At 67.4% G+C, this 230,686-nt stretch carries 185 protein-coding genes, 4 tRNA genes and 3 pseudogenes (2 of these 192 running past the window's edge); 79 read left to right on the top strand and 113 right to left on the bottom strand.

Annotated elements, in window-relative coordinates; translation table 11 throughout:
- The 3 genes in view from ABD212_RS06635 to ABD212_RS06645 are tightly spaced (at most 55 nt apart) and all read left to right on the top strand, a layout consistent with a single transcriptional unit that may run on beyond the window.
- Positions 1–710, top strand: partial view of a GMC oxidoreductase gene (locus ABD212_RS06635; RefSeq protein ID WP_344092610.1) — the final stretch only. 838 nt of this gene lie to the left of the window's left edge; the window shows 710 of its 1,548 coding nt (coding positions 839–1,548); its start codon lies beyond the left edge, outside the window; its stop codon occupies positions 708–710.
- Positions 711–765: 55 nt separating this feature from the next.
- Positions 766–1,686 carry an aldose 1-epimerase family protein gene (locus ABD212_RS06640; protein WP_344092612.1) on the top strand — a complete coding sequence of 307 codons (921 nt, stop codon included), beginning with the start codon at positions 766–768 and terminating at the stop codon, positions 1,684–1,686.
- A 44-nt stretch (positions 1,687–1,730) separates the two neighbouring features.
- Complete coding sequence (locus ABD212_RS06645; RefSeq protein ID WP_344092614.1) at positions 1,731–3,980, top strand: winged helix-turn-helix domain-containing protein; 2,250 nt, start codon at positions 1,731–1,733, stop codon at positions 3,978–3,980.
- A 94-nt stretch (positions 3,981–4,074) separates the two neighbouring features.
- On the opposite strand, the gene ABD212_RS06650 is transcribed toward ABD212_RS06645, so the two are convergent.
- The 5 genes from ABD212_RS06650 to ABD212_RS06670 all read right to left on the bottom strand — a co-directional run bounded on the left by ABD212_RS06650 (position 4,075) and on the right by ABD212_RS06670 (position 10,182).
- Entirely contained in the window at positions 4,075–5,751 is a 1,677-nt protein-coding gene (locus tag ABD212_RS06650) for an MDR family MFS transporter (RefSeq protein ID WP_344092616.1), read from the bottom strand.
- Positions 5,748–6,398, bottom strand: coding sequence for a TetR/AcrR family transcriptional regulator (locus ABD212_RS06655; RefSeq protein ID WP_344092618.1), 651 nt, complete (start codon positions 6,396–6,398; stop codon positions 5,748–5,750). The genes ABD212_RS06650 and ABD212_RS06655 overlap by 4 nt, the downstream gene beginning before the upstream one ends.
- Positions 6,399–6,468: 70 nt before the next feature.
- Positions 6,469–8,523 carry a GMC oxidoreductase gene (locus tag ABD212_RS06660; protein ID WP_344092619.1) on the bottom strand — a complete coding sequence of 685 codons (2,055 nt, stop codon included), beginning with the start codon at positions 8,521–8,523 and terminating at the stop codon, positions 6,469–6,471.
- Positions 8,524–8,612: 89 nt separating this feature from the next.
- Positions 8,613–9,266: a dihydrofolate reductase family protein gene (locus tag ABD212_RS06665; protein ID WP_344092621.1), complete on the bottom strand. Its 654-nt coding sequence runs from the start codon at positions 9,264–9,266 to the stop codon at positions 8,613–8,615.
- A gap of 100 nt (positions 9,267–9,366) precedes the next feature.
- Positions 9,367–10,182: an MBL fold metallo-hydrolase gene (locus ABD212_RS06670; protein WP_344092623.1), complete on the bottom strand. Its 816-nt coding sequence runs from the start codon at positions 10,180–10,182 to the stop codon at positions 9,367–9,369.
- Between the two features lie 185 nt (positions 10,183–10,367).
- On the opposite strand from ABD212_RS06670, the gene ABD212_RS06675 reads away from it, so the two are divergent.
- The 6 genes from ABD212_RS06675 to ABD212_RS06700 all read left to right on the top strand — a co-directional run bounded on the left by ABD212_RS06675 (position 10,368) and on the right by ABD212_RS06700 (position 18,897).
- Positions 10,368–10,955 (top strand): GAF and ANTAR domain-containing protein, encoded by a 588-nt coding sequence (locus tag ABD212_RS06675; RefSeq protein ID WP_425561246.1) that lies wholly within the window; start codon positions 10,368–10,370, stop codon positions 10,953–10,955.
- Between the two features lie 28 nt (positions 10,956–10,983).
- Positions 10,984–11,697 (top strand): ANTAR domain-containing protein, encoded by a 714-nt coding sequence (locus ABD212_RS06680; RefSeq protein WP_344092629.1) that lies wholly within the window; start codon positions 10,984–10,986, stop codon positions 11,695–11,697.
- Positions 11,698–11,859: 162 nt separating this feature from the next.
- Entirely contained in the window at positions 11,860–14,067 is a 2,208-nt protein-coding gene (glgX, locus tag ABD212_RS06685; protein WP_344094097.1) for a glycogen debranching protein GlgX, read from the top strand.
- Between the two features lie 48 nt (positions 14,068–14,115).
- Positions 14,116–16,470, top strand: a complete 2,355-nt coding sequence (treY, locus tag ABD212_RS06690) for a malto-oligosyltrehalose synthase (RefSeq protein WP_344092632.1) — start codon at positions 14,116–14,118, stop codon at positions 16,468–16,470.
- Positions 16,471–16,518: 48 nt separating this feature from the next.
- Positions 16,519–18,267: a malto-oligosyltrehalose trehalohydrolase gene (gene treZ / locus ABD212_RS06695; protein ID WP_344092634.1), complete on the top strand. Its 1,749-nt coding sequence runs from the start codon at positions 16,519–16,521 to the stop codon at positions 18,265–18,267.
- Between the two features lie 33 nt (positions 18,268–18,300).
- Entirely contained in the window at positions 18,301–18,897 is a 597-nt protein-coding gene (locus ABD212_RS06700) for a cation efflux transmembrane domain-containing protein (protein WP_344092637.1), read from the top strand.
- A gap of 131 nt (positions 18,898–19,028) precedes the next feature.
- Here the strand turns inward: ABD212_RS06700 and ABD212_RS06705 are convergent, their stop codons facing one another.
- From ABD212_RS06705 to ABD212_RS06745, 9 genes and pseudogenes are all read right to left on the bottom strand, one after another.
- The gene (locus tag ABD212_RS06705; RefSeq protein WP_344092640.1) at positions 19,029–20,102 is read right to left on the bottom strand and encodes a winged helix DNA-binding domain-containing protein; all 1,074 of its coding nucleotides are present in this window, start codon (positions 20,100–20,102) and stop codon (positions 19,029–19,031) included.
- Positions 20,103–20,155: 53 nt separating this feature from the next.
- Positions 20,156–21,319, bottom strand: a complete 1,164-nt coding sequence (locus tag ABD212_RS06710; protein WP_344092642.1) for a low temperature requirement protein A — start codon at positions 21,317–21,319, stop codon at positions 20,156–20,158.
- Between the two features lie 52 nt (positions 21,320–21,371).
- Complete coding sequence (locus ABD212_RS06715) at positions 21,372–22,157, bottom strand: copper chaperone (protein WP_344092644.1); 786 nt, start codon at positions 22,155–22,157, stop codon at positions 21,372–21,374.
- Positions 22,154–23,704, bottom strand: coding sequence for a tyrosinase family protein (locus tag ABD212_RS06720; protein WP_344092646.1), 1,551 nt, complete (start codon positions 23,702–23,704; stop codon positions 22,154–22,156). Before ABD212_RS06720 ends, ABD212_RS06715 begins: the two co-directional genes overlap by 4 nt.
- An 84-nt stretch (positions 23,705–23,788) precedes the next feature.
- On the bottom strand, positions 23,789–25,345 hold the full coding sequence (locus ABD212_RS06725; protein ID WP_425561247.1) for an alkaline phosphatase family protein: 1,557 nt from the start codon (positions 25,343–25,345) through the stop codon (positions 23,789–23,791).
- A gap of 167 nt (positions 25,346–25,512) precedes the next feature.
- A pseudogene (locus ABD212_RS18995) lies at positions 25,513–25,863 on the bottom strand (hypothetical protein); the annotation flags it as partial.
- A complete protein-coding gene (locus ABD212_RS06735; RefSeq protein WP_344092651.1) occupies positions 25,757–26,050 on the bottom strand; it encodes a Dabb family protein in 294 nt (97 codons plus the stop codon). The pseudogene ABD212_RS18995 and the gene ABD212_RS06735, both read right to left, overlap by 107 nt.
- Before the next feature lie 108 nt (positions 26,051–26,158).
- Positions 26,159–26,641: a hypothetical protein gene (locus tag ABD212_RS06740; RefSeq protein WP_344092653.1), complete on the bottom strand. Its 483-nt coding sequence runs from the start codon at positions 26,639–26,641 to the stop codon at positions 26,159–26,161.
- Positions 26,642–26,714: 73 nt separating this feature from the next.
- Complete coding sequence (locus ABD212_RS06745; protein WP_344092655.1) at positions 26,715–27,194, bottom strand: hypothetical protein; 480 nt, start codon at positions 27,192–27,194, stop codon at positions 26,715–26,717.
- 369 nt (positions 27,195–27,563) lie between these two features.
- Here ABD212_RS06745 and ABD212_RS06750 point away from each other — a divergent pair, with 369 nt between their 5' ends.
- Positions 27,564–30,326 (top strand): helix-turn-helix transcriptional regulator, encoded by a 2,763-nt coding sequence (locus ABD212_RS06750; RefSeq protein ID WP_344092657.1) that lies wholly within the window; start codon positions 27,564–27,566, stop codon positions 30,324–30,326.
- Positions 30,327–30,347: 21 nt separating this feature from the next.
- Here the strand turns inward: ABD212_RS06750 and ABD212_RS06755 are convergent, their stop codons facing one another.
- Positions 30,348–30,677, bottom strand: a complete 330-nt coding sequence (locus tag ABD212_RS06755) for a carboxymuconolactone decarboxylase family protein (protein ID WP_344092659.1) — start codon at positions 30,675–30,677, stop codon at positions 30,348–30,350.
- A 358-nt stretch (positions 30,678–31,035) separates the two neighbouring features.
- On the opposite strand from ABD212_RS06755, the gene ABD212_RS06760 reads away from it, so the two are divergent.
- Entirely contained in the window at positions 31,036–31,218 is a 183-nt protein-coding gene (locus tag ABD212_RS06760; RefSeq protein WP_344092661.1) for a hypothetical protein, read from the top strand.
- On the opposite strand, the gene ABD212_RS06765 is transcribed toward ABD212_RS06760, so the two are convergent.
- The 3 genes from ABD212_RS06765 to ABD212_RS06775 form a co-directional block, all read right to left on the bottom strand.
- Positions 31,205–31,588, bottom strand: coding sequence for a nitroreductase/quinone reductase family protein (locus ABD212_RS06765; protein ID WP_344092663.1), 384 nt, complete (start codon positions 31,586–31,588; stop codon positions 31,205–31,207). The two genes, ABD212_RS06760 and ABD212_RS06765, sit on opposite strands and share 14 nt — an antisense overlap.
- A 161-nt stretch (positions 31,589–31,749) precedes the next feature.
- Positions 31,750–32,493, bottom strand: coding sequence for an SDR family NAD(P)-dependent oxidoreductase (locus ABD212_RS06770; RefSeq protein WP_344092665.1), 744 nt, complete (start codon positions 32,491–32,493; stop codon positions 31,750–31,752).
- A 42-nt stretch (positions 32,494–32,535) separates the two neighbouring features.
- A complete protein-coding gene (locus tag ABD212_RS06775) occupies positions 32,536–34,275 on the bottom strand; it encodes an IlvD/Edd family dehydratase (protein WP_344092667.1) in 1,740 nt (579 codons plus the stop codon).
- 68 nt (positions 34,276–34,343) lie between these two features.
- Here ABD212_RS06775 and ABD212_RS06780 point away from each other — a divergent pair, with 68 nt between their 5' ends.
- Genes ABD212_RS06780 through ABD212_RS06795 form a run of 4 tightly spaced genes read left to right on the top strand, consistent with a single transcriptional unit; the run spans position 34,344 to position 37,272 of the window.
- Positions 34,344–35,258, top strand: coding sequence for an SMP-30/gluconolactonase/LRE family protein (locus tag ABD212_RS06780; RefSeq protein ID WP_344092669.1), 915 nt, complete (start codon positions 34,344–34,346; stop codon positions 35,256–35,258).
- Entirely contained in the window at positions 35,255–35,425 is a 171-nt protein-coding gene (locus ABD212_RS06785; RefSeq protein WP_344092671.1) for a hypothetical protein, read from the top strand. The genes ABD212_RS06780 and ABD212_RS06785 overlap by 4 nt, the downstream gene beginning before the upstream one ends.
- The gene (locus ABD212_RS06790) at positions 35,425–36,453 is read left to right on the top strand and encodes a zinc-dependent alcohol dehydrogenase (RefSeq protein ID WP_344092672.1); all 1,029 of its coding nucleotides are present in this window, start codon (positions 35,425–35,427) and stop codon (positions 36,451–36,453) included. Before ABD212_RS06785 ends, ABD212_RS06790 begins: the two co-directional genes overlap by 1 nt.
- Before the next feature lie 18 nt (positions 36,454–36,471).
- The gene (locus ABD212_RS06795) at positions 36,472–37,272 is read left to right on the top strand and encodes an IclR family transcriptional regulator (RefSeq protein WP_344092674.1); all 801 of its coding nucleotides are present in this window, start codon (positions 36,472–36,474) and stop codon (positions 37,270–37,272) included.
- A 49-nt stretch (positions 37,273–37,321) separates the two neighbouring features.
- On the opposite strand, the gene ABD212_RS06800 is transcribed toward ABD212_RS06795, so the two are convergent.
- The 3 genes from ABD212_RS06800 to ABD212_RS06810 all read right to left on the bottom strand — a co-directional run bounded on the left by ABD212_RS06800 (position 37,322) and on the right by ABD212_RS06810 (position 41,072).
- Complete coding sequence (locus ABD212_RS06800) at positions 37,322–39,040, bottom strand: glycoside hydrolase family 13 protein (protein ID WP_344094102.1); 1,719 nt, start codon at positions 39,038–39,040, stop codon at positions 37,322–37,324.
- Between the two features lie 125 nt (positions 39,041–39,165).
- Complete coding sequence (locus ABD212_RS06805) at positions 39,166–40,218, bottom strand: aldo/keto reductase (RefSeq protein WP_344092676.1); 1,053 nt, start codon at positions 40,216–40,218, stop codon at positions 39,166–39,168.
- Positions 40,215–41,072 (bottom strand): aldo/keto reductase, encoded by an 858-nt coding sequence (locus tag ABD212_RS06810; protein WP_344092678.1) that lies wholly within the window; start codon positions 41,070–41,072, stop codon positions 40,215–40,217. The genes ABD212_RS06805 and ABD212_RS06810 overlap by 4 nt, the downstream gene beginning before the upstream one ends.
- A gap of 129 nt (positions 41,073–41,201) precedes the next feature.
- Here ABD212_RS06810 and ABD212_RS06815 point away from each other — a divergent pair, with 129 nt between their 5' ends.
- On the top strand, positions 41,202–42,104 hold the full coding sequence (locus ABD212_RS06815) for a LysR family transcriptional regulator (RefSeq protein WP_344092680.1): 903 nt from the start codon (positions 41,202–41,204) through the stop codon (positions 42,102–42,104).
- Here the strand turns inward: ABD212_RS06815 and ABD212_RS06820 are convergent.
- Positions 42,079–42,750, bottom strand: coding sequence for a transmembrane-type terpene cyclase (locus ABD212_RS06820; protein ID WP_344092682.1), 672 nt, complete (start codon positions 42,748–42,750; stop codon positions 42,079–42,081). The genes ABD212_RS06815 and ABD212_RS06820 overlap by 26 nt on opposite strands.
- 127 nt (positions 42,751–42,877) lie before the next feature.
- On the opposite strand from ABD212_RS06820, the gene ABD212_RS06825 reads away from it, so the two are divergent.
- Positions 42,878–43,714: a patatin-like phospholipase family protein gene (locus tag ABD212_RS06825; protein WP_344092684.1), complete on the top strand. Its 837-nt coding sequence runs from the start codon at positions 42,878–42,880 to the stop codon at positions 43,712–43,714.
- A 105-nt stretch (positions 43,715–43,819) separates the two neighbouring features.
- On the opposite strand, the gene ABD212_RS06830 is transcribed toward ABD212_RS06825, so the two are convergent.
- The 6 genes from ABD212_RS06830 to ABD212_RS06855 form a co-directional block, all read right to left on the bottom strand.
- A complete protein-coding gene (locus ABD212_RS06830) occupies positions 43,820–46,648 on the bottom strand; it encodes a hypothetical protein (protein WP_344092686.1) in 2,829 nt (942 codons plus the stop codon).
- Entirely contained in the window at positions 46,645–48,522 is a 1,878-nt protein-coding gene (locus ABD212_RS06835; RefSeq protein WP_344092688.1) for a hypothetical protein, read from the bottom strand. Before ABD212_RS06835 ends, ABD212_RS06830 begins: the two co-directional genes overlap by 4 nt.
- Before the next feature lie 222 nt (positions 48,523–48,744).
- A complete protein-coding gene (locus tag ABD212_RS06840; protein ID WP_344092690.1) occupies positions 48,745–51,690 on the bottom strand; it encodes a glycosyl hydrolase in 2,946 nt (981 codons plus the stop codon).
- Between the two features lie 190 nt (positions 51,691–51,880).
- Positions 51,881–53,902, bottom strand: a complete 2,022-nt coding sequence (locus ABD212_RS06845) for a glycosyl hydrolase (RefSeq protein WP_344092692.1) — start codon at positions 53,900–53,902, stop codon at positions 51,881–51,883.
- A complete protein-coding gene (locus tag ABD212_RS06850; RefSeq protein WP_344092694.1) occupies positions 53,902–54,636 on the bottom strand; it encodes an efflux RND transporter periplasmic adaptor subunit in 735 nt (244 codons plus the stop codon). The genes ABD212_RS06845 and ABD212_RS06850 overlap by 1 nt, the downstream gene beginning before the upstream one ends.
- Positions 54,633–56,408: a glycosyltransferase family 2 protein gene (locus ABD212_RS06855; protein WP_344092696.1), complete on the bottom strand. Its 1,776-nt coding sequence runs from the start codon at positions 56,406–56,408 to the stop codon at positions 54,633–54,635. Before ABD212_RS06855 ends, ABD212_RS06850 begins: the two co-directional genes overlap by 4 nt.
- A gap of 451 nt (positions 56,409–56,859) precedes the next feature.
- Here ABD212_RS06855 and ABD212_RS06860 point away from each other — a divergent pair, with 451 nt between their 5' ends.
- Positions 56,860–57,660 (top strand): hypothetical protein, encoded by an 801-nt coding sequence (locus ABD212_RS06860; RefSeq protein ID WP_344092699.1) that lies wholly within the window; start codon positions 56,860–56,862, stop codon positions 57,658–57,660.
- A gap of 88 nt (positions 57,661–57,748) precedes the next feature.
- On the opposite strand, the gene ABD212_RS06865 is transcribed toward ABD212_RS06860, so the two are convergent.
- Positions 57,749–61,891 (bottom strand): DUF7507 domain-containing protein, encoded by a 4,143-nt coding sequence (locus ABD212_RS06865; protein ID WP_344092701.1) that lies wholly within the window; start codon positions 61,889–61,891, stop codon positions 57,749–57,751.
- 120 nt (positions 61,892–62,011) lie between these two features.
- On the opposite strand from ABD212_RS06865, the gene ABD212_RS06870 reads away from it, so the two are divergent.
- Together ABD212_RS06870 and dinB are read left to right on the top strand one after the other, a co-directional pair.
- Positions 62,012–62,908, top strand: coding sequence for a TetR/AcrR family transcriptional regulator (locus ABD212_RS06870; protein ID WP_344092704.1), 897 nt, complete (start codon positions 62,012–62,014; stop codon positions 62,906–62,908).
- A 107-nt stretch (positions 62,909–63,015) separates the two neighbouring features.
- A complete protein-coding gene (gene dinB / locus ABD212_RS06875; RefSeq protein WP_344092706.1) occupies positions 63,016–64,212 on the top strand; it encodes a DNA polymerase IV in 1,197 nt (398 codons plus the stop codon).
- Between the two features lie 47 nt (positions 64,213–64,259).
- On the opposite strand, the gene ABD212_RS06880 is transcribed toward dinB, so the two are convergent.
- The gene (locus ABD212_RS06880; RefSeq protein WP_344094104.1) at positions 64,260–64,664 is read right to left on the bottom strand and encodes an arsenate reductase ArsC; all 405 of its coding nucleotides are present in this window, start codon (positions 64,662–64,664) and stop codon (positions 64,260–64,262) included.
- Between the two features lie 152 nt (positions 64,665–64,816).
- Here ABD212_RS06880 and ABD212_RS06885 point away from each other — a divergent pair, with 152 nt between their 5' ends.
- Entirely contained in the window at positions 64,817–66,202 is a 1,386-nt protein-coding gene (locus ABD212_RS06885; protein ID WP_344092708.1) for a flavin monoamine oxidase family protein, read from the top strand.
- Here ABD212_RS06885 and ABD212_RS06890 read toward each other — a convergent pair.
- From ABD212_RS06890 to ABD212_RS06905, 4 genes are all read right to left on the bottom strand, one after another.
- Positions 66,159–66,878 (bottom strand): Pr6Pr family membrane protein, encoded by a 720-nt coding sequence (locus ABD212_RS06890; protein ID WP_344092709.1) that lies wholly within the window; start codon positions 66,876–66,878, stop codon positions 66,159–66,161. The genes ABD212_RS06885 and ABD212_RS06890 overlap by 44 nt on opposite strands.
- Before the next feature lie 233 nt (positions 66,879–67,111).
- Positions 67,112–67,870 carry a 2OG-Fe(II) oxygenase gene (locus tag ABD212_RS06895; RefSeq protein ID WP_344092711.1) on the bottom strand — a complete coding sequence of 253 codons (759 nt, stop codon included), beginning with the start codon at positions 67,868–67,870 and terminating at the stop codon, positions 67,112–67,114.
- Positions 67,867–68,322: a 2OG-Fe(II) oxygenase gene (locus ABD212_RS06900; protein WP_344092713.1), complete on the bottom strand. Its 456-nt coding sequence runs from the start codon at positions 68,320–68,322 to the stop codon at positions 67,867–67,869. The genes ABD212_RS06895 and ABD212_RS06900 overlap by 4 nt, the downstream gene beginning before the upstream one ends.
- A 197-nt stretch (positions 68,323–68,519) precedes the next feature.
- Positions 68,520–68,756 carry a hypothetical protein gene (locus ABD212_RS06905; RefSeq protein ID WP_344092715.1) on the bottom strand — a complete coding sequence of 79 codons (237 nt, stop codon included), beginning with the start codon at positions 68,754–68,756 and terminating at the stop codon, positions 68,520–68,522.
- Here ABD212_RS06905 and ABD212_RS06910 point away from each other — a divergent pair.
- A complete protein-coding gene (locus ABD212_RS06910) occupies positions 68,745–69,377 on the top strand; it encodes a hypothetical protein (protein WP_344092717.1) in 633 nt (210 codons plus the stop codon). The genes ABD212_RS06905 and ABD212_RS06910 overlap by 12 nt on opposite strands.
- Here ABD212_RS06910 and ABD212_RS06915 read toward each other — a convergent pair.
- Positions 69,316–72,111, bottom strand: coding sequence for an AMMECR1 domain-containing protein (locus tag ABD212_RS06915; protein WP_344092719.1), 2,796 nt, complete (start codon positions 72,109–72,111; stop codon positions 69,316–69,318). The two genes, ABD212_RS06910 and ABD212_RS06915, sit on opposite strands and share 62 nt — an antisense overlap.
- A gap of 488 nt (positions 72,112–72,599) precedes the next feature.
- On the opposite strand from ABD212_RS06915, the gene ABD212_RS06920 reads away from it, so the two are divergent.
- Positions 72,600–74,327 carry an MFS transporter gene (locus tag ABD212_RS06920; RefSeq protein WP_344092721.1) on the top strand — a complete coding sequence of 576 codons (1,728 nt, stop codon included), beginning with the start codon at positions 72,600–72,602 and terminating at the stop codon, positions 74,325–74,327.
- An 82-nt stretch (positions 74,328–74,409) separates the two neighbouring features.
- Positions 74,410–76,395: a serine hydrolase gene (locus tag ABD212_RS06925; RefSeq protein ID WP_344092723.1), complete on the top strand. Its 1,986-nt coding sequence runs from the start codon at positions 74,410–74,412 to the stop codon at positions 76,393–76,395.
- A gap of 171 nt (positions 76,396–76,566) precedes the next feature.
- On the opposite strand, the gene ABD212_RS19075 is transcribed toward ABD212_RS06925, so the two are convergent.
- Entirely contained in the window at positions 76,567–76,815 is a 249-nt protein-coding gene (locus tag ABD212_RS19075) for a DUF7882 family protein (RefSeq protein ID WP_486341486.1), read from the bottom strand.
- Between the two features lie 164 nt (positions 76,816–76,979).
- On the opposite strand from ABD212_RS19075, the gene ABD212_RS06930 reads away from it, so the two are divergent.
- Positions 76,980–77,696 (top strand): HAD family hydrolase, encoded by a 717-nt coding sequence (locus tag ABD212_RS06930; protein WP_344092725.1) that lies wholly within the window; start codon positions 76,980–76,982, stop codon positions 77,694–77,696.
- A gap of 29 nt (positions 77,697–77,725) precedes the next feature.
- Positions 77,726–78,043 carry a hypothetical protein gene (locus tag ABD212_RS06935; protein WP_344092727.1) on the top strand — a complete coding sequence of 106 codons (318 nt, stop codon included), beginning with the start codon at positions 77,726–77,728 and terminating at the stop codon, positions 78,041–78,043.
- A 29-nt stretch (positions 78,044–78,072) separates the two neighbouring features.
- On the opposite strand, the gene ABD212_RS06940 is transcribed toward ABD212_RS06935, so the two are convergent.
- The gene (locus ABD212_RS06940; RefSeq protein ID WP_344092730.1) at positions 78,073–78,258 is read right to left on the bottom strand and encodes a hypothetical protein; all 186 of its coding nucleotides are present in this window, start codon (positions 78,256–78,258) and stop codon (positions 78,073–78,075) included.
- Positions 78,259–78,665: 407 nt separating this feature from the next.
- Positions 78,666–79,529, bottom strand: coding sequence for an oxidoreductase (locus ABD212_RS06945; protein WP_344092732.1), 864 nt, complete (start codon positions 79,527–79,529; stop codon positions 78,666–78,668).
- Between ABD212_RS06945 and ABD212_RS06950 the strand changes: the two genes are divergently transcribed.
- The 3 genes from ABD212_RS06950 to ABD212_RS06960 all read left to right on the top strand — a co-directional run bounded on the left by ABD212_RS06950 (position 79,516) and on the right by ABD212_RS06960 (position 81,440).
- Complete coding sequence (locus ABD212_RS06950; RefSeq protein ID WP_344092734.1) at positions 79,516–80,058, top strand: MarR family winged helix-turn-helix transcriptional regulator; 543 nt, start codon at positions 79,516–79,518, stop codon at positions 80,056–80,058. The genes ABD212_RS06945 and ABD212_RS06950 overlap by 14 nt on opposite strands.
- A gap of 94 nt (positions 80,059–80,152) precedes the next feature.
- Positions 80,153–80,338: a hypothetical protein gene (locus tag ABD212_RS06955; RefSeq protein ID WP_344092736.1), complete on the top strand. Its 186-nt coding sequence runs from the start codon at positions 80,153–80,155 to the stop codon at positions 80,336–80,338.
- Between the two features lie 136 nt (positions 80,339–80,474).
- The gene (locus ABD212_RS06960) at positions 80,475–81,440 is read left to right on the top strand and encodes an MBL fold metallo-hydrolase (protein ID WP_344092738.1); all 966 of its coding nucleotides are present in this window, start codon (positions 80,475–80,477) and stop codon (positions 81,438–81,440) included.
- Positions 81,441–81,656: 216 nt separating this feature from the next.
- On the opposite strand, the gene ABD212_RS06965 is transcribed toward ABD212_RS06960, so the two are convergent.
- Both ABD212_RS06965 and ABD212_RS06970 read right to left on the bottom strand, forming a co-directional pair.
- Positions 81,657–82,619 carry a magnesium transporter CorA family protein gene (locus tag ABD212_RS06965; RefSeq protein ID WP_344092740.1) on the bottom strand — a complete coding sequence of 321 codons (963 nt, stop codon included), beginning with the start codon at positions 82,617–82,619 and terminating at the stop codon, positions 81,657–81,659.
- Between the two features lie 258 nt (positions 82,620–82,877).
- Entirely contained in the window at positions 82,878–84,074 is a 1,197-nt protein-coding gene (locus ABD212_RS06970; protein WP_344092742.1) for an acyl-CoA dehydrogenase family protein, read from the bottom strand.
- A gap of 115 nt (positions 84,075–84,189) precedes the next feature.
- On the opposite strand from ABD212_RS06970, the gene ABD212_RS06975 reads away from it, so the two are divergent.
- Positions 84,190–84,933, top strand: a complete 744-nt coding sequence (locus ABD212_RS06975; protein WP_344092744.1) for a FadR/GntR family transcriptional regulator — start codon at positions 84,190–84,192, stop codon at positions 84,931–84,933.
- 1 nt (position 84,934) lies between these two features.
- Here ABD212_RS06975 and ABD212_RS06980 read toward each other — a convergent pair whose 3' ends face one another.
- From ABD212_RS06980 to ABD212_RS07000, 5 genes are read right to left on the bottom strand one after another with little or no spacing between them, the layout of a single operon-like run.
- Positions 84,935–85,426, bottom strand: coding sequence for a flavin reductase family protein (locus tag ABD212_RS06980; protein ID WP_344092746.1), 492 nt, complete (start codon positions 85,424–85,426; stop codon positions 84,935–84,937).
- Positions 85,427–85,464: 38 nt separating this feature from the next.
- On the bottom strand, positions 85,465–85,785 hold the full coding sequence (locus tag ABD212_RS06985; RefSeq protein WP_344092749.1) for a Dabb family protein: 321 nt from the start codon (positions 85,783–85,785) through the stop codon (positions 85,465–85,467).
- Positions 85,782–87,770: an acetoacetate--CoA ligase gene (locus ABD212_RS06990; RefSeq protein ID WP_344092751.1), complete on the bottom strand. Its 1,989-nt coding sequence runs from the start codon at positions 87,768–87,770 to the stop codon at positions 85,782–85,784. The genes ABD212_RS06985 and ABD212_RS06990 overlap by 4 nt, the downstream gene beginning before the upstream one ends.
- Entirely contained in the window at positions 87,767–88,636 is an 870-nt protein-coding gene (locus tag ABD212_RS06995) for a fumarylacetoacetate hydrolase family protein (protein ID WP_344092753.1), read from the bottom strand. The genes ABD212_RS06990 and ABD212_RS06995 overlap by 4 nt, the downstream gene beginning before the upstream one ends.
- Positions 88,637–88,643: 7 nt before the next feature.
- On the bottom strand, positions 88,644–89,339 hold the full coding sequence (locus tag ABD212_RS07000; protein WP_344092756.1) for a VOC family protein: 696 nt from the start codon (positions 89,337–89,339) through the stop codon (positions 88,644–88,646).
- A gap of 104 nt (positions 89,340–89,443) precedes the next feature.
- Here ABD212_RS07000 and ABD212_RS07005 point away from each other — a divergent pair, with 104 nt between their 5' ends.
- Entirely contained in the window at positions 89,444–90,112 is a 669-nt protein-coding gene (locus ABD212_RS07005; RefSeq protein ID WP_344092759.1) for a GntR family transcriptional regulator, read from the top strand.
- A 239-nt stretch (positions 90,113–90,351) separates the two neighbouring features.
- Here ABD212_RS07005 and ABD212_RS07010 read toward each other — a convergent pair whose 3' ends face one another.
- On the bottom strand, positions 90,352–92,124 hold the full coding sequence (locus ABD212_RS07010; RefSeq protein ID WP_344092761.1) for a glycoside hydrolase family 3 protein: 1,773 nt from the start codon (positions 92,122–92,124) through the stop codon (positions 90,352–90,354).
- 73 nt (positions 92,125–92,197) lie between these two features.
- On the bottom strand, positions 92,198–93,517 hold the full coding sequence (locus tag ABD212_RS07015) for an MFS transporter (protein WP_344092764.1): 1,320 nt from the start codon (positions 93,515–93,517) through the stop codon (positions 92,198–92,200).
- A gap of 114 nt (positions 93,518–93,631) precedes the next feature.
- Between ABD212_RS07015 and ABD212_RS07020 the strand changes: the two genes are divergently transcribed.
- Positions 93,632–94,285 carry a TetR/AcrR family transcriptional regulator gene (locus ABD212_RS07020; RefSeq protein WP_344092766.1) on the top strand — a complete coding sequence of 218 codons (654 nt, stop codon included), beginning with the start codon at positions 93,632–93,634 and terminating at the stop codon, positions 94,283–94,285.
- Positions 94,286–94,485: 200 nt separating this feature from the next.
- On the opposite strand, the gene ABD212_RS07025 is transcribed toward ABD212_RS07020, so the two are convergent.
- Positions 94,486–101,517 (bottom strand): N,N-dimethylformamidase beta subunit family domain-containing protein, encoded by a 7,032-nt coding sequence (locus ABD212_RS07025; protein WP_344092768.1) that lies wholly within the window; start codon positions 101,515–101,517, stop codon positions 94,486–94,488.
- Between the two features lie 406 nt (positions 101,518–101,923).
- On the opposite strand from ABD212_RS07025, the gene ABD212_RS19000 reads away from it, so the two are divergent.
- From ABD212_RS19000 to ABD212_RS07050, 6 genes and pseudogenes are all read left to right on the top strand, one after another.
- Positions 101,924–102,109: a transposase gene (locus ABD212_RS19000; RefSeq protein ID WP_425561248.1), complete on the top strand. Its 186-nt coding sequence runs from the start codon at positions 101,924–101,926 to the stop codon at positions 102,107–102,109.
- A gap of 101 nt (positions 102,110–102,210) precedes the next feature.
- Positions 102,211–103,722, top strand: a complete 1,512-nt coding sequence (locus ABD212_RS07030; RefSeq protein WP_486341487.1) for a LuxR C-terminal-related transcriptional regulator — start codon at positions 102,211–102,213, stop codon at positions 103,720–103,722.
- A 536-nt stretch (positions 103,723–104,258) separates the two neighbouring features.
- Positions 104,259–104,924 carry a DUF4386 domain-containing protein gene (locus tag ABD212_RS07035; RefSeq protein WP_344092772.1) on the top strand — a complete coding sequence of 222 codons (666 nt, stop codon included), beginning with the start codon at positions 104,259–104,261 and terminating at the stop codon, positions 104,922–104,924.
- Positions 104,925–104,986: 62 nt separating this feature from the next.
- Positions 104,987–106,039: an NAD(P)-dependent alcohol dehydrogenase gene (locus ABD212_RS07040; RefSeq protein WP_344092774.1), complete on the top strand. Its 1,053-nt coding sequence runs from the start codon at positions 104,987–104,989 to the stop codon at positions 106,037–106,039.
- Between the two features lie 6 nt (positions 106,040–106,045).
- Positions 106,046–106,297 (top strand): annotated as a pseudogene (locus ABD212_RS07045) (SDR family NAD(P)-dependent oxidoreductase); the annotation flags it as partial.
- Positions 106,298–106,309: 12 nt separating this feature from the next.
- The gene (locus tag ABD212_RS07050; protein WP_344094155.1) at positions 106,310–106,813 is read left to right on the top strand and encodes an SDR family NAD(P)-dependent oxidoreductase; all 504 of its coding nucleotides are present in this window, start codon (positions 106,310–106,312) and stop codon (positions 106,811–106,813) included.
- A gap of 412 nt (positions 106,814–107,225) precedes the next feature.
- Here the strand turns inward: ABD212_RS07050 and ABD212_RS07055 are convergent, their stop codons facing one another.
- The 5 genes from ABD212_RS07055 to ABD212_RS07075 form a co-directional block, all read right to left on the bottom strand.
- Entirely contained in the window at positions 107,226–107,960 is a 735-nt protein-coding gene (locus ABD212_RS07055; protein ID WP_344092776.1) for a DUF2306 domain-containing protein, read from the bottom strand.
- Between the two features lie 9 nt (positions 107,961–107,969).
- The gene (locus ABD212_RS07060) at positions 107,970–108,239 is read right to left on the bottom strand and encodes a hypothetical protein (RefSeq protein WP_344092778.1); all 270 of its coding nucleotides are present in this window, start codon (positions 108,237–108,239) and stop codon (positions 107,970–107,972) included.
- Between the two features lie 29 nt (positions 108,240–108,268).
- Positions 108,269–108,946, bottom strand: a complete 678-nt coding sequence (locus tag ABD212_RS07065) for a hypothetical protein (RefSeq protein ID WP_344092780.1) — start codon at positions 108,944–108,946, stop codon at positions 108,269–108,271.
- A gap of 117 nt (positions 108,947–109,063) precedes the next feature.
- Positions 109,064–111,727 (bottom strand): winged helix-turn-helix domain-containing protein, encoded by a 2,664-nt coding sequence (locus ABD212_RS07070; RefSeq protein ID WP_344092782.1) that lies wholly within the window; start codon positions 111,725–111,727, stop codon positions 109,064–109,066.
- Positions 111,728–112,035: 308 nt separating this feature from the next.
- Positions 112,036–112,260, bottom strand: coding sequence for a hypothetical protein (locus ABD212_RS07075; protein ID WP_344092784.1), 225 nt, complete (start codon positions 112,258–112,260; stop codon positions 112,036–112,038).
- Between the two features lie 21 nt (positions 112,261–112,281).
- Between ABD212_RS07075 and ABD212_RS07080 the strand changes: the two genes are divergently transcribed.
- Entirely contained in the window at positions 112,282–112,719 is a 438-nt protein-coding gene (locus tag ABD212_RS07080) for a hypothetical protein (RefSeq protein ID WP_344092786.1), read from the top strand.
- A 196-nt stretch (positions 112,720–112,915) separates the two neighbouring features.
- Here the strand turns inward: ABD212_RS07080 and ABD212_RS07085 are convergent, their stop codons facing one another.
- Positions 112,916–113,614, bottom strand: a complete 699-nt coding sequence (locus ABD212_RS07085; RefSeq protein ID WP_344092788.1) for a DUF4386 domain-containing protein — start codon at positions 113,612–113,614, stop codon at positions 112,916–112,918.
- 11 nt (positions 113,615–113,625) lie between these two features.
- Here ABD212_RS07085 and ABD212_RS07090 point away from each other — a divergent pair, with 11 nt between their 5' ends.
- Positions 113,626–114,378, top strand: a complete 753-nt coding sequence (locus ABD212_RS07090; RefSeq protein WP_344092791.1) for a TetR/AcrR family transcriptional regulator C-terminal domain-containing protein — start codon at positions 113,626–113,628, stop codon at positions 114,376–114,378.
- Positions 114,379–114,564: 186 nt separating this feature from the next.
- Here the strand turns inward: ABD212_RS07090 and ABD212_RS07095 are convergent, their stop codons facing one another.
- Positions 114,565–115,461 carry a LysR family transcriptional regulator gene (locus ABD212_RS07095; RefSeq protein WP_344092793.1) on the bottom strand — a complete coding sequence of 299 codons (897 nt, stop codon included), beginning with the start codon at positions 115,459–115,461 and terminating at the stop codon, positions 114,565–114,567.
- A gap of 108 nt (positions 115,462–115,569) precedes the next feature.
- Between ABD212_RS07095 and ABD212_RS07100 the strand changes: the two genes are divergently transcribed.
- The 3 genes from ABD212_RS07100 to ABD212_RS07110 are packed head-to-tail and all read left to right on the top strand — an operon-like array spanning position 115,570 to position 118,630.
- Positions 115,570–116,424, top strand: a complete 855-nt coding sequence (locus ABD212_RS07100) for an isocitrate lyase/PEP mutase family protein (protein WP_344092795.1) — start codon at positions 115,570–115,572, stop codon at positions 116,422–116,424.
- A gap of 20 nt (positions 116,425–116,444) precedes the next feature.
- Positions 116,445–117,758, top strand: a complete 1,314-nt coding sequence (locus ABD212_RS07105) for an amidohydrolase family protein (RefSeq protein WP_344092797.1) — start codon at positions 116,445–116,447, stop codon at positions 117,756–117,758.
- A 32-nt stretch (positions 117,759–117,790) separates the two neighbouring features.
- Positions 117,791–118,630 (top strand): SDR family oxidoreductase, encoded by an 840-nt coding sequence (locus ABD212_RS07110; protein ID WP_344092799.1) that lies wholly within the window; start codon positions 117,791–117,793, stop codon positions 118,628–118,630.
- Positions 118,631–119,317: 687 nt separating this feature from the next.
- On the opposite strand, the gene ABD212_RS07115 is transcribed toward ABD212_RS07110, so the two are convergent.
- On the bottom strand, positions 119,318–124,384 hold the full coding sequence (locus tag ABD212_RS07115) for a DUF5979 domain-containing protein (protein ID WP_344092801.1): 5,067 nt from the start codon (positions 124,382–124,384) through the stop codon (positions 119,318–119,320).
- Between the two features lie 162 nt (positions 124,385–124,546).
- Here ABD212_RS07115 and ABD212_RS07120 point away from each other — a divergent pair, with 162 nt between their 5' ends.
- The 3 genes from ABD212_RS07120 (at position 124,547) to ABD212_RS07130 (ending at position 127,745) form a co-directional block, all read left to right on the top strand.
- Positions 124,547–125,851: a right-handed parallel beta-helix repeat-containing protein gene (locus tag ABD212_RS07120; protein ID WP_344092804.1), complete on the top strand. Its 1,305-nt coding sequence runs from the start codon at positions 124,547–124,549 to the stop codon at positions 125,849–125,851.
- Positions 125,852–125,991: 140 nt separating this feature from the next.
- Positions 125,992–126,594 (top strand): hypothetical protein, encoded by a 603-nt coding sequence (locus ABD212_RS07125; protein ID WP_344092807.1) that lies wholly within the window; start codon positions 125,992–125,994, stop codon positions 126,592–126,594.
- Entirely contained in the window at positions 126,591–127,745 is a 1,155-nt protein-coding gene (locus ABD212_RS07130) for a Dyp-type peroxidase (RefSeq protein ID WP_344092809.1), read from the top strand. Before ABD212_RS07125 ends, ABD212_RS07130 begins: the two co-directional genes overlap by 4 nt.
- 470 nt (positions 127,746–128,215) lie before the next feature.
- On the opposite strand, the gene ABD212_RS07135 is transcribed toward ABD212_RS07130, so the two are convergent.
- The gene (locus ABD212_RS07135) at positions 128,216–128,512 is read right to left on the bottom strand and encodes a hypothetical protein (protein WP_344092812.1); all 297 of its coding nucleotides are present in this window, start codon (positions 128,510–128,512) and stop codon (positions 128,216–128,218) included.
- A 1,169-nt stretch (positions 128,513–129,681) separates the two neighbouring features.
- Between ABD212_RS07135 and ABD212_RS07140 the strand changes: the two genes are divergently transcribed.
- Positions 129,682–131,391, top strand: coding sequence for a SulP family inorganic anion transporter (locus ABD212_RS07140; protein ID WP_344092815.1), 1,710 nt, complete (start codon positions 129,682–129,684; stop codon positions 131,389–131,391).
- Between the two features lie 389 nt (positions 131,392–131,780).
- On the opposite strand, the gene ABD212_RS07145 is transcribed toward ABD212_RS07140, so the two are convergent.
- The 4 genes from ABD212_RS07145 to ABD212_RS07160 all read right to left on the bottom strand — a co-directional run bounded on the left by ABD212_RS07145 (position 131,781) and on the right by ABD212_RS07160 (position 135,238).
- A tRNA-Ser gene (locus tag ABD212_RS07145) sits at positions 131,781–131,871 on the bottom strand.
- A 123-nt stretch (positions 131,872–131,994) separates the two neighbouring features.
- Complete coding sequence (locus ABD212_RS07150; RefSeq protein ID WP_344092817.1) at positions 131,995–132,897, bottom strand: LLM class F420-dependent oxidoreductase; 903 nt, start codon at positions 132,895–132,897, stop codon at positions 131,995–131,997.
- Between the two features lie 83 nt (positions 132,898–132,980).
- Positions 132,981–133,823 carry a class II glutamine amidotransferase gene (locus tag ABD212_RS07155; RefSeq protein WP_344092820.1) on the bottom strand — a complete coding sequence of 281 codons (843 nt, stop codon included), beginning with the start codon at positions 133,821–133,823 and terminating at the stop codon, positions 132,981–132,983.
- Between the two features lie 179 nt (positions 133,824–134,002).
- Positions 134,003–135,238 carry an FAD-dependent oxidoreductase gene (locus ABD212_RS07160; RefSeq protein ID WP_344092822.1) on the bottom strand — a complete coding sequence of 412 codons (1,236 nt, stop codon included), beginning with the start codon at positions 135,236–135,238 and terminating at the stop codon, positions 134,003–134,005.
- 78 nt (positions 135,239–135,316) lie between these two features.
- Here ABD212_RS07160 and ABD212_RS07165 point away from each other — a divergent pair, with 78 nt between their 5' ends.
- The gene (locus ABD212_RS07165) at positions 135,317–136,267 is read left to right on the top strand and encodes an L-lactate dehydrogenase (RefSeq protein WP_344092824.1); all 951 of its coding nucleotides are present in this window, start codon (positions 135,317–135,319) and stop codon (positions 136,265–136,267) included.
- Between the two features lie 33 nt (positions 136,268–136,300).
- Here the strand turns inward: ABD212_RS07165 and ABD212_RS07170 are convergent, their stop codons facing one another.
- Positions 136,301–136,768, bottom strand: coding sequence for an SRPBCC family protein (locus ABD212_RS07170; RefSeq protein WP_344092826.1), 468 nt, complete (start codon positions 136,766–136,768; stop codon positions 136,301–136,303).
- Between the two features lie 81 nt (positions 136,769–136,849).
- On the opposite strand from ABD212_RS07170, the gene radA reads away from it, so the two are divergent.
- A complete protein-coding gene (gene radA, locus ABD212_RS07175; protein WP_344092829.1) occupies positions 136,850–138,214 on the top strand; it encodes a DNA repair protein RadA in 1,365 nt (454 codons plus the stop codon).
- A gap of 73 nt (positions 138,215–138,287) precedes the next feature.
- Here the strand turns inward: radA and ABD212_RS07180 are convergent, their stop codons facing one another.
- The 5 genes from ABD212_RS07180 to ABD212_RS07200 form a co-directional block, all read right to left on the bottom strand.
- Entirely contained in the window at positions 138,288–139,004 is a 717-nt protein-coding gene (locus tag ABD212_RS07180) for a FadR/GntR family transcriptional regulator (RefSeq protein WP_344092832.1), read from the bottom strand.
- A complete protein-coding gene (locus ABD212_RS07185; RefSeq protein WP_425561249.1) occupies positions 139,001–139,780 on the bottom strand; it encodes a 3-oxoacyl-ACP reductase in 780 nt (259 codons plus the stop codon). Before ABD212_RS07185 ends, ABD212_RS07180 begins: the two co-directional genes overlap by 4 nt.
- A 40-nt stretch (positions 139,781–139,820) precedes the next feature.
- On the bottom strand, positions 139,821–141,182 hold the full coding sequence (locus tag ABD212_RS07190) for an aldehyde dehydrogenase family protein (protein WP_344092834.1): 1,362 nt from the start codon (positions 141,180–141,182) through the stop codon (positions 139,821–139,823).
- Entirely contained in the window at positions 141,179–141,973 is a 795-nt protein-coding gene (locus ABD212_RS07195) for a gamma-glutamyl-gamma-aminobutyrate hydrolase family protein (RefSeq protein ID WP_344092836.1), read from the bottom strand. Before ABD212_RS07195 ends, ABD212_RS07190 begins: the two co-directional genes overlap by 4 nt.
- Positions 141,974–142,124: 151 nt before the next feature.
- On the bottom strand, positions 142,125–143,480 hold the full coding sequence (locus ABD212_RS07200; protein ID WP_344092838.1) for a glutamine synthetase family protein: 1,356 nt from the start codon (positions 143,478–143,480) through the stop codon (positions 142,125–142,127).
- 189 nt (positions 143,481–143,669) lie between these two features.
- Between ABD212_RS07200 and ABD212_RS07205 the strand changes: the two genes are divergently transcribed.
- Positions 143,670–145,229, top strand: coding sequence for an amino acid permease (locus ABD212_RS07205; protein ID WP_344092840.1), 1,560 nt, complete (start codon positions 143,670–143,672; stop codon positions 145,227–145,229).
- A 274-nt stretch (positions 145,230–145,503) separates the two neighbouring features.
- On the opposite strand, the gene ABD212_RS07210 is transcribed toward ABD212_RS07205, so the two are convergent.
- The 6 genes from ABD212_RS07210 to ABD212_RS07235 form a co-directional block, all read right to left on the bottom strand.
- Entirely contained in the window at positions 145,504–146,238 is a 735-nt protein-coding gene (locus ABD212_RS07210) for a hypothetical protein (protein ID WP_344092842.1), read from the bottom strand.
- Positions 146,239–146,329: 91 nt separating this feature from the next.
- Positions 146,330–146,833: an amino-acid N-acetyltransferase gene (locus ABD212_RS07215; RefSeq protein ID WP_344092844.1), complete on the bottom strand. Its 504-nt coding sequence runs from the start codon at positions 146,831–146,833 to the stop codon at positions 146,330–146,332.
- 176 nt (positions 146,834–147,009) lie between these two features.
- Positions 147,010–149,535 carry an ATP-dependent Clp protease ATP-binding subunit gene (locus tag ABD212_RS07220; protein WP_344092846.1) on the bottom strand — a complete coding sequence of 842 codons (2,526 nt, stop codon included), beginning with the start codon at positions 149,533–149,535 and terminating at the stop codon, positions 147,010–147,012.
- Between the two features lie 129 nt (positions 149,536–149,664).
- On the bottom strand, positions 149,665–150,387 hold the full coding sequence (locus ABD212_RS07225; RefSeq protein WP_344092849.1) for a hypothetical protein: 723 nt from the start codon (positions 150,385–150,387) through the stop codon (positions 149,665–149,667).
- 144 nt (positions 150,388–150,531) lie between these two features.
- Positions 150,532–151,998, bottom strand: a complete 1,467-nt coding sequence (gene cls / locus ABD212_RS07230) for a cardiolipin synthase (RefSeq protein ID WP_344092851.1) — start codon at positions 151,996–151,998, stop codon at positions 150,532–150,534.
- 61 nt (positions 151,999–152,059) lie between these two features.
- Entirely contained in the window at positions 152,060–152,263 is a 204-nt protein-coding gene (locus ABD212_RS07235) for a hypothetical protein (RefSeq protein ID WP_344092853.1), read from the bottom strand.
- Between the two features lie 113 nt (positions 152,264–152,376).
- On the opposite strand from ABD212_RS07235, the gene ABD212_RS07240 reads away from it, so the two are divergent.
- Complete coding sequence (locus ABD212_RS07240; RefSeq protein WP_344092855.1) at positions 152,377–153,588, top strand: DUF4192 family protein; 1,212 nt, start codon at positions 152,377–152,379, stop codon at positions 153,586–153,588.
- A 10-nt stretch (positions 153,589–153,598) separates the two neighbouring features.
- On the opposite strand, the gene lysS is transcribed toward ABD212_RS07240, so the two are convergent.
- The 14 genes from lysS to tilS all read right to left on the bottom strand — a co-directional run bounded on the left by lysS (position 153,599) and on the right by tilS (position 166,830).
- On the bottom strand, positions 153,599–155,137 hold the full coding sequence (gene lysS / locus ABD212_RS07245; RefSeq protein WP_344092857.1) for a lysine--tRNA ligase: 1,539 nt from the start codon (positions 155,135–155,137) through the stop codon (positions 153,599–153,601).
- 134 nt (positions 155,138–155,271) lie between these two features.
- Positions 155,272–156,054 carry an MBL fold metallo-hydrolase gene (locus tag ABD212_RS07250; RefSeq protein ID WP_344092859.1) on the bottom strand — a complete coding sequence of 261 codons (783 nt, stop codon included), beginning with the start codon at positions 156,052–156,054 and terminating at the stop codon, positions 155,272–155,274.
- Positions 156,055–156,070: 16 nt separating this feature from the next.
- The gene (gene panC / locus ABD212_RS07255; RefSeq protein WP_344092862.1) at positions 156,071–156,919 is read right to left on the bottom strand and encodes a pantoate--beta-alanine ligase; all 849 of its coding nucleotides are present in this window, start codon (positions 156,917–156,919) and stop codon (positions 156,071–156,073) included.
- Positions 156,916–157,629: a DUF2520 domain-containing protein gene (locus ABD212_RS07260; protein WP_344092864.1), complete on the bottom strand. Its 714-nt coding sequence runs from the start codon at positions 157,627–157,629 to the stop codon at positions 156,916–156,918. Before ABD212_RS07260 ends, panC begins: the two co-directional genes overlap by 4 nt.
- Positions 157,626–159,557 (bottom strand): PH domain-containing protein, encoded by a 1,932-nt coding sequence (locus ABD212_RS07265; RefSeq protein ID WP_344092867.1) that lies wholly within the window; start codon positions 159,555–159,557, stop codon positions 157,626–157,628. Before ABD212_RS07265 ends, ABD212_RS07260 begins: the two co-directional genes overlap by 4 nt.
- Positions 159,554–160,144, bottom strand: coding sequence for a PH domain-containing protein (locus tag ABD212_RS07270; RefSeq protein WP_344092869.1), 591 nt, complete (start codon positions 160,142–160,144; stop codon positions 159,554–159,556). Before ABD212_RS07270 ends, ABD212_RS07265 begins: the two co-directional genes overlap by 4 nt.
- Positions 160,086–160,583, bottom strand: a complete 498-nt coding sequence (locus ABD212_RS07275) for a DUF3180 domain-containing protein (protein ID WP_344092871.1) — start codon at positions 160,581–160,583, stop codon at positions 160,086–160,088. The genes ABD212_RS07270 and ABD212_RS07275 overlap by 59 nt, the downstream gene beginning before the upstream one ends.
- The gene (folK, locus tag ABD212_RS07280) at positions 160,580–161,113 is read right to left on the bottom strand and encodes a 2-amino-4-hydroxy-6-hydroxymethyldihydropteridine diphosphokinase (protein ID WP_344092874.1); all 534 of its coding nucleotides are present in this window, start codon (positions 161,111–161,113) and stop codon (positions 160,580–160,582) included. Before folK ends, ABD212_RS07275 begins: the two co-directional genes overlap by 4 nt.
- Complete coding sequence (gene folB / locus ABD212_RS07285) at positions 161,110–161,475, bottom strand: dihydroneopterin aldolase (RefSeq protein ID WP_344092876.1); 366 nt, start codon at positions 161,473–161,475, stop codon at positions 161,110–161,112. Before folB ends, folK begins: the two co-directional genes overlap by 4 nt.
- On the bottom strand, positions 161,457–162,287 hold the full coding sequence (gene folP, locus ABD212_RS07290) for a dihydropteroate synthase (RefSeq protein WP_344092878.1): 831 nt from the start codon (positions 162,285–162,287) through the stop codon (positions 161,457–161,459). Before folP ends, folB begins: the two co-directional genes overlap by 19 nt.
- Entirely contained in the window at positions 162,284–162,874 is a 591-nt protein-coding gene (gene folE, locus ABD212_RS07295; RefSeq protein WP_344092880.1) for a GTP cyclohydrolase I, read from the bottom strand. Before folE ends, folP begins: the two co-directional genes overlap by 4 nt.
- A gap of 9 nt (positions 162,875–162,883) precedes the next feature.
- Entirely contained in the window at positions 162,884–164,890 is a 2,007-nt protein-coding gene (ftsH, locus tag ABD212_RS07300; RefSeq protein WP_344092882.1) for an ATP-dependent zinc metalloprotease FtsH, read from the bottom strand.
- Between the two features lie 363 nt (positions 164,891–165,253).
- A complete protein-coding gene (gene hpt / locus ABD212_RS07305; protein ID WP_344092885.1) occupies positions 165,254–165,805 on the bottom strand; it encodes a hypoxanthine phosphoribosyltransferase in 552 nt (183 codons plus the stop codon).
- A gap of 20 nt (positions 165,806–165,825) precedes the next feature.
- Positions 165,826–166,830, bottom strand: a complete 1,005-nt coding sequence (tilS, locus tag ABD212_RS07310) for a tRNA lysidine(34) synthetase TilS (RefSeq protein WP_344092887.1) — start codon at positions 166,828–166,830, stop codon at positions 165,826–165,828.
- Between the two features lie 274 nt (positions 166,831–167,104).
- Between tilS and ABD212_RS07315 the strand changes: the two genes are divergently transcribed.
- Positions 167,105–167,596: an inorganic diphosphatase gene (locus ABD212_RS07315; protein ID WP_344092889.1), complete on the top strand. Its 492-nt coding sequence runs from the start codon at positions 167,105–167,107 to the stop codon at positions 167,594–167,596.
- Positions 167,597–167,703: 107 nt separating this feature from the next.
- On the opposite strand, the gene ABD212_RS07320 is transcribed toward ABD212_RS07315, so the two are convergent.
- Entirely contained in the window at positions 167,704–169,092 is a 1,389-nt protein-coding gene (locus ABD212_RS07320; protein ID WP_344092891.1) for a peptidoglycan DD-metalloendopeptidase family protein, read from the bottom strand.
- A gap of 232 nt (positions 169,093–169,324) precedes the next feature.
- Here ABD212_RS07320 and ABD212_RS07325 point away from each other — a divergent pair.
- The 3 genes from ABD212_RS07325 to ABD212_RS07335 all read left to right on the top strand — a co-directional run bounded on the left by ABD212_RS07325 (position 169,325) and on the right by ABD212_RS07335 (position 169,641).
- A tRNA-Glu gene (locus ABD212_RS07325) sits at positions 169,325–169,400 on the top strand.
- 26 nt (positions 169,401–169,426) lie between these two features.
- Positions 169,427–169,500: transfer RNA gene (locus tag ABD212_RS07330), tRNA-Asp, on the top strand.
- Between the two features lie 68 nt (positions 169,501–169,568).
- Positions 169,569–169,641: transfer RNA gene (locus ABD212_RS07335), tRNA-Phe, on the top strand.
- A 121-nt stretch (positions 169,642–169,762) separates the two neighbouring features.
- Here ABD212_RS07335 and ABD212_RS07340 read toward each other — a convergent pair.
- Both ABD212_RS07340 and ABD212_RS07345 read right to left on the bottom strand, forming a co-directional pair.
- Positions 169,763–171,733, bottom strand: a complete 1,971-nt coding sequence (locus tag ABD212_RS07340; RefSeq protein WP_344092893.1) for a potassium transporter Kup — start codon at positions 171,731–171,733, stop codon at positions 169,763–169,765.
- Between the two features lie 91 nt (positions 171,734–171,824).
- Positions 171,825–173,147 (bottom strand): ion channel protein, encoded by a 1,323-nt coding sequence (locus tag ABD212_RS07345; RefSeq protein WP_344092895.1) that lies wholly within the window; start codon positions 173,145–173,147, stop codon positions 171,825–171,827.
- Positions 173,148–173,330: 183 nt separating this feature from the next.
- On the opposite strand from ABD212_RS07345, the gene ABD212_RS07350 reads away from it, so the two are divergent.
- Entirely contained in the window at positions 173,331–174,080 is a 750-nt protein-coding gene (locus ABD212_RS07350) for a dienelactone hydrolase family protein (RefSeq protein WP_344092897.1), read from the top strand.
- A gap of 33 nt (positions 174,081–174,113) precedes the next feature.
- On the opposite strand, the gene ABD212_RS07355 is transcribed toward ABD212_RS07350, so the two are convergent.
- The 3 genes from ABD212_RS07355 to ABD212_RS07365 form a co-directional block, all read right to left on the bottom strand.
- Positions 174,114–174,623, bottom strand: coding sequence for a glycine cleavage system transcriptional repressor (locus ABD212_RS07355; protein WP_344092899.1), 510 nt, complete (start codon positions 174,621–174,623; stop codon positions 174,114–174,116).
- Positions 174,624–174,667: 44 nt separating this feature from the next.
- Complete coding sequence (locus ABD212_RS07360; protein WP_344092901.1) at positions 174,668–174,940, bottom strand: hypothetical protein; 273 nt, start codon at positions 174,938–174,940, stop codon at positions 174,668–174,670.
- Between the two features lie 99 nt (positions 174,941–175,039).
- A complete protein-coding gene (locus ABD212_RS07365; protein ID WP_344092902.1) occupies positions 175,040–176,185 on the bottom strand; it encodes a glycosyltransferase in 1,146 nt (381 codons plus the stop codon).
- Positions 176,186–176,602: 417 nt separating this feature from the next.
- On the opposite strand from ABD212_RS07365, the gene ABD212_RS07370 reads away from it, so the two are divergent.
- From ABD212_RS07370 to ABD212_RS07390, 5 genes are all read left to right on the top strand, one after another.
- Positions 176,603–178,213: a sugar transferase gene (locus tag ABD212_RS07370; protein WP_344092904.1), complete on the top strand. Its 1,611-nt coding sequence runs from the start codon at positions 176,603–176,605 to the stop codon at positions 178,211–178,213.
- Positions 178,213–179,097 (top strand): WecB/TagA/CpsF family glycosyltransferase, encoded by an 885-nt coding sequence (locus tag ABD212_RS07375; RefSeq protein ID WP_344092907.1) that lies wholly within the window; start codon positions 178,213–178,215, stop codon positions 179,095–179,097. The genes ABD212_RS07370 and ABD212_RS07375 overlap by 1 nt, the downstream gene beginning before the upstream one ends.
- A 101-nt stretch (positions 179,098–179,198) precedes the next feature.
- Positions 179,199–179,924, top strand: coding sequence for a hypothetical protein (locus tag ABD212_RS07380; RefSeq protein WP_344092909.1), 726 nt, complete (start codon positions 179,199–179,201; stop codon positions 179,922–179,924).
- A 5-nt stretch (positions 179,925–179,929) separates the two neighbouring features.
- Positions 179,930–181,243 carry an MFS transporter gene (locus ABD212_RS07385; RefSeq protein WP_344092911.1) on the top strand — a complete coding sequence of 438 codons (1,314 nt, stop codon included), beginning with the start codon at positions 179,930–179,932 and terminating at the stop codon, positions 181,241–181,243.
- Between the two features lie 23 nt (positions 181,244–181,266).
- Positions 181,267–182,262: a TolB-like translocation protein gene (locus ABD212_RS07390; RefSeq protein WP_344092913.1), complete on the top strand. Its 996-nt coding sequence runs from the start codon at positions 181,267–181,269 to the stop codon at positions 182,260–182,262.
- On the opposite strand, the gene ABD212_RS07395 is transcribed toward ABD212_RS07390, so the two are convergent.
- Positions 182,216–182,647 carry a VanZ family protein gene (locus tag ABD212_RS07395; protein WP_344092915.1) on the bottom strand — a complete coding sequence of 144 codons (432 nt, stop codon included), beginning with the start codon at positions 182,645–182,647 and terminating at the stop codon, positions 182,216–182,218. The genes ABD212_RS07390 and ABD212_RS07395 overlap by 47 nt on opposite strands.
- A 117-nt stretch (positions 182,648–182,764) precedes the next feature.
- Here ABD212_RS07395 and ABD212_RS07400 point away from each other — a divergent pair, with 117 nt between their 5' ends.
- From ABD212_RS07400 to ABD212_RS07425, 6 genes are all read left to right on the top strand, one after another.
- The gene (locus ABD212_RS07400; RefSeq protein ID WP_344092917.1) at positions 182,765–183,562 is read left to right on the top strand and encodes a glycosyltransferase family 2 protein; all 798 of its coding nucleotides are present in this window, start codon (positions 182,765–182,767) and stop codon (positions 183,560–183,562) included.
- Complete coding sequence (locus tag ABD212_RS07405) at positions 183,543–184,526, top strand: glycosyltransferase (protein WP_344092919.1); 984 nt, start codon at positions 183,543–183,545, stop codon at positions 184,524–184,526. Before ABD212_RS07400 ends, ABD212_RS07405 begins: the two co-directional genes overlap by 20 nt.
- Before the next feature lie 44 nt (positions 184,527–184,570).
- Positions 184,571–185,233 carry a polysaccharide deacetylase family protein gene (locus ABD212_RS07410; protein ID WP_344092922.1) on the top strand — a complete coding sequence of 221 codons (663 nt, stop codon included), beginning with the start codon at positions 184,571–184,573 and terminating at the stop codon, positions 185,231–185,233.
- Positions 185,230–186,414 (top strand): hypothetical protein, encoded by a 1,185-nt coding sequence (locus ABD212_RS07415; protein WP_344092924.1) that lies wholly within the window; start codon positions 185,230–185,232, stop codon positions 186,412–186,414. The genes ABD212_RS07410 and ABD212_RS07415 overlap by 4 nt, the downstream gene beginning before the upstream one ends.
- A gap of 131 nt (positions 186,415–186,545) precedes the next feature.
- Complete coding sequence (locus ABD212_RS07420) at positions 186,546–187,175, top strand: PHP domain-containing protein (RefSeq protein WP_344092927.1); 630 nt, start codon at positions 186,546–186,548, stop codon at positions 187,173–187,175.
- Positions 187,176–187,212: 37 nt separating this feature from the next.
- Complete coding sequence (locus tag ABD212_RS07425; RefSeq protein WP_344092929.1) at positions 187,213–188,088, top strand: glycosyltransferase; 876 nt, start codon at positions 187,213–187,215, stop codon at positions 188,086–188,088.
- A gap of 27 nt (positions 188,089–188,115) precedes the next feature.
- On the opposite strand, the gene ABD212_RS07430 is transcribed toward ABD212_RS07425, so the two are convergent.
- From ABD212_RS07430 to ABD212_RS07460, 7 genes are all read right to left on the bottom strand, one after another.
- Positions 188,116–189,408: an O-antigen ligase family protein gene (locus ABD212_RS07430; protein ID WP_344092931.1), complete on the bottom strand. Its 1,293-nt coding sequence runs from the start codon at positions 189,406–189,408 to the stop codon at positions 188,116–188,118.
- A gap of 83 nt (positions 189,409–189,491) precedes the next feature.
- Positions 189,492–190,304, bottom strand: a complete 813-nt coding sequence (locus ABD212_RS07435) for a YveK family protein (RefSeq protein ID WP_344092933.1) — start codon at positions 190,302–190,304, stop codon at positions 189,492–189,494.
- On the bottom strand, positions 190,301–191,005 hold the full coding sequence (locus ABD212_RS07440; RefSeq protein ID WP_344092935.1) for a hypothetical protein: 705 nt from the start codon (positions 191,003–191,005) through the stop codon (positions 190,301–190,303). Before ABD212_RS07440 ends, ABD212_RS07435 begins: the two co-directional genes overlap by 4 nt.
- Before the next feature lie 73 nt (positions 191,006–191,078).
- Positions 191,079–191,921 carry a glycosyltransferase family 4 protein gene (locus ABD212_RS07445; RefSeq protein ID WP_344092937.1) on the bottom strand — a complete coding sequence of 281 codons (843 nt, stop codon included), beginning with the start codon at positions 191,919–191,921 and terminating at the stop codon, positions 191,079–191,081.
- A 259-nt stretch (positions 191,922–192,180) separates the two neighbouring features.
- Complete coding sequence (locus ABD212_RS07450) at positions 192,181–193,170, bottom strand: glycosyltransferase family 4 protein (protein WP_344092939.1); 990 nt, start codon at positions 193,168–193,170, stop codon at positions 192,181–192,183.
- 236 nt (positions 193,171–193,406) lie between these two features.
- On the bottom strand, positions 193,407–193,742 hold the full coding sequence (locus ABD212_RS07455) for a hypothetical protein (protein WP_344092941.1): 336 nt from the start codon (positions 193,740–193,742) through the stop codon (positions 193,407–193,409).
- 137 nt (positions 193,743–193,879) lie between these two features.
- Entirely contained in the window at positions 193,880–197,095 is a 3,216-nt protein-coding gene (locus ABD212_RS07460) for a DUF4082 domain-containing protein (protein WP_425561250.1), read from the bottom strand.
- Positions 197,096–197,323: 228 nt separating this feature from the next.
- Between ABD212_RS07460 and ABD212_RS07465 the strand changes: the two genes are divergently transcribed.
- The gene (locus ABD212_RS07465; protein WP_344092943.1) at positions 197,324–198,676 is read left to right on the top strand and encodes an acyltransferase family protein; all 1,353 of its coding nucleotides are present in this window, start codon (positions 197,324–197,326) and stop codon (positions 198,674–198,676) included.
- Between the two features lie 58 nt (positions 198,677–198,734).
- Positions 198,735–199,994: a rhamnosyltransferase WsaF family glycosyltransferase gene (locus ABD212_RS07470; RefSeq protein WP_344092946.1), complete on the top strand. Its 1,260-nt coding sequence runs from the start codon at positions 198,735–198,737 to the stop codon at positions 199,992–199,994.
- Between the two features lie 40 nt (positions 199,995–200,034).
- Here the strand turns inward: ABD212_RS07470 and ABD212_RS07475 are convergent, their stop codons facing one another.
- The 9 genes from ABD212_RS07475 to ABD212_RS07515 form a co-directional block, all read right to left on the bottom strand.
- Positions 200,035–201,342: a glycosyltransferase family 2 protein gene (locus tag ABD212_RS07475; protein WP_344092949.1), complete on the bottom strand. Its 1,308-nt coding sequence runs from the start codon at positions 201,340–201,342 to the stop codon at positions 200,035–200,037.
- Positions 201,264–202,742, bottom strand: coding sequence for an oligosaccharide flippase family protein (locus ABD212_RS07480; RefSeq protein WP_344092951.1), 1,479 nt, complete (start codon positions 202,740–202,742; stop codon positions 201,264–201,266). The genes ABD212_RS07475 and ABD212_RS07480 overlap by 79 nt, the downstream gene beginning before the upstream one ends.
- Positions 202,739–203,770 (bottom strand): glycosyltransferase family 2 protein, encoded by a 1,032-nt coding sequence (locus ABD212_RS07485; protein WP_344092953.1) that lies wholly within the window; start codon positions 203,768–203,770, stop codon positions 202,739–202,741. The genes ABD212_RS07480 and ABD212_RS07485 overlap by 4 nt, the downstream gene beginning before the upstream one ends.
- Positions 203,767–204,903, bottom strand: a complete 1,137-nt coding sequence (locus ABD212_RS07490) for a DegT/DnrJ/EryC1/StrS family aminotransferase (protein ID WP_344092955.1) — start codon at positions 204,901–204,903, stop codon at positions 203,767–203,769. Before ABD212_RS07490 ends, ABD212_RS07485 begins: the two co-directional genes overlap by 4 nt.
- Positions 204,900–205,526 carry an acetyltransferase gene (locus tag ABD212_RS07495; RefSeq protein ID WP_344092957.1) on the bottom strand — a complete coding sequence of 209 codons (627 nt, stop codon included), beginning with the start codon at positions 205,524–205,526 and terminating at the stop codon, positions 204,900–204,902. Before ABD212_RS07495 ends, ABD212_RS07490 begins: the two co-directional genes overlap by 4 nt.
- Positions 205,523–206,665, bottom strand: coding sequence for a DegT/DnrJ/EryC1/StrS family aminotransferase (locus ABD212_RS07500; protein ID WP_344092959.1), 1,143 nt, complete (start codon positions 206,663–206,665; stop codon positions 205,523–205,525). Before ABD212_RS07500 ends, ABD212_RS07495 begins: the two co-directional genes overlap by 4 nt.
- Positions 206,662–207,657: an NAD-dependent epimerase/dehydratase family protein gene (locus ABD212_RS07505; RefSeq protein WP_344092962.1), complete on the bottom strand. Its 996-nt coding sequence runs from the start codon at positions 207,655–207,657 to the stop codon at positions 206,662–206,664. Before ABD212_RS07505 ends, ABD212_RS07500 begins: the two co-directional genes overlap by 4 nt.
- Positions 207,654–208,718: a Gfo/Idh/MocA family protein gene (locus ABD212_RS07510; RefSeq protein ID WP_344094110.1), complete on the bottom strand. Its 1,065-nt coding sequence runs from the start codon at positions 208,716–208,718 to the stop codon at positions 207,654–207,656. The genes ABD212_RS07505 and ABD212_RS07510 overlap by 4 nt, the downstream gene beginning before the upstream one ends.
- An 87-nt stretch (positions 208,719–208,805) precedes the next feature.
- Complete coding sequence (locus ABD212_RS07515; protein WP_344092965.1) at positions 208,806–214,532, bottom strand: DUF4082 domain-containing protein; 5,727 nt, start codon at positions 214,530–214,532, stop codon at positions 208,806–208,808.
- A 311-nt stretch (positions 214,533–214,843) separates the two neighbouring features.
- Here ABD212_RS07515 and ABD212_RS07520 point away from each other — a divergent pair, with 311 nt between their 5' ends.
- The 8 genes from ABD212_RS07520 (at position 214,844) to ABD212_RS07555 (ending at position 224,019) form a co-directional block, all read left to right on the top strand.
- On the top strand, positions 214,844–215,446 hold the full coding sequence (locus tag ABD212_RS07520; protein ID WP_344092967.1) for an acyltransferase: 603 nt from the start codon (positions 214,844–214,846) through the stop codon (positions 215,444–215,446).
- A gap of 45 nt (positions 215,447–215,491) precedes the next feature.
- The gene (locus ABD212_RS07525; RefSeq protein WP_344092969.1) at positions 215,492–215,749 is read left to right on the top strand and encodes a glutaredoxin family protein; all 258 of its coding nucleotides are present in this window, start codon (positions 215,492–215,494) and stop codon (positions 215,747–215,749) included.
- 116 nt (positions 215,750–215,865) lie between these two features.
- Positions 215,866–216,720, top strand: coding sequence for a tryptophan 2,3-dioxygenase (gene kynA / locus ABD212_RS07530; RefSeq protein WP_344092971.1), 855 nt, complete (start codon positions 215,866–215,868; stop codon positions 216,718–216,720).
- A 28-nt stretch (positions 216,721–216,748) separates the two neighbouring features.
- On the top strand, positions 216,749–217,732 hold the full coding sequence (locus ABD212_RS07535) for an amidohydrolase family protein (protein ID WP_344092973.1): 984 nt from the start codon (positions 216,749–216,751) through the stop codon (positions 217,730–217,732).
- Positions 217,719–218,981, top strand: coding sequence for a kynureninase (locus ABD212_RS07540; protein ID WP_344092976.1), 1,263 nt, complete (start codon positions 217,719–217,721; stop codon positions 218,979–218,981). Before ABD212_RS07535 ends, ABD212_RS07540 begins: the two co-directional genes overlap by 14 nt.
- 125 nt (positions 218,982–219,106) lie before the next feature.
- Positions 219,107–220,525 (top strand): MFS transporter, encoded by a 1,419-nt coding sequence (locus ABD212_RS07545; protein ID WP_344092978.1) that lies wholly within the window; start codon positions 219,107–219,109, stop codon positions 220,523–220,525.
- 57 nt (positions 220,526–220,582) lie between these two features.
- The gene (locus ABD212_RS07550; RefSeq protein ID WP_344092980.1) at positions 220,583–222,367 is read left to right on the top strand and encodes an aldehyde dehydrogenase family protein; all 1,785 of its coding nucleotides are present in this window, start codon (positions 220,583–220,585) and stop codon (positions 222,365–222,367) included.
- The gene (locus ABD212_RS07555) at positions 222,364–224,019 is read left to right on the top strand and encodes a GMC family oxidoreductase (protein ID WP_344092982.1); all 1,656 of its coding nucleotides are present in this window, start codon (positions 222,364–222,366) and stop codon (positions 224,017–224,019) included. The genes ABD212_RS07550 and ABD212_RS07555 overlap by 4 nt, the downstream gene beginning before the upstream one ends.
- A gap of 218 nt (positions 224,020–224,237) precedes the next feature.
- Here the strand turns inward: ABD212_RS07555 and ABD212_RS07560 are convergent, their stop codons facing one another.
- From ABD212_RS07560 to ypfJ, 3 genes and pseudogenes are all read right to left on the bottom strand, one after another.
- Positions 224,238–225,773 carry a DEAD/DEAH box helicase gene (locus tag ABD212_RS07560; protein ID WP_344092985.1) on the bottom strand — a complete coding sequence of 512 codons (1,536 nt, stop codon included), beginning with the start codon at positions 225,771–225,773 and terminating at the stop codon, positions 224,238–224,240.
- Between the two features lie 704 nt (positions 225,774–226,477).
- Positions 226,478–227,446 (bottom strand): annotated as a pseudogene (gene pip, locus ABD212_RS07565) (prolyl aminopeptidase); the annotation flags it as partial.
- The gene (ypfJ, locus tag ABD212_RS07570) at positions 227,443–228,309 is read right to left on the bottom strand and encodes a KPN_02809 family neutral zinc metallopeptidase (RefSeq protein ID WP_344092988.1); all 867 of its coding nucleotides are present in this window, start codon (positions 228,307–228,309) and stop codon (positions 227,443–227,445) included. The gene ypfJ and the pseudogene pip, both read right to left, overlap by 4 nt.
- Positions 228,310–228,373: 64 nt before the next feature.
- Here ypfJ and ABD212_RS07575 point away from each other — a divergent pair, with 64 nt between their 5' ends.
- Complete coding sequence (locus ABD212_RS07575) at positions 228,374–229,408, top strand: malate dehydrogenase (protein ID WP_344092990.1); 1,035 nt, start codon at positions 228,374–228,376, stop codon at positions 229,406–229,408.
- A 4-nt stretch (positions 229,409–229,412) separates the two neighbouring features.
- On the top strand, positions 229,413–230,686 hold the 5' portion of the coding sequence (locus tag ABD212_RS07580) for a cation:proton antiporter (RefSeq protein ID WP_344092992.1). The gene runs 496 nt beyond the window's last position; 1,274 of the gene's 1,770 nt are visible here — the first part of the coding sequence; the start codon lies at positions 229,413–229,415; its stop codon lies off the right edge, out of view.

Consider the following 230,686-nt stretch of genomic DNA (forward strand, 5'->3'; position numbering starts at 1 on the left):
CGAGCGACACGCATCCGAACGGTCTCGCGAACGGATCGGACCAGGTGGGACGCAACTACGTCTTCCACAACAGCCGGGCGTTCCTCGCCATTTCGCTGGAGAAGAACGAGACCCGCTTCCAGAAGACGCTGGGCCTCAACGACTGGTACCTGGGTGACGACGACTTCGAGTATCCGATGGGCAACGTGCAGATGGTGGGGAAGTCGTCGGCGCCGATGTACCGCGGCGAGAAGCCGATCGCCAAGCTCTCGCCGATGTTCGCGCTCAATGAGATGGCCGAGCACGCGGTCGACTTCTGGCTGTCGGCGGAAGACCTGCCCGATCCCGGCAACCGGGTCACGGTGGGCAGGAGCGGCGAGGTCACCCTGAGCTACACCCCCAACAACCGGGAGCCCCTGGACCAGCTGTATCACCGCGTCAAGAAGCACCTCAGCCACCTCGGCATGCATCCCGACCACCTGATTCCGCGGGACATCTACATGAAGAACGACATCCCGGTCGCGGGATGCGCGCACCAGGCCGGTACCGTCCGCTTCGGCGACGACCCCGCGACGTCAGTGCTCGACACCGACTGCAAGGCGCACGAGCTCGACAACCTGTATGTCGTCGACACGAGCTTCTTCCCGAGCATCGGGGCGGTCAACCCCGCCCTCACGGCGATGGCCAACGCGCTGCGTGTCGGCGATCACCTGCTCGCACGACTCGGTTGACAGCGCGCACAGCCGGCCGAGCTTCCGGCCCGAAGTGACGAAGAAAGGCAGATGGATGCGGCATCCCTCAGGCGAACAGTACGTGATCGCGTCGGGCCGCTCGAGGGCGACGATCAGCGAGGTCGGAGCGACTCTGCGGACCTTCACGGTGGAGGGACTCGACGTCATCGACGGCTTCACGATCGACGAGCGGTCGACGGACGGGCGAGGTCAGGTGCTGGCGCCGTGGCCGAACCGACTCACCGACGGACGCTACACCTACGGGGGACACGAGTGCCAGGCGCCGCTCAACGAGCCGGCGCGGCACGACGCGATCCATGGACTCGTGCGGTGGCTCGACTGGTCGGTGGTGTCCCGCCGAAGCGATCAAGTCTCCCTCTCGTGCGTCATCCGTCCGCAACCCGCCTACGAGTGGCAGCTCGACCTCGAGGTCACCTACACGGTGGCCGACTCGGAGCTGACCACGACGTTCGTCGCCCTCAACGTCGACCGCGAGCAGGCGCCCTTCGGTGTGGGATTCCACCCCTACCTCACCGTGGGCACCCCCCTGGTCGACCACGTTGATCTCACCGTGCCGGCGATCGCTTTCCTCGACCCCGAGGTCCCCGCCGAGACACCGCGGATGGTGCCCGTGAGCGGCACGGCGAAGGACTTCACGCGGCCCCGGTCGATCGCGTCGACGGAACTGGACACGGCGTTCGGCGAGCTCGCACGCGGCGACGACGGGCGAGCAGTCGCGCGACTGGAGGCCCCCGGCGACGGTCGATGGATCGAGCTGTGGGTGGACGAGGGCTACCCCTACCTCATGGTCTACACCGCCGACCAGGTGGCGTCGGCCGATCGACGTCGCGCCGGCGTCGCGATAGAGCCGATGAGCTGCCTTCCCGACGCGTTCCGCAGCGGGCTCGACCTCATCGAGCTGGCACCCGGCGCGTCCTGGCGTGCGAGTTGGGGACTGCGCGTCTCAGCGCGTTGATTCTCAGGTCTCTGCCGAGTAGGTTCGGCAGAGTGCCGGGGGGCGTGAAGGATCCGCCACGTCTGAGTGCGGATCCTCCATCCGCCGAGACGAGCCTCTCGCCAACGCTCGGGCCGAGGTTCCGTCCGCCGGCTGCTCGCGCCGGGATCGTCACCCGCACCGCGCTGATCGAACGGCTGACCGCATCCGACTCGCCCGTCATCGCCCTCGTCGCACCCCCCGGCTACGGCAAGACCACGCTCCTCGCGCAGTGGGTCCGGCGTCTGGGGCCGCGAGTGGCATGGGTGTCGTGCGAGAAGACGGATGACGACCCCGCCGCGCTGTGGACAGCGGTCGCCACCGCGATCGATGCGGTCGCTCCACTCGGCCCTGCGGCCTCTCGGCTGCTTGCAGCGAGTGGCGGAAGCATCGGCATCGTCCCGGCTTTCGTCGCCGCCATTGAGCCGATCGGCCCCCCGATGACCATCGTGCTCGATCACCTCGAGCATGTCTCCAGCGCGGAGTCCCACGCCGCCCTCGCCGAATTCGCGATGCGAGTGCCGCCGGACTGGCAACTGGCGTTGGCCTCTCGCGAGCCGTTGCCGGTCCCCACCGCACGGCTGCGCTCCCAGGGTCGCATCCTGGAACTCGGATCGTCGGAGCTGGCGATGTCCGAGGCTGAGGCCCAAGCGCTGATGGCCGGAGCGGGGGTGGACGCGCAAGCCGCTCTGAGCGGCCGGCTGCTTCAGCAGACCGAAGGCTGGCCCGTCGGGCTGTACCTCGCCGCGCGGGCCATGAAGGAGGGCACGCCGATCGGCGACTTCGCCTTCGGCGGTGACGATCGATGGGTCGGAGAGTACCTTCGCTCCGAGCTGCTCTCGCGTGTCACGGCCGACGAGGCGCGCCTTCTGCTGCGGGCCTCGGTGCTCGATCGCCTCAGCGGACCGCTCTGCGACGCGATCGCGGACGTGAGCGGCTCTTCCCGGGTGCTCGAGGATCTGGTGGGCCGCAACATGCTCGTCGTGCCCCTCGACCGTCACCGTGAGTGGTACCGCTACCACCACCTGCTTCGCGAGCACCTACAGGCCGAGCTGCGGGTGCTGAGCCCCGACGACATCCCGGAACTGCACTCGCGAGCGGCTGCCTGGTACGTCGCCAACGGCATGCCGGAAGAGGCTGTCGAGCACGCTCAGGCGGCCGCAGACGCAGACCTGGTCGCCGTGCTGATCCTGGAGCTCATGAGCCCTGTGTGGGCAAGCGGTCGCGTCGAGACCGTTCTGCGCTGGATGCAGTGGCTGGAGGGGCATCCCTCCGCAAGTCACTACTCGGCAGTGATGGCCCACGGCTCGCTCATCCATGCGCTCCTCGGGCGAGCCGCCGAGTCCGAGCGATGGGCCGAGGTCGCCGAGCGCTTGCCGAGCGAAGCAGGTCAGCTGCCGGATGGCAGCTCGGTGGCTGGGACGCTCGACTACATGCGCGCCAATCTCGCGCGAGACGGAGTGCCCGGGATGCGTCGAGAGGCGAGAGCCGCCTGGGACGGCCTCGGTCCCGCGAGCCCGTACCGCGCCACGCTGGCCCACATCGAGGGAGTCTCCTACCTGCTCGAGCGTGATCTCGACCGTGCCGATGCTGTCATGGCGCACGCTTCCGACCTGGCGGCAGCGCAGGGGAACATGCCCTTCGTGAGTCTCATCCTCGCCGAGCGCTGTGTCGTGGCGACCGAGCGGAACGACTGGCCCGTCGCGGACTCCTTCTCGCAGCGTGCTCTCCGCATGGTCGAGGACGGCGGGCTCGACGGCTATTGGACCAGCGCGCTCGTCTTCGCCACGGCGGCCCGCTCGGCAGCGCACGGTGGAGACATGCCCGCTGCCCGGCGCCTGTCGCGGCGCGCGGCGCAGCTGCGACCGCTGCTGACCTACGCGCTGCCGGTCGTGGCGGTGCAGACTCTCGTCGAACTCGCCCGCGCATACCTGGGCTTCGCGGATCAGGACGGGGCCGCTGCCGCGCTCGACCAGGCGACTCGGATCCTGCATGAGCGTCCCGACCTGGGCACACTGCCGAGGACCGTCGCATCGCTGCAGGCGCGAGTCGGCGAGATCCGCGAGACGACGATCGGCGCGTCATCCCTCACCGCAGCGGAGCTGCGACTCGTCCCGCTGCTTCCCACCCACCTCTCGATGCGGGAGATCGGCGAGCGCCTCCACATCTCCCGCAACACCGTCAAGTCCGAGTTGATCTCGCTCTATCGGAAGCTCGGGGTGTCGTCGCGCAGCGAAGCGGTGACCCGGACGAGCGATCTGGGACTGCGGATCTAGGCCGAGGCGGCCGAGCGAGGGATGAGGCGTGAAGTCCTGGCGCGTGAGGCGAGAGAGGCCGGCCCGCGCCTCACCGGGCGCGGGCCCAGGAACCTCAGACCGATCTTCCGCTCCCGCCACCGGAAGTCTGCGGAACACGGATCGTGCCGCTGTGGACCGAGAGCACCGGCTCCACCGTGGGGTTGGCACCCACGGACAGCGACTCGTCCAGCACCTCCATGTTCAGCGACGGCTCGCCATCGACCTTCTCGATGCGGGTCGCGAGCGGCTTCTCGACCACGAACAGCAGCAGGACCGCGGCGACCAGCACGAGCGGCACCATCAGCAGGAAGATCGGCGCCAGCGCGTCGTTGTAGGCGTTGACGATGATCGAGTGGATCGGTTCGGGAAGATCGGCGACGATCGCGGGGGTCAGCGAGTTCAGCCCGGTGTCGCCGGTTCCTCCCGGAGGCAGGTGAGAGGACAGGATGTCGGTCAGCCGCGAGACGAACAGGCTGCCCACGATCGCGGCGCCGAGCGACGATCCGATCTGCCGGAAGAAGTTGTTCGAGCTGGTCGCGGTTCCGACCATCGCCTGCGGGAACGAGTTCTGCACGACGAGGATCAGGATCTGCATCGACATCCCGAGCCCGAAGCCCATGACTGCGAGATAGACGCACATGATCCAGATCGCCGTCGTGGCCTCGAGGGTCGACAGCAGGAACAGTCCCAGCCCGGTCACCAGCATGCCGATGATCGGGATCGCCTTGTACCGGCCGGTGTGCGACACGATCTGGCCGGAGCCGATCGACGACACGAGCAGCGACCCCATCATCGGGATCATCAGGAGCCCCGCCTGTGCTGCGCCGACGCCAGTGACCATCTGCAGGTACGTGGGCATGTAGGCGAGCGCGCCGAACATGGCCACACCCGTGATCAGGCCTGCGGCGGTGGTGAGGTTGAAGTTTCGGTTCCGGAACAGCCCGAGCGGGATGACGGGCTCTGCGGCCCGGCGCTCGATGAAGACGAACAGCACACCGAAGACGACCGTCGCGATGATCAGGCCGATGATGATCGGCGAGTTCCAGTCGTACGTGCTGCCGCCCCACGTCGTGAAGAGCACGAGGCTCGTCGCCGCGAGCGCGACCACGATCATGCCCGGGTAGTCGATGCGCGGCTTCACGAACTCCCGCTGGGGCAGCTTCAGGAAGAAGATGGCCGACAGGATCGCCAGGATGCCGAGCGGAATGTTCATCCAGAACGCCCAGCGCCATCCCGGACCGTCCGTGAAGTACCCGCCGAGCAGCGGACCCGCCACGCTCGAGACTGCGAACACCGCGCCCATGATCCCCGAGTAACGCCCCCGCTGACGAGCCGGCACGACATCCGCGATGATCGCAAGCGCCAGGATCATCAGGCCGCCGCCACCGAGGCCCTGGACCGCCCTGCCCGCGATGAGCGTCGCCATCGAATCGGCGAGGCCGCCCATCACGCTGCCCACCAGGAAGATCGAGATCGCGGCGACGAAGAGCCACTTGCGGCCGACGAGATCGCCGAGCTTGCCGTACACCGGCATCACGATCGTCGACGCCAGGATGTAGGCCGTCGTGACCCACAGCATGTGCTCGACGCCGTTGAGCTCTCCGACGATGGTCGGCAGCGCTGTGCTGAAGATGGTCTGGTCGAGCGAGGCGAGAAGCATCGCGACCATCAGACCGGCGAAGACGAGAAGCACGCTTCGGGTCGAGGGCATGCCCTCTTCCTGCTCGGAGGGGACGGACGCAGCAGTCATGAGAGTCTCTCCAACACGGTTCGGAGCGTCGTGATCGAACGCTCGTAGGTCTTGCGCGGATCGACGGAGCCGTCGGCGTCCGCGGCGCCGGCATTGCGTTCGCTCGCCCACTTCTTCATGCTGACCCGCACGGTCGCCATGCAGATCCCGATGACGATGCGAGCCTCGTCGAGGCGCTCGGCCTCGCTGTCGGCGGCGAAGCGCGGGTCGCCCGCCATCCATTCCGCGACGATCTCGCTCAGGCGCCCCTCGACCTCGGCGACCCGCAGCATCTGGCGGGTCATGAGCTGGGGATGCCGCTGGATGACCTCGCGCGTCAGGTCGGGGTCGTCGTGCTTGCCGCCGCCAGCCTCGAACAGCGCGTACAGCAGGTCGAACACGGCGAGGAACAGATCGTCGGGCGCCTCGCGCGGCTTGTCCAGCTCGCCGGAGATCGCGGCTTCGTCGATTCCGAGGACCGCATCCTCCTTCGAGGGGAAGTAGTTGAAGAAGGTTCGAGTGGACACATCAGCACGTTCGCTGATCGCATCGATCGTCGCCGCATCGAAACCGCGCTCGAGCACCAGATGCACGGCGGCGTTGTGGATGGCGGATGACGTCCGCGCGCGCTTGCGCTCTCGAAGGCCGACTGCGCGGGACTCGCTCATCCAAGCGATTATTGCATGGATTGCAACTTTACATGAGTGAACTTTTGTTGTGCCGATGGCGAGCGTCTGGTCACTGCATCATCAGGGCGCCCACCCGCAGGGCGTTGGCGAACACCGTGAGCGCCGGGTTGAATCCGCCGTTCGTCACGTGCAGAGATGCGTCGGCCACGAAGACGTTGCGAGTGCCCCACAACAGGCCGCGCGGATCGCACGCGCCGAACGCAGGATCGGCGGACAGTCGCGCTGTGCCCGCCGAGTGCTCCTGCCCCTGCGGCGCGACGGTCAGTTCGCGCGTCATGATCCGCCGTCCGCCGGCGGCGCGCAGCCAGTCCGAGCAGTGCCCCGCCATGGCGGCGACATTTGCCCGTGTGGCATCGTGAGCAGTGCCGCGCAGGCGGACCGCCGGCATCCCGCGTTGGTCCTTGACGACCGGATCGAGAAGCACGCGGGTCTGCGCGTGCGGGATCTCCTGCACCATGGCCATGGTCCCCACCAGGTTGGGAGTCTCGCGCATCCACGCCTTGTGCACGGTGCCGAACGGGGCTGAAGCCAGTTCCCGGCCCACCTGGGCCTTGTCATACGGGAACTGCAGCGCGGCGTCGAACATGACTCCGCCGCCCCAGCCGTGCGGGTCGCTGTGCACGAAGTCGATCGTGGCGACCGAGTGCCCCGGCCCTACGGTCTCCTTGATGTCCGGGGCTTCGCCGGCGATCGCGAGAGCGACGCCGTGCGTCATGTGGCTGCGTCCGACCCACTCATTGCCCAGGCCCGAAGCCAGCAGCAGCCGGGCGGTCTCGATGGCTCCCGCGGCGACGACGATCCGTGCGGCGCGCGCTCGGAACCCGCGCTCCCCGCTGCGCCCCTCGACGACGCCGACGACTCCGGATGCCGTCCCGCTGCCGTCGTGTTCGATCGAGGTGACCTGAGCACCGAGAAGAAGGTCGGCGCGTCCCGTTGCGAGAGCACGAGGGATGAACGTGTTCTGCGCGCCGTTCTTCGCGTTCACTGGGCACGCGTGCCCGATGCACTGTGCGCAGCGCACGCACGCCGCCCGGCCGTCCCGGCTCACCGAGTTGATCGCGAAGGGAATGGGAGACGTGGTGATCCCGAGCCGTCGGCCCGCTGCGGTGAGCGCCTCGCGGGTGCGGTCACTGCGCATCGCGGGCAGCGGGTAGCCGCGGCGCCGCGGCGTCGCCCTCCCTACGGCACTGTCGGCATCCCCCGCGACGCCTAGTTCCCACTCCGCGCGCTCGTAGTACTGCTCCAGCTCGGCGTAGTCGAACGGCCAGTCCGCCAGCGTGCTGTCCACCGGCGTGCCGTACGTGGATGCCATCCGGAAGTCCTGCTCCCAGAATCTCCACGACATCCCCTGCCACACGCGCGTCCCTCCCCCGAGGACCATGGCATTCAGGCCATACGCGAGGGCATCGCCTTCGCCGTGCAGCAGCTCAGCCGTCCCGTCGGAGTGCTCGATGACCCGGGGATTGCCGGCGTGCGGCCCGACTCGGACGTCATACAGCCCCGTGCGCTTGCCCTGCAGGTGGTTCCCACGCAGTTCGCTGTTGCGCATCGGCTGGGCGCGATCGATCAACAGGACGTGCTGACCTCCTTCGGCGAGTTCGGCCGCGACGGCACCGCCCCCTGCACCGGCGCCGATGACGATGACGTCATAGGAATCAGCGAGCCGTTCGGCGTCGATCCCCGGAGGGTCGGCCGCATCCACGGCATCCACCCCCTCGGGGATCGCGGAGTACCCCACCATCTGCCACCCCGCGGGCTCGCGCGTGCCGCCATAGAACCCTTGGTAGGCGACTGTGGTCACGTCGTGCATCGGACCGGCTGCACCTTCCCGTTCGAGAAGCGACGCGAACACCGCCGACTGCTCAGCGGCGGCGAGGGCCGCGAATGGTCGGCGGTGCGAGTCGTTCGCGGCACGGTCCGCGGCCTCAGCCGCGTTCGCGAGGGCGGTCGCGCTCCATGACATGAAGTCGGAACCGTGCTCGCGAAGGAGCCGTCCGACCCCTCCCTCCCAACCGCCCGGCCAGTCGTCTACCGGAATCACCGTGTCGAAGAGGGCCCTCAGCGTCGGCTCATCCGGGTGATCGGACAGCTCGTCACCGGCCATGTCGTGATCCTTCCCTGGTGCCGGCTCGGCCGGCATCCATCCGCGCTGAGAACCTGGTTCCCGTGCCCCGGAACCGTCGCGCGACTCGGTCAGCTCCTGCGCGTGAAGGTCAGGTGTATCACGCCGCTGGGTGACGGAACCGCTTCGATGTCGAAGCTGTCTTCGAGCCCGTCGAAGCCCTCCCAGAGGCGCTCGCCGCGACCGAGGAGTATCGGCACCAGGACGATGTGCATGCGGTCGATCAGGTCGGCCGCCAGGAACTGCCGGATCGTGTCGGCGCCGCCGCCGATGCGTACATCCCGTCCACCTGCGAGTTCGCGGGCCTGCTCGAGCGCGGTGCTGGGCTCGGCGTCGACGAAGTGGAACGTGGTGCCCCCTGCCATCTGCAGAGTCGGTCGCGAGTGATGGGTGAGGACGACGACGGGTGTGTGGAAGACCGGATCGTCGCCCCACCATCCCTTCCACTCCTCGTCGTTCCATGGCCCGCGGTAGGGCCCGAACTTGTTGCGGCCCATGATCTCGACCCCGACGTCCACGTTCCAGGCGCTGGCGAAGGCCTCGTCGACTCCGACCGAGCCGCCCGGTTCGCCGTGGATCTCCATGGCGCGGAAGGTGCGGGTGCCGAACGCCCACTCCATGAGTCGCATCCCGGCGTGCCCGAACGGCGCGTCGAGCTGCTGTCCCTCGCCGGCGGCGAACCCGTCGAGTGACACCGAGAAGTTGTGGACGCGCACAGATGACATACAGGACCCCTGACGGTTGCGGCTATGAACACCATAGGCAGTGCGGTGCGCCGCCCGCCCGTCTGCCTCCAGTGATCGCACGAATCTGAGCGACACGCTCTCAGGTCAGATGGTCGAAGTCTCCGCTGACCCAGCCGATGTGACGGCTCGCCGACCACCGGACGATTTCACGGGCACCGCTCGGGATCACGTTGTCGAAGTTGCCGTACAGCCGGTCGAATTCGAATCGCTCGACGTGCGCGGCGATCCGTTCCACGACCGCACCCGACAGCGGGAGCCGATTCGGATAGCTGCGCATGAAGCTGACGGAGGTGCGATCGGGGTTCGCGAAGATGGTGTCGCTCGACAGCAGCACGCCCCTGCCCTCCGCGCCGGCCGCCCAGTGCACGACGGCGCTTCCCGGAAAGTGGCCACCCGGCTGGGTGAGCGTGACCCCCGGGAGGATCTCCCTCTCACCCGACCATGTCCGGATGACGGGATCGGGCCGCGCCACCCACGTCCGGTCCTCCTCCGCGACGAGCACGGGCACGCCGCCGAGCGCACGACTCCACTCGACCTGCACGCCGTACATATGCGGATGGCTCGCGACGATCGCGGCGACGGGGCCGATTTCGAGGATGCGCTGCACGCCGGCATCGTCGAGGAACCCGATGGGATCGAACAGCAGGCAGCCCCCGTCCGTGCGCAGCAGCTTCGACTGCTGCCCGATGCCAGCGCCCGGCCGGCTGCTGATCGCCCACAGATCGGGCTCCAGCTCGACGAGCTCGGTGCGGTAGCCGGCATCCGCCATCTCGGTCAGCGTGGTCCAGCGCTGGCCGTCCGCCGGGACCCACTGCCGGTCGTCGGCGCAGATGGCGCACACGTCGATCCGGTCGGCATGCTCGACGGCGCAGGTGGCACAGATCCAGAACGACATGGCCGCACCCCTCACACAGTTCGTCGCGGATAGTAAACCAGAAGCCCGTGGCGGGGCGTACGCTTGAGAACAAGGCGGCCGTGGACCCAGGAAGCCCACAGGGCTGACGTCGGGTGAGGAGAATGATGCGGTCGTCCTCTCCTGCGCATCGCGCACCCCGTTTGTGTCGGGCGTTCACGTCCGCGTTGCCGGTCGAGCACGCCGCCATCTCCACACTCGGGGATCCGTTCGAAGTGGAGACCGTGTGTTCCACGGACCGGCTCGCCGCGCGTCTCGACGAGCTGCAGCTGGACTACGGTGAAGGGCCCTGCTGGCAGGCCCGCGCTACCCGGACCGCCGTGCTGCTGCCGGATCTCCAGTCGCCTCTCGCCCCGGCGTGGCCCGTGGTCCAGGCCGCGATCGCATCGCACGAGATCCGGGCCGCGTATGCCTTCCCGATGACCATCGGCACTCTGGCGATCGGCGCTGTCGACCTTTACGCCGCAGCCCCCGATGCGCTGTCGCAGACCGACGTCGCCACTGCCTCCGCCATGGCCGACGCGGCGGCGATCACGGTCCTGCGTCATGCCATGGCTCACCGCGACGACTCTGCCGGCGAGAACCCTTCCTCGCGGCGGATCGTGCATCAGGCCACCGGAATGGTGATGGCCCAGATGCACATTCCCCCGGCGGACGCGCTGCTCGTCATCCGGGCGCACGCTTTCGCTGCAGGCCTCTCCGTCCACGAGGTTGCGACGGACATCGTCGAACGACGACTCGATTTCTCTGCCTGAGCGCCGACCCCAGGCGTAAATTTGAGAGATGACCTCTCGAACGCGGGAACAAGAGCTGGTCGAGACGTTCGTAGACCTCGCCGACACGCTTGTCGTCGGCTATGACATCGTCGATCTGCTGTACCGGCTCGTCACGAGATGCGCCCGCACCCTCGAGGCCGCCGATGCCGGCATCCTCCTGCCGAATCTGGACGGCCAGCTCGAGGTGGTCGCGTCTACAAGCGAACGCAGTCATCTCATCTCGCTTCTCCAGCTCGACGCCGGCGAGGGGCCGTGTGTCGACGCCTATCAGACCGGACGCCTGGTCACCGTGGACGACATCGCCGCGACGTACGCCCGGTGGCCGACTTTCGCGGTATCGGCGGCCAAGCTCGGCTATCAGTCCATGCACGCCATCCCCCTTCGATTGCGCGCCGACACGATCGGCTCACTCAACCTCTTCAGCGATCGGCCGGGCCCGCTGAACCCCGACGATGCGATCGCGGCGCAGGCGCTCGCCGACATCGCCACGATCGGGATCCTTCACGAACGCGCGCTGCGCGAGTCGGACATCGCGCGCGAACAGCTGCAGCATGCGCTCGACAGCCGGGTCATCATCGAACAGGCGAAGGGAATCCTCTCCCACACCGACCGGATCGACATGGACGAGGCATTCCAGCGACTTCGCGAACGGGCGCGCACCACCGGACGGCTGCTGTCGGTCGTCGCCCGGGAGATCGTCGACGAGACCAGCCGGTCCTGAGGCAGGATCGGCCCTTGCATCCCACCCGTCGACGTCGGCAGCGTTCGGCCTGTCCCCTGTGACATGCGCGCGTCGTGGTTGTCAACCCCCGCATCCGACACCGGGGACCGCGATGCGTCCACTTATCGTGAGAGTCAACGTGTGCTGACAGAACGGAATCGCATGCAGACCTGGCCCGGCTCCACCTACCCGCTCGGTGCCACATTCGATGGCAATGGAACGAACTTCGCCTTGTTCAGCGAGGGCGCAGAGCGGGTCGAATTGTGCCTCTTCGGTGATCGCGGCAAGGAGACCCGCGTAGACCTCATCGACATCGATGCCTACGTGTGGCACTGCTACCTGCCGAACATCAGCCCGGGGCAGCGCTACGGCTACCGGCTGTACGGCGAGAACGACCCCACCACGGGCAAGCGGTTCAATCCGCACAAGCTCCTGCTCGACCCGTACGCCAAGGCCGTCGAGGGTCAGGTCAAGTGGGGACAGCAGGTCTTCGGCTACACCTTCGGCCAACCCGACTCCCGAAACGACGAGAACTCGATCGGCAAGGTCATGCTCGGCGTCGTCATCAATCCCTTCTTCGACTGGGCCGGCGACCGCCTCCCGAAGACGCCGTATGCGTCATCGGTCATCTACGAGGCGCACGTCAAGGGCCTCACCAAGCTGCATCCGGATCTGCCCGAGGAGATGCGCGGCACGTACAGCGGGATCGCGCATCCGGTCATCATCGATCACCTTCGCAAACTCGGCATCACCGCCATCGAGCTGATGCCCGTGCACCAGTTCGTGAACGACTCGACGCTCCAGGACAAGGGCCTCTCGAACTACTGGGGCTACAACACGATCGCCTTCTTCGCGCCGCAGAACACCTACTCGTCGACCGGCCAGCGGGGCGAGCAGGTGCAGGAGTTCAAGGGGATGGTGCGTGCCCTGCACCGCGCCGGCATCGAGGTGATCCTCGATGTGGTGTACAACCACACGGCCGAGGGCAATCACCTGGGTCCGACGCTGTCGTTCCGCGGGATCGACAACGAGGCGTACTACCACCTCGAAAAGGACAAGCGCTATTACACCGACTACACCGGCACCGGCAACTCGCTGAACGTCCGGCATCCGCACACGCTTCAGCTGATCATGGACTCGCTGCGCTACTGGGTGCTCGAGATGCACGTCGACGGCTTCCGCTTCGATCTCGCCTCGACTCTCGCGAGGGAGTTCTACGAGGTCGACCGCCTCGCCACCTTCTTCGAACTCGTCCAGCAGGATCCGGTGGTGTCGCAGGTCAAGCTGATCGCCGAGCCTTGGGATGTCGGGCCCGGCGGCTACCAGGTGGGCAACTTCCCGCCGCAGTGGTCGGAGTGGAACGGCAAGTACCGCGACACCGTCCGCGACTTCTGGCGAGGCGAAGCCCCCGCCCTGGGCGAGTTCGCGTCCCGGCTCACCGGATCCGCCGACCTGTACGAGACCTCCGGACGGCGGCCCGTCGCATCGATCAACTTCGTGACGGCACACGACGGATTCACGATCCGCGACCTCGTCTCGTACGAGCAGAAGCACAACGAGGCCAACGGCGAAGGCAACAAGGACGGCGCCGACGACAATCGGTCCACCAACTTCGGGGTGGAGGGCCCGACCGATGACCCCGAGGTGCTGAAGATGCGAGCGCGTCAGCAGCGCAACTTCATCGCGACCCTTCTGCTGTCGCAGGGCGTGCCGATGCTGCTGCACGGCGATGAGCTGGGCCGGACTCAGCGGGGCAACAACAACGGCTACGCCCAGGACCACGAGCTCACCTGGGTGCACTGGGATGCCGTCGACGAGCCGCTCGTCGAGTTCACTGCCGCGCTGGTCCGCCTTCGCCGGGAGCACCCCACGTTCCGTCGCAGCCGATTCTTCGACGGGCGGCCGATCCGCCGCGAGGAGGGTGCACCGCTGCCCGACATCGCTTGGCTGCGGCCGGATGGCACCGTCATGCAGCCGGAGGACTGGGAGTCCGGGTTCGGGCGCGCGATCGGAGTGTTCCTCAACGGTGACGGCATCCGCCAGCGCGACCGCCGCGGCGAGCGCATCACCGACAAGCATTTCGTCGTGCTCTTCAACGCGAGCGACAGGCCGATCGACTTCCTGCTGCCCGCGCCCGAGTTCGGCCCCAGGTGGGAGGCGCTCGTCGACACCGTCGGCGAGCTCGCGAACACTGCGATGATCGAGCCGGCGAGCGCGGTGACGCTCGCCGCGAAGGCCCTCATGGTGCTGCGGGAGCACGAGATTCCCGAACCGGTTGTCGATCACTCCGTGGCCACATCGCTGGCCGCCGGACCCCGCGCGGGCGACCTCGCGCCGGGCCAGGCGCCCTCGTCCGAGATGGATCACTGACGCGCCGGCAGCACGAGCCCGTTACCTGCGCGCCCCGAAGGAGCCGCCATGACGTCCCATCCCTCGTCGACGTACCGACTCCAGATCCGCCGAGGATTCGATCTGGATGCCGCGGCCGAGATCGTCGACTACCTCAGTCGCCTCGGCGTCGGATGGGCGTACCTCTCGCCATTGCTGCGGGCGACCGAGGGATCCGACCACGGGTACGACGTCGTCGACCCGTCGCAGGTCGATGCGGCACGCGGCGGGGCGGACGGCCTGGATCGCTTCGCCGCGGCGGCCCGGGCGGTGGGACTCGGCATCCTGGTCGACATCGTTCCGAACCATCTCGGCGTGTCCGCGCCCGAGCAGAATCCGTGGTGGTGGGATCTGCTCGCCAACGGCCGATCCTCGCGCTACGCGGACGCCTTCGATGTGGATTGGGAGTTCGGCGGCGGAAAAGTGCGGCTGCCGGTGCTGGGGTCTTCCGTGGCGGATGCCGCGCACGCCGGCGAACTGCGGATCCACGAAGACGAGCTGCGCTACTTCGATCATCGATTCCCGCTCGCTCCGGGATCGGTGACGGATGCCGAGCGGGCGACCCTCGCGAACGACGCTGGTGCGAGCCTGCTGCTCGACGTGCACGGGCGGCAGCACTACGAACTCATCGAGTGGCGCCGCGAGTCGTCGGAGCTGAACTACCGCCGCTTCTTCACCGTGTCGAGCCTCGCCGGGATCCGGGTGGAGGATCCGGCGGTGTTCGACGAGGCGCATGTCGAGGTGCGCCGCTGGTTCGAGGAGGGGCTCGTCGACGGGCTGCGGGTCGATCATCCGGACGGCCTGCAGGGACCGGGAGAGTACCTGGAGCGGCTCGCGAAGCTCTCCGTCGGTGCCCACGTGCTCGTCGAGAAGATCCTGGAACCGGGCGAGGCGCTGCCGCCGTTCTGGCGCACCGACGGCACGACGGGATATGAAGCGCTGGCGGAGTTCGACCGCGTCCTCGTCGACCCGTCAGGTGAGCGTCCGCTCGACGCGCTCGACGCCGCGCTTCGGGCGCAGACCGGGCTGGCTGCGCCGATGTCGTGGGGTGAGCTGATCGCGTTCACGAAGCGGTCGATCGCCGAGACGGCGCTTCGGTCCGAAGTCCGTCGCGTGCACCGCGACCTCGGTCTCGACGTGCCGCTCGCCGAAGAGGCGATCATCGAACTGCTGGCGCAGTTCCCGGTCTACCGGTCGTACCTGCCGGCGGGGCTCGACCACCTCGACGCTGCCGCCCGCAGTGCCCGCGCGCGTCGGCCCGAACTCGGCGAGGCGCTCGCCGCGGTGGTGGCAGAGCTGGGCGATCCCGGCCATCCGGCGAGCCTGCGCTTCCAGCAGACCAGCGGCATGGTGATGGCGAAGGGCGTCGAAGACACGGCGTTCTACCGGTTCACGCGCCTCGGAACCCTGACCGAGGTGGGAGCCGATCCGTCGAGCTTCGCGCTGACACTGGATGAGTTCCATGCCGCACAGGCGTCGCGCGCGGCATCGTGGCCGCACGCGATGACCGCTCTTTCGACGCACGACACGAAGCGCGGCGAAGACCTGCGGGCGCGCCTCGCCGTGCTGGCAGAGGTGCCCGAGCGCTGGAACGATGTCCTCACCGGACTCCGCGTCGCGGCGACGACCGGTCACGGACCGTTCGACAATCTGCTCTGGCAGGCCATCGTCGGCGCGTGGCCGGCATCGCGTGAGCGCATCCACGCCTATGCCGAGAAGGCGGCGCGCGAGGCCGGCGAATCGACGAACTGGTGGGACCCCGATGAGCGATTCGAGGCGCGGGTGCACGCCGTGGTGGATGCCGCCTTTGACGACCCCGCGGCATCCGCTCTGGTGGACGCCTTCGTCGCGGAGATCTCCCCAGCGGGCTGGTCCAACTCGCTGGCGCTCAAGCTCGTGCAGCTCACGGCACCGGGAGCGCCCGATGTCTACCAGGGCAGCGAACTGTGGGAGCAGAGCCTCGTAGACCCCGACAATCGCCGGCCCGTCGACTTCGCGAAGCGTCGCCGGATGCTGTCCGCCCTCGACGGCGGCGAACGCCCCCCGGTGGATTCCACGGGTGCCGCGAAGCTGGTCGTGGTCTCGCGCGCGCTTCGACTGCGACGGGACAGACCCGAGCTCTTCACGCGGTACGTCCCCGCGACCGTCGTCGGCCCCGCCGCCGAGCACGCGATCGCGTTCGATCGCGGCGGAGCCATCACGGTCGCCACGAGACTCCCGGTGGGGCTCGCAGCCCGCGGCCGGAGCCCGTGGGCGGGAACGATGCTGCTGAAGGGATCGTCACCTGCCCTCGACGTCCTCACCGGGCGCCGGTTCGACAGCGGCGAGGTCGCGTTGACGGAACTTCTCGCGGACTACCCCGTCGCGCTGCTCGTGACCGAATAGCCGCCGCAGTGCGGAGGCCAAGCACGCGAGGCGCGAGAGGATGACGGCATGATCGAGGTGTGGGCGCCGCGCGCGACGCGGATGAGGCTGCGCCGGCCGCACCGGCCCGACGCCGAGCTTCGATCGGCCGACGATGGCTGGTGGGCCGGCGAGATCGAACTCGCCGACGGTGACGAATACGGCTTCGTCCTCGATGAAGCGGGATCTCTGCGACCCGATCCGCGATCGCGCCGCCAACCACGGGGCGTTCACGAGGCCTCGATGTTCTTCGACATTCGCGCCCACGCGTGGATGGATGCCGGGTGGACCGGGCGCCAGCTGGCCGGCGGCATCCTGTATGAACTCCACATCGGCACCTTCACCGACGGCGGCACCCTCGACGCCGCCATCGAGCGGCTGGATCACCTCGTCCGGCTCGGCATCACGCACGTCGAGCTGCTGCCGGTGAACGGCTTCAACGGGATTCACAACTGGGGCTACGACGGCGTGCTGTGGTACACGGTCCACGAGGGTTATGGCGGCCCGGCTGCCTACCAGCGATTCGTCGATGCCGCGCACGCACGCGGGCTCGCCGTCATCCAGGATGTCGTCTACAACCACCTCGGGCCCAGCGGTAACTACATGCCGGAGTTCGGCCCATACCTGCGCGACGCCGAACGCAACGCATGGGGCTCGTCGATCAACCTCGACGAGCGAGCCGTGCGTGACTACATCATCGACAACGCGCTGATGTGGCTGCGCGACTACCACGTCGACGGGCTGAGGCTGGATGCGGTGCATGCGCTGAACGACCGCTCGCATCCGCACATCCTGCAGGAGCTCGCGGAGACGGTCGACGCCCTGAGCGCCCACCTCGGTCGGCCGCTCACCCTCATCGCCGAATCCGATCTCAACGAGCCGACGCTGATCATGCCTCGCGAGGCACGCGGCTACGGCCTGGCCGCGCAGTGGTGCGACGACTGGCATCATGCCGTCCACGTCGCGCTGACCGGCGAGACGGCGGGCTATTACGAGGACTTCGCCGACCTCGACGCCCTGCCAAAGGTGTGGACCGGCGGCTTCTTCCACGACGGCACGTTCTCATCCTTCCGCGGACGGGAGCACGGATATCCGATCCCCCCGGACGTGCCCGCCTGGCGGCTCGTGACGTTCGTGCAGGACCACGACCAGATCGGCAACCGCGCGACCGGCGATCGGCTGAGCCACATCCTGGGCTACGACCGGCTCGCGATCGCCGCCATGCTCGCGCTGACCTCTCCCGGCACACCGATGCTGTTCATGGGCGAGGAGTGGGGCGCATCGACACCGTGGCAGTTCTTCACCTCGCATCCCGAACCGGAGCTGGGCGAGGCCACCGCGAAGGGCCGGATCGCCGAATTCGCCCGGATGGGATGGGATGAATCCCTGGTGCCGGATCCCCAGGATCCCGAGACCTTTCTGCGGTCCCGTCTGCGCTGGGATGAGACTTCGATCGGCGACCACGCCCGGCTCCTCGCGCTCTACGGCGACCTCGCACGGCTGCGGCGCGAGCGGTCCGAGCTCACCGACCCGGCTTTCGCATCGCTGGCCGCCGAGGCAGCGGACGACGAGGGTGTCGCCGCCCGCACGTTCCGGCTCCGTCGCGGCGCCCTCGCAGTCTGCGTGAATCTCACCTCGCACCGCGCCGAGTTCGATGAGGTCGGCGCCGTGGTGCTGGCGACCGACGCGGGGGCCGCCGGCGTCATGGACGGCGTACTCACGCTCGGGCCGGACACCGCCGCCATCATCGAAGAGGGCGGCGCACGGTCGCGGCCCTAGTGGGCGATCGCGGCGACCCACGAGACTGTCCTCATGCACGACCGAGCAGGATTCCGGGGTGTCGTGCTCGTCGTCGCCCTGTTGAACCTCGCCTACTTCGGCGTCGAATCCGTGGTCGCGCTGCGGATCGGCTCGGTTGCGCTGCTCGCCGACAGTGTCGACTTCCTCGAGGATGCGAGCGTCAACCTGCTCATCTTCTTCGCCGTGGCCTGGTCCGCCCGCGCACGATCTCGAGTGGGGGGCGTGCTGGCGTTCGTGATCTTCGTGCCTGCGATCGCGACCGGGTGGATGGCGATCGTGAAGATCCTGGATCCGCAGCCGCCCGCGCCGGTCCCCCTGTCTCTCGCCGCGTTCGGGGCACTGCTGGTCAACCTCACCTGCGCGACGCTGCTGGTCCGCCATCGTCATGCCGGCGGCAGCCTGACGAAGGCGGCGTGGCTGTCTGCCCGAAATGACGCACTCGCGAACCTGGCGATCATCGGGTCAGCCCTCCTCACCGTGTGGCTCGCCACCGGATGGGTGGACATCATCGTCGGACTGGGAATCGCCGCGCTGAACCTGGATGCCGCACGAGCGGTCTGGAGAGCGGCCCGGCAGGAACGCCTGGGGCTGGATGCCGCAGAGCCCTGACTCGCACGCTCGCGCGGCCCGCGCCGCAGATGACGTCTCACTGATCTGGTCCGCAAGTGGTTCCCGAACGCCCACGCGCCTCGGTGACAGGCCGGCCAGCCGGCATCCGTCACCGGACCGAGGATGCCCACTCAGTCGGACGAACCCGCCCACACAAGACGCGGGTCAAGCCCGAGATAGCGGCTGCAGCGGGTCGCGGCATCCTCGATCGCCTCCACCTCGTCGGGCTCGAGTGGCCGCAGCCGCCGGATCTCGAATGTGACCGTTCGGGCTGCGACCACCCGCTTCATGCCGGCGATCATCTGGCCATCGACCAGGGCCATGCCGATCGCGGTCTCGCGCGCCCGCGAGAGCAGCCCACCGGCATCCAGAACCCAGCGGGAGTCCTGGTAGCCCCGGTACATCTCGTCGAGCACCTGCAGCAGATGACCTCTCGGAGATGCGGACGCCGGGGGCTCGCCGGGCGCGTGCCAGTATGTGCGGTCATCGTGGTCGAAGGACTCGAGCCGGTCCGCGGCGGCGGCGAGGCCCCGACGTGCGTCGGTGAGAGTGAGCGTCGCCCAGTACGCGAGGTCTCGCACCGTGGCAGGGCCGTGAGAGGCGAAATACCGCAGGGCGAGCTCGGCCAGTGCCTCTTCGCGTTCCAGCCGACGCGGTGAAGGGACACGCTCGGCGAACAGAGCGTACGTGTGCTCCGCCTCGCGGGGGACACCGCTGCAGATGAGAGCCGCCAGCTCGAGGTGCGCCAACAGAAGCATCAGCTGCATCCCGGTCAGTTCGTGACCGCGGTGTGCGAGTGAGACGGAGAGCTCGGCGCGGGTCCGGTCGGGCGACTCCGCGAGAGTCTCGATCACGGCATCGGCGAGGGCATGCATGCGCCCCGCCAGTGGAGCAAGCTGCTGATCCACCGCGGGCAGCACCCTGGTTCGGGTGAGCTCGATCAGCCACCCGGCGTCGTCCGCGTGCACATAATGCCAGGTCGGGCGCAGCACGTGCGTCCGCAGCACCGTTCCGCTCGCCAGCAAACCGGCCAGGTCGGCGGGGCGCGGGTCGCGGGTGCGGGTGGCGACCGCCCAGGCCGACTGCGAGGGATTCTCCGCCTGAACGGCGAGCAGGGACCGCACGACGTCCTCGGCTCCGTCGACGGGGGCGGCCAGATGCTGTGAGTGCAGTCGCCAGAGAGCAACGGCATGGTCGGTGAGCACACGACGAGCGTAGGCCGACGCTCATCGATCGCGGGTGAGGGTCGGCCATCGACTCACGCCGGGGCATCCACTCTTCTGGCGCGAATCTCCGAGAGGGCCACGATCGCGACGATCGTGGCCGCCATCGCCGCCACCGACCAGATCGCGGGAATGACCAGGGCGGCGATCCCGACGACGAGCGGCAGGACGACGGCGGGCAGCGCCCACGGGAGCACGCTGCGCCACGGCGTTCCGTACCGCCGCGTGATCGCCGCGTTCGTGCCGTAGAACAGGATGACGCCGCCCCCGAGTGATGCGGCTGCGGATGGCGGCAGGGCAGACTGCGGATGCTCGATCGCCAGCGAGACGGCGCCCGCGAGCATCATGATCCCGGCCACCAGCACGAAGGGCAGGAAGGCGACCGTCTCGACGACACCGCGGGCGTCGCCGCGAGCGACGAGCTGCTCGAGCCCGGTGCGCATCGCGTCGATGCCGAACATGAACATCGCCCAAGCGAGACCGGCGGTGATGACGAACGAGAGCACGGCGACGACGGCCGAGAGCGGCGTGAAAGTGGTCGAGATGGCGATCACGATCGCCAGCACCGATTCGCCGAGCGCGATGATCACGAGGGTCCCGAAGCGGTCGGCGAGGTGCTCGACGTTGATGCCTCCGATGCGCTGCAGCAGCCCGGGCGCCGAGACGACCAGCAGCACGATCTCGATCGCGATCGCGATCGCCCACAGCACGAAGCGGAACGGTGACGGCGTGAATGCAGACACCAGCCAGATGACGGCCGTGCCGCCGTTATAGGCGAGCACCCGCACCCGCGAGCCGGCACCGGTATTCCAGCTGCGCCGCACCCACAGGGCGAGCATGACGGCGCGCAGGGCCGCGTTGCCCAGAGCGAACAGCCAGGCCCGGTCGGCGATCGCCTCGGGCGCGGCGACGGCCATCACCCCGACGGCGGCCATCGCGGCGAGCATGTAACCCGCGAGCGCGCGCCGGGACAGACCCTCCTGGATGTTGATCGTGAACGTCAAGTTCACCCACGACCACCACACCGAGGCGAAGAGGGCGAGGAAGACAGCAAGCTCGGCGAATGTCGGCTCGTGGTGCAGACCGGATGACAGCTGCCCGACGAGTGCGACGAAGACGAGGTCGAAGAACAGCTCCATCCAGTCCGCGCGCGACGCGTCCCGCTTTCGAGTACGCAGGGGCGCGCGCCGGCGGTGCATGCGACCATCATGCCCCTCGCGCGTCCCGCCTAGAGAGCGATGCGATGCACCGTCAGGTGCCGCGCACCACGCGAGATGACCTGCTCGAGCGCGCGCCCAGCCACTCCGGCGAAGGCTCGGGCGTGAACGGCAGTCGCCATCGCGGTCGCCTCGCCGGGTGATAGCGCTCCGCGGTCAGAAGGATGGTTGCGACGACCATGGCCGCGAGGTGATAGTCGGCGGCAAGCAGCACCAGCAGCATGACGGGGCCACAGGATGCCGCGCAGGCCCCACCCGTGATGGCGCCGTATCGCCACGCATCCCACTGAGCGGCTGAGCCGAAGACGCGGAGCGCAGGCGCTCGGTGGCAGACGTTGACGGCGCGCTGCCGCAGCGGTGAGCACTGCCAGACCACAGTGACGGCAACGGCGAGCCAGACCAGCCCGGCTCTCGCAGCGATCACCTGCGAGAGCGGCACGACGATGATCCCCAACGCCAGCCACATCATGCCGTAGCCGGTGAGGAACACGCCGATCGTCGGCATCCTGGTCCTGCGAAGGCTGCCGCGCCAGAGGCGACCGACCTCCCGCATCAGCAGAAGCGGTGCCATCGCGAGGATCATCGCCGGCCACACCGCGAACGCATGCGGCGCCGCTGCCGTCTCTGCAGCGGCATCCATGCCGTTCATGGCATGCATCAGAAGTGCGCTCTGCCTGGAATGGGCCGCGTGCGCCGCGGCCTCGCTCGCGGTCGACCACATCAGGGCCGCCCAGCCGACGCAGCTAGCGGCAAGCATTGCCGGTGCGGGCGCGCGCCGCACGAGCGCGCCGACAGCGCGGAGCCGCCGGCGAGCACTCATGTCTCGAGCATGAAGACGCTCATCCGTGCGACGCGGAAGTCCGCTGCCGCCACCGTCTCGTTGGCCGGCACGAAGCGGATGTCGAGCGCCGCGAGGTCGTCACCCGAGAGGTGCAGCGAATCGACGATGCTGCTGATCTCCAGCACCTGATTGATGCCGCTGCCGGCGTGCGGGCCGTTGCGATCGCTGGCGGCCGAGATGCCGAAGAGCGACAGGGTGCCTGCAAGTCGATCCGGATACGCGGCCGGGTCCTCCCCTGCGGGAAGATTCACGTAGACGTAGTAGAGCGCGGCGTCGCTGGTTCCGTGGATGCCTTCGAGTTTCAGGAAGACACGCGGCAGCGGTGCGGCGTTCTCGGCATCGGCGGCGCCCCCGCGGTCGAGCTTGCGACGCAGCGACTCCGTGCGTCGCCCGTCCATCTTCACGGGCGCCCCGGTCTCTCCCACGACGTGCACACCGCCATCGCTGGCGCCGATCAGCTCGGGTGCGGCTTCCGGGGTCATGGCACCTCCTTCGTCGAGGTCGACACCGCCTCCCACAGGCGCCTGCGCGCCCCCGGGCTGATCGACGGGCGGCAGCTCGAGCGGCTCGATCTCGTCGTCGTAGACGTAGTCGAGCGGCGATGCCGAGGTGTCGAGGACATCGCGGGCGGTGTACGCCCACTCCCCGGCGCTCGTCGGCATGGCGAACGGCCGGTCCGCCGGTCCGCCGAGCCAGCTCTCGTCCGTCGGGTCGTCGTTCCGGCGTCGCCAGGTGCTCCACAGTCGGTCGATGTTGGCGTGATGCAGCCAGAAGATCGGATCGAGCGCGGCCGTGAGCGGCGTGGTCATCAGGCCGAAGTTGCGCCAGTCGTTCGGATCTTCGCCGGGGATGCTGCCACCGATCGCGCCGTGGACGTTGTTGTGCGGGGCCGACTCCACGCCCCCGTTGGTGGTCTCCGACTCGGGCCCATGGTGGAAGAGCGTGCGCGGTCCACCGAATCCCGGCGGAATGTCGCCGACGCCCCCCGTGAAGTCCATGTCGTCGAGCGACGCCACCGACACGAGCCCCTGCGCGATCGAGATGGGCACCGTGCCACTCCCGTAACGTCGCTCGACGCGCAGCGGATTGTCCGTACCGTCGGGCAGCGTCTCTTCGGCGAACGCCTCGGGCAGCGTCCGCGCGTCGGCACGGGTGGTGTCGCTGTAGTTCCAGTAGGGCAGCGCCCAGTCCTCGGGCCCGCCGGCCGCAACGACGGCCGCGCGCGCGACCTGCTCGAAGGCGCTCAGGTACCCGCGATGCCACGGCAGGAAGTACCAGCTCTGGTGCTGGCATTGGTTCCAGAACCGGCGCTGGACACGCGCCGGCGGCGCGGTCACGTCCGGCTGGACCAGCCCGAACTCGATCCAGACCGTCGGGTGAACGCCGTGAATCGCTCCGAAGAACAGCCAGCTGGTGCGATCCGTGAGCGGGCGGGATTGCATCGTCCTGACCGCCCTCGCGTACCACAGCAGCGGCTCCGGCCATACCGAGCCGAGTGTGCGCACCTCGCGGCGAATCCGAGCCATCCCCGCCCCCTTCGGCGTGAGCCCTGAACGCAGAATAGGGCGTCTGCGCTCGAATGGAAACGGCTGCCGTTGTCGGCGGCCGCGCTAAGCCCGCGTCTGCAGCAGCGGGAAGAGATGCCCGACGGTCTTGCGCAGGGCCTGGAGGGCCTCCGCGCCGTTCAGCTCGTCGACGTTCGGGATGTCGGGCGCCTCGGGGTCGATGAGGCGGGCGAGAGCCGCTCCACCCCCGACGATCGCCTTCGCCAGCGGCGAGAGCGGCTTGTCCAGCGGGACGAGCGCTTCGTCGAAGTCGGGAACGGGCTGAGGATGGACGTCGGGCCACTCCCGAGGTGGTCGGGGGGTGTCGCGGGTGAGGAGCGGTGCGAGATCTGGCGCGTCCGCGTCGCGCCGGGTGAGCGGGTCGCCGAGCTGCCACCGCTCGCGAAGCGTGCGGATCACCGACGTGTGATGGTGGACGTCGGTGATGACGGTGCGCTCGTCGATCCACGGCGAGACGAGGATGGCGGGCAGACGGACGCCGAGACGATCGAACGTGAACCCGTACTGTCCCACCGGTGCGGCCGGGTCAGGCGGAGTCGCCGCAGGCGGCGGGACGTGATCGTAGGTGCCGCCGTGCTCGTCGAACACCACGATGAAGAGGGTGTTCCACCAGTTCGAGCCCGTCGCCGACGAAGACGAGCGGATGGCCTCGTAGAGCTTGGCGAGGAACGCCTCGCCGCCCAGGATGGCCGACGGCGCATCGATCGCGATCCCGGGCATGAACGCTGCGATCGGCGGGTGCATGTCGTTGTGTCCGTGGATCAGATTGGGCTCGATGAACGAGTACGTCGGCAGCTCGCCGTTGGCGGCATCCGCGTAGAACTGATCGGTCGTGACGAAGTGGGTGGCGAAGCGATGCTTCAGACGGGATCCGTGGATGAGGCCGGTGAACGGCGCGATGGCCGGGGAGTCGACGTAGACCTTCCACGTCTGGCCGTGCGCCTCGAGGCGCTCGAAGATCGTCTCGCCCGTGTTGATCGTAGGGAAGTTCCGGTACGGGCTGTTCACGACGAGGCCGGAGGCGGTGGCGGCGTGGAAGAACGAGCGGTTCGTGAAGGTCTGGGACGGGACCTCGGCGAACCAGTGGTCGAACGTGCCGAACCCGCGCGCGAGCGTCGAGAGCACGGGCAGCTGCTCGGGCGTGTAGCCCTTCATGATCTGCGAGTACTGCTCGTAACTGGGCTGGATGCCGCGCTCGGCGGTGAACGCCGAGATGTAGTCCGTGACGAACCCGTCCATCGTCGGCGCGCCGTGGGTGGCCGGCAGGTTGTACGGAGCCGTCATGTGCTCGGCGAGCACCCCGCGGTTGGCAAGCGGGTCGATCACCCCGAAGAGCTGCGTGTTGACGTGCTGATACTCCTCACCCGGGTCGGGGTTCGGGGTGTCCATGTCCTCCGCGATCCCGTATGCGATCGGACTGCGCTCCGCACCGTGCTCGGCCCACGCCGGAATCGGATTGCTCAAGTCCTTGCCGATGACACCCTCGAACGAGGGGACGTCCCCCGGTTCGTACAGCCGGCCCAGCAGGTGGTCGAAGGACCGGTTCTCGAACATGACGACCACGATGTGGTCGAGCGCGTGGCTGCGGTCAGGAGCGGGCATTGGGGTGGCCTCTCTGCCATCGGTGGACGCGACGGAATTGCTGCAACGCGATCATGCCTGGCCAGGACGGGCGACTTCGGCGCCCCGGTCCCCCTGCGCCGCGCCGGAACGCTGCGTCCGCCGCCGAAGCCGCGCAGCACGCACGCGAAGCCGACGGCGAGGACCGCGCCGACGATCGGACCCGCCACATACACCCAGTGATCCGTGAAGTCCCCTGCGACGAGGTCGGGTCCGAAGGGTGCGTTGCCCTCGAATCCTGCGCCATTGCTCTGCCTCGTTCCCCGGAACGACTGCGACGGCGCCAGGGGCTCGAGCATGCGAGGACTCGACGTCGGCATTGGGGATCCTAGAGTCACGTTCGTCGCGCCGCAAGGGATGCTCGGCTGCCCGGACCCGGCGGCCAGCCGCGAGCTAGACGGCGACGAAGTCGAACTCCTGGAAGGCGGCGACATCCTGATCCCAGCGCTCGGCCACGAACCGAACGTGGTCGGGGTGGCCGTTGTACGCGGTGTACGCATCCTCGTCGACGAAGTCCATCGAGAATTGATGCCGGAACCCGCTTTTGGGACTCACCTGACGATTCACGACGAAGTTCTCAACGCCCGGGATGGCCGACAGCACCGACCTGCCGGTGCTGAGGAACTCGGCTTCTTCGGCACTCCCCTCATCGTAGGTGAGGCTGAAGACGACGGTGTGCTGGATCATGGCTGTTCCGTTTCCGCTGGCGGTGGATGCCGGGTGGCTGACTCGTATCAAGCTACCGGCGAACGCACGTGATCACGCCTGACCGCGTTGCTCGACCTCAGAGGCGGGCTAGCGCACGGTCGGACAGCTTGGCACGGCGATCCATGGACTGTCGTCCAAGTACAGCTTCCGGACCGGCCCGGCGACGGTCGACCAGCGATGGTCCGTCGGCCCTCCGCCCTGGTAAGAGGAGAGCGTGAGGATGTCGCCCGCGACGGTGACCGTGCCGGCATCCACGACCCGCTGATCCGCCTCCAACGAGAATCGCCCGTTCAGGGAGACCTCGAGGTACCAATCCACGTCTGGGGCGGGTCGCCAGCGGCCCACCAGGGGGGCGGCACGCCTGGGCATCTTCCGGCCGATGTGGTCGGTGATCGTCACCGTGCACACCGCGCCGGTTCCCGTGTTCGGAGCGTTCTGCGATCGGCCGCGCTCCGTACTCGCTTCACAGCCGACCACGAGGGTCAGCACGAGCGCGAGCGCGGCAGCCGCACAGAGCGCACGCAGCTCAAGGGCCCGCGGCGCGGACTTGGGGGTTGACTTCGGTGTCATCGGTTCCCCTTGATGAGCCTGGCGGCGGGTGGCGTCACCCCGGTCGTCTGACGACGCCACCCTGGGGTGTCGATCAGAGCAGTCGATCGAACTCGAAGTCGCTGACCGGCACGGTCTGGTTCTGCGCATCGAAGAGGCAGAACTGGACGTAGGCCCACCCGTGCCGCAGTATGCCGTAACCGGCCTCCTGCTGGTCGACCGTGAACACTCCGAAATGAGTCGTGCCGTCGCACTTCGGCTTGCCTGCGTGGCTCTGGCTCCACGCCGCCGCGGTGCCGCGGGATCCGCTGCCTTCGTCGGCGAGGCGAGGATCGGCTGTACGATCCGCGCTCTGCTTGAGCGATACCCAGACATGCACCTGGTCGGGCGAACCGGTGCAGCGGTACCGCACAGCGATGGCCGCAGATGTGCTCCCCGTCCGGACCGTGACGCCGATGACGTCGGCCGTGGATGTCGACGTCGCCGGCGGCGCGGCCATCGCCGGCGATGCCAGCCCCAGAACGCTTGCACAGACGACCGCTGCTACGGCGAGTGCCCTGCGATGAGAGAACATTGATTTCGTCCTTTCCGTGGCCGGGACCTGGAATCGCGTAGGCTGCCTCGCCCAGTACCTGCGAGTCAGTGGGTCAACGGCGGATACGACCTGACCGCGCTCCGCGGGAAGTGCTTTGCGTCCAGCTCAGCCCCCTGCCTGGGTCGCGCACGTGGTCACCGTATGCCGCGGGTGACAGCCCTCGCCTCGGGCATTCGCCTGGGTTCCACCACCCCTGGCGAGAGGGAGCGGCGGCGCGGAGTCCGACGTCGGAGAGGATCGGACAACCGTCGCCGGTGGCTGGCGTGTACGTTTGGAGAGACGGTTTCGGGTGTGCTGGCGGCCGCTCGCTTCCGGGCGAGCACCCGAGGTGTCGGGACCGGAGGCGTGATGTCGGGGTTCGTCGGGCGCCGTGCCGAGTTGGATCGCCTAGCCGACTGTGCGGCCGCAGTGGAAGCCGGCTCCTCGAAACTGGTGTTCATCGAGGGACCGGCCGGGATCGGCAAGACCTCATTGCTCGCTGCTGTGGGTGACCATCTCGCGGGGTTCCGCCGGCTCGAGGCGTCCTGCGAGGAGACCGAGGCGAGGCTTCCGTTCGGGCTCGTCACCCGGTTGATCGCACGGGCGCGGAGAGACTCGTCGGGTAGTCCACCCCTGGAACCAGGAGACGCCGACCCGTTCCAGGTCGGCGCACAGCTGTTGCAGGTGCTGAGCGACCTGCAGGTCGCTCACCCGGTGGCGGTGATTCTCGACGACGCCCCCTGGGCAGACCCGCAATCGCTCCGGGCGCTCAGCTTCGCACTGCGCCGCCTGGACGCCGATCGCGTGTTGACGGTGCTGACCATGCGCGAGGCGGATGTCGCGCGCCTGCCGCCGGAGCTGGTCCGCCACGCTCACCGGGCAACGCGCCTGAGATTGCAGGGGCTGGACACGCAGGAAGTGCGTGAGCTGGCGGCAGAGATGGGTCAGCCGGGGTTGCCCCGTCGCGCGGCAGAGCGCCTGCAGGAGCACACCGGCGGTAACCCGCTGCACCTGCGCTCACTGTTCGAGGAGCTCGTCGGGGACGACCTCAGGTGGACGGGCCATTCGCTCCCTGCCCCCGCGTCGTTCGATCGGATCGTGGCGGCTGCCATGACGAGCTGCCCCGAGTCCGGGCGGCGGCTCATCACGGCAGCCGCGGTTCTCGGGGTTCGCGCACCGCTGTCCGAGGCGGCAGCGGTCGGCGAGGTCGGAGAACCCGCAGGACCCCTGGGCGCGCTGGAAGAGGCCGCCTCGACACCGCTCGTGCGGACTGCCCAGAGCGCGGAGGGATGGCTCATCGCGTTCCGCCATCCCCTCATCCGCGCAGCCGTCTACGCCGATATCGGGCCGGCCACCCGCGCCCGCCTGCACGCACGAGCGGCCGAGGTGGTCGCCGAGCCAGAGGCACTCGCTCATCGCGTGGCCGCGGCATCGGAGACCGACTCCGCACTCGTCGGCCAGTTGGTGGCGCAGGCCGGACGTGACGAGCTGATGGCCATGCCCGCCCTCGCGGCGGATCGACTGCTCGACGCCGTCCGACTCAGCGAACCCGGCCCGGCGCGCGACGATCTCCTGCTCGAGGCGGTCGAGCTGCTGCTGCGTGCCGGCGAGGCGAACGAAGCGGCCACCTACACCGACCGTGTTGCCGCGATCCCGGCCAGCGGCAGGCGCCATCTGGTGCAGGCTCAGCTGGCCTGGATGAGCGGGGCGCGAGAGGCGGCGCCACTCGCCCGATCGTCATGGAAGCAGGCCGGGTCACCGATCGAGGCCGCGTCGGCCGCGGTGCTGCTGGCCCAGCTGCAGATTCTGCGAGGGAAGGTCGTCCCGGCTGCGCGCTGGGCTCAGCGTGCCCTTGATGTCGGCGAGCTCCCTGCGCCGCTTGCCTCAGCTGCTCGGCTCAACTTGGCGGTCGCGCTCGGCCTGTCGGGGCGTCCGCATGAGGGCATCGCCGTTCTGGCTGCTGCTCCCGACGACGCCGGGTCGATGCCCGCGTGGCGCGAGGACGAGCGATGGGTACGCGGCGGCCTGCGCCTGTGGACCGATGATGTGACGGGCGCCCTCGCGGACCTGCAGCAGCCGGCCCGCGAGGGAACCGGCCCGGCGGTCCGGCCGTATGGACTGATCCGGCTCGGATATCTCGCGCAATCCGAGTACCGAACCGGGGCGTGGGACGACTCCGCAGATCATGCCGAGCGAGTGGTGTCGCTCGTCGCCGATACCGACCAGATCTGGCTGCTCGCGTTCGCGCATGCTGTGGCGTCCTTCGTCCCGGCCGCTCGAGGACAGTGGGACGAGGCCAGGCGCCACCTGCACGCGGCCGCCACCGCCGCGGCGACGCTGGAAGACGAAGGAAGCGTCTGCTATGCCGCGAACGCCGCCGTCCATTTCGCCGGATTCCGAGGCGACTGGCGTGCCGTCGTCGCGGCCGCCGAGCCGCTGCTGAGGTCCGGTGCGACCGGGGCGCGTGAGCCGGGTGTCTTCGCCTGGGCGGGTGAGTACGCGGCGGCCCTCGTCGGGCTGCGCCGGCTGGATGAGGCACAGGCCGTGCTGAACGAGCTTGCCCATACCGCCGAACGCCGAGGGCTGCGATCCACGTCGGCGGTGGTCGCCCGAGTGCGCGGCGAGCTCGCCGCGGCGCGGTCAGACCCGGGTGGTGCAGCGCGCCTCTTCGAAACCGCGATCGAGCTGGCTCGCCCCGGGTCCGACATGCTCGAGGAGGCCCGGACCCGGATGACTTATGGCCATTTCCTGGTCACGATCGGAGATCCGTCGAAGGCGGCTGAGCAGCTCCGCTTCGCTCGTGACGTGCTCTATCATCTGCGCGCCGCACCGTTCCTCAAGCGGTGCGACGACGACCTCGCGGCGTGCGACCACCTGCAGGTGACGTCGACTCGGATGGCTCCCGGCGCCGAACGTCCGGCTGAGACCGACAGCCTCTGCAACGGGTCGCTGACCCCGCAGGAGCGTGCGGTCGCCCGGCTCGTATGCGCCGGGCTGACCAACCGCGAAGTCGCCGCCGAGCTCGTCATCAGCGTGAAAACGGTGGGTTATCACCTCGAGCACGCCTACACCAAGCTGGGAGTGCACTCCCGCACCCAGCTGGCGGTGGCACTGGGCAGACAAGCCAGGTGACCCACTTGTCGGCCGGACGCTCTAGTCCCGAGCGGTCTGCTCTTCGAACACCCGCTTCGCGACATTGATCGCCGACATTGCCCGCGGCCACCCGGCATAGAAGGCGAGGTGGATGATCGCTTCCTTCAACTCGACCTCGGTGAGTCCATTCGCGCGGGCGCGGGTGAGGTGCCCGACGAGCTGCTCGGTGCTGCCCGTTGACACGAGGCAAGCAACGGTGATGAGGCTGCGGTCGCGGGGAGACAGCTCCGAACGCGCCCAGACATCACCGAAGAGCACCTCATCGGTGAGTTCGACGAGCTTCGGGGCGAAATCGCCGATCATACGCTGCGCGGGGGTTGGTTCGGCCATGGGATCTCCTGATCGTGTCGGTTCGCGCCGGGGCTCCGTCGACTCCGTCTAAATGCAGGTCGCCTGCTGTTGCCGAGCGCGCCTGCAAGTCCATCGCGAAAGCAGGCGCCGCGGAAGGCCGAATGAGATCGTGGACGCGCCCGCCTGGCGACCACCGAGACTCTGCAACGGAGAGGCACCCACGTCATGGCTCCCCTGGATGGCGGCTGTGGCGATTGTGCGCGGCCGGAGGATGCCGACTCCGCGTGCGCCCAGGCTCTGTCGACGGCGAGGTGAGCACGCAGACTTCATCCACAAGACATCTGCGCCGTTGTGGCCGGGCGACGGCATCCTTGAGGTCGTTTGATGAGGTGATGACATGGGTGCATCCGGTGCCGGGCTCGCGTTGGTCATCGTGGCCTGGGTGTTCGCCGGACTGCTGCTTCTCCTCGGTCTGACCTGCATCGCCGCAAGCCGTGGTGCCCTGCCTCTCAATCACTTCTTCGGGGTTCGTCTGCCGCCGCTGATGCGCAGCGAAGACTTGCGCCCTAGCGCGGGGTGAGCTGGAAGACCGGAATGCGGCGATCGGTCTTCTCGAGGTAGCCCCCGAACTGCGGCTCCTCGGCTGCGATCGCGTCGTACGCTTCACGCCACTCCCCGGCGGAGATCTCGGTCGCCGTCACCGGCACCGTCACGATCTCGCCGTCCACGAGAGCCTCGATCTCGATCGCCGGATTCGCTCGGAGGTTGTGATACCAGGCCGGGTTCTCGGGGGTGCCGCCCTTGGACGCCACCACCCGCCAGCCTCGCTCGTTGCGGAAGCCGACGACCGGGTTCAGATGCGTCTCGCCGGACTTCGCGCCGATCGAGTGCAGGATGATCAGCTTCGGACCCCAGTAGTTCTCGGTGCCCTTGCTGTTGCGGAACGTCACTATCACATCGTCATTCCAGCCCATGCCAACGCCAACGCCGACGCAGCCCGGAACCTTCCGAGGTCCGCCCGCATGCTCGCTCGACGTGGCGCCGGTTCGGGGCGTCCGGCACGTGGATCTCTCCTGACCGACTGGAACCGGCGGTTGGCCGAGAGCGAGACTCAGGAGATGCGCAGACCCTGCATGCCGCCGTCGACACCCAGCAGCGTCCCCGTCGTCGATGATGAGTGGGGTGAGGCCAGGTAGACGATCGCGTTCGCGACCTCGTCGGCCGTCACAAGCCGGCCCATCGGCTGGCGGGCACGGAGCGCCGCCGCTGCGGCCTCGCGGTCGTCCGCGGCATCCAGCAGGCGCCCCACCCAGGGAGTGTCGGCTGTGCCCGGCGTCACAGCGTTCACCCGGATGCCCTCGCGGACGTGATCGGCGGCCATCGCGAGGGTGAGCGCCGCGACCGCGCCCTTGCTCGCGGAGTAGAGCGCTCTGTTCGGCAGGCCGACGATGGCTGCGATCGAGCAGGTGTTGACGACCGCCGCATGATCGGACTGGCGCAGGTGCGGCAACGCCGCGCGGGTGACCCGCGCGATGCCCACCACGTTCACGTCGAGCACGCGGTGCCACTCGTCGTCGTCGTTGGCCGCGACGTCGCCGGCAGCGCCGATGCCGGCGTTGTTGATGACGATGTCGATCACGCCGAAGTGCGCGGCGACCGCGGCCACCGCCGCATCCACCCCCGCGGCGTCGGTGACATCGCACGCCACACTGAGGTGCCGGCTCGGCACACCCGTGATGTCACGATCCAGCACTGCGACGCGCGCGCCGCGCTCGGCCAGCAGCGCCGCAGTGGCAGCGCCCAGCCCGCTGGCGCCGCCCGTGACGATCGCCACCGCTCCTTCGAACTCGGTCATGTCCACTCTCCTTGTAGGTCGCCCGGCCGCGGCTGGGGTCGTTCAGTGAGACTCACGACTCACTTTGTCGCCGCTGGCCCCCACGAGGAAGTCGAGGTCGGCGCCGGTGTCTGCCTGCATGACGTGGTCGACGTACAGCTTCGCCCAGCCGCGTACCGGAGCCGCATAGCCGGCCTCACTCGCGGGGGTCTGGCTGCGGGAGTGGAGCTCCTCGTCGGTCACGTCGAAGCTCAGGATGCGGTTCGCGACGTCGACGGTGACGATGTCGCCGGTGCGGATGAACGCGAGCGGACCCCCGGCGGCGGCCTCAGGTGCGACATGCAGGATGACGGTGCCGTATGCCGTTCCGCTCATACGCGCGTCGCTGATCCTCACCATGTCGCGCACTCCCTGCGCGAGCAGCTTCTGCGGCAGCGGCATGTTGCCGACCTCCGGCATCCCGGGGTAGCCGCGGGGACCGCAGCCTCGGAGCACGAGCACGGAGTCGGCGGTCACGTCGAGGTCGGGATCGTCGATGCGTGCCCGCAGGTCTTCGACGCTGTCGAACACGACGGCCGGACCGACGTGCTGCAGCAGCGCGGCGGTGGCAGCGGCGGGCTTGACGATCGCGCCGCGCGGCGCGAGGTTGCCGCGCAGCACGGCGATGCCGGCGTCATCCATCATCGGCGCCTCACGAGGGAGGATGACGGTCTCGTCGTAGACCGGGTGGCCCTCGAGGTAGTCCACGAGGGGCCTGCCGGTCACCGTGATGGGTTCGGGGTGGAAGAGGTCCTTGACCTGGGTCAGCAGTGCGAGGAGCCCGCCGGCCCGGTACAGGTCGTCCATCAGGAACGTGCCGCTGGGCTGCAGGTTCGCGAGCACCGGAACCCCGCTTCCGGCGGCGTCGAAGTCCTCCAGGGTCAGGTCGATGCCCAGCCGCCCGGCGATGGCGAGGAGATGCATCACCGAGTTGGTGGAGCCGCCGACGGCCGCGACGGCGATGATGGCGTTGAGGAACGCGCCCTTGGTCATGATGTCGCTGGGCCTGCGCCCCGCTGCGACGAGGTCGACGATGAGCCGGCCGGTGTCGTGCGAGAGCGACAGCAGCCGCGCGTCGGCGGCGGGCGTGCCCGCGAAGCCGGGGATGGTCATCCCGAGCGCCTCGGCGACGACGGCCATCGTCGAGGCGGTGCCCATGGTGTTGCAGTGGCCCTTGCTGCGGATCATGGACTGCTCGGAGGTCATGAACTGCGCGTTCGAGATGGTTCCGGCGCGTGCCTCTTCGCTCAGCCGCCACACATCGGTGCCGCAGCCGAGCGCCTCGCCGCGGAAATGCCCCGTCAGCATCGGACCACCCGGGACGACGATCGCGGGGATGTCTACGGATGCCGCCGCCATCAGCAGCGCCGGGATCGTCTTGTCGCACCCGCCCAGCAGCACCAGCCCGTCGATCGGGTTGGCGCGGAACATCTCCTCCATGGCCATCGCCGCCATGTTGCGCCACAGCATCGCGGTCGGCTTGACCTGCGTCTCGCCGAGCGAAACCACAGGCAGGTTGTAGGGCACACCCCCGGCGGCCCAGACACCCTGCTTGACGCTGTCCGCCACCTCGTTCAGATGCATGTTGCACGGCGTGAGATCGGATGCGGTGTTCGCGATCGCGATCTGCGGCTTCGTGCCGTCGAGCGCGTCCTCGGGGTTGCCGCGCCGCATCCACGCCCGATGGATGTACGCGTTGCGGTCGCTTCCCTCGTACCAGTCGGCACTGCGGAGATGATTCACCATCGAACCCCGGTTTTCCATCAGATTGAATGATCCGCTAACATTTCGAATTATGCCACAGTGGCAGTCCGTCACGAACCCGGGAGATCATGACCTCCTTCACTTCTACCGCCGCCACCCCCGCCCAGTACGAACTCGCCGAGGGCATCCTCTGGGATGACCGCGCCGACCTCGTGCGATGGGTCGACATCTGGAGAGGACACGTCCTCTCAGGCCGGCTCGACAACGCGCGCATAGCAGGGATCAGGACGGTCGAGATCGGCCAGACGGCCGGTGCCGTCGCCGTGGCCGACGATGGGGGTCTCCTCATCGCCGCTGCCCGAGGGCTGGCGGTGATCGCGCCCGACGGGAGCATCTCGTATGGTCCCGACATTCTCGGAGACCACGTCGACGTCCGCCTCAACGACGGGGCCGTCGACCCTCAGGGGCGATTCGTGGTCGGCAGCATGGCTCTTGGGACGGAGACGGGCGAGGAGGACCTGCTGCGCGTCTCGCCGAACGGCGCCGTCGAGACGCTGCGGACGGGCATCCGGCTCTCCAACGGCATCGGATTCTCCCCGGACGGACAGACGATCTACCACGTCGACACGCTCGCGAACACCGTGTCGAGCCACTTGTACGGGCCGGGCGTCTTCGATGTGGATGAGCCGTGGGTCGTGGTGCTGTCCGACCTCCCGGCATACCCCGACGGCCTTGCGGTCAGCGCGGACGGCACGCTGTGGGTGGCGCAGTGGGGCGGGTCCAGCATCCGGCGTCACGCGCCCTCAGGTGAACTGCTCGATGTCGTGCACGTCGACGCCACCCAGGCATCGTGTCCGGCGTTCGTCGGCCCGAACCTCGACATCCTCGCGATCACCACCGCCCAGGAGGGGCTTTCGGACTGGACGGATGCCTCGGGCGCGATCTTCCTCGCTCACCCGGGCGCGGTCGGCCTGCCCGCCCACCGCTGGCTCGGCAGCACCACAACGCCCTATTGGGACGACGAAAGGGAAGCACACGCATGAGATTGGTCCGACTGGGACCCGCCGGATCCGAGACTCCCGGCGTGCTCGTCGACGACGACGTCTTCGTCGAGGTGTTCCTGCGCGGCGGCGAGACCATGACCCTCGGCATCAGCCGCCTCGGCAGGCAGGCACAGCACGTCATCGCCCATCCCGCCGCGGTAGTCTGATGCGCGCGCTCGTCGTCACCGCGCCCCGCCAGGCGTCGGTGCAGGACGTGCCCGATCCCGTCGCCGCGGCGGGGCAGCTGCTGGTGGATGTCGAACGCGTGGGCATCTGCGGCACCGACGTCGAGCTCTACACCGGCGAGATGGCCTACATCGACCAGGGGCACACCACCTTCCCCCTCCGACTCGGCCACGAGTGGACCGGACGTGTCATCGCGGTGGGCGACCCGGGGGACGAGTCGTGGATCGGCAAGCGCGTCACCGGGGACACCATGCTCGGCTGCGGCCACTGCGACTACTGCCTCGGCGGTCACCACCACGTCTGCCCCGACAGATTCGAGGTCGGGATCAGGGATGGCTGGGCAGGCGCCCTCGCAGAGAAGGTGCTCATCCCCACCCGGTTCGCCTACGAGGTCCCCGAACACGTCAGCGTGACGGCCGCTGCGCTCGTCGAGCCCGGCGGCAACTCCCTCCGAGCTGTGCGAGCGGCGAATGTCGAGCCCGGTCAGCGCGTCCTGATCCTCGGATCCGGAACGATCGGACTGCTCGCGGCGCAGTTCGCGCGAGCGGCAGGCGCCGAAGTGCATGTCGGCGGTGCGCGGAAAGGATCGCTGGCGCTGGCCGAGACGCTCGGAGCGCAGCGGACCTGGCAGCTCGACGACCTGGCCGACTCGGCATCCGAGCAGTTCGACGCGGTCATCGAGGCGACCAGCAATCCGGCGATGCCCGCCCTCTCGGTCCGGCTCGCCAAGCCCGCCGGTCGTGTCGTCTACATCGGGCTGTCCTCGACTCCGAGCCTCGTCGACAGCCGGGACATCGCGCTCAAGGACATCACCGCCGTCGGCATCCTCTCCGCCTCGCCCGGCCTTGCCGGAGCGATCGGGCACTTCGCCGACGGATCAGTCGTCCCCGATCCGATCGTGAGCGAGGTCGTGGCCCTCGAGGATGTCCCCGACCGCCTGGAAGGCCGCAGGGGTGCGGATGCCGGCGCCGGCCCGAAGGTCCACGTCGACCCTCGCCTGGTCGGCTAGTCCGGAGCGGCGTCGATCATGAGCGAATCGATCGAGAGCGGGCGTTCAACGGCGGAGGAGAAGCTCGTCGGGGCGGAGCGGGTGATCGCCGTGCTCACCGAACTCGCCGACCATCCGCTCGGTGTCACGCTGGATGAGCTGGCCGGCATCCTCCGAAGCCCGAAGCCGACGGTTCACCGCGCTCTCGCGACGCTGCGTCGGGCAGGACTTGCCGAACTGGCCGGTCGTGGGGTGTACGTCCTCGGCGACGAGTACCTCCGACTCGCGTTCCGCAACCTCGACGGACGTCCCGAGACCGCGCGCATCCAGCCCCTCCTCGAGCAGCTCGCGGCGCAGTTCGGAGAGACCGCCCACTATGCCGTCTTGTCCGGGGAGGACATCGTCTATCGCGCAAAGATGGATCCCCCGCAGGGTGCCGTCCGCCTCACGTCCGTCATCGGGGGCCGCAATCCGGCGTACCGAACCGCCGTGGGCAAAGCGCTTCTGAGCAGCCGCCTCTTCGACATGGATGACGTCATCGCCTGGTTCGGCGTGTTCCCACTGGAGCAGAAGACCCCGAACACCCTGGTCACCCCGGAAGCGCTTGTCGCAGAGCTCGCCTCGACCCGGCAGCGCGGTTACGGCATCGACGACCAGGAGAACGAGATCGGGGTCAACTGCGTCGCGATCCCGATCCACCTCGACGGCTCCCCCAGCCCGTCAGGCGCGGTCAGCGTCAGCGCCGTCACCTTCCGGTGCCCGCTGGAGCGTCTCGTCGAGGCGGTGCCCGAGATCCGCGCCACCATCGCCCAGGCGCTGGGAGCCAACTCGCTCGGTTGATCGGCCGCTCGCGGCGGAACGGCTTCCCTCGTGCTGGATGTCGGCCTCGTCATCCGCGCCTTGGGAGCCGGTAGACCCGGGCATCCCACGGGTCGAACCTGCCTGCGGGAGTTCGGGCGTGGTTTGCGAGGAGGAGCTCGGCTCCGTCGAGCTCGTCCAGCTCGACGCTGGCGGGTTCGTCGGAGAGGTTGGCGACGACGAGCAGCCTGCCGTCGATGCTCTCTCTTATGAACGCGTAGACCGTGGGATGGTCTGCGAGCAGCATGGTGAAAGTCCCGTCGACGACGATTCGGCTGCTGTGCCGAAGTCCGATGAGGCGCCGATAGAACGTGTAGACGGAGTTCGGGTCACCGACCTGAGCGGCCGCGTTCAGCCAGGTGTGGTTGCTGTGAACCGGCATCCACGGCTCTCCCGTCGTGAATCCGGCATGCGCGCCGCCGTCCCAGTGCACCGGCAGCCGCGCGTTGTCCCGGCTGATCCGCCGCATGCCGGTGAGCACGTCGTCAGGAGCAAGGCCGAGCGTGTTCGTCGCCACGTCGTAGTAGTTGAGGGATTCGATGTCGCGGAACTCGTCGAGCGTGGCGAACGTGCCATTCGTCATCCCGAGTTCCTCGCCCTGGTACACGTACGGGGTTCCTCGATGCAGGTGCAGCACGGTCGCCAGAGCCGTCGCCGACTCGTACCAGTACTCGCGATCGTTCCCCCATCGCGAGACCACCCGCGGTTGGTCGTGGTTGCTCCAGTACAGGCTGTTCCAGCCGTGCTCTGCCAGCGCTTCCTGCCAGCGTCCGAAGCTCCGCTTGAGGTCGAGCACCGTCGCGGGGCGATGGTTCCACTTGACGCCGTCGTGGTCCAGGTCGACATGCTCGAACTGGAACACCATGTTGAGCTGACCGGTGCGAGCATCGGTGAACCGTGCCGCCTGCTCGGGTGTCACGGTCGGCATCTCGCCCACGGTGAAGACGGTCGTCGGCCGCGTGTCGAACACAGTCGACTTCATCTCGGCCAGGTAGTCGTGAATATGCGGACCATAGGAGAAGAACGGTGTTCCATCGCCGTAGCCGTTCGCAAGCACCGCACCGTCTGGGAAGCCGGGATCCTTCGAGATGAAATTGATGACGTCCATCCGGAACCCGTCGACTCCCCGGTCGAGCCACGAGGTCATCATGCCGTAGACAGCCGCACGGACGACGTCATTGTCCCAGTTCAGATCCGGCTGCTTCTTCGAGAAGAGGTGCAGGTAATACTGGCCGCGGGCGGGCTCCCACTCCCACGCAGACCCGCCGAAGAACGCTCCCCAGTTGTTGGGCTCCGCCCCGGGTGTGCCGCCGGTCGTGCCGGGCCGCGGGTCGCGCCAGACATACCAGTCGGCGTGGGCGGATGTCCGGCTCGTACGGGAGTCCTGGAACCAGGCATGCTCGTCCGAGGTGTGGTTCACGACGAGGTCGAGGATGATCCGCATCCCGCGCAGGTGGATGCCGGTGACGAGCTCGTCGAGATCCGCGAGCGTGCCGAAGACCGGGTCGACGTCTTGATAGTCGCTGATGTCGTAGCCGTTGTCGTCCTGCGGAGAACGATAGACGGGGGACAGCCACACCACATCGATGCCGAGCAGCTGGATGTGGTCGAGGTGCTCGATGATCCCTCGCAGGTCGCCGATGCCATCGCCATTGGAATCCGCGAAGCTTCGCGGGTAGACCTGGTACACGACGGCGGACTTCCACCAGTCGGAGTCGGGCCGGTCGGTCTCGGCGGGATTGGCTTCCATGGTGCGGTAGACGGTCGCCCTTCGGCTCGGGATGGTCGCCATGCTATCCCGGCGCAGCTGCTGACGCGGCGGGCAGGCGCGACGAGTACTTGCAGGATCCGCCGGTGGCCGCGATCCTCACGTCCTCATCTGCCGCCTTGTATGTTGCGGTGCCGCTGGGCGACACCGGGCTCACCATACGGGTAATCGTCTGCTGGAGGCGCGCTGACCGCTGTCAGGCTGTCGACCTCAGCGACCTCGAGGACGAGCTCCACTGCCGCCATGTTGTCCTGCAGCTGCTCGACCGAGCGTGCGCCGAGGATCACCGAGGTGACGCCACGCTGCGCCCCGAGCCATGCCAGCGCGACCTGCGACGGAGACACGCCATGCGTCTCCGCGATGCCGGTGACGGTGTCGATGATCCGCCAGGTGCGATCGCTCGCGTTCCGCTGCTTCCACGCCTCCATGCCGCGCTCGGGGTTCTCGCCGAGACGCGTCGTGCCTGTCGGCGGCACGTCGCGACGGTACTTGCCGCTCAGCCATCCGCCACCGAGTGGCGACCACGGCAGCAGCCCGATCCCCGCGTCGAGTGCCGCGGGGACGATCTCGTGCTCGATTCCACGCACGAGAAGGCTGTATTGCGGCTGCAGTGTCACCGGCAGATTCCAGCCGTGCCGCTCGGCGAGCATGGTCGCCTTGGTGAGCTGCCAGCCGGTGAAGTTGGAGAACCCGTAATAGCCGATCTTGCCCTGAGCGATCGCATCGTCGAGGAAGCGCAGGGTCTCGTCGAGAGGGGTGATCGCATCCCACGCGTGCATCTGGTACAGGTCGATGTGATCGACTCCCAGGCGTCGCAGCGAGTCATCCAGTGCGGTCCTCAGATGGCGCCGAGAGGTTCCGAGGTCGTTCGGTCCAGCACCCATGGGGAACCGGCCCTTGGTTGCGACGACGATCTGGGCGGCGTCGGACCCGTGGGCGGTGAGCCATCGGCCGATGATCTCCTCGCTGGCGCCGGCGCTGTAGACGTCAGCGGTGTCGATGAAGTTCCCGCCTGCGGCGACGTACGCGTCGATGATCGCGTGCGACGTCGCCTGGTCTGCCTCGGCGCCGAACGTCATCGTGCCGAGGGCTTGCTCGAAGACGACGGCACCGCTGCGGCCGAGTGTTCGATAGGGGTGCGTTGTCAACGATGCGCTCATGCGGACAGCTCCGTGATCTGGTCGTGAGTGAGAGTGATCTCAGAAGCCCGTGCGGAGTCCTGGATGCTTGCGGGGCGTGACGCGCCCGGAATGGGGATGACGATGGGGGCGAGCGAGAGCTCCCATGCGAGGCAGACCTGCTGCGGGCTCACTCCGAGCTCATTGCCGATCTTCTCGAACGCCTCTCCCTTTCCGGCGAGGGTGCTCGCGCGAGAGATTCCGCCGAGCGGGCTCCACGGCAGGAAGGCGATGCCGAGCGCTGCGCACAAATCCAGTTCTGCCTGGCTGGATCGGTACGCCGGTGAGAACTGGTTCTGCACCGACGCGAGGCGAGTGCCCAGGATTTCCTGCGCCAAGCGAATCTGGTCGACATTCGCGTTGGAGATTCCCGCCATCCGGATGACTCCCTCATCGAGAAGGTCGCGGAGCGCGCCGACCGAGTCGGCGTAGTCCACCTGCGGATCGGGCCGGTGGAACTGATAGAGCCCGATCGCCTCGACGTCGAGCCGCGCGGCTGACGCGCGCGCTGCCCGTTTCAGGTACTCGGGGTGACCATTCAGCGTCCAGCTGCCGTCTCCCGGCCGGAGGTGCCCGCCCTTCGTCGCGACCAGCACACCCGATGCGTCGCCGCCGTAGCCGGCCAGGGCTTTCGCGATGAGGAGTTCGTTGTGACCGACCTCGGCCGCGTCCCGGTGGTAGGCATCGGCGGTGTCGATCAGAGTGACGCCCGCGTCGAGCGCGGCACGGATCGTGGCTATCGAGCGGGCCTCGTCCGGTCGACCCTCGATCGACATCGGCATTCCGCCGAGCCCGATTGCGCTGACCGACACGTCTCCGATCCACCGACTATTCATCAATGCGTCTCCTTGATTGCGAATGATTCATCACTACGACTTCCACGGTACGGTTTGGGTTGCCATCTGTCCAACAGAAGAATATTGTCGATCTCATGACCTGCACTCATGAATAGTGGGAGGGCAAGCATGGACCTGAGGCAGATGGAGTACTTCGTGGCTCTTGCCGAGGAGAACCAGTTCACGCGAGCGGCCGAGATCACCCGGGTTTCGCAGTCTGGACTGTCGGCGGCCATCAAGAGCCTGGAAGACGACCTCAATGCGAAGCTGTTCACCCGCACGACCCGTCGGGTCGAACTCACTGCGGCAGGCCGCGCACTGTTCCCCCATGCCCGCAGGCTCCTCGCCGAGGCCAACGCCGGCCGTGATGCAGTGACCGCGACGATCGGGGAGTTCAGCGGGTCGCTGCGTGTCGGCGCCGAGCAGTGCCTCGGCGCTGTCAATGTGCCGGAGCTCGTCGAGCGATTCCACCGCCGGCATCGCGAGGTGGAGATCACGTTCACGCAGGCGGGAACCGGCGACTTGCTCAGCCTCCTGCGCAACGGTGCGATCGACCTCGCCTTCGTGGCCGGCACACCGCAGACGACCGATCCTCGGCTTCGACTCACCGGGCTCGACCAGGTGACACTCGCGACCGAGCCGCTAGTGGTGCTCACCCCGCCCGACCATCAGCTCGCTTCCCAGAGATCGATCAACTGGGATGACCTGCGAGACCGCATCTATATCGATCTCGACGAAAGCTGGGCCATCCGGATCGTCGCAGACGAGCTCTTCGCGAAAAGCAGGATCCCGCGCCGAGTGGCCTTCACCGTCGGCGACATCCATGCGCTGGTGGACATGATCGACCGGGGCCTCGGCATCGCCATCGTGCCGCAATCCGTCTCTCGGAAGGACATCGCCGCCCACCTCCACACGCTCAGCCTCGCCGCTCAACGCGACCCGATCTGGACGGTGAGCGCCGCGTACGCCCACTCCGAACAGAGCACGGGTCTGACGGCGGAGTTCCTCAGTCTGGTCGAGCCCGGGCGCTGACGTCAGCCGCCGCGGCCGACAACAGCTGCGGCGGCTTGGTCCGTGCCCACACGAGCAGCCCGACGTAGGCGAGATCGAACACGGTGCACAGCAGACCGATGCCGAGGATGAACGCAGATCCTCCGATGGCGCCGAACAGGATCGTCGGGGCGAGGGTGCCGATCCATTTGGCGATGGCGATCGTCAGCGACTGACCGCGCATGCCGCGACGTGCCACGAAAAGCGCGATGAACAGCCCCGACATGAGGAGGTTCTGCAGAAACGCCGAGTACTTGGCCGCTTGCATGTCCACGAGTCCGAACTCGCCGATGAAGAGCAGCTGGACGGCGAACGAGGTCGCGAAGACGGCGACGCCCCATCCGATGAACATCGGTCGTGAGATGAAGGCCGGTAGTTCGCGTCGGCCGAATCTGAAGAAGGTGTAGACGATCACGGTGTCCGCAAGCCCCCATGCCAGGTTGATGTAGGCCTGCAGGCTGGGAGTCGTGCTCAGGCCGTAGATCGCGTAGATCCACTCCCACGCGACATTCAAACCGAGCGCCGCGATCGGGATGGCGTAGGTCTTCTGCGTGAACCCGATCCAGATCGCCGCGATGTAGACGACGGTCCAGGCGATTCCGCTGAGTCCGGTCAGTGCGAGTTCCATGCCGAGATCCCTCCTGTGCGAGCCGAGCTATAGAGGAGCGTCCCTCGGCGATGATAGCGGCCTATCGGCGAACGAGGCCGGCCTGCACGTGCGATCATGAACCCAGCTGAGACGAAGGGCCCCGACCTTGACGATATCGACTCGCGCGCTGGTGCTCGGCGGTGGCGGGCTCACCGGGATCGCCTGGGAGACCGGCATCATGCTCGGGCTGGAGCGGCGCGGCATCCGCCTTCGTGATGCGGACCTGATCGTCGGCACTTCGGCGGGATCGGCCGTCGCCGCCCAGGTCACCGGACCGACACCGCTCGAGGAGCTGTACGCTGCGCAGATCGAAGGTCGCGTCGATGAGCTTCCAGGCAGACTCGGGGTTTCGGGTCTGTTCAGGCTCATCTGGGCGCTCCGCGGCACCAAGGATGAGCAGCGAGCGCTCGCGAAGGTCGGCGGGTATGCGCTTCGGACCAAGACGGTCCCTGAACCGGTGCGGCGCGCCGTGATCGAACAGCGCCTGCCCGTGCACACCTGGCCGGACCGCGCGCTGAAGATCCCGGCCATCGACGCCGTCACAGGCGAGCTCGTGGTCTTCGACAGAACCAGCGGTGTGGAGTTGACGGATGCCGTCGCGGCCAGCTGCGCGATCCCGATGGTGTGGCCGCCGGTCACGATCGGCGCGCGGCGCTGCATCGATGGCGGCATCCGCTCAGTCGCCAACGTCGACCTCGCTGCTGGCTACGACCGAGTCGTCGTGATCACACCGGGAACCCAGGGGCTCCGCAGAGGCACCCCAGCCGCACACCAGCTGGCCCAGATTCAGGCCGACCGTTCCGCCCTGGTATCGCCCGACGACCCGGCGCGGACCGCCATGGGCAGGAACGCCCTCGACCCGAATGCCCGCGCCGCCGCCGCCCGCGCCGGCCTCGAACAGGCGGATCGCGTCGCGGATCTGATTCGAGGCGCGTGGGACTGACCCCTCCCTGGTCGCCCAAGCGGCCCAAGCCCCCATTGCCTGCAGGCCGTAATCCCCCGTTGACGAATCCGATCGGCATCCGCGTGGGGGCGTGACGAAGCCGCACTAAGACGTGGGCGGGAGTATCGGTCCGGCATCAGCGGCGAGGCCGCCGAGCAGCGCCTGCAGCGCGTGGCTCGTCGCGTCGACCCGCAATCCGAACCGGGTCAGCTGGTTGCGAACCCCTCCGACGATCAGCTCCGGGAGCGGAGCCCAGTAGGCGTCATCCGGTCGCACGAGCAAGCGATCGACGAACCCCATGGCGGCCCGCCATCCTTCGGCGAACCGTGCCGCGTGCTCGTCGTCGCCGCTGTTCACCGCGCCCTGCCACGCCCCCGACAGCCCCTCGGCGACGAACGCCGTATACAGCCCGGGCCCGGACGGCTCGACGTCCGTCAAGTAGCTCCCGTCGGCACGCAGCTGCCTTTCGCAGATCCAGTCGCCGAGGCTTGCGGCGAAGTCGTTGTAGGTGTCATCGCCGGTCAGATTCGTGACGAGCGGCCAGAGCCGGGTGTGCCAGCCGGCGAGGCCCCACGGGTGGACCTGCTCGAAGCGCCGCGCATAGAACCTGCGCACCGAGGCCCAGTCGACCGGGATGTCTCGTCCGGTCGCCAGAGCGCAGTGGACCAGCGCCAGCAGCGCGATGCCCGGCAGGTAGTCCTGCTCGGCTGTGGCCCTGGTGGCTGTCGGATCGAGGAGCATCCCGTCCGGCAGGACCCAGCTCGCAAGCCGATCGGCGATCGGGCCGGCGCGCTCGCCGGCCTCATCGGCGGGGAGGGCGTCGACGGCCGCGGAGAGCAGCATCGCGTCGGCGATGGGGCCGCCTTCATGGCCGGGCAGGCGCAGCACGTGGTCGGCGCCCAGATGGTCGAGCGCGAAGCGCACACCGGGGAGGGCGGCCTCACGCCAGTCTGCCCGACCTGCCTGCATACCGGCAGCGGCGATGGCCTGCAGCGCGTGCAGGCACCGGGCCGCAGTCCCCGTTCGCTGGAACGTGGCACTCTTCGCGGAGATGCTGTACGCGGGCCACCCGTTGTGATCAAGGCGTCGGAGCAGATGGGTGACGATGTCCTCGAGGTCACCAGCCCCGACTCGATCGGTGCCGTCGCGGCGTCGACCGCCGAACTCGAGTGGATAGGTGCGGTCCCCCGTCGTCGCCCAGGAGGTCGCCTTGTAGGTCGACCACGTCGGGCTGCCGTCGGTGATGCCGGCTTTGGCGAGGAGGTCCTTGGCCACCTGCTCCTTGGTGATGTCGAACTGGCTCAGTACCGACTCCAGGAACACCGCCCAACGCGAACCCTCACGCACCATGAGGGCGTCTTTGCCCGCCCTCATCTTCCACGCGACGTGCTCGACGCTCACCGCACCGTGGTACTCCCGGTCGTGCAGCAGCGTCACGGCCACCGTCTCGACGGAGCCCGAGGCGGTGCGACGGGTTGCGAATCGGCGGTCTGCGAGGGCGTACCGCGTGGCTCCGAGGATGAGGTCGTCGAGCGTGCCGCGGCCGCTCACCGAGCAGCCGATGAGCCCGCGGGAGTAGAGCGACACCGCCACGCTGGTCACCGACGGGTCGACGAGGTCCTGCGGCAGCGGCGTCCCGGCGAGCTCGGATCCCTGCTCGTGCGCGGTGATGACCTCGCGAACCCTTCGGGTGAGCGCCTCACCGAGGCCGGGCGCATATGCCCAGGCGTCGGTGATCCGCTCGTCCTCGCCGTATGCCGGCCACGTCTGACCGGGTTCGGGGCGCTTGATGACGTCGTGGCGGTACAGCGTGTGCGGCTCGTAGGTGCCGATCTTGGCGTTGCGGACACGCGCGTGCCGGTACTGCTCGACCGAACTGGTGAACAGTTGCGTGTTGGGCAGCGCACCGCCCATCTTCGCCGGGATGAGTGTGCTGCGCGCGACGATGCCGTACCGCCGGAAGTCCAGGTCGCGGGGCTCGATCCGCTCGACCGCGCTGAAGAACGTGACGCACAGCTTGAGCCGGGTGAGCCAGTCGCGGGTGACCTGAGGACCGAGCTTCTGGACGGCCCGCGCCGTGGCGATCACAACGTCGCGCTCAGGGTCGGCGTCATCCGGGTCGAAATGCCAGAACCCCTCCCGGGCGAACCGCTTGTCATCGCTGATCCTCCGAAAGCTGACCCAAACCCCGCCAGGCCCGTGCTCCGGCTCAGCGAAGGCCCCGGGCGGGCGGAGCACCTCTCCGGTGTCGACGAGGTGCTCGGCGACCAGCCGCGCGACACGGCCGGGATGGAGGCCATCTGGCACCGCCTCGTCGGCCCACCGCTCGGGCAGACAGCGCAGATACAGGGGCGGTCGGTCGGGGCGCGGCATCCCCAGGTCGTCCCAGATGTCGTACACCGTCTCCAGGTGGTAGCCGCGGGCCCTCGCTCGCTCGGCACCGCCCCGCCTCGAGAAGTCGACCAGGCATACCGACCCCTCGACTTCGTATCCCTGGCTCTCCAGCGCTGCCGCGCCCTGCGTGAAGGAGATTCCCGAACTGATCGAATCGTCGACGAGGACCACCTTGCGGCTCTTGTCACCGACGCCGTCGATCACCCGAAGGTTGCCGTGCTTCTTCGCTTCGGGACGCACGGCGAGACCGGTGTAGCGGCCGCCGCCCCGCAGCACGCAGGCGGACATGAGCGGCATCGCACCGAAGCCGTATGCCGCAACCTGTGTGGCTTCGAACCCGGCGAGGGCGTCGACAAGGACGTCGCCGATCAGAGCCGCACCGGAGGCTGTCGTGGTGAGCGGCCAGCAGTAGAGCATCCACGATGCAGACTCACCCGCCCGTCCGACGATGCGAGTGCTCTCGTCGGCGTGCAGGATGCCGTCACGACGGATGGCGGCCAGCAGCTCGGCGCGTCGGCCCCCCGCCTCTCGTGCCGTCACCGACCGTCCGCGAAGCCGTCGTCGAGGTTCTTCAGGTTCTCGATGCCGGGCTGCAGGCCGCCGGGCTCCTCGGGCTCCCGGACGGCGTCGCCGACTCGACCGGGCACGACGTCACCCGGTCCCAGCCGTTCACCCGGCCCGATCTCGCCGAAGATCTCGCTCTGAATCTCCTGCTGGATCTCATGCAGGATTTCGCTCTGGATCTCCTGCTGGATCTCATGCAGGATCTCGTTCTGGATCTCCTGCTGAATCTCAATACCGGTCTCCGGTCCCGTTTCGGGTCCTGTCTCGGGCCCTGTCTCTGGGCCTGTTTCGGGGCCTGTCTCGGGGCCCGTCTCGGGGCCGGTCTCCGGGCCTGTTTCGGGGCCAGTCTCCGGGCCCGTTTCGGGTCCCGTTTCGGGCCCGATCTCGGGTCCCGTTTCCGGGCCGGTCTCCGGGCCGATTTCAGGACCGGTCTCCGGGCCCACCTCCGGTCCGATCTCGGGGCCGATCTCGGGGCCGATTTCGGGTCCCACCTCGGGACCGACTTCCGGGCCGACCTCCGGGCCGACCTCGGGTCCGACTTCGGGTCCGACTTCGGGTCCGACTTCGGGGCCGACCTCGGGTCCCACTTCGGGGCCGATCTCCGGGCCGATCTCGGGGCCTACTTCGGGGCCGATCTCGGGTCCCACTTCGGGGCCGATCTCCGGGCCGATCTCGGGGCCCACCTCCGGGCCCACCTCCGGGCCGATCTCGGGGCCCACCTCCGGGCCCACCTCCGGGCCGATCTCGGGGCCTACCTCCGGGCCTACCTCGGGTCCGATCTCCGGGCCGATCTCGGGGCCTACCTCGGGACCGATCTCGGGGCCGACTTCCGGTCCGACCTCGGGCCCCACTTCTGGCCCGATCTCCGGTCCGACTTCGGGACCGATCTCGGGGCCGACTTCCGGTCCGACCTCGGGCCCCACGTCCGGCCCGACTTCCGGGCCCACCTCGGGTCCGACCTCGGGCCCGACCTCGGGTCCGACCTCGGGCCCCACTTCCGGCCCGACCTCCGGGCCGACCTCGGGGCCCACCTCCGGGCCCACCTCAGGCCCCACCTCCGGGCCCACCTCCGGGCCGACCTCGGGTCCGACCTCGGGTCCCACTTCCGGCCCCACCTCAGGGCCGACCTCGGGCCCGACTTCCGGTCCCACCTCAGGCCCCACCTCGGGTCCGACTTCCGGTCCGACCTCAGGGCCGACCTCGGGCCCCACTTCCGGTCCCACCTCAGGCCCCACCTCGGGTCCGACTTCCGGTCCGACCTCAGGGCCCACCTCGGGTCCCACCTCGGGCCCGACTTCCGGGCCCACCTCAGGCCCCACCTCGGGTCCCACCTCGGGCCCGACCTCGGGCCCGACCTCAGGCCCCACCTCAGGACCGACCTCGGGCCCGACTTCCGGTCCCACCTCAGGCCCCACCTCAGGCCCGACCTCGGGCCCGACTTCGGGGCCGACCTCCGGGCCCACCTCAGGGCCGACCTCGGGCCCGACTTCCGGTCCCACCTCCGGCCCCACCTCGGGTCCGACTTCCGGTCCGACCTCCGGGCCCACCTCAGGCCCGACCTCGGGCCCGACTTCCGGTCCCACCTCGGGTCCGACCTCGGGTCCGACCTCCGGGCCCACCTCAGGACCGACCTCGGGTCCGACCTCGGGTCCCACTTCCGGCCCCACTTCCGGCCCGACCTCCGGGCCGACCTCCGGGCCCACCTCCGGGCCCACCTCGGGTCCCACCTCGGGCCCGACTTCCGGTTCTATCTCCGGCTCGACCTCAGGGCCGATCTCGGGTTCTTTGACGACGTCGGCTTCCTGTTGGGCCCCCGCTTCCGAGTTCAGATCATCGGGCAGATAGGCCATGGCATGTCCTTATCAGAGTGGGGATGTCGGTGAACCTCACGAGAACATGAGCCACCTGCACTGCCGAACGGCGCCCAGTACTCAAGACTTAACTGTGATCCTCTCCCACCCCTTTCACAAGGTGGGATCGCCCCGACTTTCTGCGGATGTCGGCGACGCGTGAGTAGGGCCCCTACGGAAGCGGCAGGGGCCGACTCACGATGACAGAAAGCCAGGCTGCATTCAGGAAAAGGGCAGAAGGAGGACGGACGTGTCCCCGACTCCGAGGGTGCCCGGCTGGTTGCCGAGCGCGAGCCAGACTTCAGCCTTGACTCTTCCGTTGCGGAGATCCCCCAATGCCCCGGTGGCGCTGCGCAGCTGCGAACTCTGCGTGTAGTGCTCGTACCCGGGGTTCGGATCGGTGGCGAAGTATCGGTAGGTCTCGACCCGATCCCATGTGCCATCCCCGGTGAGGTCGTACGAGAGTCGCAACTGGGTGGCGTTTCCCACCGCGTGGGCGGCGTCGACGAACAGGTCGAAGGTCGGAGTGCCGTCTGAGCGGCGCAGGTTCAGGTGTGAGGCGGTGAATGCGACCGCATTCCGCGGAATTCCGTCGAGTTCGGCGTTGGCGCGGGGTAGGGTGATCGCTCCCGCCGTGCCTGCGGCCCCGAGTGTCCCGTCGGCGCGAAGGTACAACCTGCCGTCCGGGCTGGGTGTCGGCGCCCGCGTGGGCGTCGGTGTGGGTGTGGGTCTCGGCGTGGGGGTCGGCGTCGGTGTGGGTGTCGGTCCCGGTCGCGGTTGCCCGTGGGCATTCCCGCCCGACCAGTTCTGTGCGCCGGTGGCGACGGTCTTGCCGGCGGGCACGCGCACCCGCATCCCGTTGGAGAACGTGACCGTGAGCGCGGTGGACGAGACACTGGCAGCCACGTAGGTCCTCCGGCCGTCCTTCACGAATGCGGCAGCGAGGGGATAGTCGGCGGTGAGACCCGCGTCGACGGTGCCCAGTGCCGCGAGATCGCGGATCCAATGGAACGTATGCGCTTTGCTCTCCCCTGCCTCGGAGACGAACCCCGGATTTTCCCGGAATTTGCTCAAAGCGAGGTCGGCATCGCCGAGGGCGAGGAACTCCCAGAGAATGTCCTGCCAGGCCCGGGGTTCGCCCGCATTGCGGACCATCTCGTCGTAGTTGATCTTGTTGTAACTCGGGTGCAGACCGAGGTAGAGGTGGCTGCCGGTGATCGGCAGCTGATTGATGCCGTGGATCATCTCCGGCAAGTCGCTGAACCAGGTCGAATACGCGCCGCCGTCGCCCCACACCATGCCCACGGTGCTGTGGGGGAAGGCCGACGGGAAGATCTTGTCGTCCACGTCGAACCAGTAGTCCTCGATCGCCGCCGCCTGGGTGGTGTAAAGGTAGGCGCCGACATCCCGGACGGCGGCATTCCCGGTCGCCTGCCCCCACTGGATCAGGGCGCCGGCGAAGTTCATCCCTTCGGAACTGGACTCCTGATTGTTACCGGAGGCGAACGAGCCATGCCCCGAGGCCCAGTCGTGGCCCGCATAGATGTCGAAGTCGCGCAGGAAGGGGAACCGGCTGTCGGAACGGTCGTAATCATTGGCGTCACGGATGAGCAGGTCGATCATGCCGCCGTACTGGCTCGCGGAGGCCCAGGTCGGGTCGAATTTGGCCACGGTGGCCGCGGCGGCGATGAAGTATCCGTAGTGGAAGTGGTGGTCACTGAGCTCGAGATCGGAGCCGTAGGCGGCCTCGTAGCCGATCAGCGTGCCCCAGTTCTTGTCGTAGTAGAAGAGGTGGTCGCTTTCGCCGGCCGATGCGGTGAGCCAGTCGTCGAGGGTCCGCTTCATGGCGGTCAGCGCCTTTTCCCGCACGGCGGCGTCACCCACCTGGTCGGCGATCTCCGCGATCCGAGCGGCTCGTCCGAGACCTTTGCCGGTCCAGTAGGTGTCCGCCCTCTGCTGACCTTCGGGGTCGCCGGCGACCTGACTCAACAGGGTATCGAGCTGGGCCCGGTCATTGCCGGTCGAGGTGGCGACTGCGGGGACCTCCGGCAGGATGCCGTGGAACTTCTGCGTCGTGGTGAATGACGTCACGCCGACGAGGCTCTTCATTCGACCGCGGGGAGACACATACGTGTGGGCGATGGGGCTGCCTGCCGCCAGGGCCTCCCACTGATGCGGGTAGAGCGAGACGACGGTGCCCGACTCCTTGCCCTCGCGGCGGACGGTGCCCAGCCGATAGGTGGTTTTCACCGAGCCGGAGGCGACGTCATAGCGGTAGGCGACCGCCGTGGTGGTGACGTGCGCGTGCGCGTAGCGCCCGTAGCTGTCGGCGAGCACGTTGCGCTGCGCATCGGTGCTGGAGGCCGTCGTCGGCAGTACCGCCACGGTGAAGTAGGACTTCCCGGCGAGGCTCGAGGTGATCACGCCGCCGTTCACCCTCCAGCCGGCGCCCGTCGGTGCGTACGCGACGTAATCATGACCGCGAATCGTGAAGCCGATCCGACTCCCGTTCGAACTCCAGATCTTCGGCGATCCGTCGGTGGTCAGCTGCGCGCCCCCGCCGGACGCGACGAAGTACGACATCGGAAGGCCATGACCGATCGTCGCGGTGAGCGTCCGGATGCCGTCGCTCCACTGCGGTGACACCGTCCAGTCCGACCAGCCTTCGACCATGACACGGTTGGCATCGAGTCCGGGGATTCCCACCAGCACGTCCCGAGCGAAGGGGAACTTGTACTCCCCCACCCCCGTCGCGGTGCCGGTCACCACCGGTTTCGTGGTGTAGGAGATTCCGAGGCCTCCGGGGAACGTGTCGTAGGCGGCGGGATCCGCGTAGAGCGGCTCGCCGAAGGCGCAGTCGTTCTTCTTCCACAGGATCGAGGTCCACCAGTCATTGGTGGGGATGGGGCCCTTGGGGGCGTCGGCCGTGAGCGCGGCCCGGGGGTTCGTGGAGAGGTCACCGCACCCGCTCGGCAGCATCGCGCCGGCCGGCAGCGTTGTGGTGTACGAGCCGGCGCCGAGCACCACGGCGCCGGCTCGCTGGGGCAGACCGACGACGACCACGGCGCTCAGCACCAGGGCGACGGCGACCGTCACGGCGGTGCTGCGCGACTCGACTCGAGCGAAGAAGGCGCGACCGGGGCGGACGGACGAGAGGCGAGGGTTCATGGCGTCTCCTTGAGTGCGAGAACTCGTACCGAGGAGCGCCTGGGAGCGCTCTCACCCCTCCCTTGATGCCAACTTAATCCGGCGGACAGGGCCCGTCAATGGTCTGACGGGTCACTCCGGCCGGCCGTCGCCGGCACCGTCGCCAGATCCCGCGCCGCGCTGAGCGAGCGGGCGGGGCCGGCGACGCACCCTATCGAGCGGCGTGGCTGGCGAGGAACGCCAGAAGGTACGTCTTGGAGTTCGCATCGTCGATGAGCACGGATGCGTGGGCGGCGCGCGCGTAGGCATCCGCTGCCGCGCTCCGGCTCTGCAAGCCGTCGTACATGAGCATGTAATCGCCGAATTGCACGTCGTATCCCCCAGCGGCTGCTTCGCGGAGGTTGTCAGCTATCCGTCCCGCGTCGCCGGCGAGGTAGTCGGCTGCCGGCATCATCGGTATGAGCTGGATTCCGAGCTTCGCGTTGGGTTCGGCGCTGAACCAGGTGGAGTAGTCCCGCTTGTCGCCCCAGTTGAGCGAGACGATGGAGTGCCCGTATCCCTTGTACACGGATTCGGAGGCGTCGAAGCCCAGCCAATAGGCCTGTGCGGTGGCGGCTTCGTTGGCAAGCATCCACCGAGCTTCGACACCGAGCGCGGCGTTCTTGGTGATGTCGGCCCACAGGGCGAGGCCGTTCCATGCGGCGATCGCCTCCGAGCTCGACTCCTGGTTGTTGCCGTCCCGGAACGGGACGTACCCGGAGGCCCACGAGTGGCCCGCGTACGTGTCGAAGACCCGGTGATCCGGGAAGTACGAGCTTGCGCCGTCGGTGGCGAGGTCGGCCGCCACGAGGTTCATGACGGGGCTCAGTCGATCCGCCAGCTTCGGGTCGTCCGCGATCGCGACGCTGGCCGCGTAGAGCAGGTACCCGTAGTGGAAGTGGTGGTCGTTGAACTGGTCGGACCCGAAGGAGCTGACCTTGCCGACGATGCCCTTGACCGCCGGGTCGTAGACGAAGCAGCGGGTGGTCGCTTTCGCGCACCGGTCCGCGGTGGTCCAGTCCGTGAGCGCTGCGACGAGGCGTTTGCGTGCAATGGCCGCAGAGTCGGTGTCGTTCAGCTGGTCGGCGAGCTGCAGCAGATTGGCGAGCCGGTAGAGCGCCTTCCCGCCGAAGTACGTGTCGTCGGGCAACTTCGCCGGGAGTTTCACGTCCGCCGCGAGCTGCGCGCGGATGGTGTCCTTGGTGGAGCCGTCGACCGCATCCAGCGCCAGCGTGTCGGCGGGTTTCAGCAGTGGCACGGTCCAGCTGAGTGTGCGCCCGGCGCACAGGTGCATGGTGCCGTAGACGGTTTCGTAGGTGCCGAGGTCGCAGCTGCTCGCGGCGGGAGCGGCAAGCGACGAGTACTGATGGGGCAGCACAGCGATGAGAGTCTCTTTGGCGTCCGAGGTTCCGTAGGCGAGGGTCGTCGTGGCCTTCCGCGCCGCGACGGAGTACGTGCCGGCGACCTTTGCGACCCCGTGCGCCGAAGACACGAGTTCCTTTGCATCGTGCCCGGTGGGCACAGCGAACCACGTCACGGTGTCGCCCTTTGCAACCGCGAGCTCGCTGCCGTGCACGGTGCCGGCAGTGATGATCCCGTACTCGCGGTCACCGACGGTGGCGGTGAAGAGGCCACCGCTGCCCGCTGCTGCAGGCGGTGTCGCCAAACGGATGGTGGTGGTCGATGCCGGGGTGAATGACACGATGGGCGAGCCCTCGGCGATCGTGACGGAGCCGAGGGCGGTGTCACCGGCATCGCGGAGTTCGATCGTGACTGAGGCGTCGTCGTAGGCCGTCACCGTCGAGGTGACCGCAGTCGGAAACTCCGCCGACACGTCGGAACTCGGGCCGGCGGAGATCGTATCCGCGCCGGTCACCACCGCGGGGACACCGAAGTCGAATCCCGTGCCGGTGAGGCTGAACGACAGCGGCAACGGGAACACCGGCTGCGGAGCGTCTCCGAAGACCAGTCCCGAGAACCATCGGTTGGTGGGCGGGATGAGCCCATCGGCCAGGCGCGCGGTGGGCATCGGCGTCGTCGACACCTGCGGAAGCTTTCGGAGCGCCGCTGAGACGGCCCCATCGGGGAAGACGGTTCCGCCCGACTGCGTCGGATTCTCCTCGGCTGTGCACGCGGTGGCGGTGAGAAGGATGGCACCGATCAGGATGGAGATGACGTACCGGCGGCGCCCCATCAAACGCCGATCTGCTCGAGGAACTGGAGCCACGCGCTCTTCAGCCCCGCCAGCGGCCCTTCCTGTTTCAGATGGAGCATCGCAGTGACCGGCGTCCCTGACGCGACGAGTCCACCGGCAGCCCCCATCACCAGGCCGCTGCTCGCGATGGTGAGGTCCGCATCGGCTTGGCCGTTGACGGTGCTGACCCTGATGTCCGTCACTTTGCCCTCGACCCGGGAATGGTCGGGAAGGATGATCTCGACCCTGGCGCCCTTCTCCACACGGGCGAAGTTGTACGGCTGGAGACGGAACTGCGCGGTCACGAACATGCCTTCGCCCCGGTCGACGGTCGCGAGCGGCTGTCCTGCCCCGACGAAGCCCCCGACGCTGGCGTCGATCTTGGAGATCACTCCGCCCTCGGTGGCCAGCAGCGCCAGCATCCCGTCCTTCGTGACCGTGTAAGCCGAGCTCGTAGGGACCTTGATGGTGGTGCTGCTGAGAGCCTGAGTGAGGGTGGGGCTCTGAATTGTCATGATCGGGTCGCCCTGGGCGACCTTGTCGCCCTGCTTCACGCTCTGTTCGACGACGATGCCGGCGTAGTCCGACCCGATCGAATAAGAGAGCGCCTTGATCGAGGCGGAGGTGGACGCCACCTGACTCTCTCGCTGGTTGAGGATGATCGTGGCGGCGCCGACGATCAGGAGTACGACCAGGAGGCCGCCAAGAAGTCTAAGTCGATTGATCCAGGTCACGGAGTGCGCCTTTCGGTGAGTTCGGATGCCGGGGCCGGCTGAGTTTCGAAGACCGACGCATCGGCGTGGCGCTGCGACCCTGCGGTGACGAGGGTCGGGCCGGTCTCGATCGGGCGGGCGGTGACCCGCAGTGGGCGGCGCGCCCGGCGGATCGCCGCTTTGGCGCGGTGCGATTCGCGGAACGCCGCGGCGATGAAGACCCCGATGACGATCGTGTTCGTCACATTCCAGGCCGTCGCGAGTGTGAGGGTCTGATGCTCGACGTCTTTCGCGATCGCCACGAGGGACGTCAGGAAGAGGAAGACGAAGATCATGACCTGCGGAATCATGAAGTTGAACGGAGATGATCGACGGCCACCACCGCCCGTCACATGCCACTTCTGTTCCCGACCCGAGAAGACGTTGACCAGAGCCGCCACGTAGATCGGGAACGAGACGGTCGCCAGGACGAGCGTTTCGAGTCGGAAGGACCCCATGGTGTGGAACGCGAGCAGCATCTGCAGGCCGTAGAAGCCGGCGTAGAACAGGAACCATGTCAGGGGGGTCACGGTGAGATTCACGGGCCGGAGGTCGAAGAAGATCTCCAGCGGCGGCACCATCAGCAGCAGGAAGGGCGTGATCCCGGCGAAGTAGTGGGTCGCGGTGACGGTGTACTGCAGGCGCTGATCCAGGGTCAGCCGTGTTCGCGGGCTGAGCGGGTTGCGCTGCATGAGGATCTCGAAACCTCCGGACGCCCACCGCATCTGCTGTTTCGTGTAGTCCTCGACGGTCTCGGGCGCATCGCCGACCGCGAGAGTGACGGGAATGTAGATGGACCGCCAGCCCCGTTCGTGGAGCTCGAGCGAGGTCCACACATCCTCGGACTTCGAGTCGGTGTTCATACCCCCGATGTCTTGGACCGCCGCCCGACGGAAAACGACGTTCGTCCCGACGCAGAACGCGGCGTTGAACCGGTTTCGTCCCGGCTGGATGAACCGATAGAAGACGGATTGCATGAATCCGGCGCCGCGGGAGACGAGGTTTGTCATATTCCCGTACGCCTGTGGTGTCTGTACGAACGCGACGTTGTCGTCGATGAAGAAGGGAATCGTCTCGTACAGGAAGTCCGGCTTCGGAACGAAGTCCGCGTCGAATATCGCGAAGAACCCGCCCTTGGCGAGCGTCATCGCATGGTTGATGTTCCCCGCCTTCGCGCCGTTGCCCGAGAGCCGCCTGATGTAATTCACGCCGAGGCCGGCGGCAAGCTCGCGCACCTCATCCGACTTCCCGTCATCCAGGATCCAGGTGGTGTGTTCGCCCCGGATCGCCAGCGCGGCGACGGCAGTCGCCCGCACCTTCTCCAGGTCTTCGCCGTAGACGGTGATGAACACGTCGACGGCCACCCGCTTGTCACCGATGTACATCGGCCAGTACTGCGGACTGTCGGCGGCGCCCAGTCGATCCGTCATGGCGCCGTCGAAGAGGCGCTCCTGAGTGTGGTGGAAGGTGAAGCCCCGCGGATCCTGCCCACCGGCGAGGATGGTCCACATCGACACCAGCGCTTGGGAGACGAGCACGACCTCGGCGATGATGACGAGAGAGTACGGCAGCCAGTCCCCCCGGTTCCCGGGATTGAAGAGGAACAACGTGTAGGCCAGCACGCCCACCGTCGCGACGAGAACGAAGAGGCTGAGGGTCGGGGACTGGGCCGCCTGGTTCTCCGCTGCTCGCGCGAGCGGTTCTGCCTCTGAGCGGCGAGGACCGCGGTACAGGCGGTCTTTGAGTGTCGTCATGAGTGGTCATCCTTCTCAGCGGGTTGGATGCGGGCAGACGAGTGAGATCGAACCCCGGCGCGGGGGAACAGATCATCCTGGGGGAATGCAACAGCGGCCACGACATCTCCGGACTTTGACTGGCACGGCCCGGCGGGAGTCGTGAAGGTGGATTTCAGTCGAGCGAATGGAGTACCGCAGGGAGCAATTCCCCGATGATCCGACTCTCGCTTCCACGGGTGCTCTTCGGCACCTATTGCGGATGGGGTCTGGATTCGCGATGGTGGAGCAACGTGAGCGATACCGGCGATTGCATCTGCGAGATCACGCGCTCTTCATTCGAGTGTGCGCCATAATCGCCCTAATGGCAAACTCGCGCGATCGCCGCGGTCGTCGGATCCGCGCCGAGCGGTGACCCCGAGGACGCCGACCGTCCGCCCATGTCATGCGCAAGCGGACATAATCTGGAGCCGTGGGAGACACGCCGATCGGCGACGTCACGCACGCCGAGCGCCAGGTGCTCGATGCGCTGCGACGGCGCGCCTACGGGCCGGATGCCGACATCTTCGACGATCCCGCCGCGCTCTCCCGTCTGCGCGAACTCGAAGATCGGATCCGGCTCGAGCGACTCCCTGTCGAGCCCGGACGCGCCCTGTTCGTCGGGTCGGCCGCTGCCCCACCTGACTCGCCGGCCGCCGAGCCTGACGGCATCCGTCCCGCGGTGGTCATCGAGAGCGCGCCTGCACCGACGCACACTTCACGTTGGCATCCGAGGCTCCTCGCGGGCACTGCGGCGGCGGCCGTCATGATCGGCGCCGTCACAGTGAACGGAATCCACAGCGAACCCGCAGACGAGGCGGGGATTGTCAAGACCGTGGCAGTTGCAGATCAGCAACGCGACTACCAGCGGTACATCGACGGACTGCGCGATGATGTGCTCTCGCTCCCCGGCAGTGCGGCGTTCGCGGACCGGATCATCCGGGACCAGCTCCGCCCTTACGGAACCCTCTACGGACGCATCGTCGGTTCCGGACCTACGACCGACCACGAGTTCTGCATGATCATCTCCGATCTGCCGACGTCGTCGATCACCTGCATCTCCATCGAGAACGCCTACGCGAACCCCGTGTCGGTCACTCTCCCGTCCTGGTACGCCGACTCGCGCAGCGACGACTTCCTGACCGGCCACGGCCGGCTCGTGTCGTACACCCTCATGCCCGGAGGCAGCGTCGTCGCAGTGCCGACCGACTCGTCGGACTCTGCCCGGACATAGAAGCAGATCGCGCGTCGCGTCCCTGCCTGCGTGATCCCCGACCACTGATCCAACAGGGCGGCGTGACCCCCGATGCCATGGTCGGCGGTCATCCGAGCGAGCGAGCGCTCCGGCGCGCGGCAGCGACAGCCGCCGCGCCGATTGCGATCAGCAGCGTCCCCAGGGCCAGCAGCGGCCACATCACCTGCCCACCCGTCGGTGCGAGGGGCGGCACGACGGTGACGGTCGCGATGTCGAGATCAGTCGGGTCGCACGTCGTCACCGCGAGAGCGGCGACACCCGGGCCCGCTCCACCCACATCGTCGCAGAGGTGCGCCCCGAGCGGACCGGTGGGGGTGCCCTCGACCACAACGGTGTTCTTGGTCGTCTCGTCGAAGGTCGTCGTGCACTGGAACCGCCAGGTCTCGTCAGCGGCATCCTCGAAGATGCTCTTGGGCGTGTCGAGCAGACCGTCGGCGTCCTGGTCCCCGCTGAGGTACTGCACGGGCGAGCAGGTGTCGTCGGTGATGCGGTCGGCGACACCCGCCAACGGCACATCGCCGGTGTTGCGCACGTCGTAGGTGTACGTCACCTCGCCACCGGGGGTGGTCTGAGTCGGAGTTGCGGTCTTCACCACCTCGATCGCGGGGTTGAACGTTTGGACGAACTGGGCGTCGAAGGCGAACACCGGCAGCTGCAGGCCGAATGTGGTTCCGCCGATCCCTTCGACCCCTGCGAGGTTGGTGGTCGGCGCGGTGATCACCGCGTTGCACTCATAGCTCCACACCTCACCTGGATCTCGGTCGAGCAGCCCGTTTCCGTTGTCATCACCACCCACGAAGGTCGGCGTGCTGCAGGTCGGCAGCGACGGAACAGCCACGTCATTGAGCGCGACATCAGCGAGGACATCGTCGGCGACGACCGGGCTGGTGCCGACATTGGTGACCTCGAACGTGTACGTCACCTCGCTGCCGGTGAGCACGAGGTTGTCGCTGACGGTCTTGACGAGGTCGATCGCCGGGTCGATGACCCTCACCTCCGCGCTCGCCTGGGCCTCGTAGCTGTTGCCGAGCGTGTCGACGCCGACAACGGATGCGGTGTTGACGTCGGTGGTGTCGGGCGCGGGCGGCAGTCCGATCACCCTCGTGCAGGTATATGTCCAGGTCTCGGCGCTGGCCGTGTTCGCCCCATCGAGGATCCCGTTTCCCGGCGACAGATGACCCGGCGCCTGATCCCCGTCGATGATGCCGTCCCCGTTCTCGTCGACGGGCACGAGCGCGCACTTGTCGTCGATCGGACCGATCACCTCGAGTCCGACATCACCGGTGTTGGTGATCGCGACCGTGTAGGTGACGAGGCCGTTGGCTTGGACCACGGGCGCGGACGCCGTCTTGGTGATCGCGATGCCCGGTTGGATCGCCAGCACCTGGGCGACGGCGGTGGCGGTCTGAGTCGGTCCGGTCGCGGTCGGATCGGTAGGCAGGAACGGCACTCCCGTCACCGTCACGGTGTTGATCACATTCCCCGACTCGGCCCCGAGCGGCGGGGGCGTGCCCTGCTCGCGCTGGAGTCCGGTCGTCTCGCAGAGATAGTTCCACACCTCGCCGACATCCAGGATGCCGTCCGCGTTGACATCGCCGCTCACGAAGTCGATGGTCGCGCAGCGGTCATCGGTCGGTGCGACCTCCCGCAACGGCACCGTTCCGGTGTTCGACACCTGGTAGGAGTACGCGGCGGGCCGCGGATCGGGGAAGTCCGGTCCGGAGAATGGGGTCGCGTCGGGATCGAGGACGACCGGGACGAGGGCCGTCTTCACGATGGCGATGCCCGGGTCGACGACGTCGACGAAAGCGATGTCGTGCCGGGTCAGCGGCGGGCCCGTCGGTGTGCCGGCGGCGACCGGCTGGGCGACGATCGTGGCGATGTTGAGCGTCGGGGCGGTGATCACCGCGGCACAGCTGAAGTTCCAGGTCTCGCCTGGATTCAACAGATTGTCGGTGTTCGCGTCGCCCGTGTTGAAGGCACCGGCGAGGACCGGCGCCACCGGGGAACAGCTGTCGTCGGCGACCCAGCCGGGGGCGCCCGTGTCGTTGCGCAGGTCGGCGGTGCCGGTGTTCGCGGCCGCATAGCTGTACGCCACAGAGGTGCCCGGGAAGACGAGGGACTGGTCGACCGACTTCGTCAGCGTGAGGTCGGGATCGATGGTGCTTACCTGCGCCGTGTCGACGTCGGTCACCGGCGGATTCGGGTCAGGGAACGCGAGGCCGGTCGTGGGGTCGATCGGCACCCCGCTCACCGTCGCCGTGTTCAGCACGGATGCCGTAGGCGACGCCGTGCAGGTATAGTTCCACGTCTCGCCGACCGCCAGCACGGTGTCGCCGTCGGCAGGAGGCGTCAGCGTCGGGCTCTCGCACGGGGCGGTGTCGTCCGCGAGAGTCACCGGCTGAAGCGGTGTGCTGCCGGTGTTGACGACCTCGTAGGTATAGGTCACCGCAGTTCCCGCTGCCACGGTCACGGCATCCTGCCCGTTGACGAGCTTGGTCAGCTGGATGCGCGGCACGAAGGCGTCCACGTCGTCGGTCGCGGTGGCGGTCACGACCGCTCCCCCGGGGTCGGTGCCTAGTGCCGTGGCGGTGTTCACGACGTTGACCGGACCGATGTTGCCCGCGGAGGCGCGCGCCGCACGGTCGCAGAAGAACGCCCAGGTCTCGGGCGTCTCGAGAAGGTTGTTCCGGTTGAGGTCCCCGACATTGAAGGCATCATTCGGCGCGGCGGCCGGCGCGGCCTGCACCGGTGCGCACCTGTCATCGGCGACCGTCACATGGGCAAGCGGGGTGTTGCCCGGGTTGGTGACCGTGAAGTCGGACCGCACGACGGCCGGCGGGGTCAGGTCGGCGCGGACGCTCGATGGAGTGTTCACCTTCGTGATCGCGATGTCGGGCGCGTAGTCGAACGAGTTGTAGACGGAGCAGGTCCCGATCTCGTTGCCGATCCCTGTCAGGTCGAAGGATGCCGTGGCTCCGGCATCCGTGAGTTCACCCGTCACCACCCGCGTGTCTCCGGCGGCGTTCTTGAATTCGCATCGGAAGTCGTTGGCGTCGCCGGGTCTGCCGGGAGTGTAGTCGGGATGCGGGGTGAGCGCTTCCTCGACGAGTGCATCGGATGTCGCATCCGCGTTGGTGGGCTCCCACTGGAACTGCGCGAAACCGGCCGAACCCGTCGTCACCGTGGCGGAGGGCGGGGTGGCGCCGGCCGGCAGCACCCAGTCGAATCCACCGGAGACCGTGGGGGTGACGGTCATGTCCCAGCCGGGCACGGGCTGGTAGGAGGCATCCGTCGCCGACTGGGCGAATTTCCGGATGGTGAGCGACGGCGAGCAGAGGTCGAGCACGAGCGCTCGGACAGCCTGCGCCAGGTCGTCGAAGTCGGGGATGAGCGCGACATCCGTCGTCTCGACGTCGAAGTCGGCGATCGAGCGCGCGACGTTGGGACCGGAGATCTTGGTGAGGCGATCGACGCTCGCCTGGTTCTGCAGCGCCGAACCGACACCGATGGCGAGCACCCGACCCTTCGCCGCCTTCACCTGGTTGGCGCGCTCCACCGCTCGGTCGAGTGTGATCGTCGCGACTGCGCTGGTCTTGTCGGTGCCGACGCCGACATCCGGAGGTGGTCCTGGGCTGAACGGGTCTCCGGCGCGGTTGAAGTCGTACGCCGTCGGGTCGCCATCCGTGATGTAGACGACGAGGTCCCCCGGTCCACCCGGACCGGCCGCGACCTGGCGCAGCGATTGATCCCAGTTGGTGTACTGGTTGCTGGAATTCGCACTCTGCCAGCTGCCCGGGCTCGAGGCGTTCCCGTTGTTGAATCGCTTGATCTCGACGTCGGACGGGCGCGGCGGGATCGGGTTGTAGTACCGATTGATCGCCTCGCGGAACAGCCCCCCGGGCTGCATGCTGGCGGCATCCACGATCGTCCTCGGCGCGAGCTCCTGTGAAAGGCTCGCGAACTGGGTGACGCGCGCCGTCGATCCGGTGTCCTGGAACGCTTCGAGGAACGCCTCTGCGGCCGTCCGGACCGCCCCCACCGCGTTCGATGACTGCACCGACCCGCTCGCGTCGAGCACGAGCGTCACACCCAACCCGCACTGCGCCGGAATCTGGGGATTGGGGAGGGGATCAACGGCCGCCGCAGGGGCGGCGGTGAGCGCGACAATACCTGCGGAGACCAGGAGGGTGACGACCCCTCCGGCCACTGCGCGTCCAACCCGCCCTCTCCGCCGGTGCACGGCCCCACTATTTCAGTTGAGGCCGAATCGCGCCACGCCGTGACCTGACCGTGACACAATGCGAACGAAATAGCTCATCGGTCTGGGATGCGCAAAGGGGCGAGATGCTGCACGCATCCTGCCCCTTACGTCACCCGCGATCGGTCAGGCGGCGATCTGCTCGTGCTGGCGGTTCGACGCGAAGTTCGTCCCGTTCGCGAGCAGGCCCATGATGAGCGTGAGCATGAGGTACTTGTTCGAGATGACGCCTCGCCAGATCTCACGGATCGACGGGCGCGGGCCGCCCTGCCCTCCTACACGCGGGAGCAGATCGCGCGCACCGCCCTCGCAATCGCCGACGCCGAGGGCTTCGATGCTGTCACCATGAAGCGGATTGCATCGGAACTCGGCTCCTCGACGATGGCCCTCTATTACTACGTGCGCACCAAGGCGGACATCATCGCGCTCATGCACGACGCCATCCTCGAAGACGTACTCATCCCTGCGGACGAGATGCCCACCGACTGGCGGGAAGCGACCGCCGAGATCTCACGGCGCAGCCGCAATGCCCTTGTCGCCCACCCTTGGTCACTGGCATCCCTCAATGACGCACAATTCGGACCGAATGCCATGCGCCACTACGAGCAGTCCCTGGCCGCCCTTCGCGGAACCGACCTCACCACCGCTCGGAAGATCACCCTCACCGCGATCCTCGACGACTACGTCGTCGGCAGCGCCATCCACACCGTCGAGTCGCTTGAACGGGCCCGTGCGGCCGAGCAGAATCCTGTGACCGTGAGGGATGCGATGGTCTTCGGCCAGGGGCTGCTCAGCACCGGTGGTTTCCCCGAACTGGCCGCCCTTCAGGTGAAGGCGAATGCACACATCGACCGGGATCCCGCCGCGGACTTCCCGGCGATGGACGTCGACGATCTCAGGGACCAATTCGAATCCGGTCTGAACGCGCTCCTCGACGGACTCAGCCACAGCATGCGCATCGCCTGACGGCCACCTTCCTGACTCCGATCTGCCGTCCTGAGATGCGAAGGGAAACGGCTCATGTCGCTGGGGCGTGCGACGATCCGCAGGACGGATGTCGGCGGGAGGGTGGGATGCGGGGCGAGGCGACGGTGCTGCACGCCGATCTCGACGCGTTCTACGCCTCCGTCGAGCAGCGGGACGAGCCCGCCCTGCGCGGCCGGCCTGTCATCGTCGGCGGCGGCGTCGTGCTGGCAGCGAGCTACGAGGCGAAGGCGCGTGGCGTGCGCACCGCGATGGGTGGCCGGCAGGCCCGCGATCTCTGCCCGGATGCGGTGGTCGTCCCGCCGCGGATGGACGCCTACTCAGCGGCCAGCCGAGACGTCTTCGCGATCTTCCGCGACACGACCCCGCTCGTGGAGGGGCTGTCCATCGACGAGGCGTTTCTCGAAGTCGGTGGTCTCCGACGCATCGCGGGCACGCCCGAGCAGATAGCGGTGCGATTGCGTGAACGGGTGCGCGCGGAGGTCGGGCTGGCCATCTCGGTCGGCGTCGCGCGGACGAAGTTCCTCGCCAAGGTCGCCAGCGCGGTCAGCAAGCCCGACGGACTGCTCCTCGTCGAACCCGATCAGGAGCAGGCGTTCCTGCTCCCGCTGCCGGTCGAACGGCTGTGGGGGGTCGGCGCCGTGACCGCCGAGAAGCTCCACCGGCTCGGCATCCACACCGTGGGACAGCTGGCCGAACTCGAGGCCGCCACGGCCGAGAGGCTGCTGGGAAAGGCGACCGGCGCGCACCTGCACGCGCTGGCCCGGCTGCGGGATCCGCGTCCTGTCGACACCACGCGCCGTCGCGGGTCGATCGGCTCTCAGCGGGCGCTCGGCAGCCGCCCGCGCTCGGCCGACGAACTCGACCTCATCCTCACCCAGATCGTCGATCGGCTCGCACGCCGACTGCGCGACCACGACCGGGTGTGCCGCACCATCGTGCTGCGCCTGCGCTACGGCGACTTCGCGAGAGCCACCCGATCGCATACCGTCCGCTCCCCCACCGATCGCACGGCCGTGCTGCTCGCCGTCGCGCGAGGGCTGCTCGCCGTCGCACTGCCCGAGATCGCCGAACGCGGCATCACCCTCATCGGCGTCTCGCTCTCACAGCTGGGGCGTGGCGACAGCATCCAGCCGGAGCTGCCGATCGACTGGGACGACGGGGCGCGCCTGGACTCGGTGCTCGACGCGGTGCGCGATCGTTTCGGCGCGGCGTCGGTCGCGCGGGCCGCGCAACTCGGGCGCGATCCGGGCTGGTCGACGCCGCTGCTGCCGGAACACGAGTGACCCCTCGCATGCGCCGGGGAGCGGGTGACGTGGGCAGATGGCGCCGATCACGCAGTTTGCAGCTCGCCGATGAGCGCTCGGATGCGGCGGCCGATTTCATCGCGGATGGGACGTACGCTCTCAATGCTCTGTCCGGCGGGGTCGTCGAGGTCCCAGTCCTCGTAGCGCTTGCCGGGGAAGATCGGACAGGTGTCGCCGCATCCCATCGGGATCACCACATCGGACTCACGGACAGCCTCGGTCGTGAGGATCTTCGCGGTGTCGGCGGTGATGTCGATGCCCTCCTCTGCCACGGCGGCAAGGGCGACCGGGTTGATCTTGTCGGCCGGCTCGCTCCCCGCCGACAGCACACGGACCCTGTCGCCCGCGAGAGCTTGCAGGTAGCCGGCGGCCATCTGGGAGCGCCCGGCGTTGTGGACGCATACGAACAGGACTGTGGGGATCTCGGACATCATTCCGCGCTTCTCGAGGTATCGGGTGGAGAGGGCTGACCGCCGCCCTGCGCATGGCGACGGCCAGGGTTCCCTGCCGGGCTGGAGACGCCCATGGCAAGCCATCCATCGGCAGCGAGTCCGCTGACTCGGTCCGAGTACAGTGGCACTCGATGTCGTTCACTCGCCGCACGTTCCTGATCGGCGCTGGCACAGGGGTATCAGTCCTGGTTCTCGCGGCTTGTACCGGCCCAGAGCCGACGATCCCCACGCTCACACCCACCCCTCAGCCCTCCGATGGCGTGCCGGCGCCGGTGAAGCTGTGGCGCAGCAACTGGGCGGCGGACCCGCTGGCTCAGGGCGCGGTCAGCTTCCTTCCGGTGGGGTCGAATCTGGAGGACCGGACCGCCCTGCGGTCGCCGCTGCACAACCGCGTGTTCTTCGCGGGGGAGGCGACGTCGGACGCCCCGGGAACCGTGAGGGGCGCCATCGAGTCCGGCGCCAGGGCTGCCAGAGAGGTAATCGACGTGGTGGCCGCAAAGGAACGGGTCGGGATAGTGGGGGCCGGAGCCGCCGGTGCCGAAGCGGCCCGGGTTCTCACCGCCCTCGGCATAGATGTCATCGTCTTCGAGGCGCGCGACCGCTCGGGGGGCCGGATCGACAGCCGCGTCGACGAGGACGGCAAGTTCTTCGAGCTGGGCGCCTGGGAGCTCGCGGTGGAGGGCGACTCACTGCTGATCGCCGACGTCGACACCGTGCCGCTGGATGGGACCATCGCGGTCTCCGTCTCGAGCGGGTTGGCGACGGGCGATGTGGCCGATCTCGTCGCCGTCCAGAAGGACGTGAGCGCCCGGCTGGCGGCGTGGGCGAATGAGCAGTCGACATCGGACACCGGCATCGCGAGCAGTCTGAAGGACTCCGGCGCGTCCGCAGCCGCAGGTGTCGTCGGCGACATCCCCGCGGACGACATGCCGCCGCTGTATGCCGAGGCCGCCCGACTCGCAGCGGGTTCGGAGCCCGAGGACATCTCCACGTGGTTCCCGCCGACGGCGATCGGCGCGGCATCCGTCATCCCGACCGGCAAGCTCTCCTCGATTGTCTCCACGAAGCTCGACGGGGTGACGCTCGCGCTGTCGACGGCGGTGGTCGCAGTGGCGTACGACGACAACGCGGTCAGTCTCCGGCTGGGCACCGGCGAGTCGCGCCGCGTGGATCGGGCGATCATCACCGTGCCCTTGGGCGTGTTGAAGGCCGGCGCCGTCGAGTTCGACCCTCCGCTGCCGCTGCCGACGCGGAGCGCGATCGATTCTGTCGGGTTCGGCCAGGTCGAAGTGGTGCGGGTTGCATTCGACACGGCGTTCTGGACGACGGATGCCGCAATGTGGAGTCTCGTCGGGACCGACGCCGAGATCACCACCTGGGTGAACCTGCAGCCGCTCACCGGCGAGACGACACTGTTGGGGATCGCTGCCGGCGATGCCGCGGCATCCCTCTCAGATGTCGACGATGCGGCGCTCACCCAGATGGTCCGCCGGATGCTCGCACCGTTCGCAGGCTAGCGGCAAGACCCCACCCACGGGACGGCAGGGCGATGAACACCACACCCACGACCGCGAAGCCGGCCAGCATCAGCCCTGACAAGGTCGCGAACTGAAGAGGACTGCTGATCTGGGTCGGGTCGAGGAAGTAGTACGGATACCAGCCCACGAGCGTCCCGCGGATCAGCGTGATGATGCCCCACACCACCGGGTAGCCGACGATCGGGACGAGAACTCGGAACGAAACACGGTGACGCCGGGGCGAGAGGACCCAATCGAGGACGGCGAACCCCGGCAGAACGAAATGCAGAGCTATGTCTGACCAGGCCACATCTATCCTGAGCCCCCGAGCACCGCTTTGCTGCACGATCAGCGCAAAGAGGATGCCTGCGGTCACCACCCAAGTCAGAACCGCAACCCGGGCGACATCGAGCCTCGGATGGTCCAGACCGGATCGAAGCGCGACCACGCCGGCCACCGTGGCAACCACGACGAACGCGGCATTGCTCTGGATCGTCAAATAGGCGACGAAGTCCGCGAGGCTGACCCAGGCCATCCCCCGGTAGTACCGGGCCACCATGGCGACCAGGACTGCCGCGGCGCACAGCAGTCGGCCAATGCCGAAGACCAGCCGCGCAACGCGCTCTGGCGTCACAGCCTCCAGCCAGTCACCGATCGTCCGCTCCGCAGACCCCACCCCGTGCAGGTAGGGCCGGAGTTCCGTTCAGGGGGACGGCATCGACCTCGGCGATCGGACGCGGGTCCTCGCCCAGCATCTGCACGCGAACCGCACCACATTTCTCTGCCACCCCTCCTCTCACCGGTTGCGAACCCCGTCAAACCCCACGGAGCATCGGTCGCCAGTCAGGCGGACTGCGCCGGTATCACTCCAAGGCTAGAGTGGCGGCGGCGGCTTCGGGGCTCGCGTGCTCACGGTCTGGCACCGGCCAGTTCCTCATCGCGATGGAAGAAGCCTGCGAGCGAAACGCGGGCGTGGCTGCCGGCGTTCTGATCGACGCGCGTGATGAGGTGCGGAGCGCGGGGGCTGATGAATACGATCCGGTTCGGTGCCGGCAGGATCGCGGTCGCGATGCTGGACTCCCGCACCAGCGGCGCTTCGAGCGCATCCGACAGCCATGGGGGGGACACGCTGGGCTGAGCCGGAAGGCTCGGACGAGCGCCGCCGTGCGGTGCGAAGACGAGCAGCCAGCCGCCCCAGTGCAGGTTCCACTGCGAATTGACATAGTAGGTGTAGGAGCCCGTGAAACTTCGACCCGGTCCGCTGCGACCGGTGTCCTGGTGCAGGGACAACCCGGATCCCGCCGGGTAGACCCACGGTGCGATCGTCACTTCCTGCCAGTCTCGGACGGGTCGGCCGACCATCTGCTCGACCCGGTCCATCGATGCCAGCAGCGCATCGACGAAGTGGTCCAGAGGCGTCCCGGTCGGGTACCCACGGGCGTCGTTGGCGGCGTTCCCGCTCGTGCGGTAGTGGAACGACTCACCCCGCAGCGGCAGCCCGTCGTGAAGCCGCCACACCTTCTGGACCTTGGCGGAGTGGACCATCGTGTAGTCGGCCGCGTTGCAGAAGCGGAACACCTCTTCAAAGGCTGCTTGGGGGAGGAAGTCGTCGACCACGATGCACGACTCGGTGGCCGTGCTGACCACTGGCGTGTGGTGCTCGATCATGCGACGTCCGGTCGCGACGCGTGCACGAGCAACGAGAGGCGTTCGGCGGTCACTCCGCTCGCGACGGGGGTCACTGCGTGCCAGGAACGATCTGACCGCACCATGACGACCGACGTCGGCAGCGTGGGCAGCACCTCCTCGATGACGTCCTCCAGGTCGTCGGACCGCAAGATCCGGAGCATTCCGCCCCACTCACGTCGCCATTCGCGGTTGAGGTAGACCACGTGCGTTGTGTCCCGCTGTTCGCGGTCGGTGTGGGGTATCAGCGAGCATCCGGGTGGGTAACGGCACAGGCTCGCATCGAGGCGTAGGCCGTCGAGGTCGCGGTCGACCACGCTGCCGAGGCGCGCGCGGTACGCCGGTGACACGATGAGCTGTCCGAGGTCCTGCCAGGCCTCGGACAGCTCGCCGGCGGACGTGACGACCTGGCTGTCGACGACCAGTGACCGCACGTGGAACAGCTTCGAACTGGTTCCTGCCGGCCGAAAGCCCTGGCTTGGGAAGGAACTCGCCAGCGCGTCCGTCCGCTCCCGGGTGAAGAAGTCCTCCAGGACTGCCCACGTGAACGGATCGCGCCGCACTCGTCGAGTCGCCGGCGCGGTCGGCGATGCGGCGACCGCGCCGTCTCCATGATCGCGTAGCGAAGCGGTCAAAGCGGGCCTTCCTGGCCCTGCGCCTGCATCTTCGCCAGGGCCTGTTGCAGTGCGGCGTGGCCTTCGCGGTCCAAGCTCTTCGAGAGCTCCTGGACGACCGACACGACGACCTGTGTGCGGTTCCGGGTGTCGAGGTTCGATAGCGACGAGGCGAGGACGCCGGCAATCTGCTGGAACGCCCCGGTCAGGATGCCTATCTCGCCCAAGTCGCCGGTTTCGGAGTGATCCGGCACCTCGGAGTGATCCGGCACCTCCGAGTGATCCGGGACCTCCGAGTGATCCGGGACCTCGGAATGATCCGGCACCTCGGAATGATCCGGCACCTCGGAATGATCCGGCACCTCCGAGTGATCCGGCACCTCCGAGTGATCCGGCACCTCGGAATGATCCGGGACCTCGGAATGATCCGGGACCTCGGAATGATCCGGGACCTCGGAATGATCCGGGACCTCGGAATGATCCGGCACCTCGGAATGATCCGGCACCTCGGAATGATCCGGCACCTCGGAATGATCCGGGACCTCGGAATGATCCGGGACCTCCGAGTGATCCGGGACCTCGGAATGATCCGGGACCTCCGAGTGATCCGGGACCTCCGAGTGATCCGGGACCTCCGAGTGATCCGGGACCTCGGAATGATCCGGCACTTCTGCGGTGTCGCTGAACTCGCTGAACTCGCTCAGCTCACTGAGCTCGGGCGCTTCGGCTTCGCGCCCGGACCGCGCGGCGGCCGCCGGGGGCGCCTGGTCGCCGAAGGTCGGGCGGACCTTGGGGTTGTTCTCGTTGGTCGTGTCATCGGACATGGGTATCAACCTCCCAGCGTGAGGCAGCGGCGGCGTACTGCAAGGCCTTGACGATCGCCTGGACCGCGTGACTGACGAAGTCGACGCGAACCTGGGCGGACGTCAGCGTTGCTCGTACCCCGCCGACTGCGGTGATTGGATCCTGCATACAGAACGTGTCGGAGTCTCGGATGATCAGCCGGTCCAGCAACAGGAATCCCCGGCGCCACGCGCGCATGTACGCGCCCGCCGTGGTTTCATCCCCGATCACCACCATGAGACGCGCGGCGTCGGCGACGCCCTCCATCACGAACGCCGTGTGGAAGCTGGGTCCGGTGAGGTTCAGGTCGGTGAGGAAGGCGCCGCTGCGATGATGTTGCCTGAGCAGCGCCCAGTCCACCAGCTCACGCACGAACTCCGGCAGGGCCGGCGACCGCCGGCCGGCCTCCCAGACCTGACGCCAGGCTTGGGGGTGCCAGCCCACCATCCCCCAGGGGTGCAACAGCTCAAACCGCCGCTGGTACCAGGCAAGTTGGGGTCCGAGGTCGGGCAGCTCGCCCGGGTACGACGCGAGCGCCAGCAGCAGGAGACCGGGGAGGAAGTCGTGCTCGGCGCGCATGCGGCGTCGGGCGGACCGGTCGATGCGCCCGTCCGGCTGCAGTGCCGTGAGCAGGCGCTCGCGGACCGGGTTGCCCCGCGGATCGAGCAGCGCGCTGTCGCCGAGCGCCACCAGCCCGAGCAGCAGTTCGGCATCCGCGCCGACGCTGGCACTCAGCCCAGGAAGCTGGATGGCGTCACCGGCTCCCTCGACGACGTGGTCGAGCGCCACGCCAATGCCCTTGGCCGCCGTGGCCACGAAGTCCGGGCGACCGAGGATTCGCCCCGCGTCGGCGAGGGCGGTCATGGCGTGAAGCACCCGCCCCGCGGTGCCGGTCGCTCGGGTGCGGCCGAACACCGGCTCGTAGGAGTAGGCGACCAGGCCGTTGCGCTGGACCTGCCGGCAGAGGTAGTCGGCCAGCAGCGCGAGTGTGCTCCGCAGCGTGGGGAGATCGGGCGTGATCGGGTCGTGGTCGGGGAAGGCAGCCCGCAGGGCTCGGGCGTCTCCTCCGGCGCGCACCCAGGAGGTCGTGCGGTAGCTCGCCCATTGCGGCTGGCCCCCGGTGATCCTGGCCTTGGCGAGCAGCTGGCGGGCCAGCTCCGCCCTGTCCCAGCCATAGTGCACGCCGACCTGCGGCAGGAACAGCGCCGACTGAGACCCGGCCTGCACGCCGACTGTGTCCTCACCCGGCCGCGGCTTGACGAGCGCCCGAGAGAGGTCGCTGGTTGCGTCCAGCAGCTCCCGATCGCGGAGCACCGAGACGCACACGGCGATCGGCTCGCCGCCGGCCGCCTCCCGCTTATGGGCGAAGCGCGGGTCGTTTGCGGCCGTGCGCGCGGCCCTGGTGACGCAGGCGTCCACGGTGTCGGCCGAGCTGATGCAGCAGCCGATCACGCCACGGGCGTAGAGCGTCACTCCGATCCCGTGGACGGGATCAGGGAGCAGGTCGTCGGGAAGCGGCGCGCCCCGCAGTGGACGGCCGTCGAGTTCTGCATGCAGGGCCTCGGCCGCGCGCGCGGTCAGCCGGGCACCGACGTCCAGCGGAAGATGCTCGTCGCCGTCGTCGCTTGAACCATATGGCAGCCATGTGTGTCCGGGTTCGACGACCTTGGACACCGTGTGCACGAACAGCTCGTGGGGTTCGCTGCGCCCGAGCCGGGCGTTCCGGTAGGCCGCGTGCCGGTACTGCTCGATGTCGCTGGTGAACACCTGCGTGTGGGGCAGCGCGCCGCCGACCTTGCCTGGTTGCGCGGTGCTCCTTACGACGAGGCCCAGCCGGTCGTAGTCGAGGTCGCACGGCTCGATCCGTTCCAGCGGGCCGAGAAAGGACACCGCGATCTTGAGCCGGTCAAGGCCGCAGGCGGCCAGAGCCCGCTCGGCACCCCGCACCGTGCGCACCGTGGCCAGGACGACGTCACGGGCAGCGTCGCCGTCGGCCGGATCGAAATGCCAGAACCCGCTCCGGGCGACCCGATGGTCGGTGGCCCGATCCCGGAAACTGACGTACACGCCGCCGCTGCCGTCGTATTCCCGGTCCAGCCGGGACGGTGGCCGTGGCGCCCGACCGCTGCCGAGCATTTCGGTCGCGACCTCGCGAGCCACGTACGCCGGGTGCAGTCCGGACGCGACCGTCCGCTCGCTCCACACCGGTCCGACGCAACGGAATCCGTGGGCGTGGTCGGCCAACGGCATCCCGACGTCGCGCCAGACGTCCATGAGCAACTCGACGCGGTAGCCGTTGGCCCGGGCCCATTCGACGCCGCCCCGCCAGGGGAAGTGGACGAGCGCGACCACACCCTCCACGTCGTACCCGGCCTCCTCGAGGGCCTGGATGCCGGACTTGATCGATCGGCCGGAGCTGATGGAGTCGTCGATCAAGACCACCGGTCGGCCCGGGTCGACGGCGCCTTCGATCCTGCGGCGGGTGCCATACGCCTTGGGGCTCTCGCGAATGCAGGCGCCGACGAATTCACCGCCGGACTGCAGAATGCACGCACTCATGATGGGCAATGCGGTATATCCCACGCTCACCAGCTGACGAGCGGCGAAGGTCCGGAGCACCGGCAGGAGCGAGTCGGCGACGAGCCGTCCCCCGGCTGCCGACAGGGTGACCGGGTAGGTGTAAAGCATCCAGTCAGCGCGCGTGCCGTCGCGGTCGAGAATAGGACGCTCGGGTGTGGATCTGAGCACGCCCTGGTCGCGGATCATGGCGATCAACTCGGCCCTGGGGTCGGCGTTTGTCGCCTCTGACGACAACGCTTCCGCACCCATAGTCATGATGACTCCAGGATTGACGGCCGAACCCCCGTGCGCCAAGGTAGCACCGAACAGCGCCCTGCACTATGCCCGCAACAAGAGCGACGTGATCGATGTCCTGACCGTCAGGTGGGCGATTCTCGAGCGGTTTCCGTCCGCACAGCGACGCATTCGATGCGGTGCCCGCGGACGTCTATCTCGCCGGCCCGAGCTGCGCCACACATGACCGGAATCCGGAGTTGGCTCGACGGACTGGACGCCATCGAGAACCCTCAGCGGCGATCGCGGGACGCTACCCCGAACGCCTGAACCGTGGCTCTGAACTGCGCGAAGTCGTGCATGTCCTGACGACCCTTGGCTGGAGCATGACCCGTGACCCGGGGTCAGACCGGGGACACACACGGGTGCGAGCGATGAGGCGATCAATCAACGTGGAAAACATGACCAAGATAGAGCTCGACCAGACGACGGCACACGCCTTCCCGAGACAGCGGTGGACGCTGGTGCTGGTGTTGACGGCGGCGTTCATGCTGCTGCTGGACATCACGGTGGTGAGCGTCGCGCTTCCATCGATTCAGCAGGACCTTGGGGCGAGCCTGCCGGACTTGCAGTGGGTGAGCGCTGCGTATGCCTTGGTGTTGGCCGTATTGCTCCTGCCAGCGGCAACCCTGGGAGACCGGCTGGGCCGGCGCCGGCTGTTCCTGGTGGGTATGGTCATCTTCACGGTGGCGTCCGTGGCGAGTGGCCTGGCCACGACTGCCTTGGCACTCGAGGTGTTCCGGGCAGTTCAGGGTGTCGGGGGTGCGGCGCTCTTCGCGACCGCCACGCCCTTGCTGCGCGCCGAGTTCTCCGGTGCTGCGCTGGCACGGGCGCTGGGCGGCTTCGGTGCCACGCTCGGCGGGGCCAGCGCCCTCGGTCCGCTGATCGGGGGACTGTTGACCGACACACTCGGCTGGCGGTCCATCTTCTTCGTCAACCTGCCGGTAGGTGCGGCGGCGGTCGCGGTCGGGCTGGTCAAGTTGCGAGAATCCCGCGACCGCGCAGGCGGCAAACTCGACTGGCTGGGCACGATCCTGATCATCGCCGCGCTCACCGCTCTGATGTTCGCGCTGGTCAGCGGCAACGGGCTGGGCTGGACGAGCCCGACGATCCTAGCCCTGTTCGCGGCCGCAGCAGTGGCTCTTGCCGCGTTCGTGATCTACGAGTTGCGCTTCGCCCGCGCACCTGTGGCCGACCTACGGCTGTTCAGGCGACGCAGCTTCGCCGCGACCGGCTTCGTTGCGTTCGCGATCTCAGCCACGGTCGTCGGGACGATCACATATGTGTCCCTCTATGTTCAGAACACGCTGGGCTACTCCCCGCTCCAGGGCGGGCTGCGGCTGCTGCCGATGTTCGTGGCGGCCTTTGCGGTGGCGCTGCTGACCGGTCGGCTGATCGGCAAGGTGTCGATGCGGGTGCTGTTGGGTGTAGCCATGGCCTCAGCCTCAGCCGGACTGGCCTCGATGGCCCATCTGACCGCCACCTCGAGCTGGCTGGTGCTGCTTCCCGGTCTCATCCTGGCCGGGATCGGGTTGGGCATCACATCCACAGGCCTGGCTTCATCCGCGCTTTCGGCGGTGGAGCCAAGACGCTCCGGGATGGCAGCCGGCATCACGAACACACTTCGCCAGGTCGGCACGGCCACTGGCGTGGCGGTGTTCGGCGCCCTGTACGCATCACGCGTCACCATCGCGACGTTGCATAGCCTGGCAGACCTGCCTGCGCCGCCACATACCCTCCACCGGCTGGCCGCCGCAGTCGCCTCTGGCGCCGGCGCCAGAGTCGCCGCCCTGGTCCCGCCCGACGCGCGCGCAGCGGTCGCCGGCGCAGCTCACGCCGGGACCGCCAGCGGACTGAATGACGTCCTGCTCGCGGCGGCGGCGTTCGCCCTGCTCGGAGCGATAGTGGGCTTCGCATGCGGACCCGACCCGGCCAAGCAAGCGCCGCCCGCCCGGCCCGCCGACTTGTCCCCAGCCGACCCCAGGCCAGCTCGGAAACCAGAACCAGCACCAGCACAGGGCGGAGTTTCCGTCCGAGCCGAAAACCAGGTGGTTGGGGGTAGATGCAACGGAGCCGAGTGTCGGGCCGGCGGCGACACGTCAGGAGGGTCAGGTGTGCTGCCGCGGTAGCCCGAAGCCCAGCCGCAGCACGTCTCCTCCCGCGGAAGAAGCATGCTGAACATCGACGGGTTCAGCGCGTAGCATCGGTGGCGTGGACTTCGTCGCGTACCACGATCGCACCAGCGCCGACCACCAGGCCCACTTCGACGACCTGTTCCCGCAGGGCTACCGGATCACGAGCCTGAGCGTTTACGGACGGCGCGGCGATGAGCGTTACGCCGCCGTCTGGGTGCGCCGCGGCGGACCGGACTGGTCGGCCGTCCACGGCGTCGATTTCGCCGGCTATCAGGCGGCCTTCGACAACGCCGTCGCCGCCGGCTTCAAGCCCGTGCTTCTGACGGCAACCGGCCCGGCCGACGACCCGGTCTTCGCCGGCACCTTCGAGCAGCGATCGGGCTCGGTGCCGCTCACCCGCCACGGGCTGGTACGCGGAGACGTGAGCGACGCGGCGACCATCGACCACTGGCTCGACCAGGCACGCCGCAACCGCTGGCTGCCGACCAGCATCGCGGTCTACGGCGAGGCACCCGACCTGCGCTACGCGGGGATCTGGGTCGACGACTCGAACGGCACCTGCTGGACGCTGGATGGACTCGGCGACACGGCCGGCGAGTACCAGGCGCGCTTCGACGCGCTCGTCCCGGTTGGGGCGTTCCCTCACCAGGTGGCGGTCTCTCCCGACGGCCGCTACACGTCGATCTTCCGCGACGACCGCGTCGACGACTGGTTCGCCCGCCACGAGCTCAGCAGCGCCGGCTACCAGCAGGTCTTCGACCAGTTCGTGCCCCAGGGCTACTGGCCGCTGTCGGTGCAGGGCGGCGGGGCCGGCGCCTCGACGCGCTTCGCGGTCGTCTTCGGCAAGTCCGACGCACGGCTGCCGCTGACCTGGCGCGCGCCGACCGGGCCTGTGGCGAATGCCGCGCTCGACGACATCATGCAGCAGGCCATGGCCCGCCACCGCATCCGCGGCGCGGGGATCGCGCTCGTGCAGGCCGGGCGGCTGGTCTACGCGCGCGGCTACACCCTCGCGGAGCCCCACTACCCGGCGGTGCAGCCATCCACGCGCTTCCGGCAGGCCAGCGTCAGTAAGACGATCGTCGCACTGGCCGTGCACCGGCTGATCCAGGACGGACAGCTCACCTTCGGCACGCGCGTGCAAGACGTGCTCGCCCTGACCCAGCCCGACGGCTCGGCGGTGCCATCGATGTTCCACGACGTCACGGTTCAGCACCTGCTGGAGCACACCAGCGGTCTGCCGACCAACCCGTACGGCATCGAGCCTCAGGTGGCCCTGGCCTTCGACCTCGCCGGGCGGCCGACACAGCTGCCAGTGGATGGACGTAAGACCGACCGCTTCCTCGTCACCCAGCCGGCGAGCCCGCCTCCGACGACGCCAAGCTACAGCAACTGGGGCTACTTCCTGCTCGGCCACGTCGTCATGAAAGTCACCGGCAAGACCACGCTGCCGGCCGCGCTCAGCGGGCTGCTCACCAGGCCGCTGTCAATCACCGGTCTGCGCATCGCACGCACCCGCGTCGAGGGACAGACGCCAGGCGAAGCCCGCTACCACCCGACCCTGTTCGGCATCGGCGCGAGCATCGTCGACCAGGACCGGCGCTGGCGCGCCACAGGCTACGGCGGATTCTGGGGCCTGGAGCGCAACGACGGCGGCGGCGGACTCTCAGCCTCCGTGGTCGCCGTCGCGCGACTGCTGGCGATGCTTGACATACGCACGAACAACCCAGTCCTGCAGCCCGCCACAATCGCGAACCTGTTCACCATGGCGATGAACGGCGGCGGCCACGGATTCGACACCGCGCTCGTCATCGACGCCGCCGCCGGCAGTTACTACGGCATGAAGGGCGGCAGCCTCCCCGAGAGCAGCCAGAACTGCGTGCGGTACATGACCGGCGACCTGTCGATGGTGCTCTGCTGGAACCGCCACGACATCGGCGAAGGGGCCGGCGGCGACGGCTGGTGGTACCCCGACTTCCCACTGCTGCTCAACGCGGCACGCTCGCTAGCCTGGGCCGGCGACGACCTCTTCCCCACGTTCGGCATGCCCAGCCTCGCGTGACCGTAACGATCCTCCGCCGGGCCTCGCCGCCGCGCACCACATTGGCTGCAGCACCGCGAACGGCGGCGACATGGTCGAGCCGTGCAGGACCTGATGGCCGACTTCCTTCTGCACAGGAAGCAGCCGCCAGATCGCATCCGCCGCGGAAACTCGCCCGCCAGTCCCGTGCCGTCAGGGAGGCGGGGACGGTTCTACAGGTTCCGGGAGAATCGAGAGTCCGCTGGGACTGCTCGCTTCATTGATCAAGTCCTCCACCCACCTGCGATTGATGTGGGGACTGCGGCCGCCGTAGAAATGAACCTGGACCGGAATGGATCCAGAAACTGCGATGCCCACTGCCGTCAGCGAGGTCTGGGGCAGCGTTTCTCGAAGCTGTGCGGACGCCGCCGCAGAGGCGATCCCGAAGCTCCGGAGTGACATCCTCGGACTAACGTGCGCCCAGCAGCGCGGTGGTGACCCTGGAGGTCAGGGGAGACGACTGCACCGCGGAATGACGCGGATCGGCGGCACTCGCCGCGACTGCACAGTGTTCCTGATTCCACCAGCCCCTCACGGTCGGGCGGCGGGAGGCGTTTGCTTGGGGGATGACCCCAGCTTCGCACCGACGCTCCGCCGTCCTGTTCGACATCGATGGGACGCTGGTCGACTCGAACTACCTCCATGTCGATGCGTGGGACCGAGGGTTCGTTGCCGCGGGACACCCGGTCGACGTGTGGCGGATACACCGCGCGATCGGGATGGACTCGGCCGTACTGCTCGAGCGTCTCCTCGGCCACGACGCGGAGGACATCGGCGACCTGGCGAAGAGTGAACACGATCGCCTCTACCGAGGACTGGCGGATCGTCTCCGCCCGATCCCCGGTGCCCGTGAGCTTTTGGCAGAACTGGGGCGACGCGGGCACACCGTGGTGCTGGCCACTTCCGCACCGCAACGCGAACTCGACACCCTCTTGAAGGTGCTCGACGCAGACCAAGCCATCGACGTCGTGACATCGGGGGAGGATGTGAGCACCGCCAAACCTTCCCCCGACATCATCGAAGTCGCGCTTGCAAAAGCGTCGGCGCGTGCCGAGTCGGCGTGGCTGGTGGGCGACTCGGTTTGGGATGTCGAGGCGGCCGCACGGGCGGGCGTCGCGTGCATCGGGGTGCGCAGCGGAGGATACGGCGCTCAAGAACTGCTCTCTGCCGGCGCTGTGGTCGTCTACGACGATGTCGCCGATCTCCTGCGGAAACTCGACCGCAGCCCCCTGGCTGGCATCAGCGCCGCGCATCCGGTCCTCACGACCGGCGGAGCGCGGTAATGGACAGACTTCACTATGCAGGTGACTCGGTGATCACTGGCACCGCGATTGCGGAAGCTCTGCTGGATTACGCTCAGGCGCTGGCGCAGGCGGCCGGGTCGGCGACGGTTCAGATCCCTACCCTCAACGACGACGGCTCGCAAGGCCGATCGGAAATCCTGGTGGGCCCGTCCAGCCAACTCATCTCCGATGCCGAGGCATCCGAGCACGACGAAGTCACCGATGAGAGCGTCGTGATCTACCTACGGGAAGAAGCGGTCAACCTGCGTGCACACGGTTTGCCGGCCACGGGCACAGCGATCCCCGAACCGCGATCCGTTCCCGACTGGTCCGATTTCGAGTCCTGACGTCGACCGTCCGGTCATCATCCGCGGTGTCAGTCGTAATCGATGCGGCGACCCCGCAGCATCGCCATCTTGTCGAGGAGGGGGAAGATCGCGTCGACATCGATGAGTTCGTCCGCTTCTCCGCACTCGTAAGTGACGATGGTGTCGATCCGCCAGCCGACGCGGATCTGAGCACGCCCGGAGGTTCCTTCGGAGTCGATGAATGGGATCTCCACGACGTCCAGCAACTACATCTGCGGTGCGAGCTCGACGATGAAAGGCAATGACGTGGCAACGGAACAGATCGTTGTGGACTTCATAGAGGATTTCACCCCTTTCCGCCGCGAAACGGGGGCCCGCAAGGCACCTTGGATCGCATAGCTTCACCTCGCAGGAAGGGACGACGACCTCGCGTCACGTCCGACGGAACGCTCTGATAGCGACGTCGCCTTGTCGAGCACTTCGAGGACGAGTCGGTGAGGATCCCCGGTCGCCCTAGTCACGCCGATCTCGCAAATGCGGTTGCACGAGACCACACGTCGGCCTGAGCGTGTCGGCGACCAGCGGCTGCGAACCCCCACGGCCAGGTGGATGCGAGCTTCGCATCCGTGCTGAACTCGTCGTCCTGGGCCCCAGCGGCGATCTAGATGTTCGCCAGCTCGGCGAGGTCACTCTCGGTCAGGGACACCCGCACGGAACTGAGATTCTCTTCGAGGTGATGCGGCGTATTCGTGCCCGGGATCAAGAGCACATGCGGGCCGAGCGACAGCAGCCACGCCAAGGCGACCTGAGCGGGGGTTGCATCCCTCGTTCTCGCTATGCGTCGCACCGCCGGATGCGCGAGTACCCGATCGCGATCGGCTCGCGGCCAGCCCAGCGGGCAGTAGGGTGCGAACGCGATGTCCTGTGCGGCCGTGATGTTCAGCACATCCCGCGAGTGGTGGCTGGCGAGACTGAAGTAGTTCTGCACGCAGACGACCTCTGTGATTTCGAGTGCTCGTCGGAGTTGCGCGGCGCTGACATTGCTGAGGCCGACGCCGTCGATGAGACCGTCGTCGCGTGCCTCGATCATCGCCGCCAGCTGATCGTCGAAGCGGGCATCCGGGTCAGCGGTCGGATCCGGCATCCGCAGATTCACCGCCGCGAGATGGTCGACACGGAGAGTGCGAAGATTGCCCTCGATGCCGGTGCGCAAATCGCGCGGCGCGTCATATCTCAAGATCTCGCCCGCGGGACCCCGTCGCACAGCGACCTTGCTCACGATCGCGATCTCGTCGCCGATCGGCGCCAGCGCATCGCGGAGCAGTTCGTTGACAATGTCGGGACCGTAATACTGCGCCGTGTCGATGTGGTCGACGCCGAGTTCGACAGCGCTGCGAATCAGGCGGATCGCCGCTTCGCGGTCGGGTGGTGGTCCGAAGACACCGGGTCCCGCGAGCTGCATAGCTCCGTATCCGACGCGCGCGACGTTGTGGGACCCGATTTGAAATCGATTGGATGCGGTCACTCACTGTCCTCCGTTCGACACGGTTCTCGGGTTGCGGTTTGCTTGCTCAAGCAAGCGCTATGGTGTGCGCATGCGCGATTTCACTGCGGACGAGGACCGCCTGTGGCGAACACTGATGCGCCTGAATGGTGCCCTCCCTCGACTCCTCGACGACGACCTCCGTGGTTCAGGGCTCACCTTGTCCGAATTCGCCATCCTCCTCGTGCTCTCCGAGGCTGAGGATGGAGAGCTGTGGATGAGCGGACTCGCGTCGGCCGCCGGACTATCACCCTCGAGGACGACGCGCGTGGTGGCCGATCTGGAACGGCGAGGCTTCGCCGAGAAGCTCAGGAGCAGGTTCGACGCGAGAAGCGCCGTCACGAGGGTGACGAAACCCGGAAGGGACGCCGTCAGGAAGGCGTACCCTATCCAGGTCGACCGGGCGCGCGAAGTGCTGTTCGACCACCTCGATTCCGCACAGGTCAGAGACGCGGCGGACACACTCGAACCATTCTTGCGTCGCGTCCGCGAGCTCAGCCGTCCGTCCTGAGGAATGGGCGGCACCTTCGAGGCTGGCGAACACCTCGGCGGCACCCGACCGGCCGAGTAGCTATCGGCGTTCAAGGCAGGGCCGAAATCCCGCGGTGAACATCGGCGATCTCGTCGGATCGGCAGCGTCGGCAACTCTCGCGTCGGATGCCGTCAGGCGCGTGTTCGAAGCCGTTCGCGTTGCGGTCGACGGCAAGGACAGGCATCTGCCCGCGAGGGCGACCGCGACCGCCCAGCCCCGCGCAACACTCGCGCCCACCACCACGGCAGCAGAAGCCTGAGTCACCGCGCGTCCTCCCTTCCTCGCCCGAATACAATAATGCTTGTGCACGCAAATAAACAGGTCTAGCCTCACCATCGGATGACAGATCCGTGCGGGCGAGGCTCGCTCGCACAAACCACGAAGGGAAGCACATCATGTCCGAATCGGTCGACTCTCCCGCACTTCCGGACTACGCGCCGCTGCCCGAGTCCGCCCTTGGTCCCGCGCTCAATGAGGACGGCTACCACGTCGGACGTGTGGAGCGGAATCTGTTCTGGGTGACCGACAGCGTCTATGTGGCGGCGTTCCTGGCAACCCCAGAGGGCGTGATGCTGTTCGACGCACCGCCGACCATCGGCCACAACCTGCAGCGGGCGATCGATGAGATCGCCGAGGCAGAAGGCACTCCGAACACGGTGACGCACCTGGTGTATTCGCATCACCACGCCGATCACGCCGGCGCTGCGGACCTCTTCCCCGACGCGACTCTGATCGGCCACGAGGAGACCAGACGTCTCCTCCTGCGCGACGACGATCCGACGCGGCCGGCACCCGAGGTCACCTTCGCCGACTCGCTGACACTGGAGATCGGCGGGGAGCGGGCCGACCTGGCGTTCCACGGCCCGAACCACACGCCGGACAACATCTTCATCCACTTCCCCGGTCACGACGCGCTGATGCTCATCGACATCGTCAACCCGGGATGGGTGCCGATCTTCAACACGAACCTCAGCGAGGACATGCCGGGATACATCGACGCACCCGCTCAGGCGCTGGCACTTCCGTGGACACATCTCATCGCCGGTCATCTGGGAAGACTCGGCACCCGCGCAGACGTGGAATTGCATCAGGCCTATATCGCGGACATCGTCGCCGCCTCGTATGCCGCCTTGGGGTCGGTCGACCCCACGCAGTACTTCGTCAAGTACGGCCCGAACGCGTGGGGCTGGGTGAACGGGTATCTCACCGAAGTCACCACCACCGCCACCAGGCCAGTCGTCGAGAAATACACCGGCGTGCTCGCCGCGGCCGACATCGAGGCGCTCACCTACTCGACGACATTCATGCTCATGCAGTCGCTCCGCCTCGACAAGGGCGTCGGCTCCCAGGTACACCCTTGAACCAGAGGACGACGAGATGACCAGCGAAACCCGACGGGACCCGAGCACCGACACGCTTGATCACCCCTGAGAACGCGGCGCTGGAACGGGTGTCAGTGCGACCGCATGCATGATGCGTGTCGTCGTGCTCCCGGACGGCGCCGCGGCCACGACATCAGGCGCACGTCGTGCGAATCGACCGAAGGCCTCGCAGCGGCACGGATGCCCCCACACGGCTCAGCCGTCGGAACCGGTCCAGCCCTTGTGGTGGAACCACCACCACATGAAGGCCGCGGATGCCACCATGGTTCCGAGCCCGAGCACCAAGAACGCCCACTGACCGACCAGGACGTGGCCGACCTCCCAGCTGAAGTTCATGCCGAAGAACCCGGTGAGAAAACTCAGCGGCAGGAAGATCGACGCGATGATCGCGAGCTGCTTGGAGGTCTCGCCCTGCCGGTTCGCGACCGCCGACAAATAGAGGTCCGTGCAGCCGGAGACCATCTCGTGGTACGAGTCGAGCTCGTCGGTGATACGGATCAGATGATCGTAGACATCCCGGAAGTAGTCATGACTGTCCGACTCGAGCCCCGCCAGATCGGCGATCACCTCGATCTCGCGGGCGAACACATCACGCATCGGGACGACGGCCTTGCGGAGCACGAGCAACAGGCGCTTGAGACGGAACGCCTCGGTGAGCTGCTTGCGGCCCGCGCCCGCGACGATCGCATCCTCGAGGTCGCTGATCTCCTCATCGAGGTCGGAGAGGATCGGGAAGAAGCTGTCGACGATGACGTCGACGATCTTATAGACGTGGTATTGCTCGCTGCGCGCCGACGCGCGCTGCGCGAACTGGGTCCGCACAGTGTGCAGCTCCGGGAACGGGCCCCGATGCAGCGTCACGATGAAGTCCCCGCTGAGGTGGCAGTGGATCTCCTCGAGCGGATGCGGATTCACATCCTCCGGCTTGGAGGCCACGCCCCCCTTGAGGACGAGGAGCGCAGTCTCGCCGTATGTGTCCAGCTTCGGGCGCTGCCCGAACCTGATGCTGTCCTCCACCGCCAGCGGATGGAGGTCCAGGACGGTGCCGAGATGCCGAATCTGCTCTGGTGTCGACCCCGTCGCATCCAGCCAGAAGAACTCGTGGCTCTGCCGCAGCTGTGCGATGAGGGCGTCGTCGATCGCGTCGAGAATGCGCATAGGGTCCGAACCTCACAGGATGCCGGGTGTTGACGCTACAGCGTAACCATGCGCACTCCCGTTCCGTCCCACCGCCGCAGTGTCGCAGTGCGCCGGTCGGGCCACGCACCGGCCGCAACGCGTTGGCCGGCCGACGCAGGACGCCACGCTGCACGCGCAGCGAAGAGGCACAAACGGCGATCTCCTTGGCGGCTGTGGTGCGTGTTTCGCCTCGCCCCGGTCGTTGAGCGAGCCGAAGGCGAGACGAAACCCAGCGGTTCAGACGAGCGGTGAGACCGGCCGCTCGTCGCCGAGGATCGCCTTGCCGTACACCTCGTACGAGACGGCGGGTGCGATGACCCCGTGCCGGGCCGCGACCGCGGAGTCCCGCCAGATGCGCTGCAGCGGGCTCGACTCCGCGAACGAGCCCGCGCCGTGCACCCACAGCAGGATGTCGATCGCCTGCGTGACCGACTCGGCGATGAGCGCGGTGTCGGCACGCACGCGAGCCCGCATGAGATAGTCAGGGTAGTCCCCTGCCGCTGCGGCGGTGTCGATGTCGGACGCGGCACGGCGCGCGTGCAGCTCGGCGGTGTCGAGCAGCTGCGCGGCCTTCGCCACCTGGAGCTGCACGGCGGTCGATTCCGCCTGACGCTCGAAGAAGCTGTAGGCGATCGGCTTGGTCGCGGCCTTCTCGACGACGAAGTCGTACGCCGCGCGGCCGAGCCCGAGCTGCGCACCGATGAGCACGAGCGCGAGCACGGGTACGAACGCCGAGCGGTGCACCGGCTCGTCCGCGGTGAACTCGTTCGCGTACTGGCCGCCGATGGCCGGCGGTACGAGCATGACACGGTGGTCGGGCACGAACACGTCCTCGACGACGATGCAGTTGCTCGCGCTGGAGCGCATGCCGGCGACGAACCAGGTCTCGTCGATGGAGTAGTCGCGGCGCGGAATCAGCACGACGCCCTGGTTCACGATCTCGCCTGCTTCGTTCGGGATCGGGATGCCGACACCGGCCCAGTCCGCCTCCCACGAGCCGGAGTTGTAGTACCACTTGCCGGTGATCTGATAGCCGCCATCGACGCGCACGGCCGTCGCGGTGGGGGCGAGCACCCCCGTGACGAGTGCGTCGGGGTTGTCGCCGAACAGCTCGTCCTGCGCCTGACGGGAGAACAGCGCCGCGAGCCAGCCGCACACGTTGGCGAGCGCAACGGTCCAGCCCGCACCGCCATCGGCATAGCCGACGGCGGCAGCCACGTCGAGCTGGTCCTGGGTGGTGCCCTCGAGGCCCCCGTACCTGGCGGGCGTTCCGATGCGGAACGCGCCGGCGGCGCGCAGCGCCTGGATCGACGCTTCGGGCACGCGCCGGGCGATCTCGCCCTCGGCCGCGTTCTGACGCAGCAGGGGCTGGATCGCCGTGATTCGTTCGATGACCTCGGCGACAGTCGTCGGGGCCGTGAGGGTGTCGGACATGCGGGTTTACCTCTCCATCGGGGTGATCGGCCGGCGGATCCGGCGCGAAGCGCGATACGGGCGAGCGGCCCGGCTAGCATCGAAGCCGGACCGGACGAGTGAAAGGGGACGGCGGATGACGGATGCTTCTGACATCCCGGCCCTGGATCCCCGGGTGTGGGGCGTGAAGCCCGCGGCGCCCTCGCCGAGCCGCGCGGAGCAGGCTGCGTCTGTCATCGAGCAGCTCGCCGAGAAGGCCGGGCCGACGAACCGGATCGGCAGCAAGGACGACCTCCGCGCGGTCACGGCGGTCTCGGTCGGAACGCTCAACGAGGCGCTCGCCCTCGCCCAGGCACGGGGGGTCGTCACGTTGCGCCGAGGCCCGGGCGGCGGCATCTTCGCAGCGCCGAAGTCGTCACTCGTTCGCATGGGCAACTCGATGATCGGGCTCGAGAACGACGAGCGCACGGTCGCCGATGCGCTGCGCATCCGCAACGCGCTCGATCCGCTCGTGATCGGCGACGCGCTCACGCACTCGTCGGCGGCCGACATCGCCGACCTGCGCCGCATCACGGATGCCATGCGCGAGGGGATCGCAGCCGGCGATATCGATGCCTTCCTGCGTGGGTCGTGGGCGTACCAGCGACGCGTGGCAGAGATCAGTCCGAGCGCCATGCTGTACGCCGTGTACGTCAACGTGCTCGGCGTGCTCGACGAGGGCACGGTGGCTGTCGGGGCCTCGACCGACGCAGCGGAGGCGACACACCTCTTCGACCTGTTCGACCGGATGTCGGATGCCCTCGCCGCCCGGGACCGCGACGCCGCGTTCGACGTGATGCGGGACTTCATCGCGTCACAGGGTCCGTCTGTCGAGAACTGAGTCAGGCCGCGTCCCACACCGGGGTAGGCGTCGCGATGTGGCCGCCGAACGAGCGCCTGCAGTAGACCATGGGCTGAGCGGAGCTCGTCTCGGCCGACATGATGCGACCGATCACCATGGTGTGGTCGCCGCCTGCCACCTCCGACTGCAGCTCGCACTCGATCCACGCGGCTGTGCCGCCGAGCCGCGGCAGACCGTTCTGGAGCTGCCACTCGATGTCGGCGAACCGGTCCCCCGTACGACTGGCGAAGCGCCGCGCATGCCGCGACTGGTGCTCGGCCAGCAGGTTCACACCGAACCGCCGGGTTCGCAGCAGTCGCTCCAGCATCGTGGTGCCCGAGATGAGCGAGGCCAGTACCAGGGGCGGATCCATCGACAGCGAGATGAACGCGCCGATCGTGGCGCCGGCCGGGCCGTCGTCCCACGTCGTCAGCACCGTCACGGGCGACGGAATGCCCGCCATGAGATCGCGGAACTGCTCCGGAGCGATCATGACATCTCCCTTGATAGATCATGATGAATATAACCATATTAGATCACTCGACGCTGAAGGTCAACGACTCGGACTCGAACTGCACGGAGTGCTTCTCCGCCAAAGCAGAGGCGCGTATTCGGCGAGGACCGCGAGGGATCGGGGTGGGACGGGTACGCCTCGAAGGCGCCGCGATCGTCGAAGCGTGCGACGAGAGCGAGGTCGTCGTTGACGTCGCGCAGCCTGGGGTCGCGTTCCAGTCGATAGCTCTGCACGCCTGGCGCGACGCGCGAGACGGCGTGCAAGGCGTCGACGAGCGCCTGGACGTCGGCATCCGCTGCCTCTGCTTTCAGGCGGAAGAGCACGATGTGGTCGATCATGCGCTGACCTCGCTGCCGGCGGCCGCGAGGTCGGCGCGAAAGACCGCGGCGCGGCGCGCGAACCAGTCCAGGGCGTCGGGGTTCGCGAGCGATCCACGGTCGACGCTGTCAGGGCTCACACCTGCGAAGAGCCGCTTGATCGGCACCTCGATCTTCTTTCCGGCGTGCGTGACCGGGATGGCGGGTGCGGCGATGATCTCGTCGGGCACGTGGCGCGCCGATGCATGGGAGCGAATGGCCGAGGTGATCCGGTCGCGCAGTTCAGCATCGAGTTCGTAGCCCTCGTCGACCACGACGAACAGCGGTAGCCAGTAGCCTCCGCCCGGCAGGTCGACCCCGATCACGAGGCAGTCGCGGATGCCCGGCATCCCCAGCAGCGCACCGTAGATCTCGGACGACCCGAGTCTCACGCCGTCGCGGTTCAGGGTGGCGTCCGACCGGCCGAGCACCTCGCACGTGCCGTCGGCTCCCAGGGTGATCCAGTCGCCGTGCGTCCAGACCCCTGGGAATGCCTCGAAGTACGCGGCGCGGTAGCGCGCGCCATCCTGGTCATTCCAGAACGTGACCGGCATGGCAGGCATCGGGCGGGTGATGACGAGCTCGCCGACGGCGTCGCGGATCGGCTGCCCGTCTTCGTCGAACACGTCGAGCGCGACACCGAGCAGGGCGCCCTGCATGCGCCCCAGACGCACAGGCTCGAGGGGGTTGCCCGCGACGAAGGCGGAGCAGACGTCGGTGCCGCCGCTCGCATCGGTGAGTCGGATGCCGGGGCGCACCGCCTCGTGGAGCCACAGCGAGGTCGCGTCGGCGAGTGTGGATCCGGTCGTCATGACCAGGCGCAGCGCCCGCAGATCGTGCTCATCGCGGGGGCGGAGGCCGGCATCCTGAACCAGCTTGAGGTAGGCCGCGCCGGAGCCGAACATGGTGACCTCCGCTTTCGCGACGAGGTCGAATTGGCGGTCGATGCGGGGATAGGCGGGTGAACCGGAATACGTGACGACTGACGCGCCGGTCATCAGATTCGACAGCAGGGTGTTCCACACCATCCATGACGTGTTCGCGGCGACGTAGTAGCGGTCGTCGGGCGTCATCTCGAAGTGCAGGCCGAACATCTTCAGCGCCTCGAGCGTCATCCCGCCATGGCCGTGCACGATGCCCTTCGGCGTGCCCGTTGTCCCGGAGGTGAACAGCACCCAGAGGGGGTGGGCGAACGGCACGCGCTCGAAAACGGGGCCGGCCGGTGCGGCGAGCAGGTCGTCGAAGGCGATGCGCGTCGGATCGGGCCCCACCTCGATGGCGTGCTCGACGGTCGGAAGCTGCGCGAGCACGCTGTCGAGGTGCTCGTGACGGTCGAACCACTTGCCGCCGAACCGGTATCCCAGGGAGCCGATCAGCACCTTCGGCTCGAGCTGCCCGAGGCGTGCGACGGCCGCGGGCGCCGACAGGTCGGGTGAGCAGATGCACCAGGTGGCCCCGATGCTCGCGGCCGCGAGCAGTCCCACGATGGCTTCGGGCACGTTGGGGAGGATCGCAGCGATGAGGTCGCCGGTCGTCACGCCGAGACGGCGGAGGGATGCCGCGACCGCGCCGACCTGTGCGGCGAGCTCGCTCCACGAGATGTCGCGACGGGCGCCGTCCTCATCAAGATCGACGATCGCCGTCGCCTCGGCGAGATCGCCGGAGGCGTGTCGAAGGATGTTCTCGGCGTAGTTGAGCCGGGCCAGCGGGTACCAGACCGCTCCCGGCATGCTGTCGTCGGCGAGCACGGGTCCGTCCCAGTCGCCGACGACGTCGAACCAGCGGCGGACGGCATCCCAGAACCCGGCGAGGTCGCTCGTCGACCATGTCAGAGCGGTTCGATAGTCAGGCAGCTCGATCCCGAGCTCTTGCGCCGAGCCGGCGAGGAAGCGGCCCATGGGACCCGATGCGGCATCCGCGCCGGGCTCCCAGAGGATCGTCTCGCCGTGCACGGCAGTAAGAGTCATTTCGCGACGAACCGATTCGTGATCGTGCCGACGCCTTCGATCGTGCTGGTGAGCACGTCCCCAGGCTTGAGGAAGAGGCCGCGCGCCATGCCGACGCCGGCGGGGGTCCCGGTGAAGATCAGATCGCCAGGGTAGAGCGTCACGATCTGGGACAGGTCCGAGACGATGCGATCGACAGCGAAGATGAGGTCCGCGCTGGTGCCGTCCTGCAGCGTCCGGCTGGTCTCGCCTTCCGCGCTCGGGCCCTCGACGATCGCGGTGATGCGCAGCGCGTCAGGATTCTGGAGCTCGTCGAGGGTGACGATCGCCGGGCCGTACGGAGCGAAGTTCGGGAACGACTTGCCGAGGCTGAACTGGGGCGCCGGCCCGCGCGTCTGCACCGCACGCTCGCTGATGTCCTGGCCGACCGCGAAGCCCGCGATGGCTGCCCGAGACGCCTCGACGTCGGCCTCGTGGACCTCGCGGGCGATGACCACGACGAGTTCCGTCTCGTAGTCGACCTTGTCGCTCGGCAGCTCGATCGTGACGTTGGGCCCGGCGAGCGACGAGGCGAACTTCGTGAACACCACGAGGTTCTCGGGATAGGCCAGGTTCGCCTCGTCGGCGTGGTCACGGTAGTTCAGGCCGATCGCGAACACCTGTCGCGGGTCGGCGATCGGGGCGTCGAGGTCGGCGGGGTCGTACGGGTCGCCGCCGTCGAGCGCGGCATCCGCTGCCCAGGCCGTGAAGTCGTCCCAGCGCTCGAACACCGAACGAGGCGATGGACCGAAGCGTCCGTCGCTCGCGTTCGCGATGTCGACGGCGGCGTCGCCGGCGCCGTCGTTCGAGACGAGCACGGCCCGCCCGGTGAGAGTGGCGATGCGCATGCGAGTCTCACGCATCCACTGCCGCAGGCAGCGGAACGCCCTCGGCGAGCGTGGGGTCGGCCTCGATCTTCGCGGGCCACGGGTCGTCGAAAGTGACGCCGAGCCGCGGGTTCGCGGGGAAGTACTCGGTCCTCCGTGCGCGCTCGTGGATCTCGTCGCCCGTGAGACCGGCGGCGCGGGCGGCGACCAGCTTCTCAGGGTCGAACTGAGGGCCGATCTGGTCCTCCGAGAACTCCTGGGATGCCCACATCCACTCCTTCGACACCTTCCAGTCGTGGAACATGTCGACCTGGATCTCGACGCCGTTGCCGTCGGGGTCGGCGTAGTACATCGACATCGTCATGCCGTGGTCGAGGCAGATTTCAGGCAGCACACCCGCATCGCGCAGGCGCTCGTAGTTGTCGAGCCACTCGTCGAACGTCTCGTACTCGAACGCCGTGTGGTGAAGGCCGGCGCTGTGCGGCTTGTCCACCGGCGGGTGTGTGCCGGGCAGGCGCAGCAGTGCGATGCGGTGGTTCGCGTCATCGTTCGTCAGCCACGCGGCATGCTGCGCGTAGTAGACCGGCTGCAGTCCGGCCACCAGCTCATAGAAGGCGACCATGGCGTCGACATCCATGGTCATGAACGTGGCGTGGTGCAGCTTCGGGGGCCGGATGGGGCGGGGCCGCGGTGCGAGGAAGTACTGGCTGTGGTCAATGGTCATTGCATCTCTCCTTCGAGTCGTGATCATCATGATCTATTATTCTCGAGAGCGCAAGTGATTTTCGAAAATCTTGTAATTTACCGAGGATTCGCTAAGGTGGCGGTGTGTCCGATTCCAAGACAGCGACCCGTGCCGGGCAGGTTCACGACATCCTTCGTGCCGACATCCTGCGCGGCGACCTGGCTCCGGGAGAGCCGCTGCGCCTGGCCGCACTGGCCGCAAAGTACGACGCGAGCATGTCGGTCGTGCGTGAGGCACTGGGCCGGCTCGCCGAGCACAACCTCGCCGTTCTCACACCCAATCAGGGCTTTCGTGTCGTGGAGGTCTCGCGTTCCGATCTGCTGGCGATCACCGAGTTGCGAGTGATGCTCGAGGGTGAGGCGCTTCGCCACTCGATGGAGCACGGCGATGTGCACTGGGAGGCGGCGGTGGTTTCCGCGCACCACGTGCTCGAGCGCGCCACCTTCACGCTCGACGACGAACCGGGAACCACGCAGGAGTGGAGCGACGCGCATCACGCATTCCACGTCGCGCTGGTGTCGGCGTGCGACAACGCGCGGATGCTGGCCCTGACGAACTCGCTCCGCGACGGCGCGGAGCTGTACCGACAGCTTTCGGGGTCGAGCGATCACTTCCGGGAGCGCGACATCCCCGCCGAGCACCGCGAGCTCATGGAACTGGCGACCTCACGCGACCCGAGTGCCGTCGAGGCGCTGGCGCGCCATCTGCAGCGGACGACCGACGACGTCCTCAGCACCGGGCTGCTCGAGTAGCGCCGTGAGCGACGCGGTACGATCGCGCCGCTGGTGCTGCGTGAGCGCCAGGGTCGCGACCGCGGCTGGTGGGACCGGATGCGGGTGGTCGACGTCTTCGCTGACCGCGCGCTCGCGAGAGGCGCCCGCGGCGATCGAGGGTCCGGCCACGGCTCCGCGGCGGCTGATCGACAGGGGCTCGGTGTGGATGATCATGACTCGGTCCACCGCGGGCAGCCAATCCGCTCCCTCTCTTTCGATCAGGCGCCGTACGTGAGGCCGTGCCCGAAGCGGAACAGCGCATCGGGCATGTCGAACGGGGTGTCGGACTTGTTCGCCTCGACGGACGCCATCGAGCGTGGCAGGTCGATCGGGAGCCGTCCCCTCGGCTCCGCCCTGCCGAGCAGGACATCGGCGACAGAGCGATCCGTCGCACCGTACTCGGCGATGATCGCGGCCGCAACGTCGACGAACGGTGTGAGGATCGCCGGGCGGTCGAGGTTCACGACGAGCACTGTCGGCACCGCGGCGCACACCGCGAGGATCTCATCGCGCTCGTCATCCGTGTAGTCGAGGCTGCCGGCGTGCATGAACAACTCGAAGCCGTTGGTACGCGGCTCGTATGCGGCCGCGATCCGCAGCACGGCGAGGTCCGCGGCGGCGGGGTCGTCGACGATCTCGCAGCCGTCGAACACCGAGCCGTCGATGTTCTTCGCGTAGATCTTGAGGCCAGCGGGGAGGGGAAGCGTCGGGGCGTCGGCCGTGCCGTTCGTGAGCAGCGTGTGCGAGTCGCGCTGCGCGTCGATGCCGGCACGCACCATCTCGTCGGTCGCGACAGCGGCCTTGGCGCCGTCGGCATCCACGTGGCGCTCTTCGAACAGTCCGAGGGTGAACTTCTCGATCAATACCCGGCGCGCGGACTGGTCGAGGCGCTCCTCGGTGACCAGGCCACTGCGGACGGTGGCGAGGAGTTCGGAGACGCAGAATTCGCCGCCCAGCTGATCGCAGCCGGCGTCGAACAGTCGCGCGATGCGCTCCTGTGCCGAGAGGTGCTCCACGCCCCACGCCCGCGCGGGGAACGGTGCGCCGAACATCTCGACGTCCGACACCAGCCCGAAGTCGGTGCAGACGATTCCGTCGAAGCCGAGCTCGGTGCGAAGCAGGTCGGTGATGATCGCCTTGTTGAACGCGAATCCGATCTCTTCGTACTCGGTGCCCACCGGCATCCCGTAGTACGGCATCATCTGCGAGACCCCGGCGTCGATCGCGGCGATGAACGGCTTCAGGTGGTCGTCCCAGCGTCGGCCGGGGTAGACCTGCTCCTTGCCGTACGCGAAGTGCGGGTCCTCGCCGTCCTTCTGCGGCCCGCCGCCGGGGAAGTGCTTGGCCATCGCCGACACGGACTCACGGCCGAGCGCTGATCCCTGCAGGCCGCGGACGTACGCGGCACCCAGCCGGGCGACAAGGTCAGGGTCCTCGCCGAACGTGGCGTTCAGACGCGCCCACCGCGGCTCGGTCGCCAGGTCGATCTGCGGGTGCAGCGCGAGCCGGAGTCCGACCGCGGTGTACTCGCGGCGGATGACGTCGGCATACCGCTCGACAAGCTCCTCCGACCGCAGCGCTCCGAACCCGAGGTGCTCGGGCCACTGCGAGAACACCTTCGCCGCGGCGCTCGCGCCCGGGTTGAAGTGGAAGCCGTGGCGCGGGTCGGTGCCGAACGTGATCGGGATGCCGAATCCGGTGCGCGCTGCGATGTCCTGCGACCTGTTGTGCCACTGCGCGAACTCGCGAGCGGAGTCCGCGTCGCCGATCACGTAGATGTGGTTGATCCGCAGCTTCGACACCGTGGTCTCCAGCGACGGGGCCGGGAACATCGCGCTCGGCAGGGTGGGATCGCCGAAGACCGAGATACCCACGAACAGCAGGCCCGCCTTGTCTTGGAGGGGAAGGCGGCTGAGCAGATCGTCCGCACGCCGCTCCGGCGAGAGTGCCGGGTCTTGGAAGGGGAACCGGATGTCGGTGACAGTGGTCATGGTGCTCCTGCTGTTTCGGGTCGGATGCTGTAGGAGGAGGGTCCCGGCCCGCCGGGACCCTCCTGGAATCCTGCTACTTGACGGTGCGGATCTTCATGACGAGGAGTCCGCCGACGATGCCGACGACGCCCGCGAAGGCGAACCACAGAGCGTAGCCGCCGCCGAACAGGGACGTGCCGATCGGGATGAAGATCGTGCCGGCGAGGAACGGCGCGATCATCGCAGGGAGGGTGTTCGCGATGTTCAGCACACCGAGATCCTTGGCCATGTTCTCCTTGTCGGGCAGCACGTCGATGCACATCGCCTGGTCGACGCCGAAGAACAGACCCGCGCCGATGCCGAGGATCGCCTCGGCGACGAGGATCACCGTGAGACCGGAGGCGCCGGCGAGCGGCGAGAGCGCGACGACGATCACTCCGAGGCCGACGAGTACGCCGCCGACGATCACGAACGGCTTGCGGCGGTTCACCTTGTCGGACCACTTGCCCGCGATCAGCGAGACGATCACCATCGCAGCGACCTGCACCATGGTGGCCGACAGGTTGAAGCCGAGCTGCTCCTCGACGCTGAGGCGGTACTGCACGCCGAGGAACAGGGTGAGGAACCCGCCGAGCGCGCCGAAGGCGAACATGATGAGCGCCTTCGTGAGCCACGCCCAGCCGAGGTCGCGGTGCGTGCGCGGGTTGAAGTAGAACGTCCCCGCGAACTCCTTCCAGCTGAACTTCTCCGCCGCAGGCTCGAGGCGGACCCGGTCCTTGAGCGTGAACACGAAGAGCAGGCCGAACGTCGTGGCGAGCAGCGCCGGCACCAGGTTGCGGAGGGCATCGTTCGGCATCGCGTTCAGCAGCGCCGCGCCCGTGAGCAGCGCGAGTGGAGTCGCGGTGCCAGCGAGGCCGCTGATGAAGCCACGGCGCAGGTGCGGCACCTGGTCCGCGACCGACGCGGTCTCGGGGCCCTGAGCGAAGTTGCTCGCGGTCTGCGCGAGGCACCACACCACGAGCAGCAGCCACACCGACGGCACCACACCCACCAGCGCGAGGCTCACGCCGGCGACCAGCACGCCGCCGAGGATCCACGGTCGGCGCATGCCGAACCTGGACGTCGTCCGGTCCGAAAGCCGACCCGCGAGCGGCTGGGCGACGAGCGCGAACAGGGATCCGACACCCATGACGAGGCCGAGGACGCCGGGGGCGGCATCCAGACCCACCATGTTCTGAACGCGAACCGCAAGCCCGCCGAGGATGGGCGTAAGGATGCCGAGGAACAGGCCGTACGTCGCCAGCCAGTATGTGAACGCGAACCCGCGCGGCTCCCTTGCACGCTCCGGAGTTCCCGGCTCTGCGACGGCCGTGCCGACGGCGGTGGGCTCGAGGCCCTCGGTGGATGTGGACAACTCAGACTCCAATGTCTCAGTGCGCCGGCCCCATGCCGGCTCGGAACACAATACCTGCACTAGTGTAGGTTTTTGCAATCCAGGATTTCGCCGGGACGAGATGGGGAGGAGATCATGGCGCGAACCGGCTACAGCAAGGGCCGAGCACGGCGCGAGGAGATCCTGAGCGCCGCCGTCCGGGCCTTCGCGAACGCGGGGTACTCGGGTGCGTCGATCCTCGAGATCGCCGCAGCATGCAACATTACCCGCGCGGGTCTCATGCATCACTTCCGCACGAAGGAGGAGCTCCTGATCGCGGTCTTGGATCGTCGCGAGGCCCTCGACCGCGAAGTGTTCCTCGCGCACGACTCAGGCCGGCTCGACGGGCTCGGCGTCCTCCGCGGCATGGTCGCCCTCGCCCGCCACAACGAGACGGTGCCGGGCCTCGTGCAGCTGTACGTCGTCGTCTCGGCCGAGTCGACCTCGCTCGAACACCCTGCCCACGCCTACATGCACGAGAACTACCGCCGCGTTCGCTCCGGCATCGCATGGGCCCTCCGCGGCGCGCGGCAAGCGGGAATTCTCGCCTCAGGAGTCGACCCCGCTTCCGGTGCAGTTCGGCTCCTCGCCCTCGAAGAAGGACTGCAGCGACAGTGGCTCGACGATCCCGTCGGCATCCCGTTGGCGGGAACCCTCGAGACCGCCGTGACTGAGATGCTCACCGTGCCGCTCTGGGGCGACGACAGCGCATCCGCGACACGCGCCGGGCGCAGCACGCTTGCGAGCTGAGGGTTCCGGCGGCCACCGGCTTGCCGCAGGGGATCGGCTGGTTGGATACGAACCTGCCGTGCAGCGGTGTCAGGCGTCCTTCGATCCAGCGGCGGGCAGCCCCTCGTGAAGCGCCCGCCGGAGGCCGGGAACCGGAGGAGCCGTTCACCGGACCCGTCGCCTGATCCCGCCTCTGCAGGGACGCTCCCGATTGGGGTTTCTCACGACCCCTTGAACACGATCGTCGACATAAGCCAGATTGTGCCCGCCGAGGTCGTTGCACCCGCGTTCGCCGTCGCTCCCGTGGAGATCGGCTGATCTTCCACAAGCAGGTCCATGTCACCGGCGTTGGCGATCTTCGCTCGAGCGGTGAAGCCGGAACTCGGATTGGGGGACACTCCGAATCCCGAATCGGCGTAGAAGCCCAGAGCGATACCGTTCGCCGTGGAAGCGGCGGTCGCGGCCGAGAACACGGTGGTATTCGATGTCGCTGTGCCGGTCGCGGTCTTGGACGCCTGCACGGCTCCGGCTCCGGCGGCCGTCGAGAGGCCGGCGTATTCGAGTGCGGCGATCCCCAGGTCAGACGATTTCGTCGCGGTAACCGTGATGGTCGGCTTGGTTCCGCCGCCCGCGGTGATCGGGGTACTCCAGATGCTCTGCTCCGTGTGGTCCGAGGCGGTGAAGTGGGTCAGCTCGGTGTAGGCGTTTCCGGCAGAATCGCGGACACTGCTCACAGTCGCATTCGACGAGGACCACACGCCCACTTCGACGATGAGTCGATTCCCGGCGGTGATCGCGCTGGGCAACGTCACGGTACGCGTCGTCGTTCCCGCACCATGAGCGGTCACGCTCTGCACGAACAGTGGCGTCGCCACGCCGGGTGTGACCATATTCGACGCGGCCGACGGCTGGCCGGTGCCCACCGCGTTGGTGGCCGTGACAGTGAAGGTGTATGCCGTGCCGTTCGTCAGGCCGGTGATGGTCGCCGTCGTGACGGGCGGGTTGCCGGTGATCGTGGTGGGCGTCTGCGCCGCCCCACCGACGTACGGCGTGATCGTGTACGACGTGATCGCCGAGCCGCCGTCGGCGGGCGCCGTCCAGGACACCGTCGCCTGCGTGCTGCCCCCCGCTGCGGTGACGTTGGCCGGCACGCCAGGCGAAGTGACGCTCGCATTGATGTGGACCATCGATGCCACCGACGGCACGCCCGCGCTGTTGACGATGAACATCATGTAATCACCGGGGGGCGCGATCGCGGCTCCGCTCGGTGACGTTACCGACAGGCTCGAACTTCCCGCCGTGAAGTTCAGCGGCACGAAGTGCTGGCCCATGTCGGCCTGGTGAGTGTCAGCACCGAGAGAGACGAGATTGACCGCCGAGATGCCGGCCGCGTCGGGCGTGTTCACGGTGATCGTGCCGCCGTAACTCGTCGACGCGGTCGCAGAGCTGATCGTCGGCCGCGGGCCGTTGGAAAGATAGGCGGGCGAGTAGATCTGGGACGAGTACTGCCCCGCGTCGGACAGTCCGTTCTCGTGGCCGCCCCCAGCCACGAGGACGCGCCCGTCGGGCATCAGCACCGCGGTCGAATGGTAGTTCCGGGCCGCCGACATCGAAGGCCCGGTTGTCCAGGTCTCCGTTGCCGGGTCCCAGATCTCGGTCGACAGCACTCCGGAGGTGACGGTCGTCTGATCACTGGTCTGCTCGCCGCCCACAGCGAGTACCTTGCCGTCGGCGAGCATGGTCAGCGTGTGGTAAACGCGCGCGGTGTTCATCGGCGACGTGTGCCGCCAGGTCGGGCTGGGCGCGGTCAGATCGATGACCGAGGTCGCCGCCGCCGCCGTCGCGGTATTGATCACGCTCGCCGCGCCGCCGCTGTAGAGGACCTTCCCGGGCCGGTACATCACTGCGGAGCCGTTCACGACGCCGCTCGCTCCCACCGGGGTCCAGGTCTGCGCGTTCACGTCGAGTACGTAGGAGACGTCCTCGGATGGCCCCATCGCGAAGACTTTCCCGTTCGGCATCAGATCCGTGAACGGATACTCCTCCTCGTGGATCTGCGATGTGCTGACCCCGGACAGGAGCGTCCAGCTGTCGGACGACGGGTTGTAGACCTCCGGCGTATCCGCCCAGTGACTCGCGTCGGTCGAGTTGCCGCTCAGGGCGAGGAAACGACCGTCGGAGAGCGGCAGCACGGACGGGTACCACCGCGGCGCGTTCATGTCGGCCACCTTCGTCCAGGCGCCGGTCGCCGGATCGAAGATCGTCGTCGACTTGATGCCGATCTCGGTGGTGCCGTGCCCTCCGGCCACGAAGACCCGCCCGTCGGCCATGTGCGTGTTGCCGGAACAGAAGATGCTCGCCGGGGCATTCACAGTCGTGAAGGTGTTGGATACGGGATCCCACACCAGGGTCGGCGTCGGGTTCTGCCACCCGTCGAACAGAAGGTACTTCCCGTTGTTCAGCTGGATGGCGTGAATCGCGACGAGCGGCCACGTCTGCAGGGATCCCCATTGGCCCAGAGCGCCGCCTGTCGGCGTCACTCCGCTGGAGGGCGCCGATTCAGGCCCGGTGCCGATGGCGTTGGTCGCCTTGACGGTGAAGGTGTAGGTCGTGCCGCTGACAAGACCGCTGACAGTCGCCGCCGTCGCCGGCGGCGTTCCCGTCACGATCGTCGGGGACTGGGCGGCCGCGCCGACGTATGGCGTCACCGTGTAGCCGGTGATCGGTGATCCGCCATTGTTCGGCGCCGTCCAGGAAACGGTCGCCTGCCCGCTGCCGGCGGTGGCGGTGATGCCCGTGGGCGCGGCCGGCGCTGTCGGCGTGGTGCCGGCCGCGGCGGTGAAGACGACCGTGGAGACGAGCCAGATCGTGTTGGCGCCCGTGGCCGCACCGGCGTTGGGAGTGGCGCCGGCGCCGACACTCTGGTCCTCGATCAGCAGGTCCATGTCGGACGCGCCGGTGATCGACGCCCTCTTGGTGAAGCCGCTCGCCGGCGTCGGCGACGTGCCGAACCCGGAATCGGCGTAGAAGCCCAGTGCCAGTCCGGCGGTCGTGGTGGCGGATGTGGCACCGGAGAACACCGTGGTCGCTGCGGAGGTGGTGCCGGTGGCCGTCGTCGCGACGTCCACTGCGCCTCCGCCGGCGGTGTTCGAGAGGCCGGCGTATTCCACTGCGGCAATGCCGACATCGCCGCTCGCTGTGGCTGTCGCGGTGATCGTGGGTTTCGTGCCGCCGCCGGCGGTGACGGGCGCTGTCCAGACTGTCTCCTCGGTGCCATCGGAGGAGGTGAAGCGCGCAACGCTGGTGTACGTGTTGCCGGCGCTGTCGGTGACGGAACTGATGGTCGGGTGCGAAGCGGCCCAGATGCCGACCTCGACGATCATCCGGTCGCCGGCGGTGACGGCCGACACCGGGGTCACCGTCCGCGTGGCTCCGACACCGTGGCTGGTGATCTGCTGGATGAACGCGATCGGTGGGGCTGTCGCGGGGACGACCGTGTTCGAGCGCGCCGACTCCGCGCTGGTACCGATGCTGTTCGTTGCTTCCACCGTGAAGGTGTAGCCGGTGCCGTTCGTCAGGCCGGTCACGGTCGCGGTCGCCGCCGGCGGCGTGCCTGTGAACGTCGTTGGGCTCTGCGCGGTCGTGCCGATGTAGGGCGTGATCGTGTAGCCCGTGATCGGGGCGCCGCCGTTGCCGGGCGCCGTCCAGGACACGGTCGCCTGGGCATTGCCGCCGATGGCCGTCACCCCGGTCGGCACGGACGGAGCAGTCGGCGCGCTCGGCGTGATTGCGCTGGAGGGCGCCGACGCCGGACCGGGGCCGATGCTGTTCAGCGCCGACACCGTGAACGTGTACGCGGTGCCGTCGGTGAGGCCGGTGACGGTCGTCGTCGTCGCCGGCGGCGTGCCCGTGATCGTCGTCGGGGCCTGGGGGGTCGTTCCGATGTACGGCGTGATCGTGTAGCTGGTGATGGGGGCGCCGCCGTTGGCGGGCGCCGTCCACGAGACCGTGGCTTGGCCATCGCCGGCCGTGGCCGTCACACCCGTCGGCGCCGACGGAGCGGTCGGCTGGGACCCGGCAAGTGAGACGTCGTCGAGGTACATCCACGTGTCGTCGGGCGGGTTCGACCCGTCCTGATGGACGGTGAACCAGAGCACGACGGTCTGCCCGGCATACGCGCTGGTGTTGAACGTGACGGGCGTCCACACTCTGGCATTGCTGTTGCCCTTGAACACCGACGCCAGCACGGTGCCCGACGTGCTGCGAATCTGCGCTTCCTGCCAGTCGTATACACAGGCCGACCCCGAGCAGATGGTGTCGGTTGTGGCCGGCCAGTACCAGAAGCTCAGCGTGCTGGTGCCGTTGGGAATGGACACGCGCTGGCTCAGCGATCCGTCACCGGTGGGCTCCGCTCCAGACAAGCTGCCGAGCAGCGCCGAGCCCGCGCCGGTGTGGACGGTCGTCGTGCTGGCGGATCCGGGCGGGGTGCCGGCGGCCGTCCACAGGCTCACACCGGATTCGAAACCCCCGTTCTGAACCACGGAGGCGGTCGCGGACGGGGTCACGCCGCTCGACGGCGCAGAAGCGGACCCTGCGCCGTTGGGGTTCGAGGCGGTGACCGTGAACGTGTAGGTCGTCCCGTTGGTCAGCCCGGTCACCACCGTGGATGTCGCGGGCGGGTTGCCCACGACGGTCGTGGTCGGCTGCGCGGCGGTCCCGATGTAGGGCGTGATGGTGTAGATCGTAGGTACGCCAGTGTTCGGTGCGTTCCAACTCACCGCTGCGGAGCTGTATCCGGGTGTGGCGGTGACATTCGTCACCTGGCCAGGAGCTGGGGATGGCGTGAACACCACGTCCACCCAGTAGTTCTCCGCGTTGAACGCACTGCTGGGAAAGGCGGTGGAAGCGCTGTACGAGTACACGCCGTCGGGATTGGACGGTGTCGAGCGCAGTGCGTGCAACGGCGGGCTGTCGACGCTGTCGTTGCCGTCCGGCGCTGGCGCCGGAGCGTTGTACAGGTAGCCCGAATCCTGCGCGTAATGGCCCGCTGGCGCGTAGTACGACGCGACGTAGGTGGTGCCGGGGCTGACCGCGATGGGCTGACTGAAGGATGCCTGCTGCCAGCCGGACGCGGTCTCACCCGAGAAGGTCACTCGGCCCAGCAGTTGGCCGGACGACGTCCAGAGGTTCCCTGTGTGGGTGCCGGTGTTCTTAGTCGACTTGTAGAAGCGGATCCCGCTGACCGTGCCGAAGGTGTCGGTCGTGAAGTTCACGCCGACCTCGATCCCCTGAGCATCACCCGAATCGGCCAATCCGGGGGTGACATTGGCTCCCCAGATAGAGCAGGGGCAGGAGACGTTCACGTTCACGCCGGCGCTCGGCGCCTCCACGTTGCCGGTGTCGTCCACCGCGCGGGTCCGGATCGTGGTCGTAGGGTTTCCATGAGCGATCCACGTGTATGTCCACGACGCGGCGCCCCTGGCCGGGTGCCACGTCTTGCCGCCGTCGGTGGAGACCTCGACACCCGCGACCGTTCCGCCGCCTGTGTCAGTTGCCGTGCCCGAAATCGTCACCGCACTGCCATCCGAGATGCCGGCACCCTGGGCGGGGCTCGCGATCGTCGATTTGGGCGCGGTGGTGTCGGTCGATGCGGCTGTCGCGACGAGGTTGCCTGCCAGCGTCGTCGGCTGTGACCCCATATCGGCGAGGACGTTGACGGTCGCCTGCTGCATGTTGCGGTCGGATGCTTTTCCCGTCGTCGCGCCGTCCAGGCCCCACGACCACTGAACCGTGCCCGCCCCGAAGACGAGTGCACCGCTCGGTGCCCGGTACTCGGTGAGGTGATGCGTGGCGGGGCCGGTTGCGACGTTGGTCCCATAGTCGACGAAGACCTGCGCAGACGTCGATGTGGTCTGGGAAAGGTCGAACAGACCGGCCGGTCTGGCTCCGTTGTCCGCGTCCTCGTCCCATTCGTAGCCGAGCGTTCCGACGCCCGATCCGAGGGTCAGCGTCTGGCTCGGTGTGAGGGAAGCCGCGGCCGTGTTCCGCCACAATCGCAGAGCAGCGTAGGCCCCCGGCACTTGGATGTCGGTCGTACCGGAGTTGACGATGAAGAACTGGCCAGTGAGCGCGTTCTCCGGCCGTCCTCCGTCGGCCGGAGGGCTGAAGCGCGGATCACGCCAGGTCCCCGTCCAGGTGGGCGGATCCTGCGGGTCCGTTGGAGCGTCGAAGTGCGTCTCCTTGTAGGAGACGAGTGTGCGCCCCGGCGTCTTCGTGGCGTCGGTGCTCGGCTCCCACCGGGTCTTCCAGAAGACCTCATTGCCACTGAAGAAAGCAAGGTTGACGCCGTGATCACGGGCGGCCTCGACGTTGGCGCGCTGGTCGCCGGACCAGTACTCATCGTGCCCCACCGACAAGAACGCCTTGTGGCTGAGCAGCAGCGATCCACGGGTCGCGACGTCCGGACCGCTCATGTAACTCACGTCGTAGCCGTTGGACTCGAGCCATCGGATCATGGGGTACTCGGCGTACATGACCCAGCTGCGGCCACTGTCGTCCGCCGGGCTGTGCCACGGTCGGTTGTACGACACCTTGAACGCTCCCTTGTACCCGCCGGGGTTGCCTGGCGGGCAGGAAATCGTGCATGAGTAGAGGCTGTTTCCGCCGTAGGTGTTGTAGGCCTGCCACGTCTCGTCCGATGTCTGCACCACGATGTCGCTGGTGCTGGCGTCGTTGCGCACGACGAACGGGATGAGACTGGCGCCTCCCGTGTCGTTGCGCACTAGGTGGGCGAGGTAGACGCCTGACACGGCGGTCGCAGGTACCGCCCAGGAGGCTGACTCCGTCCAATTGCCGCAGTCGATGAGCCCGGTGGTGGAGTCGGTGAGGCACGCCGGCTGGCTCTGCGGCAGGTTCGCCGAAGGGAGAACTCCGGTGGCGACCTTCCGCGCGCCGTTGCCCTGGTAATACCCCATCCGCAGGATGTCGATGTGATAGCTGCCGGCCGAGGTGTTGATTTTGAAATGCACGGTCTCGCCGACGTTGACACTCATCGACGTCGCATAGCCCTGGATGGTCGAGTCACCCGCTCCCGTTACCTGCCAGTCGCTCGGCGCATCACCGGGAAGCATGTTCTCGCAGGCGATGACGCTCGTCACCGGTGGACCGCATGGTCCTGCCGCCTCGGCGGGGGTCGCCGGCAGCACGATCGCGGGCAGGAACGCCGCGAGCAACGCCGAAACCGCTATGGGCACAAGGCTCCACCGCGTGCGCGACGACCGGCTGAATCCACGAACAGACGAGCGCCCCATGAGACCGCCTCCAACCCAGTGCAGGCCCGTGAGGCACCCGCATCCCCAGTGCGGACGCATCATCGGATCCCGCCAGTCCCTGAAATGAGGGATCTCTGATGCTTATGAGAGCGTAGGACCAGATGCCCCGGGACGTAAACCCCTCCGAAGTGCGCGGTGAGCGCTTCGTTCCTGCTCGGACTGGTCGTCGGCCCGGCGAGCGCACGCGCTGTTACCGGAGTGGCGGCTCGTGCTCGGAACCGGCTTCCTCGGCGGCTACGCCTGGCCGCCCGGCTGCTGACCATGGACGATCGCTTTGAAAGTGTGGAACGTCAGATCCCGCCGCGTTCCGTTACACCCGCAGGCAGAGATGATCGAGTCCATACCCGGCATGGGGCCGATCCTGGGTGCCGAGTCGATCGCCGCGGACGGCGACCTGAACGGCTACGCAAACGCCGGCAGGCTGGCCCGTTTACGGGGCAAAGCAGAAGCCCCGCGATCCCAGTGTTACAAAGGATCTCGGGGCTTCCAAGATGGCGGTGACGGCGGGAATTGAAGCCTTCTTCAGAGGCATTTCGTGGCCTTCCAGGGGTTGCTCCGCGTTGAGAATTCGCGAGTCGGGCAGCACCGGCTCGCCACCAGACTCTCGAGGCGACCATCGCCTGGAGCCACGATCTCCTCGACCCCGAGGAGAAGACGGTGTTGCGGCGCCTGGCGGCTTTCCCCGCATCGTTCACACTCAGGGCAGCCGAGCGTGTGTGCGGCGGGGAGTCGTCTACCCTCGACGTGCTGACGGCTCTCGGTGCGCTGGTTGATCGGTCCTTCGTGAATGTCGAGCGCCCGGGCAGCGAGGCTCGCTACCGTCTGCATGAGACGACGCGCGAGTTCGCTCTGATCCAACTCCGCAATGCAGAGGAGGAGGCGGTCATTCGGCGCGCGCATCTGTCCTTCTTTGCGGAGTTGTGCGGTCGTGCCGACTCCCACGGGCGGGTCGCGGATGACGAGACGACGCTTGGGAATCTCGAGGCACTGGACGTGGAGGCGGACAACATCCGCGCTGCACTCCGATATTGCCTGGCAGACCCGAGCAACGTCCAGACCGGCCTGGAAATGGCCGCGGGTTTTGGGCGGTTCTGGACGAACCGGGCACTCAGCGAGGGCGTCCACTGGATCGAAGCGCTGCTCGAGCGCGACGGCGGCGACACGATCGCTCGTGCGCGCGCACTGTTCGTTCGAAGCTACCTCGCAGTGGCGCAGGGCGACCAGACCGCGGGGCTGCAGGCGGCCGCCGAGGCAGTCCAACTGACGCGCGGCACAGGCGATGTGCTGCGCGTGCGAATCCTCGCGACGTACGCCGCGTTGCACGTCCTGCACGGCGACATTTCCGCGGCTCGACGCTGGTCGGATGAGGCATCGACCCTCGCGGACATGCTCGACGGCGACATCGCCTACGCGGCTGCCGCGCAGGCCGAGGCGTTGATCGCTTCGCTGGATGGGGACTTCGTGCGCATGCGCGACGTCGGACTCGCTGCGGCGGAGCGCTGCCGACGTGTCCACGAGATTTACATGCTGAGCACGCACCTGACCAGCGCCGGGGTGGGTTCGATGATGCTCGGCGACCACATCGCGGCGGAATCATCCCTGATCGACGCGCTGCGTGCCACCCTCACCATCGACGACCGCCCCGGCCTGGTGATGCGACTGCAGGCGATGGCGGCGAACGCCGCGATGGCTGGCCAGGCGGCACACTCGGCGAGGCTTCTAGGCGCCACCGACATGCTGCGTGCGGAAGGCGGGTACGAGATCAGCCCCTTCATCCGGCCGATGGTTGAACAAGCCGCATCCCTCGCGACGACCCGGCTTGGCCGGGAATGGTACGAACGAGAACGCAGCGCGGGTGCGCACCTTGACCACGATGCCGCCGTGGCGCTCGCACTTGGTGCCGACCTCGTTCGCCCGTCTGACGCGGCGCCCTCCGACGCGAATCCGCTCAGCAGGCGAGAGCGTCAGGTCGCCGACTTGGCGGCGACAGGGCTGAGCAACAAGGAGATCGCCAACCGGCTCTTCGTCTCCGAGCGCACTGTGGAGACCCACATCTACAACATCCTCAACAAACTAGGGCTCAATTCCAGAACCAAGATCGCCGACTGGGTCCTGCCTGGCCGATAGGTCGACGGCAGAGACCTCGCGTACCCGTTCCGCGGGCAGGAAGGCCAGCGCAACGAGGTCCCTCACGTCGTCGGCGGTCGGTGCTTCGATCACGCAGACGAGGCGATCATCACCCGTGATCCGCTCCGCTATCAGCAGTCGAGTCGCCCTCTCGCTCGCCGATAGCCGCACCTGCGCGGTCCGGAGGGTGCGTATCGCCCGGTCGACGCCGTCTCGCCCCGACAAGGGGATCTCTACCAGGAAGCACGTCATGCCTCCCACGCTCCTCGCCAAGAGCTCTCCGAGCATCGCGGTGAACACCGAGCGGGTACGTAGCAGTGGACGTCTGATGGGCCCCTGCTGCCGGCGCGGCGGTTTCTCAGTATCGGCTACGTGCTGCCCCGGAATCGAGAGGAGGCGCCGGCCGAGCAGGCTTCGATTAACCCACCACTCTCAAGGATCGAGGACGGCCGATGGCTACTTCATCTCTCCCCCGCACGTCGGTCGCCGGCTCCCGGCCGGCGGAACGACTCTTGGACGGAGTCGACAAGTCCCGCATGCGGCAATCGCGAATCATCGGGGCCCTGTTCCTGGCGGGCTTCGTCGTCTACGGCGCCGGCTCGTCGTTGGTGACATCGCTCGTGGCCGGCCCCTATTTCCTCGACGCTCTCGCACCGCTCCGGATGCTTCTTGCCCTGGGGGCGTTCCTGATGCTGCTGAACACCGCAGTGGACATTGCCAAAGCGGTGCTGTTCTTCCCGATTCTGGAACGGCACAGCAAGCGTGCCGCGCTCACCTACTTCGCGGCTTTGATCGTCCAGGTCGTGTTCTTGAGCATCGGCGTACTCGCGATCTTCCTGCTGGTGCCGCTCAGCCAGATGGCAGCGGACGCCGGCGCGACGACTCTCGCGACGATCCTGGTCGAGCTGAACGAGACGGCCTACCAGGTCGGACAGATGACCCTCGGCGTCGGAGCGACCGTCCTCTGCGTCATCCTGTTCCGAACCCGCCTGGTTCCCCGATGGATCGCCGTCGCCGGACTGGTCGGATACCCCTGCCATGTGCTGGGTACCATCGCGGAACTGTTCGGGGTGCATATCGGCCTCTACCTCACGATGCCCGGGTTCTTCTTCGAACTCGCCTTGCCCCTCTATCTCCTGATCAAGGGATTCCGACCCGAGGCGTACGCCGGCCCGGCCGCCGTACGACTTGCGACCGCCTGATTCCACCTCGTGCACCGCCCTCGCCACCCCAACTGCGTATCCATACGAGAAGAGCTGAAGAAATGACAACCACCCCAACACCCGGAACCACTGCCAACGCGGGCCGCCACGCGATCATGCCGAAGACCATGCTGGCCATCGTCCAGGATGAGTACGGTCCCGCAGGCGACGTGCTCGGACTTGAGGAAGTCCCTGTGCCGGTCCCCGGGGTCGACGAGGTCGTGGTTCGGGTGCATGCCGCATCCATCCACGTAGGCGACCTGGTCGCAATCGAAGGCGACCCGATCATCGCCCGCTTCGCCACCGGTCTTCGCAAACCGAAAACCCCGGTTCCGGGAACGGACGTCGCCGGAACCGTCGTGGCGGTCGGCGAGACCGTCACCCGACTGCGGATCGGCGACGAGGTGTTCGGCTGGTGCACCGGCGCGTTCGCAGAATACGCCTCCGGCGCAGAGGACCACTTCCTGCCCAAGCCCGCAAACCTCACCTTCGAGCAGGCTGCCGCGGTGGGGGTGTCGGCCACGACGGCCCTCCAACTTCTGCGCGACCGCGCAGTCTTCGGGGCGGAAGTGCTGATCAACGGAGCATCCGGCGGCCTCGGGTCCTACGCCGTCCAGATCGCCGCAGCGTTCGGTGCCGAGGTGACGGCCGTGTGCGGCCCCGGCAATGTCGAGACCGTGCGGTCGCTGGGCGCCGACCACGTGATCGACTACACCAAAGAGGACTTCACCCTGGGTGGACAGCGCTACGACTTCATCCTCGACAACGTCGCAAACCACTCCCTAGCTCGGACCCGAAGCGTGCTCACCGAGCGGGGCGTTCTGCAATCGAACAACGGAACATCCGGCGGCCGCTTGTTCGGCACCCTCGGCACCGTCATCAAGACAGCCGTAATCTCTAAGTTCACGGGCCGGCAGGCCCCGCCATCCATCAAGTTCACGAACCGACAAGACCTGCTCGTCCTGAAGGATCTCATCGAGGACGGCAGGGTGACACCGCTCGTCGATCTCACCTTCCCGCTGCCACAGGCCGCCGACGCACTCGCGCACGTCCGGAGCGGTCATGCGCGCGGAACAGTGGTCATCACAGTCCTCGAGCCGGGGACGCGGCCCTGATCATGCTTGCCCAGACCCCAACCGTTAGGCACTCAGCGCCGGCTTCGCGCACGGCCGGCCACGCGATCCGGGGCGCGTGCGACCCCTGGGCCGGACTGGACAACAGACCGCGTACCCTCGCTGACCGGCAAGACCGTCATCGTCACCGGTGCCAACAGCGGCATTGGCTTGGAAGCCGCCCGGGTATTCGCCGCGAGAGGCGCCCACGTCGTCTCCGCTGTCCGTGATCAGAGTCGAGGCCGGGATGCCGCGGCCACGCTGGAACGGATCGTGACTGTCGCCAGCAGTGCCCACCGCTCCGGCACGATCGACTTCGACGATCTCAACTGGCACAGCCGGCGCTACGGTCGAGGATCCGGCGGGTACGAGCAGTCCGAGCTCGCGAACCCGCTGTTCACCGCGGAGTTGCAACGCCGCCTCGAGCGGTCCGGGTCACATGTCATCGCGACCGCGGCTCAGCCCGGGATGACGGCGACGAACCTGATGTCCAGCTCAGAGAGTCCTGTCATGATGTCCTTCGCCAACGTGGTGGTGCAACTTTTCGCTCAGGATGCCGTGATGGGGGCGACGCCCACCCTGTTTGCCGCGACAGCGGACGTGGCCGCTGGCAGCTACGCCGGCCCGAGCGGTCGCGGCGAGATGACCGGACCGCCGGGTCTCGTCGGCCGTTCCACCCAGGCCGCCGACCCGGTCATCGCGGCGCGGCTCTGGTCGGCCCCGGAAGAGCTCACCGGAGTGCGGTATCCCCTGACGCAGATGCACGTTGCGGGCTGAGCTACTGGACGCGGTTGCGGATGCTGGTGACGGCAAGCAGCGTGAATACGAGAGCGACAGCACGGCGATCAGCCACTTCAGCGGCACCAGCCCCCGGGAGGGGCGGGCGTCGTAGGTCACCTCGAAGTGCGCCGGATAGTCCGCCCCGGGGGCGAGGCTGAACCGCGGGTATCTGTCGGTGCCGAGCGCGGCGTAGACGCAGAAGCCGACTCGCCAGTTCCTGCGGAGGATGCCGACGTTGAAGTCGAAGAGCCGGCGTGGGTAGCGGCCCGTCGCAAGGATGGTGATCCCGGCGAAGTGGCTGGTGAGGATGAACGGGATCCACAGCGTGGCGAGGACTAACACGTGCGGGATCGCGAGAATCAGCTTCACGAGCCAAATCCATCGGGGCAGGCGCAGGTCCAGCGTGCCGTCAAGGCGTGCCGCGTCTGACGCGGGGGAAGGTTGTCGTTGTCATTTCTGGTGATCGCTCATATTGCGTTGGGGGACGGACGCGGCGACGAGTGCGTCCGCGAATGACCAGTTCGGCGACGGTGAGGTTGATGACCCATGCCGCGCCCATCAGGACGGTGCGTGAGAGCTCGTGCGTGGAGCCGAAGATGAGCGATCCGGGAATGAGCACGATGGCCTGGGTGCCGGCGCCCATCCCGATCGCGTAGGCCCGCGTCATCCACGCGCCATGTGAGAAGAAGCGGCGTTGGGCGATCCCGCGGATGGCGAGGACGATGCAGGCGATCATCGCGGTTCCGAACACGAGGCGCAGGATCAGCAGGACGGGTCCGTCGCCGGCGGGGTGGGGGTAGAAGGCGGCCATCCACAATCCGGAGAGCGCGGTGAGCAGGGCCGCCGGGATGAGGATGCGTCCCGCCATCCGGTGCCAACGTGCTCCGCCGCGCCGCAGTCCCGGCACGAACTGGAAGGCGCCGAGCAGGCTGAAGACCGTGACGCTCACGATGTGGATGAGGACCGGAGCGGGTGAATCCAGAAAGCGCGCGTTCGCGGGCGTCGGGGTGGGGTTCCCGGCCAGTTCGGTCAGTCGCATCCCTCCGGCGAGGAGAGGGATGAGTGCGAGGAGGATGAGGCCGGTCGGTGCCAGCCACGGGACTCGAGATCGTGTCGCAGGCATCCGTGTACCGACGGCAGTCACAGTGCCCGCCTACTCGGTGACTTGCTCATGGTGCGGCTCCTTGGTCTCGTTCGTGATGTTGAGGGAGATCAGGGTGACGCCGAGGTCTCCGACGCGTCTGAGGAGGCCGTGCAGGGCTGCTTGGTCGACCACTGAACCGATGAGGGTGGTGGTTCCGTCGCTCTGGTTGATGAGGGTGAACCCACCGAACCAGTCGCTCCAGCGCCGATCAAGACGCCCGTTCACGCGAATCTCGTACCGGTCGGCTTCGGCGTCACCCGGGGCTGGTGGGTGGGTCATCGCCGTGATGCCTGGTCGGGGAGCCGGAGTCAGTTCGCCGCGATCCGTTCGGAGTCCGTCGGGGTCAAAGGTGACGTGTTCGTGCCGCTGTTCATCCAGAGGGAGTAGCCGAGCCAGGCCAGGGCGAGGCCCATGGGGACAGCCGCCATGCGCTCGAGGGTGTGCGGCAGCAGCGCGGCAAGCGGGGTGACGGCGGCGGCGACGATGAGGAGGATCGCTGCGCCGCGGGACAGCATGCGGGCACGGATGATGGCGATGCCGATCAGGAGGGCGCCGCCGACGTACAGGATGGCGCCGACGAGCGGCAGTGCTCCGAGAGCGCCGAGGTCGGTCTGTGACGGGTAGCGGCCGAAGAGGCCGACGAAGTCGACCGCGAGCTGGGGTGCGCTGACCGCGATCAGGGGTGCGATGAGTGCTTCAGCGAAGTTGAATGCTGCCTGGAGGATGAAGAAGAACCCGAACATCAGGTATCCGCTGAGCGCGAGGATGCCGACCCTGCGCACTTGGAACAGGTAGAGGCCGGTCACGCCGATGAGGGCGAGGACCGCTTCGGCGAAGCTGAGGATGTGGACCTTCACCCACGCCTGGGTGGAAAGGGACCCGATGACATCGGCCGGGTGGATGAACTGGATAAGGACGTACGCGAGGCCCGCGAGGGCTGCGGCGAGTGCGGCACCGCGGGTGAGGGTGGTCGTGGTGATGCTCATGGCGTTTCCTTCGATGCTGAGGATGTCCGGGCTGGTCGCTGGCGGACGTCCTGAAGTTACGAAGGAAGGTGGTGACGCGACATCATCACGTGGGCGGTGCGCATGGTGATTTGTCGGTCAGATGAGTCCGAGTGCCTCCGCTCGGCGAACGGCTGAGGCGCGGTCGTTGACATCCAGCTTGAGGAAGATGTGCTTGGTGTGGGTGCGCATGGTGTTCAGTGAGACATGAAGCTCGCGGGCGATCTCGGGCCCGGTCAGCTTCGTCCCGAGCAGCCGGAGCACGCCGAGCTCCCGGTCGCTGAGCGGATCAGGTAGGGGTGTGACGGCGGCGATCTCGCCGGCGTTCCTCAACAACTGGCTCAGCTTCCGCACGAAGTCCGGCCGCATGCCCGCTCCCGCGGCGGCTCTCAGCAACTGCAGCATGGGTGAGCCTTCGTCGAGGAAGACCCGGACGTGACCTTCCGGTTCGGCAAGTGTCAGCGCGCGGTCCAAGGAGATCAGGCCGGCGGCGGTCTGTCCTCGAGCCTGCTGGGCGAGAGCCTGCAGCACCGCTATCTCGACGAGGCTGCCGACGCGGCCGCCTGCTTCGGCGGCGTCGGCGAGGCGAGTGAGCAGCGCCACGGCTTCGTCGACGGACTCGTCCTCGCCTGTAGCGATCAGGAGCCGTGCGAGGGTGATGTGACCGAACTCGCTCAGATAGGCGGGCTCGTCGGAGCTACTCAACCCTTGGTCGGTGACCCATCGCCGAGCATCCGCGAGGCGTCCTTGGATGATCCAGATCCTCGCCTTCAGGCCGCCGATGGGGCGCGCCTCGGGAAAGAATCCGCGTCGGTATTGCGTATCGGCCGTGGCCAGCAGGTCGAGCGCAGCATCGAGATCGCCGTCGGATTGCGCGAGCCCGGCGCTGCCGAGCGCCCAGCGGTATCGGTGTTCGTGCGAGAACGAACCAGGACCCAGTGCCTCGGCCGCGGCCAGGTGTCGTGCGGCCGCCTCCAGATCGTTGCGCTGGCGGAGCACTTCGCTGAGACCGGCGTGCAGGTCGGCAGCGGGTGGGTTGCCGTCCGCCTCAGCTAACGCGAGCTCGTAGCCCGACCGGGCCTCCGTGATCCGTCCCAGCGCGAGCAGCATGTCCGCGACGACCATCGTGGTGCTGAGCGCATCGAGAAAGTTGCCCGCATGGCGCAGATTGCCGGCCGATTCGCGGAAAGCGCGCGTGCCGGACTCGAGATCCCCGCGCGCCCATGCGGCCAGGCCCAACATACCGGCGGCCGCACCCCGGCCGAGATAGTCGTCGAACGCCGCGACATCCAACGCATGCTGCGCATGGGCGGCGATCGCCGCCGTATCGCCGGCAGCCATCGCCAGCGCACCACGGTAGAGCGCGATCGTCACGGGGAGGGAGTCGAGCTCCCCTCCGGGATCAGACTCGTGCGCCACTCCCTCCGCCGACGTGAGCAGTACTTCGGCAGCGGCGAGCTGCGGTTCGACCGCTGTGAGATCACCCGAGACCAGAGCGGCCCACGCAGCGAACACACGCAGCACGGGCCGGGCGTCGATCACAGATTGCGGCAGCATGCCAAGCCAGGCCAGCAGGGTGGCATCCTGGCGACTCTTGCGTACACTCGGAATCGTCGACTCGATCAGCCTCGCCGCTCGTGAGAAGTCTGAGCCGGCGAGGGCGTGGCGCACGGCTTCCTCAGGCGAACCGTTGCGTTCGAACCACTCACTGGCCCGGGAGTGCAGGGCGTTCACGTGTGCGATGCCGTGGCCCAGGAGCCGGACTTTCAGGACGTCGGCGAAGAGGTGGTGGTATCGGTACCACTGCCGCTGGTCATCGAGCGGAACGACGAACAGGTTGGCGCGTTCGAGGGCGGCGAGCATCTCGACCCCGTCCGCGTCGCCGGTGACCGCATCGCAGAGCGGTCCGGATAGGCGATCCAGGACGGCGGTCTGGCAGAGGAACTCGCGGACATGCAACGGGGCGCGTTCGAGGACCTCCTCGATGAGGTAGTCGATGACGTAGCGGTTGCTGCCGGTGAAGGCGGAGACGAATTCGGAGGGGTCGGGTCGCTCGCGCAAGGACAGGGCGGCGAGTTGGAGTCCGGCGATCCATCCTTCGGTTCGAGCCTCGAGCGCGCTGAGGTCTTCCGGGGAGAGGGCCATCCCTGTGGCGTGCGTGAGGAACTGTGCCGCCTCGTCCGGGGTGAATCGCAGGTCGGCTGCGCGCAGTGCGGTGAGCTGGTCACGGGCTCGCAGCCGCGCCACCGGCAGCAAGGGGTCTGATCGGCTTGCGATCGTCAGGTGCAGATTGGGTGGCGCATGGTCGAGGAGGAAGGTGATCGCGTCGCGAACCGATGCGTCTTCGATCAGCTGGAAATCATCCAGCACCAGCATTATTCGGCCCTCAGTCTGCGCGGCGTCGTTGACCAGCGACGTCAGCGTGGATTCAGCTGACCTGGTGGGGTCGTTGAGAGCGGGACCTGCTTCGTCGTTGTCTGCGGTATAGGCCGCGACCAGGTAGGAGAGGAATCGGACGGGGTCGTTGTCGCTGTCATCAAGGGAGACCCATCCGACTCTGAGGTCGGGGTCGGCTCGTCGGCGTGCCGCGACCCACTCGCTGAGCACCGTGGTCTTGCCGAATCCGGCGGGTGCGGAGATGAGCGTGAGCGTGTGCCCGGCGTCGACCCCCTCGTTGAGCTTCTGGATGAGGCGGGGTCGGGATAGTGCGTGGGAGCGCGGCGGCGGCACGAAGAGCTTGGTCGCCAGTACCGGCATCGCCATGTGCACATCCTAGGGACGCGCCGAAGACGGCCCCGCGCTGGAAGGGCGGGCCGCCTTGGGTTCAGCGATCCAAGGTGCGGATCTTGCCGTAGATCCGCATCAGCTGGGGGACGACGAGGTGCACCGCGACCGGGACGACGACCACGGACAGCACGAACGCGCGGAGAACCTCAGAGCCCGCTCGAGCCCCGCAACGAAGTCCGGTGCGTGAGAGCCCACCGCGGCTGCTCCCTGCGGGCGCCCAAATCCGGGTCAAGACTTCAACCTGTGTCGCTCACTATCCGAGACCCACGGTTGACGAGGCCAACCTACGCGGTGTGCGAGGTGAAGGTGATCACGGTGCTGCAGACTTTTCGGCCAAGGACCTGTTGGTACGCGGCTGCCGAGTGGTCCATCGGATAGGTGGCGCCGGTCACCGGCACGAGTGTCCCTGCTGCGGCGAGTTCCGCAATGATCGTCATCTCGCTTGCCATCTGGGCTGGTTTGGCGAGTCCTGTGAAGATGATCACGGCCTTCTTGGCGATGCTGCACACCGCCGTGACCGTCGCGCCATAGTGCTTTGCGAACTGGACGGCGGCGCTGCCGATCGCCCCGGCGGCGCCATTGACAAGGACAGACTGCCCCGCCCGCAAGTGAGCGGCGTCGCGGAGAAACGGCAGCGCGGTGATTGCTCCGTCGCAGACGGCGACAGCCTGGTCATCGGTGAGACCGGGGGGCGTTGCGACGACAACGCCGGCGTCGGAGGCCAGAACGTACTCGGCGTGGGCCGCGAAGTCCGTGACGTTGATTCCGGAGACGCGATCACACCCACTCGAAATGCAGTCACCGCGTTCCCGACTTCCGCGACTTCCGCGGCGAAGTTCGTGCCGAGGATGGGCCACTTGGGCTTTCGCAATCCGAAGTACAGCCGGGCAATGAGGGAGCGGCCGGACCGCGCCTCACACATCGCCTTCGTGACCACCGAATCGTTATTGCGGACCAGGATCTGGTGATCATCGGGGGTGGGCCGATCGACATCCTCCATGTGCAGCGAGGATGTGGGGCCGTAGGTGCGCGAGACGATGGCGCTCATGCGTGCTCGCGCCTGAGTCACAGCGAAAGGTCTGTTCATTGACGTGGTTGCTCTCTGGCGCAGAGATGGGGATGCGGGGATGCCGTGGCGTCGACCGACGGCAGCTGAGGAACGGCTCAGCGGGTGAGCGTGCGGCCCTTGATGAAGAGCCAGAAGATGATGGCGACTTCTCCGACGAACCCGAATGAGCCGAACAAGACGGGCAGACCGAGGCCGAACAGAACGCCGATCGCGTCGACGATGTAGCAGAGGCCGGCGATTCCCAGGAGGACACCGAACACGGAGGCGATGAAGTCCGCGCGCACGATCAGGTAAGCGATCAGCAGGAGGTGGATGCCGAAGAGCCCCAGGCTGGCCACCCAGATCAGGTTGTAGCTCTCGACGGCAGCGAGGGCTCGTGCCGGAGCGTCGAGCAACGTGAATGCGTTCACCAACTGCGCGGCGGCGACCGCGAACAGCACCGAGTAGACCACTCGCACCCACGCGGCCATAGCCGACAGGGTCCGGTTCACCGGCTTGAACAGGGCATACCACGCCGCGGCAACGACGAAGTCCAGGAGGATCACGATCGCGATGGCCAGCACTCCGCCCAGGAACGCGAGAGGTGCAGCGGTGATCGCCGTCGCGGTGGCCTCGGCGTTGGTGTGGTCGATCAGCGGCACGATGAGACCGAACCATCCGACTGACATCACGACCGCCATTGCTGCCAGGCCGAAACCGGCAACCAGGCTCGCGGTGCGCTGCGACCACGTGCGGAAGTCCAAAGGCGACGCCTTGGAGGTGGACTGTGTCTTGTCGAGCGTCGTGCTGGTCATATCATTTCCTTATGTTGTATGCTTATGTTGTAAGGAAAGTATCGCTACAACGTAAGGTTGTCAATATGCCGGCTGGAACACGACGAAAAGCGGGGCGCCGGCCGGCGGGGCGCAGAACACAGTTGAGCCGCGATCGAGTGCTGGCCGCGGGGATCAGCATCGCGGACGAAGACGGGCTTGACGCATTGACCATGCGTCGCCTCGGGGAGGCGCTCGGCATCGAGGCGATGTCGGTCTACACCCACATCGCGAACAAAGAGGATCTCCTCAATGGGATGGTCGATGCCGTGTTCGCCGAGATTGAGCTGCCGTCGCACAGCGACGACTGGCGCACGGCACTGCGGAAGAGATCCGTGTCCTTCCGTCAGATGCTCACCCGCCATCCCTGGGCCGTATCGCTGAAAGACTCCGGCACCAACCCAGGTCCGGCGACGTTGCGACACCACGACCGCGTTCTCGGTACTCTCCGCAACGCCGGTTTCTCACTTCCGTTGACGGCGCATGCCTTCGCGGCGCTGGACAGCTACATCTATGGCTTCGCCATGCAGGAGAAGACGCTTCCCTTCACCACGGAGGAGGAGACCGCGGCGATGGCTCAGATCATGCTGGCCCGACTGGCGATGGCCGACTACCCCTACCTCGCCGAGCTGACCGCGAAGCACGTCCTTCAACCCGGCTACAACTTCGGCCACGAATTCGACTTCGGCCTCGACCTGCTGCTCGACGGCCTCGAACGCGCGTCAGCCGCGCAGGCGGGAACCTGACCAGCCGTCATCAGTGACGGGAGAGCAACGAGTCCGCTCCATACGCGTCACAGATGACACGCGGGGCGGATCCATCGCACATGGCGGAAGCGCTGCCCCGCAGCACCTTTACACCACCTGGGAAGCCGGGCGTTGCTCTGCCTTGATATTCCGTGTTAGCGGCCCAATGGTCAGCCCTTGCTCTAGTCAGAGGTCGACCGGTGTCGCGAATCGTTCGCGTGCGACCTGGAGGATCGGCGCGAGGTCATCGGGTCGGTCTCGATCGACTCTCCAACACAGGTAGGTGATGGCGGAGTCTGATTTCAAGGCGAGGGGGCGCACGATGACCCCGTCTCCGGCGAGGTATTTGTGCCATGGGGCGGTGGGGTTCGCGAGGGTGAGGCAGCAGGACCTGCCCTGGCTGATGATGGCCGACAACCCTCCGACGATGTCGGAGCTGACCTGGACGACTTCGCGGACGGATCGGACGATCGGCTCGAGGGCTTCCGCGGTGGGATCGGCGCCGGGTTGGATCAGGAGGCGAAGACCGGCGAGATCCGCAGGCTGCACCACACTGAGGTCGGCGAACCGCGGCTGATCAGGGAGCGCGATCCCGGGCGCCTCTCGGAGAACGGGCAGGTACTCCAAGCGCCGATCACGGAGTCTTTGGTTGACCAGGCCGAGCGAGAGCTTTCCGCTGACGATCTGCTCCAGCTGCGTGAGCGAGTCAAGGGGTTCGAGCCGCACATCGCTTTCCGGCTCGGCGTGGTGGACGGCCTCGGTCAATGCCCGCGTGAGCTCCGGGGGGACGGACCTCATCCCGATGTTCACCTCCACGTGACCGCGCACCCGCCGGCGCATGTCACGGTTCAGCTCCTCCATGTTCTGAAGGATTCGACTTGCGTGGGGAACCAGCGAGTGTCCCAGCGGTGTGAGTTCGACCTTCCTCGTTCCACGGACGAAAAGCGCGTCGCCGATCTCGATCTCGAGCTGCTGGATGCTGCGGCTCAAAGGCGGCGCCGACATCCGCAGCGCTTCGGCCGCACGCGAGAAGTTCAGGGTCTCAGCCACGGCAAGGAAGTGGCGAAGGTGTCGAATCTCCATCACGCGATTATTGCGCCGCACGTAACAACGAGCAACCCATTGCGACGTGGATTATTGCGCGTGACGCGCATAAGTTCGAAGGATCACGCTAGGAAGGAAGGACTGTCGATGTCGAGCACCCTGAACCAGCTCATCGCCACTCACCACCCGCTCATCGCGCCATCGATCTACGACGGCATCTCGGCTGGCGTGCTCCGCGACGTGGGGTTCTCAGCGGCCTACGTCGGAAGCTATGCGACCGGTGCGACGAAGTACGCGGTACCCGACATCGGCTACATCGGACTCGAGGACATGGCCGACCAGGTCCGCCGATTGGGACCTGTCGCCGGTGTTCCGCTCATCGTCGACGCAGAGGGCGGCTGGGGAAACCCGCTGCACGTGGCTCGCACAGTTCGCACGCTGGAGCGCGCCGGGGCCGCGGCGGTCCACATCGAGGATCACGAATTCGGCAAGCACATCACCGCGCAGCCCCGCATCATTCCTGTGACCGCTGCCATCGACAAGATCAAAGCCGCCGTCGACGCGCGCGAGTCCGACGACTTCCTGATCATCGCGCGCACCGACTCGCCCGGAACTGAGGGGCCCGAAGCCGCCGTCGACCGCCTGCTCGCCTATCAAGAGGCCGGCGCCGACGGCCTGTTCTACGCAGGTGCGCCAGACCTTGCCGCACAGACACGTCTGAAGAGCGAGAGCACAGTGCCGATCTTCGGCGTCGACTTCCCCAGCCAGTCTGCGGCTGATCTCACCCAGCTCGGAATCGACGTCGTCCTGTACTACGGACTGTCGCACCAGGCCGCTAAAGCTGCGCTCCTACGCGTGTTCACCGTGCTGGCCACCGAAGGGTCGGCTGTCAGCCTCGAGGAGGAACTCGGCGGCATCCCAGGACTTATCGGGTTCGACGACTTCCTCGGAATCGGCGCCGTTCGCGAGAAGGCCCACCAGTACGGCCTCCTGGCCCAGTGATCAGCGAAGGAACCACGAAGATGACTCAGTCAGCCAACAACGACCCGACCTTCTTCACGGGTGCGCGCCTCATCATCGGTGACGGCAGCGATCCGATCGACGACGCGGGCATCCTCATCAGCAACGGCACTATCATCGGGATCGGACCCACCGCGGACGTGTCGGTTGCGGACGGTGTGCGGCGCGTAGATCTGACCGGCAAGATCGTGATGCCGACGATCGTGAACCCGCACGGCCATGCCGGCTACCTCAAGGGCGCCAACACGGACGCGGCCAACTTCTCCCGCGAGAACGTGCTGGACCACCTGCGCCGGTTCGTCTACTACGGCGTCAGCGTGTTCCAGTCACTGGGCACCGATCGGGACGACATCGAGATCTCAATCCGCGACGAACAGCGTGGCGGCACACTCGACGACCCGGAGCTTGCCTTGCTGCTGTCGGCATCCAACGGGATCGCCGCACCGACTCCCGGCGGCGGCAACGGCGGCGCGTTCTTCGCCCCCGATGCGATCCGCGAGGCCTCGACACCCGACGAAGCCCGGCAGATCGTTCGGGAGATCGCCGCGAAGAACCCCGACGTGATCAAGTTCTGGGTCGACGACCGCAACGGAACCAAGGTCAAGTTCGGCCCCGACGTGTACGAGGCCATCATCGACGAAGCACACAAGGCCGGGAAGATGGCCATCGCCCACATCTACGAGCTCGACGACGCCAAGGGCGTCGTCCGCGCCGGCGTCGACGGAACCGCCCACATGGTGCGCGAACCCGGCCCCGACGACGAGCTGCTCACGCTCATGAGAGAGAACGACGTCTTCGTGTTCACGTCGATGAGCATCCAGAAAGCACTCCTGGATGCCGCCGACTGGCTGGATGACCCGGCTCTCGCCGAGACCGTCGACCAGGCATCCCGGGACACCTTCCGAACGATCTTCTCCCAGGTGCCACCCGACGTCCTGACGCAGATGACCGCGGGCTACCAGGTCCTCGAATCCAGCCTCTCCACCTACGTGGACGCCGGAGTGCGGGTGCTCCTGTCCGGCGACACCGGCGTGATGGCGCAGTTCCCCGGGTACACCGAGCACCGAGAGCTTGCCGCCATGGTCGCCGCTGGCACGTCCCCGCTCGCCGCAATCAAGGCCGCGACTCTGCTGCCCGCGCAGATGCTCGGGCTCGACGACCGCGGGTCACTCGAAGCCGGCAAGCGCGCAGACTTCATCGTCCTCGACGCCGACCCGCTCGACGACATCACCAACACCACGAAGATCGCGGACGTCTACATCGCAGGCGCCGCGATCGACCGTGAGACATTGAAGGCCGGCTTCGCCGGCTCGTGAGTCACCAGTTCCAAGTATTGAAGGAGTAAGTCATGTCAGAAGATGTTCTCGTTGTCATCGGTGTCGGCGGAATGGGCGAGTCGATCGCCCGCCGCCTGGGTGCCGGAAAGCAGGTGCTGCTCGCGGACTTCAGTGAGGAAGCACTCGAGCGGGTCGCATCAGCGCTGCGCGGCGAAGGCTTCGCCGTCTCGACTCAGAAGGTCGATGTCTCGTCACGCGAGTCGCTCGCATCATTGGCAGACGCCGCGGCGGCGCTGGGCGACGTGCGACAGGTGGCGCATACAGCCGGCCTCTCGCCGGCGCAGGCGCCCGTCGAAGCGATCCTTCGGGTCGACCTGGCAGGCGTCGCCTACAGTCTCGAGGAGTTCGGCCGCGTGATCGCGCCGGGAGGCGCCGGTCTCGTGATCGCAAGCATGGCCGGATCGATGGCCGCTGGATCGCTACCGGCCGAACTTGAAGGAGCCCTCTCCCTCACGCCTGCGGACGACCTGCTCAGCCTGCCCTTCGTCCAGCCGGAGGCGCTTCCGAACCCGGGTGCCGCGTACAGCATGTCCAAGCGTGCCAACCAGCTACGTGTGCAGTCTGCGAGCCTCGCGTGGGGTAAGCGGAGTGCCCGTGTGAACAGCATCAGCCCGGGCGTGATCTCCACCCCGATGGGCCAGCAGGAGCTGGACAGCGAGTCCGGCGTGGCCATGCGCGCGATGATCAGCGCATCCGGGACCGCGCGCGTCGGCACACCGAGCGACATCACAAATGCTGCCGCGTTCCTGCTCGGCCCGGATGCATCGTTCATCACCGGCACTGACCTGCTCGTCGACGGCGGAGTGATCGCCGCACTCCGCTCGGGAGCGCTGCAGCTGCCCACAGCCTGACCGCCGAAACGAGTCCAGACCCTCGGCCTCGAGTCACTCGACGGCGCCGGACCCCGGGCGCCTTGCGACCGGACTGTCCAAGCCGGTCCTGAGTACACCCTTTCGTATGTTTCGAGCCGCAGCCGTGCGCGGCGGAGTGGAGCGCCACGCGGTCACCGCGACGACGGCCGCCCGACCTACGGTGGTGCGAATGCCCCCGGTAGGGGCCGTCCCAACCGGCTGTCGGCCGCGCATGCCGTCGACGGCATGACCAGAAGCTCGTGGAATCCCGCAGGTTGAGGCGGAAGATCTATTCGATCGAGACCGCGGTCCACGGGGCACAGTGGTTTCGCGAGAGGCCGGTTCCGCGATCGAATGTTGCCACTGGCGTTGCCACGGATGCCCTTAGAATGAGAAAAATCCCTGATAATCAGGGGTTTCTCTGGCGGTGACGGTGGGATTTGAACCCACAAATCGGTCATACACCCTGATCAGGGTGTCTCGGTTTCGCTTGATATCAGTCAGGTCGACGTTCTGGTCGATCAGCGCGCGAGGCTGCGATTTGATTCGATTGTTGCCACTGCGTTGCCAGGCGACGCGGGTGCTGGGTGCGCGCCTGTGGCGCGCGCGAGTGCAGATTAGGTCGGGGCATCCCTGGTCATCCACCCGTGAGAGTGCCTCGCAAGACAACTCGGCCATCCCGCATTCTCACTCCGTGTGCGTGCGGCGACGGCGCGCGACGACGAACAGGCTCCCACCACCGAGCAGCAGCAGCGTGGCTATGACGAGGATTGCCCAGGATGCTCCCCCGCCACCGGTCGCTGGCAGGGGCGGGAGGGTCGGGTTCTGCAGCTCGACGGCGGCGACCTGATCTTCCGCGATCGTGATGGTTGTGCTCTCGGCGGTGCTCGACCCGTCCGGCAGGACGAAAACCGGGGTGCCCCAGCTGCCGCCGGCGGGCAGCGTCCCTGATGGCACGACCTCGGAAATCGTGACGACGGTTCCCACGGGGATCGGGGGCGAGGTCACCGTTTCATCCTTGTGGACGACGAGGACGCCCGGCTCGGCGAGGCCGTCATAGGTGTAGGTGACGGTGAATGAGAAGTCCGCGGGCAGAGTGTCGGCTTCGGAGCCGGTGATCCGCTTGTGGATGGAGAACGTGCCGAGCAGCTCGGTCGCGGTGTTCGTCACGGTGATCTCGGGGTTCGTGCCGTCGCCGATGGTGATGGATGCGGTGCCGTCGGGGTTGACCGTGATGCCCTCACCCGACCAGGCGGCGTCGACTCCCCAGTCCACGCTGGGCCCGGCGCCGCTGATCTGGATCTCCGACAGTGTCACGACGGTGCCGGTCGGCAGGTCCCGTCCGAGGCCGCTCGCCCAGCCGTTCGCCTGGTTCAGCACGATCTCGGTCGACCCGCCGTCCCATGTCGCGTGGATGGTGAACTGAGCGGCCGCCAGCTCGGGTGATTCGAGATCGAAGTCTCCCGTCACATGCTTCGCGACGCTGAACGTGCCCAGCAGCTGCGTCGTGTCGTTGGTCAGCGTCACCGGCGTGGGAGTGACATCGCTAGTGATCGTCACCAAACCTTGCGTGGGGTCGGCGGGATTGGCGTTGGATCCCCAGTCGGCGTTGCCCCATACGAGGTCGGGCGGACCGCCGGTGCGCCCGGTCTCGGTGACCGTGACGACTGTTCCCAGCGGGAACGTGATGGCGTTGCCGTCGGCGTCCGTCGGCGACGCCGTCCAGCCTTCCGCCTGGGTCAGTTCAAGATCGCCGTTCAGGCCCCCGCCGTCCCAATGGATGGTGATGACGACATCGGCGAGTGCGGGGTCGTCAGCTGTGAAGTCGCCGCTGAAGTCCTTGATGACCGCGAACGTCCCGACCAACTGCGATACCTGGTTCGTCACGACAAGCTCGGCAGTGGTGTCAGCGCCGATCGTGAGTGACACCGGGGCGTCGGTCGCCACCCCGTCGACGGTCCAGGCCGCTGCTCCCCATTCGAGATCGGGCGGACCACCCGTCGGGGTGCCCTCTTCGACGGTCACGACGGTGCCCTCGGGCAGCGTCGGGCCGTTCGCCGTGAAGCCGTTCGCCCGGTCGAGGGTCAACGCTCCGGTGACCTGCTCGCCCGTGGCCAGGTCGGTGTACGAGTAGTTGATCGGTATCGAGACATCGTCGAACGCGGGGTCGTCGAGAGCGAAGTCACCCTCGACCTGCTTGGACACCGTGAAGCTGCCGAGCGCGTTCGTGAAGGTGTTGGTCAGCGCGGCCGTTGTCAACTGAGCGGCACCGCCGGCGACGGTGACGGTGGCGGTGAGTCCATCCGCGCTGACCGTCACGTTCGGTGCGGGAGTCCACGTGAGACCGGACCAGTCCACCCCGGGGGGCAGGTCGGTGGGCGGCACCTCGGTCAGCTGCACGACGGTCCCGGTCGGGAATGTCAGCGCAGGTTCCGGCACCGGGGTGCCATCGCCCGGCACCGGGAACGACCCGGAGGTCGCCCCGCCGACGAGATCGGGCTGATCCGAGGTCCACGTCACCGTGAATTCCAGGTCGGCGACCGCGTCGATCGCCTCCGCATCACCGGCGAGCGTCTTGCTCACCTGCACCGATCCGTAGCTGTTCTCGACGTCGAGGGTCACCGTTCCGTCGGTCGTGGGTGCGACCACGAGGCGGCCCTGCGGGGGTGACGAGTTCGGCACCGACGGCGTGAAGGTGATCGCGCCGTCCGGCAGCGCTTCGTTTTCGGAGAAGGTCAGGGTGTACCCGTAGGGCAGGTCTTGACCGGACGCGGCGGGCACGCCGGGCGTGAGGTCGAAACTGGTCGCCGTCACTTGCGGGTCCCGGCCGCCGGGATCTTGCCCGGACTGACCGAGGCGATCCTGTCCGCGGAAGTTGACGGCGCTCCCCACCACCACGGTGTAGGTCGCGTTGGGCGGTGCAGGACCGGTCACAGTCTTCAGCACCTCGTAGGGGGCGATGCCATACCAGCCGGCGTCAATGGTGTGATCGTTCTGGGCGGGGCCGCCTACGGTCACCCGCGCTTCGCCGGTCGCGAGATCCGGGTTGGAGTCGTTCACCTCCGTGGTGCCGCCGTTGGTCGCGGTCGGCGCGATGCGGACCGCCTGGGTGGTGCGGACCAGGTCGCCCCAGGTGAGACCGACGAAGCCCTCGTGAGCGGCGTTCGGTCCCTGCAGCGCCACCGCGCCGGTCCCCGGGGGGAAGACCACGATGTAGTCGGCATTCTGGGTGAAGGAGACGGGGCCCCGCCCGGCACACGGCACGTTCTGCAGGGCCGGGTCGTCGGAGCGGAAGTAGTAGGTTCCCGGCTGTCCGTCGATGGTCGCCGTCGTGGTGGCACCAATCAGACAGGCGGGCGAACCGGTTCCGTCGTCCGTCCACAGTTGCACGGGTGCACCGTTGATGGCTGGTTCGTCGGAGTCCTGCCGGCCGTTGAGGTCCGCGTCGAGCCATACGCGGTTGCCGATCTCGACCGGGGCGCCGACTCCGAGGAGCGAGACGGCGCCGAGGCCGCCGCCCTTCTGGAACGCCGGAGAGCCGGCATCATTTGTGCCACGCACCTCGTCGAATCCGCGGGTTGCCGCGCCGTTGCGCTGGTCGAACCACATCAGCCCGGATCGGTAGATGCCGTCGAGCGGGTCCGTGGCGGTGGACGCGACCTCGTCCACTCCCGGATAGGTCACCACCGAGCCGAGGGTGTTGTCGTTGTGAATGCCCTGCGTGCCGAGCCCGCGGCGGTCGTTGAGGAACTCGCCCGTCCTCGGGCCCTCGACATTGTTGTAGGTGAGGGCCTGATTCACGGTCTGGTAGATGGGTGTGCCATCCGGGTTCGTCCCGACGGCGACCTGCGTGGAGGTCGTCGTGCGCACGTCGCGTTGGCCGACCTTGCCGTTGCACTCCAGCGCGAACCTCCCCGTCACCACGGTGGGGCAACCGTCGCCGACCGGAAGACCCAGCGACGCGGGCGCTGCGACCAGGGTGTCGCCGTTCGCGACAGTCTCCCAGAGGGCGTTGAGCGCCTGGTTCGGCAGGTCCGGCGTCGTGTACGCACCAACGTTTCGGTTGCCGCTCTGCAACTGGGTACGATCGGCGAACCCGATGTTCAGGTACCCGTCGATATCGAAGGCCAGCCCGCTCAAGATCGGCTGGGGGTACGCCTGTGTGTGCCCAGGCTCCGTCGCCCTCGCCTCGAGGGCGACCAGGGTCGCACTCCAGCTGGTGGCGATGCCCACCGATCCACCGGCCCACCGCCATTCGTCGGCCCAGCTGTTCCACCGCTTGAGCTGCGGGTACTGCTCTTCCGCGCACGTGGGAGGTTGTGAGCCCGGGCTGCAGTTGACGGGCCGGTTGTTCACGCTGTCCCAACCCGGCCACTGCTGCATGTTGGATCCCTTGGCGTAGCCGAGGCTTGTCTGCAGCTCCAGCCGCCAGTCCGCCGGGCCGGCCCCGATGACGCCCGAGTTCAGCCCGCTCCGGGCAAGGGCGGTGGGAACCGACACCACGTACGCCTGCATGTTCGCGTCGGCCGCGGCCACTCCGGGCGCGACCCCCGTATCGACGAACCCCATGTAGAGGCGATCGCTGTACTCGGTGAGGGCCCACAGCTGCTGCGTGGTCCCGACCGGCGTCGCTACCCGGAACGCCTGGGACGGAGTCTGCGTGGGGTCGGTGACGTTGATCGCATAGATCTGTCGGTCGTTCAGGTCAGTGACGAACAGCGTCTCCCCGTCCAGGGAGGTGGCGATCCCTCCCATCCCGACGCGTGCGGCGTACTGGAACGCGGAGATGTCCCGGGCCGGGTCGGCAGGGGCACCCAAGCCGCGGTCTGCCGGTATCAGGCTCTGCCCGAGATCGATGGTGCCGCCGCCCGACACGGGGAGTCCTTGGACGCTGAACCAGGGCTGCGCCGTCGTGCCGGCGGTGATGGACCCGTCGGGCGCCAGCACGTCGTCCACCCGGTAGATTCCGCCCAGTCCGAGGCTGCCCAGGTCGGACATGCGCTTGAACACCGATCCGATGATCATCGCGTTGGTGATGCGGTTGTAGGTCAAGCCCCAGGTGGAACCCACCTGGCCGTAGGTGGCGAGGGTCTGCCGAGCCGGAGGTGGCCAGTTCGCCGCGTCGGAGGATCCGATCAGCGACCACGGCTGAGCGACCACCGACGCCATGCCGGCGGCGGTGGAAGTGCGCAGGCCCGCGTACTGGATGGCGGTGGCGATCGGGGCGTTGGTCTGCACCACCTGATCCGGGATGACGAGACCGAAGTCGACTCCGGTTGCCTCGCCGGCGCCGTCGAGGGCGACGAATTGCACGCTGGTGTCGTTAGCTCCGAGCACGGACGGTGGTTCGGCGCCTTGGGCGGCGAACGCGGGCTCGTATTGGTCTGGCCAGCCGGAGAACTCGATCCGCAGGTCCGCGGAGAATGCCCCCGCGACGGGCAGAGAATATGTTCCGTCCGCGCCGCTGAGCGCGGAGCCCACCATGTCCCCGTCGGCGTCGTACGCGGTGGCGGTGATCCCCTCCACGGGGCGGCTTCGGGGAACACCGGTGGCCGCCGAGCCTGACGTGAACCAGCCTTCGCTCGACAGATCCTGGAACACCACACCGGTCACCGAGCCGGTGGTCGATCCTGCTGCCTGCGCCGCCGGGGCAGCACCGGCGATCGCACCGCTCAGCAGCAGCGTCGCGCAGGTCACCGCGGCGGCGACGCGGGCACGCAAAGGCCGGCGAGGACTGGTCGCAGGACGCTTCATCTCGCCCCGATCAGGTTCGGTTCAGCATTGCTTTCCAACACGCAGAGGCCGACTGGGTGAGGATTTTCTGCAGATTCATATGTTGCACACAGGATTCACTCAGTCAGCGACAGGCTAGCAGACGGGCTCCGGGCCCATCCGGGGGTCATCTACCCTGAAGGCGTGCACACCCTCCGCAGGTTGCTGGCCGCCGCCGCCCTCGTCGCCGTGCTTGCCAGCGGGACCGCCTGCGCAGCACCGTCGAACGACGGGCTGTTGGTGCGCGTCCCACAGGACGCGTCCACCCTCAGTGAGGCCGCCGAACAGGTCGCGCCGGGCGGCACCATCCTCATCGCCCCAGGTACCTATGACGACGAGCTGCAGATCAACACCCCGGACGTCACGGTGCGCGGCGAAGACCGCAACGCGACCGTGATCGACGGCGGCGGTATCCGCCCCTACGGCATCGTGAGCATCGCCGACGGCGTGACGGTCGAGAATCTGACGGTCACCGGTGCCACCTTCTACGGGGTGCTGTTCACCGGACTGCACGACAAGAACGGACCTTCCGCGCCGACCGCTGACGGATACACCCCGTGGGATCCGGAGGCATTTCCACCGCTGCAGAGGTTCCTCATCGACCATGTCACCGCGTACAACAACGGCCTGTACGGCATCTACGCGTTCAACGCGCAGCACGGCGTCATCCGCGACTCCTACGCGTCGGGTTCTGCAGACAGCGGCATCTACGTCGGCCAGTGCCGCAACTGCGACGTACTCGTCGCCGGAAACGTCGCCGAGCGCAACGCCGTCGGGTTCGAGAACGCCAACGCCAGCGACTCCGTCGTCATCACCGGCAACCGCTTCTCCAGGAATCGCGTAGGACTCACGCTGCTGTCCAGCTATCAAGAAGCGTTCACCCCACAGCACGCCAACCAGGTCGTCGGCAACCTGATCAGCGACAACGATGCAGCAGATTCCCCCTCACAGGCGGAAGGGGGCTTCGCGACGGGAGTCGGCATCAGCGGCGGTGAGGCCAACATCTTCGAACGCAATCGCATCTCGGGCAATGCCCGCGCGGGCGTGATCCTGACAAACACGGAGGACCTGCCGGCCACCGGGAACCGCTTCACCGCCAACGTGTACGCCGCCAACGGCGTGGACCTGGGCAACGTCTCGGCCGCCCGCACCCCAGCCACCTCGAACTGTGCCGAAGACTCCCCCTCGACCGCGCCAGCAGCTCTGGCCGCCGAGTTGACCGCCGGATGCGACGGTAGCCACGCCGCGCAATCCGCGACGGATGCCGTGGCCGGCCCAGACGCGCCCATCGGAAGCAGCTTCCGCGACGTCGCGCCACCCGCCCCGCAGCCGAATCTCGCGAACCCGACAGAACGAACGACACTCCCGAAGACCATAACCATGCCCGACTTGGAGGCCGTCGATGTACCCGCAGACGACTTCCTAGCGGATCGAGCCGGCAGCAGATGAGTCACGCGCAACGGTTCGGCTCCGCGGCCCTCTCAATCGCCATCGTGTTGGTGTTGTCGGCCTGCACCCCAAACCCGACCTCGAGCACACCCGATGCCAGCGCCAGGCCGGTCACGACAGAAGAGGCGCAATTGCTCGCCGTGACACGCTTCAACAACTACGACGCCGGGACGCGGCCGTTCTCGACGACCCTCACCCAGCAAGGCGCCCAGCTGACGGTCACCGGCTGGATCGACTACGTCGCCCACGTGGGATACGCCGCCGTCACCGGCGCATTCCACCCGCAAGCCATGGTCTGGAGCGACAGCACCGTTGGAATCATCCCGCAGACACCGGACCACAACGGGAACCCGATCCTGCCGATGCCCGCAGCCGATGCCGACTGGCATTCCCGCCCACTCGATCCGACTACGTCGCGTTTGGACGCGATGCTCGCCGTGCTCAGTTCGCTCGGCAGCGATCGCCCCGACAACCCGCTCCTCGTACAGCAGACCGGCGCCCTGTGGCTGCGCGACGACACCGTGGACAGCACCCCCGTCTCGGTCTTCGCCGCACCGCCGACGGACAAGCCTTCGGATGCGAGTTCCGCGCCCATCACGGCCGAGACCTCATCGTTGCGTCTGTGGGTTGACGACACGGGGCTGATGAGGCGTGCCGAGGTTCGGTTGGGAGACGACTGGACCACCGCCGACATGCCAGACGGTGCGGGACCCGCGCTTGCCCTCCCCGAGGGGGCGCAATGACTGCACATCAACCGGACTCCCACGAGATCTCGCGCCGCACCCTGCTGTTCAGCACAGGCGCCGGCGCTCTCGCTGTTGGCGCAGCCGGCGTAGCTGGCTACGCGGTCGGATCGAGAACCACGGATGGACCAGCATCCGCCGAGCCGACCGTCGCCGCCGCCGGTGACCACCAGGCAGGGATATCGCGCCCCGCCGTGCCACAGCGGCATTGCCTCGTCAGTGTCGGCACACTGACTTCCGTCGACCTGCAGTCCTCACTACATGCACTAGGAATCGCGATTGCCCGGCTGACAAACCCGGATGACCCTGTACAGGACATCACCCCGGACGGCCCGGGGAACCTGACCATCACAGTCGGCCTCGGCTCGGCGATGCTCGCCCGCACCAGCCAACCCGGCGTCGCCGACGCCGTCGCGCTCCCAGTCTTCCGCGGCGACGACAAGCTGCCCTCGGCACGGCGCGGCGGCGACATCCTGCTCAGTGTCAACGCCGACGACCCCATGATCCTCGAGCCCATACAGGCCGAACTCACGGCGGCGATCGACGGCTTCACGCCGAAATGGTCGGAGCTCGGATTCCGTGGACGGGCAGCCGACGGCGTCGCCCGCAACCCACTCGGCTACCTGGACGGCATCATCCGACCCCACACTCCCGAACAGTTGGATAGCAACGTCTGGATCCGCAATGGCCCGCTCGCCGGGGGCACGATCTGCGTCATCCGCCGATTCCAGCTCGACATCGCGGCCTTCCGGGAGTTGCCGAAGCGCAGCCGAGACCAGATCATCGGACGCCACCAATCGGACGGCTCGCCCTTGTCCGGCGGCACCCGCGACGACCACATCGACCTGGGCGCGAAAACCGCCGCAGGCGAACTGCTGGTGCCCGCGCACGCGCACGCACGCGCGGCACACCCGTCCTTCACCGGCAGCGCGCTCATGCTCCGGCGCAGCTACGGCTACCGCGCCTCCGCCGCCGACCACGGGCACCTATTCATCTCTTATCAGAACGACGTGCAGACATTCGCACGCACCCAGCTCCGGCTCGACGACATCGACGACCTCATGATGTACGTCTCCCCGACCGCGACGGCCTCGTTCGCGATCCTCCCTGGCTTCGACACGGACCAGCCGCTGGGGGCACCTCTGTTCTGACCGCACTCACACGCTGTCGTGGCCGTCGGCGCGCTTCGTCCGCAATGGCAGACGACACGGCCGAGCGTCGGCGAACGTGTGATCGACGGACACGCCCTCCACCCAGCCAGCGGTGATCAGTGCGGCGATCCGATCCCGATATTTGAGGTCGGACCGGGCCCTCATTTGAATTGGTCGGATCACGCATTGCGGACAGTCAACGGAGTTGCGATCCCGACCTACGGCGGGGCAGATTCCCACCGCCGATAGTGAAGAGGCGATCGGGGGGTTCGCCCATCATCCGGGTCGGGTGACAACCCGGGCGTCCGAGTCATCACCCCTCGGATGTCGTCGGAATCGGCGATGGCTCTGAGGGCGATTGCGCTTGCTGGAGTTCGGCGATCGCCTTCTCCCGCTCAAGGATCGTCCCGGCATCCACCGTTCCCGTCGGCTCGACGCCGAGCCGGATCTGGAACGGTGGAGCGCTTCGGTCAGGGCAGCGTCCAGGGGCCGTCCGCGGGGCCGTCCCAGAAGCCCGCGAGTATGAGTGTCTGCTGCACTGCCGCCGCCGTGGCCACGGAAATCTGTGCGGCGGCGCGGCCTAGTGCGAGCAGCTCGGCCTGCAGTGCTTCGGCGGTCGCCTTGTCCGCGGTGCCCGTTACTGGCTGCGTTCCTCTTCTGCGGCTCTTCGACCGCGGCGAGGGTCGCCGTCCCGTTCCGTCGACGGAATCGGAGTAGTACCCCGCGGTGGCGAGATCCTGCTGCAGAGCTGTCGTGTAAGTGGCCACAGCCGCCTGGGCCTGTGCTTCTGGTCGTCGGGCAGGCATCCCGCGTCGGCGAACAGTCTCAGTGATGCCATCTCGAGGGCAACCGGGGCACTGTTGAACTGCTCCGCACCGTCGGCCAACGGCGTCTCGTCGCTGATCGAGCTCTGCGCGTCGGCGAACTCCGACTCCGCCTGCGTGACCCGATCCACCGATGCTGCCGGCGCGAGCGGCGCGGCGGACGTCGACTCGACCTCGCATTCCGCGGGCACATCGGTGGAGCCCGCCGCGGCTCGCCGCAGATCCGCCTCCGCGTCCACGCGCTCCTGTTCGGCAGCGACGAGCGTCTGCTGCGCTTCGGCGGCGGCCGCGGCGCTGTCGAGTGCGGCGGCGCTCGGATCGGCGAGGTCGGCGCCCGCCGCCCTGACATCGCCGACCGTCGGGGCCGTGTCGTCGAGGATGTGAGGATGTCTCCGTACTGGTCCAGGGCCAGGATGTAGGCCTTGCTCGATTCGCAGAAGGCCGCCGACGCAGCGGTCAGGGCGGCCTGGGCCTGCGTCACCGCCTTCTCCTCAGCGCTCACCTGAGCCTCGCCCGATCGACAGCGCTGACACCCTCCCCGCACCCCGCCAATGCGACCGCCATGAACGCAGTTGCTACCGCCATCGCGGGCCGCATCGTCGATGCGCCGATCTTCATGAGTGATCTCCGATCACGAACCGAACTGCGGTCGCAAAAAGGTCGGATCTCGGCGGCGAAATAGGCGCGGCCGCGGTGAGGTCGCGGCACGCTATCCCTCCGCCACCTCGGACCATCACCCGAAGCGAATGATCTCGGCCACGGCCACCCATGAGGTGCAGTCGCACCGGTGACATCACGATGCCCGCGGCACCCTGGGAGCGGTACCGAGCCCATGGATCGACTGGGTCGGTGGTTCGATCTGCGCGGCATCCCCCGGCATCCTCGATCGGAAGCGGCAGGGCTTCTCAAAGTTCCGCCTTCGGTCCCGCTGCACGCTGTTCGCCCGCGCATCCGCTGGGTGGATATTCGTTTCCGGCGGGAGGCTATGGCCTGTTCTTCTGCGACGTATCATGCCGTCAGGGTGATCTCGGCAACACCGGTCCACGGTGCCAGCGAAGCGCGTGTCAACCTTGCTGGGCTCCTACCGGACGCGGCGATGGTCGGAGGCAACTGTGCGGACAGAGGCGACGAGCAGCTCCAGCGGGTTCCTTCCGATCCTGCACTGGTTGCCCCGGTATGAAGCGCGATGGCTGCGCGCGGACGTCATCGCAGGCGTCGCCGTCGTGGCGATGATCGTGCCGAAGAACCTCGGGTATGCCGAGATCGCGGGCGTCCCGGTTCAGAACGGCCTGTACGCTGCGGCGGCCGGCGCGATCATCTACGCGCTGTTCTGCACGTCACGTCAGATCTCCACCGGCCCGAGCTCGGCCCTGTCGACTGTCGCGGGGGGTGCCGTCATCGTGACCGGTGTCACCGGCGGGGATGCGGCGCATCTCGTGGCGGCCATCACGCTGGTGACCGGCATCCTGTTGCTGCTTCTGGCGCTTTTCCGAATGGGATGGATCGCCCAGTTCCTCTCGAAGGCCGTGGTCACCGGGTTCCTGGCCGGGGCCGCGGTCGACGTGGTCGTTGGCGAGCTGCCCAAGTTGACCGGCACCACGAGCGAGGGCGAAAACGTCTGGCGGGAGTTTGTCTCGTGGATCATCGGGCTAAACGCCATCCACCTCCCGACGCTAGTGATCGGCGCGGCGGCCCTCGCGGTGATCGTCGCGCTGCGATTCTGGGCGCCGAAGGTGCCTGGCGCGCTGGTGCTGGTTGTCGGCGGCCTCGTCGCCTCCTCCCTACTCGACCTCGGCGCGCGGGGCGTGGCGCTGGTCGGTGCGGTGCCGAGCGGGCTGCCCGCGCCGCAGCTGCCGAGCCTCGACATTCTGCTGCCGAACGTTCCTGAGATCGTGATCGCGTCCCTGGCGCTGCTGCTGATCGGGTTCTCACAGACGGCAGGCGACGCCCGATCCTTCGCGACCCGACACCATTACCGCATCGATGCAAACCAGGAGGCGGTCGCCCAGGGGATGGCCAACGTCGGCGCCGGTCTCATCCAGGGGATGCCGGTCTCGACGAGTCTGTCTGCCAGTTCACTGAACGAGTCCGCCGGTGCGCGCACGCCCGTGGCGTCGCTCACCACGGGCGCGCTGGTGATCCTGACACTGCTGTTCCTCGCGCCTCTCTTCTCGGAGTTGCCGAAGGCCGTGCTGGGAGCAATCATCATCGACGCCGTCGTGTTCGGGATGATCGACCTCAAGGAGTTTTCCCGGTTGCGGCGCGTGTCCAGGTTCGACTTCTGGATCGCTGTCGCGGCCGTGGTGGGTGTGCTCTCGGCGGGTGTGCTCTTTGGGATCGTCATCGGTGTCGCACTGTCGCTCGGGTGGCTGATCTACGTCTCAACACGGCCCGCCATGCCTCTGCTCGGCCGTGAGCCGGGCACCCAGGTGTTCCGCGACATTGACCTCAATCCTGCCGATGAGACCATCCCCGGCATCGTCGTGATACGTCTGGACGGCGGCCTGTTCTTCGCCAACGTCGAGGCATTCGATGAGCGGATCCGCGAAGTCATCTCGGGCGACCCGCCCCCCACCGCACTGGTGATCGATCTGGAGGGCGTCGCCTTCGTCGACTCGCAGGGCGCGGCGAAACTCACCGAGCTTGTCGACCTGACCGAAGCGGAGGCCGTCACGCTGCGGCTGGCGCGAATCAAGCCACAAGTCCTCGCCGTGCTGAAGGCCCAGGGCATCATCAATCGGATCGGTACCGACCACCTCCACGGCAACGTCCACAGGGCCGTCGAGGCGCAACTGTCTCAGCGCGCAGACGAAGAGAGGTGAGGAGCCTACTCTGATGCGCGACGCTTCGAGTCAGCTATCTGAGATCAGCCCTACCGTTGGGGCGAATGCCCACGGCTGATCCGGACTTCCGAAGTCCGGATGTTCGAACCTGTCGAGGCGCGATCTGCCGTGGGTAATCACCCCACACGAGGTCTTGTGGGCAAACTGTGGGCACGGGCCCCGCGGGCGCCTGTGCGACGTCTGCGCCGATCGTTCTCAACTCGTCTGAATCCCGCTCGTTCCGCCAGACCCCGATCGCCGGAGCGCGACCGCCGGCGTGAGAAAACGCCTGACCACGGCCGTGCCCACATCTGAGATGGACTGAAGCGGATTCAAAAGGAATGAGGCGGATCGAAACCGCCTGAAAAGGAAGTCGATCCGGCCCAAAATGGCGGTGACGGTGGGATTTGAACCCACGGTAGGGGGTTACCCTACACAACTTTTCGAGAGTTGCACCTTCGGCCGCTCGGACACGTCACCGCCGAAGAGTTTACGTCACGTTGCACGCAGTCGCGAATCGAGCACACTCCGAGCTGCCCAGGGGGCGCGCTCGCTCAACCACCCGTACCGCCGACTCCGAGTCGGCCGAACCCACGGCATCCGTCAGCCGACTTGATCCGCGACGTCGGCGATCAGCTCCACCACGCGCGATGGCTCGTCGATGCCCACCGAGAACACGTAGGTCGCGGTGAACCCCAGTTTGGCGAGGTCGGAGACCGTCGAAGCGATCGACGACGATGTCGACTCCGGGTTCACGCCGATCATCGCCGTCTTCTCGATCTCGTCGTAGTCGCGGTCGACGTCCTCACAGTGCGATCGCAGCACGTCCAGCTTGTGGGTCGGTAGCTCGTCGCGAACGCCGAGGTTGCAGGCATCCGCGTACTGCGCCACCAGGCGCAGCGTCTTCTTCTCACCACCGCCGCCGATCATGAGGTACGGATGCGGTCGCGCGATGCTCTGCGGCGAATTCAACGCCCGCTCGAGCTGATAGATCGCGCCCGCGTACGGCTCATCCTCCTCGGACCACATCTGCAGGCAGATCTGGATCGTCTCCTCGAGCTTGCGGAATCTCTCGGCGACCGGCGGAAAGTCGAAGCCGAGCCCGAGAGACTCCTGCTCGTTCCAGGCGGCGCCGATGCCCAGTCCGACGCGCCCTCCTGACAGCACGTCCAGAGTCGTGACCTGCTTCGCGAGGAGCGCCGGCTCGCGGTAGATCACGCCCGTGACGAGGGTGTGCAGCAGCGCCTTCTCGGTGTTCGCGACGATGAATCCGAGCGTCGCGTACGCCTCGAGCATCTCGTGCTCGACGGGTCCGATGCCGGGCAGCTGCCAGAAATGGTCCATCACGGTGATGCGCTGGATGCCGGACGCCTCGGCATTGCGGACGTGCCGCGCGAGCGCCGGCCCGAGCTCTCGCTGCCCGCTGCTCCACGTGAAGTCCGCGATGTGAAGTCCGAATTCCATGGGCGAGAGCTCCGTTTCGAGGTCGTGACCGGATGCCGCCATCCGGCCGCACTTTTCAGGCTAGGGGCGATCGGCTGGCCGAGGGTCGGATCGCGGCATCCGATCGCCGACGCCGCGCGGATGGCTCACGCGGCGGCATCCAGGAACGGCTCGTGGTGATATCCGGTGCGATCGAGCACCGCGACGGTCGACTCCGGCACCTCGAGGAACGCGCCTGGCAGGTCGTTGAGCGGCTCGGATACGACGACCTGCGCGTGATCGCCGAAGGTCGCGAGGCGCTCGACATCGGGGTACATCTCGCGCAGGGTCGGGATGTCGGCGGAGTGGAAGAGCGTCCGCGACTGCCCCTGCGACGAGTAGCGGAACGCCCAGACCGTCTCGCCATCCGACGCCGCGATCGTCCCCTGCATGGGGAACTTCACGCCCGCCGCGTGGCCGACGGATTCGATCATCCGGATCGCGTCGCCCACCGCCTTGATGGGATCATCGGCGAGCCCCATGGTCAGTGCGAGGTGGAACAGCACCTCGGAGTCGGTGGTTCCGCGGATGTGCGGGTAGAGGGACGGATCCACGGCCAAGGCGAGGTCGCGCTTGGTCTGCGCGAACTGCGAGATCACCCCGTTGTGCATGAAGAGCCAGTTCTCGTATCGGAACGGGTGGCAGTTGGTCTGCTGGATCGGAGGACCACCCGCAGCTCGCACGTGCGTGAAGAAGAGCGGGCTGCGGACGGCGCGGCTGATCTCGCGCAGATTTTCGTCGTGCCACGCCGGCTCGATGCTGCGGAATCTCGACGGTGCCGCACCGTGAGCAGCACCCTCGGGATACCAGGCGAACCCGAATCCATCGCCGTTCACGGGTTCTGCGCCGAGCGGCGAGTTCAAGGACATCGCGACGACGGAGTGGACCGGGTCGAGGATCAAGGTGGAGGGCTGGAGGGGCTCTCCGGTGTAAGCGAGCCAGCGGCACATGGTCTGCCCTCCGAATCCGTAGCGACGGGAGCCCGAAGGCGAACCGAGGGCGCCCGAGTGCCAGTATGTCGCGTCGGATGGGCGTCACGGGCGTTTCGTCTCGCTGCGCTCGCTCAACGACCGGGCTGGGCGTCACGGGCGTTTCGTCTCGCTTCGCTCGCTCAACGACCGGAGGCCGCTCAAGGCCTCGCGCCACTCCGGATCCGTTCGGGGCGGAAGCCGTAGCCGACGATCCGCGCCAGGATCGGGCGCGCGGTCGGGATCGCCACGCGCATCACCATTCGCTCTCGCCGGGTCGGCGGGTTGTGCAGCAGGTGCAGTCCGCCGCCTGAGCCGATCACCCCGTGCGCGATGCGCTGGATCCGCTGCATGAGGGCGGTCGGCAGGGCGCGGCGGCGCTGCAGGGCGCCGAGCGCCCGGTCGATCGCCGCCGGTGGCGCGGCCGGGTGGTTCAGCACAGGGATCAGCAGGTTCGCAGCGGCGACGGCATCCTGGACCGCGTAGTTGATGCCGACGCCGAAGATCGGCGACATCGCGTGCGCGGCATCGCCGATGCACAGCGCGCCGGGACGCCACCACCGGCGCAGCCTGTCGATCTGCACGGACAGCAGCTTCACGTCCTCGAACGAGGCGAGCTCCCGCGCGACGCCGGCCAGTCTCGGAGCCGCAGCGGCGATGCGGGCGCGGAACCCCTCGATTCCGACGGCGCGGATGCTGTCGAATGAGCCTTTCGGGATCAGCATCCCGCACTGCAGATAGCCGGGTCGCGGGATCGTCACCAGCATCGCGGTCGGCGAGCCCCAGATCAGGGTGTCGGGCAGCGGGTCGACCGGTCGAGGGATTCGGAACCACGCCACGTCGATGGGCACCCCGTACTCCACGGCCACGAGGCCGAGCGAGTTGCGCACGGTCGATCCACGCCCGTCGGCGCCGATCGTGAGGTCGGCTTCGACCCGCAGCGCTCCGTCGGACGTCTGCGCCTCGACGCCGACGATCCGGCCGCCCTCGGTGATCGTGCCGGTGACGTCGGCGCCCATGAGCAGCCGGAACGTCGGATGCCGCCGCGCGGCGCCGGCGAGCATGTCGAGCAGATCCCACTGCGGCATGAGCGTGACGAACCGGTTGGGAGCCGGCAGCGAGCCGAAGTCGATGGCATGGACGCGGACGCCGTCGATCACGGCGTCGAGCGTGTGCAGCGGGGCGTGCGGGATCGCGTCGAACTCGGCGCGCAGTCCGAGCTGGTCGATGACGTTCAGCGTCGACGGATGCACGGTGTCACCGCGGAAGTCTCGGAAGAAGTCGGCGTGCTTCTCGAGCACTATCACGTCGATGCCGCCGCGGGCGAGCAGCAGCCCGAGCATGACGCCCGCCGGTCCGCCCCCGACGATGCAGACACGGGTGCGCTCGGTGATCATCATCGCAGGCTAACGCTCGGACGGGCGGGCGGCCAGGGCGCCTTCCGCCCGGCATCCCGCCACTGCCATGCTGAGTCCATGGCTGTCATCGAGAACTCGAAGCTCACCATCGTCGGCGCAGGGAGCGTCGGCTCCAGCACGGCGTACGCGGCACTGATCCGCGGGTCCGCCAGACACGTCGCCCTCTACGACATCGCGACGGCCAAGGTCGAGGCCGAGGTGCTCGATCTCGCGCACGGCACGCAGTTCACAGGGTCGAGCGACATCACGGGCGGCAGCGACATCTCGGTGGTGGAGGGCTCGCACGTCGTCGTGATCACGGCCGGAGCCAAGCAGAATCCCGGGCAGACCCGCATCGAGCTCGCCGGCGTCAACGCCCGGATCCTCAAGACGATGATGCCGCAGCTGCTCGAGGTCGCGCCGAACGCGATCTACGTGATCGTGACGAATCCGTGCGACGTCCTCACCGTGCTCGCGCAGGAGGACACCGGGCTGCCGCCCGAGCGGCTGTTCGCCTCGGGCACGGTGCTCGACACCTCGCGGCTTCGGTGGAAGCTGGGGAAGCGCGCGGGGGTCTCGACATCCAGCGTCCACGCCTACATCGTCGGCGAGCACGGCGACACCGAGTTCCCGCTGTGGTCCAAGGCCTCGATCGGCACGGTGCCGATCCTGGAGTGGGAGACCGCCGACAGTCCCCGCATGACGCAGGACGAACTGGATCAGATCGCCATCGATGTGCGGGATGCCGCCTACAAGGTCATCCAGGGCAAGGGCGCGACGAACTACGCCATCGGGCTCTCGAGCGCCCGGATCGTCGAGGCTGTCCTCAACGACGAGCATGCGGTGATGCCGGTGTCGCCGGTGCTGCACGACTTCCACGGCGTGGACGGCGTCGCCCTGTCGGTGCCGGCGATCGTAAGCGCGGCAGGCGCGGTGCCGATCCCCGAGACGCAGTTCGCGCCCTCCGAGCACGAGCTGTTCCTGCGGTCGGCCGACGCGCTGCGCGCGGTCGCGGAGTCATTGCGGTGATCCCGCGGCGCGTCGTTCGACTCTGAGAATGCTCTAGGTCTCGACCGCACGCTCCGCGTACCGCGCGAGATTCGCGAGGGATGCCGCGAACCCGGCCGCGTGGTCCTCGGCCGAGATCCCCGGCGGAACGTCGTCGGCGCGGAACGTCACGAGCGTGCCGCCATCCACGGGCTCGAGCGACCAGGTCATCACCATGGTGCCGGCGTAGGCCGGGTCGTGTGCCACGAACTCGACCTCCTGCACGACATGCTCGCCCGGCGCGAGCTCGACGAAGCGCGCCTCGACGACATCCGTGTCGCTCGTCGTCTTGCCGACGCCCTCGCCCTGGTAGGTGAGGCGCATCCGGTAGCCGCCGCCCGGCCGCAGGTCGAAGTACTCGAAAGAACCGGTCATGCCGGTCGGAGGCAGCCATACGGCGAGCGCATCCCGGTCGGTGAATGCGTCGTAGAGCGCCTCCGGTGAGGCATCGATCACCCGGGATGCCATGTCCGTCCTCCGCATGAGCCCACCGTACGCCGGCGAGTTGTCGCGCATCGGCACGCCCGCAGGGTGGATGTCGGCAGCCGAGCCTACGCTGAGGCCATGGCCACCCGACGACCCACCGCCGCCCCGTACCGGTGCACCGAATGCGGGTGGACGACCCTCAAATGGGTGGGCCGCTGCGGCGAGTGCCAGCAGTGGGGCACGGTGGTCGAGGCATCCGAGCCGACCGGACTTCTGCGCTCCATCACGCCGATCGCACCGGGTGCAGCGCGCGCAGCCCGGCCGATCACCTCGATCGACACCACCGACGCGCCGCGCCGCACGACCGGCGTCGGAGAGTTCGACCGCGTGCTCGGCGGCGGCATCGTGCCGGGCGCTGCGATCCTGCTCAGCGGCGAACCGGGGGTGGGCAAGTCGACGCTTCTCCTCGAGGTCGCCGCGCAGAGCGCGAGCGCCGGCCGGCGCGTCCTCTACGCGAGCGCCGAGGAGTCCACCGCACAGGTGCGGCTGCGGGCCGAGCGCACCGGCGCGCTGCACGACGAGCTGTACCTCGCGGCCGAGACCGACCTGGCGACGATCCTCGGACACGTCGACGAGGTGCGCCCCGAGCTGCTGATCGTCGACTCGGTGCAGACGGTCTCGTCAGCCATGTCCGAGGGCATGGCAGGTCACCCGAGCCAGGTGCGGGAGGTGGCATCCACTCTCATCCGTGTCGCGAAGGATCGCGGACTGCCCGTCATCATCGTCGGACACGTGACGAAGGACGGGTCGATCGCCGGCCCGCGCATCCTCGAGCACCTCGTCGACGTCGTGTGCCAGTTCGAGGGCGACCGGCAGACGTCCCTGCGCTTCGTGCGTGCGCTGAAGAACCGCTTCGGCCCGACGGACGAGGTCGGATGCTTCGACATGACCGGTTCGGGCATCGCCGAAGTGCCCGATCCCAGCGCCCTCTTCCTCGGGCACGGCTCGCCCGAGCCCGGCACGTGCGTCGCGATCGCGCTCGAGGGCCGGCGGGCTCTGCCCGTCGAGGTGCAGGCGCTCACGATCAGGACGTCGGCGCCCAATCCGCGGCGCATCGTCAACGGCGTCGACGCGGCTCGGGTCGCGATGGTGCTTGCGGTTCTCGAGAAGAAGGCGGGCGTGGTCACCAGCGATCAGGACGTCTACGTGTCGACGGTCGGCGGCGTCCGCTTCACCGAACCGGCGGCCGATCTCGCGATCGCCATCGCGGTGGCGGGTGCGCTGCGCAGCGAAGCCACCCCCAAGACGCTGGCGGCGGTGGGCGAGCTGAGCCTCGCCGGCGAGGTCCGGCCCGTGACCCAGGCGCCGCAGCGCCGCGGGGAAGCGACCCGACTGGGCTACGCGCATCTGATCGACAACCGCTCGGGCACGCTGCGGGGTGCCCTGCGCGATGTGCGTGCACGAGTCACCGCGCGGCCCGGCGTCGACGTCCCCGAGTTCTGACCCAGGGACGCGGCGAGCTTGGCGGGTGATCACGTCTCGAGAGAACCCGCCTGGGCGGGCGCGAGCCGCGCGCTCAGGCGAGGAACCCGCGCAGCAGCGCCTCCGACCCGGCGAGGTGCTCGAGGATCGCCGCCTCGGCGGCATCCGCTCGTCCCGCCAGGATCGCTTTCACGATGCCCTCGTGCTGCGCGTTGGAGTGCTCGATGTTGCGCGGCAGCAGCGGGAACGTGTCGAGCCACGCATTGACACGGGCCCGGTTCTCGGCGGCGAGCGCGACGAGTGACGGGATGCCGGCGAGCTCGGCGATCGTCAGGTGCAGCAGCGTGTCGGCCCGGCGATAGTCGCCTTCCGATGCCGTCGACGCCGCCTCGTACCGGGTCCAGAGCTCGGCGCGGGCCTCGGGCGCCAGCGCGCGGCCCGCCACCGCCCGTGCGGCGCCGGCCTCGAGCACCCGCCGGAGGCCGAGCACGTCGTCGAGCTCCTCGACCGGCACCGTGCCGGGCGCGGCGGGGCGCGGCAGCGGGTTCGCGACGAACGTGCCGCCGTACCGGCCTCGCCGGCGCACGAGGTATCCGGTGTCGGCCAGCTCGCGAATGGCCTCGCGCACGGTGTCACGGCTGACTCCGTACATCGTGGCGAGCTCGCGTTCCGACGGCAGCGACTCCCCCGGACCGACCACGCCGAGACGGATCGTCTGCACCAGGCGCGCCACCGTGTCTTCGAGCGCATTCCCCTCGCGCACCGGCCGGTAGACGGCCCGGTGCACTTCGCGAAGCGGTGCGTCGGTCATAGCGGTGTGACGTACGCGTTCGTGATGCCGCCATCCACGACGAAGGCCGTCGCGGTGATGAACGACGCGTCGTCCGAAGCGAGGAACGCCACGGCGGCCGCCATCTCCTCAGGTTCGGCGAACCGGCCGATCGGCACGTGCACGAGCCGGCGCTGAGCGCGCTCGGGATCCTTGGCGAACAGCTCCCGAAGGAGCGGCGTGTTCACCGGTCCGGGGCACAGCGCGTTCACGCGGATCCCCTGGCGGGCGAACTGGACTCCGAGTTCGCGGGTCATCGCCAGCACGCCGCCCTTCGAGGCGGTGTAGCTGATCTGCGAGGTCGCGGAGCCGAGCAGCGCGACGAACGAGGCCGTGTTGATGATGGATCCGCGCGCCTGCGGCACCATGCGGCGCAGCGCCGCGCGCGAGCACAGGTACACGCTCTTGAGGTTCACGTCCTGCACGCGGTCCCACGCCGGCAGCTCGGTGGTCTCGATCGAGTCGTCGTCGGGCGGCGAGATCCCGGCGTTGTTGAATGCGATGTCAAGGCGTCCGAACTGGTCCGCCACCCCGTCGAACACGGCGTTGACCTGGGTCTCGTCCGACACGTCGAGCTGCCGGAAGGTGCCTCCGACGTCGGATGCCGCGGCCTCGCCGGTCGTCGCGTCGACGTCCGCGATCACGACCGCGGCGCCTTCGGCGGCGAACCGACGCGCAGTCGCCAGGCCGATCCCCGAGGCGCCGCCGGTGATGATCGCGACCCGATCCTTCAGGCGCTGCGTCAGATCCATGGGCATCGGCCCTCCTGGTGGTGCGTTGTGATGCGGAGCGCGGCGATCATGAGGCATCCGTCGCGAAGAAGACGTTCTTGGTCTCGGTGAAGTGCTCCGGGGCGTCAGGACCCAGTTCGCGCCCCAGCCCCGACGCCTTCATGCCGCCGAACGGAGTCCAATAGCGCACCGACGAATGCGAGTTCACCGACAGCACGCCGCTCTTGACCCCCCTCGAAACGCGGATCGCACGCCCCAGGTTCTCGGTCCAGATCGATCCCGCGAGTCCGTATACCGTGTCGTTGGCGAGTCGGATGCCGTCCGCCTCGTCGTCGAAGGGCAGCACGGCCACGACGGGTCCGAACACCTCCTCCTGTGCGATGCGGTCGCCCGGCTCTGCCAGCACCACCGTCGGCGCGAACCAGAAACCCTCGCCGTCCGGCGCCGAACCGCGGAATGCCACCCGTGCATCGTCGAGGAACGATGCCACCGTGTCGCGGTGCGATGCCGAGATGAGCGGCCCCATCTCGGTCGTCTCGAGCGAGGGATCCCCTACCCGCCATTCGGCGACGGCCGGCTCGAGAAGCTCGAGGAACCGGTCGTAGACGCTGCGCTGCACGAGGATGCGGCTGCGGGCGCAGCAGTCCTGGCCGGCGTTGTCGAACACCGCCCCGGGTGCGGCCGCCACGGCACGCTCGAGGTCGGCGTCTTCGAAGATGAGGTTCGCGCTCTTGCCGCCGAGCTCGAGCGTGACGGGTTTCAGCGCGCGGGCGCAGCCGGCCGCGACATCCGTCCCCACCTCGGTCGACCCGGTGAACACGACCTTGCGCACATCGGGATGCGATACGAAGCGCTGCCCGACGACCGAGCCCGCACCGGTGATCACCTGGAACAGCCCCTCGGGCAGTCCGCCTTCGAGCGCGAGCTCAGCCAGGTGCAGCGCGGTCAGCGGAGTGAGCTCTGCCGGCTTGAGCACGACGGCGTTGCCCGCGGCGAGCGCCGGCGCGAAACCCCACGACGCGATCGTCATCGGGAAGTTCCACGGCACGATGATCCCGACCACGCCGTACGGCTCGTGGAACGTGACATCGAGCCCGCCCGCGACGGGGATCTGCCGGCCGTTCAGCCGCTCGGGCGCGCCGGCGTAGTAGTTCAGCACCTGTGCGACGTGCGAGGCCTCCCACCGGGCGGATCCGATCGGATGCCCGGAGTTGCGCACCTCGAGCTGCGCGAGACCTTCGGCGTGCGCCTCGACGACGCGGGCGAACTCGCGCAGCGCATCGGCGCGAGCCAGCGGAGCCAGGGCTGTCCAGCTCCGCTGTGCGGCGACGGCGCGGGCGATCGCCGCATCGACCTCCGCTTCGCTCGCGCGCGGGATCTCGGCGAGCGCAGTCTCGGTGGCGGGGTTCACGACCGTGAAGGTGTTCACGAAAGGGCCTCTCTGGTCGCTTCGAGACGTTTCGTCTCGGGGGCTTCGCTCCCTCGCTCGACCACCGAGGACCGCTGAGCTCTCGACGCGGCATAGACGGATGCCTCGGCCACGAGCCCCGCGAACAGGCGGCGATCATCGGCGTTCTCCTCGGGATGCCACTGCACGCCGACGACATAGCCATCGCCGTCGGACTCGATCGCCTGCACGAGTCCGTCGTCGGTGCGGGCCGTGGCGACGAGCCCGTCGCCGAGCCGGTCGATGCCCTGGTGGTGGTAGCTGTGCACGCCGATCGTGCCGGGTCCGATGAGCCGCGCCAGCGCCGAGTCGTCGTCGACCATCACCTCGTTCGAGGCGAACACGCCGCCGCCCACCCGGTACCGCTCGGTGCCGAGCGCCTCAGGCAGGTGCTGATGCAGCGTTCCGCCGCGTGCGACGTTCACGAGCTGCAGCCCGCGGCAGATCGCGAGCACCGGCATCCGTCGCTCCTCCGCGCCACGGAACAGCGCGAGCTCCCAGGCGTCCCGGTCGGGCCGGGGGGCGTCGGTGAGCGGATGCCGCACCGCACCATACAGCTCCGGCTCCACGTCGCGTCCGCCGGTGAGGATGAGCCCGTCGAGCCCTTCCAGTGCAGCCGCTGCTGCGGCATCCGGAGCCGGCTGCGGAGGCAGGAGCACGGCGACGCCGCCCGACGCGGTGACCGCGTCGAGGTATCGCTGCGGGAGGAACGCCGCTCGCACGTCCCACACGCCCTGCCGGGCCTGCTCGAGGTAGGTGGTCAGGCCGATCACCGGCGGGCGTGTGTCGCCGGGTTCGGCGCGTTTCGTCTCGTGGCTCGACGACCGAGGGTCAGCACCACCGGTCGTTGAGCGAGCGGAGCGAGACGAAACGCCCCCGGACTCCCCGACGCGTTCCGCCTCCCCGCTGGACGACCGAGGTTCGTCAAAGTCGTTCGAAGCCACGCACCCGCTCCCAGTCCGTCACGACGGCGTCGAAGGCCTCGACCTCGATGCGCGCCTGGTTGAGGTAGTGGTCCACCACGTCATCGCCGAATGCGGCTCGCGCGATCGAGGACTCCGCGAAGAGCTCTGCCGCCTCGCGCAGGGTCATCGGCAGCTGATCCGCACCCGATGTGTAGGCGTTTCCGGCGACCGGATCGGGCAGTTCGAGCTCGTGCTCCACGCCGTGCAGGCCTCCTGCGATGATCGCGGCGAGACCCAGGTACGGATTGACGTCTCCGCCCGGGACGCGATTCTCGACCCGCAGCGACGAACCGTGACCGACCACGCGCAGCGCGCATGTTCGGTTGTCGACGCCCCATGCCACCCCGGTCGGCGCGAACGAGCCCTTCGCGTAGCGCTTGTACGAGTTGATGGTCGGCGCGTACAGCAGCGTGAATTCGCGCAGCGTCGCGAGGATCCCGGCGATCCAGTGACCCATCAGCGGGCCGAACCCGTGCGGCCCGTCACCCGCCATGACCGCCGAGCCCGACTCGTCACGGACCGAGAGGTGGATGTGGCAGCTGTTGCCCTCGCGCTCGTTGAACTTCGCCATGAACGTGAGTGCCTTGCCGTGCTGTCCCGCGATGGCCTTCGCGCCGTTCTTGTAGATGGCGTGCTGGTCGGCCGTCTCGAGCACTTCCGCATAGCGGAACGCGATCTCCTGCTGGCCGAAGTTGCACTCGCCCTTGACGCCTTCGCAGTACATCCCGGCGCCGTCCATCGCGAGTCGGATGTCCCGCAGCAGCGGCTCGAGCCTGCCCGAGGCGAGCAGGTCGTAGTCCACGTTGTAGTCCGTCGATGGCGTGAGATCCCGGTACCCGCGAGCCCAGGCATCCCGATAGCTGTCGTCGAACACGATGAACTCGAGCTCCGTGCCCGCGTAGGCGACGAGCCCCCGGTCGGCGAGCCGCGCACGCTGGCGCTTCAGGATGTCGCGCGGCGATTGGACGACCGGATCGCCGCCCTCCCACGCGAGGTCCGCCATCACGAGTGCGCTGCCCGGCAGCCACGGGATGCGCCGCAGGGTCGCAGGATCGGGCAGCAGCATCATGTCGCCGTAGCCCTTCTCCCAGCTCGACATGGCATAGCCGTCCACGGTGTTCATGTCGACGTCGACGGAGAGGAGGTAGTTGCACGCCTCCGCACCGTGGCGCAGCACCTCGTCGTTGAAGAAGCGGGCCGACACGCGCTTGCCGACGAGGCGACCCTGGGCGTCTGCGAACGCGACGATGACGGTGTCGATGTCTCCCGTGCCTACCGCAGCGGCGAGTTCCGCGATCGTCAGGTTTCCGCTCATCCCCGCGCTCCTTCATCCGGTGGCGATGCGGCGAGATCCGACCTTTAGATCGGTGATCGCTCGCGTTCGAGCCTAACCCTAGTGACCGATCAGGCACCAAAGGTAGACATCAGGTACCAATAGGCGCCACAATCGTGCCAAACGCGCCGCATCCCGAAAGTGCGCGCCCCTAGTCGTCCTGGAGGACGGATGTCTGAAGCGAAGAGTTCCGTGTCGGGAGTCACGTACACCAAGGCGGGCGAGGGCTACTTCGAGAAACGCCAGTTGAAACGCTCGGCACGGTTCTGGGGTCTGTGGGGCCTCGGCGTGGCGGCGGTCATCTCGGGCGACTTCTCCGGCTGGAACTTCGGCATCGGCTCGGCCGGCTGGGGCGGGCTGCTGATCGCCTCGCTCGTCATCGTCGTGATGTACTTCGGGATGCTGTTCTCGATCGGCGAGATGTCGGCGGCGCTCCCCCACACCGGCGGCGCATACTCGTTCGCGAGGTCGGCGATGGGTCCGTGGGGCGGGTTCGTCACCGGGCTGGCCGAGACGATCGAGTACGTCTTCACCACGGGCGTCATCGTGCTGTTCTCCGCGGGCTATCTGAACCAGATCATCGCGACCCTCGCCGGTTTCGACCTGGCGAAGGCGGGCTACCTGTGGGTGTGGTGGGTCGTGCTCTACGCCGTGTTCATCGCCCTCAACGCGGCCGGCGCGTCGATCTCGTTCCGATTCGCCGTCATCGTGTCGATCCTCTCGATCGGCATCCTTGTGCTGTTCGGCATCCTCGCGTTCGCGAACGGCGCCGTCGACTTCTCGAAGCTGTGGGACATCGCTCCCGACGAGACCGTCGCCGGCAGCTCGCAGTTCCTGCCGTTCGGATGGTGGGGCATCCTGTTCGCACTGCCCTTCGCGATGTGGTTCTTCCTCGGCATCGAAGAGCTGCCGCTGGCCGCCGAAGAAGCTCACGATCCCTCGAAGGACATCCCGCGTGCGGGCATCTGGGGCCTCATCACGCTGATCGTCACGGGCGCGATCGTGCTGTTCCTCAACCCCGCGGTGACGGGATCCAAAGCGCTCGGCGCCGCCGGTGAACCGCTGCTCGACGGCTTCCGCGCGTTCCTTCCCGCCGACCTCGCCGCCGTGCTGTCGCTGTTCGCCCTGATCGGACTGCTGGCGTCGCTGCAGGGGATCATGTTCGCCTACGGGCGCAACATGTACTCGCTCTCACGCGCCGGCTACTACCCGAAGTTCCTGTCGCTCACCGGCAAGCGGCAGACGCCGTGGGTCGCGCTGCTGGTGGGAGCCGTGATCGGGTTCGTGGTGCTGCTCGCCGTCGACCTGATCACGAAGGCCAACCCCGACATCGGTGCCGTCTCAAACGCGATCGTGCTCAACATCGCCGTCTGGGGCGCCGTCATCTCGTACCTGCTGCAGATGGTCTCGTACGTCATCCTGAAGGTGAAGCTGCCGAATGCCGCCCGGCCCTACGTGAGCCCGGTGGGGATCGGCGGAGCAGTCGTCGCAGGGGTCATCGCGCTGCTCACGTTCGTCGGTCAGCTGATCAACCCCGGGTACACCTCGGCGATCATCGCCATCGCCGTCGTCTACGTCATCGGGCTGGTGATCTTCGCGCTGGTCGGTCGCAAACGCCTGGTGCTCTCGCCCGAGGAGGAGTACGCGCTCTCGGGCGGCCAGCACGGCGACCCGCAGTCGGAGGGGTACGACGCCATGGAGACGGAGATCTTCGGCAATAAGCAACGCTAGAGCGAGGATCGCGGGGTCGAAGCTTCCGGGGGGATGCTTCGACCCCGCTGCCCGCGGACACAGCGGCCCCCTCGCGCCGTCCCCCTTGGGGGGAGGCTCGAGAGGGCCTGCTCTCGGGTGGCTCACGATCACTCGCTGGGGACGAGATTTTGCTGCTGGGGACAGCTTTGAGCCTTCTCATCGGGAGCTGATACTAGGCTACGCCGGATTCTGCCGATAAGATGTCCCCCCTTCGGCGGACACGCCGTTGCGGCTTTCGCTCCGCGCGAAACCCTCAGTAGAGCAGGATCTGCGCCGAATCAGTCGAGGAGACGCCGCCGATCTCGACGTCGAGATGATAGGTCGCGCCGCCCCCCGGGGCGCGCGGTCGGTCGCTGTCGGTGCACGTGCTGACCGAGGACCGCGTACGATCCCAGGCGAGCGGGACGGCGCTCGTGACGCTCTGCCCCGCGCTGAGCAGCGCCACCATGTCGCTCGGCTCGGTCTGGCAGTCGGTGGACCGCCACCACACGTCGCTGCCGCTCGTGATCGTGAACACCTGCGTGCTCGTGCCCACGTTGAGGCTGCAGCCGGTGCGGCCGTGGTTCGTGAGCTTGATCGAGAGCAGCGGGTTCTGCCCGGTGGCATACGAGGTCTTGTCGGTGATGGCTTCGACCGTGATGTCGCCGGAACGGCAGGGCGCCGCTGTCGAGGTCGGCGCCGGAGTGGGGGCCTGGGAGGTGGTTGGGTGCGGGGTGGCGGCCGGAGTGGCCGAGGGGCTGGATGTCGCGCGCGGCGTGCTCGATGCGTCCTGAGGGACGGGAAGCTCGGTGACGCCGGCATCCGTGGTCGTCTTGTCGCCTGCGCTGGGATCCTGCCCCGCGGTCTGCGAGGCGGCGCCCCGCCACGGCTGCGCGATCAGCAGCCACACGACCACGATCGCCGCGATTATCCCGACGATGACCACGATTCGCCGGCGACGGTAGACCGCCGGGGAGTGCCTCCTCCGGCGCGGGGGTTCGGTCGCCATGCGCCTAGGCTAAGCCGCCCCGGCCGTGCAGAGCCGATCGGCGCGCCCGGCTGACGTCGGCCCGAACCGAGAAAGCCTCAGCGGGTCCTCGCTACAGGACCTTGAGCATCCGTGTGTTGCCGAGGGTGTTCGGCTTGACGTGCGCGAGGTCGAGGAACTCCGCCACGCCCTCATCAGGGCTGCGGATGAGCTGGGAGTACACGTCCAGGTCGACGACCTGCTCCCCGATCGGTGCGAAGCCGCGTCGAGTGAAGAACTGCACCTCGAAGGTCAGGCAGAACAGCCGCGACAGTCCGAGCCGGCGGGCGCTGTCTTCGAGGCCCGCCACGATCGCGCGGCCGACGCCGTGGTGCAGCCAGTCGTCCGAGACGATCAGCGTTCGCACCTCGCCGAGGTCCTCCCACATCACGTGCAGCGCGCCGCACCCGATCAGTCGGCCGTGCTGGTCCTCGGCGACGAGGAACTGCTGCACCGACTCGTAGAGCACCACGAGGTCTTTCCCGAGCAGGATCCGCCGCTGGACGAAGGGCTCGAGCAGGGCCTGGATGCCGCGGACGTCCGCGCTCCGCGCCGGACGCACCGAGAACCTATCCACCGGTCCAGCTTAGGTGCGGCGCGTTTCGTCTCGCTTCGCTCGCTCAACGACCGGGGCCAGGCCCCTCTGGCACCGCCGGTCGTTGAGCGAAGGGAGCGCAGCGACCGAGACGAAACGCGCCCCGCAACGAGGAAGGGCCGGATGCCTCGGCATCCGGCCCTTCCTCGCTCGTCCCGTCAGTCGCTGGCTACCGCGAGGTCGGGGGTCGCGGTGATCTCGCCACCGCCGACGATGCCGACCGCGACGCGCCCACCGCGGGGACCGTTCTCGAACACGAACTCGCCGTTCGCGGCATCCACCTTCACGTGGTCGCCGGCGTTCAGCTCGCCGTGCAGGATCTTCTCGCTCAGCCGGTCCTCGATCTCGTGCTGCATCGCGCGACGCAGCGGTCGCGCGCCCAGCGCGGGATCGAAGCCGATCGCGATCAGCTTCTCCTTCGCGGCCTGCGTCAACTCGATCGTCATGTCGCGGTCGAGGAGGCGCGTGCCGAGGCGCTTTGTGAACAGATCCACGATCTGCACAAGCTCTTCCTTGGTCAGCTGCGGGAACACGATGATGTCGTCGACGCGGTTGAGGAACTCGGGCTTGAAGTGGCGCTTCAGCTCTTCCTTGACCTTGCCCTGCATGCGGTCGTACGACGTGGCGGTGTCGCCCTCGACCTGGAACCCGACCGGACCGCCCGCGATGTCGCGCGCGCCCAGGTTGGTGGTCATGATGATGACCGTGTTCTTGAAGTCGATGAGACGCCCCTGACCGTCGGTCAGCCGACCCTCTTCGAGGATCTGCAGGAGCGAGTTGAAGATGTCGGGGTGCGCCTTCTCGATCTCGTCGAAGAGCACGACCGAGAACGGCTTGCGACGCACCTTCTCGGTGAGCTGGCCGCCCTCTTCGAAGCCGACGAATCCCGGAGGGGCGCCGAACAGCCGCGAGACGGTGTGCTTCTCGCCGAACTCCGACATGTCGAGCGCGATGAGTGCTGCCTCGTCGTCGAAGAGGAACTCCGCGAGCGCCTTGGCGAGCTCGGTCTTTCCGACGCCCGTGGGGCCGGCGAAGATGAACGAGCCCGAGGGACGCTTGGGGTCCTTGAGGCCGGCGCGCTGGCGGCGGATCGTCTTCGACAGCGCGGCGATCGCCTCTTCCTGGCCGATGACGCGCTGGTGCAGCGCCTTCTCCATGAAGACGAGGCGGCTCGACTCCTCTTCGGTGAGCTTGAAGACCGGGATGCCGGTGGCCTGGGCGAGCACCTCCGCGATCAGACCCTCGTCGACCACGGCGTGGGACGCGACGTCGCCGCTGCGCCACTGCTTCTCGAGGCGCAGACGCTCGGCGAGGAGCGACTTCTCCTCGTCGCGCAGCGACGCGGCCTTCTCGAAGTCCTGATCCTCGGAGGCCTGCTCCTTCTGCCGGCGAACTTCGGCGATCTTCTCATCGAACTCGCGCAGCTCGGGCGGGCTCGACAGGATCGACAGACGCAGGCGAGCGCCGGCCTCGTCGATCAGGTCGATCGCCTTGTCGGGCAGGAACCGGTCGCTGACGTAGCGGTCGGCCAGGTTCGCCGCCGCGACGATCGCGCCGTCGGTGATCTGCACCTTGTGGTGCGCCTCGTAGCGGTCGCGCAGCCCCTTCAGGATGTTGATCGCGTGCGGCAGGCTGGGCTCGGCGACCTGGATCGGCTGGAAGCGGCGCTCGAGCGCGGCATCCTTCTCGAAGTGCTTGCGGTACTCGTCGAGGGTGGTCGCACCGATGGTCTGCAGCTCGCCGCGGGCGAGCAGCGGCTTCAGGATGCTCGCCGCATCGATGGCGCCCTCGGCGGCACCCGCACCCACGAGGGTGTGGATCTCGTCGATGAAGACGATGATGTCTCCGCGGGTGCGGATCTCCTTCGTGACCTTCTTGAGGCGCTCTTCGAAGTCACCGCGGTAGCGGGAGCCGGCGATCAGCGAGCCGAGGTCGAGCGAGTAGAGCTGCTTGTCCTTCAGCGTCTCGGGCACGTCGCCCTTGACGATCGCCTGGGCGAGCCCTTCGACGACGGCGGTCTTGCCGACGCCGGGCTCGCCGATCAGGACGGGGTTGTTCTTCGAGCGTCGAGACAGGATCTGCATGACCCGCTCGATCTCCTTCTCGCGCCCGATCACCGGGTCGAGTTTGTTGTCGCGTGCGGCCTGTGTCAGATTGCGGCCGAACTGGTCGAGCACCTGCGACCCTCCCTGGGCCTGCTGGGGGTTGTCGTGCGCGGCACCGGAGACGGCTGCGGGCTCCTTGCCCTGGTAGCCCGAGAGCAGCTGGATGACCTGCTGGCGCACCTTGTTGAGATCGGCGCCGAGCTTGACGAGCACCTGGGCGGCCACGCCCTCGCCTTCGCGGATCAGGCCGAGCAGGATGTGCTCGGTGCCGATGTAGTTGTGGCCGAGCTGGAGCGCTTCGCGCAGCGACAGCTCCAGCACCTTCTTCGCGCGGGGCGTGAAGGGGATGTGCCCCGTAGGCTGCTGCTGACCCTGGCCGATGATGTCCTGCACCTGCTCCCGCACCGCGTCGAGCGAGATGCCGAGGCTTTCGAGCGCCTTGGCGGCGACGCCTTCGCCCTCGTGGATGAGCCCGAGCAGGATGTGCTCGGTGCCGATGTAGTTGTGGTTGAGCATCTTCGCCTCTTCTTGGGCGAGGACGACCACGCGACGGGCTCGGTCCGTGAATCTCTCGAACATCGTTTTCCTCCGGGGCAGGGACGGGCCGGTCGACCCCTCTTGGCGCCTTACAACGAGGGTAACGAGCGACCGGATGCCGGATGGCCGTGTTCGCCCAAGGCATAGCGCCGCGGCATCCGGGCGCCAGGCTCAGTTGGTGCCGTAGATGGGGATCTTCACGTTGTCGAACTCGTCGCCCGTGAGGATGAGCTGCACGCCGGTGTCGTCCTGGAGGGCGTTCACGGCCGTGACGGCGGCGCGCGGCGTCATGTCCATCGTGCACACCTGGTTCTCGGGCGGCGTCTGGTACGTCACCTTGACCTCCGCGGGGCCGGTGGCGGCGACATCCTGGATCACGGGGATGCACGTCGACGATCCCCACGTCAGGATCACGAACTGGCCCTTGGCCGTCGCCCAGCCTGCGCTCGGCAGGTAGTCGGTCGCGCCGCCGGGCGCGAGTCCTGCCACACCGTCGAGCTCGACCCTGCCGAAGTAGTTGTCGCCGGTCACCTCGATCTGGAGGTTCTTCTCCGGGTCGACGTCTTTGGGCACGGTCACGAGCGTCGCTCGTGGCACGAGGTCCCTGGTGCACGCCTGGGTGGTGTCGGGCTTGGCAAGAGTCACGTGCAGGACGTCGTCGGCCAGTTGGACCTGATCGGCTTGGGGCACGCAGGTCGAGCTGCCGAGCGTGACGAGCCCGATCATCCTGCCGTCGTCGAGCCAGGCGGCGCCCAGGTCCGGATCGGGCTCCAGCGTCTGCGTCGGGGTCGGCTCGGGGGACGTCGACCCGCCGGAAGGGGTCGCGCATCCGGCGAGCGCGAGACTCGCGAGGGCGAGGACGCCGAGGCCGGCGAGGAATCCAGAACGGGCCATGAGCGTGCCTTTCGCCGAGGATGCCGCGCAAGGCGGGCCGGCCGCGCTCCGACGCCCGGCTCTTCCATCATGGCGCAGGCGGCCCGGGAGCGCCCGGAAGATCGATCACGAGGTGATCACGGCGGCGGGGCTCGGCATCCGGAACTACTGCAGCGCGGACGTGAGTCTGGCCAGGTTGTCGAGCACCGTGGAGCGGAGGGGCTGCTTCTCCCACTCCTCGAGCGTGAGTTCGCGGCTGAGCGCTCGATAGATGTCCTCGACGCCGCGCATCTCGCTGACGAACTCCTCGCCCCGCACCAGCATCGAGATCTCCATGTTGAGACCGAACGAGCGCATGTCCATGTTGCTCGACCCGATGATCGCGACCTCGTCGTCGATCGTCATGGACTTGGAGTGCAGGATGAACGGCCGCCTGTACATCCAGATCTTCACCCCCGCGCGGAGCAGCGCTTCGTAGTAGCTGCGCTGCGCGTGGTAGACGATCGCCTGGTCGCCCTCCTCCGAGACGAACAGCTCCACCTGCAGGCCGCGGTGGCAGGCGGTCGTGATGGCGAGGAGAAGGCCTTCGTCCGGCACGAAGTAGGGGCTCACGACGATCACCTTGCGCTGCGCGTAGTTGATCAGGCCGAGGAACAGTCGCAGGTTGTTCTCGAACTCGAACCCGGGGCCGGATGGCACGATCTGGCAGTCGAGATCGCCCGGTCCGGAGCGCACGTCGAACAGCTCGCCCTCCTCGGGCAGCACCTGGTCGGTCTCGCTGTACCAGTCCGAGAGGAAGACCGCATTGACGGATGCCACGACCGGCCCCTCGAGACGCACCATGAGATCGACCCAGTGCAGGCCGCGTTTGATGTTCCGCTTCAGGTTGTACGTCGAATCCGTGACGTTCTGCGAGCCCATGAAGGCGACCCGCCCGTCGACGACGAGGAGCTTGCGGTGATTGCGCAGATCCGGCCGCTGATAGCGGCCGCGAAGGGGCTGGACGGGAAGCATCAGCCGCCACTGCGCTCCCATGGCATCGAGTCGCTTGAGGGTCTTCCGGTAGAAGGGCTTGCCGCGGTTGGCCCAGTGGTCCAGCAGCACCCGAACCGTGACACCCCGTGCGGAGGCCTCCTCCAGCGCACGGAAAAGGTTGTCGGTCGAGACATCCGTCTGGAAGATGTAGAACTCGACGTGCACATATCGTGTCGCCTCGCGGATGGCGTCGGCCATGGTGTCGAGGCTCTTCTGGTACTCGGGGATGAGGTGGGCGGCGTTGTCGCCCGCGAGCGGCATCGCGCCGAGGTTCCGGTTCAGAGTGACCAGTGAGGTGAACCACTCCGGCGCGTGCGGGCGGAGGGTCCCGAAATCCAGGTGCTCGCTGGTCTCGTGGATGTATTCGTTGATGCGCTCCTGCTTGCGGCGGCGCTTGCGCGGAAGGCGCGGATTGCCGATCAGGAGGAACAGGAAGACGCCGATCAGCGGAATGAAGTAGATCGCGAGCAGCCACGCCATGGCCGCGGTGGGCCGGCGATTGCGCGGGACGAAGATGATCGCGAGGACACGCACGGTGAGGTCGAACAGGAAGACGAGGAGCAGCCACCACGACGCGTCGAACGTGAGCGTGATCACCGCGTCGACCCCCTTCGCCCGCCCGTGGCCGGCGGTGTGCCCAGCGTAGCCGGGGGCGAGGTCAGTGCTCGGGAGCGGTCGACGTCTGGGACGGCGCCCCGGCCGGGGGGAGCCCGCGCTTTGCGCGCTCCTCCGCCTCGATGCGCGAATACTCGCGGCGTTCGTTGCGGTCCGCTCGAACCACGCTTCGCAGCACGAAGAAGAACAGGGCGCTCACCACGACGGTCGGCAGCAGCGACCACACCACGGCAGGCCAGTAATCCATGCCCTCAGAATACCCTCGCGACGTCTCCTCCCCATCCGGAGGGGATCGACCCCGCAGTCCACATCCGCGGCGGAGCGTCCGCGCGCGGCCGTGCGGCCGACCACTCTCGACGCATGACCACCATCGTGAAGGCTGCGAACGCCGCCGAATTCCTCTCGCTCGTGCCCCATCTGCTCGGCTTCCGACCCACCCGCAGCCTCGTCGTGATCCCGTTCGCGAGTTCGCGAAGTCTGGGCGCGATGCGGTTCGACCTTCCGGGCGACGAAGCCGACGCGATGGACCGGGTGGCGTCGACCATCATCGGCATGGTCTGCCGCATCGCCGAGGCGGACGCGCTCACGACCGTCGTCTACACCGATGCGCGGTTCGCGGACGACGAACGGATGCCGCACCGCGATCTCTCCGACGCGCTCGCGCGCCGCGCCGACGCGTGCGGACTGCGCCTGTCCGATGCCCTGTGCGTGGCCGCCGACGGATGGGGCTCATACCTGGATCGGGATTGCCCGTCCGAGGGACGAGCGCTGGCCTCGCTCGCCGACGAACCGGCGGCCGCGGCATCCCTCCCCGATCCCCAGGGCGACCAGGCCAGTGGTGCATCCCTGCCCTCGGTCGATCTCGCCGAGAAGGAGCGCGTCGCGAACGCTCTGGCGAGCCTGGCCGACGCCGTCGCTGTGCTCTGCGGCCCCGAGGCCGCCGGCACGGGTCGATCCGGCAGTCCTCGACGGGAGACCGCCTCCAGCGGTGCCGCTGACCCGCATTCCCCTGACGAGCAGTCGAGGCGCATCGATCCGCGCGCCCTCGCCGCGGTGTGCACGCTCGACGACCTGCCGACCTTGTTCGAAGGGGCCCTCGCGTGGGATCCGAGCACACTCGATCAGTACGATGCCGCGGCGATGACGTGGTGCCTGTCGCGGCCCGCGCTGCGGGACATCGCGCTCGTGCAGTGGTGCGGTGGCCTCGCCGCGGGCGATGAGGCGCTCGACGCGCAGCTGCGGTGGGAGCAGGGCGAGGAGTACCCGGCCCACCTCGCGATGCACATGTGGGGCGAGGGCGCCCGGCCCGATCCCGACCGCCTGGTCGCAGCGCTCGAACTCGCGCGTCGGGTCGCAGCCGCGGCCCCACGGGAGTCGCGGCCGGGCCCGCTCGCGACGTCGGCGTGGCTGGCGTGGGCGCTCGGGCGCTCCACGCACGCGGAGGTTTATGCCCTCGAGGCGTGCGAGATCGACCCGGAGCACGGCCTCGCCGAGATCGTGCGATCGTTCGTCCATGCCGGGCACCTGCCCGAATGGGCATTCCAGCGGCCGCCCAAGGGCGTCCGGGCCTGACGCGGGCGGGCTACTTGACCAGCGGGAAGAGGATCGTCTCGCGGATGCCGAGCCCCGTGATCGCCATCAGCAGCCGATCGATGCCCATGCCCATCCCGCCCGACGGCGGCATCCCGTGCTCGAGTGCGCGGAGGAACTCCTCGTCGATGCGCATCGCCTCCAGGTCGCCGCTGGCGACGAGCTTCGCCTGCTCGGTGAAGCGCTCGCGCTGGATGACGGGATCGACGAGCTCGGAGTATCCGGTGGCGAGCTCGAACCCGCGGACGTACAGGTCCCACTTCTCCACGACCCCCGCGATCGAGCGGTGCTCTCGCACGAGCGGGCTCGTATCGAGCGGAAAGTCCATGACGAAGGTCGGGCGCGTGAGCGAGCCCTTCACGAAGTGCTCCCACAGCTCCTCGACGAGCTTTCCGTGAGTAGCGTGGGGAGGCGCCTCGAGCCCGACCTCGGCCGCGAAGACGAGCAGTTCGTCGAGCGACGTCTGCGGCGAGATGGCCCGACCGGATGCCGCGGACAGCGAATCGTACATCGAGACCCGGTCCCACTGCCCGCCGAGGTCGTACTCGGTGCCGTCCGCCCACGTCACCACGGTGGACCCCGCCACCGCGACCGCCGCGTCCTGGATCAGCCGTTGCGTCAGGTCGGCGATCCCGTTGTAGTCGCTGTAGGCCTGATATGCCTCGAGCATCGCGAACTCGGGGCTGTGGGTCGAGTCGGCACCCTCGTTGCGGAAGTTGCGGTTGATCTCGAACACGCGATCGATGCCGCCGACGACGGCACGCTTGAGGAAGAGCTCCGGCGCGATCCGCAGGTAGAGGTCGGCGTCGAAGGCGTTCGAGTTGGTGATGAACGGCCGCGCGGACGCCCCGCCGTGCTGCACCTGCAGCATCGGGGTCTCGACCTCGATGAACCCGCGCTCGGCGAACGTCGCACGCAGGCTCGCGTTCACCTTGGCCCGGGCCACCACCGTCTCGCGCGCGCGATCGCGGACGATGAGGTCGAGGAAGCGGCTTCGGACCCGCGTCTCCTCACTCAGCTCGGCGTACATGTTGGGAAGGGGCAGGATCGCCTTGGACGCGATGGCCCATTTCGAGACCATGACCGACAGCTCGCCGCGGCGGCTCGAGATGACCTCGCCTGCCACGAAGACGTGGTCGCCGAGATCGACGAGGTCCTTCCAGCTCTGCAGCGACTCGTCCCCGACCGACGCGAGCGAGACCATGGCCTGGATGCGGCTGCCGTCGCCGGCCTGCAGGGTGGCGAAGCACAGCTTGCCGGTGTTCCGGCTGAACACCACGCGCCCCGCGACGGCTGCTGTCTCGCCGGTTTCGGCTCCGGCCTCGAGGTCGCCGAAGCGCGCGCGCAGGTCGGGGATCGTGGCCGTGATCGGAAGGGCGACCGGGTAGGCGCCCCCCGCGGCATCCGCCCGCTCGGCATTGAGCCGCTCGCGCTTGGCGAGGCGCACAGCCTTCTGCTCGAACGCTTCGACCAGGTCGGCCCGGCGGGCGTCCTCGTCTTCGGTCGGCTCGGGTGCAGGCGTCTCGGTCATCGTGGCGGGCTCCTCGCAAAGTCGGCCCCAAGTCTATCGGCGCGCGCGTGCGCGTCCCGCGGCGGGATCGTGAGGCGAACGCCCCGACACGCCCGCCCGTCCCGTCCGAACGGATCGGACTTGCTCGCAGCGGCTCAGCCGAGGTCGACGGACTCACCGAGCGGCAGCCAGCGGATCAGGTCGCGAACGGACGGTGGAGCAGCATCGAACACCCTCGCCGCGGCCTGCTCCTGCTCGGAGAAGTGGCTCCATCCCTCCACGTGGACGGGCACCACGACTCCTGGCGAGGCGCGGTCGATCACCGCCACGGCGGCAGCGGCATCCATCGTGTACACGAGCGGACCCGTCCGCGGGAACCTCACCGCGCCCACGTGCACCACCATGACGTCGGGCCGAAGGCCTTCCGCCGCGCGCAGCAGGCCTCGGTGAAGCACCGTGTCGCCCGTCATCCACAGCCCGGGGCGGGCGGCGCCGTCGCGGGTGAGCGCGAATCCCGCCGCGGGCCCCACGATCGGCCGCGTGAGGGGAGGGCCATGGCGACAGGGCGTCGCAGTGACCGTGATGGTCGGCCGGGCGGGCCCCGAGACAACCGTGGCGGCGCCCGCCCGGAGCCCGCGGATGTCGCGGTGTCCGAGCGACTTCGCGCCCGCGACCGTCGTGACCACCGTATTCGCACGCTCGAGCGCAGTGCGTCCGGCGTCATCGAGGTTGTCGGCGTGCTGGTGGTGACTCAGCAGCACCAGGTCGACGTCGCCGACTTCATCGAGCGAGACCGCTGGGCCGGTCGTCTTGCGCGAGCTCGTGCCGAGCGCGAAGGAGTATGTTCGCCCAGGCGGATCGAACGTGGGATCCGTGAGGATGCGCCATCCCTCCCATTCGATCAGCGCGGTGGGTCCGCCGATCCGGGTGATGCGCACGTCCGCCTCCGCGTCGTCAGCCGATGTAGATCTCGGCGTTGTCTATGAACCGGTGTCCGGCGACCGTCGCGGCGATCAGCGCGAGCGCGGGTCCGCGATGGCCTTCGTCGACGGGCAGGAAGGATGCCGGGTCCACGACGCTCAGGTACTCCAGGCGGATTCGCGGCTCGCCCATCAGCGAGGACTGCGCCGCGGCGATGCACGCGTCGACGCCCCGGTCGGCGTTGGACGCCGCGGCATCCAGCGCCGCGGGCAGCTTCGCCGCGGCCGCGAGGTCGCGCTCCTCGAGAAGTCCTACCCGCGTGGACACCGGCAGACCGTCGTCACCGCGCACGGTCTCGACGGTGGCGACCTCGATCGTGAAGTGGAGGTCGCGGATCATCCGCTCGACGAGGAAGATGCGCTGCCGATCGCGCTCGCCGTAAACGGCGACATCCGGTCTCACGAGGTTGAACAGCTTCGCCTCGACGGTGAGGAGGCCGTCGAAGTAGAAGGGCCTCGAGCGGCCCTCGTAGCGCAGCCCCAGGTCTCCCGCCGTCACCTTGGTGGTGTCGGATCCATTCGGGAGCAGCTCGGCGACCGTCGGTGCGAACACGACATCGACTCCCAGCGACGCCAGGAGCGCCTCGTCGTCCTCGGGCGTGCGGGGGTAAGCCTCGAACTCGGACGGGCTGGCGAATCGGAGCGGATTGACGAAGACCGACACGACGACGATGTCGGCGACCTCGCGGGCGCGATGGACGAGATCGATGTGGCCGTCGTGCAGGGCGCCGATCGTGGAGATGAGCGCGACCCTGGCCCCGTCCGGTGCTGCGGCTCTGGCCTCTGCCAGTCGGGTGCGCAGCCCGTCGATGGTGCTGATCATCCGTCGATCGTAGCGGGGGGCATGCCCGGAGTGCCCGAACCCGCGTCGGCGAGCGCGTGGTCGATCGTCGAATGCGCCAACGCGGACAGGTACGCACCCGGGTTGGGCACGCCGGCGCGCAGCAGCAGTTCCGTCGCCTGCCTGACGATCGATCGCGAGAACTCGGTCGCGGTGGCGATCCCCTCCGCGTAGGCGGGGCGATCCTCCTCCGCGATGACGACGGGTTCGCAGCCGAGTTCGACGGCGAGCGCCTGCGCGATCGGCAGCACCGTCGCCGGGGCCGTGACCGCGGCGTAGGCGTTGACGAGCTGGCGCCGGTCGATCGAGGTGCCCGTGAAGGCGATCGCGGGGTGGACGGCGAGCGGGATGACCCCCTTCGCCACTGCGGACGCCAGGATGCCGGTGCCGAAGCCCGGGTCTGTGTGCAGCACGAGCTGACCGGGCTGCCACGCGCCGATCTCGGCGAGGCCCCTCACAAGCCCTTCGAGCTGATCGTGGGGCACGGCGATCACCACGAGCTCGCTTCGACGAACCACCTCCAGCGCGTCGAGTATCGGCACGCCCGGCAGCATCGCCTCGACCCGAGCGTCGTCCGAGCCGTGCGTGATCCCGACGAGTGCATGGCCGGCACCGGCGAGGGCAGAGCCGATCACGGGGCCGACCCGGCCGGCGCCGATGATCCCGACGCCCAACCGGCCGTCGCGCGTCACGAGGGGTGCTCCGGTGCGGTGTTCGGCCTCCGGTCCGGGACCGAGCTGCCTCGCGCCACGTCCTCTACGCCCGCGATCGACACCCTCGGAGTCTCGCCGAAGTCGTCCGGCCCGGCATCCGCTGCCCAGCGATGCGTCCGATCTCCCGACGCCGCGCGCACCGTGGCACGCGCGACGTCGTCGAACAGCCGCAGCGACTCGTCGCGATCGATGGCGGCGAGCTGGGTCCACACCGGGCCGGCCACGACGTCCCCCCGGGCGGACGCGATCCGCAGCGCTCGGTCGACCGGGCCCTGATGCACGGCGACGCTCTGGAGCCTCGCGAGCGGCAGGATGGAGAGCTTGCGCCAGACCAGCCCGCGGCGCAGCAGCAGCACGTCCTGCGTGAGGCGGAACCCGTTGCGACGCCACGACAGCGGGCGGACGATCCACGCACGCCTCGGGGTGGTGATGAAGGTGTCCGCTCCGGCGGGCCGGAACATCCCCTCATGCACGATGAGCGGCCACTCGGCCTCCGGCACCGCCGGAAGCATGAGCCTGAGCACCCGCTCGACATCTGCCGGCGTGCCGACCGGCAGGGCGGTCGTGAACTGGTCCCGATTCGTATCGCTCACGCTGCGTCCGCTCAGCCGGTTGATGCGGATCGTCCACCACCCGGCCGGTCGCCAGAGGATCGGCTGCGTGACCTCCACGGCGTGGATTCGCCCCGGCGGCACGACCTCCGTCACCGTCGTGAGCAGGCCGAATGTGATCCGGACGCCGTCCGGTGTCGGGGCGATCGAGTAGCGCAGCGACCTGGTGATCGAGCGGAACCAGTACGCCCCATAGCCGATCAGCGCGGGGATGAAACCGAGGAGCAGCCAGGTGATGCCCTGCGAGACGCCGATGGCGATCGCGATGACGGCGAACACCAGGCCGAAGGTCCCCGGGCTGATGATGTGGGATGCCGCCAGCCGGCCGATCGGGATGTTCACGACGGAGTCGGGGACCTCGACCGCGGGCTCGTCGCCGTCGATGAGGCCGGTGAGTCCTCGGCTCACCGTCTGACCGAGCGCCGCCACCCGCGAGGGACGCCCGTCCGGCGCACCGGTGCGGGCCGCGGCATCCGCCAGCCGTCGTCCGGACGCGAGCCTCAGGATGTCGGCGCGCACGGTCTCGGCGTTCGTCGTCGAGAGGTAATCGAGCTTGACGTTGCCGTCGGCGCCCGCGCCCACGACCTCGAGCTTGGCCATGCCGAACACGCGCGCGACCATCGGCCGCGTGAGGTTGACGCCCTGAACACGATCGAGCGGCGCCCTGCGCTGCGTGCGGAACAGGATGCCGCTGCGCACCTCGACGTCGTCTCCGGTGATCCGCAGCGTGTGGAAGCGCCACGACAGGTAGAAGATCCCGATGAGGAGGATGAGGACGCCGAGCACGACGAGCAGCGCGAGGAGGTAGAGGTTGTGCGCGACGATGTAGTCGATCGGATCCCCGGTGCCCTCCCAGTTCTGGATCTCGTCCGGCGGGATGTCGGGCGCGAGCCAGGGGATGAACAGGTAGAGCAGGCGGTCCCGCAGGTTGGACACGACGATGCCCACGATGACGATGAGGAACAGGCCGCCGCGCAGGAGCGGCGTCAACGGGTGGAGCCGGTGCCACTCGCCGTCGCTGAGCCGGGAGCGCACCAGGTCCCGCGGGGGCGCGGCGCGAGGTTCAGCCCGTGGCGTCACCGCAGGCGGGGCCGCACCGTTCGGCTCGGCCCGTTGCGGCGATGCACCAGCCGCGGCGATGGGCGCGCTCGTCGGCGCGGCGCTCGGCGCGCCCGTCGGCGCGGCGCCCGGCGCGCCCGTCGGCGCGGCCACAGGGGGAACCGGCCCTGCGACGGGCGCCTGCGGACCTGGCGGCGGACTCGTCGTCGGTCCCTGCGGGGTGAGCGGATCGGTCATAGGCCCGTGCGGCGGCTTTCTGCAACGGCGACCAGATGATCGCGAAGGGTCTCCGCCGTCTGCTGCTCGAGGCCGGGAATGGTGACGCCGGTGGCGGCGGCCGCGGTGACGAACTTCAGCTGGGCGATCCCGAACCCGCGGTCGAGCGGCCCGTGGCTGATGTCGACCAGCTGCATGCGGCCATACGGCACCGCCACCATGCGCTGCCACAGGATGCCGCGGCGGAACACGAGATCGTCCTGACGCAGCCGGTAGCCCATCGCGCGCGCCTGTCGCGGGACGATCGCGAGAGTCCACACCAGGATCACCGTCATGATGCCCCCCGGGATCCACGCCCAGGTCTGGTGCAGAAGCTGAGTGAACACCAGTGTCGCGGCGACGACGATCACCAGGACCGACCCCGTCGAGATGAGCTGCACCCACACGTACTTGCGCGAGATCTGGTGCCATGGACCCGCCTCGAGAGCGAGCCGATTCTGCGACCGCGGCTCGATCAGCCGGTGGTATGTGCCCGAGTCGAGTTGATCGTCAGTGGTCATGGAGTCGGGGCTGGAGTCCGGGGTCGTCGCCTCCGGGCTGTTCGTCATCGTCGTCCTTCCGGATGGTGCACAGATGTTCCGCGACGAGTCCCGCGGCGACGAGGATCGCCCCGCACACCGCGGTCGCGATCGTCGTGCCCATCGAGCCTAGCGAGGGTGTGACAGGGCGGGTCAGCAGGAAGAGCAGCAGTCCGACCGCCACGCCGCCGACCGCTGCGCCCACGATGCTCGAGGCCTTCGCGAGCATCGCGATCCGCACGGCGCGGAAGGGATTCACCGCTGCCGGCTTCGATCCGTGGGTCGCGCGACGGATGGGGATCGCCAGCACGATGACGAGGCCGCCGAGCAGCGCCAGCAGGATCGGCAGCGTCACCGCGGGATTGAAGGTCGGGCGACCCGCCGACGTCAGGATCTGGTCGAGAAGGAACCCCGCCGCGACGCCGATCACCGCGGCCAGGATCAGGATGCCGGCTCCCGTGCGCTTCACGATGCCGCTCGCAGTCTTTCGAGCAGCACGTCGGCCCGGCCCACTCCCGGCAGCTCGGCATCGGGATCGAGCGCGAGCCACGGGCCCAGCACGAAGTCCCGTTCCGCTGCCCGCGGATGGGGGACGAGCAGCCGCGGATCGCTGCTTCGGATGTCGCCGAAGGCGATGAGGTCGAGGTCCAGGGTGCGGTCCCCCCATTGCTCGTTGCGCTCCCTGCCGTGGCGCGCTTCGATAGCGTGCAGATACGCCAGCAGCACGGTCGGCGCGAGGCGCGTCGTGACGATGGCGACGGCGTTGAGGTATGCCGGTGCCGCGGCATCCGGACCATCCGGCTTCACCGCGATCGACTCCACCGGGGCGGACGCTCGGACGGAGTCGACCAGCGGAAGGCGGCGCAGCTCCTCGACCGCTGCGGCGAGCGTGGCGGCGCGATCGCCCAGGTTCGCGCCGAGGGCGATGACCGCCTCGATCGGCACGGCATCGACTCGTTCGACCGGAGTGGTCAAGCCCTCCACAAGCACGCGCTTCATGCCCGCGCTCGATCCCGCTCGATCGTCACCGCGACATCCGCGAACGGCAGCGCAATGGGGGCGTCCGGCTTGTGGACGGTCACGCGGACCTGCTCGGCCGGCGAGAAGTCGAGCAGCGCGGCGGCGATGCGCTCGGCGAGGGTCTCGAGCAGGTTGACGGGCTCCCCCGAGACGATCTCGGCGATGCGCTCCGCGGCCTCCCCGTAGTGCACGGTCTCAGCGACGTCGTCGGTCCGCCCGGCGCGGCGAGTGTCGAACCGCAGGGTGAAGTCGACCACGAAGTACTGCCCGTCGCGTCGCTCCTCGTCGTACACGCCGTGGCGCCCGAAGACGCGGAGTCCGGTCAGCGTGATCTCGTCCATCGACCCTCCCCCTTCCAGCTGTCGGCGATCCGCAGCGCGTCCCGTGTCGCCGCGACATCGTGCACCCGCACGGCCCAGACGCCGGACTGCGCCGCCAGCACGCTCGTGACCGCCGTTGCCGGATCGCGGCGCTCCACGGACACATCGGCCGCGGCATCCGGATCGAGCGACTCGGCGAGGAACCACTTGCGGCTCGTGCCGACGAGAACGCGATGCCCGAGTCCGGCGATGCGCGGCAGCGCGCGCAAGGTCGCCCAGTTCTGCTCGCCGATCTTGCCGAAGCCGATCCCGGGATCGACGATGACACGGGCCGGCGGGATGCCGGCGGCAGCGGCCGCATCGATCCGCTCGACGAGCTCGGCGAGGACCTCGGCGACGACATCCCCGTACTGCGCTCGCGCGTACATGTCGACGGAGGGCCCTCGCCAGTGGCTGAGGACCATGTCGGCCCTCGTGCCGGCGACCGCCGCGAGCATGTCGGGGTCGGCCATGCCGCCCGACACGTCGTTCACGATCCGGGCACCGGCCTCGACCGCCGCGATCGCCGTCGACGCGTTCATGGTGTCGATGCTGACGACCGCGCCCGTCTCCGCGAGGGCGCGGACGACGGGCAGCACCCGGTCCTGCTCCACCTGCACCGGAACGCGCTGGGCGCCCGGACGGGTCGACTCGCCGCCGATGTCGAGCATGTGCGCTCCCTCGGCCCGCAGGCGCAGACCGTGTGCGATGGCGTCATCGGAGGCGAGGTAGCGACCGCCGTCGCTGAACGAGTCGGGGGTCACATTGACGATCCCCATGACGAGGGCGGTCATCCCCGATTCGCCCCCAGCAGCGCCATCAGCTCCGCTCGTGCGAAGGGTTCGGCGAGCTCGCCGCGCGCGGCGATCGTCACGGTCGAGACATCCGCCTGCTGACCGCTGCGCATGGTCACGCACTCGTGCGACGCGTCGAGCACCACGAGCACGCCACGGGTGTCGAGCGATGACGCGATCACGTCGGCGATCTGCTCGCCGAGCCGTTCCTGCACCTGAGGACGCGAGGCGAGGATGTCGACCAGCTTGGGAAGCGCTCCGAGCCCAACGACCTGCTCGCCCGGCAGGTAGGCGATGTGGGCGTGGCCACGGAAGGGCAGCAGGTGATGCTCGCAGATGGATCGGAAGCGGATGTCGCGGAGCATGACCGCGCCCGACGGACGCGTTTCGGGAGCAGGGCCGCGAGCCACCGAGATCGTGCGCGCGAGGGGGGCTGCGGCATCCTCCCCCACCCCGGCGAAGAACTCGGTGTACGCATCCGCGACACGGCCCGGAGTCAGACGCAGGCCCGGGCGGTCGGGGTCTTCCCCGATCGCCTCGAGCAGCTCCCGCACGAGCGCGGCGACGCGCTCCCGATCTACGGCCACGGGCCGAGCCTACGCGGTTGCGGGACGCGCCTGACCGGTCGGGCGGCGCTTGGCCGCCTTTTCGGGAGCCTGCTGCTCAGCCGCGACCGAGGCTGCGACGGGCTCGCGAACGGCCCGCGTCGGAACCTCGACCGGCGGGAGCGTCGAGACCGGGCGCTGCTCGCTCGACAGCCACTGCGGGCGCGGCGGGAGCTTCTCGACATCCGAGAAGAGGTCTGCGAGTTCGAGGTGGTCGAGCGTCTCCTTCTCGAGCAGCAGCAGCGCGAGCCGGTCGAGGATCTCGCGGTTGGCGTTGATGACCTCGTACGCCTCGTTGTGCGCCTGCTCGATGAGAGCGCGCACCTGCGCGTCGACGCGCTCCGCCACCCGTTCGCTGAAGTCGCGGCCGTGGCCCATGTCGCGTCCCATGAACACCTCGCCCGATGACGAGCCGAGCTTCACGGGTCCGACATCCATCGTCATCCCGTACTCGGTGACCATCTTGCGGGCGATGCTCGTCGCCTTCTCGATGTCGTTCGAGGCGCCGGTCGTCGGGTCGTGGAAGACGATCTCCTCCGCGACGCGGCCGCCCATCGCGTAGGCGAGCTGGTCCTGCAGCTCGTTGCGCGTGATGGAGTACTTGTCGTCCAGCGGCAGCACCATGGTGTACCCGAGTGCCTTGCCGCGGGGCAGGATCGTGATCTTCGTCACCGGGTCGGTGTGGTTCATCGCCGCCGCAGCGAGCGCGTGCCCGCCCTCGTGGTAGGCGGTGATGAGCTTCTCTTTGTCCTTCATCACGCGGGTCCGGCGCTGCGGGCCTGCGATCACGCGGTCGATCGCCTCGTCGAGCGCGCGGTTGTCGATGAGCTGCGCGTTCGAGCGGGCCGTCAGCAGGGCCGCCTCGTTGAGAACGTTGGCGAGGTCGGCGCCGGTGAATCCAGGAGTCTTCCGGGCGACGACCTCCAGGTCGACGCCGTCCGCCAGCGGTTTGCCGCGGCCGTGCACCTCGAGGATGCGCTTTCGGCCCTTGAGGTCCGGCGCGTCCACGCCGATCTGCCGGTCGAAGCGACCGGGACGCAGCAGGGCGGGGTCGAGGATGTCGGGGCGGTTCGTCGCCGCGATGACGATGACGTTCGCCTTGGGGTCGAAGCCGTCCATCTCGACGAGCATCTGGTTGAGCGTCTGCTCGCGCTCGTCGTGCCCGCCGCCGAGGCCGGCGCCGCGGTGGCGGCCGACGGCGTCGATCTCATCGATGAAGATGATCGCCGGGGCGGTCTCTTTGGCCTGGTTGAACAGGTCGCGCACGCGGCTGGCGCCGACGCCGACGAACATCTCGACGAAGTCCGAGCCCGAGATCGAGTAGAACGGCACACCGGCTTCACCCGCGACCGCGCGGGCGAGCAGGGTCTTTCCGGTTCCGGGAGGGCCGTACAGCAGCACGCCCTTCGGGATGCGCGCGCCGACGGCCTGGAACCGGGCGGGATCCTTCAGGAAGTCCTTGATCTCCTGCATCTCCTCGATCGCCTCGTCCGCGCCCGCGACATCCTCGAACGTGACCTGCGGCATCTCCTTGGTCACGAGCTTCGCGCGCGACTTGCCGAACTGCATGACCTTGTTGCCGCCGCCCTGCGCGCTCGAGAGCAGGAACCAGAACAGCAGACCGAGCAGCACGATGGGCAGCAGGAGGGAGAGGAAGCCGTCGAACCAGGTCGCCTTCGGCACCGCGTCGTTGAAGCCGTCCTTGGGGGCGGCGGCGCTGATCGCCGTCACCACTTCGTCCGCGCGCGCGGACACGTAGTAGAACTGCACGTCGCTGGCGCCCTGGTACGGGGTGGAGAGCTTCATGTCGACGCGCTGATCGCCGTCGGTGTTCACGACCTCGGTGACCGTCTTGCCGGAGAGGAGCTGAAGTCCCTCCTGCGTCGAGATCTGCTTCGCGCCACCCAGGCTCGAGATCAGCGAGAAGCCCACGACGAGCAGGAACCCGATCATCAGCACGTAGAAGAGCGGGTTGCGAGTGATCTTCTTGATGTCCATGGTGTGCGAGCGGGTGCTCGGTCCCTTCGTCGGCGATCCGTCCGCGCGGGCCAGGAATGCCTCGGCAACGGTGGAATCAGGGTATCGCGGGGATTCTGTGCCCTGCCTGCGTATTCGCCGACGGCGTACGCCGGACCGGCCACCCAGCTCGCCAGCGGCGGGAGCGCCGAGCACTCCCGGTCCGTTCCGGCGTAGCCGGGCGCGGCCCACCCTCGGGTCGTTGAGCGAGGGAGCGCAGCGACCGAGACGAAACGCGCCGAGCACTCCGGAGCGTTTCGTCTCGCTCCGCTCGCTCAACGACCGGACCGGAACCGACCATCCCCCCGCTCGCTCAACGACCGGGCGCGGCCCGCCCCGCCGCTCTCAGGAATACACGTGCGGAGCGAGGATCGCGACATCCCGCAGATTGCGGTAGCGCTCGGCGTAATCCAGGCCGTAGCCGACGACGAACTCGTTCGGGATGTCGAACCCCACGTACTTGCAGTCCACCTGCACCTTCGCCGCGTCAGGCTTGCGCAGCAGCGCGAACACCTCGACGGACTTCGCGCCGCGCGATTCGAAGTTCTCGAGCAGCCAGCTGAGGGTCAGGCCCGAGTCGATGATGTCCTCGATGATCAGCACATCGCGATCGTGGAGGTCCTCGTCGAGATCCTTGCGGATCTGCACGACGCCACTGGACTTCGTGCCGGCGCCGTACGACGAGACCGCCATCCAGTCCATCGGCACGACGGTCGGCAGCGCCCGCGAGAAGTCCGCCATCACCATGATCGCGCCCTTGAGCACCCCGACCAGGAGGAGGTTCTTGCCCGCGTAGTCCAGCGCGACCTGCGCGGCCACTTCGTCGAGCTTTGCGAGGATCTGCTCTTCGGTGACGAGGACTTCGGTGAGCTCGTTCTGGATCTCGGCCGCGCGCATGGACCGAGCGTATCCGGATCTCATCGCCGCGCGGTGAACTCGAGCCGCCCGCCCACGCGCTGCGCGCGGCATCCGGGCAGGTCGACCGGCCCCTGACCCGACCAGTCCGTCACGAGCCGCGCGACCTCGAGAGTCTGCCCCCGCGTGAGGCTCTGACCGAATTCGGCCGCCACCACGTGACGGATGAGCCGCTGCCGCAGCGCGGCCGGGTTCGCTGCGAGCGCCGCGGCCGAGACCGAGATCCCCGCCTCGGCGTGCTCGACGAGGTCCTGGACCGTCTCGTCGATCATCTCGTCGAAGGCGTCCGAGTCCTCGCGCAGCTGCGCAGCGGTACGGGCGAGGGCTTCCGCGATCCCCGGGCCGAGCTCGGCCTCGAGAACCGGCAGCACCCGTTGGCGCACGCGCACGCGCGCGAACCGCGGATCGGCGTTGTGCGGGTCATCCCACGGCTCGAGGCCCTCCGCGGCGCACGCCGAGCGCGTGGTGCTGCGTCGCACCTCGAGAAGGGGTCGCAGCAGCAGCACACCCTCGAGAGCGGATGCCGCAGCCATGCCCTGAAGGCTCGTGCCACCCGATCCGCGAGCGAGGCCGAGAAGCACCGTCTCGGCCTGGTCGTCGAGGGTGTGGCCGATCAGCACGGCGGTCGCCCCGACTGCGCGCGCCTCGGCGGCGAGCGCCGCGTAGCGCGCCGAGCGCGCGGCGGCCTCCGGGCCGCCGTCCGAGCCGACGTCGACCGTGACCACGCGCGGCTGAAGCCCGAGGGCATGTGCTTTGGATGCCGCAGCGGCGGCGGCATCCGTCGATCCGTCTTGCAGCCCGTGGTCCACTGTGACGGCCACGACGGTCACGCCCGCCTTCGGCGCCTCGAACGCCGCCGCCGCGGCGAGCGCGAGCGAGTCGGCACCGCCCGAGAGAGCCACGACGACCGTCGAACCCGGCGGCACCGCCGCGAGAGCCGCACGGACCGCACGCCGGACCTCGGCGACGGCCGCGTCGAGTCCTGGTCGATGCTCCACGGGTCCCACGGTACCGACGACCAGGGGGTCCCGGGCGTCGAGCGAGCCGGAGGCGAGGCGAAACGCCCTGGATGGCTCGACGCGTTTCGTCTCGGTCGCTTCGCCCCGTCGCTCAACGACCCGGGCGAACCGGATGGCTCGACGCGTTTCGTCTCGGTCGCATCGCCCCGTCGCTCAACGACCCGGGGCACCGGTCGTTGAGCGAGCCGAAGGCGAGACGAAACGGGCCCGACCCGGCGGGTAGGCTGGTCGCGGCATCCCACCGTCTTCCGAAGGAGCATCCATGGGCGCGTACGACGCCGTCATCGAGATCCCGCGCGGCAGCCGCGTCAAGTACGAGGTCGACCACGAGACGGGCCGAGTGGCCCTGGACCGCATCCTCTACACCGCGTTCGGCTACCCGACGAACTACGGCTTCTTCGAGAACACCCTCGGCGAGGACGGCGACCCGCTCGACGTGCTGCTGCTCCTCGACGTCGATCTCGCACCCGGAGTCCTCGCGAGCGTCCGCCCCGTCGGGGTGCTCAAGATGAGCGACGAGGCCGGCGGCGACGACAAGGTCGTCGCGGTGCTCGGCAAGGACCCGCGCTGGGCGCACATCCAGGACGTGAACGACATCCCGGAGTTCCAGCGCAAGGAGATCGAGCACTTCTTCGAGCACTACAAGGACCTCGAGCCCGACAAGTGGGTCAAGGTCGACGAGTGGGCGGATGCCGCCGAGGCCGAGCGTCTGGTGAGCGAGGCGTTCGACCGCTTCAAGCCGCACGGGGACTGACGCCGACGGGATCCCTCAGGGGATGGTCCCCGCGACCTCTCCGCACATCGCTTCGCGATGCGCGGAGCCGCAAGCGCATCGGCCCGCCCCCCGGCATCCGGTCCACGTCAGACCGACACGCCCCGCGCGGCCATGAACGGGACCGGGTTCACCGGGAAGTTGCTGATGTAGGTCTCGAAGTGCAGATGGCAGCCGAAGGAGAACCCGGTGTTGCCTTCGCTCGCGATGAGCTGACCTGCGTCGACGTGTTGTCCGTACCCGACGAAGATCCCGCCGGGCCGGATGTGTCCGTAGCCCGATCCCGTTCCGTCGCCGTGATCGATCTTGATGTAGTTGCCGTACCCGCCGTTCGGACCGGCATAGACCACGGTGCCACTGCAGGCTGCGTAGATCGCACTCCCACACGAATCGGCGAGGTCGACGCCGTAATGGAAGCCGCTCGCGCAGTAGCCGTTCCCGCACTGCACCGTCCGCGGGCCGTAGCCCGAACTCTGCCATCCCGATGACGGGCGGACCCAGCCGGACCCACCGCCACCGCCACCGCCACCACCGCCGCCACCACCGCCACCGCCGCCGCCGCCACCGGCTGCCGCCTGCTCGCGCGCGATCCGCTCCGCCTCGGCCCTGGCCCGCGCGGCCGCCTCGGCCCTGGCCTTGGCCTCGGCCGCCTTGCGGACCCGCTCGCCCTCTTCGTACTGCTTGATGGTCTTCGCGGTGTTGTCCTTGAGGGCGGCGAGCTGGGCTTCGAGGCTGGACTGACGCAGCTGCTGCTCGTCGAGCGCGGCCTGCGCGGCATCAGCGGCCTGCTGCGCGGCGACCATCTTGGCCTCGGCCGCCTGCTGAAGCCGATCACGCTCGGTGCGCGCGACGACGGCCTGGTCGCTGAGATTCTGCGCCGAGTCGCGGGCCGTGACCGCCTCGGCGTAGACATCCCGGTTGCGCTCGACGAGCTTGTCCATAGTGCCCAGTCGGGCGAGCAGATCGTCTGCGCTCGCGGCCGATCCCGAGAAGAACAGCTCGAGCGAGGTGTCGTCCCCGCCGTTGCGGTAGAGCTGGGCGGCGACGCGACCGGCCTTGTTCGCCGCGTCCACCGCCTTCGCGGCCTCGGCGTCGGCCTGCTTTTGCAGCTGGTCCGCGCGATACGCAGCGTCGAAGTACGCCTGCTGCGCGACGAAGAACTCGTCGGACTGCCGCTCTGCGATCGCTCTCTTGGCGACGACATCGTCGGCGAGCCCCTTGATCAGCCGTTCGATCTTGGCGATCTCGGCCTGCTTGGCGACCTGGCTCGACTTGGCGCGGACCACGTCCTCCCACGACGGATAGTCCGTCGCGAAGGCAGGTGCGATCGCGACGCCGGTCGCCACGCCGAAGGTGGTGAGACCGAGGATGCCCAGGCTCAGCGCGCCGCGGCGGCTGACAGCAGGCCACAGCAGGCTCCGCTCACGAGGACTCGGTGCGCAGCCGCACTCGTCCTCTCGGGCCTGTTCGGAGCTCAAGCGATCCTCCCGACGCGTCTTTACAGCTTTCACATTAGCAACATGAGTCACAGACGCAACGATTGCGGTTCTTCTATCCTGCTCCCGCTCGACGAGAACCGCACCCCGTCATCTTGTGGGAGGCTCGGCCGGCGTCCGGGCAGACCCGCCTCGATTGGCGCATTCGAGATGGATTGCGTATGCTTGAGCGTCGGTAAGCGTGAGCGCCGGGCGATGAGCCAGGGGTTCATCCGGCCCCATCGTTTAGCGGCCTAGGACGCCGCCCTTTCACGGCGGTAGCACGGGTTCGAATCCCGTTGGGGTCACCATCCCGACACACAAATTGAATAAGCATGGCCCTGTAGCGCAGTTGGTTAGCGTGCCGCCCTGTCACGGCGGAGGTCGCGGGTTCAAGTCCCGTCAGGGTCGCTCTGAAGCGACGGGCCCTTTCTCGAGAGGGCCTTTCGTCTAGGACGCGGCAGCTTCGTGCGCCGCGCGGCTCTGTAGCTCAGTTGGTAGAGCGTTCGACTGAAAATCGAAAGGTCACCGGATCGATGCCGGTCGGAGCCACTGTCCCTCTTCCTGGCTTCTACAGGGAGAGGGACTTTCTCGTTGGACCACCCGACGCTCGACAGTGTCCGGCCGCCATCCGTGGAGGGGATCTGAACGTCGCTCGGAGCGCGCCGGCCCGTCAGATCTCGACGTCGCTGCCCATCGTCACGGTGCGAAGCGCCGGGAGCCCGAAACGGGCGGCGGGATCCGCGGCATTGTGTGCGAGGGCGACGAACAAGGACCTGCGCCACCGGACCATGCCCTTTTCTCGAGTGGCCCGGATTGCCCCGCGCGATATGAAGTAGGACGCGCGGTTGAAGTCCTTCGGCTTGAGCGGGAGGACTCCGGCGCGACAGGCATCGCGGAGTGCGCGAGGGATGTCGGGCTCGTCCGAGAAGCCGAAGCGTATGGTCAGGTGATCGATGCCGTCGAGCGCGTAGCCGAGATCGTCGAAGACGAATGCGTCCGATGGCGGAACGTGCGGCACCTGCGCGGTGGTCGTCGACACGATGATCACGTGTTCGTGAAGAACGTGGTTGTGCCTCACGTTCGCACGCAGGGCGAGCGGAGTGCTCTCCTTGTTCGGATGCGGAAAGACCGCTATCCCGCGCACCCTGGGCAGCCTCTGCACGCGGATGTCCTCGATGAATTCGGAAAGCGATCCTTCTTTCTTCTTGCGATCCGCTTGAACCAGCTGACGGCCGCGTCGCCACGTGGTCATGATCGTGATGACGGCAGCGGCGATGAGCAGTGGGACCCACCCGCCGTTGATGACCTTGGAGAGGTTGCCGGCGAGGAACGTGAGTTCCAGGCCGCCGAACGCGACGCCGGCGAGGACGAGCTGCCACGCTCGCCAGTGCCACAGCGGTCGGGCGACGAGCAGCAGCAGCAGAGTGTCGACGACGAGCGCTCCTGTCACGGAGATGCCGTATGCCGTGGAGAGTCGCTCGGAGGAACCGAACGCGAGCATCACGGCCATGACGCCGATGAACAGCAGGCCATTAAGGGCCGGAAGGTAGATCTGACCGCCCTCCCGCTTCGACGTCTGCCGGATGGTCAGAGGCGGAAGCACACCGAGCGCGACTGCCTGCCGTGAGAGTGAGAAGGCTCCGGAGATGACGGCCTGGCTGGCGATCACGGTCGCGGCGGTCGCCAGGATCACGACGGGCAGGCGTCCCCACTCGGGAATCAGCAGAAAGAAGGGATTCGCCTTCGCTTCAGGGTGGTGCAGGATCAGCGCGGCCTGGCCGAGGTAGTTGATCGTCAGCGCGGGGAATACCAGGAAGAACCAGGCACGGCGGATCGGAGAGGGTCCGAAATGCCCCATGTCGGCGTAGAGCGCTTCCGCTCCCGTGATGACCAGGACGACAGCGCCCAGTGCGATGAAAGAGATGGACGGATGCCCGACGATGAAGGCGATCGCATAGGTCGGCGACAGCCCGAGCAGCACGGCCGGATACCGAATCACCATGACAAGACCCGCCACGGCCATGACGACGAACCACAGCACCATGATCGGGCCGAACAGGCCGCCCACTCGGCCCGTTCCGAATCGCTGAACCGCGAACAGGCCGATGAGGATCACGGCTGCGATCGGAATGATCAGGTGCGCGATAGCCGGGGTCGTGACATCCAGACCCTCTACTGCCGAGAGGACACTGATCGCTGGAGTGATGATCGAATCGCCATAGAACAGCGATACTCCGACGATCCCGATCACGAGAAGTATGCCCGCCTTCCCCGCGCGGTTGGCGTAGAGCCGCTGCGCAAGCGCCGCCAACGCCATCACGCCGCCCTCACCGTCGTTGTCCGCGCGCATCAGAATGGTGACGTACTTGATGGACACGATGATCGTGATGCTCCAGAACATCAACGAGATGACGCCGAACACATCGGTCTGATCAGCGCGAACGGCCCCGCCGTCGAGGAGGAACACGGTCTTCAGCGCGTAGAGCGGGCTGGTGCCGATGTCGCCGAAGACGACGCCCAATGCGGCGACCGCCGCGACCGCGGCGAACCGCAGACCGTGGCCGCCCGCGTGGGGCGGGTTCGGCTCATCTGGCGGCTCTGAGTCTGTAGCGCCCTGCGCCGCCGAAACCGGCTCGGTCATTTCACTCGGCGGAGGCTCGAGCGGCGAAACCACTGCGTTGCATTGGGCCTACGTTACCCTCTGCCACCACGATGAGCCGGACCCGGTGCACTCATGCCGCGGCCGGAGTGCCCCCGGCCTGCGGGGCGGCGTCCGCCGCAGGCGCGGCGTCAGCGCCTGGAGGGGGCACGATGCGGAACTCCGGCACCGCGGAGACGAGCAGCCACGCCGGCAGGATGATGAGCGAGAGCATCGGCAGGAGCGTGATGTCGCCGACCACTGCGGCCGCGACGAACAGTGCCAGCCAGCCGTCGCGGGCGACCACGACGAGGATGCCGAGGATGCCGCACGCGACCGCGAGCCCGAACGGAATGGACGGGAACAGGGCATTGCCCAGCATCCCGAGAGCCACGCCGATGAAGGTCGCGGGAAAGATGCGACCGCCGCGGAACAGGGCGCATGCGGCCACGAGCAGGGCGAGAGCCTTGATGCCGGCGATCATCGCGAGCTGACCCGCACTGTACGCACCCGGGTTCTTCAGCAGCTCACCCATCTGCGTGAGCCCCTTGAACATCGTGATCGGACCCCCTATGAAGCCCAGGATGCCCAGGAGCACCCCGCCGACCGTGGTGATGATGATCGGATGCCGAAGCGCGTGCAGGACCCGGTAGAAGAGCGGGAGCAGGTACAGCATCGCGAGGCCCACGAGCACACATGCGCAGGCCAGCACTGACCCGGTGACGAAGTCGATCGCCTGCGGCGCTCCGTAGGCAGGCACGTCGAACGCGAATGGAGGCGCACCCAGCAGGTGCATCGTCGTCGCGGCGGCACCGGCGGCGCCGACCGGCAGGAACAGCCGATCCCACAGGGAACCGCCGGATCGGAGGGCCGCCAGGATCCCGGTGAAGAGCAGGGCGGCGGCCACCGGCGTGCCGAACAGGGCTCCGACGGTGGCGGCGCCGGCGAGCAGCATCCCGAGCTGCGGTTTGACCCCTGGGATGAATCTCACGAAGATCGCGACGACGATCGCGGAGTTGATCGCGATGATCGGGTTCTCGGGGCCGAGGCTCACACCGCCCGCCAGAGCAAGGAGCGTGACGATCGCAAGTCCAGGCAGCACCTTGAGGGGAAGCGGCTTGCCCATGAGGTCGGTGGTGACGCTGTCTGGGCCGCCGTGACCGGGCAGAATCTGCAGCGCGACGCCGACCGCGAGCCCGGTCAGAGTGAGGATCAGGATGATCCACCAGCCCGACGGGTCGATCCCGAGCGCGTCGGGCAGGGTTGTCCACAGCACGCCGCTCAGCAGATCTGCGGCCTGCTCGAGAACCCACAGCAGCAGGGCGCTCATCACGCCGACGACGATCGCGGGCACCGCCATCGCCAACAGGCGACGCGGGGTGACATTCGGGTCCGTCTCCGGCATCGCGAGGCTCATCTTCGGCCACCCTTCGTCGTGCCCACCGGGCGAGTCGTCTGGCGGAACCGTCCGATCGACCGCGCAGGGCACCGCGCGGACTCGAATCAGACTATCCAGCGAGCACGTGCACGCGCAGGACCGCGCTACCTTCTGACCAGCGGCACCGCTGGCGAACGACCTGGATCTGCGAGGCGAACTGACATGGCGAGAGCACAGGAGTGGTGTCCCGACGGGTGGGACCGGGGCACGTTCGCGCACGGCGACCACTCCCACGCGTTCTACACCGCGGATCGAGGCACGCCCGATGCGCCGCTGCCGACCGTCATGCTCATGCACGAGTTCCCAGGCATCTCGGAGAACCTCGTCGAACTCGCGAACGTGCTCGCCGCGGACTTCCGCGTCGTCGTCCCATCGATCGTGGGACGCGACGGCAACCCCGGATCGCTCGACTCGGCGAGGCAGCTCTGCGTGCGCAGGGAGCTCCACGTGCTGGCGCGCGACGGGGTGAGCACGTCCGTCGGATGGCTGCGCGACTTCGCCCATCGGCACGTGGCCGACTCGTCCGGCCGTTCCTTCGGCGTTATCGGCCTGTGTCTCACGGGCAACTTCGCTCTCGCGCTGGCGGTGGATCCCCGGGTCGCCGGCGCAGTGGTCGCGGAGCCCGCCGGCATGCCTGTGCGGCCCTCGGGGCTCGGGCTGTCGGACCAGGACCGCGCCGCGCTGCAGCAGCGCGTCGGCTTGCAGGTGCAGGGCTACCGGTTCCGTCGCGACTGCCTGTCGCCCGCATCGAAGCTCGCCGCCGCGCGGGAGCTGCTGGGCGATGAGCGCATGCGCGTGTTCACCCTCACCTCGCCGAACCAGAGGAAGCACTCCACGCTGACCGGAAAGTGGCGCAACGATGGCGCCGTCGCGAACGTCCGGGCGTTCCTTCGGGAGCGCCTCGCGGCCTGAGCGCTCCGGCTCACCTGGCGGCCGCCTGTCCGATCACTCGGCGAGGGCGATGTCGACCTGGATCTCGGCGGCGAGACGCTCCAGCTCGGTGCGCACCGATTCGACGTCGACGGATGCCGGCATCCGCGCCACGATCGTCGCCTCGAACAGACGGCCACCGGACATGGCGGCATCCCGAGTCTGCGTCGTCAGGTGATCGATGCTGACGTCCTGTGCTCGCAGCGCCGCCGAGATCTCGCGGACGATCCCAGGATGGTCATTGCCCAGCACGGTGAACGTCACCTGGCGGCGCGCAGCCGAGTCAGGGGCGACCGCGGAGTGCACCGCCACCGTGAGCAGCTCGTCGAGCGACGAGAGCGCGGTCTGCAGTTCGTCCGCGCGCGGCTCGGGCACCGAGACCTCGATGACGCCTGCGAACGTGCCTGCGAGCTCGGCGAGCTGGCTGTTCTCCCAGTTGCCGCCGTGCTCATCCACGATCCGGGCGACCGCCTCGACGAGCCCGGCACGATCGCTTCCGATGACGGTCAGGACCAACGTCTTCACGCGTCTCAGCGTAGCGCCCGGGCCCCGCGCCGTGAGGGCCGAGGTCAGCGTGGACGCAGCTCCGGCGGTACCGGGAACGCGAGGCGGAAGCGGTCGACCGCCGCTCCCACCGCGGATGCCGCTCCGAATTCGTCGGCGACGACGGTGACGCCTCGCACCCCGGCCTCGGCGATGCGCACCGGGCGTTCACTGCCGTCGGCGAGCCGCAGCATGTACCGATCGGCGAGGTAGCCGATCCCGCGTCTGTCGAGCATCTCCTCCGCGTCCAGCCAGCCGACCGGCTCGGCCGTCACCTCGCGCCCGAGCAGATCCCTCATGCGAAAGCCCTCGCCATCCGGAACGATCCAGCCGACCGTCTCGCCATCCGGGCGCCGGTGCTCGATCCACCCTTCGGGAATCACGGCTCAGCGCTGCCCTCAGAGTTCGCCGGGAGACATGGACTGAGCGTCCAGCTCCTCGACGAGATGCCTGGCGCGACTGGGTTCGACGCCGGCATTGCGGGGCGCATAGACGACCAGCGAGTGGAACATGAAGCGGACCACGAACGCGACGACCAGCGTGATCGCCGCAGCGACGACGGCCGAGATGTGCCAGGTCTGCACCATCAGGGCGAGCACGGGGATGCGGACGAGGGCCTCGGCGTTGTTGAACGAGAACGACTTCGCGAACCGCAGCCACACACCCGAGGCCGAATCACGCATGTCCTGGAAGACGAACCGCTCCTGCAGAAGGAAGTTGCCGACGATGGTCACCTCGGCGGCGATCACCGCAGCGACGATGTAGCCCACCCCGACATGGATGAGGCCCCACATGATCGCAAGGTTCACCACCGCGCCGACCACGCCGATGAGCGCGAACAGCGACATCTTGCCGAATCTCAGCGCGGTCAGCTGCACGGCGAAGTGCAGGCCCTGGCGCATCGAGGCCTTGGACTCGCCGGCATGCCGATCGGCGAAGTCGAACGGCACTTCCGCCACTCGCAGGTTCCGGCGAGCGAGGATCTCGAGCAGGATCTTGAACCCGCGCGGCTTGAGCGTCGCGCCGTCGACCGCGCGCCGGTCGATGAGGAAGAACCCCGTCATCGGGTCGCTCACCTCGCTCAGCCGGATGGGGAACATCGCGCGCGTGAGTGAAGTGGCCGCCTTCGACACGACCACCCGCGAGCGGTCGGCGAGACCGTGGGCCGTGCCCCCGCCGGCGTAGCGCGAGCCGATGACCGCGTCGACATCCCCTCGGGCGAAGCGCGCCCAGAGCGCCGGGATGTCTTCGGGCGGATGCTGCAGATCGCCGTCCATGACGAGGCACGCGTCCGACTCCGCCGCCGCGAACCCCTCCAGCACCGCGCCGCCGAGGCCCCCGCTGCGCCGGTCGCGGTGGATGAGCCGCACCGGCAGGGCCGCGGATGCCGAGACCTTGCGGATCTCGTCGGGTGTCGAGTCGGTGCTGTCATCGACGAAGATTATCTCGGCGTCGATGCCGCCTACCGCCGCGGTGACGCGGCGGACCAGCTCCGCGATGTTGGGAGCCTCGTTGAACGTGGGGACGATGATCGAGAGCTGCATTGCCTCCATCGTTGCACGAGGGGCCTGGAGGCAGCCTATGAGTCTGCCCAGCGCTGGCCGACACTCCTGGAGTTCAGACCGACGACGCCGCCGGCCCGAGTAGGTCATCCACAGTCTTGAGCAGAAGTTCAGCGGAAGTTGTTGTTCACATTCGTATTACTGCTTCCCCCTCGTACTCCAGCAGGGTAGATTGACAAGCGCGAGGCATTGGGAACCCTCGTATGCGGTGCATCGACTCGGTCGGTGCCCTCAATGGGGAAGATTCCGTCGAGTTCAACCCGTCGGGATTGATGAGGATGGCCTGCTGGGAAAGACAGGCGCTACTGGGGATTGACGAGCCTGCTCGTCGCGGGCGGTACTGGGGAACGTAATGGCGACTGGGGACGCTTCGCGCGTGCGGTATTCCTCCGCGGCGCGATGACGACGATCGACGCAAGTTCCGCGATCGATGGGGATCTTCCTTCGGGATTCCGTCCGATCGCCGCCCTGCGCGCACAGGCTCAGCCGGTTGCGCCGACGCTCGGCCCACGCCGCGTGGCGGCTTCCGTCGCCCGGACCGACGTCCTTCCGACAGTCGCGGCTGTCGCGCCGCGCATCGAGCCTGGCCTGGAACGGCGTCGCACCTGGGAGCGCCGATACGCCCAGGCGCTGCGCGTATCCGATGCGCTCACCGTGGTCCTGATCACCGTCGGAGTGTCTCTGGTGGACTCGCTTTCGACCGCGGGCGGCATGACGGACCTCTGGACCGCAGAGAGACTGCCGCTCCTCAGCGGTGCACTGTGGCTGCTCATGCTCGCGCTCTTCCGCACCAGGAGGATCTCGATCGTCGGATCGGGGTCCACGGAGTACGTCCGCGTCGCGCACGCCACCCTCTCGGCCTTCGGCATCGTCGCCATCGCCTTCGTCGTGTTCCAGTGGCATGGTGCTCGCACCCAGCTCATCCTGGCGCTGCCCATCGGCCTGCTCGCACTGCTCATCAATCGCTGGAGCTGGCGGCGCTGGCTGACCCACAAGCGCAGTGTCGGCCTCTTCACCTCTCGCGCCATCGTCACGGGCTCTCGCGACGACATCGAGTACGTCATCCGCCAGCTCGAGCGTGACGGCAAGCTGGGGTACGTCGTGGTCGGAACCGCGACGGACGACACTCTGGATGCCGATATGTCGGTCGACGGCAAGGTCTACCCGAGAGTCGGGTCGACGCACACCGTGGCGGCGACCGCGCGCAGGCTCAGCGCCGACACGATCATCGTGGCCAGTCGCCCGGACGACGACCCGGAATTCATCAAGCATCTGAGCTGGCAGCTCGAGGGGACCGCCGCCGAGCTGATCCTCTCGAGCCGGCTCGTGGATGTCGCCGGCCCGCGAATCTCCCTCCGCCCGATCGACGGCCTCCCTCTCATCCACGTCAAGATCCCGGAGTTCGAGGGCGGTCAGCACGTGCTCAAGCGGGCACTCGACGTCGTCGTCGCGACCATTGCGCTGATCCCGATCGCTCTGGTCACGCCTGTCATCAGTCTGCTGATCGCTCTCGACTCCCGTGGTCCGGTCTTCTTCCGGCAGGTGCGGATCGGACGCGACGGCCGTGAGTTCACCATGCTGAAGTTCCGGACCATGCGTACGACCGCCGAGTCGGAGCTCGCCGCGCTCAGCGCGCAGAACGAAGGCTCCGGGCCGCTCTTCAAGCTCAAGCGCGATCCGCGCATCACGCGCGTCGGGGCGGTGTTCCGCAAGTTCTCGCTCGACGAGCTGCCGCAGTTCTGGAATGTCCTCCGTGGCGACATGAGCGTGGTCGGACCCCGCCCCCCGCTGCCCACCGAAGTCCGGGCCTACGACGGCACAGTCTTCCGCCGCCTCTACATCAAGCCGGGCATCACGGGTCTGTGGCAGATCAGCGGCCGCAGCGACCTGTCGTGGGAGGAGAGCGTGCGTCTCGACCTCCGCTACGTCGAGAACTGGTCGGTGATGACCGACCTCATGATCATGTGGCGCACCGCCAAGGTGATGGTCGCGCCGAGAGGGGCTTACTGATGACAATTTCACCCGAGGCGGTCCGCCTGCCTGAGCGGCGGCATCCCGTCTCGAGCGCGCCGCCCGTCCCGAGCGCGCCACCCACCCCCGTAGATGTGTCGCTCACAGCGAACCTGCCATCGATCAAGGTGGATGGGATCGTCGTGCACCTCGTCGACGCGGGCCACGCGAAGGCACTCATCGCCGACTCGGCGGGGCGGCGACCGAACCGTCCCCTCGCCGTGGCGTCGATCAACCTCGATCACCTCCATCACTTCGGTTCATCACGCGGGCCGACCAGCCGAGCGACGAAGAACCAGCAAGTGGCACGCGTCGAATGGCTGAATCTCATCGACGGCGCGCCCATCGCGAAACATGCGGAACGCGTGAAGGGGACGTTCTATCCGAAGCTGTCGGGCAGCGATCTGGTGCTGTCGATCCTCGAGGAGGCGTCTCTTCGAGGCCAGAGCGTGGGCTTCCTCGGTGGCTCGCCGGAGGTCACCGATTCGCTGGTGAGCCGAATCGCGAAGGAGTGGCCCAGCATTCGATTCGCCGGACACTGGACGCCGGCACGCACCGAATTGAGTTCGACCGTCGACGCCCAACGGGTCGCGCGTGAAATCGCCGCGCAGGATGTCGACATCCTGGTCGTCTGCCTGGGCAAGCCACGCCAAGAGGACTGGATCGAAGAATTCGGCGCGATGACCGGCGCCGGGGTGCTGCTCGCGTTCGGGGCCGTGGTCGATTTCCTCGCGGGGCGCGTTTCGCGCGCTCCGCAGTGGGTCTCGCGGGCCGGAATGGAGTGGGCGTGGCGGTTGGCCCTCGAGCCGCGACGACTCGCTCGCCGCTACCTGATCCAGGGTCCCCCTGCCTACCTGGCGCTGCGTCGATCCACTAACGGGTGAGCGTCCTCGGCGTCATCGGAGTCATCCAGATCCGCATGCGACACTAGTCGCGGCACCTCCTGGCGACGGAGCCAATTCACCACTCACTACGGACGGTCACCATGCCTGAAAACGAGGGGACGTCTGAGGAAACGGCGTCCGAGTCACCTCCCAGCACGGCCACGGCCGAGCGCGCCATCACGCCCGCGATGCGTGCGACGCTCATCGTGGCCGGTGCGCTGCTGGTGATCGCCCTCCTGGTGTGGATCTCTCTTCTCATCGCGCCCAGCGGAGGGACGTCGCCCGGAGGCAACCCCGGTGCCGCCCCGGCATCCACCCCCGCAACCTCGTCCGCAGATGGAACGAAGCCAGGATCGTCGAACTCATCGGCTTCCACCGGCCCCGTCTCGGGTGCGACACCGACGAAGGGGAGTGAAGTGCTGCCCCCCGCGCCGACGCAGACGCCCGGCGGTGGACTGCCACCGGTGCCCGACCCGACTCCACTCGTGAGCGCGCCGCTGCCGCATTCGAGCTCCGCGTCCGGCAAGCTCGTGGCAGGCTTTCCGAAGTCGATCATGGGTCCCACTTCCAAGTCGGACATCCTGAGCACCTCCATCGCCACCGAGCGTGACACGATGCAGGTGACCCTCGTCGCGCGAACGGATGCGTCCGCCGACGATGTCCGTGCTCACTACAAGAAGCTCTGGGCTGCTCTCGGGCTCGCCGACGCCGGGGCGACTGATGGTGGCGTCGCCTATTCCGACTCCCTGTCGTCGCTTTCCCTGGCCTTCAGCTCTGCCGGCACGGGGACGGTCTACCAGCTGTTCGCCGTGTTCCGGACGAGCTGAGCATCATGTACATCTCGCTGTCGAACACGCCGGAGCCCGAAGAGACCACGGGCGAGCGGTCCACCGCGCCTCGCCGGCAGGGTCTGAGAACGGTGTCATCCACCGTGATCATGCTGGGCATCGTCTCGATGCTCACGGACATCTCGTCGGAGTCGGTCGCCGCGATCCTTCCGCTCTACATCACGGGGATCCTCGGGCTCTCCACGATCGCCTTCGGGTTCCTCGACGGCCTCTACCAGGGCACGAGCGCGCTGGTGCGCATCGGCGCCGGATACGTGTCCGACCGTGGCGAGCAGCCCAAGTGGGTCGCATTCACGGGCTACGCGCTGGCCGCGGTCGCACGCGTCGGGCTGCTGTTCGCCTCCGGATTCGCCGCGATCACGGCGGTCGTCACCGCGGATCGCATCGGCAAGGGCATCCGCACGGCGCCCCGGGATGCCCTGATCACGGCGACGTCCCGCTCTGACAACCTGGGAACCTCGTTCGGCGTGCATCGCACCCTCGACAACATCGGGGCCGCGGTAGGACCGCTCCTGGCATTCTTCATCCTGCTGGTCATCCCCGATGGCTTCCAGGTCGTCTTCGTGGCCTCGCTGGCATTCGCCTTGATCGGCGTGGCGATCCTCGGCATCATCGTGCCCAATGTGCGCACGGGGGCGAAGACCACTCATTCGACGGACTCGACGGCGCCGGATGCCGCGCCCATCGCGCCTGCGAAGCCCAAGTTCGACTGGTCGGTGGTGCTGAAGGGCCCCATGCGACGAGTGCTCGCGGCAGCGGGCATCCTAGGGGTGCTCACGATCGGCGACGGCTTCATCTATCTGGTGCTGCAGTCGCGCAGCGACTTCGCCGCGCAGTGGTTCCCACTCCTCTATGTCGGCACGAACGTCGCGTTCCTCGCATTCGCGATCCCGATGGGCCGGCTGGCCGACAGGATCGGCCGGGCGCGGGTCTTCGTGTTCGGTCACCTCGCGCTGCTGAGCGCCTACTTCATCGCGGCGATGCCCATCGCCGACTTCGCGGCGACCGTGCTGTGCCTCGCCTTCCTGGGACTCTTCTACGCGACGACGGACGGAGTGCTCGCCGCACTCGCGGCCCAGTTGACGACGCCTGAGACCCACGGCACAGGCATCGCCGCGGCCCAGACCGTGGTGGCCGTGACGCGGTTCATCGCAGCGGTCGGATTCGGCTACCTCTGGTACGCACTCGGCCGCGAGCAGTCCCTGATCGTGGTGGCGATCCTCCTGGCGGTCGCAATCCCCCTCGTCGCCCTGCTGCTGCGGCCGTTCCTGACGTCCCACGGCGAGGCCACGTCGTGACGACACGCGCGAGATGGATCATCGTGATCCTCATCTCTGTCGTCGCCATCGGAGCGACCGTCGTCGTCGCCGCGCTCGCGTGGCAGCAGTATCAGGCGCGCCAGAGCGCTCCCAGCGGGGTCGAGACGACCTCGCCGGCCGAGTGGGCGTCGGGTGACCGCATCGTGTTCCGCAACACCGCGAGCGGAGCAGGATACGGACATGTTGCGAGCGTGCAACTGTCGGATCCTTCCGGTCCGCGCGCCGTCACCGACACGGCCTGCGATCGTGTGGACGCCACCGAGGAAGGGTTCTCCTGCCTGCGTTCCGAGCGCGGAATCGCGCCCTCTTACACCGCGACGCTGTACACCAACGACTCTCAGGTCGTCGCTGAGTGGCCGCTGCCCGGCATTCCGAGCCGCACCCGCATCTCGGACGACGGCGCGCTCATCGCCACCACAGCGTTCGTCACCGGTCACTCGTATGCCGCGGTGGGCTTCTCGACTGCGACCGAGATCCATGATCGCAACGGGAAGGGTCCCGGCAACCTCGAGGACTTCACCTTGATCGTCGACGGGTCGCCCATCGCCCCAGTCGATCGCAACTTCTGGGGAGTGACGTTCATCGACGACACGACCTTCTACGCCACCGCACAGACCGGTGGCAAGACGTACATGGTGAAGGGCGATCTCGACGCACGTACGCTCACGGCGGTCGCCGACGACGTCGAGTGCCCATCGCTGTCGCCTGACGGCACGCGCGTCGCCTTCAAGCGGGTGACGTCGGGCTCAGGGCCGACCGTCCATTGGACGCCGGCGATCCTCGACCTCGCGTCCGGTGACGTCAAGCTGCTGCCGGAGAGCCGGAACGTCGACGATCAGATCGAGTGGCTCGACGACGGCACCATCCTCTACGGCATGCCGCACGAGGGCGTCGCAGGCGACACGGACGTGTGGCAGCTGGCGGCCGACGGCTCAGGCAAGCCCGAGGTGTTCATCGCGCACGCCTGGTCGCCGTCGGTGGTGAGGAGCGCCGGATGACTGTGACCGATGCGATGGCTGCGCCGACGCCGGCACCGAGCAGATTGGCGAGAATGTCCCTGAGGCTTGCCATCCGGGCCGGCATGAGCATCTGCACCAGCTCTGTCGAAACGGACAGAGCCGATAACACGACGAGGCCCACCCACACTCGCCGAAACAGCAGCGTCAGCAGGAAGCCCAGTGGAACGAAGAGCAGAATGTTACCCGCGAACTCAATCCATCCTTGGTGGATGAAGGAGAGCCCCAGTCCGTCGTGGAGCCATTCCATGATGGCCGCGATGATATCGCCCGGGCCGCCGGGCGCCAGGAGGAGCACCGCCGCCATGATCGTGTACCCGACCAGCAGCCACACAACCCACCGGCGGGGTGGGGCGGTCGCGGACACATGTCTACTCTCGCACAGCCGTCGAGGTTGTATTCTCAATGGGGTGTCCTGAACGTGCAGCATGCATCAGATGACACATTCGCCACCCACGATGGCTCCGCTGGGTCGATCGCGTCGGTGATCATTCCTGCGCACAACGAAGCGTCCGTGATCTCCCGCACGCTCGCGCCGCTCGTTTCCAAGGAGCCGGGCCTCTTCCAGATCATCGTCGTGTGCAACGCGTGCACCGACGCGACGGTTGAGGTCGCCTCCAGCTTCGCCGAAGTCCTGGTGCTGAAGAGCGACATCCCCTCCAAACCCAATGCGTTGAACATCGGCGATAGGCATGCTTCGGTCTGGCCGAGAATCTATCTAGACGCCGACATCGTCGCTGCGTCTGAGAGCCTCGTCGCGACCGCCCGGGCTCTTGCTCGACCAGGTGTGCATGCGGCCCGTCCCGCGGCACAGTTCGATGTCGACGGCGCGGGGCTGCTGGTACGCGCCTACTATCGCACCCGCCAGAAGATTCCCTCCCTGCAACGCGCGATGTGGGGCGCGGGAGTATACGGACTGTCGAAGACGGGCCACGAACGGCTAGGACGGTTCCCCGAGCTGAAAGGTGACGATTTATGGGTGGATCGTCTCTTCGACGAAGAAGAGAAGACCGTCGTCGCAGTGGAACCGGTCCGGGTGCGGGTGCCGCGAACATTCCGCGCTCTGGTGGCGATCAGTCGCCGCAATGTCAGCGGGGCCCGCGAGCCAGGTCCATCAGGGCCGGTCAGTAGCGCTGGCGGCATGTTCCGAGAGGTGATCGGATCCATCAGGTCACCCCGAGCGGTGTTCGACGCCAGCGTGTACATCCTGGTGGCACTTCTCGCACGCGCCGGCCGCCGGGCCGAGCAACGATGGGAGCGCGATGACACTTCTCGCAGTTGACCAGGTGGCCACCGTCGTCGCTATCATCGTGACGTACAACAGCGCAGCCACGGTGCCAGACCTTCTGCGGTCCCTCGAGTCTTCCGGCATCGGCGTGCGAGCCCTCGTCGTCGACAACGGCTCCCGCGACGACACACTGGATGTGGCACGATCGTTCCAGCATGTGGTGGTCATTCCGACGGGGGCCAACCTGGGCTACTCAGGCGGCATCAACGTCGGACGACGTCATGTTCGGCCAGGTGAGCACGTGGCTATTCTCAATCCCGACCTCGTCCTCGAGGACGGCGCTCTTGATCGGATGCTCAGGGTGCTGGACGACGCGTCCGTGGGGATCTGCGCGCCACAGTTGCGCGATCTCGGCGACGAAAAAAGATTCGACAGCCTGAGGAGGGAGCCCACGTTTTGGGGTGTGCTCGGCGACTCGATCTTCGGCAATCGATGGGCGACGCGACCGGAGTGGTTGGCTGAGACGCTTCGCCGGGATTCCGACTACGCCGCGCCTCGTGACGTCGCCTGGGCAGGAGGTGCGGCGCTGCTCGTCTCGGCGACGTGCAACCTGGTTGTCGGCGCGTGGGATGCGGCGACATACTTCCTTTACTCCGAAGAGACGGACTATGCGAGGCGTACGAGGGACGCCGGTTTCGTCGTGCGCTATGAGCCGTCAGCGGTCGCTTCCCATGTCGGTTCGGGGTCGGGTCAGCCAGCTCCCCTCGTCGCGCTGATATCCGTCAACCGAATCCGCTATTTTGAGCGACTGCATGGCCGTCTCCACACCGCACTTTTCCGCACAGCGGTCGCGGTACAGCACCTTCTCCGGCTGCACGACCCCCGCCACCGCTACGCCCTGCCGTTCGTTTTCAATCGAGGGCGATGGCACGACTTGCCTTCGGCCGACCCGACCCCTCCCGAATTCGCCGTCGAGGATCCCACCCCTCCCTTTGAGTCGCGACCGAGGATGCCGTGATAGCCACCGAGAGCAACACCCCTGCCGTGAGGATTCCGCCGCGAGTGATCACGCTCAACTTCCATGGAATCGGGACGCCACGCCGTGTCCTCGAGCCTGGAGAAGAGCGATTCTGGATAACTCATGATCAGTACCTGCAAGTCCTGGATGTCGCTCTCGCACACTCGCGACGCGTCGAGATCACGTTCGACGATGCCAACGAGTCCGACTACGAGCTCGGCCTGCAGGCGCTGCTGGATCGAGGAATCGCGGCGCGATTCTTCATCATCACTGACCGCATAGGCGAAGACGGATCGCTTTCGGCGGGCCAGCTCGCAGAGATGGCAGCGTGCGGGATGACCTTTGGCACGCATGGTGCAAGCCACCGGCCCTGGACTGACCTCGCCCGCACCGGCGAACTCTCAGGCGAACTGAATGACTCGTCGTCGCGGCTCACGCGGATTGTGGGAGAAGCGATCAAGCATGCCGCTTTTCCGCAAGGACTCTACAACAGAGCTGTGCTGAAGGAGCTGAGAGCCCGCAAGTTCACCCGCGCGTACTCAGTTGACGAAGGCTGGTCTCGTGAGCACGAGTGGCTGCGCACCAGATACTCGGTGATCCACAGCGATACAGCGGCAACCGTGGCGAGGCTTCTCGACTCGCCTACCCTCACTTCCGATCCATGGCCGTTGCGCCCGGCCAAGCAGGCACTCAAACGATGGCGATGAATGACAACAAGCCGATCGTCCTGATCGGATTCAGTCAGGCGTTCGCTGCCATCGAGGCGGCGTGGTCGCTGCAGGCTGCCGGGCTGCGTGTCGTGGCCTTCGGGCGACGAGGCGTGCGCACGGCATTGAGCCGCATCCGCGGAGTCGACGTCATGGAGATCACGGCGCCCGAGTCGAGCGTGGCAGGCGCTCTCGCCGATCTTGAGCACGCGATCAAGGAACTTGGCCCGTCGGCAGTGCTCCCGCTCGACGACGCCTCCCTATGGCTGCTCGCGAGGACGAACCTCGGGGAGGTGACTCTTATCGGGCCCTCACGTAACGGCGCAGATCTCGCGCTGGACAAGAGCGAGCAGCTCACGGCCGCGGAGCGGGCCGGATTCGCCGTTCCCCCAACTCTTCGAGTCCGGGATGGGGTCCTCACTGGGGACGTGGCGTGGCCGATCGTCCTTAAAGCTGCGGATGCCGTTCGCCAGGAAGGCGACCGCCTGGTACGTCCTCGCGGCGCGATCTGCGCCGACTGGGATGAACTCACCGCGGCTCTGCCGACCCTGGGCGCGGGTGAGTTGCTGTGCCAGCCTTTGCTGTCAGGAACCGGCGAAGGGATATTCGGCTTCGCCGATGAATCCGGGCCGACGGCGCTGAGCGCGCACCGTCGCGTCCGAATGGTGAACCCGCACGGATCTGCATCCTCGGCTTGCGAGTCGATCGATGTCGAATCGAGCCTGATCGCACCGGTAGAGAGGCTTCTCGATTCGGTCGGCTGGACCGGACTCTTCATGGTGGAGCTGCTACGGGATAAGAGCGGCGTTGCGTGGTTCATGGAACTGAATGGACGCGCGTGGGGCAGCCTCGCGCTCGCGCGTCGGCGCGGGTACGAGTACCCCGCGTGGGCCGCGCAGCACTCGTTGGGACTCGCCCGCAGGCCGGCCCTGCCCGCGGCGCCGCCCCGCGTGCTTGCCCGCCATCTGGGCCGGGAGTTGGCGCATTTCCTGTTCGTCCTTCGAGGACCCCAGTCCGCCGCCGTGAAGAACTGGCCATCGCGGGGCCGAACCGCGCTTGATCTTCTCACCGTCACGCGACAAGACCGCCTCTACAACTGGAATGCACGCCAGCCATCCGTCTTGGCGGCTGACACGATAGGGACCCTGACGGAATTGGTCTCAGGGAGGAAGCGGACGTGACGATCCTGAAGCTCGCCCCCCACATCCACACCAGCTACTCCGACGACTCGGACTGGGATCTCGAGCGGCTGGTCGTCGTACTGAAACGTGCTGGCTTCGGGGGGGCACTCATCTGCGACCATGACCGCACAATGGATGACGAGAAGTGGGACCGCATGCAGGCCGCCTGCGATGCGATCGGCGAGGAGCGCGACTTCGTGGTTGTGCCGGGGATCGAATACCAGGATCCCGATCACATCATTCACCTTCCCGTGTTCGGACGGTCGTCGTTTTATGGGAGGTCCCCCGACATCGGCGACGTCGCGCGCCGCGCGCGACGGGATGGTGCCGCAGCGATCTTCGCCCATCCTCGACGCCGCGATGCGTGGCAACGTTTCGACCCCGCGTGGGCTGCCGACCTCGCGGGCATAGAGGTCTGGAATCGCAAGTATGACGGGATTCGCCCGAATGCATGGGCATTAAGCGTCAGCGCAGAGCACGGAATGCCCGCGACTGTGGCGCTCGACTGGCACGGTCCGCGTCAGCTGTACCCGCTTGCTCTCACCGTGCCAACACCAGCCGGCGACACGAACAAGGCTCGGACCGCGGGCGTGGTTGACTCGATGCTCGCCGGTGATGTGCGCGCAACGGCGTTCGGGATGGACGTCGCAGACTTCAACCGCGGACCATTGGGCGCTGCCAGCCGGTCAGCCGAGTCCTTACGGCTATGGAGCGCCCCGAAGATTCGCGCATTGCAGCGAGCGGTGCGGAGATCCGGATGACGTTCAAGCCCACCGATCCAGAGACAACGGGTCTTAGATGAACATGACCGTGGCGATCGACCATGTCATCCTCACCCGGTTCAACCTGCCGACGCCCGGGCCCGAGAGCATCGTCCGCGCCAAAGAAGGCTGGCTTCGCAATCGAGTCGAACTCTTCGAACGACACACGGTCCCGACCATGCGTGCCCAGACTGTCCGCGACTTCACGTGGATCATCTATTTCGATCCCGAGAGCCCGACGTGGCTCCGGGATCGCCTCCGGCCTCTCGTAGAGGAAGGACTGTTCACACCCATCTATCGCGAGACGGCAACCTGGGAGGATGTGGTCACGGACTCGCGCGATATCACGGGCGAGATACGTGATCTGCTGCTCACCACTAATCTCGACAACGACGATGCCGTCGCCGTCGACTTTGTAGAGCGTCTCCAGCGCCTCGCTCGCGCGGGCAACGGACGTCGCGCCATTTACCTTGCCAACGGACTCGTCTGCGTCGACGACCGCGCCTATCTTCGTCGCGATCCAGCCAATGCCTTCTGCAGCGTCTCAGAGCCCTGGGATGGCGCTGTGACCGCTTGGCGGGATTGGCACATCTTGCTTCACAAGCACATGCCGGTCGTAAGCATCGATGGGCCCCCAGCCTGGCTCCAGATCGTGCATGGTGGCAATGTCAGTAACCGCCTTCGCGGTCGTCGAGTCGATCCGACAATGTACCAATCCCTCTTCGCGGGGCAACTTGACGCGATGGCGGTTCCCAAGCCACGCGAACTACTCGTCGATGCAGTCACCCTTCGGCCGCTCCGCGAAGGACGAGAACTCGTGCGTACAACCGGCCGAAAAGTCGTCTTGCGTATCCTCGGCAAGGGGAGCCTTGACACAATCAAGGAGTCGATTCGGCGCATCGCGCACCGATGAGCACTCAGGCAGGGATCAGTCGCCGGCTCAGTCATCCTCATCTGGACGAACAACAGCCCTCTTGTGTTTTGCGGCGTCGGCGTCGGCTGCACCAACGGTGCGGATCGCCGCGCAAAGACCGATCAGCAAGAAGACGAGACCAGCTGAGATCGGGAAGGCGAAACCGTCGAAGAACGCGAAGACGATCGCGACGGTTACGGTGGACGCGGCCAGCGCACGGCCGATTAGTCGAACATCCTCGCGCTGTGACTGGTGGCCGGCGTTGATCGCGCTCCAGATTCCCGCGAGGAACAGTCCAGCAAAGGTGACGGCTCCGAGGATCCCTACATCGACAGTCAACTGAAGCCATTGATCGTCGAATATGTAATACCTGGGCAAGAATGTACCGATCCCCGCTCCCAGCAGGGGAGACGCTGAGATGAAGACCGGAGCAATCGCTATCCCCGCCTGTCGCGAAAGCGCGCTCGGGTCGTCCGCTGCACCCGTGAACATGCCGACGGTCGTCCCGAAGAGCCCCGGCACTGCGATTACAGCGACTCCTGCGATCGCCACACCCCCGATTGCAAGCGAGAGGCGATATTTTCTCGGCAGTGCAGGAATTATTGCGACGACGGCGACAGCGAAACCTATGAGTGCAGATCTGGAGACCGCGAGAAAGGAAGCCATTGCGATCAAGGCGACCGGCAGCCACCATCTCAACCGTCCACGCACCGCAATGCCGACGGATGGCGACATCGCGGTCGCAATAGCCAAAGGCAACGCTGCAGAGAGCGCTGTCGCGTACTCGAGTGGGTGGGTCGCTGTGGCAGCCGAACGAATGAATCCCGCGCGGGCGTCCCCTCCCGCAGCAAATCCCGTGAAGCCTGGAAGGGAGTTGAGGAAGTCAATTACAGGCGATTTCGTGAAGAATTGAACTATCCCGAGCGCGGCAAGCAGGCCTCCGCCAATCGCTATGCGGCGCGTCATGGCCACGACGTCCTGCATGGTGCGAAGGCCATCCATGGCCACGAGAAGCACACCAGTCCCGGAGAACAACCGGGCGAGTGCGGAGATCGACGGGCTGATCTGATCGAACGGCTGGCCTCTGAGCATTGCGTGAGCAAAGCTCAGCAAGGCGACCACGACGAATGCCCCGATCGCGAGGCGCACGGGCTGAAATACAGGGCGTACTGCGAAGGTCCTCGCTTGGAGTCGTGATATGACCCACCAAACAAGCAGGCAGAGACCAAAAAGAAACTGGGGCCGCCCGTACGCTCCGAGCACTGCGATAGTCAAGTTCGACGGGAAACCCATCAGCAACACCAAGTAGATGGTGAGCATCGTCAGCGCATCCGGGCCCCGACGACGCTTGAAGGATCCGTGCACCGTGGCAGACAGCGGACCTATCGGCTTGGCTTCTGCACTCATCCGGAGATGAGCGCAGAAGTAGTATTGCCTCTCCGCCGGTTCGAACTCGCGTCGTCCGGTGGACCCCCCTCGCGCTCTGACACGACTGCTTCGGCCTCACGAGCCAATCCCTCTGTTTCGTCTGCGCCGGGAGGTGCGTCAGATTCGGGCTCCAGTCCGTCCAAGTCGAATAGCCGCTCGTTCGATCCCGACCCATGGCGCCCACGCCCCCGGTTGGGACGGCGGGCGAATCCGTCGACGACGCTGGCGATGAGGATGGTCAACGCAACCATGCCGATTCCGACACCTGCCGCAATCGTCATCCGTGTTTTCTGCTCAATTACGCTTCGCTGATCCTGCGTGAGGGTGATGGCCGTGATCTGGGAGCGCTTAGGGATGCCCTCGTCGGCCTGCAAGCGACTGAGCGTCGACACCGTCCGGCCGACAAGTGTCGATAGCAACTCGGCAGCTTCGTCATCGCTCGTTGCCGTGACGGTGATGAGGATTACAGGACCCGCAGTTGCGACGTCGCGTCCCACGACCGCGGATGCCCCTGGGTGTCCGTCAAGAATCTGCCCGAGGTCCGTCTCTGCACCGACGGTCCGCACGACCACATCGGCGACTTGCGACAGGCCGTCGATGTACAGGAACACGTTCTCGCCTTGAGGAACGCTGGTAGAACCCGGCAGAAGCAACTGACTCGCTGTCCGCTGATAGCCGGGTTTGATCACGAACCACATCGTGACGGCGAGAGTCACCGCAATGATCAGGCCAGGGACGACGATGTACCAACGTCGCCACAGACCACGCAACACCTCTAGCAGGTTCACAGCATCACCTCGTTGGAGATCGCAGGTCGGGTCGGACGGGTTGCGAGGGTCGCCTGCTCCATGCGTCTGCGCATGATCCGATCCCACGTCAACGCGGCCCAGCCTCCAATCAAGATCGCTACGACCGCCATCGCGGCCATCGCGGCCGCCTTAGCCGTCCTCGAAGGGGCGACATGATCGATCTTCAAGGTGATCGGCTCAACCGCGGAGCTGAAGAAGCTTGCATCGGGCACGTTGACAGCGCGCTGTTGCGCTTCGGCGCTCGCCCGCACCTTCGCGAGAATGGTCTGTTGCTTGTGCTCAACCCATTCGTAGGTGGGACCAACGATCTGGATCTCGATGTCCGCTCGAGAATAGAACACCCCCCACTGCCCGCCCGTGTCGGGAAGACCAACGAGAACCCCTTGGCGGATGCCGGCCCCATACAAGGGGGCGTCGGCCGAAGCATACCGTGTCGGCTCACGTCCATCGTTGATCTCGCGTGCGAGCGCCGCCGCAAATGTGATCACCCCTTGCTTCCTGGATCCGCCCTGCTCGAGCGGATCGGAGGGGCCAGGTACCGAGAAGGATACGACGGTCCTGGTGGTGTAGAGACCATCGTTCTGACCGAAGTAGAACGTGAGACCGGCGACAATGGCGAAGACAGCAACGACTGCGTACCAGCGTCGCACGATCGCCTGCCAGATGTCCCGGATCGTCACGCGTTCCTCCTCTTTCGGGTGCGTGATGCGCAAGGAAACAGTATCCGACACAAACTGTGAGCAAGCCCTGTAGCTACTCGTCCCTGGTGACGCTTCGCAAGACGTCCGCCACCGCCGACCACATGTGGGCCTGCGAAAACTGGGCGCGAGCTCTGGCCTGAGCTGCCGATCCGACGGACTCTCGAAGCTGAGCATCATCGAGCAGCCGGTTTATTCGTGCCGCCAGCTGTTGTGGGTCCCTTTGGGAAACGAGGATTCCGGTCTCACCATCGAAAACATAGTCACGCATCGCCTGAGAATCTGTCGTGATCGTTGCCTTGCCCATCGACATAGCCTCAAGCACAACAGTCTGCCCACTCGGGTAAGCCGGCGCCTTCGTAGGGGTCACGACGATGTCGGCCCGATGAAGTAGCCGCCGATAAGCATCGTCGTACATGTTCACGACCGAGACGTTTGGGGGCGCATTCAGACTTTGGACGTTTCGCGGCTCGCACGCCACAGTGAATGGCGCATCGACCATAGACGCGGCTTCGAACAGGGTTTCGTAGTCTCGCCGCGAGTCGCTTCCGACTGCAACGACGCCGTGGCCGCCCGCTGGACCGACCACATTTGCGGGATCGAAGTAGCGTGTGTCCACGCCAAATGGAACCACGACGATGCGCTTGGGATCTATTGAAAGAGTCGCCTGCAGGACTCGGACCTGATTCCGCGAGAAGACGCACAGTGATGCCGCTGACCGGAGCGATTTCTGAACACTCCGGCGCTGAAACCTTCCCATTGCGTGCACATCTTCCGCCAGCCAGCACACCATCATCACGTGCGGCGCCTTCGCCCAGCCGTAACCATTCGAACCTGCACGGGCCAGTCCGAGACCCACATCTTCGAATACGCTCAGAGCCACGTCTGACTCGGACATCGGTCCACGGGCGTGATATGCGGCCGCCAGTCCACGCATTCCCGGCGCGAAGCGACGAAAGGCGCCGTCAACCGCTACGAATAGCCGCGCCCGAGCCCACCCGGCGTGGTGGCCATCTACCCAGCGAAGCTCGAACGAACTCGAGAGTTCCCCAATCCCGTAGGGAAGTGCACCCCCTGGGCGATCAGCGTTCGGAATCCTCCGTGGGGCCGAGCAGATGACGACGGCTGTCTGCGTCGGTGCTGGAGAGACTCGCAGGTCATCGAGCACGCGGCGGTCCACTCGTCGCGCCGGCAAGTCCATGGGCCTCTGATCGAACTCGATCCGCGAAGTCCTCGACTCGATGATTGACGAGCACATACTCTCTCGCGCGCGCCCCCATGGCCTCAGCCATTTTAGGATCGTTGAGCAGCGACTCGATGACCATGCGCAGTGCCACGGGATCCCCGGGCTCAACGTAGGTTCCCGTCACGCCGTCGCGGATAACGTCGACCTGCCCTACCGTCCGCGAGACCACGACAGGTCTTCCCATCGCCATCGCCTCGAGTATCACGCTCACGCCGGCATCGATGTCTGTCGGCTGCAACGGCACCACCACGACCCTCGCGGAGGCGTAGGCGGCGCGTAGCTCTTCAGGCTCTAGAGGCGCAATCGTCACATTGCTGGGAAGGTCAGCCTGATCCCGCACATCGACGACGCCCATGCGCAACGCCCTGAGTTCAACCACAACCGAGGCGGCGATCCTCAATGGCATGTCGATGGTGCGAACGGCCTCGATGAGTGTCGGAAAGTCACGTTGGGTGGAACCGGCCGAGAAGAGGATGCGCCGCTCAGTCTCCACCGGAGCAAAGAACTCCTCATCGACGGGGTGGTGGACAAGCACGATCTCGTCGGGCTTGAATCCCACGCGGCCAACCGCCACGTCTCGTTGTACTGAACTCCAGGTGATGACTCGATCAACACCGCTTCGAAAGAGGCGCAACGGGATTCGCACCACCGGCTTAGAGATCCAGAAGAGCAATGCGAGGTGCCGTGGCCGTGTCGGAAGCAACGCGAGGATCATGGCGATTGCCACGGTGTGCTTCTCTGACCAGGAAACCACGACATCGTAGTTCCTCCTTCGCCGCGCCACTTCAAGCGCCAGGGCCAGAAACGCCGGAATACGGCGGAGCAGCCAGCCGCGCAGACCAGGAAGGGATAGCAGATCTGACTCATCCAAGAGATCAAATCCGAAGGCATCCTCGATCAACGCGCGTCTTGGAGCCTTGCCTTCGCGCTCCCTGGACTGACGCTCACTGTGTGAGGCAGTCGAGCGCCCCCGAGTTCGAACGTAGAGCACTCGAGGATGATCCCCGGTCGATTCGCTCACCGTGCGGCGCACCGCTCTTGTAGCCATGGTCTCCCCCCGACCGACAACGCAAGTCTACCCACCGCACGTTTCGTCGACTGTCCATCGCGATCTCGACTGAGGCCGCCCCCCGAGCCTCAATGATGCATGTCTAGCTGATCGTCAGACTGGTTAACACCGTCGCGCGCGAAACTCCTTGCACACATCGCGCGAACTTCTTTCAGTGCATCGTTCAAAAACAGCCGGTCTTCCTCGATCGCCTGGCTGTTCTGGACGGCGACCTTCGAGATCGCCTCGAATCCTCGCTCGACGCAGACTCGAAGCAACGACTCCGGTGTCGCTTGCTCGCGCGGGTCAAGCCCGAATTTGATGGCCTCGTCTTGAAGGAAGGCCTGCCGTTCCTCCGGCACCAGCGAGTGGAAGGTCCTGGACGGTGCCAGATCGGAGACGATCGCCTCTAGTTCACGTTGCATGGGCAGATCCCTGGCAGCCGCAACCTCTTGGCTGATCGCGTACCACAACCCTAGACCGCCCGAAACCAGGAACGCCACGGCCAGTCCAGTGAGCCAAAGGGTGGTCCGATTTAGCCGAGCCGTCCTCGGCTTGGGTGTCACGGGATGACACTCCAATACATGCCGCCATGGTAGTTCAAGCTGCTCTCGTCTCCCGCTTTGCCGAAAGGAACGTCCGACCCGTCGATGGACATGCGGATGTACAGTTTGCCGCTGCCCCACCACCACACTCCGTCTTTGCCGAGATTCGCGAGGCTCGATGCCTTGGGCTGAGCGGCGCGGCCGTGCTCATCCCAGCCGCCTCGGCCCACCTTCTGCGGCGACTTCGGCATGTTCATATACACGTCGACGTAGCCGGCGTAGTTCCCGGAGAGGTTGAAAAAGGTTGGGACGTTGCTCAGGAAGTAGCGTTCCCCCGTCTTTGCCATTGTCCAGAAGTTGCCACTGCCTTCTTCGTTGACCGCTCCATCACTATCGCGCGTCATCTTGATCGGCCCGCTTGCCTCGCGGACCTCGAAGGCGACGTAACGCGCGCCTGGTGGCGTGATCAGCCCTCGAGAAGTTGTGCCCCAGGAAGGCTGGTCTACCAGATTCGGGTAGAGGAACCTCGCTCCCGTCGGTCGCATGAATGGAGACGAGTTGGTAATGATGATCGGCTTTCCGTCGCCGACTATCGAGCCGTCGAGATCAACCAGCGCGTGACTGTTTCCGCCATGCTCGAGTCCCCAGTAGCATGTTCCCCATTTCTTTGCAGACCCCTCGTTGAACGGGCACGCTTCATAGAAGACTCTGAAACCAGGGCCGAAGAACTTGATGTTGCGGATGCGCGGCGGGTGGTCGGAGATTCCCGCCCCTCCGTCAGAGAACGCCGACATGTACTTGGTCGAATCTGTTCCGCCGAACCCGGCGAGCCAAATGTCGTCGAAGTCGGAGGCACCGTGATAGGGCCGGAGCAACCCGCTCCCCTCGGCAGCGAGCGACGCTTCGGATCGGGCATCGCCGCCGGTGTTCGCTGTTGTGCCCACGAAGAGCCCACCCGTCATCGCGGCGTTCTGAAGGGTCGCACCGATGCGATTGTTCGCGGCGGTACTGGCCTTGAAGTCGATGAGGCCGTCAATCCAGAATCCGAATCCAGAGTTCTTCCAGGCGCTGTTCCGGTTCGCAGCCATGCGCGTGCTCGGTTGCCCCTGGTAGCCTCCGACGAAGATTCCGTTTCCCGACTCGTGATCGCTGGCCAAGTCGAGGCCCGGGACCTCGTCGTGGGAATGGGCGACATTGTCATTGACCGTGCCGAACCTCGTGGCGAGCGCCTGCCAGACGTTGAAGTTGTCGGGACCGAAGTCGAACCAGATGCCGTTGCCGTCACCACCGGCCGCGTGATTGCCGATGAGATCGTTATTTGGGTTGCTCATCCAGAAGTCGGATGGGACAGCATCTGATGGGCGCACGCGCTGCGATGCAACCGGATTGAACTCGCTGCCCATCACGAGGTTCTTCGTCAGTACGTTCCGGACCTCGAATCCATCCTCGAACATGAAGCTGTGACCGTAGGTCAGATAGGAGACCGTTCCAGACACCTGGACGTTGTTAGTGCCATGGATGGTGACCTGACGGTTGAAGTTGTCATGCAGGCTTACGTTCTCAACGGACGACTGGGAACCAGCATCGCCGACGATGTGAAAGTGAATGGGGTATCGTCCGACGACACCCTTTTGCCCCATGTTGGTCAGTTCCGCCGACGCGATATGGATCTGGCCGCCAGCCGCGACCATTGTTTGGCCACCGAAACCATCATGGGCTGCGGTGTTGGCTGGCCCGACGATCTTGAGGTTGTGGGTCAGCAGGCCCACTTCGGCACGTTCGTCGACGCACCGCGTTGCGCCGGTCAAAGTCTGGCAGGTCGAGATCGCCGCATGGGCGTTCGCCAGCGGCGCCGCGAGCGTCACGGTCTTGCCGTCAGAGGACACGCTCCTAACGACGGCCTTCTCCTGCTTGTTCCAATCCTGGTAGGAACTGGCGACAGCGATCGTGTCGCCAGGCTTCCACTTGACTGGGTCTTGGAGCGCCAGAGTCGAGCTCCGCGCCTTGGCTGTCGTAGCCAACTCGGTCCAGGTCGTGCCGACCGTCTGACCATGTAGATCGAGGACACCTCCATCGAGGGCCAGCAGCAGATTGGTACCCGCACCTGTCCCGATGTTCACGCAACTGCCGGTTCCACTCGTGCAGTCGTTCTTATGAGCGGCGTTGTACGCAGCGATGGCGGAGGCGGCCTGCCCCGTGAGAAGGTAGTTGTCCTTGCCGTTGACGCCTCCCTCCAGCCTTATCGTGACTTCACTCTTCAGTGGCGTCGACGCTGTACCAGCGATGAGATGACCCATCACGACGATCTGCTTTGCACTGAAGAGCGCCGGACGGTCGGGGAAGCACAGTGTGGTCTTGGCAGGGACGACAACACTGTTTAGATGCGGCACGGTTACATCAACCTGAATACTTGCCCCCGCAGGGACGGTGACCGACGAATTGGCTTTGGGCACTCCGGCGCTCCCCCAGGATGTTGGATCGCTCCACTTCTCGAACCCACGGCACAGCGGTCCGGCCTGAGCCTCTGAGGCTGGGGTCGGCGTCGGAACTGGCTCAAATGCCGCCGTCGGGGTGGATGTCGGCGTTGCCAATGGCGCGGATGTCGCGCTCGGCGTGGCATACGGCGTCGGGTTCGGCGGCGAATCGGGCACGTACACAACGTCGACCCAGTATTGACTCGACCTCCAGCTCGCAGCTGGAACGGTGCCGGGCTTCGCGTATGTGTATACACCCGAGTTTGCGGAGATGCCGAGCGATGACGTCATCGAACTCCCCGAATAGTTGGCTGTGGAGGAGTACCGACCGCCCTCCGGCACACGATACGAAACCACATATGTGGTCCCTGCCTCCAATTCCACAGGTGTCGCCAGCTTGGCGGCTTGCCACCCGGACGCCGTCTCTGACGCAAAGACCACTCCCGCCAGTTTTGCACCCGAACTGGACCACAGAGTCGCCGTGTGCTTCCCCGTCACGCCTGGGGACTTGTAGAAGCGGATAGCGGTCACGATGCCGTCATCCCCCGCCGTGAACCTCGTTCCCAGCTCGACCGATGCCACATCGGGGTCGAGGGCCACGGACGACGGGGCCGCGCTACCCCATATCGTGACGGAACTGTCCGCAGCCTCTACGGAGGAAGTCGCGGTGATTGCCGCAAGCACGAGGGCCGACGCGACGATGACGCTGACAGCAAGGCTACGGACCGGCCTGGCGGGCGTTGCAGAAGGAACTTGCACTGATGCTCCTCGTGTACACCGTGACTCGCAGATTGCGCGTCACGTTTCGGAATGTGGAGGCAGGCGATTTCCATTGAATACTGGCGACCGTATGGAGCGCAACCGGGGGCGCCTAACGGTCGGAAGCGTCGATGAGTCGTTGGGCGGGCAGCGAGCGCGCGAGCTGCCTGCCGCGATGCATCTCACGCGGAGGCGGACGTCCGGATTGGCGGCTCAGCGTGGTCTCGTATGGACAGGCATGAATGGGTCACTGCGCGGGTACTATGGTGGTCAGGCGTGTCGGTGCAAGGGGAAGCCGATCGCATAATCGTGACCAGCCTGGGGGTAGTCATCGATAGGAATTCGGGCGGTGGCGCGCCCCCAGCTACAAACACACCGTCGAGCGGCAAGCCATTGCGCCTCGACTACGTGGACGGCGTCCGCGCGGCGGCCGCGTTGTATGTGGTGTTCCACCATGTCTGGTTAGCGATCTGGCCAGGGTATCCACGCAACGAGGGCCCCTGGTGGACAGACTGGCTCGTCTACGGGCACGTCGCTGTGGCAGTCTTCATTGTCGTGTCCGGGTTCTCGTTGGGCTTGGCGCCTGCGGCTAACGGATCCCGACTACGGGGTGGGGCACGTGAGTTCTACCGACGACGGGCATGGCGCATCCTCCCTGCCTACTGGGCGGCCCTTCTGTTTGCTACTTGTATCGTTCTCCTCACGGGGCCGGGACTGGGCGCCGAAGTGAGTGTGCCGGGGACCATCACACACGCTTTGCTTGTGCAAGACATTGCCGGTGCCACGACACCCAACGGCGCCTTTTGGTCGATCGCGATCGAGGCACAGATCTACCTCTTCTTCCCGCTTCTGATTGTCTTGCGACGCCAGATGGGTCTCGGTGCAACGGTCCTGATGGGGGTGGTTGTCGCGACTGCCGCATTCATTCTCTCGGTGTACGTCGAACCGCTCCATCGAATCCAAAGCTTGGTCCCGCAGTTCGCAGCTCTCTTCATCATGGGAATGGCAGGCGCCGAATTGGCCACCCGGTGGCACAACACCAGGAGAGCGACGCCGTGGGCTCGTGTTGCTGGGATCGGCACCATCGGTGTAGTTGTCTGGATCGCGGTCGTGGGGTCGGTCGTTGCCGTGACATACGTGTTCTGGCTGGAACTCGTTGTTGGCGTGATCGTTGCCCTAGGACTTGCCGCCCTCGCCGATGGAAAATCACGTAGGGTGCGCCAGATCCTTGAGTTGCGGCCAGCCAAGTGGCTCGGTTCGATCTCGTACAGCACGTACCTGATCCATGCCCCGCTCCTGTTGATCGTTTGGACTTTCGTCATCTCCGACTTGGCCATCGGGGATGTTCCGCGATTCTTCATCTTTCTCGCGTTGGGCCTACCCCTCGTGCTGATCAGTTCGCACTTCTTCTCGCGCTGGATCGAGCAGCCGACGCAGCGCCACCGCTCTTTCCGAGCGCTGTGGTCTGCGCTAGCCGATTCAGTGAGGCGAATGCTGGGCGGCAGCAAGGCGAAGGATCCCTTCCATGGAAACTCGGAAGTCGATCCTGATTTGCCGGCCACCGGCACCTTGGGCGCGTGATCCAAGTTTCCTGACAGAATTCACTCGTGCGATCGGTTCGTCTTGAATCGTTGCGGCAATGCGGATGGAGCAGATGAGCAGTCGAGCACGGCGGCGCAACGTTTTTGCGCGCATTCGAAACCGTTCGCCGATGTATCTCGCCCGATACGCGGCGTTGCGAGTGAACGCCATCCTCGATGCGGCCCAATTGGAATATCCCCTACTTCCCCAGGATCTGGCCGACTCGCGTGAGGTGCGAGAGTCCCCCGAACGGATGGCCATTACGGGAGCACGACCGCGTATCGCTTGGTTGGCGATTCCTCCTGGCCCCGGATCGGGGGGGCACACTACTCAGTTCCGGATGATGGAGTCGGCGCGAGCAGTGGGCTTCGACAACACCTTGCTCTTCTACGATCGCCATAATGGCGATTTCGATCACTACGCCCACATTGTCCGCACCTCATGGCCTTGGCTCGTCGCGGACATTCACCCTGTAGAAGCCAAGATCACTGGCTTCGATGCTGTCGTCGCGACGTCATGGCCGACGGCACACGTACTTGCCCGACGAGGTGTCGAAGGCAAGCGGATCTACTTCATACAAGACTACGAGCCGTACTTCATGCCGCGAGGATCGGAGTATGCATACGCAGAAGATTCGTACAGATTCGGATTTCGAAATATAGCGCTCGGCAATATGGTCCATGATCTGCTCGCTTCCGAACTCGGCGTCACCAGCGACTTGGTTCCGTTTGGCTGCGACACGCAGACGTACAGACTTGAGCCTCACGGGCCGCGCTCGGGAATCGTGTTCTACGCCAAGCGTGGGAACGACCGCCGAGGATATCAGCTCGCCATGCGCGCTCTGGAACTGTTCCACAGTGATCACCCGAATGTCCCGATCCATGCGTACGGCGAAGTAGTCACGACGGAATCATTCCCCGTCGTGAATCATGGGAGCGTCTCCCCGGACCAGTTGAACCTTCTGTACAACAGTGTCATAGCCGGGCTCGCGCTCTCATTTACGAATATCTCGCTAGTCGCTGAAGAGTTGCTCGCCGCTGGCGTTGTGCCTATCATCAACGACACCAAGTTGGCGCGCGCAGACCTCGCCAATCCCTATGCAGTCTGGGCTAACGCGACACCACGTGCGCTTGCGGATGCGCTTGGGACCGCCGTGACCCACCCGGCGCGCGACTCGATCGCAGCCGCCGCAGCGGCAACCGTCGTCGGGCGGTCATGGGGACCCACTGGACGATTGGTCGCCACCGTCATCGCCGAAGAGGTCGGTGCGAGGCTGGTAGAAGGAAGGCAGTTGGGTGATGCGGCGCCGAGGCAATAACGCGGCGACAACTCGACCGAGCGCGCTACGTGACCGCCGCTCAGAAGCCCTTCACTACCCAGCGCACGTAATAAGACTCGTTACGGACCCGTCGAGCTACTCGCCGGGCGAGGCCGCCAATCCTCGAGATCGGTCCTAAGCGCTTCCTTCCGACCCGCAACGTATCCCACGACTTTGGATAGGCGCTATCGGGCCACGTGGCACGCGCAAACTCTTCGAGCCCGTCCGTTCGCGCCGAACTCTCTGGGCGGTCAGCAAGCGATGCGGCATCCCGCATCGCGTCGAGGGCCAACGCCCGGCGCACCGTCCCACGAAGCCCGTCTGCGTTCGCGATTTTCACATTGGGCGAGGAGAAGACTCGATCGAATGCATCCCGACGCGCTTCGAGGTCGACAACTTCGCCCGCCCCTTCGTTGACGCTCATGCTGGCACTGTGCTCTCGGTGGAACGCCTGGTCGGCGTTATCGATGTGCCCGACATTGCTGACCGTTGCTAGGCGCAGCGAAATTCCGAGGTCCGGTGTGTAGCGCAGATCGGGGTCGAGGGCGCCGTGCTCCCGGAGAAGTGATGCCCGCAGCGCCATCTCGGGCGTCGTGATAACGCTCGTACCATGCTTACACCTCTCCGCGAACCAGTCTTGGCCACGCCAGATGGTCCACGCTGTGTCACCGACGGACCCCTTCGGAACAGCGGGATGCTCGAAGTGCCGAGGGTACCCATACACAAGGCCGACGTCCGGGCGCTGTTCGAACAACGCTGCGGCCCGCGCAAGTGAGCCCGGCGCCAAGAGGTCATCTGCGTCAAGCTTGACGATCACATCGCCCGTTGCGGTGGCCCATCCCGCATTGAATGACCGAACGTGGCCAACGTTGTGCTCGTTAATAATGACGCGAACTTCAGGATGTGTGACGGCGAGTTCTCGAGCCACGGCGAGACTGTCGTCCGTTGATACGTCGTCAACGATGATGACCTCAACCTCGACCCCCTCCTGACTGAGCACGCTGTTCACGGCTTCCTCAAGGTAGTGACCATAGTTGTGGCAGGGGACTATGACGGAAGCTCGGATTCTGCGCGTTGGTGAGACCGGAGGCCTTCTTACAACAGCCAATGGCCTTAGTCGGGTTGGCGCCAGCCGCGCCATCATCCTTAGCAGAACGCCGCGTGTGGCGTGCGCGTCCACGTAGGCGCGCCATTGTTCGCTCAGACCTGCCCCCGAAAGAGCCCCGGGCTCCACGGCGTTCATTGCCACCTCCACGTGTTCGCCGTCCCTCAGGCCTCGCGGGGGGTCAAGTTCGTCGCGGCGTTCGTCTGTGCCCCACGGATGGCGCGGAGGCGCCGCATGAGCCATGGTCCCGTCACCGCCCCGTACACGAGCAAGGCTGAGAGACCTCCGATGACCATGGCTAGTACAGGACTCTCGATCCGTGTCGCCAGCGCAGCGGCGAGGGCTGCGGGAAGCGCCCCGACGACCGGCACCCATGCCTGCTTGGCGATCGCGACAACCGATACTCCCGCCCGGTGAATCGTGTAAAGGTATGCGGGCAGCATGATGAACAGCGCCACAACGACGTGGACCCACCCTGCGCCGACAATTCCGTATGCACCGGTAGCGGCGATCATTCCCACCGTAAGGGCCAGGAACCACAGCGCTTGCAACCAGAGCACCGGACGAGACTTCCCGATTGCGTAGAGGTAGGACGCGAATGTGTCGAAGATCACTCGAAGGGCCCCGAACACACCAAGTGCGGCGAGTACCGCGGCCGCAGGCAACCACCTCTCTCCATAGACGACGGCAATGATGGGGCCGGCCAGGGTCGCGATTGCGACGCCCGCCGGGAGTGCGAGGGCCCATGCGACTGCGACAAGGCCCGTGAGCGCTCTCGGCGCGTTGTCAGCGCGGGCGATGTACGGAAGTGAGATGGATCTCAGGACTTGAGAGAGTGCGCTCATCGGCCAATTGGAAATGTTGAATGCGAGCACGTAGAAGCCCAGCGCTGTGGCGCCTGCAACTCGAGCGAGCACAATATTGTCGATGTTCAGGAGTGCCAAGGAGAGCATGTTCGCGCCAGTGATTGGCAGGCCGAACGCGAGTATCGGGCGAAGGAGACTGCGGTCGATGCCGTACCGAGGGCGAACCTTTGCAAACACGAACTGCAAACCCGTCGAGAGTGTCTGGCCCAGAAGTCGGCCGAGAGCGATCGAAAGCGCGCCCCATCCCAGGGCTACGAAAAGCAGTGTCACCGCCGTCGAAGCCACGAAATCGACCACGCCGATAGTGAACATCGACTTCTGATCGAATCTGCGCTGAAGCATCGCGTAGGGGACGACCCCACCGCCGGCGAGCAGAAGAGTGCCGCCCAGAACGGCGATCGCTGGCGCAGCCGCACTGCTTCCCAGAAGCTCGGCAAGTGCCGGCGCCGACAGAATCGTGAACAGTGCGAGAAGGCCTCCGCTTACCAGCCCCAGCGTCGCAACGGTTGGCGCCTTTCGCTCGTAGTCGTCTGACCGGATAAGGTCCGCAGACAGACCAAGGTCAGCGACCGCCATCAGGATCGACTGAACGGCGAGGGCGACGGCATATACCCCGAACTGGTCCGGACTCAGGACGCGAGCGAGCACTATCCCGACTGCAAAACTGCCGAAACGCAGTGCAATCGTGCTGAGGCCGCTCCAGGCGGCAGCCTTCGCGGCGCGTCCGGCCAGCGAGCCGGTCGAGTCAAGGCGGCCGCGTCTGCCTAACGCGCTCATGTTCCGTACCGCCGGTGGCGCCGATAACGTGCGCTCCACCTAGCGGACTCAAACCGCTTGAAGATGGCTGTCAAACCAAGCTTTGGGACAATCTCGTAGAGGGCGCAGGACCACGCCGGGGCCCCCGTCTCGGTTGCGAAGCTGATGAGAGCCGACCGATGAGCTTTCGCAGATGGACCACTCACGGATACTGACATTCTCAAGGCCTCACGCGCGACCGCCTTGTCGGCGGTAGCACTCAAGCTCGTGGCTTTCTGGAGTCGGGAACCATCGACGCGAAACAGCATTTCGAATGTCTTCCTGACAGCGGACAGATCGTCGAGACGTCCCCCGAACTCGGTGGCGTGCATGTTTGAGTCATGCTGTCGATAAAACGCCTGCGTGGGCCCGTTCACTCGCGCAACCTTCCCGCGCGCTGCTGCCCTCATCCAGAGATACATGTCCGCTGAATGTGGAAGTTCTGGATCGTATCCGCCAAGCTCGTCGACAAGGCGACGTCGGATCATCGCCTCCGGGTTCACGATGATATTGCGGCCTCGCCGGCACACTCGCCCGATCCATTCGTCGCTGGTCCAGGTCGTCCAGCTGACTTGGTGCGAAGTTGACGACGGCAAGACGGATGCGAACTCCTCGACCGGGCCATAGACGAGATTGACCTCTGGCTCGGCCTGGAACAAAGCTGCTGCGCGCGCGAGGCTTCCTGGAGCTAGAGCGTCGTCGGCGGAGAGGAGGACCACGAATTCGCCCGAAGCCCGAGCGAGTCCGTCGTTGTAGGTCGCGATGTGGCGCATGTTGTGCTCGTGCTCGATTAGAATGACGCGATGGTCTGCCGACGCCTGCTCTCGCGCGATTCTGAGGCTTCCGTCAGTCGACGCGTCATCCACGATGAGCACCTCGAGATCGACTCCTTCCTGGGACAGGACCGACTCAAGCGCCACTGGTAGGTACTCCCCATAGTTGTAGTGCGGGATCACAACCGACACCTTGGGGTAACCGACAATTGGCTTCGCCTTCATGCGCACGCTCACGAAGCGACCGCCTGCTGCCCGTGTCGGATTACTGCCTGGGTGAGCGCCTCGACTACGCGCTTCTGCTGTTCCACCGTGATGTGGGGGAACATCGGCAAGGACAGGATGATGCCTGCCGAAGCCTCGGCGATGGGAAACTGTCCGCGCCGGTAGCCGAGCGACGCGTACGCCTCCGTGAGGTGGACCGGCGTCGGGTAATGGATTCCCACACCGATCCCTTCCGCTGCAAGTTCGGCCGCTACAGCTTCACGTTTATCGACGCGGACGACATACAGGTGCCACACGTCCTCGTTCCCATCGCGGACAGTTGGCGTAGACACGCCAGCCACGTCCGCGAGGAGTGAGTGGTACCTTTCCGCGGCCGTGCGGCGGAATGCGTTCCATTCGTCGAGTTTTCGTAGCTTGGCGCGAAGAACCGTGGCCTGGACGGCATCCAGCCTCGCATTAAGACCGATGCGGCTGTGAACGTACTTCTGAGAGCTGCCGTGCGCGGCGACGTTACGCACGAACTCTGCAAGCTCGGCGTCGTTTGTCATAACGGCACCAGCATCTCCAGCCGCACCCAGGTTCTTCCCTGGATAGAAGCTCGTGGCCGCCACACGGCTGAGAGAGCCCGCCCGGCCTGTTGGGCCGAACGCACCCTGAGACTGGGCGGCATCCTCAACGACTGCGATGCCGTGCTTGTCGGCGATGGGATTGATCAACTCCATCGGCGCGGTCTGGCCGAACAGATGCACCGGTGCGACGACACGCGTACGTGGGGAGATCGCAGCCTCGATCGCGTCAGGGTCAATCAGAAGGTACTCGTCGTCGACGTCGACGAAAATCGGGACGGCGCCGATCCGTGACGCGGCTTCAGCTGTCGCGATGAACGTGTTGGCTGGCATTATGATCTCGTCACCGGGTCCGACGCCGACTGCACGGTAGGCCAGTTCGAGCGCATCAGTCCCGTTGGATACACCGACAACGTGCTCAACACCGATGTAGTCGGCGTACTCCTCCTCGAACGCGTCGACTTCAGGCCCACCGATGAAGCTGGCCGACTCGAATTGCGCTTTCCAAATCGGCAGAACATATTCGGCGATCTCGGTCTGTTGCGACGCCAGGTCGAGGAACGGCACTTTGATGCTCATTCCTCAGTTCCCAACTCGCGCGCGGGAACGCCCGCCCATGTCTGCTCCTCGGGCACATCTTGCAAGACGACCGCCCCCATTCCGATCGTTGACTCCATGCCGATGGTGAGACCCTGGCGCACGGAAGCATTCATGCCGATGTATGCCGATTCACGTATACGAACTGCGCCGCCAAGGGATACGCCGGCCGCGAGCGTGGAGAAGTCCTCCAGCACGTCGTCGTGCGTGATCGTGCAGTTGGGCATGATCACGACATGACGGCCGATCGCGGCATCCGCTGTTACAACTGTACCGTCCAATACGATGGTTCCCACGCCCACGTCGCTCGTTGCGCCAATACGGGCCGACCGCGCCACGTACGTCGCATAGCGCTCATCGGCGATACCGAATTTGCGTAGTCGGCGCACGATGTGCCTGCGCCCGACGCTGGGGCCGACACAGACCAGTAGCGATTCGTCGCGCTTGACTGCATCCACGATGCTCCCCAGGATCGGCACCCCCGAAATCTCAGTCTCGTGGAGTTCGACGTTGTCGTCCAGGATGCCGACCACCCCGGTCACGCCGGCGGCGAGCACCTCTCGAGCCAGACCGCTAGCACCGATCAGCAGAAGACCCGACGTCACGCCGCTGACCCTTGCTCGCGCAGAACAGTGATTACACGCTCTTGTTCCGCCGGTGTCATGTTGTGAAAGACAGGAAGGATCAGTGTTCGTTCGTTGAGGCGTTCGGTGATCGGAAGTCCGGACTCCGGCGTGAGATCGCGATATGGCGGCTGTCGGTGAGCGGCCATTATCCCGCGACGTGCAGAGATGTCTGCGGTCGCAAGAGCTTCGAGCAGACCATCTCTGTCGGTGGGGTATTCGTCCAGCACTTCAACCCAGAAAGATTGGAAATTCGCCGTACCGTACTCGGGATCCGCGACCGCTCTCAGTCCGAGAATGCCCTCGATCGCCGCCGTGTAGCCCGTAGCGATCTCACGTCGACGATCGACGATCAGAGGCAGCCGACCGAGTTGCACGAGACCGACAGCGGCCTGGAGATCCGTCATCCGGAAGTTGTATCCGACCTCGGTGTATTCCTCGGCGGGAGGCAGAACCGATCCGTGACGATCGGCGGCCGACACGCTCATCGCATGCTCGCGCAGGTGTCGGGCCCGAGTCGCCCAGTCGTGCCGCGTCGTTGTGATCATTCCGCCCTCACCCGTGGTGAGGAGCTTGCGGGGGTGGAAGGACCAGGCCGTGATTTCGGCGCCTGCGCCGACGGGACGACCCTTGTACGTTGAACCAGCTCCGCACGCAGCGTCCTCGATCACAACGATCGACAGTGGGTCCGCGAGGTTTCGAATGTCGTCGAGATCGACAGGTACGCCGCCCTGATCGACCGCGATGACGGCCCGTGTGGCGGGAGTCAGCGCTGCGGCGACCGTCTCGCCCGTCACGTTGCCGGTGACGGGGTCGACATCAGCGAAGACAGGGTTCGCTCCGACATACCGGACGGCATTCGTGGTCGCAACGAACGAGAACGAAGGAACGACGACCTCATCGCTGGGGCCGATGCCTGCGACTATGAGCGCGAGATGGAGTGCTGTCGTGCAACTCGTCGTCGCGACGGCGAACGGGGCTTGCATCGCTGAAGCGAACTGCTGCTCGAACTGCGCGACGCGAGGTCCCTGCGCCACCCAGCCACTCGCGATGACCTCGGCAACGGCATCGGCCTCCTCCTGGCCAAGCCAGGGCACCATCACGTTGATGCGTTCGCTCATCGCGCGGTCACCGTTCTGCCTGCCGCGATCTCATCCCGTAGCGGCCGCCACCAGTTCACGAGCTGCCGCAGACCGTCGTCGAGTCCGATCGTCGGCTCCCAGCCGAGATCGCGCTTCGCAGCCCGGATGTCGGCAAGGCGACGGACGACCCCGTTGACGGCACGCTCGGGACCGTGCTCGACGTCGAGTTCGGAGCCCATCACGCGCAGCAGCGCCTCAGCAAGTTCCAGCAGGCTCGTCTCGGATCCGCTCGCTATGTTGTAGTCGCCGTCGACCACGCCGCTCCCGGCAGCGAGTACGTTTGCCCGCGCGATGTCGGGCACGCATACGAAGTCCATCGTCTGCTGTCCATCACCGAAGATGAGCGGCGGCTGACCGTCGGCAATTCGCTCCATCCATCGGACGAGCACCTCGGTATAGACGCCGTGTACGTCCATACGCGGTCCGTACACATTGAAATAGCGCAAGATCACGTAATCGAGGCCCTGCATGGCGCGGAAACTGCGGATCAGACCCTCGTTGAATGACTTTGCCGCGCCGTACAGGGTGTCGTTGTTGTGGTGGTGATGACGTTCTGTTGTCGGGAATTCCTCGGCCATCCCGAACACCGAGGCGCTGGACGCAGCGACGAGCTTCTTGACGCGATGTTTGGCTGCAGACTCAACGACATTGAATGTGCCGTCGACGAGCACCTCGAGAGCAAGACGAGGTTCCTCGGCGCATTGCGTGATGCGGATAGCGGCCTGGTGAAAGACGACATCCTTGCCTGCTGTGAGCTCGTCAACGACCTTCGCATCGCGGATGTCGCCGTCGATGAGCTCCACACGACCGGAGGCGAGCGCGTCATCCAGATTGCTCCGACGCCCTCGAACCAGGTTGTCGAGAATGTCTATATGAGCGACCCCCGCATCGAGGAGCTGGTCGACGAGAGTGGAGCCGATCGTTCCTGCGCCCCCGGTGACGAGAACGGCGGTGCCTTCGAGGTCGGTCATGATGGAATGTCTTCCTTGCTGTTTAGTGTTGCGACAGTCTGCGGTGCGCCAATCGCGGCTTGGCTGGCCGCGGCCGCTTCAAGCACTGACAGGACGCGAAGGCCGGACTCCCCATTGGTCCGCGCTGGGCGTTGCTCTCGGATGGACTCCGCGAACTCCGCCGCCACGTTCGCGAGTGCTTCACGCTCGGGAAGGGCAGGAGCCCACGTGTCGCCGAGACGGTAGGAGATGTTGGATGCGCGGGCGTCAGCCGTCGCCTTGGACTGCAACGCGAGATCGACGCCGCGGTCGTACACACTGACGCGCTGCTGCGGATTGAGATCATCCCAAACGAGAGTGCGTTTCGTGCCGCCGATGACCATTTGGCGGATCTTGGTTGGACTCAGCCAGTTGACATGCACGTGGGCGATCGCGCCGGCTGCGAGTGGCATCGCCAGATAGCCCACACACGACTTGCCGGTACCGAGCGGGTCCGCACCGTGAGCCGACACGGACGCAACGTCCAAACCACCAGGAAGGATGAAGTCCATGATGGACAGGTCGTGCGGTGCGAGATCCCAGAACACGTCGACGTCGGGCTGGATAAGTCCCAAGTTGATTCGAACGCTATCGACGAACAGGATGTCGCCGAGAAAGCCTTGGGCTATGAGCTCACGTATCTTCAGCACGGCCGGGGTGTAGCAGTAGGTGTGGTCGGCCATGAGCACGAGCCCATGTTCGCGCGCCGCCTCGACCATCTCGACGCCGCGCTCGAACGTATCGGCGAGCGGCTTTTCAACGATCACGTGCTTGCCGGCGGTGAGGGCTGCCAGCACGATCGGGTGGTGAGTGCGCGCCGGCGTTGCGATGGCGACGGCATCGATGCTCTTGTCGCCCAGGACCTCATCGAGGCTCGGCGTGACGGGCACGCCGCCGACACTATGCGCGACGTGCTGCGCTCGCTCGACGTCTAGATCACAGATGGCTGCGAGTTCCCAGTCCGGACTCGCGCGGAAGTTCCGCGCGAGGTTGGGCCCCCAGTAGCCCGCGCCGACCACGGCGACTCTCAAGCGTCGTGCCACGCTGAACACATTCCTTCCTGCGGTTGCGCCGAGCGCGCGACCGAGATTCACAGATCCCCGGGAGATTATCCCCCAGGCACCTGTGAGCTAGTTGTCGGGGTCGAACACGACGTCGACCCAGTACTTGTTCGTAGAGGTGGTATTCGGGAACGAGTTCGTCAGCGCGTAGGCGCCTCCTGTCGCGATCGTGGAGATCGGACCGCTTGTCACAACCGCACTGAGGCCGCCCGTGGTCACGGCGTAGATCCGAGATGTGCTGAACATACTCACGCGATACTCGGCGCCGACTGTCAGGCGGACGGGCGTCGATAGCGTCGCCGCCTGCCATCCCGACGCCGACTCTCCCGTGAATGTCACGGTTGCGAGTTTCGATCCAGTGGCGCTCCAGAGGTAGCCAGTGTGAGTTCCTGTGTTCAAGGAGCCCTTATAGAACTTGATCGCAGTCACGACACCTGCGGCGCTTGTCTTGAACCTGGTTCCGATATCCATCGTGACAACGGCCGTCGTATTGGCGTTCGTCGGCGCGCCGGTCGTGAACAGGCTCACCTGGTCCTGCTTCGCCATGGTCGTGAACGACCACGTGCCGTTGGTGACATTCCCGCTGTTCGCTGTCACGGTCGCGGTGTAGGTGGTCGTCCAGCCCAGCGCCGCGGTGGGGGTGAACGTCACAACCTCGCTCGAGGCGTTGAATGCCGAGGTGCCGGCGATCGTCGTGGTGCCGGCCCTGAGAACGATCGTGCCCGCGGTGGCGTTCGCAAGCGTGGCTGTGATCTTGACTGTGGCTGGGTCAACGTTCGTGGCTGCTGACGCGGGTGTGACGCTTGTTAAGGTCGCTGCGGGCGTTGTTGTGAATGACCACGCGCCTCCGCTCACTGCGGTGGCGTTCGCGGTTGTGACAACGGAGTATGTCTTGCCGTATCCCAGCGCGGAACTGGGCGTGAAGGTCACAACACCAGTCGTCGCGTTGAAGCTGGACGTGCCTGCAACGCCCGCCCCGCCGGTCGTCAGCGCCAGCGATGCGGATGTCGCGTTCGTAAGAGTCGCCGAGATCGAGGCTGTTGCGGGATCGACGTTGCTCGCTCCGGATGCAGGCGTGATTGTCGTTATGGCCGGCCCGACAGGCTGAGCTGTGGTTGTGAACAACCAGCTGCCGTTTGTGACGGATCCGCCGTTCGCGGTCACTGTGACGGAGTAGCTTTTGCTCCAACCCAGGGCTGCGGTCGGCGTGAACGAGACGACCCCCGTAGCGCTGTTGAAGCTCGACGTGCCCGCAACCCCCGCGCCGCCCGTTGTCACTGCGAGTGACGCGGAGGTCGCGTTTGTGAGAGTCGCTGAGATCATGACAGTCGACGGGTCGACGTTGGCGGCGCCCGACGCAGGCGACGTCGCTGAGACAGCTGGCGAAATCCCCGCGCTGCCGGAGCTTCCAAATGCAATCTCGGCGTCGACGAAATACGCCGACGACTGGAACGAGTTCGTCGGGAATCCGCCACTTGCGCCGTACAGGAAAAGACCGTTCTGGCCTGAAATGTGGCCGCTCACCTTTGGCGCCGCGAAGTAGGACAGTTGTCGCGAGTACCGGCCGTTCGGCGCGAAGTACGAGACGATGTAGGTCTGACCGGGTTCGATCGTGACGGGTGTTGACAGCGCTGCGCGCTGCCAGCCCGACGACGTCTCGCTGCTGAAACTGACGGAGGCGAGTTTCGTCCCATCACTGGACCACAGCGATCCTACGTGAGTCCCGGTATTCGTCGCGTCCTTAAAGAAGCGCAGCGCGGTCACCTGACCTTCGACGTCGACCGTCATCGCGGTTCCGAGTTCTACCGGATCAGTGTCGCCCGTCGTGGCGTCTGTCGGGATCACTGACGAGTCCCACAGCGTCTGGGTCACGACCGTGTCCTTTATGAACTCCACGTCGACGAAATAGTTCGTCGAGTTGTAGGTGGCTGTCGGCTTGCCCGAGGTGCCGTACAGATAGACGCCGTTGTTGGGTGAGCCCGCCGTGAGGGACCCGCTCGTGAGAGCTGAAGCGAAGCCGCCAGCCTGATAGCTGTAGTTACCCTTCGGCGCGAGGTACGACACGGTGTAGGTCTGACCCGTCGTCAGTTCGACAGGGGTGCTCAGCGCCGCACGCTGCCAGCCGCTCGCCGTTTCACCGGTGAACGTCACGGTCGCCAGCGGCGTTGTCGAGCCAGATCCCCAAAGCCATCCGACGTGGGTGCCCGTGTTGCTCGGAGCCTTATAGAACCTGATGGCTCGAACCTGTCCGGGATCTGACGTTGTGAAGCTCATGCCGAGAATAACCGCATTTGCGTCACCCGTCGCCGTGGGCGCGGTCACCGGTCCGCCACTGAAGAACGATTGCGCCTGGACTCCGCCTACCGCTGCTGTCTCGAACGACCAGGATGCATCTGCGGCAGTCGCGCCGTTTGAGCCCGTAATACTTGTCACCGAGACCGCGACGATGACGTCCGAGGGGAGCGCAGTCGCGGGCGTGAACGTGAAAGTCTTGCCGTCCGAACTCCATCCAGTGCTGCCCGCGATCGCAGTTCCGCCACTGGTCACGGCGATTGTCGCGGCCGAGATCGCAGTGTCGAAGGTACCTGAAATCGTCGAGCTGGACGCGACTCCGGTCGCACCGTCTGCGGGCGAGGATGAGGTCAGCACCGGGCCGGCCGCGTTTGGTAGGAAGACGACATCCACTCCGTAGCCAGCAGTTGAGTTGCTTGCCGGGAACCCTCCGGAGTAGCTGTAGACCGAGCCGCCCGCATCAACGCTCAGGGGCCCGCGCGAGTATGGCGAGCTGAATTGTCCAGCCGACACGGCATAGCCCCCACCGGGCGCGGTATACGACGCCACATACTGCGCACCGGCCGTAACCGAGACGGGTTGGGCGAGCGTGGCCGTCTGCCAGCCTCGCGTGGATTCGCCCGAGTACGTCACGGTTGCCAGCGCGGATCCGCTCGCGCTCCACAGCGTCCCGGTGTGCGCGCCGACGTTGGCAGTGCCTCTGTAGAAGCGCAGGGCCGTGATAGTACCCGATTGAGTCGTGGTGAAACGCACACCAAGCGTGACGGACGCCGTGTCAGCGGCCGAGCCGATGTCCGGGGCGGACGCGTCGGGGAACAGCTGGCACGGGCACGTCCCGGCAGGGAGAGTCGCTGCCGCGGTCTTGAAGCTCCAGCTGTTGCCACCGCTGAACCCGATGCCTGCGGAATCCGTCGCTGTCACGGTGGCCGTGTACGTCGTATCAGGGAGCAGGGTCGACGTGGGGGTGAAGGTCGCGGTGCGAGACGTCGGGTCGTACGAGACGGTCCCCGACGCGCTCGCTCCTGCTGCATCCTTCACCGTCATCGCCACGGTGGAAGCGACCACCGAACGCGAGATCGTCGCTGTGATCGCCGCCGATGAAAGGTTGCTCGAAGATCCAGCGAGCGGCGTCGACGCCGCGAGTCGAAGCGGTGAGTTGTCAGTCTGGACGAACACGACGTCGACGAAGTAGTTCCCCTCTTGATTGTTCGAGGTGGGCATGCTTCCGACCGCACCGTAGACACCCGGGGCGGCCGTGCCAACCCCTGGTGCGACGGCGACCGGGGAGCTGGCCTGCGCCTGATACGGCCAATAAAGGTTGGTCGCTGCATAGCCGCCACTGGGGGCTGAGTACGACACCGTGTAGTTGTGTCCACCCGTTACAGTCAGCGCGGACGCGAATGAGGCGGTCTGCCATCCAGTCGCTGACTCGTTGCCGAACGTGACCTGGCCGAGCCGCTGTCCCGTGGTCGTGTCCCATAGGGAGCCAACGTGGGTCCCTGTGTTGGCCGCGCCCTTGTAGAACCGCACGCCGGTGACGAAGCCATCCATGGTCGGCCTGAACTCGAGGCCGACCTCGACCGCGCTTGTGTCGTTGGCTGAAGCGACCGCCGGCGCGGCGTTTCCCATCGCCGAATACGGACCCGTCACCGTGATGTTGGCAGTGACACCGGCGACTGAGAAGTTCGCGCTGTCGTCAATTGCTCGAGCTTTGATCGACCCGGCGCCCGACCCCTGCTGGATGTAGGTGTAGGACCACGCCGTCGTGCCCGTTGCGGGATGCCACGTCGAGCCGGCGTCGGTCGAAACCTCCACACCCGCAACCACGCCGCCGGCGTCCGAGGCCGTTCCGGTGACGGTGACTAACGTGCCGTTCGCGATCGCTGCACCGGCCGCGGGGCTCGCGATCACCGTGGTCGGCGCGGTGATGTCTGTGGTCGCGGTCGCGGGAGCCAGTTCCGACATCAGTGTGGCAGGCTGAGCGCCCATGTCGGCGAGCAGATTGACCTGCGCCTGCTGCATGCGAGGGTCGGCCGCGGCACCCTTCCCGTCGTGGTTCTGATCAAGACCCCAGCCCCACTGGATGGTGGCGGCGGAGAATACAAGGGCTCCACTCGTCGCCTTGTAGAGCGTGACGTGGTGCGCGGTCGTGCCCGGCACTACAGTGTTTCCGTAGTCCGCCAGATATTGGGGTGTGGACCCTATCGTCGTCGACAGCTGAATGAGACCGGCGGGTCGGAAACCGTTGTCGAAATCCTCATCCGACTCGTAGCCGACCGTGTGATTGGCCAGCGCCTGCGACGTCCCCGCCGCGAGCGAGGTCAGACTCGTGTTGCGCCACAGGCGGGTCTTACCCTGCCCCGCCGTCACTGTGACGGGCAGATCGTCGGAGTTGGCCACGTACATCGTGCCACTCAGCGCGTTCTCAGGCATCGTGCCCCCGTTTGCGGCGGTCGTGAAGCGGGGATCACGCCAAGTGCCTGTCCACTCGGTAGACGGATCGATCTTGGCGTTGGCCCAAGTCTCCTTGTAAGAGACGAGAGTGCGATAAGGAGTGTTCGATCCGTCCACCGACTTCTCGTAACGCGTATGCCAGTAGATCTCGTTGCCGGAGAGGAATTGCAGATTCACCCCCGCGTCTCGAGCCGCTTGGACGTTGGCCCGTTGACCCGATGACCAGTACTCGTCGTGACCGACTGACAGGAACACCTTGTGGTTCCTCAGCAGGGAGCCTGAGCGGTCGGTGTCGACTCCGGCGATGTACGTCATGTCATAGCCGTTGCGCTCCAGAAACTGAACCGTGGCGAACTCGCCGCTGAAGTAGAAGTCACGTCCGCTATTGTCGCGGCGTGTCGCGAAAGGTCGGTTGTAGCTGATCTTGTACGCGCGGCCATTGGCAGCGCCCTGGTAGAGGTCGGAACCCCCATAGGTGTTGTAGGCCTGCCACGTGGGATCCGATGTCTGGAAAACAACATCGGCGCTGCTGCTGTCATTTCTCACGATGAAGATTATGTGACTGTCGTCGTCATTGTCTGTTCGCGAAAGCTTTGCGATGTAGACGCCCGAGACCGCGTCGGACGGAACGTTCCAGGATGCGGATACCCCCCAGGTGCCGCAGTCATAGAGTTCGGTGGATACATCGGATATGCACTGCGGCTGGGTTTGAGGAAGCGTCACCGAAGGGGTCACCGACGTGATGTACCTGGCCCCGAGGCCCTGGTAGTACCCGGTCCGGTAGATGTCGATCTTGTACGCCCTGGCGCTGGTGTCGATCTTGAAGTCGATCTTCGACCCGGCATTGACACTGATGTCGGTGGCGAAACCCTGGATGTCGGAGTCGCCGGCGCCCTGGATGTCCCACACGCTCGGGTCCGTGCCCGGCTTGGAGTTCTCGCAGACGATCGGGTTGATCGTCGCGCCGCACGAGCTGCCTGCGGCTGTCGCGGCAGGGACTGCCGGCTCGAACACCACGAACGTGGCGGCGATCATCACCGCCAACGCCACGATGGCGACCCCTCTCAGCCGCCTACCAATGTGAATCGTTCCGACGGCGTCGACAGTCGTCCAATGCATGCTTCCCCAGCTCCCCAGATGGGCTTACCTCGAGCACGCCCCACGCGCGCACGACGGTACAACGAAGCGAGACTCTGCCCGCGCGACTATCCCCAGTGCGCGTCAGACTCGTTGCTCCCCACTCCGGAGTCTAACGGCATCGCCGACAGTCGTCATCCGGATGTCGACTCTCCGCCATGAATTCGATGTGAATCCTGATCGTAAGCTGGGGTTGTCCCCTCACATGTGCCCGGAGGCCTGCCATGACCGCATCCGATTCCGCCGTGATCCAGTCCTCGGCCGACGTCGCCGATTCGGCTGAGATCGGCGACCGCACGCGCATCTGGCACCTCGCGCAGGTCCGTGAGGGCGCTCGAATCGGTGCAGACTGCAACATCGCGCGCGGGGCGTATGTCGGCCCCGACGTCGTGATGGGGAACGGCTGCAAGCTTCAGAACTACGCGCTCGTCTACGAACCCGCCCGGCTCGGTGACGGCGTCTTCATCGGTCCCGCCGCGGTGCTGACGAACGACGAGTACCCGCGCGCCGTGAACCCTGATCTCACCCTCAAGGATGCTGACGACTGGCACGCCGTCGGCGTGACGATCGGCACCGGGGCGTCGATCGGCGCGCGGGCGGTGTGCGTCGCACCCGTCACCGTCGGCGAGTGGGCGCTCGTCGCGGCGGGTGCGGTGGTGACGAAGGACGTACCCGCCTATGCGCTCGTGGTCGGGGTGCCGTCGCGGAGGATCGGCTGGGTGGGCACCGCGGGTCATCCCCTTGGGAAGGACGGCGAGGATTGGGTGTGCCCCGTGTCGGGCCACCGGTATCGGGAGGCGGAGGGCATCCTCAGCCCGCTGCAGTAGCCGGCACCCACCGTCTGCACAGCATCCATCCGCGAGAATGGAAGCATGACCTCCCCCTCCACGATCACCATGTTCGGCGCCGACTGGTGCCGGGACTGCGTCCGCACCAAGACCCAGCTCGACGGGCTTGGCATCCAGTACACGTACGTCGACCTCATGGAAGACCCCAGCGCCGCCGACGTGGCACGTGAGATCTCGGGCCGCACGAGCATCCCCGTGGTGGTCTACCCGGACGCGACGCACCACGTCGAGCCGTCGAACGCCGCCGTCGAGGCCAAGCTGCGCGAGCTCGAGCTTCTCTAGCCGGTACGCGTTTCGTCTCGGTCGCGTCGCTCCCTCGCTCAACGACCGAACCGCGGTAGTCCGCTCGTCCCTCGACGACCGGATGCCGCGGCATCCCTCTCACTAGGCTGGATGGCGTGAGCGAAGGCGTCGAGAGCAACACCCGAGCGATCGAATCGACGGTCGTCACGGATTTCGCCGATCGCATGAGCTACGGCGGCTACCTCGACCTCGCAACGCTCCTCTCCGCACAGCGTCCGCTGAGCGACCCCGAGCACCATGACGAGCTGCTGTTCATCATCCAGCACCAGACCACGGAGCTGTGGCTCAAGCTCGTGCTGCACGAGCTGTCGGCCGCGTGCCGGCTGCTCCGCGACGCCCAGCTCGCGCCGGCGCTCAAGTGCATCGCCCGGGTCAAGCACATCCAGCGGACCCTCACCGAGCAGTGGTCCGTGCTCGCGACGCTGACGCCTGCCGAGTACGTGCAGTTCCGCGGCGTGCTGGGCAACGCGAGCGGCTTCCAATCCGCGCAGTACCGCGCCGTCGAGTTCACGCTGGGCAACAAGAACGCGGCGATGCTGCGGGTCTTCGAAGCCGATCCGGCCGCCCAGGCGCTCGTGCGGGCCGCTCTCGAGGCCCCGAGTCTGTACGACGAGTTCCTTCGCCTGCTCGCGCGATCGGGCTACCCGATCCCGGACTCGATCCTTGATCGCGACGTCACGCGAGCGTGGACCTTCGCCCCCGAACTGGTGCCGATCTTCGCCGAGATCTACGCCGACCCGCAGACGCACTGGGCCGCCTACGAGACCTGCGAAGAGCTCGTCGACCTCGAGGACAACTTCCAGCTCTGGCGCTTCCGGCACCTGAAGACGGTTGAGCGCATCATCGGCTTCAAGCGCGGCACCGGCGGCTCGAGCGGGGTCCCCTTCCTGCAGCGCGCCCTCGAGCTCACCTTCTTTCCCGAGCTGTTCGCGGTGCGGAGCGAGCTGTGATCATCGGGCGGACGACGAGGAGCACCGGATGACGCTGCCCGATCGATTCGAGGTACAGGCGCTCCTCGGCGATGCCGCGCTGCCGTGCCGGCGCGCCATCACCGGCGAGCACGGCATCTCGCTGCCGCCGTTCATCGACCACCACGTGCATCTCCACCTCATCGACGAGCACGAGCTCGCCGCCGGAGGGATCGCGGGGGTCGTCGATCTCGGCGGTGACCCTATCGAGCTCGCACGCCGTGCGAACGGGGGTATTCCGCGCGTGGCATATGCCGGAGCGTTCCTCACGGTGCCCGGCGGGTATCCGTCCGCTCGGCCGTGGGCGCCGGATGCGATCGTGCGCGAGGTGACCGATCCGTCGGCTCATCCCGGCGTCCGCGGCGGCGCCGCGACGTCGGTGGACGAGCAGGCGACGTTCGGGGCATCCGTCATCAAGGTCTCGCTCAACGCCGGATTCGGGCCGGTCTTCGATGCCGAGACACTCTCGGCCGTCGTCGCCACCGCGAGGGCACGAGACCTGCCGGTCGTGGCGCACGTCGAGGGCGACGGGATGACGCGGCTCGCGCTCGAAGCCGGTGTCGATGTCCTTGCTCACACACCGTTCACCGAACGGCTCGGCGAAGCGCTCATCGAACAGGCCGCGCGAGCCGGACAGCGATGGATCTCGACGCTCGACATCCATCGCGACGACGTGGCGGCACAGCGCACTTCGATCGCCAACCTCACCGCCTTCGCCGCCGCCGGCGGCACGGTGCTCTACGGCACCGACCTCGGAAACGGCGACCGCAGAGTCGGCCTCATCGCCGGAGAACTCGACGCCCTCGATGCCGCGGGTGTGCGCGGGGCGGCGCTGATCGCGTCTCTGACCGCGCCGTGGCCGCGGTTCGACGAATCCGCCGCGGTGGCTTCGTTCATTCCCGGAGACGCGCCCGCGATTCTCGACGAGGTCCCCGCATGGCTGAGCCGCGCCTACGTGGTGCCCACAGAGGAGCTGATCCATGACGACCACTGACCACGTCGACGTCGACGCGTCAGGCCTCGAGGCCGAGGCGGCCGCGCTCGATGCAGCGGATCGGCTGCGACGATTCCGCGACGCGTTCGTCGGGTCGGAGGCATCCCTCGTCTACTTCGACGGCAACTCGCTCGGTCGCCCCCCGCGCGCCAGCGTCGAGCGCCTCGCCACGTTCCTCCGCGACGAGTGGGGCGGGCGCCTCATCCGCGGCTGGGACGAATCGTGGATGCTGCTGCCGTTCACGATCGGCGATGCGATCGGCCGCACCGCGATCGGCGCCGCGGCCGGTCAGACGGTGATCGGCGACTCGACGACGGTGCTTCTCTACAAGCTCGTCCGTGCGGCGTTCGACGCGCAGCAGACGGCGGATCCGGAGCGCATCGAGATCGTCGTCGATCGCGACAGCTTCCCGACCGACCGGTACGTCGTCGAGGGCATCGCACGCGAGCGCGGCGGGCGCGTGAGATGGGTGGATGCCGACATCACGGCGGGCGTCACCGCCGATGCGCTGCGGGCAGCCGTCGGACCGCGGACCGCCGTCGCGGTTCTGAGCCACGTCGCATACCGCAGCGGTTATCTGACGGATGCCGCAGCACTCACTCGCATCGCGCACGACGCCGGCGCGCTCATCCTGTGGGACCTCTGCCACTCCGCAGGCTCGGTGCCGGTCGAGGCCGACGACTGGGACTTCGATCTGGCCGTCGGCTGCACGTACAAATACCTCAACGGCGGACCGGGCTCCCCCGCCTTCGCCTACGTCGCGCGACGCCATCAGGCGAAACTCGCCCAGCCCATCCAAGGGTGGATGGGCACGGCGGACGTGTTCGCGATGGGGCCGGAGTATCGACCTGCCGAGGGCATGCGCCGGTTCGTCTCAGGCACTCCGCCCATCGTCGGGATGCTCGCCATGCAGGACACGCTCGAGATGATCGAGGATGCCGGCATCCACGCCATCCGGACGAAGTCGATCGCCCTCACCGAGTTTGCGGTGCGGACTGCGGATGCCGTGCTCGCTCCCCTCGGCGTGACCGTCGCCTCGCCGCGCGACCCGGCGCTGCGCGGAGGCCACGTGAACCTCTCGCATCCGTCGATGCGGCAGGTTACGGAGCAGCTCTGGGGGCAGGACGTGATCCCGGACTACCGGGAGCCAGACGGCCTGCGCATCGGGCTCTCGCCGCTCTCGACGAGCTTTACGGAGACGCACACCGGGCTGCTCGCGGTCGCGGCGGCGGTGCGGTCGCTGGGCTGACGCCTTCGTCTCGCTTCGCTCGCTCAACGACCGGCGGGACGGCACGCTTCGGGTCGGTAGCGGACGGCCGATGGCGCCCTCCACAGCCGCGCGAGCCCCGGCGGCGGCTCACCTACACTGGCGCGATGAGCACTGCCGCCTCCTCGCCTGCGCGCATCCGCCTCTCGAAGGGCACGATCGCCCGCTACGCCACGGGCTCCCTCGGCACCGGCGGGTTCTCGACACTGCCCGGACTCGTCCTCACCTACTACCTGACGGACTCGCTCGGTGTCGCAGCGCTCGTTGCAGGTGCCGTGATCACGGTCGCAAAGGTCTGGGATGTCATCATCGACCCCTTGATCGGAGCGCTCACCGATCGCGATCTCCGCCGGCACGGCACGCGCAGCCGGCTGATGCGGACCGGCGCACTGACTCTGCCGGTGTTCTTCGCGCTCACATTCGCCGTGCCCCCGGCGATCGGGCCGGTGCTCGGAGCCATCTGGGTGTTCCTCACCTTCACCCTCACAGCGACGGCGTTCAGCCTGTTCCAGGTGCCGTACATCGCGCTGCCGGCCGAGCTCACGCCCAGCTACGACGAGCGCACCCGCCTGCTCACCTGGCGGGTCGTCGTGCTCACGTTCGCGATTCTGCTCTTCGGCGCCGGCGGTCCCGCGCTGCGGGGCGCCGCCGACGACCCCGCGATCGGCTACCTCATCATGGGCGTCGTCGCGGGCCTCGTGATCGCCGGCGGGATGCTGGTCGCGACGACCGTCGCGCGCCGCGCGACCGTCGGGATTGCGGCCACGGTCGGTTCGACGGGCGCAGCGGCCGGCGCGGGCTCACCCACCGCAAGCAGCTCCACCCCCGGCATCCGCGAGCACTATGCCACCGGCATCCGTGCCCTGCGGCGCAGCCGGCCGTTCCGAGCCCTGCTCTCGACCTTTGTGCTGCAGGCGCTCGCCACCGGCCTCATGCTCGCCGGCGCGCAGTACGTCGCGACCTGGGTGCTGCACTCGGAGGATGCCGTCACGTATCTGTTCGTCGCCCTGATCGCCCCGGCGCTGTTCGCCGCACCCGTGTGGGGCGCCGTCGCGCGACGCATCGGCAAGGAACGCGCCTTCTCGATCGCGAGCGCCATCTTCACGCTCGCCGCGCTGTCGATCCTCGGGCTGCTCTGGGCTCCCGGAGCCTGGATCTATCTGCCCGTGGCGATCGCCGGCGTCGCATACGCCGGGATGCAGTCCCTTCCGATGTCGATGCTTCCCGACGTCATCTCCCACGACGAGCGCACGAGCGGGCCGGGCCAGGCCGGATCGTTCAGTGGGGTGTGGACGGCAGGAGAGACGGTCGGCTTCGCACTCGGAGCAACGGTGCTCGTGCTGATCCTGGCCATCACGGGCTATGTGTCCTCCACAGCCACCGAGACGGTGACGCAGCCGGATGCCGCGATCACCGGCATCATCGTGAGCTTCAGCCTTGTGCCCGCCATCCTCGTCGGACTCAGTCTGCTGACGCTCGCACGCTACCCGCTTCGCCGAACCGACATCGAGTCGCAGTCCCGCTGAGATCGAGTCTCGGCACGTCGACGTAAACTGAGACCTCCCGCCCGAAGGAGAGCGCCCGTGACCCAGGCTGCCCCGGCCACCTCGCCCGATTCCGCCCCGAACGACAGCGCACCAGGTCTGCCTCAGGCCGACCGCGCCGACCTCGATGCCGCGATCGCCGAACTCGGCATCGGGCTCATGGCGTGGTCGCACCTCACGCTCGAACAGCGGGCCCGGCTCATGGAGCGCCTGAAGGCTTCGGTATCCGCTGTTGCGGCCGAATGGACGGCTGCCGCCGCGGCGACGAAGGGCCTCGAGCCCACCCATCCGCTGCACGGCGAGGACTGGCTTGCCGGCCCGTACGGGGTGGTCACCGCGCTGGACGCATACCGCTCCACGCTCTTGAAACTCGCTGCGGGCGAGAGCCCTCTCACGGGAGTGAAGACGAGTGCAGCGCCCGGCGAGCGCGTGCGGGCGCACGTCTTCCCGCTCACCCCGGTGGATGGCCTGTTGCTGTCCGGGTTCACCGGCGAAGTGTGGTTCGAGCCGGGGGTGTCCGTCGAAGAGGCGCGCCGCGCCGCGGGTCTGGCCCAGCTGTCGCCCACCACGACGGGAGGCATCGGGCTCGTGCTGGGCGCGGGCAACGTCTCGTCGATCCCCGTGCTCGACGTGCTGTACGAGCTGCTCGCGAACAACCGCGTTGCCCTCTTGAAGCTCAACCCGACGCAGGATCCGCTCGTCCCGGCCTTCGAGCGCGCGCTCGCTCCGCTGATCGAACCCGGCTTCGTCCGGATCGTGCGGGGCGGCGCGGAAGTCGGAGAGTACCTCACCGGTCACCCCGGCATCGCGCATGTGCACATCACGGGCGCGGCGCGCACTTTCGAAGCCATCGTGTGGGGATCGTCGGCCGACACCGAGGAGACCGCACGCCGGAAGCGCGAGAACAGCCCGAAGCTCCAGAAGCCGATCACCGCCGAACTCGGTGGCGTCTCGCCGATCATCGTCGTGCCGGGTGCGTGGACCGACGCCGACCTGCGCTTCCAGGCCGAGCACGTCGTGACCATGCGGATGCACAACTCCGGCCACAACTGCATCGCCGGCCAGGTCGTGCTCGTGAGCGCCGACTGGCCCCAGCGGGACGCCTTCCTCACCGAGCTGCGGAAGGCCTACGAGGGGTCCCCGCAACGGTTGGCGTGGTATCCGAAGAGTGACGAGAAGCTCGCGGCGGCGGCATCCGACTATCCCGACGCGATCTGGTGCGCGGACGGAACCCGCGCTCTGGTCGAGATCGGCGCAGCAGACGACGCGACCGCGCTCGAGACCACGGAGTACTTCGCGCCGGTGCTGGGCGTCGTGTCGCTGCCGGGCAATGGCCAGGAGTTCCTCGACGCGGCGGTGGCGCATGCCAACGACAAGCTCGTCGGAACGCTCGGCGCCAACGTGCTGATCGACCCTGCAACCGAGGCCGCGCTCGGCGGCGGCTTCGAGCGTGCCATCGCGGCAATGCGATACGGGTCGATCGCCATCAACGCATGGACCGGCTTCGGCTACCTCATCTCGAACATGACCTGGGGTGGATTCCCCGGAGCGACGCTTCAGGATGTCGACAGCGGCCTCGGCGTCGTCCACAACGCCCTTCTGCTCGACCGCGTGGAGCGCTCGGTGGGGCGCGGGCCATTCCGTCCGTTCCCGCGCTCGGCGTCTGCTCTCTTCGGTCCCGGCCGCTTTTCCGTGCTGCCGAAGCCCCCGTGGTTCACGAGCTCGCGAACCGGCTCCACGGTGAGTGAGGGCTTCACGCGCTTCCAGATGCGCCAAGACTGGCTCAAGTTCGTCGGCACGCTCGTGCAGGCATTCCGCGCATGAGCCGGGGGGCCGGATCGCTCGAGGCCGACTACATCGTCGTCGGCGCTGGTTCGGCGGGCGCCGCACTGGCTGCGCGTCTGAGCGAAGACCCTTCGGTGACGGTGCTGCTGCTCGAGGCGGGCGCACCCGATTCCGCACCGCAGCTGCACGTGCCGGCCGCCTTCACGAGCCTCTTCCGCGGCCCATACGACTGGAACTATGACACCGTCCCCCAGCCCGCACTCGAGGGCCGGACGATCTTCTGGCCGCGAGGCAAGACCCTCGGCGGCTCGTCGTCGCTGAACGCCATGATGTGGGTCCGCGGGTTCGCCGCCGACTACGACGAATGGGCGAAGACCGCAGGTGATGCGTGGTCGTGGCGGGCCCTGGAGCCGTACTTCCGACGCGTGGAGCGGACGGAAGACGCCACCCACGAATCCCAGGGGACCGACGGCCCCCAGTCGGTCGAGCGCCAGCGCGACCCGCGACCGCACACCGGGGCATTCCTCGATGCAGCGCGAGAAGTCGGACACTCGGTCACCGCGGCGAACCTGCCGGACGGACAGGGCTTCTCGCAGACGATGGTCTCGCAGCACCGCGGGGCGCGGGCGTCGACGGCGGATTCGTACCTGCGACCGGCGAAGAGGCGCCCGAACCTGCGAGTGGTGACCGGAGCGTTGGTGCGACGGGTGACCTTCGCCGAATCGCTCGACGACTCGGCGGGCACGCCCGCACAACCGCCGCGCGCGAGCGGAGTGTACGTCGAGATCGACGGGATCACCCGCGTTGCGCGCGCCCACCGCGAGGTGATCCTCTCCGGCGGCGCAATCAACACACCGCAGCTGTTGATGCTCAGTGGGATCGGACCCTCGGCGCACCTCGCCCAGCACGGCATCCCCCTGCTCGTGGACGCACCAGAAGTGGGCGCCAACCTCCAGGACCATCTCGTCGCGGGCATCGCCCCGCGGGCGCGCGGCGGCACTCTGTTCACGGGCGCGAGTCCTCGCCAGCTCGCCCGCTACCTGACGACGCGACGTGGCATGCTCTCTTCACCCGTCGCGGAGGGGTACGGGTTCGTGCGGACGCCGATCGCCGACGTCGCAGGAGTGCCCGAGGGTCTGCCAGACATCGAGATCATCTTCGCAACTGCGCCGTACATCGGCGAAGGCCTGGTTCCTCCCCCCGGCGAGGGACTGACGCTCGGCGCCATCCTGATCCACCCCCGCAGCCGCGGCACGATCCGGCTCGCGTCGGCTGACCCCACCGCGAAAGTGCGCATCGACCCGGGTTACCTCACCGACCCCGACGGGATCGACGAGGCGACCATCTTGGCGGGCCTCGCCGAGTGTGAGCGGCTCCTCGACACCGACGCATTGCGTGCGGTGACCACCGGTGGCTGGATTCAGCCCGAAGGGGGCGAGCGGATGACGCCGGCCGAACGCGCCGAACTGTCGGTGCGGCGCTACTCGCACACGATCTACCACCCAGTGGGCACGGCGCGGATGGGAATGGATGCCGCATCCGTCGTCGATCCCGACCTGCGCGTGCGGGGCGTCGAGGCGCTGCGCGTGGCCGACGCGTCGGTGATGCCGACCGTGATCCGCGGGCACACGAACGCCCCCGCGATCGTGATCGGCGAGGTCGCCGCCGATCGGATCCGCGCCGCCCACTGAGCCGCGCGCCTCGTTTCGTCTCGCCTACGGCTCGCTCAACGACCCGGGGCACCGAGACCGCGGTACCCGGTCGTTGAGCGAGGGAGCGCAACGACCGAGACGAAACGGGGCGAGCCTCTCTCGGCGTGATTCGGCGCGTTTCGTCTCGCCTTCGGCTCGCTCAACGACCGGGGGTCCCGGAGACCCGGCTCCGGTCGTTGAGCCGAGACGAACGCGGGTCAGCGGCCGGTGCGGCGAGCGCCGCCATTCTGACGGACGACCGAGCCGACCATCAGCTTGCCCGACCCGCCGCCGTGCGACGCGCGGCGCGAACCGCTCTGGCGCGGCGTTCCGTTGGCCTGCTTCGCGCCCTGCGCGGCGCCGTGGTTCGCATCGCGGCCGGCGTGGCCGGTGCCGCGGGCCGCGGCATCCGTCCCGCGCTGGGCCTGAGCCGGACGACCGGTGCGCTCGCCGCGCGGCTGCTGGCGCTGCTGACCGCCCGCCGAACCCGAACGCTCGCCACGCTTGCGCTGGGCGTTGGCGCCCTGGCTCGTGCCGCCACCGCGGGTGATCTCGGGCTTCGGCGCCGGCGTGACATACGCCGCGACCTCGCCGACGAGGGCGGTGACCTCGGCCGATCCCGGCGTCACCCGGACGGGCTTCACAGCGATCGCGGCCTTGCGGAGCAGATCTGCGACGTCGCGCTCCTGACCCGGCAGCACGAGGGTGACCACGGCGCCCTCGGCGCCGGCACGCGCGGTGCGACCGGAGCGGTGCAGGTACGCCTTGTGCTCGGTGGGCGGGTCGACATGGATGACGAGCTCGACGTCGTCGACATGCACGCCGCGCGCGGCGACATCCGTGGCGACGAGGACCTTCGCCTCGCCGGAAGAGAACGCCGCGAGGTTGCGGTCACGCGCGTTCTGCGAGAGGTTGCCGTGAAGGTCGACCGAAGGGATCCCCTGCGCCGTGAGCTTCTGGGCGAGCTTCTTCGCGTGGTGCTTCGTGCGCATGAACAGGATGCGGCGGCCGGTGCCGGAGGCCAGCGTGCGGACGACCTCGTTCTTGGCATCGGCATCCGTCATCGTGAAGACATGGTGGGTCATCGCGGCGACGTGGGAGTTCGCCTCGTCGACGGAGTGCAGCACCTCGTTCTGCAGGAAGCGCTTCACGAGCTTGTCCACGCCGTTGTCGAGCGTCGCGCTGAACAGCAGGCGCTGACCGCCCGCGGGCGTCGCGCTCAGGATTCGGGTGACACCGGGAAGGAAGCCGAGGTCGGCCATGTGGTCGGCCTCGTCGATCACCGTGATCTCGATGGCGTCGAGGCGCACGTGGCGCTGACCCATGAGATCTTCGAGGCGGCCAGGACAAGCGACGATGATGTCGACGCCGCGGCGGAGTGCGTCCACCTGGCGGTTCTGGCTTACACCGCCGAAGATCGTGGTCGTGGTCAGGCCGTACGCCTTGGCGAGCGGCTCGAGCACCGCGTTGATCTGGGTTGCGAGCTCACGCGTCGGAGCGAGGACGAGTCCGAGCGGCATTCCCGCGCGGCGGTTGCCGCCGGAGAGCTTGGTGCCGAGGCGCGCGACCATCGGGATGGCGAAGGCCAGGGTCTTGCCCGAGCCCGTCTTGCCGCGGCCGAGCACATCACGGCCCGCGAGTGTGTCGGGAAGAGTGTCGATCTGGATGGGAAAGGCAGTGGTCTTGCCGTCGGCCGCCAGTGCGGTGATGAGCGGCTGGGGCACGCCGAGCGTGCTGAAAGTGACATCAGTCATTGAGGGAGTTTTCTCCGGATGCGCGCACGCACCCTGTTCGGTGGCCCGCGACGGATTTCGATCACGGGTTCGCCGTGCGAAAGTTATCAGCCGACATCGTCTGGGAAGTGGTCCGGAGACGGCGGCGAGGGAAGCGTTCTACGACGCAAGAAGCGCGTCGGAGCGCTGCAAGTTCCTTCAGTCTAGCAGGACGGCGGTCGTCGACCGTCCGGGTGGTCTCAGTCGGCTTCGCGGGAGGGCGAGTACTCCTCCTCGGTCTCGGAGGCCTCGGCCGGCTCAGTGACCGACTCGGGGTCGGGGCCAGGTTCAGGCTCCGCGGATGGATCGGGGTCGGCGAGCGGCTCTGGCTCGGTGGACGGATCGGGGTCGGCCGGTCCGGGGTCGGCGGGCGGCTCTACCTCGGCGGCCGATTCGGGGTCGGCGTCGGCGGCGGCGTCGGCGGCGTCGGACGACTCAACAGGCTCCGCCACCGCTCCCGGCTCGGGCTCCGCCTCCGGCTCACGCACCGGCTCCGCCACCGGCTCGGACTCCGCCTCCGCCTCCGGCTCGGGCACCGGCTCGGACTCCGCCTCCGCCTCCGGCTCAGGCACCGGCTCCGCGACTGATCCCGGCACCGGCTCCGCGACCGGCTCGGCCTCCGCCACCGCTCCCGGCTCGGACTCCGCCTCCGGCTCGGGCTCCGCGACCGGCTCCTGCCCCGAGCCCGCGGCGAAGCGGTCGGTCGCAGCACGCAGCGCGCGGGCGATCCCGGGCTCGCTGGCCGAGTGCGCCGCGTCGGGAACGACGACGAACTCGGCCTCGGGCCACGCGCGGTGGAGATCCCAAGCCGTCATGATCGGCGTGCACACGTCGTAGCGACCCTGCACGATGACGGCCGGGATGCCGCGAATCGCGTCGACGCCGTCGATGAGCTGCCCCTCCTCGAACCAGCCGCCGTTGAGGAAGTAGTGGTTCTCGATCCGCGCGAAGGCGGTCGCGGCGGCGGGTTCCGTCATCCCGTCGACGAGCTCTGCGTCGGGAAGCAGGGTGAGTGTTGCGGCCTCCCAGCGCGACCACGCCACACCCGCCGGGACATGCACCGCCGGGTCGGGGTCGGACAGCCGACGGTGATAGGCGTCGATGAGGCGCGAGCGTTCAAGCACCGGGATCGGCGCGATGAAGTCCTCCCACAGGTCGGGGAAGAGCACCGATGCGCCACCCTCGTAGAACCATTCCAGCTCGTGGCGGCGGAGCGTGAAGATGCCGCGCAGCACGATCTCCGTCACCGCATCGGGGTGCGCCTCGGCGTAGGCGAGGGCGAGGGCGCTTCCCCAGGAGCCACCGAAGACCTGCCAGGCCGGGATGGCGAGGTTGCGGCGCAGCAGCTCCATATCGGCGACGAGGTGCCAGGTCGTGTTGAAGCGCAGATCCGCATCAGGTTCGCTCGCGTGCGGAATCGAACGCCCGCATCCCCGCTGGTCGAACAGCACGATGCGGTACCGATCGGGGTCGAAGAACCGTCGATGCCACGGCGAGGTGCCCGCGCCGGGCCCGCCATGCAGGAACACGACCGGCTTGCCATCGGGGTTGCCGCTCTGCTCCCAGTACACGCGGTGCCCGTCACCGACGATCAGCTCGCCCGTCTCGTAGGGCTCGATCGGCGGATAGAGGATGTCGTCAAGGTGCTCGTTCATAGGCTTCCCCCCGGAACGCCGAATGTGTCGCAGGCACCCGCTCCCTGCTTGTAGCCGTTCTGGAACCAGCGCTGGCGCTGGTCGCTCGAGCCGTGCGTCCAGGTCTCGGGGTTGACCGCTGCGCCCGACTCCTTCTGGATGTGGTCATCGCCGACGGCCTGGGCGGCATTGATCGCGTCGGCGATCTGCTGCGGCGTCGGCGCCTGCAGGAACGGCACCCCGTTGGCGTCCACCTGCTCAGACATGTGGCCGACCCACGCGCCGGCGAAGCAGTCGGCCTGCAGCTCGGTGCGGACCCCGTTGCTGTCGGGACCCGTGCCGTCAGCGGGGTGCTTCTGCATGATCCCGGTGATCTGCTGCACGTGGTGGCCGTACTCGTGCGCGAGGACGTACAGCTGGGCGAGCGGCCCCGCGGTGGCGTCGAACTGCGACCGCAACAGCCCGAAGAACGTCGGGTCGATGTACACGGTCTGTTCCGGCGGGCAGTAGAAGGGACCGGTCTGGTTCGACGCCGTCCCGCACTGCGTCGAGGTCGCGCTGTCGACGATGATCAGCTGGGGCTGGCGGTAGCCGTCCACCTGTCCGGCCCAGTACTGGTTGATCGCGAGGGATGCCGCGGCCAGCCGGCAGTCGTCACTGGCGTTGGCGTCGGCCCCGGTCTTGCAGTTCGCGATCTCGGATCCTCCGCCCGAGGCCCCCGGACTCACCGGAATGAGACCCGAGAAGTCGCTTCCGGTGAAAAGGTTCAGCAGCAGCACCGCGAGCGCGCCGATCCCGGCGAGACCACCGCCAGCGACCGCGATCCCTGTGCCCCGACGGCGAGCAGCGTTGCCTCCGACGCTGGCGTTTGGGTTGAACGTCATGCGCTCACGGTACTCCCGGCACCATCCCCCGACGGGAGCCTCGACACGGCAATAGGCTCGGGATATGGTGAGCGAACCCACGACCGTCACGATCACCGGCGCCGGCGGACAGATCGGCTACGCCCTCCTCTTCCGCATCGCTGCCGGCGGCATGCTCGGCTCGGATCGCCCTGTGAGACTGAGACTGCTCGAGATCCCGCAGGGGCTGAGGGCCGCCGAAGGGGCCGCGCTCGAGCTGCAGGACTGCGCCTTTCCCCTTCTGCACAGCGTCGAGGTGACCGATGACCCGGTCGTCGCTTTCGACGGCTGCAGCATCGGGATGCTGGTGGGCGCACGGCCGCGCGGTCCGGGCATGGAGCGCGCCGACCTGCTCGCCGCCAACGCGGGCATCTTCGGTCCCCAGGGCGCCGCGATCAGCCGATCGGCGGCGAACGAGGTCCGGGTCGTGGTGGTGGGCAACCCTGCCAACACCAACGCGCTGATCGCCGCGGCATCCGCTCACGACGTTCCGGCCGATCGGTTCACGGCCCTCACCCGCCTCGACCACAACCGCGCGGTCGGCCAGCTCGCCGAGGTGCTCGACACCAGCGCGGGCGCCGTCCGCGATGTCGCGATCTGGGGGAACCATTCCGCTTCGCAGTTCCCGGATGTCGCCCACGCGACCGTGCGGGCTCAGCCCTCGGCATCCGGGCAGGGCGTGCCGGTCGTCCAAGCCCTTGCCCACAAGCTGGGCGGTCAGGATGCCGCCGCCGCCTGGCTCGACGACGTCTTCATCCCGCGGGTCGCGAAGCGAGGTGCAGAGATCATCGAGGTGCGCGGCTCGTCGTCGGTGGCGTCGGCTGCCAACGCCGCGATCGAGCACGTGCGCGATGAGCAGCTGGGCACCGGCGAGGGCTGGACCTCTGCGGCGGTCGTGTCGCGCGGCGAGTACGGGGTGCCCGAAGGCCTCGTGTGCTCGTTCCCGGTCATATCCGACGGCACGGGCTACCGCGTGGTCGAAGGGCTGGCGCTGGATGCACGAGCCCGCCGCCTCGTGGACGCATCCGTCTCGGAGCTCTCCGCCGAGCGCGAGACGGTGCGCGGACTCGGATTCGTCTGACGCCGTGGACTCACTGGTCTACGTCGTCCTCGCGATCGTCGTGATCGCGGTGACGACCGCCGTCGCGCCGAGACTGGGGCTCGCGGGGCCGCTGCTGCTCGTGCTCATCGGAATCGGCGTAGGGCTGCTGCCCTTCGTTCCGGCGATCGAGGTCGAGCCGGACGTCATCCTGGTCGGCGTGCTTCCGCCGCTGCTGTATTCCGCGGCCGTCGCGCTTCCCGCCCTGGAGTTCCGGCGCGACTTCGGACCCATCGCGGGGCTCTCCGTCGTGCTCGTGCTCGTCAGCTCGATCGCGCTGGCGGCCCTGTTCGTCGCCACGATCCCAGGTCTGAGCCCGTACCTGGCGGTCGCCCTCGGCGCCATCCTGAGCCCAACCGACGCGGTCGCCACCTCGATCGTGAAGCGGCTGGGCATCTCGCGGCGCGTCGTGACACTGCTCGAGGGCGAGAGCCTGCTCAACGATGCGACCGCACTGGTGCTGCTGCGCACCATGATCGCCGCGGCCGCGCTGACTGCCTCGGGAACGACCTCGAGTGCCGCGATCCAGATCGGATTCATCCCGGCATTCCTGTGGGGCGTCATCGTCGCGGTGGTCGTCGGAGCGCTGGTCGGATACCTCAATCTCCGGCTGCGCGCACTGATGAGCCACTCGGCCGCGAACACCGCGGTCGGCTTCGTCGTGCCCTTCGTCGCCTTCCTACCGACCGAGGCGCTCGGCGGATCGGGGCTCGTGGCGGCGGTCGTCGCGGGGATCGTGACGGGGCAGGGCGCGGCGAGGTGGTTCACACCGGAACAGCGCCTCTCCGACGTGCTGAACTGGCGGACGATCGAGCTCGTCCTCGAAGGCGCCGTCTTCCTGCTCATGGGACTCGAGCTCAGAGAGATCGTGGCCCAGAACCTCAAGGAGCAGAACGGACTGGGCACCGGCATCGGCCTGGCTCTCGCCGCACTGGCGATCATCATCGTGGTGCGTGCGGGATATGTCGCCCTGCTGGTGTGGCTGCAGAGCCGGAGGGCGCGCAACACTCAGCGTCGACGGCTCGAGACCCTGAGCGCCCGGCTCGACGAAGTTGCAGCAGGCGAGAGGGCACCTGCACCCGCGATCCGGGGGCGGACCCGCGGGAACCGCGACGACGAGCGCCGGCTGCAGCGTCGGCTCGACGCGATGCGAACGCGGGTCTCGCGCGCGCTCAGCGACCTCGACTACTACCAGGCATCTCCGCTGGGCTGGAAGCATGGCACGGTCATCGTGTGGGCGGGCATGCGCGGCGTCGTTAC

Origin of the sequence: Microbacterium deminutum, from assembly GCF_039530205.1 — a bacterium.
In the GTDB taxonomy this organism is placed as follows: domain Bacteria; phylum Actinomycetota; class Actinomycetes; order Actinomycetales; family Microbacteriaceae; genus Microbacterium; species Microbacterium deminutum.

What these genes read in the sequence shown, in the direction of transcription:
- ABD212_RS07520 (WP_344092967.1), top strand. Translation starts at nt 214,844, where the DNA reads ATGACCGCATCCGATTCCGCCGTGATCCAGTCCTCGGCCGACGTCGCC.
- ABD212_RS07170 (WP_344092826.1), bottom strand. Translation starts at nt 136,768, where the DNA reads ATGCGGAGGACGGACATGGCATCCCGGGTGATCGATGCCTCACCGGAG.
- ABD212_RS06895 (WP_344092711.1), bottom strand. Translation starts at nt 67,870, where the DNA reads ATGATCGAGCACCACACGCCAGTGGTCAGCACGGCCACCGAGTCGTGC.
- ABD212_RS07060 (WP_344092778.1), bottom strand. Translation starts at nt 108,239, where the DNA reads ATGACCCACCCACCAGCCCCGGGTGACGCCGAAGCCGACCGGTACGAG.
- ABD212_RS07085 (WP_344092788.1), bottom strand. Translation starts at nt 113,614, where the DNA reads ATGACCAGCACGACGCTCGACAAGACACAGTCCACCTCCAAGGCGTCG.
- ABD212_RS07375 (WP_344092907.1), top strand. Translation starts at nt 178,213, where the DNA reads ATGACAATTTCACCCGAGGCGGTCCGCCTGCCTGAGCGGCGGCATCCC.
- ABD212_RS06970 (WP_344092742.1), bottom strand. Translation starts at nt 84,074, where the DNA reads ATGTCCGACACCCTCACGGCCCCGACGACTGTCGCCGAGGTCATCGAA.
- ABD212_RS07220 (WP_344092846.1), bottom strand. Translation starts at nt 149,535, where the DNA reads ATGTTCGAGAGATTCACGGACCGAGCCCGTCGCGTGGTCGTCCTCGCC.
- ABD212_RS06725 (WP_425561247.1), bottom strand. Translation starts at nt 25,345, where the DNA reads ATGCCCGCTCCTGACCGCAGCCACGCGCTCGACCACATCGTGGTCGTC.
- ABD212_RS07095 (WP_344092793.1), bottom strand. Translation starts at nt 115,461, where the DNA reads ATGGAGATTCGACACCTTCGCCACTTCCTTGCCGTGGCTGAGACCCTG.
- ABD212_RS07065 (WP_344092780.1), bottom strand. Translation starts at nt 108,946, where the DNA reads ATGAGCATCACCACGACCACCCTCACCCGCGGTGCCGCACTCGCCGCA.
- ABD212_RS06750 (WP_344092657.1), top strand. Translation starts at nt 27,564, where the DNA reads ATGTCGGGGTTCGTCGGGCGCCGTGCCGAGTTGGATCGCCTAGCCGAC.
- ABD212_RS07165 (WP_344092824.1), top strand. Translation starts at nt 135,317, where the DNA reads ATGGCTGTCATCGAGAACTCGAAGCTCACCATCGTCGGCGCAGGGAGC.
- ABD212_RS07475 (WP_344092949.1), bottom strand. Translation starts at nt 201,342, where the DNA reads ATGGCTCATGCGGCGCCTCCGCGCCATCCGTGGGGCACAGACGAACGC.
- ABD212_RS06800 (WP_344094102.1), bottom strand. Translation starts at nt 39,040, where the DNA reads ATGGAAGCCAATCCCGCCGAGACCGACCGGCCCGACTCCGACTGGTGG.
- ABD212_RS07345 (WP_344092895.1), bottom strand. Translation starts at nt 173,147, where the DNA reads ATGAGCCTCGCGATGCCGGAGACGGACCCGAATGTCACCCCGCGTCGC.
- ABD212_RS07540 (WP_344092976.1), top strand. Translation starts at nt 217,719, where the DNA reads ATGACGACCACTGACCACGTCGACGTCGACGCGTCAGGCCTCGAGGCC.
- ABD212_RS07525 (WP_344092969.1), top strand. Translation starts at nt 215,492, where the DNA reads ATGACCTCCCCCTCCACGATCACCATGTTCGGCGCCGACTGGTGCCGG.
- ABD212_RS06815 (WP_344092680.1), top strand. Translation starts at nt 41,202, where the DNA reads ATGGACCTGAGGCAGATGGAGTACTTCGTGGCTCTTGCCGAGGAGAAC.
- ABD212_RS07575 (WP_344092990.1), top strand. Translation starts at nt 228,374, where the DNA reads ATGGTGAGCGAACCCACGACCGTCACGATCACCGGCGCCGGCGGACAG.
- ABD212_RS06810 (WP_344092678.1), bottom strand. Translation starts at nt 41,072, where the DNA reads ATGAATAGTCGGTGGATCGGAGACGTGTCGGTCAGCGCAATCGGGCTC.
- ABD212_RS06775 (WP_344092667.1), bottom strand. Translation starts at nt 34,275, where the DNA reads ATGGAAAACCGGGGTTCGATGGTGAATCATCTCCGCAGTGCCGACTGG.
- ABD212_RS19075 (WP_486341486.1), bottom strand. Translation starts at nt 76,815, where the DNA reads ATGTCACTCCGGAGCTTCGGGATCGCCTCTGCGGCGGCGTCCGCACAG.
- ABD212_RS07150 (WP_344092817.1), bottom strand. Translation starts at nt 132,897, where the DNA reads ATGGCGGCATCCGGTCACGACCTCGAAACGGAGCTCTCGCCCATGGAA.
- ABD212_RS06880 (WP_344094104.1), bottom strand. Translation starts at nt 64,664, where the DNA reads ATGTCCGAGATCCCCACAGTCCTGTTCGTATGCGTCCACAACGCCGGG.
- ABD212_RS07455 (WP_344092941.1), bottom strand. Translation starts at nt 193,742, where the DNA reads ATGCAACGTGAACTAGAGGCGATCGTCTCCGATCTGGCACCGTCCAGG.
- ABD212_RS07200 (WP_344092838.1), bottom strand. Translation starts at nt 143,480, where the DNA reads ATGAGCGGAAACCTGACGATCGCGGAACTCGCCGCTGCGGTAGGCACG.
- ABD212_RS07035 (WP_344092772.1), top strand. Translation starts at nt 104,259, where the DNA reads ATGCGGCAATCGCGAATCATCGGGGCCCTGTTCCTGGCGGGCTTCGTC.
- ABD212_RS07090 (WP_344092791.1), top strand. Translation starts at nt 113,626, where the DNA reads ATGTTGTATGCTTATGTTGTAAGGAAAGTATCGCTACAACGTAAGGTT.
- ABD212_RS07560 (WP_344092985.1), bottom strand. Translation starts at nt 225,773, where the DNA reads ATGACTGATGTCACTTTCAGCACGCTCGGCGTGCCCCAGCCGCTCATC.
- ABD212_RS07185 (WP_425561249.1), bottom strand. Translation starts at nt 139,780, where the DNA reads ATGCCCATGGATCTGACGCAGCGCCTGAAGGATCGGGTCGCGATCATC.
- ypfJ (WP_344092988.1), bottom strand. Translation starts at nt 228,309, where the DNA reads ATGACGTTCAACCCAAACGCCAGCGTCGGAGGCAACGCTGCTCGCCGT.
- ABD212_RS06960 (WP_344092738.1), top strand. Translation starts at nt 80,475, where the DNA reads ATGTCCGAATCGGTCGACTCTCCCGCACTTCCGGACTACGCGCCGCTG.
- ABD212_RS06780 (WP_344092669.1), top strand. Translation starts at nt 34,344, where the DNA reads ATGACCTCCTTCACTTCTACCGCCGCCACCCCCGCCCAGTACGAACTC.
- ABD212_RS07365 (WP_344092902.1), bottom strand. Translation starts at nt 176,185, where the DNA reads ATGCAGCTCTCGATCATCGTCCCCACGTTCAACGAGGCTCCCAACATC.
- ABD212_RS06745 (WP_344092655.1), bottom strand. Translation starts at nt 27,194, where the DNA reads ATGTTCTCTCATCGCAGGGCACTCGCCGTAGCAGCGGTCGTCTGTGCA.
- ABD212_RS07070 (WP_344092782.1), bottom strand. Translation starts at nt 111,727, where the DNA reads ATGGCGATGCCGGTACTGGCGACCAAGCTCTTCGTGCCGCCGCCGCGC.
- ABD212_RS06985 (WP_344092749.1), bottom strand. Translation starts at nt 85,785, where the DNA reads ATGATCGACCACATCGTGCTCTTCCGCCTGAAAGCAGAGGCAGCGGAT.
- ftsH (WP_344092882.1), bottom strand. Translation starts at nt 164,890, where the DNA reads ATGGACATCAAGAAGATCACTCGCAACCCGCTCTTCTACGTGCTGATG.
- ABD212_RS07340 (WP_344092893.1), bottom strand. Translation starts at nt 171,733, where the DNA reads ATGACCGAGCCGGTTTCGGCGGCGCAGGGCGCTACAGACTCAGAGCCG.
- ABD212_RS06795 (WP_344092674.1), top strand. Translation starts at nt 36,472, where the DNA reads ATGAGCGAATCGATCGAGAGCGGGCGTTCAACGGCGGAGGAGAAGCTC.
- ABD212_RS06790 (WP_344092672.1), top strand. Translation starts at nt 35,425, where the DNA reads ATGCGCGCGCTCGTCGTCACCGCGCCCCGCCAGGCGTCGGTGCAGGAC.
- ABD212_RS07225 (WP_344092849.1), bottom strand. Translation starts at nt 150,387, where the DNA reads ATGGCCCGTTCTGGATTCCTCGCCGGCCTCGGCGTCCTCGCCCTCGCG.
- ABD212_RS06770 (WP_344092665.1), bottom strand. Translation starts at nt 32,493, where the DNA reads ATGACCGAGTTCGAAGGAGCGGTGGCGATCGTCACGGGCGGCGCCAGC.
- ABD212_RS06915 (WP_344092719.1), bottom strand. Translation starts at nt 72,111, where the DNA reads ATGATCCGCGACCAGGGCGTGCTCAGATCCACACCCGAGCGTCCTATT.
- ABD212_RS06650 (WP_344092616.1), bottom strand. Translation starts at nt 5,751, where the DNA reads ATGACTGCTGCGTCCGTCCCCTCCGAGCAGGAAGAGGGCATGCCCTCG.
- ABD212_RS06870 (WP_344092704.1), top strand. Translation starts at nt 62,012, where the DNA reads ATGCGCAAAGGGGCGAGATGCTGCACGCATCCTGCCCCTTACGTCACC.
- ABD212_RS07115 (WP_344092801.1), bottom strand. Translation starts at nt 124,384, where the DNA reads ATGAAGCGTCCTGCGACCAGTCCTCGCCGGCCTTTGCGTGCCCGCGTC.
- ABD212_RS07505 (WP_344092962.1), bottom strand. Translation starts at nt 207,657, where the DNA reads ATGACCGACCTCGAAGGCACCGCCGTTCTCGTCACCGGGGGCGCAGGA.
- ABD212_RS07420 (WP_344092927.1), top strand. Translation starts at nt 186,546, where the DNA reads ATGGATGACGAGAAGTGGGACCGCATGCAGGCCGCCTGCGATGCGATC.
- ABD212_RS07480 (WP_344092951.1), bottom strand. Translation starts at nt 202,742, where the DNA reads ATGAGCGCGTTAGGCAGACGCGGCCGCCTTGACTCGACCGGCTCGCTG.
- ABD212_RS07130 (WP_344092809.1), top strand. Translation starts at nt 126,591, where the DNA reads ATGACTGCACATCAACCGGACTCCCACGAGATCTCGCGCCGCACCCTG.
- ABD212_RS06840 (WP_344092690.1), bottom strand. Translation starts at nt 51,690, where the DNA reads ATGAACCCTCGCCTCTCGTCCGTCCGCCCCGGTCGCGCCTTCTTCGCT.
- ABD212_RS06920 (WP_344092721.1), top strand. Translation starts at nt 72,600, where the DNA reads ATGACCAAGATAGAGCTCGACCAGACGACGGCACACGCCTTCCCGAGA.
- ABD212_RS06885 (WP_344092708.1), top strand. Translation starts at nt 64,817, where the DNA reads ATGTCGTTCACTCGCCGCACGTTCCTGATCGGCGCTGGCACAGGGGTA.
- ABD212_RS06845 (WP_344092692.1), bottom strand. Translation starts at nt 53,902, where the DNA reads ATGGGGCGCCGCCGGTACGTCATCTCCATCCTGATCGGTGCCATCCTT.
- ABD212_RS06660 (WP_344092619.1), bottom strand. Translation starts at nt 8,523, where the DNA reads ATGGCCGGTGACGAGCTGTCCGATCACCCGGATGAGCCGACGCTGAGG.
- ABD212_RS07265 (WP_344092867.1), bottom strand. Translation starts at nt 159,557, where the DNA reads ATGACCGATCCGCTCACCCCGCAGGGACCGACGACGAGTCCGCCGCCA.
- ABD212_RS07155 (WP_344092820.1), bottom strand. Translation starts at nt 133,823, where the DNA reads ATGTGCCGCTGGCTCGCTTACACCGGAGAGCCCCTCCAGCCCTCCACC.
- ABD212_RS19000 (WP_425561248.1), top strand. Translation starts at nt 101,924, where the DNA reads ATGATCGAGTCCATACCCGGCATGGGGCCGATCCTGGGTGCCGAGTCG.
- ABD212_RS07490 (WP_344092955.1), bottom strand. Translation starts at nt 204,903, where the DNA reads ATGAGCATCAAAGTGCCGTTCCTCGACCTGGCGTCGCAACAGACCGAG.
- ABD212_RS06805 (WP_344092676.1), bottom strand. Translation starts at nt 40,218, where the DNA reads ATGAGCGCATCGTTGACAACGCACCCCTATCGAACACTCGGCCGCAGC.
- ABD212_RS06720 (WP_344092646.1), bottom strand. Translation starts at nt 23,704, where the DNA reads ATGGCTCGGATTCGCCGCGAGGTGCGCACACTCGGCTCGGTATGGCCG.
- treY (WP_344092632.1), top strand. Translation starts at nt 14,116, where the DNA reads ATGACGTCCCATCCCTCGTCGACGTACCGACTCCAGATCCGCCGAGGA.
- ABD212_RS07350 (WP_344092897.1), top strand. Translation starts at nt 173,331, where the DNA reads ATGGCGAGAGCACAGGAGTGGTGTCCCGACGGGTGGGACCGGGGCACG.
- ABD212_RS07105 (WP_344092797.1), top strand. Translation starts at nt 116,445, where the DNA reads ATGACTCAGTCAGCCAACAACGACCCGACCTTCTTCACGGGTGCGCGC.
- ABD212_RS07010 (WP_344092761.1), bottom strand. Translation starts at nt 92,124, where the DNA reads ATGACCACTGTCACCGACATCCGGTTCCCCTTCCAAGACCCGGCACTC.
- ABD212_RS07110 (WP_344092799.1), top strand. Translation starts at nt 117,791, where the DNA reads ATGTCAGAAGATGTTCTCGTTGTCATCGGTGTCGGCGGAATGGGCGAG.
- folK (WP_344092874.1), bottom strand. Translation starts at nt 161,113, where the DNA reads ATGAAGCGCGTGCTTGTGGAGGGCTTGACCACTCCGGTCGAACGAGTC.
- ABD212_RS07100 (WP_344092795.1), top strand. Translation starts at nt 115,570, where the DNA reads ATGTCGAGCACCCTGAACCAGCTCATCGCCACTCACCACCCGCTCATC.
- ABD212_RS07465 (WP_344092943.1), top strand. Translation starts at nt 197,324, where the DNA reads ATGGACAGGCATGAATGGGTCACTGCGCGGGTACTATGGTGGTCAGGC.
- ABD212_RS06670 (WP_344092623.1), bottom strand. Translation starts at nt 10,182, where the DNA reads ATGTCGTTCTGGATCTGTGCCACCTGCGCCGTCGAGCATGCCGACCGG.
- ABD212_RS07160 (WP_344092822.1), bottom strand. Translation starts at nt 135,238, where the DNA reads ATGATCACCGAGCGCACCCGTGTCTGCATCGTCGGGGGCGGACCGGCG.
- ABD212_RS06655 (WP_344092618.1), bottom strand. Translation starts at nt 6,398, where the DNA reads ATGAGCGAGTCCCGCGCAGTCGGCCTTCGAGAGCGCAAGCGCGCGCGG.
- ABD212_RS07555 (WP_344092982.1), top strand. Translation starts at nt 222,364, where the DNA reads ATGAGCCGGGGGGCCGGATCGCTCGAGGCCGACTACATCGTCGTCGGC.
- ABD212_RS07210 (WP_344092842.1), bottom strand. Translation starts at nt 146,238, where the DNA reads ATGGCGACCGAACCCCCGCGCCGGAGGAGGCACTCCCCGGCGGTCTAC.
- ABD212_RS06665 (WP_344092621.1), bottom strand. Translation starts at nt 9,266, where the DNA reads ATGTCATCTGTGCGCGTCCACAACTTCTCGGTGTCACTCGACGGGTTC.
- ABD212_RS07380 (WP_344092909.1), top strand. Translation starts at nt 179,199, where the DNA reads ATGCCTGAAAACGAGGGGACGTCTGAGGAAACGGCGTCCGAGTCACCT.
- ABD212_RS06785 (WP_344092671.1), top strand. Translation starts at nt 35,255, where the DNA reads ATGAGATTGGTCCGACTGGGACCCGCCGGATCCGAGACTCCCGGCGTG.
- ABD212_RS07020 (WP_344092766.1), top strand. Translation starts at nt 93,632, where the DNA reads ATGGCGCGAACCGGCTACAGCAAGGGCCGAGCACGGCGCGAGGAGATC.
- dinB (WP_344092706.1), top strand. Translation starts at nt 63,016, where the DNA reads ATGCGGGGCGAGGCGACGGTGCTGCACGCCGATCTCGACGCGTTCTAC.
- ABD212_RS06740 (WP_344092653.1), bottom strand. Translation starts at nt 26,641, where the DNA reads ATGACACCGAAGTCAACCCCCAAGTCCGCGCCGCGGGCCCTTGAGCTG.
- ABD212_RS07205 (WP_344092840.1), top strand. Translation starts at nt 143,670, where the DNA reads ATGTCTGAAGCGAAGAGTTCCGTGTCGGGAGTCACGTACACCAAGGCG.
- glgX (WP_344094097.1), top strand. Translation starts at nt 11,860, where the DNA reads ATGCAGACCTGGCCCGGCTCCACCTACCCGCTCGGTGCCACATTCGAT.
- ABD212_RS06700 (WP_344092637.1), top strand. Translation starts at nt 18,301, where the DNA reads ATGCACGACCGAGCAGGATTCCGGGGTGTCGTGCTCGTCGTCGCCCTG.
- ABD212_RS06760 (WP_344092661.1), top strand. Translation starts at nt 31,036, where the DNA reads ATGGGTGCATCCGGTGCCGGGCTCGCGTTGGTCATCGTGGCCTGGGTG.
- ABD212_RS07415 (WP_344092924.1), top strand. Translation starts at nt 185,230, where the DNA reads ATGAATGACAACAAGCCGATCGTCCTGATCGGATTCAGTCAGGCGTTC.
- ABD212_RS07545 (WP_344092978.1), top strand. Translation starts at nt 219,107, where the DNA reads ATGAGCACTGCCGCCTCCTCGCCTGCGCGCATCCGCCTCTCGAAGGGC.
- ABD212_RS06715 (WP_344092644.1), bottom strand. Translation starts at nt 22,157, where the DNA reads ATGAGTGCTCGCCGGCGGCTCCGCGCTGTCGGCGCGCTCGTGCGGCGC.
- ABD212_RS06820 (WP_344092682.1), bottom strand. Translation starts at nt 42,750, where the DNA reads ATGGAACTCGCACTGACCGGACTCAGCGGAATCGCCTGGACCGTCGTC.
- ABD212_RS07470 (WP_344092946.1), top strand. Translation starts at nt 198,735, where the DNA reads ATGCGGATGGAGCAGATGAGCAGTCGAGCACGGCGGCGCAACGTTTTT.
- ABD212_RS07500 (WP_344092959.1), bottom strand. Translation starts at nt 206,665, where the DNA reads ATGAGCGAACGCATCAACGTGATGGTGCCCTGGCTTGGCCAGGAGGAG.
- ABD212_RS07385 (WP_344092911.1), top strand. Translation starts at nt 179,930, where the DNA reads ATGTACATCTCGCTGTCGAACACGCCGGAGCCCGAAGAGACCACGGGC.
- ABD212_RS07000 (WP_344092756.1), bottom strand. Translation starts at nt 89,339, where the DNA reads ATGACCATTGACCACAGCCAGTACTTCCTCGCACCGCGGCCCCGCCCC.
- ABD212_RS07430 (WP_344092931.1), bottom strand. Translation starts at nt 189,408, where the DNA reads ATGCTCACCATCTACTTGGTGTTGCTGATGGGTTTCCCGTCGAACTTG.
- ABD212_RS07425 (WP_344092929.1), top strand. Translation starts at nt 187,213, where the DNA reads ATGAACATGACCGTGGCGATCGACCATGTCATCCTCACCCGGTTCAAC.
- ABD212_RS07240 (WP_344092855.1), top strand. Translation starts at nt 152,377, where the DNA reads ATGACCACCATCGTGAAGGCTGCGAACGCCGCCGAATTCCTCTCGCTC.
- ABD212_RS07445 (WP_344092937.1), bottom strand. Translation starts at nt 191,921, where the DNA reads ATGTCCGAGTCAGACGTGGCTCTGAGCGTATTCGAAGATGTGGGTCTC.
- ABD212_RS06930 (WP_344092725.1), top strand. Translation starts at nt 76,980, where the DNA reads ATGACCCCAGCTTCGCACCGACGCTCCGCCGTCCTGTTCGACATCGAT.
- ABD212_RS06640 (WP_344092612.1), top strand. Translation starts at nt 766, where the DNA reads ATGCGGCATCCCTCAGGCGAACAGTACGTGATCGCGTCGGGCCGCTCG.
- ABD212_RS07235 (WP_344092853.1), bottom strand. Translation starts at nt 152,263, where the DNA reads ATGGATTACTGGCCTGCCGTGGTGTGGTCGCTGCTGCCGACCGTCGTG.
- ABD212_RS06680 (WP_344092629.1), top strand. Translation starts at nt 10,984, where the DNA reads ATGACCTCTCGAACGCGGGAACAAGAGCTGGTCGAGACGTTCGTAGAC.
- ABD212_RS06855 (WP_344092696.1), bottom strand. Translation starts at nt 56,408, where the DNA reads ATGACGACACTCAAAGACCGCCTGTACCGCGGTCCTCGCCGCTCAGAG.
- ABD212_RS06755 (WP_344092659.1), bottom strand. Translation starts at nt 30,677, where the DNA reads ATGGCCGAACCAACCCCCGCGCAGCGTATGATCGGCGATTTCGCCCCG.
- ABD212_RS07370 (WP_344092904.1), top strand. Translation starts at nt 176,603, where the DNA reads ATGACGACGATCGACGCAAGTTCCGCGATCGATGGGGATCTTCCTTCG.
- ABD212_RS06980 (WP_344092746.1), bottom strand. Translation starts at nt 85,426, where the DNA reads ATGATCGCTCCGGAGCAGTTCCGCGATCTCATGGCGGGCATTCCGTCG.
- ABD212_RS07535 (WP_344092973.1), top strand. Translation starts at nt 216,749, where the DNA reads ATGACGCTGCCCGATCGATTCGAGGTACAGGCGCTCCTCGGCGATGCC.
- ABD212_RS07040 (WP_344092774.1), top strand. Translation starts at nt 104,987, where the DNA reads ATGACAACCACCCCAACACCCGGAACCACTGCCAACGCGGGCCGCCAC.
- lysS (WP_344092857.1), bottom strand. Translation starts at nt 155,137, where the DNA reads ATGACCGAGACGCCTGCACCCGAGCCGACCGAAGACGAGGACGCCCGC.
- panC (WP_344092862.1), bottom strand. Translation starts at nt 156,919, where the DNA reads ATGATCAGCACCATCGACGGGCTGCGCACCCGACTGGCAGAGGCCAGA.
- ABD212_RS06735 (WP_344092651.1), bottom strand. Translation starts at nt 26,050, where the DNA reads ATGATCCAGCACACCGTCGTCTTCAGCCTCACCTACGATGAGGGGAGT.
- ABD212_RS07180 (WP_344092832.1), bottom strand. Translation starts at nt 139,004, where the DNA reads ATGACCGACGCACCGCTTCGCGAAGTGCACCGGGCCGTCTACCGGCCG.
- ABD212_RS07360 (WP_344092901.1), bottom strand. Translation starts at nt 174,940, where the DNA reads ATGAGGGATCTGCTCGGGCGCGAGGTGACGGCCGAGCCGGTCGGCTGG.
- ABD212_RS06975 (WP_344092744.1), top strand. Translation starts at nt 84,190, where the DNA reads ATGACGGATGCTTCTGACATCCCGGCCCTGGATCCCCGGGTGTGGGGC.
- ABD212_RS06835 (WP_344092688.1), bottom strand. Translation starts at nt 48,522, where the DNA reads ATGGCCTATCTGCCCGATGATCTGAACTCGGAAGCGGGGGCCCAACAG.
- radA (WP_344092829.1), top strand. Translation starts at nt 136,850, where the DNA reads ATGGCCACCCGACGACCCACCGCCGCCCCGTACCGGTGCACCGAATGC.
- ABD212_RS06990 (WP_344092751.1), bottom strand. Translation starts at nt 87,770, where the DNA reads ATGACTCTTACTGCCGTGCACGGCGAGACGATCCTCTGGGAGCCCGGC.
- folB (WP_344092876.1), bottom strand. Translation starts at nt 161,475, where the DNA reads ATGGACGAGATCACGCTGACCGGACTCCGCGTCTTCGGGCGCCACGGC.
- ABD212_RS06965 (WP_344092740.1), bottom strand. Translation starts at nt 82,619, where the DNA reads ATGCGCATTCTCGACGCGATCGACGACGCCCTCATCGCACAGCTGCGG.
- folP (WP_344092878.1), bottom strand. Translation starts at nt 162,287, where the DNA reads ATGACCGCCCTCGTCATGGGGATCGTCAATGTGACCCCCGACTCGTTC.
- hpt (WP_344092885.1), bottom strand. Translation starts at nt 165,805, where the DNA reads ATGCGCGCGGCCGAGATCCAGAACGAGCTCACCGAAGTCCTCGTCACC.
- ABD212_RS07405 (WP_344092919.1), top strand. Translation starts at nt 183,543, where the DNA reads ATGACACTTCTCGCAGTTGACCAGGTGGCCACCGTCGTCGCTATCATC.
- ABD212_RS06710 (WP_344092642.1), bottom strand. Translation starts at nt 21,319, where the DNA reads ATGCACCGCCGGCGCGCGCCCCTGCGTACTCGAAAGCGGGACGCGTCG.
- ABD212_RS07315 (WP_344092889.1), top strand. Translation starts at nt 167,105, where the DNA reads ATGGGCGCGTACGACGCCGTCATCGAGATCCCGCGCGGCAGCCGCGTC.
- treZ (WP_344092634.1), top strand. Translation starts at nt 16,519, where the DNA reads ATGATCGAGGTGTGGGCGCCGCGCGCGACGCGGATGAGGCTGCGCCGG.
- ABD212_RS06995 (WP_344092753.1), bottom strand. Translation starts at nt 88,636, where the DNA reads ATGCGCATCGCCACTCTCACCGGGCGGGCCGTGCTCGTCTCGAACGAC.
- ABD212_RS07270 (WP_344092869.1), bottom strand. Translation starts at nt 160,144, where the DNA reads ATGACGAACAGCCCGGAGGCGACGACCCCGGACTCCAGCCCCGACTCC.